Source organism: Roseomonas sp. E05, from assembly GCF_030063475.1.
Classification (GTDB): domain Bacteria; phylum Pseudomonadota; class Alphaproteobacteria; order Acetobacterales; family Acetobacteraceae; genus Pseudoroseomonas.
Genome location: NZ_JASIRT010000007.1, coordinates 1 through 219,815 on the forward strand (window position 1 = coordinate 1; position 219,815 = coordinate 219,815).

Consider the following 219,815-nt stretch of genomic DNA (forward strand, 5'->3'; position numbering starts at 1 on the left):
TGCGCACCCCGATGTCGGGGCCGCCGCCCTCGCCGAGCCTGCCCGCCGTTCGTCGTGCCATCCTCGACCGGCTGTTCGCGCATCTCGCCACGCCAGTACGATGTCCGCACTGCCGACGCCGGTTCCTGACACCTCCGCCTAAAGTGCCCAGGTAGTGCTAGAACGGAATGCCCGCAGCAGCGTTGCTCAACCGTGTGACCATCCCTCTGCAACGGAGCGCCGATGTCCCGCCGTCTTGAGCTCAGCATGCCAACGGAACTGCGTGGCCGGATCCTGGAAGGGCTTCACGGCCTGCCGGGGGTCGCGGGCATCGCCCTGCAGGCCGGCGCCTCGGTGGACCCGCCGGGCGACGTCATCTGCGTCGAGGCGACGAACGAGGCGAGCCTGAAGATCCTGAAGATGCTGGACGAAATGGAGGCCTTCACGCGCGGCTCCATCACCCTCAGCGAGCCGACGGCCATCATCGCGCCCCCGCACCTGGCGGAGCTCGACCGGCAGGGCAGCGAGGCCGCCTGGGAGGAGGTCGGGGAGCAGTTGCGGCGCGGCACCAACGTCAGCGGCAACTTCCTGCTGCTCATGGGACTGTCGGGTATGATCGCGGCCTTCGGCCTGACCTCGGACACGCTGCATGTCGTGGTCGGCGCCATGCTGATCGCACCGGGCTTCGAGCCGCTGCTGCGGATTCCCTTCGAGGCCATGGGCCGCCAGCGCATCCCCCGAGGCGGGCTGCTCTCCAGCCTCGCCGGCTATCTCGCACTGGTGGCCGGAGCTGCCGCCGCGCTGCCGGCCGCACTCCTGCTGACGGGCCGCGAGACGGCCGAGCTGCCGGCGCTGCAATGGGTCCAGTACTGGTCCAGCATCCAGGTGAGCGGCGTTGCCGTCTCGCTCCTTGCCGGCGCCGCGGGCGCCACGATCATCGCGGCACGGCTGACGGTATTCGCCACCGGCGTGATGACCGCGCTCGCCCTGGTTCCGAGCGCAGCTCTCGTCGGGATGGGGCTCGCCTCGGGCCACCTGGGACTCGCCTGGGCCGCCGCGCAGCGATGGGGCATCGAGGTGCTCTGCGTGCTGTTCGCCGGCGGCCTTGTCATCGCCCTCAAGCGCTTCATCTGGCACCGGCGCGGCGTGTTCGACTGACCCCTGCCCCCGGCCCGCCTCAGGGCGTGAGACGTGCGCGGCCCTCCCGCCCCAGCATCAGCCCGCCCGTCACCGGCCCGAACCCCATGGCCCGCCGGGCGAAGAAGCCTTTCAGCCCGGGCATCCGCTCCACGGCGGCGAGACCGAGGCGGCGCGCCATCCGCAGCGGTGGCAGGCTGTTGCCGAAGAGCCGCTCCAGCGCGTGGGTGGCGCCGAGCATGAGCAGCGCATCCGGCCGCCGCGCCGCCTGATAGCTGGCCAGCAGCCCTCCCCCGCCCGCATCCGCGCCGCGCTCATGGGCCGCGATCACCAGTTCCGCCAGCGTGGCGACGTCGCGGAAGCCGAGGTTCAGCCCCTGGCCGGCGATTGGATGGATGCCATGCGCCGCGTCGCCCACCAAGGCGAGGCGCGTGTCGGTGTAGCGCATCGCGTGCATGGCGGTGAGCGGGTAGGACCAGCGGCGGCCGATCGGCGTGACCTTGCCGAGATGGTCGCCCATGCGGCGCTGGATCTCGCGGCCGTAGTCCTCGTCCGGCAGCTTCAGCATGCGCTCGGCGATGGGCCGCTTCTCCGACCAGACGATGGCCGAGGCGTTCGGGTGCTCCGGCGTCGGCGCGAGGGGAAGCTGGGCGAAGGGGCCGTTGGGCAGGAACTGCTCCAGCGCCACCTGCTCGTGCGGCAGTTCATGCGCCACCGCGCCGACCAGCCCCATCTGGCGGTAGTCCAGGGTCGCCGCGCCGATGCCGGCCTGCTGGCGCAGCGGTGAGCGGCGCCCCTCGGCGCCGACCACCAGCCGCGCGGCGATCACCTCGCCGGTGGAGAGGCGGACCTCCACCCCTTCCGGCCGGCGCGTCACCTCGGCGCGGGCGGGCGCATGAACGGAAAGGTGCGCCAGCTCGCGCATCCGCGCGTTCAGCGCCATGCGGAGCGCGCGTGCCTCGACCATCCAGCCGAAGGGGCCCATGCCGGTCTCGGCGGCGTCGAAATGCAGCGCCAGCGGGCTGGCGCGCTCGCCGGGCAGGCCGTCGGCGCAGCGGATGCGGGTGATCGGCCCCGGCTCCCAGGGCAGATGCCCCCAGATGCCACCGGCCTCCAGCAGGTTTCGGCTGGTCAGCGCGATGGCATAGGCGCGGCCGTCGAACTCGGGCAGTTCCATGGGCGGCAGGGGCGCGGCATCCACCACCGCGGTCGGCACGCCGGACGCTGCGAGGGTGGCGGCGAGCGTGGCGCCGACCGGACCGGCGCCGATGATGCAGACAGCCACCTCGCGGCGGGAAGACAGGGGGGATGGGCTCATGGGGCCATTCTGCCCTGGCGGCCGCCGCGCCGAAAGGGCAGCCCCCGCCAGAGGCGCAGGCAATCGCCTATTTTTTGTGCATCCAGCAATCGCGGAAGCTTGCGTGGACCTCGTTACGGCTGAGAACACGGTTTGGCACGCCGCTCGCATCAGGCTTCCCGGCTACGCGGAAGAGAAGGGGGCGCAGCGCATGAAGCTCGTGATGGCAATCATCAAGCCTTTCAAGCTGGACGAGGTGCGCGAGGCGCTCACCCCGCTCGGCGTCCAGGGGCTCACCGTCACCGAGGTGAAGGGGTTCGGGCGGCAGAAGGGTCAGACGGAGATCTATCGCGGCGCGGAGTACCACGTCTCCTTTCTGCCGAAGCTGAAGATCGAGGTGGTGGTCCCGGACGACATGGTCGATGCGGTGGTCGAGGCCATCGCCAACACCGCCCGCACCGGAAAGATCGGCGACGGCAAGGTCTTCGTGCTCGACGTGGAGCGCGCACTGCGCATCCGCACCGGCGAGACCGACAGTTCGGCACTGTGATGCCGCGCACCGTTCATCAGAAGACAATGGAAACGAGGATGATGCGAGCGATCGCCCAAGGGATTGCCAATCGGGGGATCATGCCCTGGAGCCGCCGCGCGGCCGCACTGTTGCCGGCCCTGCTGTTCGCCGCGCCGGCGATGGCGCAGGAAGAGGCGACGGTGAGCGCCGGCGACACCGCCTGGATGCTGACCAGCACCGCACTGGTGCTGATGATGACGATTCCGGGCCTGGCGCTGTTCTACGCCGGCATGGTGCGCAAGAAGAACGTGCTCGCCACCATGATGCAGTCCTTCTTCCTGGCGGCGCTGGTCAGCGTGGTCTGGATGGTGGCGGGTTACAGCCTGGCCTTCGGTGAGGGCGGCGCCTATGTGGGCGACCTGTCGCGGATGTTCCTCGCCGGGCTCGGCAATGGCTGGGACGCGCCCTTCACCCTCGGCAGCGGCGACGGCGCGGTGGCCTTCACCATCCCCGAATCCGTCTTTGTCATGTTCCAGATGACCTTCGCCATCATCACCCCGGCGCTGGCCACGGGCGCGATGGCGGACCGCCTGAAGTTCTCCTCGCTCTGCGTCTTCACCGTGCTGTGGTCGCTGCTGATCTACAGCCCGATCTGCCATTGGGTCTGGCACCCGAACGGCTGGATCTTCGGCATGGGCGCGCTGGACTTCGCCGGCGGCACCGTGGTGCACATCAATGCCGGCGTGGCCGGCCTGGTGGGCGCGCTGGTGCTGGGCAAGCGCACCGGCCTCGGCCATGAGAACATGGCGCCATTCAACCTGGCGCTGGCGGTGATCGGCGCCGGGCTGCTCTGGGTGGGCTGGTTCGGCTTCAACGCGGGCTCCGCCGGCGCGGCGGGCGGCCGCGCGGGCATGGCCATGCTGGTGACGCAGCTCGCCGCCGGCGCCGCCACCCTCGCCTGGGCCGCCGCCGAATGGATGACCAAGGGCAAGCCCTCGGTCCTGGGCGCGATCTCCGGCGCGGTGGCCGGCCTCGTCGCCATCACGCCGGCGGCCGGCTTCGTGATGCCGGGCTCGGCGCTGGTCATCGGCATCGTGGCGGGCCTGGCCGGCTTCTGGGGCGCCACCGCGCTGAAGCACTGGTGCGGCTATGACGACAGCCTGGACGCCTTCGGCGTGCACGGCATCTGCGGCATCGTCGGCGCGCTGCTGACCGGCATCCTCGCCTATGGTCCGCTCTCCGCCACCCCGGCCTCGCCGGAGGGCATCGCCGGCTCCTTCGGGCAGTTCATGCTGCAGCTCTATGCGGTGCTGGCCACCTTCATCTTCACCGCCATCGGCACCTTCATCATCCTGAAGGTCATCGATGTGGTGATGGGCCTGCGCGTGAGCGAGGAGTCCGAGCGCGAAGGCCTCGACGTCTCGCTGCATGGCGAGCGGCTGGGCTGAAGCTTTCCCCGCCTGAACGGAAACCTGGGGCGCCGGAGTTCACTCCGGCGCCCTCTCTTCATGGCGGCGCCGCCTGCCGGCGCGCGCGGACAAAGTCCACGAAGGCGCGCAGGACCGCCGGCATGTGCCGCCGCGAGGCATAGTAGAGCTGCGGCCCCTCGAAGGGCGGCAGCCAGTCCTCCAGCAGCGGGACCAGGGTGCCGCGGGCGATGTCCTCCCGCACCCACTCCTCGAAGGTCAGCAGGAATCCGACTCCCTCCAGCGCGGCGCTGCGCTCCAGATGCGGGTCGGTGGTGGTGAAGGGCCCCTCCACCCGCAGCGTCACCGTCTCCGTTCCTCGCTCGAAGACCCAGGGCGGGGTGCTCCCGCTGGGGAAGCGGTGGCGGATGCAGGGCCGGTGCAGCAGGTCTCGCGGGGCGGCGGGGGCACCGAGGCGCGCGATCAGCGCCGGGGCGGCCACCAGGACGTAGCGCTGCGGCCCGCCGAGCGGCACGGCGATGGTGTCGCGCGCCAGGCTCTCGCCATAGCGGATGCCGGCATCGAAGCCCCCGTCGGCGATGTCCACGAAGCTGTCCTCCACCACCACCTCGAGGGTGATGCGCGGATGGGCAGCCAGGAAGGGCGGGATCAGCCCGGCGAGGACGAGCTGCGCGGCCGATTGCGGCGCGTTGATGCGCAGCGTGCCGCTCGGCGTGGCGCCCTGGCGTCCCGCCTCCTCCAGCGCGGCGCCGATCTCGCCCAGCGCCGGGCCGAGCCGGGCCAGCAGCGCCGCCCCGGCCTCGGTCGGGCTGACGCTGCGCGTCGTCCGGTGCAGCAGGCGCAGTCCCAGCCTATCCTCCAGCGCCCGCAGGCGTTCGCTGAGGCTGGAAGGCGAAATGCCAGCCTCTCGCGCCGCGCGGCGGAAGCTGCGGTGCCGCGCCACGGCGGCGAAAAGGTCGAGATCCGCCAGAGGAGGCCGCATTGTTCGCCATTCCGGATGGTCCATGCGGATCGTAACGGATTATCGGATACCCGCCCAGCCCCCATTCTCCGCCGCGCCACCGAGACGAGAGAGAGAGAGACCATGGAACGCCGCCAACTGGGCCGCACCGGCCCGCAGGTTTCCGCCCTTGGCCTGGGCTGCATGGGCATGTCGGATTTCTATGGCCCGGCCGACCGCGCCGAGAGCCTGGCCACCATCGCCGCCGCCGTGGAGCGGGGCATCACGCTCCTCGACACCGGGGACTTCTATGGCATGGGCCATAATGAGATGCTGATCGGCGAGGCGCTGCGGCAGCAGCGGCGCGAGGACCTGGTCATCAGCGTCAAGTTCGGCGCGCTGCGCGGGCCGGACAATATCTGGGCCGGCTATGACGCGCGTCCGGCCGCCGTGCGCAACTTCCTCGCCTATACGCTGAAGCGCCTGGGCACCGACTACATCGACATCTACCGCCCCGCCCGCCTCGACCCCGCCGTGCCGATCGAGGAGACCGTGGGCGCCATCGGTGAGTTGGTGAAGGCGGGCTATGTCCGCCATGTCGGCCTCTCGGAGGTGGGCGCGCAGACCATCCGCCGCGCCGCCGCCGCCCATCCGATCGCCGACCTGCAGATCGAGTACTCGCTGATTTCGCGCGGCATCGAGGCCGAGATCCTGCCGGCCTGCCGTGAGCTGGGCATCGGCGTCACCGCCTATGGGGTGCTCTCCCGCGGGCTGATCAGTGGCCACTGGTCCAGGGATCGCGGCGGCCGGGGCGATTTCCGCGACCACAGCCCACGCTTCCAGGGGGAGAACCTGGAGCACAACCTGGCGCTGGTCGAGGCACTGCGGGGCGTGGCCGCGGCGCGCGGCGCCAGCGTGGCGCAGGTGGCCATCGCCTGGGTCGCCGCGCGCGGGACGGACATTGTTCCGCTGGTCGGCGCGCGGCGGCGGGACCGGCTCACCGAGGCGCTGGGCGCGCTGGACGTGACGCTGAACGAGGCCGACCTCGCGGCCATCGAGCGGGCGGTGCCGCCGGGTGCCGCCGCGGGCGCGCGCTACCCGGAAGCGCAGCTCGTGCACATGGACAGCGAGCGTCCGGCCTCCTGAGCGGCGGAAGGCGGGGTCTGCAGGGCGGGCATCACCGGGCGAGTACCGGCGCCCACCTGCCCGCGGGCCGGCGGTTCAGCGCAGGCGCCGCAGATTGCCAGCCACGGTGCGGCTGACCGGACGCAGCGACTGCTCCGCCACGCCGAGCGCGGCACCGCTGAAGCCCATGCCGAAGCTGGCGGCGCGGTTCGCGGCACCCATCGCCCATTCCGTCTGCGCCATCATCCAGCCCATCGCCGTGCGGCTGGTTGCGGCGCGCAACATGGCGCGCTGGGCGGCCTCCACTTCGGCGAGGCCATAGTCCATCGCGCGCTGGGAGAGCTCCGCCGCGCCCTGCGCCACGGCCGCGCCGCAGGCGGAAAAGGCCAGCATCTTCTCGGGCACCATGCGCCCGACCTCCAGCGCGGTGGAAAGAGGGCCGCGCGTCCGGGCCTCCTCGGCGGAGAGCCTGACATCCACCACCTGCCGGGCGGAGGTCAGCAGGGTCACGACATTGCCCGCATGGCGCACGAAGCGCGGGCCTGTATCCGACGCACGGGTCATCCTGTGGACTCCGGAAGGGGACTTCCACGAGAACGCCGGTGCGGCGCGGCGGTTTTGCGGGAAAACGAGCCCTCAGGCCGGACCGCGCAACTGTGGGTTGTCAAAGACCGGCTGCCGATAGGCGGCCAGCGCCTCACCCAGGGCGGCCGCAAGGTCCTGCTTCTCCTCCTCGGAGAGGAAGCGGCCGATCTCCACCCGGCGGCCGCGCTGGACCAGCGCCAGCCCGGTGCGCTCCGACCACTCGATGCGCGCCCAGTAGGGATCGAGCGATGCCTCCTCGCGCCGGCCACGCCAGTCCGCGCGGCGGATGACAAGGCGCGCCGAGGTCAGCGACACCACCTCCCAGGCCCGGCCGGACCAGCGGTGATGCAGCCAGACCAGCAGCAGAACGAGGCCGGATTCCAGCCCCAGGAAAGGCAGCACGGGCCAGGCGCCCATCAGCACGAACAGCAGGCCGCCGCCGATGGCCCAGAGCGCGCAAAGCGCGCCCAGCACCAGGAAGGCGGTGGGCCGCAGGCTGCGGGGCGGCGTGCTGACCGCCTCGAACAGCACCGGATCGGCAGGGCGCGGTTCAGGGGTTGCTGACATTGCGGGAAGACATAGGCTGTTGGAGCCCACAGCACAGATGGGGCACCGCCATTATGTCGATTCGCCAGTCATGAAATCCCCTGCCCCGCCCCTTCCCGCCAGCGAGGCGGCGCCCGCCCCCCGTCCGCGCGCGTCCCGCAAGCCGCTGCACGGCACGGCCGAGGTGCCGCGCCGGGCGCGCAAGATGTCCGCGGCGCAGGCCGAGCGCTTCATCCGCGCCCTCGCCGCCGCCAACCCGAAGCCCGAGACCGAGCTGCACTACACCACCCCCTACACGCTGCTGGTGGCGGTGATGCTCTCGGCCCAGACCACCGACGTCTCGGTGAACAAGGCCACGGCCACGCTGTTCAAGGCGGCTGACACCCCTGCCGCCATGGTGGCGCTGGGCGAGGAGGGCGTGGCGGAGCATATCCGCCGCATCGGCCTGTGGAAGGCCAAGGCGCGCAACCTCATCACGCTCTCCCAGCAGTTGCTGGACCGGCATGGCGGCGAGGTGCCGGCCGACCGGGCGGCGCTGGAGGCGCTGGCCGGCGTCGGCCGCAAGACCGCCAATGTCGTGCTGAACGTCGCCTTCGGCGAGGAGGCGATGGCGGTGGACACGCACATCTTCCGCCTGGGCAACCGCACCGGCCTGGCGCCCGGCAAGACGCCGCGGGAGGTGGAGGAAGGCCTGATGAAGCGTGTGCCGGCCGACCTGCTGCGGGACGCGCACCATTGGCTGATCCTGCACGGGCGCTATATCTGCAAGGCGCGGCTGCCGGAATGCTGGCACTGCGTGGTGCGCGCGGAATGCAACTATGCCGACAAGGTGCTCTGGCCGCCGCCGCGCTGAGGCTTGCCCCTCTCCTTCACCCCTTCCACCGCCGCCTCCGGGGTGCCATCACATCTGCATCCCCCGCGCATCCGGCCATGGCTTCGCGCGGTTGCGGCACCGCACTCCTAACCTTTATGTGATGCGCATGAATCGGCTCCTCCCCATCGTGATGATGCTTGGCCTGCCCATCGGCATGATGAGCGCGGCCCCTGCCCTGGCGCAGCGCCCACAGGCGCTCGGCACTTTTCAGGACTGGACCGCCGCCACATATACGGAGGGCAGGAGCAAGATCTGCTACGCCTTCACGCGGGCCAGCAAGACAGAGGGCGCCGGCAACCGGCAGAACGTGATGCTCACCGTCACGCACCGGCCGCAGGGGCGTGATCAGGTGGCGCTGCGCTCCGGCTACACCTATGCCCCCAAGGCCGAGGTCACGGTGGCCGTCGGTGACACCGAACTCGACTTCTACACCGCGCAGGACAACGCCTTCGCGCGCAACGGCGGCAGGGCCGTGGCCGCTTTCAAGGCGGGCGCCAACGCCGTGGCCAAGGGCAGTGGCCCGCAGGGGCGCGGCACCGCCACCGATACCTTCTCCCTCTCCGGCTTCACCGCGGCCTACGAGGCCATCAGCAAGGAGTGCCCGGCCGGCCGCCGGTGATCCAGGAACCAGCATGACCCAGACCCCCGCCCCCGCTTCCCCGGCCGAGCTTTCCGAGGCCGAGCGCGCCCGCGTCCTGGCCAAGGCCGCGCTTTTCGCGCCGCCCGCCGCCACGCTGCCGGACGGCCGCCGCGACCTGGTCGGCCTCTCGCGCGAGGAGCTGGCGGCGGAGATGGTCGCCATCGGCGAGAAGCCCTTCCGCGCCAAGCAGCTCTGGCACTGGATCTACCACCAGGGCGTGACCGACTTCGCGAAGATGTCCACCATCGCCAAGCCGATGCAGGCCAGGCTGGCGGAGCGCTTCGTGGTCGGCCGCCCCGGCGTGGTGACGGAGCAGACCAGCACCGACGCCACGCGGAAGTTCCTCTTCGGCTTCCGCGACGGCCAGCAGGTCGAGACCGTCTATATCCCGGACGAGCAGGAGGACCGCGGCGCCGTCTGCATCTCCACCCAGGTCGGCTGCACCCTGTCGTGCAAGTTCTGCCACACCGGCACGCAGAAGCTGGTGCGCAACCTGGGCGCGGCCGAGATCGTCGGCCAGTTCATGGCGGCGCGGGACGCCTATGGCGAGTGGCCGAGCCCGACCGACGGCACGCCGCGGCTGCTCAGCACCATCGTCATCATGGGGATGGGCGAGCCGCTCTATAACTACGAGAACGTCGCCAAGGCGATGCGCATCATCATGGACAACGAGGGCATCGCGCTCTCGCGCCGGCGCATCACCCTCTCGACCTCGGGCGTGGTGCCGATGATGGACCGGTGCGGCGAGGAGCTGGGCGTCGGCCTCGCGGTCTCGCTGCATGCGGTGCGCAACGACATCCGCGACGAGATCGTGCCGCTGAACCGCAAATACCCGATCGAGGAGCTGATGGCGGCCTGCCGCCGCTATCCCGGCGCCTCCAATGCCCGGCGCATCACCTTCGAATACGTCATGCTGAAGGGCGTGAACGATTCCGAGGCCGATGCGCGCGAGCTGGTGCGGCTGCTGAAGGGCCTGCCGGCCAAGGTGAACCTGATCCCGTTCAACCCCTGGCCCGGCAGCCCCTACGAGACCTCTTCGAACAACGCCATCCACCGCTTCGCGAACATCGTGATGGAGGCTGGCTATGCCTCGCCCATCCGCAAGCCGCGCGGGCGGGACATCCTGGCCGCCTGCGGGCAGCTCAAGACGGAGAGCGAGCGCCGCCGCGCCGCGCGCCCCGGGGCCGCCCCTCCCGAGACCAACCGGGCCGACGCGGCGTGAGTGCGGAGGGGGCGGCACCCGCCGCCGCCACGCAGCCCTCACTCGCCGTCCTGCCGCTGCTCGCCGCCGCCGGCTTCGTCACCGGCTGCGGCATCCGCCTGCTTGACCCCCTCCTGCCGCTGATCGCCCACGACCTGGGCGTGACGGTGGCGGAGGTCGCCATATTGGTAACCAGCTTCGCCATCCCCTACGGCCTGTGCCAGGTGCTGCTCGGCCCGCTGGGCGACCGCTTCGGCAAGCTACGCGTGCTGGTGCTGGGCGTGCTGCTCTACGGGGTGGCCATGGGCGTCTGCGCCGTGGCGGGCTCGCTCGGGCAGCTCGTCGCTCTGCGCGCGGTCACCGGGGCGCTGGGCGGCGCCATCATTCCGCTCGCCATGGCCTGGATCGGCGACAACGTGCCCTATGAGGAGCGGCAGGCCACGATCAGCCGCTTCCTCACCGGCATCGTGCTGTCGCAGCTGCTCACCGGGCCGGTTTCCGGCAGCGTGGGGCAGGTGGTGGGCTGGCGCGGCGCCTTCCTGCTGGTCGGCGTGCTGGCGGCGCTGACCGGCGCCGGCATCATGCTGCGGCTCGGCGGCGGGTTGTGGCGGGGCGGGGTCGCGGGCCAGGGGCAGCTCGGCTTCGCCACCCACCGGATGCTGCTGCGGCGCCCGGCGGCGCGGCGACTGCTGGCTGTGGCCTTCCTGGATGGTGCGCTGCTGTTCGGCGGCGCCTTCCCCTTCATCGGCTCCTACCTCATCCAGGACTTCCATCTGGAGCCCTGGCAGGCCGGCCTGGTGGTGGCGGGCTTCGGCCTGGGCTCGCTCATCTATACCCGGCTGGCCTCGCGGCTGGTGCGCCGTCTCGGCGAGATCCGGCTGCTGATGCTGGGGGGCGGGCTGCTGGCTTTGGCGCTGCTGGCTCTTGCCCTGGCGCCGAACTGGGCGATGGTGGCGGTGCCGCAGGTGCTGCTCGGCCTGTTCTTCTTCATGTTCCACGGCGTCTTGCAGGCCCGCGCCACGGAAGTGCTGCCCGAGGCGCGCGCCACCGCGGTCTCCTCCTTCTCCATGGCCCTGTTCCTGGGCCAGGGTGTGGGCTCCATCGCCTTCGGCGCGCTGCTGGCGCATGGCGGGTATCAGCTGGCCTTCCTGGGCTCGGCTGCGGGCATCCTGCTGCTCAGCCTGTGGTGCTGGCGGGGGCTTTCGCCGGAGCGCGGCACGGCCTGAGAGAGCGGCAAGGCCGGGGGGAATTCTTTCCCCCGGTCTTTTTCCTCTCCCCCTTGGCCTCGGCGCCGGGCCGGGCCAAACCCGCAGCGGGACGGAAACGGACACGGACTCCATGAACACCCGCGAGGGATCGGCGGCCTTCGTGGCGCCGCTGGTGGTGCTGGCCCTCGGCCACATGCTCTCCAACATGCTGCGCACCCTGCCGGCGATCGCCGCCGACGTGCTGACGCGCGATCTCCACGTCTCGCCGGAGGGACTGGCCAGCCTCACCGGCGCCTATCACTTCGCCTTCGCCGCCGGGCAGATCCCGTTGGGAGTCGCGCTGGACCGCTTTGGCGTCCGGCCCGTCTCCCTGGTGCTGCTGGCAACGGTGGCGGTGGGCTCTGTGCTGGCGGCGCTGGTAGGCGGGCCGGCCGGTTTCCTGCTGGCCCAGGTGGTGCTCGGCCTCGGCTGCTGCGGCATGCTGCTCTGCCCCATGACGCTCGCCGCCAAGTTGCTGAGCCCCGCGCAGTTCGGCCTCTGGTCCGGGCTGATCCAGGCGCTTGGCAATGTCGGCATGCTGCTCTCCGCCAGCCCGCTGGCCTGGCTGGTGGAGCATCATGGCTGGCGGGCCGGCTTCTGGGTGGCGGCGGGCATGGCGGTGCTGGTGGCGCTGCTGGTCCGGCTGGCGGTGCCCGATCCGGTTCCCGCCGACGGGCCGCATCCCAGCCTGCTGACCGATGCCCGCGCGGTGCTCCGGCTCGGCACCAGCCCGGCGCTGCGGGGCATCATGCTGCTTTCCTTCACCTCCTTCGCCGTGATCATCGGCGTGCGCGGCCTCTGGGGCGGCCCCTGGCTGATGGAGGTGAAAGGGCTGGGCCGCATCGCGGCGGGCAATGTCCTGCTGGTGTTCACCCTCTCGCTGATCATCGGCCCGGCCCTGGCGGGCGTGCTGGACCGCCGCCTCGGCCACCGCCGCACCCTCCTCGCCGCAGGGCACGCGCTGGCCGGAATGCTGGTGCTGCTGGTGGCTGGCGGTGGGCCGGGTGGCTGGCTGTCGGACCTGGCGGGCCTGCCCATGCTGCCCGTGGCGGCGGACACGGCGCTGCTCTTCACCTTCGGCCTGGCCATCTCCATCCAGCCGCTGCTCTTCGCCCTGACCCGTGCGGCGGTGCCGCCGGATCGGGTGGGCAAGGCGCTCTCCGGCACCAACCTCGCCATGTTCCTCGGCGGCGCGGTGCTGCAGGCGGCCTCCGGCCCGGTCGGGGCGGCGGGCGGGCCCGGAGCGGCGATCGCCTTCCTGGGGGGCGTGGTGCTGATCGGCACCGCGCTGTTCTTGGCGACGACGCGGCGCGGTTGACACGGCGCCCCCGCCAGCGCTCAAGGGCGCGCAAACCACCGCCAGTTCGCCATGAAAGCCGGAACGCATGGGCTATTTCCCCACACGCTGGACCCTGAAGACCTCGGGCGAGGTCGCCCCCGATGAGCGGCTGCCCTGGCCACAGACCCTCATCATGGGCATCCAGCACGTCGTCGCCATGTTCGGCTCCACCGCGCTGGCGCCGATCCTGATGGGCTTCGACCCGAACACCGCGATCTTTTTCTCCGGCATCGGCACGCTGATCTTCTTCGCCCTCACGGGCGGGCGGCTGCCGAGCTATCTCGGCTCCAGCTTCGCCTTCATTGCCGTGGTGATCGGAGCCACCGCCTATGCCGGCGGGGGGCCGAACCCGAACATCCCGGTGGCGCTCGGCGGCATCATGGCGGCCGGGCTGGCCTACACGCTCATCGGGATCATCGTGCAGGTGGCCGGCACCGGCTGGGTGGAGCGACTGATGCCACCCGCCGTGACCGGGGCCATCGTCGCGGCCATCGGGCTCAATCTCGCTCCGGTCGCGGTGAAGGGCATTTCCGGCAGCGCCTTCGACACCGCCATCGGCCTGTTCACCGTCGCCGCGGTGGCGCTGATCTCGGTCTGGGGGCGCGGCATGGCGCGCCGCCTGCCGATCCTGCTCGGCGCGGTGAGCGGCTACTTCCTCTATTTCGTCTGCACCAACCTGCTCGGCCTCGGCGCGCCGATCGACTTCTCCGGCGTGGGTGCCGCCGCCTGGCTCGGCCTGCCGCACTTCGAGGCGCCGGTCTTCAGCGGGCCGGCCATGGTGCTGATCGCCCCTATCGCCATCATCCTGGTGGCGGAGAACCTCGGCCATGTGAAGGCGCTGAGCGCCATGACCGGCCGCGACTTCGACCCGCTGATCGGCCGCGCCTTCATCGCCGACGGCATCGCCACCATGGTCTCGGCGGGCGGCGGCGGCACCGGCGTCACCACCTATGCCGAGAACATGGGCGTGATGGCCGTCACCCGGATCTACTCCACGCTGGTGTTTGTCGCGGCGGCGCTGTTCGCCGTCCTGCTCGGCTTCTCGCCCAAGTTCGGCGCGCTGATCATGACCCTGCCGGGCGCGGTGATCGGCGGCGTCGCCATCGTGGTCTTCGGGCTGATCGCGGCGACGGGCGGGCGCATCTGGGTGCTGAACCGCACCGATTTCTCGCAGCCGCGCAACCTCGTGACGGCAGCGGTGGCGCTGATCGCGGGCGCGGGCGACCTGACGCTGAAGTTCGGCGGCTTCGCGCTGGGCGGCATTGGCACGGCCACCTTCGGCGCCATCATCGTCTATCACATGCTGCGCGGCCGCCCGGAGGCGCCGGAGGCGGTCACGCCGGCCGATGCGCCGGTCGATCCGCATCGCGGTTCCTGAGCGCGAGCGTCATGGGCATGTCACGCCGCTGCCATCGGGCCGTCACGGCCCGCGTGGCAACGGCGGCCCATGCAGCAAGACCCTGACACCGCCCGCAAGCAGCTCGGCGAGACGCCCTTCATCGACCCTACCGCCCGCGTGCGCGACTGCACCTTCGGCCGGTTCAACGAGGTCGGCGCCCGCACCCGCCTCGCCGAATGCAGCCTGGGCGACTACGCCTATGTCGTGAACGACAGCGACATCATCTACACGACGGTCGGCCCCTTCTGCTCGATCGCCGCGCAGGTGCGGATCAACCCGGGCAACCATCCGCTGGACCGCGTGGCGCTGAACCACTTCACCTACCGCGCCAGCGCCTATGGCCTGGGCGAGGACGAGGCCGGCTTCTTCGACTGGCGCCGCTCCAAGCCCGTGACGCTCGGCCCGGATGTCTGGGTCGGGCATGGCGCCATCATTCTCCCCGGCGTGACGATCGGCACCGGCGCGGCCATCGGCGCCGGCGCGGTGGTGACGAAGCACGTGCCGGACTTCGCCATCGTCGTCGGCAACCCGGCGCGGGTGCTGCGCTATCGCTTCCCGCCGGAGATCCAGGCCGCCCTGAAGCGCATCGCCTGGTGGGCCTGGCCCGACGCGAGGCTGCGCGAGGCGCTGCCGGAGATCCGCACTCTCTCCGCCGAGGAGTTCTGCCGCAGGCACGACCCGGTGTAGGATCGCGCCGAGTCACGCCTGAGGAAGGGGGAACGCGCCGATGATCCGCAGCATCCTGGTTGCGCTGGACGACACGCCGGGCGCCGCAGCGGCGCGCGACCTCGCTATCTCCCTGGCGCGCCGCGGCGGCGTGCACCTGACCGCCGCCGTGGTGCTGGATCTGCCCCACACGCGGGATGCGCAGGGGCCGGTGCCGATCGGCGGCGCCGCCTTCATGGAGCACCGCAACGAGGCGCTGGCCCGCCGTGCCGAGCAGGCGGCGCAGAAGGCCCTCGCCGAATTCTCCGCCGCCGCCGGCGACCTGCCCTTCGACACGCTGCGCCTGGAGGACGCGCCGGAGCCGGCCCTGCTGAAGGCCAGCGCCCGGCATGACCTGATCGTGATCGGCCGTGATTGCACGCTCGGCCAGGAAGCGGCCGAGGACGGTGTCGCCCCGGTGATCGATGCGTTGCTGCGCCACGGTGCCCGTCCGCTGCTGGTGGTGCCGCCGCGCCGGGAGATGACGGACTACGATCCCGCGGGCACGGTGCTGGTGGGCTACGACGCCTCGGTGCCGGCGATGCGGGCGCTGCAGCTCTACGCCCTGCTGAAGCCCGAGGGCGAGGCGCATGCCAAGGTCTTCTGCTGCGACGAGGATCGCGCGCGCGCGAAGCGCATCGCCGAGGAAGGCGCCGACTACCTGCGCCGGCACGGGGTGGAGGCCACTGCCGTCGGCGTGACCGGCGAGCACCCGGCGGACCTGCTGGTGGCGGAAGCCACCGACGGCCATCCCCGCCTGATGGTGATGGGCGCCTATGAGAACACCGGCCTGCGCGGTTTCTTCCTCGGCTCCTCCACCGGCCGGCTGCTGCGCCACATGCCCTGCCCCATTTTCGTGCATCGCTGAGAAGGCGGAAGGGCGGCCCTCCCCCTTCCCCTTGCCGCCGGCATGGCCAATGATGGCGGCCAGGAAACATCCGGGGAGCTAAGACCCATGGCGAAATTCGGCCTCAGCCAGCCGGTGCGGCGCATCGAGGACCCCCGCCTGCTGCAGGGGCGCGGGCGCTACACGGATGACATCTCGGTGCCCGGGCAGCTGCACGCCTATGTGCTGCGCAGTCCGCATGCCCATGCCCGCATCCTCTCGGTTGATACCTCGAGCGCGGCCTCCCTGCCCGGCGTCCATGCCGTGCTCACCGGCCAGGACTGGCTGGATGACGGGCTCGGGCAGATCCCCTGCGCCGTTCCGCTGAAGAACCGCGACGGCACGCCGCGCGCCGAGACGCCGCGCTACGGCCTGGCCGTCGGCACCGTGAAGCATGTGGGCGACCCGGTGGCCTTCATCGTCGCCGACACCTACCAGCAGGCGCGCGACGCCGCCGAGGCGGTGTTCGTGGACTACGAGATCCTGCCCGCCTGCACCGATCTCGCCCATGCCATGGACGCGGACCAGCCGCAGATCTGGGACGGCGCGCCGAAGAACGTCTGCTTCGACTGGGCGACCGGCGACAAGGCGCAGACCGACGCCCTCTTCGCCCAGGCGGCGCATGTCACGAAGCTGACGGTGGTGAACAACCGCATCGTCGTGAACAGCATGGAGACCCGCGCGGCGCTGGCCGAGTACGACCCCGCCAGCGAGCGCTTCACCCTGCATGCCGGCACGCAGGGCTCCTGGCTGGTGAAGGACCTGCTGGGCAAGGCCGTCTTCCACCTGCCGCCGGAGAAGTTCCGCGTCATCACCCCCGATGTCGGCGGCGGCTTCGGCATGAAGCTCTACATGTACGGCGAGTATGCGCTGTGCTGCTGGGCCGCGCGCAAGTTGCAGCGGCCGGTGAAGTGGGTTTCCGAGCGGATGGAGGCCTTCCAGTCCGACACCCAGGGCCGCGCCAACCTGACGGAAGGCGAGCTGGCGCTGGACAAGGACGGCCGGTTCCTGGCGCTGCGCACCCGCAACTTGGCCGACATGGGCGGCTATCTCTCCACCTTCGCGCCCTTCATCCCCTGCGGCGCGGGCACCAAGGTGCTGGCCAGCGTCTACGGCTTCCAGGCCATCTACGCCAATGTGCTGGGCATCCTGACCAACACCGTGCCGGTGGACGCCTATCGCGGCGCCGGGCGGCCGGAGAGCAACTACCTCGTCGAGCGCCTGATCGACGCGGCGGCGCGCGAGATCGGCGTGGACCGCATCGAGCTGCGCAAGCGCAACATGGTCCCCGCCTCGGCCATGCCGCACAAGACACCGGTCGGCCAGACCTACGACTCCGGCGAGTTCGCCACCGTGCTCGACGCGGCCCTGACGAAGTCCGACTGGTCCGGCTTCGAGGCACGGCGTGCGGAGGCCGAGAAGCGCGGCAAGCGGCGTGGCATCGGCATGGCCTATTACCTGGAGGCCACCGGCGGCGATGCCTCGGAGCGCGCCGCCATGCGCTTCGCCGAGGATGGCATGGTGGACGTGCTGGTCGGCACCCAGTCCACCGGCCAGGGCCACGAGACGGCCTATGCCATGATCACCGGACATGAGCTGGGCATCCCGATCGAGAAGATCCGCGTGCTGCAGGGTGATTCCGACGGCCTGCCGAGCGGCGGCGGCACCGGCGGCGCGCGCAGCCTCTATTCCGAGGGCGCGGCGCTGCTCGCCACCGCCACCAGCGTCATCGAGAAGGGCAAGCAGGCCGCCGGCGAGGTGCTGGAGGCCGCGCCGGCCGATATCGAGTTCGCCGGCGGCCGCTTCACCATCGCCGGCACCGACCGCGCCATCGGCATCCTCGAACTGGCCGCCGCCCAGCGCGAGCGTGCCGCCAGGGGCGAGACGGTGACGCTGCTCGACGCCGCCGAGATCGCCGCCATCCCGGCCCACACCTTCCCCAACGGCTGCCACATCGCCGAGGTGGAGGTGGACCCGGACACCGGCCATGTGGAAGTCGCCCGCTACATCGTGGTGGACGATGTCGGCCACGCGCTGAACCCGCTGATCGTGCGCGGGCAGGTGCATGGCGGCGTGGCCCAGGGCATCGGCCAGGCCGTGTTCGAGCGCACCGCCTACGACCCGCAGAGCGGCCAGCTCCTCTCCGCCAGCCTCAACGACTACGCCCTGCCCCGCGCCGGCGACCTGCCGGATATCGAGGTGGAGCTGATGGAAATCCCCTGCACCACCAACGCGCTCGGCGTTAAGGGCGCAGGCGAGGCCGGCGCCGTCGGCTCGCCGCCGGCGGTGATGAACGCGCTGATCGACGCGCTCAGCCCCGTCGGCGTCACGCAGCTCGACATGCCGGCCACGCCGGAAGTGGTGTGGAAGGCGGTCGCCATGGGGAAGGCGGCCTGAAGCAAGGCCAGGGAGGGCGCCGCCCTCCCTGGACCCACCCGCCGGGGTGACAGTGTCACCCCGGACCCCGCCATTCGTTACGCGGGCCGGCGGAAAGCCAGCCGCGTCCAGCTCACCTCGGCGCGGTTGAACAATCCGTCCTTCCGCTCCAGGTGCAGCACCGGCTCCAGGCTCTCGGCCTCGGCGGCGCGCGTCATCTCCTCCAGCGTCACCTCGAACATGCGCCGGCCGGGTGGCACCGGGCCATGCCGCAGCGAGAGGATCATCACCCCGCCCGGACACAGCAGCCGCGCGACCCGCGGCATCGCCCGCGCGCGCTCCGCCTCGTCGAGATGCATCCAGACGGCGGTGAGCATCACCACGTCATAGCGCCCCGCCCGGCCGGCGAGGGTGGCGAGGTCCGGCAGGCTGTCGTCCAGCCACTCGATGCCCGGTTCGGGATGCAGCGCCATGGCCCGCTCGCGGAGCTCGCGTGTCGGCTCCACGGCGGTGACCGCATAGCCCTTGGCCGCCAGCGCCGCCGCGTCCCGCCCGGTGCCGGCGCCGACATCCAGCACGCGCGCCGGCGGCGCCGGCAGCAGATGCATCACCTGCCGGTGAACGTCGTGGAAGGAAATGCCCTCGTACTGCTTCACCAGCGCGTCGGCATTCTCGCCATAGCCTGCCGTGCCGCTCACGCGCTGCATCGCCACATCCCTGTACGCTCCCCGTTCATGCGCGGCGCAGGCGTTCCAGCCGATGCGCCGCCTCCGCATTCGCCGCGCCCTCCGGCAGGCGGCCCTCGGCCAGCGCGGCAACCTGCCGCACCGTGTCCATCGCCTGGTGCTCCGTCGCCTCGCGTGTCAGGCCACCGACATGCGGCGTGGCGATCACGTCCGGACGGCGGGCGAGACGCGGCGGTGGCATCTGGTCGGGCGCCGAGCCGACATCCAGCGCGGCGCCCGCGAGATGGCCGGAATCGAGCGCCGCCTCCAGCGCAGCCTCGTCCACCAGCCCGCCGCGCGCGAGGTTCACGAAGAAGGCCCCCTTGCGCATCAGCCCGAAAGTGCGGGCGTTCATCATGCCCGCCGTCTCCGGCGAGGCGACGGCGAGGCAGACGACGAAGTCCGCCTCCGCCAGCACGCCCTCCAGCGGCATTCCGGTCACGCCCTCCCCGAAATCCGGCACATGCGGGTCATAGGCCAGCACGCGCATGCCGCAGGCCTGCCCGAGTTGCCCCAGCCGCTGCGCGATGCGGCCATAGCCGATCAGGCCCAGCGTGGCGCCCGAGAGTTGCCGGCCCTGGCGCGGCTGGGGCGCCTGCCCCGCCCGCCCGGCCACCACCGCGTCCGAGATGCCGCGGGCGAGGTCCAGCATCATGCCCAGGCCCAGCTCGGCCACCGCCTCGGTGAAGCCCGGCGTGGCATGCGTCACCAGCACGCCATGTTGCGAGGCGGCCGGCACGTCGATGGTGCTGATGTCCACCGCGCAGCGCAGGAAGGCGACGAGATCCGGCGCGGCGGCGAAGGTGGCGGCCTGGCCGGGCGTGGCGCGGTCGGCGACGATCGCCTGGCAGCCGGCCGCCGCCTCGGCCAGCGCCGCACCCTCCAGCACGCGGCCGGTGGTGTTGCGCGCCACCTCGGCGTGCTGGCGCAGCGCCGCCAGGGCGCGCTCGCCGTAGTAGCGCGGAAACGCCGCCTCGGTGTGGGTCAGGAACACTTTCATGGCGGCGTCTCCTCCGGGGTTCTTGTTCTGGTCAGCAGGGCCGGCCGGCCGGCCTCACGGGAAGCGCACGGCCGGGCGGTCGCAGAGGTCGAGGCCACGCCGCTCCTCGGTGGCGCGATCGGCGTAGAGCACCTTCAGGTCGTAGCGGCAGGTGCCGGGTGGCAATTCCAGGCGGAGGCTGCGGCCGGGCCGCAGAGGATGCACGTCGAGCTGGTCCACGCCCCAGTCCGGCGCCCCGGAGGGCGAGACATAGGCGGCGATGATCGGCCGGCGTCCGGTGTTGCGCAGTTCGAGTCGCGGCTGTGGGGGCGGCACGGGCGGGCCGAGCCGGAACATGCGCGCCGCGCAGGTGTCGGCGTTGCGCATGTCCTGCACCGTGCCGTCGCGGAACACGGCCCGAAGGTCGTATCGGCAGCCGTCGCGCGGGTCGAGCCGCACCAGGCGGCTTGAGCCCGAGGGCACGGGCTGGCTCCCCAGCCGGTCATAGCCCCAGTCCTGGCTGCCCACCGGACTGGCGAACAGCATTTCCAGCGTCTGCCCGGTGTTGTTCACCACCGTGTAGCTGGGGTCCGGCTGGGCCGGTGCGGCGGTGGAGAGGATCGGCAGGGCCAGTAGGGCCAGCACGGCGGCACGAGGCGACATGCGGCAAAGCTCCGTTGAAGAGGCCGCGGAACCGGAGGGCACCGCGGCCGGACACCCTTCAGCAATGGTCCTGTCCCCGCCCGGTTGCAACAGCCGGCCTGGCCGCCGGCATATCAGGCGGCCGTCCAGTCCTCGGACACCCTGCGGGCGGCGCCCTCGGCCTCCAGCTTCAGCAGATGCGCCAGCAGGCTGCGCCCCGCCGCCGGCAGCAGGCGCGGATCGATCGGGCTGTAGAGGCGCAGCACCAGGGCTTCCACGCTCGCCGGCCCGTGCTGCCGCAACGCCTCGCGCAGCGTCGTCTCGCGCGCCTCGCGATGCGCCAGCAGCGCGCGGGTGAAGGGCGCCGGATCGGGCAGCGGTGCGCCGTGGCCGGGCAGGAACAGCCGGTCCCCGCGCGCGGCCAGCCGGGCGAGGCCGGCCATATAGGCCGCCATGTCGCCGTCCGGCGGGCTGACCACGCTGGTGGACCAGCTCATCACATGGTCGCCCGAGAACAGCACGCCGCTGCCCTCCAGCGCGAAACAGAGATGGTTGGCGCAGTGGCCGGGCGTGTGCAGCGCAACCAGCCGCCAGCCCGCACCCTCCAGCGCCGCGCCATCGGCCAGGATGCGGTCGGGGATGAAGTCGTGGTCGCCGCCGCGCAGCTCCTCGCCGGGAGGTGTCTGGTGCGGGCCGAAGCCGTAGGTCGGCGCACCGCTCTGCGCCCGCAGGGCGGCGGCACCCGGCGAGTGGTCGCGATGGGTATGCGTGACCACGATCTGGCCGATCCGCTCGCCTGCCAGGGCAGCCAGGATGGCCTCGCGATGGGCGGCGTCCTCCGGGCCGGGGTCGAGAACCGCCACCTCCCCTTCGCCGACCAGGTAGGTGTTGGTGCCGAGGAAGGTGAAGGGGCCGGGATTGCCGCAGCGGATCCGGCGCAGCCGCGCGCCGCCTGGCCGGCCGAGTTCCTCGACGGTGCCGGTTGGCAGAGGGTCGTCCTTCAGGAAGGGAATGCTCATGCCGACCTCCGCCGCATCTCGCGGTGCAGGATGTAGAGCCCGGCGCCGACGATCAATGCCCCGCCGGCCAGCATCGTCACGCTCGGCACGGTGCCCCAGACCAGCCATCCCAGCAGGATCGCCCAGAGCAACGCGCTGTAGGAGTAGGGACCGAGCGCCGAGACCTGGGCGCTGGCATAGGCCTCGGTGGAGAGCACCTGGGCGAGGCCGCCCAGCAGTCCGAGGCCGATCAGCAGCGGCAGTTCCCCGGCGGTCGGCGTCACCCAGACGAAGGGCAGCGCCAGGAAGGTGATGCCGGTCATCAGCAGCGACTGCCACATGACGATGGTGCTGCTGGCCTCGGTGCCGGAGAGCTGCCGCACCAGCATGGTGGTCAGGCCGGAGAAGAAGCCGTTCGAGGCGGCGGCGATGAAGGCGGCCCAGCGCAGCCAGGAGGGCACGCCCGACTCGCCGGAGGCCCCGCCGAGGAAGGCGCCCTGGCCGAGCGCGATGACCAGGATGCCCAGGAAGCCGACGACCACCGCGCCCCAGCGATGCACCCCCGGCCGCTCGCCGAGGAAGGGGATGGAGAGGATGGTGACGAAGAGCGGCGTCGAATAGGTCAGCGCCGTCTGCTCGGCGAGCGGCAGGATGGTCAGCGCGAAGAAGGAGCAGGCCATCGAGGACAGGCCCGTGATGGCCCGCGTGAGATGGCCGCCGAAGCGGCGCGTGCGCAGCGTGACGTGCCGGCGCCAGGCGATCAGCGCCACCACCGGCAGGGCCAGCAGGTTGCGGAAGAACATGATCTCCGGGAAGGGAATGTGGTCGCCCAACCCTTTGATCAAGGCGTTCATCAGGGTGAACAGCGCGGTGGCGCCCAGCATCAGCAGGGCGCCGCGGCGGACGTCGTGGCGGAGAGGCATCAGCGCGGCCCGGCGCCTCCCGCCGCATCGGCAGCGGCACGGCGCGCCGTCCGGGCGCGCACCCGCTCGCGGTGCAGGTTGTAGAGTCCGGCAGCGATAACGATGGCCGCCCCGAGCAGCGTGCCGGATGCCGGGAACTCGCCCCAGATGGTCAGCCCCAGCAGCAGGCCCCAGACCAGGGTGGTATATTCGAAGGGCGCCAGCACCGAGACCGGCGCCAGCGCGAAGGCGCGGGCGAAGAGGAAATGCGCCAGCCCGTTGATGCAGCCCAGGAACACCAGCGCGGCCACCACCGGCGCGGCGGGCAGCAGGACCGGCGGCGGAAAGGCCGGCAGCAGCAGCAGGCCGACCGGCACATGCGCCAGCAGCAGCCAGAAGGCGATGGTGGCGGGGCTGTCGGTGCGGGCGAGCAGGCGGGTCCAGATGCGGGTCACCGCCATCAGGCCGACGGCGGCCAGCAGCATCGCCGCCGGCCAGCCCCAGAGCGCACCGCCCGGCCGCAGCATGATCAGCACGCCGCCGAAGCCGGCCGCCGTGCTGGTCCAGCGCCGCCAGCCCACCGTCTCGCCCAGCAGCGGAATGGCCAGCAGCGTCATCAGCAGTGGTCCGGCGGAAGCGACCGCATAGCTGTCCGCCAGCGGCATGCCGCCGGCCCAGGCGATGTAGTAGACGACGGTGACACCACAGTGCAGCAGCGAGCGGGCGCCGATCAGCCGGAGATTCACCGGCCGCAGCGAGGCGCCGCGTGCCAGCAGCGCGATGGCGAGCGCGCCGAAGACGCCGCGCCAGATCATCGCCGCCGCCGGCCCGACCTGCGGCAATGCCCATTTCACGGAGGCGTCGGCGCAGGCCACGACGGCATAGCCGAGGGCGATCAGCGCGATGCCGCGCACCGCGTCGTCGAGCGCTGGCAGCGTTCCGGGCAGCGCCACCGCGAGCGCCGGCGCGGCGGCCGGCGCGGCGGGTTGTCGGTCAGACAAGCTCGGCCTCGGCGGTCAGGCAGGTGGCGCCGCTGGGGTCGCGGGTCTCCAGCAGGATGCGGCCGTCCTCACGGCGCGCCATCAGAGTGAGCGGATTGCCGCCGATCGCCGGGCGCTGGCCACGGAAGCGGAAGCGCGCCAGCCGCGCGCCCTCGCCCGCCACGTCCAGCGCATGCTGCGCCAGCCAGGTGGCCTGCAGCGGGCCGTGCACCACCAGCCCCGGATAGCCCTCGACCTGGGTGACGTAGGGGTGGTCATAGTGGATACGGTGGCCGTTGCCGGTGAGCGCGGAGTAGCGGAACAGCAGTACGGAATCCGGCATCACCAGGGCGCGCTGCGCGTCGGGCCAGTCCGGCGCCGGCGGCGCGGCGCGCACCGCCGCGCCGCCGGCGCCGCGATAGACGATGTCGTGCTCCTCTTCCAGCACCGGGCCGCGCGGGCCTTCCAGCACATGCTTCACGGTGACGAAGACCAGCTCGCCGCTGCCGCCCGCCTTGCTCTCGATGCGCAGGATGGTGCTGGTGCGGCGCACGTGGTCATCGGTGCGGATGTCACCCTGGAAGCTGAGCCGGCCGCCCGCCCACATGCGGCGCTCCAGATGGTGCACCGGCGGCAGGAAGCCGCCGCGCCGGGGATGGCCGTCCGGCCCCAGCCCATCGGCCGGCTTCCAGTCCTGGAACAGCATCCAGTGCCAGAGCGGCGGCAGCGCGCCCTGCGGCACGGGACGGGAGAGCGTGGCGGCGAGCCCCTCCACCAGCCGGGCATCGACCCGGTCATCGCGTGTCTCGGTCCGGCCGAGATAGTCCTGGTAGGGCATCAATCTTCCTCCCGCCTGAAGAGCATATAGCCGTCAATCTCGCCTGCGGGGCGATAATGCCGCCACGCCTCGGCGAAAAGCGGGTTGCGGCTGAAATACGCGATCATGTCGAACTCCCCGTTGCAGGCGGGGATGCCGCTCCAGCGCGAGACCATCACCACCGCCGGGCGATCCCAGGCCAGATTCTCCGCCACCGTGCGGTAGACCAGGAACTCGGCCCGACCCATCGCCCAGGGCGCACGGTAGCGCGGCGCGCCGGGCTGGCAGTGCTGATAGGTGGCCTGCAGCAGCCAGGTGCTCATGAAGGGCAGCACCAGCCTCGCATCGGCATAATTCACCGCCGGGTAGACGTCAGGAATGTCCGGCGAGAGCACCAGCAGGCGTCTGCCCTGCGCCTCATGCTCCAGCCAGGCGGCGAGCCGGCCGCCGCGGCTTTCCCCGTAGCCGAACTCGATCCAGGGCGCCTGGCCGCCGCGCAGGGTGAAGAGGGCGAAGGCGAAGCTGGCACCGGCGGCCAGCAGCGGCGCGGCGCGGCGCGCGGAGGCGGCGGGCAGCACATGGTCCGCGCCGCGCGCCAGCAGCACGCCGCAGGCCAGCCCGCCCCAGGTCCAGACCGGAACGAGGTGGTAGCTCCAGCCCTTGTGCTGCACCAGCGCTGCCGCCAGCCCACCCAGCGCCGCCGCCGCCGCCAGCCGGGGCAGCCCGCCGAGGCGCGGCGCCAATGCGGTCAGCGCCGCCATCCCCAGCGCGAACAGGAGAGCGCTGCCGGTGGTCGCGGTCAGCAGCACCTTCCACCAGACGCCGCCACCCAGGCCGATGTACCAGTCCCAGACCAGCGGCAGGACGCGGCCGAAATAGCCGGGGAAGAAGAGTGGGATGGCGGCGACGTAGAGCGCCCAGATGGCGACCATCAGCCAGGGCACCGGATCGCGCAGGGCCGCCGCGCCACGCCTTGGCCAGCCGGCCAGCAGCACCACAGCCTCCACCAGCGCCGGAGTCGCGAGGAAATGCGGCTTCAGCGCGAAGCCGAGTGCCGCGAGAGCGGTGACCGGCAGCATAAGCCCCACCGGAGTGGGTACTCCCTCGCTGCGCCGCTCGGCCAGGAAGAGGTAGGGCAGCGCAGCGGCTGCCATGATCTGCTCGCGCTGGCCGAAATCATAGCCGGCAGCCAGCAGCAGCAGGGGCAGCAGGGCGAACAGCACGGCGCGCTCCACCGGCCCTTCCGGCCGGGCCGTCGCCCGCGGCCGGGCGCGCAGCATCGTGCAGAGCCCCCAGGCCAATGCGCAGAGAGCCAGCAGCAGGGCGTGCAGCGCCTGTGGCGGGGTGAGCGGCGTCCAGCGCGCCAGCCAGACCGCCGGCAGGTTCAGCAGGAAGATCAGCGGCGGGTTGACGTCGATAAGGTCGTCGTAGAGCCGTTCGGGGCCCAGCATGCGGGCGGCGAAGTCCAGCACGGCAGCGACATCGTGGTTCAGCGGCGGTGCCAGCACGACGGCCAGGAAGCCAAGGGCCGGCAGCAGCGCCAGCACCTTCGCCAGCGGGGCCCGCCGGGCCTCCGCCTGAGGGGCCTCCGCCTGAGCAAGTGGTGCCGGCAACGCCAGGGCGGGGTTCGGCAGGGCCTGCTCGCCCGCGGCGGTCTGCATCGGGTGCTTCATCAGAGGCCGGCTTGTCCTTCTCCCAACGGGTAGGCTTCTGCAATCCCATTGCGGCGAGGATCGGGCGCTGCCACAAGCTTCGCTGTGGATCCTTATGAATACGACCTGATGGATTCGGCCGAGGAGGCAATGTGGTGGTACCGCGCCCTCCGCAACCGAATCGAGGCGACGCTGCGCGCCCGGCCGATGCCTGCCGGGCCGTGGCTCGATGTCGGCTGCGGCACCGGCGGGCTGCTGCGCCACCTGGCGACGGCCTTCCCGGGCCAGGCGCTTCATGGCCTGGAATACAACCCGCGCGCGGCGCAGCGCGCCGCGGCCAAGTCCGGAGCCGCCGTCGCCGCGGGGGATGCCGCCGCCCTGCCCTTCCCCGACTCCTGCTTCGCGGCGGTCACCGCCCTCGACGTGCTTTGCCATGCCGCCGTGGACCAGCCCCGCGCGCTGGCCGAGATGCGGCGCGTGCTGCAGCCGGGCGGGCTGCTGGTGCTGAACCTGCCGGCCTTGCGCTGGCTGCACTCGGCGCATGACCGCCGCGTGCACAATGCCCGCCGCTATACCACGCGGGAGGCGCAGGAGATGCTGGCGCAGGCCGGCTTCACCCCTATCCAGGTGGGTTACTGGAACAGCTTGCTGTTGCCGCTCATGGTGGCACAGCGCAAACTGCTGGCGCGCGGCGAAGATGCCGCCAGCGATGTCGCCCCGTTTCCGCCCTGGCTCGATGCCCTGCTGTTCCGGGCCACCGAAGCCGAGGCTGCCTTGGCCCACCGGGGCATGGCCTTTCCGGCCGGCGGATCGGTGCTCGCCGTCGCTGCCCGAACCTGGCCGGAAGCCGCCTCCCCCGCCCCGCAGAGAGCTCCACGCATGACGTTCCTCTCTCCCACCGAACCCGCCCCCTCCGTCGGTCTTTCCATCGTGGTGCCGGTCTATCGCGGCGCCGACACGGTGGGTCATCTGGTCGAGGCGCTGTCCGCGCTGAAGCCGGCCGGCGGCATCGAGATCGTGCTCGTCAACGACGGCAGCCCCGACAACAGCGGCGATGTCTGCCGCGCGCTCGCCGCCAGCGCCACCGTGCCGCTCACCTATGTCGAGCACGCGCGCAACTTCGGCGAGCACAACGCCGTCATGACCGGGCTGCGGCATGTGCGCGGGCGCTACGTCATCACCATGGACGACGACCTGCAGAACCCGCCCGAGGAGGTGGTGCGGCTCTACGACCATGCCCGGCTCGGTGGCTGGGACGTGGTCTACACCCGCTACGCCGAGAAGAAGCATGCGGTCTGGCGCAATCTCGGCTCCCGCTTCGCCAACTGGGTGGCGGACCAGCTGATGGACAAGCCGAAGGGACTCTATCTCTGCTCCTTCCGCTGCATGTCGGCGCTCGTGGCGCAGGAGGTGGCGCGCTACTCCGGTCCCTATCCCTATGTGGACGGGCTGATCATGCAGGTGACGCAGCGCATCGACAGCATCGAGGTGAAGCATTTCGCGCGCGTGCAGGGCCGCTCCAACTACACGCTGCGCCGGCTGATCCGGCTGTGGCTGAACCTGGCGACCAATTTCTCGCTGCTGCCGCTGCGGATGGCGATGTTCGCCGGCGTCGGCATGGGCCTGCTCGGCATGGTCGGTGCGGTCTTCACCATCATCGAGGCACTGACGAAGGACACGCCCTCCGGCTGGGCCTCGATGATGACCGTGATGCTGCTGTTGGCCGGCGTGCAGTTCCTGATCCTGGGCGTGCTGGGCGAATATGTCGGCCGCGCCTTCCTCTCGGCCAATGGCAAGCCGCAGGGCGTGGTGCGCGAGGTGGTCGCCACCCGCGCGGCGCGAGGCGAGGCCATCATGCACGAGGCGCAGCCGCAGCAGGCGCCGGGCGCATGATCGCTTCGTGGCTGGTGCTCGCCGCCGCCATCTGCACTTCGCTCTGCGGGCAGGTCCTGCTGAAGGCCGGCACGCTCGGAAGCGGCGGCTTCCTGCACCAGCTCTTCCGCTGGCAGACCATCCTTGGCCTCGGCTTCTATGGCGGTGCGGCGATGCTCTACATCGTCGCGCTTCGCAAGCTGCCGATGAGCGTGGCGCTGCCCTGCACCGCGGCCTCCTATATCGTCGTCGCGCTGATCGGGCACTACGCCTTCGGCGAGGCGCTGGGCGCGCAGAAGCTGGCCGCCATCGGCCTGATCTCGGCGGGGGTGGTGCTGCTCGCCACGGCCTGAGGGGCCGCGGCACGCCTCTTGCGGGCCTTGCTCCGGGCGCCTAGGCAGCCGGCGCCGCAGGAGAGAATGATGTCAGCCCCCGACCGCGCCCAGCCTGCCCGCCTTGGCCTCGCCGGCCGCCTGTGGCAGGCTCCCACCCTGTTGCTCGCCGCGGCGGCGCTGTTCTGGGCCGGCAACTTCGTCGTGGGGCGGGCGGTGCACGGGGGAGCCTCGCCCTTCTTCCTGGCCTTCTGGCGCTGGCTCGGCGCCTTCCTGCTGGTGCTGCCCCTCGCCTGGCCGCATCTGCGGCGCGACTGGCCCGAATTGCGCCGGCACTCCTGGCGGATGCTACAACTCGCCTTCCTCGGCATCGCCAGCTTCAGCGTGCTGGTCTATGCCGGACTGCGCTCGACGGCGGCGATCAACGGCCTGCTGCTGCAGTCAGTGATTCCGCTGGCCATCCTCCTCGCTTCCTTCCTGCTGTTCGGCGAAAGGCCGCGCCGGTTGCAGATGCTGGGTGTGGCGCTCTCGGTGGGCGGCGTGCTGGCCATCGCCTCGCGCGGCTCCCTGGCGGACCTGCTGCGCCTCCGGCTGCACCCGGGCGATCTCTGGATCCTCGCCGCCGTGCTGGCCTATGCGATGTATTCGGCCTGCCTGCGGCTGCGCCCGCGCGTGCATCCGCTGAGTTTCCTGGCCAGCAGCGCGCTGCTCAGCGTGCTGCTGCTGCTGCCCGGCTATCTCTGGGAGGTGCGGGCCGCCACGGCGCCGCCCGTCAGCGGCGCCACTTTGCTGGCGATCGGCTACCTGGCGCTGTTCCCCTCGCTGCTCTCCTATCTCTGCTTCAACCGCGGCGTGGAACTGATCGGCGCCAACCGCGCCGGGCAGTTCATCCACCTGATGCCGCTGTTCGGCAGCATCCTGGCGGTGGTGTTCCTCGGAGAGAGCCTGCAGGGCTTCCACCTTGCCGGGCTGGCGCTGATCGGCGGCGGGATCGCGCTGGCGATGGCGGCGCGCTGAGGCGGCCCCGAAGCGGCTTCCTTCGGGGCCTGCCGGGTCTCAGGCCGCCAACAGTTCGTCGGCGGGGCCGAAGAACTCGTAATGGAGCCGTTCCGCTGGCACCCCAGCCTCCAGCAGGCCGCCCACGAAGGCGCGCAGGAAGGGGCGCGGACCGCACAGATAGTAGTCGGCCTCGCCGAGCGGGGTATTGGCGCACAACCAGTCCATCGTCATCCGCCCCTCCGCGTCATAGGCCGCGCCCTGCACATCCTGCGGCCGCGGGCACTCGTAGAAGGTGACCGCCCGGATGGCGCCGCCGGAAGCCTTGGCCAGGGCCTTCGCCCGTGCGCCGAGCGCGTGGGTCGCGCCGGACAGCGTGCCATGGACGAACTGCACGGGCCGCGCCGCGCCTTCCGCCGCAAGGGTCTCCAGCATGCTCATCAGCGGGGTCTGGCCGACGCCGCCGCTCAGCAGCACCAGCGGGCGCTCCGGGCGCTCCGGCAGGACGAACTCGCCGGCCGGCGCGGCCACCTTCAGCCGGGTGCCGGGCTGCACCGCATCGTGCAGCCAGTTGGAGGCGAGGCCCATCGGCTCGCGCTTCACGGTGATGCGGTACTGCGCGTCACCGGGCGCGGAGGAAATGCTGTAGTTGCGCTTCAGCGGCGCATGGCCGGGGATCTCCAGCCAGAAGGTCAGGTACTGGCCGGGACGGTGCCGCAGCACCGGGGCCCCATCGGCAGGCGCAAGGGTGAAGGAGGTGATGATCTCACTCTCGCGCACCTTCTCCTTCACCACGAAATCGCGCCAGCCGCTCCAGCCGCCGGGGGCATTGGCATGCTCGTCATAGATCTGCTTCTCGCGCCCGATCAGCAGGTCCGCGAGGAACCAGTAGGCCTCGCCCCAGGCCTCGAGGATTTCCGGCGTCGCGGCATCGCCCAGCACGTCCTTGATGGCGCCGAGCAGCGCCTCCGCGACATAGGGATAGTGCTCGGGCAGGATGTTCAGCCCGACATGCTTCTGCGCGATCCGCTCCACTGCGGTGGACAGCACGCCCAGATTGTCGATGTTCCGCGCATAGGCCAGCACCGCCGTCGCCAGTGCCTTGGGCTGCGAGCCGGTCTCGCCGTGGTGGGACTGGTTGAACAGGTCGCGGATTTCCGCGTTCTGGAACATCCGCTCATACATGCGGCGGGTGATCGCGAGGCCATGAGCCTCCAGCGCCGGCACCGTCGCCTTGACCAGAGAGACCGTTTTGTCGCTGAGCTGGCGAGGCATTATCCGCTCCATAAGATGTATTAACGATGCACCTTATGGCCTACTGGCCAAAAGGTGTAAAGGCGCTACATCTTCCCTATGCGCCTCACCCTCCACACCGACTACGCCCTGCGCAGCCTGATCTATCTTGGCCTGCGCCAGGGGCAGCGCGTCTCGATCCATGAGATCGCGGCGGCTCACCGCATCTCGGAGAACCACCTGGTGAAGGTGGTGCACAATCTCGGCCGCGGCGGCTTCGTGGAGACGACGCGGGGACGCGGAGGTGGCCTCCGGCTGGCGCGGCCGCCGGAGCAGATCCGCATCGGCGAGGTGGTGCGCTTCACCGAGGAAGACATGGCCCTGGTTGCCTGCTTCCAAACACCGGGCGCTCCTGGCGGTTGCGCCCTGGCCGATGCCTGCCGGCTGCAATCCCTGCTCGGGGAGGCGCTCAACGCCTTCCTGGCCGTGCTGGACGGCAAGACGCTGGCCGATCTGCTGGCACCGCCGAACTGGGCGGCGATGGCGGCGCGGCTTGGGCTGGCGGAGGATGCGCCGGCCGCCTGATGCGCCATGGCCGCGGGACCCTCGCGCACCGGCGCTGCGCGGCGCCCGCCCAGGCGCTCAGTTCTGATTGAGCAAGGACCGCGTCATTTGACACGATGCCGGTGGAAACCTCCCATGGCCGCCTTCTGAGCAAAGGGATGGCGATGGAACAGGAAGCGCGGAACCGATCTTTCCCGATCGCGGCTGGCATCTTCTTCGGGCTGGGCATCGGCGGCTTCTTCGACGGCATCGTGCTGCACCAGGTGCTGCAGTGGCACCACATGCTGAGCAGCCGCCATCCGGCCGACTCGGTCGAGGGGCTGGAATTCAACACGCTATGGGACGGCCTGTTCCACAGTGCCACCTACGTCTTCGTGCTCATTGGGCTGGTCCTGCTCTGGCGGGCTGCGCATCGCCGGCACCTCGCCTGGTCCAACAAGCTCCTGGCCGGCACGTTGCTGATCGGCTTCGGCCTCTTCAACTGCGTCGAGGGCCTCGTGGACCACCAGATCCTCGGCGTGCATCACGTCAACGAGCAGGCGCCGCGCGAGCAGTGGATCTATTGGGATCTCGGCTTTCTGGCCTGGGGCGCCGCCATGCTCGTCGGCGGCCTGCTGATCACACGGGCCGGGCGACGGGAGACGGCCGCGGCAGAAAGCCCCGCAGGGAAGGCGTGACGCCGTGCAGCGGGAAGGGCAGCACCCTTCCCGCCCTCCCCTGGCTCAATGCGCCGCGATGGCGGCCGACCAGGGCGTCATCACGTCGCTGATGCCCGCGAAGCCCTCCGCCTCCTTCCGGATCAGGTTCGGGCAGGCGAAGTTCACCGGCAGCACGGCATGCTCGACCACGCTCAGCCGGCCCTGCGCCTCCAGCGCCGCCAGCACGTCGGCGGGCAGGCGGCGGTCGGCGGTGGCGCCGTCCGGGCCGGAGACGTCGATGCGCGGATGGTGCGCCGCCGCCGCCGGGTCCATGCCGAAATCCAGGCTGAAGGCCAGCATCTGGTAGACCGAGGCCAGGATGCGGCGGCCGCCGGAGGCGCCCAGCGCCATCACCGGCCCCGTCCCGTCCGAGACGGTCACCGGGCACATGTTGCAGAGCGGCCGGGCACCGGGGCGGATGGCATTGGCCGAGCCGGGGGCAGGGTCGAACCACATCATGCCGTTGTTCATCAGCACGCCGGTGCCCGGCAGCACCACGCGGCTGCCCATGGAGGAGAGCAGCGTGGTGGTCATCGCCACCATGTTGCCGGCGGCATCCACCACCGTCAGGTGGGTGGTGCAGGTCTCGGAGGGCTCGGGCGGGGTGCTGGCGGCGCCGAGCCCCTCCAGGCGCTCCGCATAGGCGTTGCGCATGGTGCGGGCGAGCGCGCTGAACCAGGCGGCATCCGGCGCGGCCGGCGCGTCGAACTTCGCCATCTCCCCGACCACGCGCGCCAGGGTCGGCGCCGCGGTGAGGCCGCCGGCGCCCTGCAGGGTGAGGCCGCCCCGCCAGGGAATGGCCAGCGCCGGGCGGATGCGGGCCTGGCAGTCGCGCAGGTCCTGGGCAGAGAGCCGGCCGCCCATCGCCTTCACGTCGGCGGCGATGGAGGCGGCGATCTCGCCCTCGTAGAAGTCGCGCCAGCCGGCGTCGCGCAGCCGCTCCAGCGTCTCCGGCAGGCGCCCCTGGGTGAAGAAGCCGGGCGCGCCCTGATAAGGGGCGACCGGCGGCAGCCCCTCCGGCAAATAGATGCGCGCGCTCTCCGGGTAGAGCTTCAGCACCTTGGCGGAATTCGCCACCTTGAGCGTCGTGTACCAGTCCTGCGGCAGGCCCCGCCGCGCCAGGGCAATGGCCGGACCGAGCAGCTCGGCGAGAGGCAGGCCGCTGCCGAAGCGCTCGGCCAAGGTGGCATAGCCGGCCACCGAGGACGGAATCGCGAAGGAGAGCGGGCCGTGGATGTTGCGGTCGCCCTCCACCTCCGGCCAGGCGAAGAGATCCTGCTTCGTCTTCCCGGTCAGCGGGTAGTCCGCCGGGTTGCTGGCGGCGGGCGCGACAGGGCCGAAATCCACCAGCTCGGCACCCGGGCTCCCGGCCTTGTGCACCACCGCGAAGCCGATGCCGCCGAGGCCGGAGTTCCACGGCTCCATGCTGGCCAGGGCGAAGGCGGTGGCGACAGCGGCATCCGCCGCGTTGCCGCCCGCCTCCAGCACCGCCACGCCGGCCTCCGCCGCCGCCCGGCTCTGGCTGGCGACGATGCCGCGCGCGCCACGCGCGGTCGGCTTGGTCACCTGCCAGTGCTGGGTGGTGAAGGGCGGCGGGGCGTAGGAGACGGGCATGGCGGAGGCATCCTCGGCAAGGTGAGGAGGCGGAGGGTCCACCCATTGCACGCCCTCGGCAATCCCCTTCCCCCCTTTGCCCGGTGCGGGGATGCGGGTTAACTGCCGGCCAGGATTGGACGGAGAGGCAGGCCATGGCCAAGAACGCGCAGACCAGCAGGCTGGAGGTGGCGCCGGCGCTGCGGGCGTTCATCGAGTCCGAGGCGCTGCCCGGGACGGGCATCACGCCGGAAACCTTCTGGAACGCCTACCAGGCCATTCTGACCGAGCTGGGGCCTCGCAACGCCGAACTGCTCGCCGAGCGGGACACGCTGCAGGCCAAGCTCGACGACTGGCACCGCAAGCATCCGGCAAAGCCGGTGGACCGCGCCGCCTACCGCGCCTTCCTGGAGGAGATCGGCTATCTGCTGCCCGATCCCGGCGCCGTCAGTGTCACCACCACCAATGTGGACCCGGAGATCGCCAGCATCGCCGGCCCGCAGCTCGTGGTGCCCGTGAACAATGCCCGCTATGCGCTGAACGCCGGCAATGCCCGCTGGGGCAGCCTCTATGACGCGCTCTATGGCACCGACGCCATCCCCGAGGAGGGCAGCCTGGCGCGCGGCAAGGGAGGCTTCAACCGCGCCCGCGGCGAGAAGGTGATCGCCCGCGCCCGCGCCCTGCTCGACGAGGCGGCACCGCTGCTCGGCGGCGCCTGGGCGGATGTCGCCGGGCTCAGCATCGTCGCCGGCGTGCTGGTGGTGGCGCTGATGGAGGGCGGCGCGACGACGCTGAAGGACTCCGCGCAGTTCGCGGGCTATACCGGTACGCCGGAGGCACCCACCGCCATCCTGCTGCGCAACCACGGCCTGCACCTCGAGATCCGCCTCGACAAGGCGCACCCGATCGGCCGCGAGGACCCCGCCGGCATCGCCGACCTGGTCCTGGAATCCGCCGTCTCCACCATCATGGACTGCGAGGATTCCGTCGCCGCGGTGGATGCCGAGGACAAGGTGGCGGTCTATCGCGCCTGGCTCGGGCTGATGAAGGGCGATCTCGAAGCCAGCTTCGAGAAGGACGGCCGGACCCTCACCCGCCGCCTGAACCCGGACCGGACCTACACCACCCCCGAGGGCGGCACGCTCACCCTGCCCGGACGCAGCCTGATGCTGGTCCGCAATGTCGGTCACCACATGATGACCGACGCGGTGAAGCTGGGCGGCAAGGAAACGCCGGAGACCATCCTCGACGCGCTCACCACCGCCGCCATCGCGTTGCACGACATCAAGGGCCGGCGGATGAACAGCCGCGCCGGCAGCGTCTACATCGTGAAGCCGAAGATGCACGGGCCGAAGGAAGTGGCCTGGGCGGAGGAGCTGTTCAGCCGCATCGAGGATGCCTTCAGCCTGGAGCGGAACACGCTGAAGATGGGCATCATGGACGAGGAGCGGCGCACCACCGTCAACCTCCGCGCCTGCATCGCCGCCGCCAAGGGGCGCGTCGCCTTCATCAACACCGGCTTCCTCGACCGTACCGGCGACGAGATCCACACCGACATGGAAGCCGGCCCCGTCCTGCGCAAGAACGACATGAAGGGCGCCGCCTGGATCAAGGCCTACGAGGACTGGAACGTGGATACCGGCTTGGCCTGCGGGCTGCGCGGCAGGTCGCAGATCGGCAAGGGCATGTGGGCGGCGCCGGACCGGATGGCCGACATGCTCTCGCAGAAGATCGGCCATCCCAGGGCCGGCGCCAACACCGCCTGGGTGCCCTCCCCCACCGCCGCCACGCTGCACGCGCTGCACTACCACGCGGTGGACGTGGCCGCGCGGCAGGCGGAGATCGCCCAGGGCGGCCCGCGCGCCAGGCTCGATGACCTGCTGACCATTCCGCTGAGCGACAGCAACTGGTCGCCGGCCGACGTGCAGGCGGAGCTGGACAACAACTGCCAGGGCATCCTCGGCTATGTCGTGCGCTGGGTGGACCAGGGCGTCGGCTGCTCGAAGGTGCCGGACATCAACGATATCGGCCTGATGGAGGACCGCGCGACGCTGCGCATCTCCGCCCAGCACATCGCCAACTGGCTGCGCCACGGCGTGGTGAGCGAGGCGCAGGTGCGCGACACGCTGCGCCGCATGGCCGCCGTGGTGGACCAGCAGAACGCCGCCGACCCGGCCTATACGCCGATGGCGCCGGGCTTCGACGGGCCCGCCTTCCAGGCGGCCTCCGACCTCGTCTTCGAGGGCGCGAAGCAGCCCAACGGATATACCGAGTTCATCCTGCACAAGCGCCGGCGCGAGGCGAAGCAGGCCGCCTGAAAAAAGCCGGGGGAAGGAATTCCCCCAGCCCCCTCCCCGTTTCCGCGTTCCGGGGCGGTCATGCCCCCCCCCCTCTTGGGTCTTCTAGCGCGGCGGTGCGTCGCCCAGCCGCTTCTGCAGCAGCACCAGGTCGAGCCACTGGCCGAACTTGCAACCCACCTGCGGCATGAAGGCGACGCGCTGGAAGCCCAGCTTCTCATGCATGCGCAGCGAGGCCGCGTTGGAGGCATCCACCGAGGCCACCATGACATGCTTGCCGAGCGAGCGCGCCTCGTGCTCCAGGGCGGTGACCAGGGCGCCGCCGATGCCGCGGCCCCGGATATCCGCCCGGATATGCACGGAGTGCTCGACGGTGTGGCGGAAGCCAGGCCAGTTGCCCCGGAACTCGGCGAAGCTGGCAAAGCCGAGGACATCGCCCTCGTGCCGCCCCAGCGCCACCAGCACCGGGAAGCCCTGCGCCTGCCGCTGCCGCCACCACTGGGTGCGCTGCTCCAGCGTCTCGGTCTGCTCGGTGTAGACGGCGATGCTGGTGGCCACCACCTCGTTGAAGATGGTGCGGATTCCCGGCAGGTGCCCTTCCCCTGCCGGGCAGATCGTCACGGCGGGGCAGGAGGCCGGCAGAAGGTGCTGCTGCAGTCCGCCGGCCAGCATGTCAGGCGCTCCGGGCCGAGCGCAGTGGCGGCGCCTTCACTTCGGGCGGGATTGGGCAGGCATAGGGCTTTCCGCCGGTGCGACGCTGCAGCTCGGCCTTGGCGCGGGTCAGCAGCTCGGGGTCGCGCATGGCATCCAGCGCGGTGGCGGCCATCGCCTTGGCGGCATGCAACATGCCCTTGTGCGCCGCGGGGCTCTTGCCTTGCGCCACCATCTGCCAGGTGTGGAAAGGCGTGCCGATGGCGTAGTTGGCGCCCCAGCACTGCACCGTCGGCACGATGCGGGAGACGTCCCCCACATCGGTGGAACCGGCGTTGAAGCGGGAGGTGCCGTCGAAGGGCAGGATCTCCTCCGGCAGGGCCTGCGCGCCCGTTTCGGGCGGGGCGCCGAAGCTCTCCACGCCGCTCTCGATGTCCTCCGGCGTCAGGCTGGCGCGGATCGCCTCGGCGAAGGCGATGTCGGCCGCGTCGAAGCGCGGTGCACCGATGCGGCGGAGGTTCTCGTGCATCGTCATCTCCAGGGCGGTGTTCGGCACCACCTCGGAACAGGCCTTGTCGATGCTGACGGTGAGCTGCGTCTCGGTCATGTGCGCAGCGCCCTCGGCGCAGCGGCGGACGCGGGCGAAGAGCGACTCGGCCTGCGTGACCCTGGGCGCACGGATCAGGTAGAGCACCTCCGCCTGGGCCTGCACCACGTTGGGCGAGACGCCGCCGGCATCGGTGATGGCGTAGTGCACCCGCCAGTCCGAGGGGATGTGCTCGCGCAGGTAGTTGACCCCCATGTTCATGATCTCGACCGCGTCGAGCGCCGAGCGGCCGAGATGCGGGCTGCCGGCGGCATGGGCGGGGCGGCCCCTGAAGCGGAAATAGACCTGGAAATTGGCCAGCGTCAGGTTGGACATGACGCCGGCATAAGTGCCGGGATGCCAGCAGATGGCGGCGTCCAGGTCGTCGAAGACGCCCTCCCGCGCCATGAAGGTCTTGCCCGAGCCGCCTTCCTCACCAGGGCAGCCGTAGTAGCGGACGGTGCCGGAGCGGCCCTCGGCGGCCAGGCTGTCGCGCGCCGCGACGGCGGCCAGCATGGCGCCGGCGCCGAGCAGGTTGTGGCCGCAGCCATGCCCGTTGCCGCCCGGCTCCAGCGGTGCCGGCTCGGCCGAACCGGCCTGCTGCGAGAGGCCCGCCAGCGCGTCGAACTCGCCGAGGAAGCCGATCACCGGCCCACCCTCGCCCGCCTCGGCCATGAAGGCGGTGGGCAGGCCCGCGACGTTGCGGGTGATGCGGAAACCTTCCGCCTCCAGCGCCGCAATCTGCGCCTCGACCGAGCGATGCTCGGCGAAGCGCAACTCGGCAAAGCCCCAGATGGTGTCGGCCAGCGCGGTGTAGGTCGGGCCCTTCGCGTCGATCCGGTCGGAAAGGGCGTCGAGGTTCAGCGTGTCGTTGCGCATCGCGGCCTGTCGTGTTGCGGCCGGGCGAATCTACACGCCCGGCATTTTTGCGGAAGCTCAACCATACCGCGAGGAGCCGCGCGGCGGGACCGCCCTCTGCCGCCCGCGCGCAACTCTGCGGGCGCGTAATCTGTTCTGCAGCGTGGGTTTTGCGGCAGAGGGCGGAGGCGGCAGGGTGCTGGAGGACCCGACCATTCTCGGCCAGGCGCGCGATCTGTTGATCGCCTACGCGCTGGCCTTTCCGATCGGCTGGGACCGCGAGCGGAGCGACCGCAGCGCGGGCATCCGGACCTTCCCGCTTGTGGCGCTGGCCTCCTGCGGCTTCCTCCAGGCGGCCGAGCCGCTGGTGACGGGCGAGGCCGGCGCCACCGCGCGCATCATGGAAGGGCTGATCACCGGGATCGGCTTCATCGGCGGCGGCGCCATCATTCGCAGCGGCCAGCGGGTGCACGGCACGGCCACCGCCGCCGGGCTCTGGGTTACGGGCGCCATCGGGGTCGCCACGGCGCTGCAGTCCTATGCCGTGGCCGTCGTGCTCTCGCTCGCCACCATCTGCACCCTGCGCGGCTTGCGGACGCTCAAATATGATCGCGACGAGTCGAAGTGACCCCCCTTGGCGTCCGCACCTTCGCCCCACATAAGCCAGGAATGAAACGTTTTTGGGAACAGGCTGCCGCCGCGCCGGTGGAAGGCGGCTATACCATATTGCTGGATGGACGCCCGCTACGCCTGCCGGGCCGGAGCGGGCTGGTGCTTCCGCGGGCACCGCTGGCCGAGGCGGTCGCCCGGGAATGGCAGGAGGCCGGCGGCGAGAAGGGCGGCGAGATGCGGATGGAGGAGGTGCCGCTCACCCGCGTCGTGGCCACGGCGCTGGAGCGGATGGCGCCGGACCCCATGCCCAGCGTCGCCGCGCTCGCCAGGTATGGCGAGACCGACCTGCTCTGCTACCGCGCGCAGGAGCCACGCCTCGCCGCCCGGCAGGCGGAAGCCTGGCAGCCGCTGCTGGACTGGGCCGCGCTGCAGTTCGATGCTCCCCTGCGGGTAACCTCTGGCGTGATGCCGGTGGCCCAGAGCTTGGAGGCCTTGGCCGCGCTGCGCGCCGCCCTGGCGCTGCTGCCGGTGCTGGAACTGGCGGCCCTGGGCGTCGCCGTGCCCGCCCTGGGCAGCGCCGTGCTGGGCCTGGCCCTGGCGCGGGAGCGCGTGGATGCGGAGGAAGCCTGCCGCCTGGCCTTCCTGGACGAGGCATTTCAGCAGGAGTTGTGGGGCACGGACGAGGAAGCAGTGGCACGGCAACGGGCAGTCATGGAGGATGTGAAGCTCGCAGGGCGTCTCCTGGCGCTCGCCCGCGCCTGATGATGCGCCCGCAGGGAGAGTGAGCATGGACGCCAAGCGGGTCCGCATCCGCGGTCGGGTGCATGGTGTCGGATTCCGGGACTGGATGGTGCGGGAGGCCACTCGCCTCGGCGTGCAGGGCTGGGTCCGCAACCGGACCGATGGCAGCATCGAGGCCCTGGTGGCGGGAGATGCCGCCGCCGTGGGCGCGCTGCTGACCGCCTGCCGCGCCGGCCCTCTCCTCGCCCGCGTCGAATCCATCGACGAGGATTTTTCTGACCCTCCGGCCGAGCCCGGCTTCCGCCGCGTTCCGACCCTGTGAGCCGCATGCACGATATCGATACGCCCATCATCCTCTATTCCTTCGACCGGCCGCGCTACATGGAACGGGTCTGCGCTTCGCTCGCGGCCCAGAGGGGTGTGCGCTTCGATCCGCGACGGGTCTGGCTGCTGCAGGACGGCGCCGTCTCGGCGCGCACCGGGCGGCGCTACGGCGATGTCCGCGCGATCGCCGAAAGCGTCGCCGTGTTCCGCCAGCATTTCCCGCAGGGGCAGGTCCTGGAGAGCGGCGACAACCTCGGCGTCGCCCGCAACATCCTGCGCGGCGAGCGACTGGTCTTCGAGGAGCTGGGAGCGGAGCTCGGCTATTTCTTCGAGGACGACCTGGAACTCGGGCCCTGGTACCTGTTCGCCCTGGAGGAGCTCCGCGCACGCACCGCCCCCTTCGAGCGGGTCGCCTATTTCGCCGCCTATGGCGACCACCGGCGCGATTATCCCGGCCCGGAGGTGAAGTACATCCCGCTGGAGCACCATTGGGGCTTCGGGCTGCGCCGGCATGCCTGGCTGCGCATGATGGAGTGGCTGGCACCCTATTACGCGCTGCTCGGCGATCTGGACTACAACGACCGGCCGCACCGCCAGATCTTCGAGCTGTACCGGCCGCTCAGCATCGCCACCGAGGCCTCCTCGCAGGACGCCGCCAAGAGCATCGCCTGCCTGGAGCTGGGAATGACCCGGCTGATGACCACCGTCTCCTTCGGCCGCTACATCGGCGAACGCGGCAACTCCTTCTCCCCCCAGCATTTCCGCGACATGGGCTTCGACCGGATGCGGATCGCCCCCAGCGAGACCTACACCTTCATGCCCCTGACAGAGGCGAAGCTCGACGAGATCGACGGCTTTCACCGCCGGCATTACGAGCGGCTGCGGCGGGAGCGGTTCGAGGACATCCTGGCCGCGCACCCGCCGCGCGGCTGAGGGAGCCGGAGGGGCTCCCACAGCCCCTCCCGGACATACCCCCTGCCGGGGAAGCGGCGCGCGCCCCCTCTGCGGTGTTCAGCGCATCGGCGGGGCGTATTGCAGGCCGCCCTTGGTCCAGAGATTGTTGATGCCGCGCTGCACACCCATCGGCGTGATGTTGCGCTCCCAGATCTCGGCGAAGTTGCCGACCTGCTTGACGACCTCCACTGCCCAGTCCGGCTGCAGCCCGAGCATCTTGCCGAGGTCACCCGACTTGCCCATGAAGCGCTGCACGTCCGGGTTGTTGCTGTCGGTGAAGCTGTCGATGTTCTTGCTGGTGATGCCCAGTTCCTCGGCCGTCAGGGTGGCGAAGTGCGCCCAGCGGACGATGTCGAAGAACTTCCAGTCACCCTTGCGCACCACGGCGCCCAACGGCTCTTTCGAGATGATTTCCGGCAGCAGCAGGTACTGATCGGCGTTCGGTCCCTGGCTCATGCGGAAGGAGGCGAGCGAGGAGGCGTCCGTCGTGTAGGCGTCGCAACGGCCGGAGATGAAGGCCTTCTGCACCTCCTCCACCGTCTCGATGACCACCGGGGTGACCTGCATGCTCTGGGCGCGGAAGTAGTCCGCCATGTTCAGCTCGGTGGTGGTGCCGGGCTGCACGCAGATGCTGGCCCCGCCGAGCTGCTTGGCCGAGGTGACGCCGGCGCTCTTCTTCACCATGAAGCCCTGGCCGTCGTAGAAGTTGACGGAGGCGAACTCCAGGCCGAGCGCCGCCTCCCGGCCGAGCGTCCAGGTGGTGTTGCGCACCAGCATGTCCACCTCCCCCGACTGCAGGGCGGTGAAGCGGTTCTGGGCGGTGGTGTTGACGAACTGCACCTTCTTCGCATCGCCGAAGATGGCGGCGGCGACAGTGCGGCAGGTATCCGCGTCCAGGCCGCGCATCTCACCTTTGCTGTCCGGCAGGCTGAAGCCCGCGACCTGGCCGGCGACGCCACAGAGCAGCGTGCCGCGGGCGCGGATGCTGCCCAGGGTGTCGGAGGCGGGCTGGGCGGCGGCGGAGTTCGCGAGGCCCAGCATGGAGGCGAAAGCAAGGCCGGCAGCCCTACTCGCAATGGCAAGCACGGAACGGAACACGGTGCTCTCCTTGTCTTGTCGGACCGGCATGGCAGACCGGCGTGATACGCAGTCTTGAGGGAACAATCCGTGCATGCAAGAAGTTATAGATGAAAATATGAGCAAATAGCACATGATTTGCACTTCATTTGCACATAATGCAATGAATATGCCTAGAATTTTAGCTATGAAATGAAATTGCCCGACGCGCCACTACCGCCACTTTCCTTCCTTGCGCCTTCCACCCCTGGCGCCGCGCCTCCTCTCCCCTCATCCTTGGGCTTCACCGCCCCAACACGCTCTTCCCCCTGGATCAGTTCATGCCTGTCTGGCTACCCCTGCTGCTCGGCTTCCTGACAGCGATCGGGCCGCTCTCCACCGACATGTACCTGCCCGCCTTTCCAGCAATCGAAGCAGGCTTCGGCACTGCGCCGGGCTCGGCCGAGCTGACCCTCGCCACCTGGTTCCTGGGCCTGGCGGTGGGGCAGCTGGTGCAGGGCACGCTGGGGGACAGGCTGGGCCGGCGCCGCCCGCTGCTGGCGGGGCTTGCGGTCTACATGCTGGGCTCGGTGGGCTGCGCGCTGTCCACCAGCATCGAGATGCTGGCCTTCTTCCGCTGCGTTGCGGCCTTCGGCGGCTCGGCCAGCATGGTGCTGCCGCGCGCCGTGGTGCGCGACCTGGCCGACGGGCATGCCGCCGCCCGGCTGATGTCGAAGCTGATGCTGGTGATGGGCGTGGCGCCGATCCTGGCGCCGAGCCTGGGCGGGCTGATGCTCTCCTTCGGCGGCTGGCGGCCGATCTTCTGGTTCGGCGCCATCTACTCCATCTGCTCCTTCCTGCTGGTCTGGCGCCTGCTGCCGGAAACCCTGCCGACCGAGCGCAGGCTGCGCCTTGGTGCCGCCGCGCAGCTGCTGCGCTACCTGCAGATCCTGCGGGAGCGGAACTTCCTGGCGCATGTTGCAATGGGCTGCGCCGCCATGTTCCTGATGTTCACCTATGTCGGCGGCTCGGCAGCGGTCTTCGTCGGCATGTTCGGCATGGCACCAACGCATTTCGGCATCCTGTTCGGACTGAATGCCGCGGGCTTCATCCTCTTTTCGCAGTTCAATCCGCCGCTGCTGCTGCGCCTCGGGCCGCAGCGGCTGGTGCGTCTCGCCAGCGCCGTCATCCTGATCGCGACCCTGGTGCTCACCGCCATCGCCTTCAGCGAGCCGACGCACTGGCTGGCTGTCATCGCGCCCGTCTTCGTGGCGATGTCCTGCTGCGCCCTGGTGATGCCGAATGCGGCGGTGGGCGCGCTCAGCCGCCACGCCACCCAGGCCGGCTCGGCCTCGGCGCTGATGGGCACGCTGCAGTTCAGCGTCGCCGGAACCAGCGGCGTGCTGCTCAGCCATTTCGCGGATGGCACGGCGCGGCCCATGGCGGTCCTGATGCTGATCGGCGCCATCGGGGCGATCGTTGCCGAACGCCTGCGGCCGGAGAACTGAGGCATTGCTCAGGGCGGGGCCGCCGGCCTCGCCTCCTCCCCGGCCGCCACATAGCGCGCCAGGTCTCCAGCCAGATGGTCGAACACCGCGCGGATGCGGGCGACGCGCCGCGGGTCCTCGTGCATGACGATCCAGGTCTCGAAGCCGTGGATGAGGAATCCCGGCAATACGCGGACGAGGCCCGGCGCCCGCTGGCCAAGCGCGAGATGCACCGGGCCGATGCCCAGCCCCGCCCGCACCGCCGCGAACTGCGCCGGATGGCTGTCGGTGCGCAACGCGAAGGCTTGGTGGGAGAGCGCGGGGGCCAGTGCCGCAACCAGGCGCAGATCGGAGGGTGCGCGGTCGGGGCCGATCAGGGCGAAACCGGCGAGTTCCTCCCGCGTCCGGGGCAGGCCCCTCCGCGCGGCATAGTCGCGATGCGCGAAGAGGCCGATCCGCACCATCCCCAGGTGCTTCGCGACCAGCGCCGCCTGCGCCGGACTGCTGGACCGCGAGGCGGCGCTGCGCCCCTTCGAGCGCCTCCAGTTCGCCGGGCACTGGGACCCGGACGGGCGCGCGATGCTCGCCGCCATCGCCCGCGCGGCGGGGCGCCCGTGCCTGCCGGTGCTGCCCTTCCCATGGTGGCTCACCCGCCTGGCCGGGCCGTTCTCCGAAAGCCTGCGCGAGATGAAGGAGATCCGGCCCTTCTGGCACCACCCCGTCCGGCTGGACAATCGCCGGCTGGTCACCTTGCTGGGCGCCGAGCCGCACACGCCACTGGACACGGCCGTGGCGGCGGCGCTGGCGGGGCTCGGCTGCCTGGAAGCCCCCGCCTGAGACCAGGCGGAGGGCCGGATGTTCAGCGGCGCCGCCTCTTCCTCCCGGTGCAGCCATCGTCAGATCCGACGGCATGCCAGCATATCTTCTTCCGATGGATCGCGGCCTGCCCGGCGAAGTGTGCGGTCTCGTGACAGAGGCGGCCGCAGCCGTGGCCATGGCGCCCGCTGGGTGATCTGATCGCTGCTTCCCCTTCAGCGGACGTGGCCACAATGCCGGCAGCGCAGGTCAGAGGCCCGCGCGGAACGCTGCCTCTCAGCCGGAGAGCAGCCCACTATCACGCGCCACCCTTTCCCGAAGAGGTGCGCATCCGCACGCGTCCGGCCTAGCCCTGCGAAGCCTGGCGTCAGCGGAGGCCTCAAGCTGCCCCAGGATGACCATATGGACGAGAAGATCACGGCGGTCCTCGACGCCTACCACGCGATGATCCGCGAGGAGCGGAGCAAACCGAGGGAGATCGTGCCCGAGGGCGGGCAGGACCGCCGGCTGCGCGCCGTCGGGCCGGAGACGGGCCGCCTCCTCAACATCCTCGCCCGCAGCCTCAGGAGGCCGAACATCCTGGAGATCGGCACCTCCTACGGCTATTCCGGCATCTGGCTGGCGGAGGCCGCGCGGGCAACCGGCGGGCACCTGATCACGATGGAGCTGCACGACTACAAATCCGCCTTCGCGCGCGACATGGCGGTGAAGGCAGGCCTCGCCGAGCATGTCGATTTCAGGGTTGGCGACGCCGTGGCGATGATCAGCGCGCTGCCCTTCGGCGTGGACTTCGTTCTCGTGGACCTCTGGAAAGATCTCTACGTGCCCTGTCTGGAGGCCTTCTATCCCAAGCTCAATCCGGGTGCGATCATCGTGGCCGACAACATGCTGCGCGCCGGAAACGAGGACGTACGGCACTACGGCCGGGCTGTCCGCGCCAAGCCCGGAATCACCAGCGTGCTGCTGCCGGTGGGCGACGGCATCGAGATCAGCCGCTTCGAGCCAGGCTGAACCGCGGGACGCCGGTCCAACCGGGCGATCGCCTCAAGGGCGCGCCCGCTCGCGCGCCGGACGGCTCACCCCAAGGTCAGCGGGGATCAGAGTCTTGTTCGGCACCCCTTATTCCCACTCAATGGTGCCGGGCGGCTTCGAGGTGATGTCATAGGTCACCCGGTTGATGCCGCGCACCTCGTTGACGATGCGCCCCGCCACCCGGGTGAGAAACTCCATGGTGAAGGGGTAAACGTCGGCCGTCATGCCGTCGGTGGAGGTGACGGCGCGCAGGGCGCAGGCTTGGTCGTAGGTGCGGCCGTCGCCCATCACGCCCACGGTTCGCACCGGCAGCAGCACGGTGAAGGCCTGCCAGATGGCATCGTAGAGGCCAGCAGCGCGGATCTCCTCCAGGAAGATGCTGTCGGCCTTCTGCAGGATCTGCACCTTCTCCCGCGTCACCTCGCCGGGAATGCGGATGGCCAGGCCCGGTCCCGGGAAGGGATGCCGGCCGACGATCTCCTCGGGAATGCCCAGCTCACGGCCAAGGGCGCGAACCTCGTCCTTGAACAGGTCGCGCAGCGGCTCGACCAGCCGCATCCGCATCTCCTCCGGCAGGCCGCCGACATTGTGGTGCGACTTGATCGTGACACTGGGACCGCCCGTGGCCGAGACGCTCTCGATGACGTCCGGGTAGAGCGTGCCCTGGGCCAGGAAGTCGGCGCCGCCGATCTTCTCCTGCTCCTCCTCGAAGACCTCGATGAACAGGCGGCCGATGGTCTTGCGCTTCTTCTCCGGGTCCGTGACGCCCTCAAGCTGGCCGAGGAACAGGTCGGAGGCGTCGCGATGCACGAGCTTGATGTTGAAGCGGTCGCGGAAGGTCCGGATGACCTGCTCCGCCTCGCCCGCGCGCATCACGCCATGGTCCACGAAGATGCAGGTGAGCTGGTCGCCGATGGCCTCGTGGATCAGCACCGCCGCCACCGAGGAGTCGACGCCGCCGGAGAGGCCACAGACCACATGCCCGTCGCCGACCTGCGCGCGGATACGGGCGATGGCCTCGGCGCGGAAGGCGGCCATGGTCCAGTCGCCGCCGCAGCCGCAGACGCCATGGGTGAAGTTCTTCAGCAGCTGCGCGCCGTGCGGGGTGTGCACCACCTCCGGGTGGAACTGGATGCCGTAGAAATGCCGCTCGTCGTTCGCGATCATCGCGAGCGGGGAGCCCTCGCTGGTGGCGACGATGCGGAAGCCCTCGGGCAGCTCCGAGACGTAGTCGCCATGGCTCATCCAGACCTGTTCGCGCGCGCCGGGGGACCAGACGTCCCGCGTCAGGGCGCAGGCCTCCTGCACCTCGACATAGGCGCGGCCGTATTCCTGGTGGTCGCCGCGCGCCACCTTGCCGCCGAGCTGGGCGCACATCGTCTGCTGGCCGTAGCAGATGCCGAGCACGGGGATGTCCATCTCGAACACCACCTGCGGGGCGCGGGGGCTGCCCTCCTCCGTCACGCTGGCCGGCCCGCCCGAGAGGATGATGCCCTGGGGCGCGAAGGACTGGATCCGCGCGGCATCGGCCGTGAAGGGCCAGACTTCGCAGTAGACGCCGGATTCGCGCACGCGACGCGCGATCAGCTGCGTCACCTGGCTGCCGAAGTCGAGGATCAGGATGCGGTCGTGGGAGGAGAGGTCGGCCATGGGCCAGCTTGCACCACAACCGCGCCCGCAAGACAAGACTTTCGCGCCGCGCAACAGAGTTGCGGATGTCTGCCCCTTGATCCCGCCCGGCTGCTGCCGCCACCCTGCGCCGGTACAACCGGAAGGAAACCGTCGGCGATGACCTGGTCGATCGTGGCGCATGACCCAGTGAGCGGCGCCTTCGCCGTGGCGGTGACCACCTGCGCCTTCGCCGTCGGGGCCTCCTGCCCCTATGTGCGGGCGGGGGTGGGCGCCGTCTCCACCCAGTCCTTCACCAACCGCTATCTCGGTCCGGCCGTGCTGGACGGGCTGGCGCGTGGCCTCTCGCCCTCGGCGGCGATCCAGGGGGCGCTGGCCGGCGACGAGGGGCGCGACCTGCGGCAGATCCACGCCGTGGACCGCCACGGCAACAGCGCCGCCTGGACCGGCGAAAGCTGCGTCGAATGGGCCGGCAGCCAGTCCGGTCCTGGCTTCAGCGTGGCCGGCAACATGCTGTCGGGCGCGGCGGTGGTGGGCGAGACGGCGGCCACCTTCGCCTCCGCCGCCTCCATGCCGCTGCCGGAGCGCCTGATGCTGGCGCTGGATGCCGGCGAGGCGGCGGGTGGCGACCGCCGCGGCCGGCAGTCGGCGGCGATGAAGCTGATCACCACCGAGGACTTCCCCGACCTCGACCTTCGCGTGGACGACCACGCCGCGCCGCTGACGGAGTTGCGCCGGCTGCTCGGCATCTGGCGGCGGGAGCGCGCCCCCGGCCTGGCCTTCGCGCCACGGAAGGCGGATCCCGCCGGCCTGACCGACCGCGCGCTGATCGAGGCGGGCTGGCGGGCCCGTGGGCTGGACCTCCGGTTCCCCGACCGCAAGCGCAGGCCGGAGCAGGCAGGGAGCTGAGGCTGGCCTCAGCCGCCATGCGCCGCCCGGCTGTCAGCCGGTGCGGCGCCGCGCTCCGCCAGCCATAGTCCCGCAGCACGGGGCCGGCGCACAGCCGGGCCTGCGAAGAGCTCGGAGCGCCTGGCTGGCGCGATGAGCCGGCCGGCGCCAGGCGGCGATCGCCGCTTCATCGCGCCAGAGGGAGAGGGAGAGAGAGAGGGACAGCAGCTTGCCGGGCTCGCTCAGGCTGGCGAAGCGCTCGATGCCGGGAAAGCCACCGGTGCCCTCCAGCTCCTCCCGCAGGGCGGCGGTGCGGTCGGGAGTATCCTGTCGCCGCCCTTCAGCGGGCCAGAGTTCGGAAATGCCCGCCAGCACGGCCACGTTGCCCGGCCGGGAGCGGAGGAAAGCCGGCATGCGCCGGCATCACCACGGAATGGGCAGGAAAATCGATCGTGGGGGAGGCCCGCCTCCTGCGCGGGGCGGAAGCGTCATAACCGGCTTCGGCGGGGCCATGCTTCGGCCTGCGCCGAGGCATGGGGCGGGGAGCCCCACCCTGCCGCGCACTGGCCGGAGGCCAACCTCCGGCCCGGTCCGCTCACTTCGGCGCCAGCACCATGATCATCTGACGGTTCTCCAGGCGCGGCATCTGCTCGACCTTGGCCATTTCGCCAAGCTCGGTGCGAATGCGCTCCAGAACCTTCACGCCCAGATCCTGATGGGCCATCTCACGACCGCGGAAGCGCAGGGTGACCTTCACCTTGTCGCCTTCCTCGATGAAGGACTTGGCCGCGCGCATCTTCACGTCGTAGTCGTGGTCATCAATGTTCGGGCGAACCTTGATTTCCTTGATCTCGACGATCTTCTGCTTCTTGCGGGCCTCGTTGGCCTTCTTCTGCTGCTCGTACTTGTACTTGCCGTAGTCGGTGATCTTGCACACCGGCGGCACGGCGTTCGGGCTGATCTCCAGGAGATCCATGCCCAGGTCATAGGCACGCAGCAGCGCTTCGCGCGCGCTCATCACGCCGAGCATCTCGCCGTCCTGATCGATCAGGCGGACCTGCGGGACGCGGATATCCTCGTTGACCCGCGGTCCATCGCGGGCAGGCAGCTGGTTCGGGATAGGGCCTCGGGCCAGAGTCGGCTCCTGTTGCTGTGGGAACGAAACGGTTTGCGTCTATCTTATGGTACAGCGGTCAGGCCGCTGCAACCTCTGCGACCGGCTTCAGATCGGGAGGCGTGGCTTCCGCCGCAAGGGTGGCGACCGCCTCGGCCAGCGTCACCGCCACCTGCTCGCGCCCGGGCAGGCGGCGGAGCACCACCTTGCCCTCCTCCGCCTCGCGCCGGCCGATCACCGCCAGAACCGGCACGCGGGCCTCGATCTGGTCCACCACCTTGCGGTTGATCTTCTCGTTGCGCAGGTCCAGCTCCACCGAGAGACCGGCCTTCTGGAGGGCGGCGGCCACCTCGCGGGCGAAGGGCGCGGCCTCGTCCACGATGGTGGCCACGGCCACCTGCACCGGCGCCAGCCAGAGCGGGAAGCGCCCGGCATGCTCCTCAATGAGGATGCCGAGGAAGCGCTCGAAGCTGCCGAGGATGGCGCGGTGCAGCATGACCGGGCGGTGACGGGCGCCGTCCTCGCCGACATAGACCGCGTCCAGCCGCTCGGGCAGCACGAAGTCCACCTGCAGCGTGCCGCACTGCCAGTCGCGGCCGATGGCGTCGCGCAGCACGAACTCCAGCTTCGGGCCGTAGAAGGCGCCCTCGCCCGGGTTCAGCTCGTACTCGACACCGGCGATGCGGCAGGCTTCCTTCAGCGCACCCTCGGAGCGGTCCCAGGTGGCATCGTCGCCCGCCCGCTTCTCCGGCCGGTCGGAGAACTTCACGCGGAAGCTCTCGAAGCCGAAGTCGCGGTAGACGCGCGAGAGCAGCGCCACGAACTCGACCGTCTCGGCGGCGATCTGCTCCTCCGTGCAGAAGATGTGCGCGTCGTCCTGGGTGAAGGCGCGTACCCGCATGATGCCGTGCAGCGCGCCCGAGGGCTCGTAGCGGTGGCAGGAGCCGAACTCGGCCATGCGCATCGGCAGCTCGCGGTAAGAGCGCAGGCCGTGGTTGAAGATCTGCACGTGGCAGGGGCAGTTCATCGGCTTCAGCGCCAGCACGCGGTCCTTCTCCGACTCGTCATCGACGGTCGCGAGGAACATGTTCTCCCGGTACTTTTCCCAGTGGCCGGAGGCCTCCCAGAGGCGGCGGTCCACCAATTGCGGGGTCTTCACCTCCTGGTAGCCGGTCTCGTCCAGCCGCCGGCGCATGTAGTTCTGCACCGTGGTGTAGAGGCGCCAGCCCTTGGGGTGCCAGAAGATGCTGCCCGCCGCCTCCTCCTGGAGATGGAACAGGTCCATCTCCTTGCCGATGCGCCGGTGGTCGCGCTTCTCCGCCTCCTCAAGCTGGTGGAGATAGGCGTCCAACTCCTTCTGGTCGCGCCAGGCGGTCGCGTAGATGCGGGAGAGCATGGCGTTGCGATGGTCGCCGCGCCAATAGGCGCCGGCCACCTTCATCAGCTTGAAGGCGGTGCCGACATCGCCGGCCGAACGCATATGCGGCCCGCGGCAGAGGTCGAGCCAGGCGCCCTGGCGGTAGATCGAGATGACCTCGCTCTCCGGCAGGTCCCGGATCAGCTCCGCCTTGTAGCGCTCGCCCCGCTCCTCGAAGAAGCGGATCGCCTCCTCGCGCGGCCATTCCTCCCGCACGAAAGTCTCGTTGCGGGCGATGATCTCGCGCATCTTCGCCTCGATCGCCGGAAAGTCCTCCGGCTTGAAGGGCTCGTTGCGCGCGAAGTCGTAGTAGAAGCCGTTCTCGATGGCTGGGCCGATCGTCACCTGGGTGCCGGGGAACAGCTCCTGCACCGCCTCGGCGAGCACATGCGCCGCATCGTGCCGGATCAGCTCCAGGGCCTCGGGGTCCTTGCGGGTGACGAAGCGGACCTCGGCGTCATGGTCGATGCGGGCCGAGAGGTCGCGCAGCTTGCCGTCCACCTTCATGGCCAGCGCCGCCTTGGCCAGCCCGGGCCCGATGGCGGCGGCCACGGTGGTGCCCGTCACGGCTCCGTCGAAGGCGCGGACGGACTGGTCGGGCAACGTGATCGCAGGCATCAGTCGGGCTTTCCCAGGTTGCGAAAAGGGCACGGGAACTTGGGGGTCCCCTCGGGCCGCGTCAACGAGAAAAGGGTTGCCGAATCGCCAAGGGAGGGATGCGGCCGCGCCCCGGAGCGATCAGGGCGCAGCCGCCAGCCCTCTTTTGGGGCCTTCTCCGCCTCCCCGTGCGCTCCGCTGGCGTCCCGGAGCGCGCCGCCCGGCCCATGCCTGGGCCGGGAAGCCGGCTCAGCCGTGATGCGCCGGATCGATCTCGTCGAAGGTGCGCTTCACCAGGAACAGGGCGAAGAACACGCCGAAGAGGAAGAGCGAGAGGCAGAACAAGGTGAAGGGCCCCTCCACCGAGGTGCCGGCACCCAGCAGGCCGACCAGGGCGATCAGCCCGGAGAAGATCATGAAGAAGACGCGGTTGGGGCTCATCGGCGGCCTCGCTTGGGGTTGGTATCGTCGAACAGGATGCGGGCGGCGGCGCCGTCCAGGTCGTCGTACTGGCGGGCGCGCAGCGTCCAGAGAAACAGCAGGAGCGCCAGCAGCCCAAGGAAGAGCGCCATCGGCACCAGCAGCAGCAGCGCGTTCATGTCGGCACCTTTCCCGCCCGCAGGGCATTGAGGATGACGATGATGGAGGAGGAGGCCATCACCAGCGCCGCGATCAGCGGCGTGGCATAGCCCAGCACGGCGCAGGGCACGGCCACCATGTTGTAGATCAAGCTCAGGCCGATATTCTGCCGCGCCAGGCGCTGCGCCCGCCGCGCGACCCGCACGGCGAAGGGCAGCACAGCCAGCTCCTCGCCCCGCAGCACCAGGTCGGCGGCGGTCTGCGCGAGGTCGGTGGCGCCCTGCGGCGCGGCGGAGACATGGGCCATCGCCAGGGCGGCGGCGTCGTTGATGCCATCCCCCACCATCAGCGGTCGCCGGCCGGCGACGGCCAGCGCGGCGATCCGCTCGGCCTTGCCCTCCGGCGTGGCGCGAGCCTGCCAGGGACCGACGCCGGCAGCCTCGGCCACCGCTTCGACCGCGACGGGCCCGTCACCGGAGAGCAGTTCGGAATCGAGGCCCAGTTCCCGCAACGCCTGCACGGCCGGCGCCGCGTCCGCCCGCAGGCGGTCGGCGAAGCGGAAGGGCACGGCCGAGAGGCCGGGCCGGGCGAGCCAGAGCGTCAGCCCCTCGTCGCTGCCCGCCACTCCGGCAAAGGCTGCATTGCCCAGCCGCGTCTCGCCGCAGCGGAGCCCCTGCCCCGGCACCTCCGCCACGCCCGCGGGCGCCGGCGGCGCGGACGGGCAGGCCGCGACGAGGGCGCGGGCCAGCGGATGGCGGGAGGCACGGGCCAGCGAGGCGGCCTCGGCCAGGGCGGAGGCCGGGCGGCCCGGCTCCTCCAGCAGCACCGGGCGGCCTTCGGTGAGTGTGCCGGTCTTGTCGAAAACCACATGGCCGGCGCTGGCCAGCCGCTCCAGGGCGGTCGGCGAGGTGACCAGCACGCCGCGGCGGAACAGCGCGCCCACCGCCACCACCTGCACCGCCGGCACGGCGATGGCGAGGCCGCAGGGGCAGGTGATGATCAGCGCCGCGACGGCGGGCACCAGCGCCGCCTGCCAGGAGACGCCCATGCCGAGCCACCAGCCCAGGAAGGTGGCGAGCGCCACCGCATGGGCGGCCGGCACGTAGAAGCGCGCAGCCTTGTCCGCGATGGAGACGAAGCGGCCGCGCGCCTGCTCCGCCCGCTCCAGCAGCCGCGCCATGGCGGCGAGCGAGCCGTCGGCGGCGGCGGCGGAGACGCGCAGCGTGAACGGGTTGCCGAGATTGACCGTGCCCGCCGCCAGCGCCGCGCCGGCGGCGAAGCGGCGCGGCAGGCTCTCGCCGGTCGTGGCGGCGGTGTCGAGCAGCGCCTCCTCCGCTTCCAGCACGCCATCCAGCCGCAGCCGCTCGCCGGCGGCGACAAGGATGCGCTCGCCCGCGCGCACCGCCGCGACAGGCACATGCCCGGCGCGGCCGTCGGGCGCGAGGCGCTGCACCGTGCCCTCCTGCAGGGCCAGCAATTCGGCCACGGCCTGGCGGGCGCGGCGGCGCGCGGCGCGGTCCAGCACACGGCCGGCCAGCAGCAGCGCCAGCAGCGCGGTGGCACCGTCGAACCAGGTATAGGCGCCGTTGCGCAGCGTCTCGGAGAGCGACATGGCCGCCGTGGCCAGCACGCCGAGCGAGACGGCGAGATCCATGTTCGGCCGCCTCGCCCGCAGCGAGCGCCAGGCGGAGCGGTAGAAGGGCATCCCCGCCACCAGCACCACCGGCAGGCCGATCAGCGCCGCCAGCCAGTGCATCAGGGCGCGCGTCGCCTCGCCCATGTCCACGCCGGCCCAGACGGCGACCGAGACCAGCATGACGTTCATCATGCCGAAGGCGGCGATGCCGAGCGCACGCAGCAGCTCGCGGCCCTCGGCGTCCTCGGTGGCGCGCAGGCAGGCGGGGGACCAGGGAGCGGCGCGGAAGCCGAGCCGGGCGATCAGCGCCACGAAGTCGTTGGCGCGCGTGGCGGGACCGCGCCAGAGCAGCGTCAGCCGCCGCGCGGAGAGGCTGGCGCGCGCGCGCAGCATCTCCGGCTCATTGGCCAGCGCCTGCTCCACCAGCCAGACGCAGGCGCCGCAGGTCAGGCCTGCCACCATCAGTTCCAGACTGTGCTCGCCGTTCCTGCCGGGACGGGCCAGGGCGGCGAAATCGGTCTCCGGCGGCGCCTCGGCGGGACGCAACGTGCCGGCGGCGGTCTCCTGCCGGCGGTAGAAGGCGTCCAGGCCCAGCCCGGCCACCAGGGCATGCGCGCCCTCGCAGCCGGTGCAGCAGAAGCGCGTGGCCGCGCCGGCCGGCAGCGGCGCGCCGCAATGCGCGCAGGCCGCCACGGAAACCGGGGCTTCGCCGCCGGCGGCGCCCCCTTCCCTCCCGGACAGGATGCGGCCCAGCGCGGTCACGGGACGAAGACCCGCTCGCGGATGTCGAGATGGGTGCCGCCGGCGCCATGCACGCGGAGCTGCGCCTCCCACTGGCCGCGCTTCGGCAGCTCGGCGGCGGCGCGGAACTCGCCCGGCGCGACGGCGGCAAAGCCGAGCGCCACGCGCGTGCCCTCGACCGGCCGCACCAGCACGCCCGACAGCGTGCCCGCCACTGGCTGCCCGGCCTCGTCCCGCACCGAGACGACGAGCGTCTGCACATCCATCAGCACGCTGGCATGCCAGCCAAGGGCCTCCTGCCGCGCGGTCTCGGCGAGCACGTCGTTGTAGGCGAGCCCGCGATCATAGGCCTGGCCAACGGAGACGCCGGTGAAGGTGGACAGCGCCGCCCAGACCAGCACCGCGTTGACCGCCAGCACCAGCCCCATGCCACCGATGAAGGCCCAGGGAATCCAGCCGCTGCGGCGGGACTGTTCGGGCAGGGTCACGGACATCGCCATATTCCTCACTTGGGCGCCAGGAAGACGCTGCGCTCGGCCAGCACCGTGTTGCCCGCAGCGTCCAGCAGCCGGAAACGGACGGGCGTGCTCTCCGGCAGGCGTGCGCCGGCAGGCGCGGTGACCAGCGCCCGCCATTGCGTGATGCCATCCTGCCGCAGCGTCAGCAATGGCCGCGCTTCCGCATCCGCCGTGCTGTCCTGCACCAGGAGGCGGAAGCCCTCCGGCGCGTCCAGCACGAGGGCGAGGGCCGCGTCGGGCCGGGTGCGGTTCTCCAGCTTCAGCGTATAGGCATTGCGGATGCTGCCGTCCGACAGACGGACGAAAATCGGCGCGCGGTCGCGCAGCACGGCGAGGGTCGCGGTCGGGCGCAGCAGGAAGGCGCCGAGCATCACCGCCGCCACCGCGCCCAGCACGCCGGCATAGAGCCAGGTGCGCGGGCGCGAGAGGCGCACGGGCTGGCGCGCCTTCATGCCGCAGACCTGCCGCACCGGGCCGGGGGCGACCTGCGCCGTGGCGGCCTCGCTGGCGGCCAGGTTGGCCAGCGTCTCGAAGGCGATCAGGCCGGTCGGGCGGTTCAGCTTGCGCATCACGTCGTCGCAGGCGTCGATGCACAGGCCGCAGCCGATGCATTCGAGCTGCTGGCCGTCGCGGATGTCGATGCCGGTCGGGCAGACATGCACGCAGCCCCGGCAATCCACGCAGTCCCCAATCCCCTCGGCCTTGGCCTTGCCGCGCGGCTCGCCGCGCCAGCCACGATAGCTGACGACAAGCGAGTTCTCATCGAGCATCGCCGCCTGGAAGCGGGGCCAGGGGCACATGTAGGTGCAGACCTGCTCGCGCGCCCAGCCGGCCAGCGTGTAGGTGGTGGCGGTGAACAGGCCGAAGAAGACGTAGGTCTCTAGGCTGGCGCCGCCGGTCAGGATCGCTCGCGTCACGGTCGGCGCGTCCTGGAAGTACATGATCCAGGCGCCGCCGGTAGCCGCGGCGATGGCCAGCCAGGCGGCGTGCTTGGCCGCCTTGCGCAGCGCCTTGCCGCGCGTCATCGGCGCCGCGTCCAGCTTCATGCGGGCGTTGCGGTCGCCCTCGATGCGGCGCTCCACCCACATGAACAGGTCGGTCCAGACCGTCTGCGGGCAGGCGAAGCCGCACCAGACACGGCCGAACAGGCTGGTGACGGCGAAGAGGCCGATCGCCGCCATCACCAGCAGGCCGGTCAGGAAGTAGATCTCCTGCGGCCAGATCTCGATCCAGAGCAGGAAGATGCGCGCATTGGCGATGTCCACCAGGACGGCCTGGTCGGGCATTCCCGGGCCACGGTCCCACCGCAGCCAGGGAACGAGGTAATAAAGCGCCAGGCAGGTGGCCAGGATCGCCCATTTGGCGCGGCGCACCGGGCCATTTACCGCCTTCGGGTAGACCTTCTGGCGCGCGGCGTAGAGCGAGCCGTCTTCGCCGGAAGCAGGCGCCACGCCTTTGGGATCGATCCTGCTCATCGCGCCTTACTCCGGCTCGCCGCCGCCCAGCGAGTGGACGTAGACGGTGAGCATGTTGACCACCGCCGGGTCCAGCCGCGCACCCCAGGCCGGCATCACCCCGGCGCGGGCATAGGAGACGGACTGCACCACGGCGGCCTTGTCGCCGCCATAGAGCCAGACCTGATCGGCCAGGTTGGGCGCGCCCAGTTCGCGGTTGCCGCGGCCGCCATCACCGTGGCAGCTCGCGCAGTTCTCGGCGAAGACGGCGGCGCCACGCTGCGCCGCGGCGGCATCGGCCGCGCGGCCGGAGAGGGCCAGCACGTGCTCGGCCACGTCGTTCACCTGCGCCGGCTTCAGCAGCCCGTCGGCCAGGAAACGGGGCATCATGGTGGTGCGCGCCACCTCGTCCTCGGCGTTGCGGATGCCGTGCGCGATGGTCTGATGGATGTCGGCGAGCTTGCCGCCCCAGATCCAGTCGTCATCCGCCAGGCTGGGGAAGCCGCCCTGCGCGCCCTGCCCGCCCGCGCCATGGCAGGCGGCACAGTTGTTGGCGAAGGCCACGCGACCGCCGGCGAGGGCGAAGTTGCGCATCTCCGGGTCAGCCAGGATCTGCTCCGGCGTCGCCGCGCGGATGGCGGCCAGGCGCGGCTCCAGCTTCCTGGCGTGCTCGGCCATTTCCTGCTCGATGGCGCCGCGGGCGGTCCAGCCGGTGACGCCGGTGGCGCCCTGGATCGGCAGCGCCGGGTAGAGCACCACCCAGACGGCCGCGAAGGCGATGGTGGCGAAGAACACGTAGAGCCACCACTTCGGCAGCGGCGTGTTCAGCTCCTTGATGCCGTCCCACTCATGTCCGGTGGTCAGCGTCCCGCTGACGGCATCCTTCTCGATCTTGGTCGGCATCGTCAGATGCTCCGTTGCGGCTGCCGCGGGCGCGGCGCCTCGTCACGCAGGGGGATGTCGGCCAGCGCCTGGTAGGCGTGACGCTTGCCGGGGCGCAGCACCCAGAACAGGATGAAGCTGAACAGCACGAAGAACCACACGACCCAGGCGGTCTTCAGCAGCGGATAGAGGGCGATCAGGTCCATCTCTCTCTCCTCACTGCTGCCGCACGCTCTCGGGCGTGACGTCGCTGAACTTCACCAGCGTGCCGAGCATCTGCAGATAGGCGACCAGCGCATCCATCTCGGTGATGTCGCGGCCATTGCCGTCGAAGGCGGCCTGGCGCGCGCGGGCATAGCGGCCGCTGAAGCCCGTGGGGTCCTCGTCCGGCTTCGCCTGCGCCTCCAGGTCGGCCTTGGCGCTGGCGATCATCGCATCCGTATAGGGCACGCCGACGGCGCGCTGGCCGCGCAGGTGGTCCTGGATGTCGCCATAGTCCAGCGGACGGTCGAGGAAGGCATAAGGCGGCATGACACTTTCCGGCACCACGGCGCGCGGGCTCTTCAGATGCGCCACGTGCCAATCATCGGAGTAGCGGCCACCGACGCGCGCCAGGTCCGGCCCGGTGCGCTTGCTGCCCCACTGGAAGGGATGGTCGAACATGCTCTCCGCGGCGAGGCTGTAGTGGCCATAGCGCTCCGCCTCGTCGCGGAAGGGGCGGATCATCTGGCTGTGGCAGGTGTAGCAGCCCTCGCGCACGAAGATGTTGCGGCCCATCAGCTCCAGCGGCGTGTAGGGGCGGATGCCCTGCACGCGCTCGATGGTGGTCTCCACGGCGAAGAGCGGCACGATCTGCACCAGCCCGCCGATGGAGACGGTGATCAGCGTGAGCACGCCGAGCAGGATCAGGTTCTTTTCGATCAGCGCGTGGCTGAAGCGGCGGAACATCGGTCGTGCTCCTTCACTCGGCCGGCACGGTGGCGGCGGCGGGGAGCGGCTGCGTGAGCGGCGCCTCCTCCGTCCCGGCGGTCACCGTGCGCCAGAGGTTGTAGACCATCAGCAGAGCGCCGCTCAGGTAGAGCACGCCGCCGAGGGCGCGGATGACGTAGTAGGGGTGCATGGCGGCCACCGTCTCCACGAAGGAGTACTGCAGGAAGCCGAGCTCGTCGTAGGAGCGCCACATCAGGCCCTGCATGATGCCGGACACCCACATCGCGGTGATGTAGAGGACGATGCCCAGCGTCGCGACCCAGAAATGCCAGGCGGCGAGCTTCTTGGAGTAGAGCTCGGTCCTGCCCCAGAGCCGCGGCACCAGCCAGTACATCGCGCCGAAGGTGATGAAGCCGACCCAGCCCATGGCGCCGGAATGCACGTGGCCGATGGTCCAGTCGGTGTAGTGGGAGAGGCTGTTCACCGCCTTCACCGACATCACCGGGCCCTCGAAGGTGCTCATGCCGTAGAAGCCGACGGCGGTGACGGAGAAGCGCAGGCCGGGATCGGTGCGCAGCTTGTCCCAGGCGCCGGAGAGCGTCATCAGGCCGTTGATCATGCCGCCCCAGGAGGGCATCCACAGCATGACCGAGAACACCATGCCGAGCGTCTGCGCCCAGTCCGGCAGCGCGGTGTAGTGCAGGTGGTGCGGACCGGCCCAGATGTAGAGGAAGATCAGCGACCAGAAGTGGATGATGGAGAGGCGGTAGGAATAGACCGGCCGCTCCGCCTGCTTCGGAATGAAGTAGTACATCATGCCAAGGAAGCCGGCGGTCAGGAAGAAGCCTACGGCGTTGTGGCCGTACCACCACTGGATCATCGCGTCCTGCACGCCCGAGGCAAGGCCATAGGACTTGGCATGGCCAGGCAGCGGCAGGGCGACATTGTTGCCGATGTGCAGCATGGCGATGGTGATGATGAAGGCGAGGTAGAACCAGTTCGCCACATAGATATGCGGCTCCTCACGCCGCAGGATGGTGCCGCCGAAGGCCACGAGATAGGCGACCCAGACCACCGTCAGCCAGAGGTCCACGTACCACTCCGGCTCGGCGTATTCCTTGCCCTGCGTGACGCCGAGCACATAGCCCAGCGCCGCCATGACGATGAAGAAATTATAGCCGGCGAACAGGAACCAGCCCATCTCCTCGCCACCGAACAGCCGCGCCCGGCAGGTGCGCTGCACCACGTAAAGGCTGGTGCAGATCAGCGCATTGCCGCCGAAGGCGAAGATCACCGCGCTGGTGTGCACCGGCCGAAGCCGGCCGAAGGTGGTCCATTCGAGGTCGAGGTTCAGCAGCGGGAAGGCGAGCTGCGAGGCGATCAGCACGCCCATCAGGAAGCCCACCACACCCCAGAACAGGGTGGCGACCGCCATGGCGCGGATCGGGCCATCCACATACGAATCCTGCCGCCACGTGCCGATCTGTGCGGCGAGGCTGGCAGCGTGGCCTCCTTCGGGCATCGGGGATGTCTCCGGTCTGGTCAGGGGGGGAGCCGCCCCCCCGGCGGCCGCACGCGGTGGGGCCGACGCGCGGGATTCCGCGCAAGGAAGCGCAGCCGGGGCGGCGCTGTCCTTGACCCGCATCAAGTTTTCGGCGGAACGGTTGCATTACGTTACGGCGGTTCCAGGGAGGCCAATGCCATGCAAAGCCATGCCACGTCCGTCTTTCGCGCAGTCCCAGTGCCGCGCCAGGTGGCACATGACCGGCCCTGGGCCTGGCTCGCCGCCGGCTGGAACGACCTCTGGGCCTCGCCGGGGATCAGCCTGTCCTACGGCGCGGCGCTGACCCTGGCAGGCTGGATGGTGGCCCTGCTGGTGCAGCGGCTGCACACCCTCTGGTTGGTGCTGCCGCTCACCGCCGGCTTCTTCCTGGTAGCACCGCTGCTCGCCGCCGGGCTCTATGAGATCTCCCGCCGGCGGGAGGCGGAACTGGAGACCGGCTGGCGCGAGGCGATGGCGGGCTTCCGCCGGCATGGCGGACAGCTCGCCCTCATGGGCGTCGCGCTGCTGCTGCTGCACCTGTTCTGGGTACGGCTGGCGGGGCTGATCTTCGCCCTCTGCTTCGGCCCGGGCTTCGCGCCGCCACTCGAATCGCTGCCACTTGCCATGCTGCGGGCCGAGAAGCTGCTGCCCTTCCTGCTGGTCGGCACCGGCAGCGGCTTCCTGCTGGCCGCGCTGACCTTCGGCATCACGGCGCTGTCCATCCCGATGCTGGTGGAGCGCGACATCTCGGCCCCGGAGGCGATCATCGCCTCCTGGCAGGGAGTGATGCTGAACTGGCGGGCGATGGCGCTCTGGGCCGGGCTGATCGTGCTGTTCATCGGGCTGGCGCTGGTGCCGCTGTTCCTCGGCCTTGCCGTCGCCCTGCCGCTGATCGGGCATGCCACCTGGCACGCCTACCGGGACGTCTATCCACCGGGATAGGGCGCCCCTCCTTCCCGCGGTGGACGGGGGCGCCACGGCTGATAGAGTGGCCTTCCGGGGCAGCGAGCGGCCATGGCCGCCGCCCCTGCAGGCTCCACCTCGCGCTGGGACGCTTCCGCCATGCACGCTTCCGAGGACGGCCCGCACCCGCACGGCCATGACCATGGGCACGACCACGAGCACAGCGCGCTCTCCGGGAATGCGCTGCGCGTCCGTGCGCTGGAGTCGATCCTGGTCGAGAAGGGCTATGTCGCGCCGGACGCGCTCGACGCCATCATCGAGACCTACGAGACGCGCATCGGCCCACGCAACGGCGCGCGGGTGGTGGCCAGGGCCTGGGCCGATCCCGCCTTCCGCGAGTGGCTGCGGCGGGACGCCACGGCGGCCATCGCCTCGCTCGGCTATGGCGGGCGGCAGGGCGAGCACATGGTGGCGGTGGAGAACACGCCGGAGGAGCACAACCTCGTCGTCTGCACCCTCTGCTCCTGCTATCCCTGGCCGGTGCTCGGCCTGCCGCCGGCCTGGTACAAGAGCGCGGCCTACCGCTCCCGCGCGGTGATCGACCCGCGCGGCGTGCTGGCCGATTTCGGCGTGACCCTGCCCGAGGCGAGGCGCATCCGCGTCTGGGATTCCACGGCCGAGATCCGTTACCTCGTGCTGCCCATGCGCCCGGCCGGCACCGAGGGCTGGAGCGAGGAGGCCCTGGCGGAGTTGGTGACGCGCGACTCCATGATCGGCACCGGACTGGCGCGCGACCCTGCGGGGGCGCCGGCATGAACGGTGCGCAGGACCTTGGCGGCATGATGGGCTTCGGCCCGGTGGTGCCGGAGCCGGAGACGCTGCGCTTCCACGCGGACTGGGAGAAGCGGGCGCTCGCCGTTACCCTGGCGGCCGGGGCGATGGGCGTCTGGAACATCGACACCATGCGGCACACACGCGAGTCGCTGCCGCCCGCCGAATATCTCTCCGCCTCCTATTACGAGATCTGGGCCAAGGCGCTGGCCAACCAGCTCCTGGCGGACGGGCTGGTGAGCCGCGAGGAACTGCGCGAGGGCCACGCGCAGGAACCGCCCCGCCCGGTGCCGCGGGTGCTGCAGGCCGCCGATGTGGCGAAGACGCTGGCCGCCGGCACACAGTACGAGCGGGCCGCCGAGGCGCCCGCCGCCTTCGCCCGGGGTGCGACGGTGCGGACCAAGGTCTTTCATCCGACGCACCACACCCGCCTGCCCCGCTATGCCCGCGGCAAGCGGGGCGTGGTGGAGGCGGTGCGCGGCGTCTTTGTCTTTCCCGACACCAATGCGCATCGGCAGGGCGAGCATCCGCAATGGCTCTACACGGTGCGCTTCACCGGGCCGGAGCTGTGGGGCGAGGGTGCCGACCCCGGCCTGACCGTCTCGATCGACGCCTGGGAGAGCTATCTTGAAGCCGCTTGACGCGCTGGCGGCGGCGCTGGAGCCGGTCGCCCCCCTGCCCCGCAGCGAGGCCGAGCCGGCGTTCCGCGAGCCCTGGGAGGCTTCGGTCTTCGCCATGACGGTCGCGCTGCACCAGCGCGGCCTGTTCACCTGGAGCGAGTGGGCCGAGTGCCTGGGAGGCGCGATCCGCGCCGCACAGGCTGCGGGCGACCCGGACCTGGGCGACACCTACTACCAGCACTGGCTCGCGGCGCTGGAGACGATGGTGGCGCGGAAGGGCGTGACCGGCGCGGAGTTGCTGGCGCAGCGCAAGGCGGCCTGGGACCGTGCGGCGCATGCCACGCCGCATGGCCAGCCCATCCTGCTGGAGAACGACCCGCTCTTCGCCGGCGGCACCTGAACGCGAAGAAAGAAGATGGGGGCCCGGGGGAATTCCTTCCCCCGGCCTTTTCACCTTTCCCCTGCGCGCAGGATCTTCTGCATGAACAACAGGTCCAGCCAGCGGTCGAACTTGCGCCCGACCTGCCGCAGCACGCCCGCCTCGGTGAAGCCGGCCGCCTGGTGCAGCCGGACGGAGGCGGCGTTGCCTGCCTCGATGCCCGCCACCATGACGTGCAGCCCGGCGGCCTCGGCCCGCGCCACCAGGGCGGCCAGCAGGGCGCGGCCCAGCCCGCGCCCTTGCGCGGCGGGATCGACATAGACCGAATGCTCCACCGTCAGGGCGTAGCCGGCAAAGGGGCGGAAGTCGCCATAGGAGGCGAAGCCCCGCACCGCGCCGTCCGCCACCGCCACCAGCACCGGCAGCCCCCGCCCCTGCCGCTCCTGCATCCAGGCGCGGCGGGTCTCCAGCGTCATCTCCTGCGTGTGCCAGACCGCGGTGGTGTTGCGGATGGCCTCGTTGAAGATGGCCAGGATGGCCGGCAGGTCGGCCTCGGTGGCGTCGCGGATCTCGGGCATGGCATCGCTCCGTGCAAGCGGCGCGGTATATCCACCATGATGGACGTCTGTCCAACATCGCGTCGCGCCGGGTTGACCATGGACCGCCGCCGGCTCAGTTTGCCGGCCTTCTCCACCCCGAGGACCGCCCACCGTGCGACAGGATATCCTGGACGACATCAAGACCTTCGAGCCCGAACTCGTCGAGATCCGGCGGGACATCCACCGCCACCCCGAGACCCGCTTCGAGGAGGTCCGGACTGCCGCGCTGGTGGCTGGGAAGCTGCGCGCCTGGGGTCTGGAGGTGGAGACCGGCATCGGCAAGACCGGCGTCGTCGGCACGCTGAAGGGCAAGCGGCCGGGCCAGCGCGCCATCGGCCTGCGGGCCGACATGGATGCGCTGTTCATTCAGGAGCAGACCGGCCTGCCCTACGCCTCCGAGGTGCCGGGCAAGATGCATGCCTGCGGCCATGACGGCCACACCACGATGCTGCTTGGCGCCGCGAAGTACCTGGCGAAGAACCCGGATTTCGGCGGTACGGTGCACTTCATCTTCCAGCCCGCCGAGGAGGCCGGCACCGGCGCGGCGGCGATGATCACCGATGGCCTGTTCGACCGCTTCCCCGTGGACTCGGTCTACGGCATGCACAACACGCCGGGCCTGGCGGTGGGCGAGTTCGCCACCCGCCCCGGCCCGATCCTGGCCGGCGCCGACTTCTGGACCGTCACCTTCAACGGCAATGGCGGGCATGGCGGCGGCGCGCCGCACCTGGCCGCGGACCTGACGGTGGTGCTCGGCCACTTCCTGCTCGCCGTGCAGACCATCCTGCCGCGCAACCTGAGGCCCACCGAGAGCGCGGCGCTTTCCGTCGGCCATGTCGAGGGCGGCACCTTCGGCTCGCCCAACGTGATGCCGGCCAAGGTCGTGGTGCGTGGCACCGCCCGCTACTTCCGCCCGGAGGCGCAGGCGGTGATCAAGCGCCGCCTGCAGGAGCTGGCCGAGACCCTGGCCAGCGCGCATGGCGCCACCGCCGAGTTCGCCTATGACGCGCTCTGCCCGCCCACCGTCAACGCGCCCGAGAAGGTGCCGGTGGCGGTCGCCGCCGCCGGCGCGCTGGTCGGCGAGGCGAAGGTCGGCGAGTTCCCGATGAGCACGGGCGGCGAGGATTTCGCCTTCATGCTGCAGAAGAAGCCGGGCGTGTTCATGCGCATCGGCAACGGGGTGAACCCGGACGGCTCCTTCCACAACGTCCACACGCCCCTCTACGATTTCAACGACGAGGCCCTGGCCCTCGGCGCCGCCTACTGGGCGAGCCTGGTGCAGGAGGAGCTGGGCTGGTCCCAGGAGGAGCGCGCATGAAGCGCATGACCCGCATGAAGGCCATCCTGATGGGGGCCGCCCTGCTGGCCCTCGCCCCGGGTGCGCGCCCGGCCCTGGCGCAGGCGCTCTCCATGGGCGTCAGTGCGCCGCCGGCCAGCATCGACCCGCACTACTACACGCTGACGCCGAACATCATGCTCTCGGCGCACATGTTCGAGGCGCTGGTGGCCCGCGACGAGAACTCGCGCCTGCATCCCGGCCTCGCCGAATCCTGGAAGCGGCTGGACGACACCACCTGGGAGTTCAAGCTCCGCGACGGGGTCACCTTCCACAATGGCGAGAAGCTGACGGCCGAGGACGTCGCCTACACGCTGAAGCGCGTGCCGCAGGTGCAGAGCCCGAGTTCCTTCGCGGTCTATATCCGCGCGATCAGCGACGTCGAGGTGGTGGACCCCCTCACCGTGCGCCTGAAGACGGCGAACCCCTACCCGCTGCTGCCCAACGACCTCGCGCAGATCTTCATCCTGCCGCATTCGCTGGGCGAGAACCCCGCCTCGGCCGAGTTCAACAGCGGCAAGGCCACCATCGGCACCGGCCCGTACCGCTTCGTCTCCTACAACCCGAACGACCGGGTGGAGATGGCGCGCAACGACGCCTACTGGGGCGGCAAGCCGCAGTGGGAGAAGGTGGACTACCGCATCATCACCAATGCCCCCTCGCGCGTGGCCGCGCTGCTCTCGGGCGACGTGGCGATGATCGACAGCGTGCCGACCGCCGATCTCGCCAAGCTGCGGCGCGACGACAAGCTCAACATCGTCGAGGGCACCAGCCTGCGGCTGGTCTTCCTCGGCCTCGACGTGTTCCGCGAGGACGGCTCGCCCGATATCAGCGGCCCGAACGGCGAGAAGCTGGACAAGAACCCGCTGCAGGACCGCCGGGTGCGCGAGGCGCTCTCGGTCGCCATCAACCGCCCCGCCATCGTCAGCCGGGTGATGGAGGGTGCCGCCGTCGCCGCCGGGCAGTTCATGCCGCCGGGCGCCTATGGCTACGATCCCTCCATCCCGGTGCCGCCCTATGATCCGGCGCGGGCCAGGAAGCTGCTGGCCGAGGCAGGCTACCCGAACGGCTTCACCATCACCCTGCGCGGCCCGAACGACCGCTACGTGAACGACGAGCAGATCCAGCAGGTGGTGGCGCAGATGTGGTCGCGCATCGGCGTCAAGACGAGCGTGGACGCCCAGCCGCTGGCCACCGTCATCGGCCGGCTGAACCGCTTCGACGCCTCGGCCTACCTGCTCGGCTGGAGCAACAGCACCGGCGAGCCCTCCACCTCGCTGCGCGCCGTGCTGGGCTCGCGCGGCGCTCCGGGGCGTGGCCTTGCCAATTACGGCCGCTACTCGAACCCGAAGATGGACGAGATCACCACCCGCGGCCTCGCCACCTTCGACGACGAGGCGCGCGAGAAGCTGCTGCAGGAGGCGATGCGCGTCGCCATGGAGGACGTGGCGGTGATCCCGCTGCACACCCAGAAGAGCGTCTGGGGCCTGCGCCGCGGCCTGACCTACACGCCGCGCGTGGACGAGCAGACCACCGCCATGGGTGTGCATCCCGTCCAGTGAGCGAAGGCTGGGGGAATGAATTCCCCCAGACCCCCTGCTTTCTTCTTCCGGTTCCCGCGCTGGCGGAGAGCGCGCCGCCAAAACTGACAAAAAGAAGATGGGGGCCCGGGGGAATTCCTTCCCCCGGACTTCTTCAGGCCGCCGGCCCCTCGCCTGCGGCGGAAACCGCCCGCCGGGGCGCCTTGACAGGCGCTGCCAATCAGGCTGGGCTCCTCGTCCGGCCCGGGTCAGGGCCACCCGTCCGCGGAAAGGGCTGCGCCCATGACCCTTGGCCTCCCGCCAGATTCCTCGTGACGTCCCTTTTCGGTCTGCATGCGGGCACGGACCTGAGAAAAGGGCCCTCCCTGTGACCGAAGCGCCCCTCCCGCGCGCCGCGCGCCCCTTCCGCCTCGACCTCGATCAACAGCGCAAGCGCGCCAAGGACCTGGCCCGTGCCGCGCGGCGCGGCGACAGGGCCGCTCTCCGTCGCTTCCGCGCGCATCACCCCGATGCCGCCATGCTCGATGGGCCGCCTTTGCCGCCTTCCCTCGCCCGCCTCGCGGCCGCGCAACTGGTGGTCGCGCGCGAGCTTGGCCTACCTAGCTGGCCGCGCCTGGTGGCGCATTTCCGCGCCATGGCGGCGGCACGCCTCGCCCTTGGCGCCGGCGCGCCGCCCGATGCCGGAGAGGATACGCTGCACCTGCGGTGCGGCTCCGACATCGCGCCCATGCTGCGGCGCGCAGGCTTCGCCGGCGCCTTCCTGGAATATGCCGATCCACTCTGCCAGGGTCCCGTTCTCCCGCGTGAGGACTGGCTGCAGCACCGCGTCGCCTTCCTGATGGAGGCCTGCGGCGAGATCCTGGGCCTGGAACCGGCGGCGCTCGCGGCACGGCGCCTGTCGGAGGAGGCGGCGCTGGCCGCGGCCGCGCGCCGCCGCCGCGTGGTGCTCTGGTTCGAGCACGACAGCCATGATCAGCTCATCCTGGCGCGCTGCCTGGCGCAGTTCGCAGCCAATCCGCCGGCACGGCTGGAACTGGTGGTGCTGGATCGCTTTCCCGGCGCGGCACGTTTCATCGGTCTGGGACAGATGCCGCCCGAGGCGCTGCGCCTGCTCTGGCGCCAGCGTCGCCCGCTTGGCCCCGCCGCGCTGAAGCTGGGCGCGGCAGTCTGGGATGCACTGCGTGCCCCCGAGCCTGCGGGGCTGCTGAGGCTGGCGCGCAGCGGCGCGCCGGCGCTGCCGCATCTGGCGCCCGCCCTGCGCCGCCACTGCCAGGAACTTCCCGACAGCCGCACCGGCCTGGGGCTCACCGAGCGGCTGATCCTGGAGAGCCTCGCCGAGCGGAGCCGAAGCCTCGGCGCGGTGTTCCAGGATCTCACGCTGCGGCGCGAGCCGATGCCCTGGCTGGGCGACGTGCTGTTCCGCCACCTGCTGAACCGGCTGCGGCAGGGGCACCTGCCGCTGCTGCGGGGTTCCGGCGGGGCCGCTGCCTGGGCGCAGGAGGAACTGGAGCTGACGGAGGCGGGCCGTGCCGTCCTGGCCGGGGCGCTCGACTGGCTGGCGCTGCGCCCGCCCGCGCGCTGGCTGGGCGGCATCCGCCTCACCGCCGATGCACCTTGCTGGCGCTGGGATGCGGCCGCGGAGCAGGTGATGCTGCAGCCGCCGGCGCCCGAGCGGCGGGGCCTTGCCTAACCTCGGCCGGATACGGCAGGAACAGGTCATCCGGCAAAGGCGCGGGCATTCGCGATCCGCGCCGCCCGGAAGGAGACGATCCATGACCCTGCTGCATCGTCGTGCGCTGCTCGGCGCCGCTGCCCTTCTGCCTTTTGCCCCGGCGCTGCGCCCTGGCGCGGCCCTGGCCCAGTCCGGTGCCGCCGCGGACTGGCCCAGCCGCCCCGTGCGCTTCGTCGTGCCTTTCGCCCCCGCCGGCACCACCGACATCGCCGCCCGCATCCTGGCCACCCGGCTGCAGCAGCGCCTCGGCCAGCCTTTCCCCATCGAGAACCGCGGGGGCGCCGGCGGCAATATCGGCTCCGATGTCGTCGCGAAGGCCGACCCGGACGGCTACACCATCCTGATGCAGACGGTCTCCTCCGGTGCCATCAACTACGAGCTGTACGGCAAGGAGATACCCTACAAGCCGCAGGACCTCACCGCCGTCGGCCTGCTCATCAAGGTGCCGAACGTCATCTTCGTCACGCCCTCCCTGCCGGTGAAGACGCTGGCCGAGCTGGTGGCGCTGGCGAAGCAGAAGCCGGGCGAGCTGAACCACGGCTCCTCCGGCGCCGGCACCTCGCTGCACATGACCGGCGAGCTGCTGAAGCTGGAAGCCGGCATCCAGATGACGCACATCCCCTTCCGCGGCGCCGGCCCGATGCTGGCGGAGATCATGGCCGGCCGCGTCGAGGTGGGCGTGGACAACCTGCCCTCCGCCATCGGCCATATCCGCGACGGGCGGCTGCGCCCGCTGGCCGTCACCACCGCCACCCGCAGCCCCGCCTTGCCGGACGTGCCGACCACCGCCGAGGCCGGCTTCCCCGGCGTGGAGGCAACCGGCTGGTTCGGCGTGCAGGCCCCGGCCAAGACGCCGCGGCCGATCGTCGAGAAGCTGGGCGCCGAGATCGACGCCATCGTGAAGGAGCCGGACACCTGGGCGAAGCTCGCTGATCTCGGCGGCATGAAGCCCGGCCTGACGCCCGATGGCGGCACCAGCCCGGCGGCCTTCGAGGCCTTCGTCCAGTCCGAGGTGAAGAAGTGGGCGGAGGTGGTGCGCCGCTCCGGCGCCAAGGTGGACTGAGGTTCCCGCGCTGCCGCCCGGGCGGGGCGGCAGCGCCAGAGAACGGTCTCGATCCGGGCACCGCACCGGGTTGCACCACAGCACGGCAGCGTCTACGCACCTCTATAAGACACATCTTTAGAGGATTTGGTCTTGCTTCCTTCCCGCCGTCTCGTGCTGGCCGCCGGCGCTGGCCTGCTCGCCGCCCCGGCTCTGCTGCGGGCGCAGCCTGCCTTCCCCAACCGGCCCATCCGCTTCATCGTGCCCTTCCCCGGCGGCGGCGCCACCGACGTGACCGCCCGCGTCATCGCCGAGCAGCTCTCGCCGCTGCTGGGCCAGCCGGTGGTGGTGGACAACCGCCCCGGCGCCGGCGGCATCCTGGGCTGCGACGCCGCCGCGAAGTCCGATCCCGACGGCCACACGCTGCTGATGTGCACGATCGGCACAGCCAGCATCAACCAGTATCTCTACTCCAAGCTGCCCTACGACCCGGCGAAGGACCTCACCAACCTGGCGCTGGCCAACTCGCTGGCCAATGTCATCACCGTGCCGGCGGACAGCAAGGCGAAGACGCTGAAGGACCTGCTCGACATGGCGCGGGCCGAGCCGGGCATGCTGAACTACGGCACCCCCGGCAACGGCACCTCCGGCCATATGTGCGCCGAGTTGCTCAAGACCCGCGCCAAGGTCAACATCTCCCACGTGCCCTATCGCGGCAGCGCCACGGTGATCCCGGACCTGCTCGCCGGCCGGCTGGACCTGGCCGTGGACAACATCCCGCCCTACCTGCCGCACATCCAGGAAGGCCGCCTGCGGGCGCTGGCGGTGACCAGCAAGGAGCGCTGGTTCGCCCTGCCGGACGTGCCCAGCGTGGCCGAGAGCGGCATCGAGGGCTTCGAGGCCGAGGCCTGGTTCGGCGTGCAGGCGCCGGGCCGCACCCCGCGCCCGATCGTCGAACGGGTTTCGAACCACATCCTCGACATCCTCAAGAAGCCGGACGTCATTGCCCGGCTGCGCGAGGTCGGCAGCGAGCCGCGCCCGCTGGGCCCGGCCGAGTTCGACCGCTTCGTGCAGGTCGAGAACGGCAAGTGGCAGGAGGTCGTTCGCATCTCCGGCGCCAAGCTGGACTGACCGGGCCGGGAGGGGGAGCGATTCCCCCTCCATGCGCCGCGACGGAGAGCGCCCGGGCCGTCGGTCGCGCTCCATCCTGCGCTGGGATGCGCGCCGGTAAGCCTGCAAGGCCAAGCCGGAGGGAGAGCAGGACAGGACCGCAGCCGGCCGGCTGGCCGGCGAGCGCATTCCAGGACATTCAGTCCCCCCGCAGCCGGCGCGCCAGGGCCGGCGACAACCCCGTGCTCGCCCGCCCCTGCGCCGGAGCCAGGGTACCGGCCGCCGGCCGCGCCAGCCCCAGCCCGACCAGCGCCTCGGCCAGCTTCACCGCGCAGGCGATGCCGTCGAGCAGCGGCACCGGCGCCGCCAGCCGCGCCGCCATGCCGGCCAGGGCGGCACCGCCCAGGACCACCGCATCGGCGCCGCCCGCCACCAGCCGGCCGATGCTCTCCAGCACCAGCGCCTGGACGGCCTCCGGATCGCGCACCGCGTCCTGCGGCGTCGCCGCCACCCCCTCCAGCCCGGCCAGCCGCGCGGTCAGGCCGTGACGGCCGATCAGCTCGCGATAGGTTTCCACCCCGCCCAGCGTCACCAGGCCGAAGCGGGCACCGACCATGCAGGCGGTCAGGCAGGCGGCCTCGGTCATGCCGACCACCGGGCAGGGCATGAGCTGCCGCGCTGCTTCCAGGGCCGTGTCATGGCTGACCGCCAGCACCACCGCCTCCACCTGCCCGGCATGTTCGGCCAGCAGTTCCAGCAGCGCATGGCCGGCGATGGCGTTCTCCAGCCGCGTCGCGATCACCGCCGGGCCGAAGCGCGGCGTGGCGGGGATGATGGTGGTGCCGGGCGCGGCCGCGGCGCGGGCCGCCTCGGCGCAGAGTGCGGTGATCGCTTCCGTGGTGTTGGCATTCGCGACCAGGATATGCATGGCGCTCAGCGCTCCGCCGGGCGCAGGGCGGCGAAGGGTCCCTCCGAAAGGCGGGACGGCTCGGTCAGCAGCGCCAGCGTGGCGAGACCGCGGGCGCAGGAGGCCCAGACCAGGAAGGGGTTCACGCAGAGCAGGTCGCCGGGGTGCAGGACCATGCGCAGAGCGAGCCCGGGCGCGGCGGCCACCTCGTCGAGCGCCTCCAGCGCGGCCAGCGCGCCAGGATCGAGCGCGGTGCGGTCGCAGCGGGCGGCGAAGACGCCCTGCGTCACCGCGAAGACCGGCAGGGCCTCCCCCGCCCCGGTCGGCAGGGCGCGGTAAAGGACCTCCAGCGCCGCACGGTCGGACCGCAGGAGCTGATTGTGCAGGGCGGCGGCGGAATGCAGCATCAGCTCCCCCGCCTCGCGGCAGAGCAACAGCAGTGCATCGCAGGGCTCGGTATAGACCGGGCCCACCGAGGGCGGGGTGTGCACCGGGCGGCCGATGCGGCTGCCCAGCCGGCCCAGCACCGCCGCCGGCTCTTCCGGCAGCGGCAGGCCGCGCAGCAGGCAGAAGCCCGGGCCATGCGCCAGCCGCTCCGCCATCTGCCCCAGCAGCGGGTCGAGGCGCGGGAGCGGCAGGCCGGGGGCGGCCTCGATCTCGGCCCGGATCTCGCTGCCAAGCGGCAGCATCCAGTCGGCCGGCGAAAGGGCGGCGCCGCTCCAGAGATGCGGGCCGGTCTGCGGCGCGATGCGCCGCGGGGGGGTCGCTTCGGTCATCGGTCCAAAGGTCTAGCAGAGGTTGCGGGCTTGTCGTCATCCCGCTTGCGCGCGTGGCCCCTTGCCGATCCCGCGCCGTGGCAGCAGGCTAGCCGCAACATCATGCAGCGGGCCGGCGCGCCCGGCAGCCCAGGGGAGCGTCACCATGAAGAACGAGATCCTTCCACCGGATCAGCGCGAGGCGCAGCGCGCCCTGGATCTGCCCTTCGACGCCCGGGTGCTGCTGGAGGGGCTGCGCCCCTGGGTGGAGTGCGAGAGCCCCACCTTCGACGCCGCGGCGGTCAACCGCATGATGTCGCTGGCCAGCCGGGACCTAGCGCTGCTGGGTGCGCGGATCGAGCGCATTCCTGGCCGCATGGGCTTCGGCGACTGCGTGCGCGCCCGCTTCCCGCACCTGGACGGCGAGGCCGAGGGCGGCATCCTGGTCCTGGCGCATCTGGACACTGTGCATCCGGTGGGCACGCTCGGCGCCCTGCCCTTCCGGCCTGAGGGCGAGCGCTGCTTCGGCCCCGGCATCTGCGACATGAAGGGCGGCACCTACATCGCCATGCAGGCGATGGCGGCCATCATCCAGGCGGGCATCGCGCTGCGCCGCCCCGTCACCTTCCTGCTGACCAGCGACGAGGAGATGGGCAGCCCCTCGACGCGCGATCTGATCGAGGCCGAGGCCGGCCGGCACGAGATCGTGCTGGTGCCCGAGCCGGCCCGGCCGGACGGCGGCGTGGTGACCGGCCGCTACGCCATCGCGCGCTTCAAGCTGCGCACCACCGGCCGCCCCAGCCATGCCGGCGCCGCCCTCGCCGAGGGGCGCAGCGCCATTCGCGAGATGTGCCGGCAGGTGATGGCGATCGAAGCGATGACGACCGAATCCGCCACCTTTTCGGTGGGCGTCGTGCGGGGCGGGCAGTGGGTGAACTGCGTCGCCACCCATTGCGACGCCGAGGCGCTGACCATGGCCAAGCGGCAGGCCGACCTGGACCATGCGGTGGAGCGGATGCTTGCCCTCGCCGACGGCAATGGCGAGGTGGCGCTGGAAGTGACGCGCGGCGTCACCCGTCCGGTCTGGGAGCCGGATGCCAACACCATGGCGCTCTACCGGACGGCGCAGGGGCTGGCGGCAAAGCTCGGGCTGCCGCTCCCGCATGCCAGCGCGGGCGGCGGCTCGGACGGCAACTTCACCGGCGCGATGGGCATCCCCACGCTGGACGGGCTGGGCGTGCAGGGAGCGGGGATCCACACCCTGCAGGAGCATCTGCTGGTGTCGAGTCTGGTGCCGCGCGCGCGGCTCTTCGCCGGCCTGCTCGCCAGCGTCTGAGGCGAGGCGGCAGCGCTCCTGCCCGCCCCTCCGCGCAAAACAAAACTTTGGCGGCCCTGTTGCTTGTCCTGTCGGCAGAAAATGCACATACCAGCGCCAAATCCGGAGAATTTTGCAACCAGAAGACAAAAATTTCCCGATTTTTTCGCGCATCGCTTGTATATACGTGGCTGCTGGATGCCATTTGGCGTTACTGACCGCTCCACCACAATACACTGCGGAAATGCCTGGCAAGGACATGCCCCCTCCCCTGCCCGCCCCGGAACGAACCGAAGCCGCCACGCGGCAGTCCCGGAACGGCTCCGTCGCGCGCGCCTCAGGGCTGGCAACGGAGCCTGACCCCCTCGAAGCCGCACTGATCACCCACGAGCTGGGGCGCCGGACCGCCCGCGCGCCCGATCACCAGGCGGAGAACCGCGCACTCGGCATCCTGGCGCAGGAGATAGCCTCCAGCCCGGGAACCGTGCTCAGGACGCTCAGCGAGCTGGTCATGGAGCTGTGCGGGGCGGATTCGGCCGGGGTCAGTATCCTCAGCGCCGACGGCTCCGCCTTCGGATGGCCTGCCATGGCCGGGCCCTTCGCGCGCAATGCCGGCGGCTCCATGCCGCGTGAGGCAAGCCCCTGCGGCCTCGTCATCCGCCGTGAGGCCATCCTGCTGTTCGACCAGCCGCACCGCTGCTTCCCCGCGCTGGCGCGCTGCGAGCCGCCCATCTTCGAGAACCTGCTGGCTCCCTTCCCGGTGCAGGGTGTCCTGCGCGGCACGGTCTGGGCGATAGCGCATCGCCCGGAGCGGCACTTCGACGGCGAGGATGCGCGACTGCTCAGCGCGCTCTCCCGTTTCGCCGCCGCGGGTTACCAGATGGGCTGCGCCCTGCGGGAGGCGGAAGCCGCACGCACCGAGCTGGAGCGGCGGGTGGAGGAGGAGGTGCGGGCCAAATCCGCCCTGCGGACTGCGCACGACCACACCACGGAAGTCCTGGAGAGCCTGCCGGAGGCCTTCTACGCCGTGGACCGGGACTGGCGCTTCACCTACGTCAACCGTCAGGCCGAGGAACGCTGGGGCAAGCACCGTGGCGAGCTGCTCGGCCGGACGCTCTGGGAGGTCTTCCCGCAGATGATCGGCGGGCGCGCGGAGCCTAGCCTCCGCCGCGTGATGCACGAGCGCAGGCCGGCGCGCGTCGAGACGCTCTCCATCGCCTACAACCACTGGGCCGAGATGAGCATCCACCCGACGGCGGCGGGCGGTCTCTCCGTCTATCTGTGCAACATCGAGGAGCGGAAGCGGGCGGAGGAGCAGCAGGCGCTGATGGCGCGGGAGATGGATCACCGCGCCAAGAACACGCTCACCGTCGTGCAGGCGACGCTGCGCATGACGCGTGCCGACTCGGTGGAGAGCTACGTGGCTGCGGTGGAGGGCCGCGTGGCGGCGCTGGCGCGGGTGCAAAGCCTGCTGGCGGCGGAACGCTGGTCGGGCACCGATCTCCGCGCGCTGCTGCAGGCCGAGCTGGAGCCTTTCCTCCCCGGCGACGGGGCCCGTCCCCCCTGCGGCGAGCCCCGTGTGCGCCTGGATGGCCCTCCGGTGGCGCTGACGGCGCGCCTAGCGCAGCCGCTGAGCATGGCGGTGCACGAGCTGGCAACCAATGCGATGAAGCACGGCGCGCTTTGTGCCGTCACTGGGCGGGTCTGCGTCTCCTGGGGGCTGGAAGGCCCGGAGAACCGCACGCTGCGGCTGCGCTGGGAGGAGGCGGGCGGCCCTGCCCTGGCCGGGCCGCCGGGCCGGCGCGGCTTCGGCTCGCGCGTGCTCGAAACCACGATCCGCCGCCAGATCGGCGGCTCCGTCGCGCTCGCCTGGGAGGCTGGGGGCCTCGCCTGCGACTTCGCCCTGCCGCTGGATGGTCCTGCAGGCAGCGCGGCCTGACGGGCGCTGCGCGCCCTCGGGATTACTTCTTCTGAGCCGGCAACCACTGCGCCAGATCAGTCCGCTTTGCTTCCGGCTTCCTCTAACATCGCCGGCATGGATCTGGACGCGCTTCCCGAAATCGCGGGCCTTGCCCCGATGCCCGCCGCCTTGCATGGCGAGGTCGAGGCGCTGATCGCCGCGCTGCGTGACGAAGGCGCAGACATCGCCAAAGCCTGGAGCGGCTGCATCGAGCGGCCCGAGTTTCTCGCCAGCGCCATCAATCTGAGCCACTACCTGGCACTGCGGCACCGTGACCTGCGGCCGCTGCAGCGGCCGCTGATGGCGCTTGGCCTGTCCTCCCTCGGACGGCTGGAAAGCCGCGTGCTGCCGGCGCTGGAGGCGGTGCGCGCCACACTGGCGACCCTTGCCGGCCTGCCCGCCCCCGGCCGCCCGACCATGCAGGCCTTTTTCGCCGGCGAGCGGCGGCTGGCCCGGAACACCGCAGCGGTGCTGGGGCCGGCGACGCCGAACCGGCCCATCGGCTTGCTCGTCACCTGCCCCTCCGAGGCGGCGAACGACCCGGCCTTCATGCGCCGCCTCGCCGAATGCGGGGTGGAGGCGGTGCGCATCAACTGCGCGCATGACGACGCGACGGTCTGGGCCCGCATGATCGGGCATGCCCGCGCAGCCCAGGAGGCGACGGGCCGGCGCCTGCGCATCCTGATGGACCTGGCGGGCCCGAAGATCCGCACCGGCGCCGTGCAGCTTCCGGAGGGGCAGAAGCGGATCGGCATGGGCGCCTTGCTGGCCATCGTCCCGCCCGGCGGCCTCGGCCTTGCGGAACTGCCCGAGCCAGGCTTCGTGGCCGAATGCACGCTGACCGAGTTGTTCGGCATGGTCCAGGAAGGCCAGCGCCTGTTCGTGGATGACGGCAAGATTGGCGCGCGGATCGAGCGCGTCCTGCCCTGGGGGCTGCTGGCGCGGGTCACCGCCGTGCCGGAGGAAGGCGCGAAGCTGAAGCCCGAGCGGGGCCTCAATTTCCCCGATACCGACCTGCACTGCGCCGCGCTCACCGCGAAGGACCGCGCCGACCTCGACTTCGTCGCGCAGCATGCCGATGGCATCGGCTATTCCTTCGTGCAGTCGGCGGCGGATGTGGAGCTGCTGCAGGAGGAGCTGGCGGCGCGCCGGCCGCAGGACTGGCGCGCGCTGTCGCTGATCCTGAAGATCGAGACGGTGCGGGCGGTGCACGCCCTGCCTGGCATCGTCGTGCAGGCGGCCGGGCGCCAGCCCACCGCCATCATGATCGCGCGCGGCGACCTGGCGGTGGAGATCGGCTTCGCGCGGATGGCCGAGATGCAGGAGGAAATCCTGTGGATCGGCGAGGCCGCGCATGTGCCGGTGATCTGGGCCACCCAGGTGCTGGAGCACCTGATCCGCAAAGGCACCCCGCTGCGCGGCGAGATGACCGACGCCGCCATGGCCGCCCGCGCCGAATGCGTGATGCTGAACAAGGGCCCGCATCTGTTCGAGGCCATTGGCGAGCTGGACCGCCTGCTGCGGCGCATGGGCGAGCATCAGCGCAAGAAGACCCCACAACTCCGACGCCTGGCGAGCTGGTAGCGCAGGGGCCGGAACAGGAGGATGAGCATGAGCAACACCGACCTGACCCTGGCCCCACACCCGGATGCGTCCCCGCCCGCCCTCCCGGCCCCGATGCAGCCCGCCCTCAGCGGCCGGAGCGCCGCGGGGACGCTCGTGCATGCCCTGCTGGACCTCAACCGCCGCTCCTCGCGCCGCCTGACGCCGGGCCATGTCCATGAGGCCAATGTCTTCGGCATGTACCGCAAGATCGGGGGCCTGCTGCTCTCGCACCCCGACGTCACGCGCGTCATCGATTGCGGCGCCGGGAAGTCCTGGCAGTTCCCGAGCTACTACAAGCGCTGGTACGGCATCCACCTCATCGGGCTGGACATCGACCCCGAGGAGATGACGGAGAATCCCGACCTCGACGAGAAGATCACCTGTGACGTGACGGAAAGCATTCCCGTGCCGTCCGGCTCGGTGGATCTCGTCATGGTCTCCTCCGGCATCGAGCATTTCCGGGACAACGAGGCCTTCCTGCGCCACGCTTATGACACGCTGCGTCCCGGCGGCTTCCTGGTGGCGCAGTTCCCCGGCCGCTACGCGCCCTTCGCCATCGCCAATCGCCTGCTGCCCCGCAAGGCCGCCAAGTCCCTGATCGGCCTGGCGATGCGCGACGATGCCGATGTGCTCGGCTTCACCGCGCATTACGACCGGACGCACTATTCGGCCTATTCCGCCATGGCGAAGCGGACCGGCTTCGATGTCGTCTATCACGCGCCCGGCTACTACAGCAGCTCCTACGCGGATTTCTTCCTGCCGCTGTGGCTCTGCTCCTATGCCTATGACGTCCTGCGCTTCGGCCTCGGCATCCGCGATCTGGCCTCCTACAACCTCTTCGTGCTGCAGAAGCCCGGTGCGGCACCGGACCAGGAGCCGCTGCGGCTCTACGCCTGGTAGCGCGGCGGGCACCGGCGGCCTCAGGCCGCCAGGACTGTCGTCCGGTGGCGCGGCGCCTCAGGTCGCCGCGACGGCGTGCTGCTCCCGCAGCGCCAGGAAACGGAGCTGCGGCCACTCCTCCTCAGACCGGCGCCGCCCCCAGTCGGAGGTGAAGAAGGCCACCGGCTGGTTGTCGTGGTCCTCCGCCATCTGGCTCGGCGCCGTGCGCAGGAAGCGGTCCAGCGCCGCCCGGTCCTCGGCGGCGACCCAGCGCATGGTGGACCAGGAGGTCGGCTCGAAGCTGATCTGCACGCCGTATTCCGCCTGGATGCGGCTGCTCAGCACGTCGAGCTGGAGCTGGCCGACCACGCCCACCACGGGCTGCGAGCCGTCCAGGGGACGGAACACCTGCACCACGCCCTCATCGGCCAGCTGGTCCAGCGCCTTGCGCAGCTTTTTGGCCAGCATCGGATCGTCGAGCCGGATGCGGCGCAGGATCTCGGGCGCGAAGCTCGGCACGCCCTGGAAGTTCAGCTCCTCGCCATCGGTCAGCGTGTCGCCGATGCGCAGCACGCCGTGGTTGGCGATGCCCACCACGTCGCCCGGCCAGGCCTCCTCCGCCACCTGCCGCTCCTTGGCGAAAAAGAACAGCGGCGCATTGACCGGGATGCTCTTGCCCGTGCGCACCTGCTTCAGCCGGGCACCCTTGCGCAGCCGCCCGGAGCAGACACGCAGGAAGGCCACGCGGTCGCGGTGCTGCAGGTCGGTGTTGGCCTGGATCTTGAAGACGAAGCCGGTCAGCTTCTCCTCATCCGGCTCCACCAGGCGGGCATCCGCGCTGCGCGCCGAGGGCGGGGGCGCGAATCGCGCCAGCCCGTCCAGCAGGTGCTTCACACCGAAGCCGCGCAGCGCCGAGCCGAAATAGACCGGCGTCAGGTGGCCTTCGCGGAAAGAGGCGAGGTCGAAATCGGGATAGACCGAGGCCAGCTCGATCCCCTCCCGCAGCACGTCGCCCTGGCCGTGCGGCAGCAGCGTTCCGATCCGCCCGTCCTCCGGGCCGGAAAGCGCCACGTCCTGCTCGCCGCCCTCGCGCAACAGGCGAAGGGTGGTGTGCTCCCGGTCATAGACGCCGGCGAACTGCTGCCCGGAGCCGATCGGCCAGGTGGCCGGCGTCACGTCCAGCGCCAGGGTCTTCTCGATCTCGTCGAGCAGCTCCAGCGGCTCGCGCGCCTCGCGGTCCATCTTGTTGATGAAGGTGACGATGGGGATGTCCCGCAGGCGGCAGACCTCGAAGAGCTTGCGCGTCTGCGCCTCGATGCCCTTGGCGGCGTCGATCACCATGACGGCCGCGTCCACCGCCGAGAGGGTGCGGTAGGTGTCCTCCGAGAAGTCCTCGTGGCCCGGCGTATCCAGCAGGTTGAAGATCTGCCCGGCATACTCAAAGGTCATCACCGAGGTGGCGACGGAAATGCCGCGGTCCTGCTCGATCTTCATCCAGTCCGAGCGGGTGCGCCGCCGCTCGCCCTTGGCGCGCACCGCGCCGGCGATCTGGATGGCGCCGCCAAGCAGCAGCAGCTGCTCCGTCAGCGTCGTCTTGCCGGCGTCCGGGTGGGCGATGATGGCGAAGGTGCGCCGCCGGCCGGCCTCAGCGGCCGTCTGGCTGGCCGCGGTCTCCACAAGCTGCTCCGACATCATCACTCCAAACGCCATTTTTCTCGGGGGGTGGCGGGGATATAGCGCGCCGGCGCCGCAAAACCCACCCCGCGGCACATGCGGCCCCGGAAACCTCCCGCCCCTCTCAGCTGTTCTTGCGACGCTCGCGCCATCGCGCCGAGCCCCCCAAGAGATGCCCGCGCCCCCGGCCGGGCCCTCCAAGAAAGGTCGCCAGCCATGACCACACGTCGCATCGCCCCGACCCTCGCCGCCCTGGCCCTGCTCGCCGCCGCGCCCGCCTGGGCGCAGAGCGGGCAGCCCACCACCGGGGCGAACAGCACGCCGCCGAGCACCACCACGCCGATGACCGGCGGCACCTCCTCCAGCGGCAATTCCACCACCGGCGGCGCGGGCACCATGGGCCAGCCCGGCCGCATGGGCACCGGCGCGGGCAGCATCGACAGCACCAGCACCAGCACCTCCTCGAAGCCCTGGCGCGCCAGCAAGCTGATCGGCGCCGAGGTCTATGGCAACGACAACAAGAAGATCGGCGAGATCGACGACCTGCTGGTCGGCAACAGCGGCGGCATGCAGGCGGTGATCTCGGTCGGCGGCTTCCTCGGCATCGGCGACAAGCTGGTCTCGGTGCCCTACAGCGAGTTGCAGCATGGCGAGCACTGGATGCTGCCGGGCGCCGACCAGGACAGCCTGAAGAACCGGCCCGAGTTCAAGTACGCCGACAACAGCAACGGCTGAGACGGCACCAGACCCTGGCAGGGGCCCGCGGCACCGGCCGCGGGCTTCGCCGTTCCGACCCGGCCGCTCCGCGGCCATCGTTCGCAGAGAGGCCCCGCGCCATGACCCCGCGCCGCACACTTCCCTGCCTCGCCGCCCTGGCCCTGCTGGCCGGCCCCGCTCTGGCGCAGCAGCGCGACCGCCCGGAGGCCAGCGTGACGCCCGAGGCCCTGCGCCAGCCCGGCCCGCCCCTGCCGGCCGCCCCCACCGCCTCGGCCGACCGCCTGCGCTGGCGCGCCAGCAGCCTGGTGGGCGCCGATATCTACAGTTCGGAGAACAACAGCCTCGGCACGGTGAAGGACCTGCTCTTCACCCGCGAGGGCGGACTGACCGTCATCCTCGCGACCGGGGGCCTGCTCGGTTTCGGGGAGCGGCTGGTGGCCATCCCCTTCCAGGAATTGCAGCACAGCGAGCGCTGGGTGCTGCCCGGCAGCAATGCCGAGACGCTGAAGCAGCGCCCGGACTTCCACTTCGACCAGAGCCAGGGCTGAGGCCGCCGGCTCAGCGCCGCCCCTCGCCCGGCGGGGCGCCGAAGTCGAACTCCGCCTGGTGCTCGGCGAAGGGGTCGAGCGAGCGCCGCGCCTCCACCGCATCCAGCCCCAGCACCTGCATCTGTGCCTCGGTGATCGGCGTGAACTCCACATTCGCCTCGCGCAGCATCTCGATGGCGAGCAGCCCCACGCCATCCCAGTAGGAGGCGGTTCCCTCCCGCGGGGCGGCCGCCACCACCCGCCGCACGCCGGACTGGATCAGCAGCGTGGCGCAGACGTTGCAGACCGGCTTGCCGACCACATAGGCGTCGCAGCCCCGCGCGTCATGCCCGGCATGGAGCAGCGCGTTCTGCTCGGCGTGCAGGATCATCTGCAGCTTGCGCGCCTTGTTCTCCAGCCGCTCGGCGCTGTCCTCCACATTGGAGGGGAAGCCGTTGAAGCCGGTGGCGACGATGCGCGCCTGGCCCTGGTTCACCAGCACCGCGCCCACCTTGGCGCGCGGGTCCTTCGACCACTGGCCGATGTGGTGCGCCAGGCCGATATAGCGCGCATCCCACCGGGCCAGCTTCTCGGGGCGGCCTTCGAAGGTGTTGGGATTGGTCATGCTCGGGTCACCATGCGGCAGGGCCGGCCGGGCGCCCCGCCATGCGCGGCGGGCGCGCCCGGCGCCAGCGCCTTGATGCCACGGCCAGAGCCGCGCCGCACGCCCGGATGCGCCGCCACCCGCCTCGTCACCGCAACCGCGTGCGGCCTGTTGACCTCCGGCCACGCCGTATGCAGCAATCCAGCCGTGAGCCGCCGAGGACAGGCGGCCACATGGGATGCCTTCACACCTTCTTCTCTTTCCGGAGACGTCGTCTTGACGCGTACCGTCACCCAAGCCCCGCTGAGCCGCCGCTCCTGCCTGGCGCTGCCGTTCCTGGCCGCCATGCCGCTCACCCTGGCGGGCTCCCGCCAGGCCGCCGCCCAGACCGGCCAGACCCTGAACCTGGCCGTCGCCGCGCCGCCGACCTCGCTCGACCCGCACTACCACACGCTCTCCCCCAACAACATGGTGGCGGAGCACTTCTTCGATAAGCTGGTGGGACGCGACGCGAAGGCGCAGCTGATCCCCGGCCTGGCGGAATCCTGGAAGCTGCTCGACGACACCACCTGGGAGTTCAAGCTCCGCAAGGGCGTGAAGTTCAGCAACGGCGACGAGTTCACGGCCGAGGACGTGATCTTCACCCTGAAGCGGGTGCCGAACGTCCTCAACAGCCCGGGCTCCTTCGCCATCTACACCAAGGGGATCGAATCCTCCGAGGTGGTGGACCCCTACACGATCCGCTTCAAGACGCGCGGCGTCTATCCGCTGCTGCCGCAGGACCTGAGCCAGGTCTTCATCATCTCCCATTCCGTGGGCGACAACGTCTCCACCGGCGACTTCAACAACGGCAAGGCCGTCATCGGCACGGGCCCCTACCAGCTCGTCTCCTTCACGCCGGACGACCGCGTCATCATGAAGCGGAACGACCAGTACTGGGGCGAGAAGCCGGCCTGGGCGCAGGTGAACTACCGCTTCATCGCCAATGACGGCGTGCGGGTGGCCGCGCTGCTCTCGGGCGACGTGCAGATGATCGACGTCGTGCCGCCGAACGACATGCCGCGCCTGCGAACGACCCAGGGCATCGGCTTCTCCGAGATCCCGAGCCTGCGCTGCATCTATCTCAAGATCGACACCGCGCACGACGTCTCGCCCTACATCACCGATGCCAGCGGCAAGCTGCTGGACAAGAACCCGCTGCGCGACCTGCGGGTGCGCAAGGCGCTCTCCCATGCCATCAACCGCCAGGGCATCGTGGACCGGGTGATGCAGGGCGCGGCGCTGCCGGCAGGCCAGATGATGCCGCCCGGCGCCAACGGCTATGCCGAGGACATCAAGCCCCCGGCCTATGACCCTGACCTGGCCAAGAAGCTGCTGACCGAGGCGGGCTACCCGAACGGCTTCAACATCACGCTGATCGGGCCGAACAACCGCTACGTGAACGACGCGCAGATCATCCAGGCCATCGGCCAGATGTGGCAGCGCGTGGGCATCAAGACGACGGTGGACGCCATCCCCTTCGCCGTGCTGGCGCAGCGGCAGGCGAAGAACGACATGTCGGCCATGCTGATCGGCTGGGCGACGGCGGGCGAGCCCTCCACCGCCCTGCGCGGCAACCTGACGACGCGTATTCCCGAGAAGGGCTTCGGCACCGTCAACTTCAGCGGCTACTCCAACAAGGAAGTGGACGCGCTGGTGGAGAAGGGCCTCAGCACGCCGGACGACGAGAAGCGCGAGGACATCTTCAAGCAGGCCATGCGCGTGGGCATGGAGGACGTGGCGCTGGTGCCGCTGCACATGCAGAAGAACATCTGGGCGATGCGCGGCGGCCTGACCTATGTGGCGCGGGCGGATGAATACACCGTGGCGATGGGGGTCAGGCCGGGGCAGTAAGGCCCGACGAGGGGGGGAGAAAGGGGCCTGGGGGATACCTCAGGCCCTCGAACGCACCACTGCAAACACGTGACGCAATTATTCCATTTGAATGTGTTCCCTTCAGCAACAGAAGAAGCGCTTAGCGCTTTTTATTTTCTACTGCTGTCTGAAAATCCCATGGAACCGCCCCAGAAAGCTCCGTAGCCGCTCGCTTTCCGGGTTCTCGAACACCTCGGCCGGTGTCCCCTCCTGCGCCACCCGCCCCTGGTCCATGAAGACCACGTGGTGGGAAACCTCACGGACGAAGAGCATCTCGTGGCTCACCACCAGCATGGTCTGGCCGGAGGCCGCGAGGTCCTGCATCACCCCCAGCACCTCCGCCACCAGTTCCGGGTCCAGCGCCGAGGTCACCTCGTCGAACAGCAGCAGGCGCGGCTCCATCGCCACCGCGCGAGCCATCGCCACGCGCTGCTGCTGCCCGCCCGAGAGCTGGTAGGGGTAGTGCCCGCGCCGCTCGGCCAGCCCCACGCGCGCCAGCCAGCCGGAGGCGATCTCCCGCGCCTCCGCCTTGCTTTTGCCCAGCACCTTGGTCAGGCCGAGCATCACGTTCTCCTCCGCCGTCAGGTGCGGGAAGAGGTTGAACTGCTGGAACACCATGCCGATCCGCGCCCGCTGGGCGGAGACGCGCGCCTCCGAGAGGCGGCGGCGCCGGCCGCCCTCCATGCGGTAGCCGATCGGGTCGCCGTCGAGCAGGATCTCGCCGCCGTTGTGCTCCTCCAGCAGGTTCACGCAGCGCAGGAAAGTCGTCTTGCCGGAACCGGAGGCGCCGATCAGCGAGACCACTTGCCCCTGCCGCACCTCCAGGTCGATGCCCTTCAGCACCTCGGTGTTGCCGAAGCTCTTGCGGACGCCGCGCGCCTGCAGCAGCGGGGGTTTGCTCATGGGTGCGGCTCCGTTCAGTAGCGCAGGTAGGAGAAGCGGCGCTCCAGCAGCGCGCCGAGCTGGGCGATGACGAGGTTGATCGCCAGGTACATCACCGTCGCCAGCAGGTAGAAGTCGACGATCAGGTAGTTCCGCGCCACCACCTGCTGGGTGGAGAGCAGCAGCTCCACCACGCCGATGACGGAGAGCAGCGTCGTCCCCTTCACCACTTCCAGGCCGGTGTTGACCCAGGGCGGCAGCATGCGGCGGAAGGCCTGGGGGATGATGACGTAGCGCAGCCGCTGGCCGAAGCGCAGGCCGATGGCCTTGGCGGCCTCCATCTGCCCGGCGGGGACGGACTGCACGGCGCCGCGCAGGTTCTCCGCCACATGCGCCGTGGCGAAGGCCGAGAGCGCGATGACCCCGGCCCAGAAGGCCGGCACGTTGATGCCGAACAGCGCCAGCCCGTAATAGGTGAAGAGGATCAGCACCAGCACGGGGATGCCGCGCAGCATGTCCACGTAGAGGCGGACCAGCGCGCGCAGCCACCACCAGCCATAGGCCAGCGCCACGCCGAAGAGCGTGCCCAGGATCGTCGCGATGATGATGGTGAGCACCGAGCTGCCCATGGTCACGCCGAGGCCGCTCAGCAGCGAGAAGCGCGCCTGCCAAGCCTCGAAGAGGAAGGTGCCCGGCTGCATCGAGGTGTCGAACATGCCTCCCCTCCCCTCAGCGGATGCTGGCGTAGCGGCGCTCGATCAGGCGCAGCAGGGTGGCGATGATGTAGCAGGTGACGAGATACATCGCGCTCGCCGTCAGCCAGACCTCCATGACGCGGAAGGTGTTGGCGTTGATCTGCCGCGCGGTGAAGGTCAGCTCCGGGATGGCGATGGCCGCCGCGAGGGAGGTGTCCTTGAACAGCGAGATCAGGTTGTTGCTGACCGAGGGCAGCGTGATGCGGAACATCACGGGCAGCACGACATAGCGTTGCCGCTGCCAGGGCCTGAGGCCGATCGCCTTGGCCGCCTCGACATACTGCTTGGGAATGGAGGCCAGCCCGGCGCGGAACACCTCGCTCATATAGGCGCCGGCATAGAGCGAGAGCGTCAGGATGAAGCTCTCGGTCTTGTCCAGATAGGTGATGTCGAATTCCGGCAGGCCGAAATAGACGAAGAAGATCAGCAGCAGCAGCGGCGTGCAGCGGATGAACTCGACATAGGCGCGCACCGGCGCCGAGAGCCAGAGGCGCCCGGAGACGCGCGCATAGGCGGCCACCAACCCGATGACGCAGCCAATGACGAGCGACACCACTGCCAGCCCGAGGCCGAGCAGCAGGGCGTTGACGAGGTTGTCCGCATTGCGGCTGATCACGCCCCAGTCGAAATGATAGTCGATCATGGTTCTTCCGGCGCACCCACGAATGGCGGGGTCCGGGATGGCGCGGCCACCCCGGCGGGTGGGTTCCAGGGAGGGCGGCGCCCTCCCTGTCCCCGGCCGGTCAGCGGAACTCGGTGGGGAAGCCCACCTGCGGCATCGGCAGGTCGATGCCGAACCACTTCTTGTAGGAGGCGGCGAAATAGTCGAAGTCCACGCCCACCATCGCCTCCTTGTAGACGGTGTTGACCCAGTTCAGCCAGACCGGGTCACCCGGCTTCACCGCGGAGGCGTAGGAGTTGGGCATCCAGCCGTAGCCGGCATCGACGAAGCGGTTCGGCGCCTGCTGCATCAGCCAGCGCATCGCCGACTGGTCGGCCATGTAGGCGTCGATGCGGCGGGCATTCAGCGCCTGCAGGGTGGCGTCCGGGCTTTCGAAGGCGTCCACCTTGGCATCCGGCAGCGCCTTGTGCACCCACTCCTCCAGAAAGACGTTCTGCATGCCGCCGACGGTGACGTCCTTGCCGGCCTTCTTCAGCTCGTCGAAGTTCTTGTACTTGCCGCCGCGCGCCAGCACCATCAGCCCGACGCCCTCGCGGTAGTAGGGGATGGTGAATTCCACCTGCTGCGCGCGCCCGGGGGTGATCGTCATCCACTGCACGACGATGTCCACCTTGTCCGTGATCAGGGAGGGGATGCGCGCATCCGAGCCCTGCAGCACGAACTCGACCTTGTTCTCATCGTCGAACAGCGACTTGGCGAGCAGGCGCGCCAGGTCGATGTCCATGCCCTGCAGCTTGCCGTCGGCGCCCTCGAAGTGCCAGGGCGGGTTGGTGCTGCCGGTGCCGACGATCAGATGGCCGCGTTCCTTCACCACCTGCAGCTTGCTCTTGGTGGCGGCCTGGGCCTGCGCCGGGCGTGACCCCAGCAGGCCGGCCACGCCGCCCAGCGCCGCGCCGGCGGCGCCGATGCCGAACAGGCCACGCCGCTCCATGCTGGCGGTCTTGTCGTCCTTTGTATCCATCGTGAATCCCCTTCTGCCCCTCGGCATGCCTTGGTGGCATGTCCTTGGGTGAAGGGGAGCAAGAAATCGGCCGCTTGTCACGCCGCCGCGACGGTCGTGTTGGCCCTTCCGTCGATGATCTCCGCCAGCCGGCGCCCGGAACCCGCCGCCATGGTCCAGCCGGTGTGGCCGTGGCCGGTGTTGAGATAGAGGCCCGGGACGCGCGTCGCGCCGATGCGCGGGATGCCGTTCGGCACCATGGGCCGCAGCCCGGCCCAGCGCACCGCGCCCGGCGCCGAATCGGCGCCCTCGAACTGCGGGAAGAGCGAGGCGACATTGCGCATCAGCGCGCCGATCCGCAGCGGAGAGGGCGTCGTGTCGAAATCCGCCACCTCGGCCGAGCCGACGATGCGGTAGCGGTCGCCGAGCGGCGTCAGCGCGAATTTGCGGCCGTCGTCCAGGATCGCGTTGCGCGGCCCCTCCGGCCAGACGCTGCGCGGCGCCGTGACGGAGAGGCCCTTCACCGGATAGATCGGCACGGTGATGCCATGCTTGCGCAGCATCTGCGGCGAGTGGCTGCCCAGCGCCACCACCACGGCGTCCGCTTCGATCTCGCCGGCGCTGCTGTCCACCGCCGCCACGCGGCCGTTCTTCAGGACGATGTCGCGCACGGTGGTGTTGTAATGGAAGGTGGCGCCCTGGGCGGCACACCAGGCGGCGAGACCCTGGCTGAACTTGTTGCAGTCGCCCACCTCGTCCTGCGGGAAGAACAGGCCGCCGGCGACCTTCTCCTGCACCGGGCCGAGTGCCGGCTCACGCGCCACGCAGGCGGCGCGGTCCAGCCGCTCGGTGACGAGGCCGTAGGGCGCCAGCGCCTCATGCGCCTTCGTCGCCGCCTCCCATTCCGCGGTGGTGGCGAAGGTCTTGATCACGCAGTTCCGGGCGTCGTCGTAGCGGACCCCCGTCGCCTCGCGAATCTCGGCCATCGAGCGCGCCGAGAGCAGCGCCAGCTCCAGGTTGGCCAGCGCCCCGGCGTCGTGCACCGCAGCGCGCGAGGCGGCGAGGAAGCCCAAGCCCCAGCGCCACATGCGCGGGACGGCCGAAAGGCGCAGCAGCATCGGCGCGTCCTCCTGCCCCAGCCACTTCAGCACCTTCAGCGGCACGCCCGGCGCCGCCCAGGGCTGCACGGAGGAGACATGGATGATGGCGCCATTGCCCCAGCTGGTCTCCAGCCCGGCGCCCTCGCGCCGCTCCAGCACCGTGACCTGGTGCCCGGCCCGCTGCAGCCAATAGGCGCTGGCGACGCCGATCACGCCGGCCCCCAGAACGGTGATCCGCATCTCGCTTCAATCCCTCTCCCGCATGGCGCGCTCACAGAGCCGCGCCACCGCCGTGACATCCTCCGGCGCCGGCACCGGATAGGTGCGCGCCGGCATCTCCTGATAGGCCTTGGCATCCTTGAAGCCGTGCCCGGTGACCATGCAGACCACCCGTGCCCCCGGCTCGACGCGGCCTTCCGCCACCAGCTTGCGCAGCGCCGCGATCGGGCTGGCGCCGGTCGGCTCGGCATAGACGCCCTCGCCGCGCGCCAGCAGCCGCATGGCCTCGCGCAGCTCGTCATCGCTCACCGCGACCGCCAGCCCCTCCGTCTCGCGCACCAGCCGCAGCGTGTAGCTGCCGTCCCGCTCATAGCCGATCAGCGGGTCGCTGATGCCGGAGGCGATGGTCGTCGGCATGCCCCAGGCCGTGACCTTCGTCTCCCCGGCCTCAAAGGCGCGCACGATCGGCGCGCAGCCCTCCGCCTGAACCGCCACCGCCCTGGGCCGGGCGCCCGCCTCGGCGAAGCCCTGCACCACGCCCTTCACCAGCGGGCCGCTGCCGGTCGGCACCAGGACATGGGTGGGCGCCACGTCGCCAAGCTGCTGCATCAGCTCCAGTCCGACCAGCTTCAGCGCATCCACCGCATAGGGGTTGATGAAGGTGGTGGTCAGGTTGGCGAAGCCGTGCCGCTCCGCCAGGGCGGCGGCGAGATCGTAGGAGCGGCTGTAATGCCCCTCGACCAGCAGCAGGATGGCGCCATAGGCCGCGATCTGCGTCACCTTCCCCGCCGGCGTGTGGGCCGGCACCACGATGATCGCCCCCATCCCCGCCCGCGCCGCATAGGCCGCGACCGAGGCCCCCGCATTGCCGGAGGAGGCGCAGACCACCCCTTTCGCGCCCAGCTCGATGGCCTTGCTGATGGCGGCGCTGACCAGCCGGTCCTTGAAGGAGCCGGAGGGGTTGCGCGTCTCGTCCTTCAGCCAGATCTCGCCGGTGAAGCCGGGGATGGCCCGCTCGATGCGCGGCGCCCGCAGCAGCGGCGTGCCGCCCTCGCCGAGGGAGACAATGGCCGCCGGGTCGCTGACGCTCAGCCGGTCGGCATGGCGCCACATGCTGGTGGCCAGCCCCGGCCCGGCCGGCGGCGCGAGGCCGCCGCTGCCCACCACCTCCAGGATGCCCGCGCAGGCGGCGCAGGCATAGCGCAAGGTGGCAGGATGGGCCTTGCCGCACTCGACGCATTGCAGGTGCATGGGCCTGGTTCCCCCTCGCCGACTCTCCGGGCCCGGCGATCTTAGGCGCAAAGGGGAGGCTTGTTGACCCCGCCCCCTCGGGCCGCTCCGCTCCGGGCTTTGCATGAACGGGCCGGTCGGCATAACCTCGCGGGATGCAACAGGTTATCTTCCGGCCGGCGCGGCGCTCCGATCTCCCGGCCATCGTCGCCCTGCTGGCGGAAGATGCTCTAGGCAGCCAGCGGGAAGTCGTGAGCACACCGCCGGACCCGCGCTACCTGTCGGCGTTCGAGGCCATCGCCGCCGACCCGAACCAGATGCTGGCGGTCGCGGATGAGGGGGAGGAGGTGACAGGCACCCTGCAGATCTCCTTCCTCCCGGGGCTCGCCCGCAAGGGAGCTTGGCGCGGACAGATCGAAGCGGTCCGGGTTGCCGCATCGCGGCGCGGCAGCGGCCTCGGCCAGCGCATGCTCGCCTGGGCGGTCGCGGAATGCCGGGCGCGCGGCTGCGGCCTGGTCCAGCTCACCTCCGACAAGAGCCGCACCGACGCACATCGTTTCTATGAGAGGCTGGGTTTCCTCGCCAGCCACGAGGGCTACAAACTAGCCCTGCCGCCCGCCTGAACCTGCCATCCCGGGCGGAAGGCATGGCACAGGACCGGGCTGGAAGGAATGAACCGCATGATGGCACAACCGCCTGCCGCCGGTCCCGACCGGTGCTGATATCCCCGGAACGGACCCGTACCGCGAAGTTCGCACCCCAATGACACCAGGCACGCCACTTTCCGCGGCCAACACCTACGAACTGCTCGTCCAGGCGGTGGTGGACTACGCCATCTTCATGCTCGACCCGGAAGGGTATGTCATGAGCTGGAATCCGGGCGCCCGGCGGCTCAAGGGCTACACGACCGAGGAGATCATCGGCGCGCATTTCTCGCGCTTCTACACGGCGGAGGACAAGGCCGCCGGGCTTCCCCGGCGGGCGCTGGAAACCGCCGCACGGGAAGGCCGCTTCGCCGCCGAGGGCTGGCGCTGCCGCAAGGACGGGAGCCACTTCTGGGCGATGGTGGTCATCGACCCCATCCTGCAGGATGGCCGGCTGATCGGATTCGCCAAGATCACGCGTGACATGACCGCGCAGCACCAGGCGCAACTGGCGGCCCTGGAGAGCGAGCGGAGCTTCCGCCTGCTGGTGCAGGGCGTGACTGACTACGCCATCTACATGCTCAGCCCCGAGGGCTGCGTCACCAGCTGGAATGCCGGCGCCGAACGCATCAAGGGCTATTCCGCCGCCGAGATCATCGGCCGGCACTTCTCCCGTTTCTACATGCCAGAGGACGTCAGCGCCGGCATGCCCTGGCGGGCGCTCGACATCGCCCGGCGCGAGGGGCGCTACGAGGCCGAGGCCTGGCGGCGGCGAAAGGACGGCACCCGCTTCTGGGCCAGCGTGGTGATCGACGCCATCCGCGAGAACGGCAAGCTGATCGGCTTCGCCAAGATCACCCGCGACCTCACCGAGCGGCGCGAGACGCAGCTGCAACTGGAGCAGTCCCGCGAACAGCTCTTCCAGGCGCAGAAGATGGAATCGCTCGGCCAGCTCACCGGCGGGCTGGCGCATGACTTCAACAACCTGCTGACCGGCATCATGGGCAGCCTGGAACTGCTGCAGACGCAGGTGGCGCGCGGCCAGACCCAGAATCTCGAGCGCTTCATCTCCTCCGCGCAGGGCGCCGCCTCGCGCGCGGCGGCGCTCACGCACCGGCTGCTCGCCTTCGCGCGGCGGCAGACGCTCGACCCGAAGCCGATCGATCCGAACCGCCTGGTTGCCGGCATGGAAGACCTGGTGCGGCACACAGTCGGGCCGGCGATCGAGCTGCGCTTCGAGCTGGCGCCCGACCTCTGGCCGACGCGGTGCGACCCGAACCAGCTCGAGAACGCCCTCCTCAACCTCTGCATCAACGCCCGCGATGCCATGCCCGACGGCGGAAGGCTGACTCTCAGGACCGCCACCACCATCCTCGACGCGCAGCCTGCGCGGGAGTGCGACATGCAGCCCGGCGAGTATGTCGCGATCCGCGTCGCCGATACCGGCACCGGCATGAGTCCGGAGACCCTCCAGCGTGCCTTCGACCCGTTCTTCACCACCAAGCCGCTGGGGCAGGGCACAGGGCTCGGGCTTTCCATGATCTATGGATTCGCCCGGCAGTCGGGCGGCCAGGTGCGGATTGCCTCGGAGCGGGGCGTCGGCACGGAGGTCTGCATCTATCTGCCCCGGCATCGGGGACAGGTGGAGGAGGGAGAAACGGAGCCCCGCCGGCCCAAGGCGCCGTCCTGGACGGAGGGGGGCAAGCGGGTCCTGGTGGTGGACGACGAGCCAACCGTCCGTATGCTGGCCAGTGAGGTGCTGAAGGAGCTGGGCCATGCGGCCGTGGAGGCGACCAACGCGGCTTCCGGCCTGCAGATGCTGCAATCCGACCCTGGCATCGATCTGCTGGTCACCGATGTCGGCCTGCCCGGTGGCATGAACGGACGCCAGCTGGCCGATGCGGCCCGCCAGATCCACCCGGAGCTGCGCGTACTGTTCATCACCGGCTATGCGGAGAACGCAACGCTCAGCAAGGGCACCCTGGAACCCGGCATGCACGTCCTGGTCAAGCCCTTCACGATGGAGGCGCTGGCCGAGCGCATCGTGGACATCCTCTCGGAGCACTGACGGAGCGCGGCCGCGCATCCCTCAGCGGGCGGCGCTCCGGCCGTCGCGCTGCGCCCGGCCGGCCGCGGCGGCACGCCGGCCGCCGGCCGGCCGAACGCCATAGGGCGCCAGCCCCGCGGTGAGGCGGGCCAGAAAGTGCCTGGCCAGCAGCGCCAGTGGCCGCCCAGGCGGCGCCAGCACATGAATGTGGAAGACCGTCGTCGGCGTCAGGCGCAGCATCGCCGCCCGCCCGGCCTGCCCGGCGGCGGAGACCGGGTCGCTCACCGCGAAGCCGAGCCCCGCCGCGGCCATGGCGCAGGCGGCCTGGGCGTTCTGCGTCTCCGCCACCATCCGGCGCGTCACGCCATGGCGCTCGAACAGCTCGTCCACCAGGTGGCGCAGCCGGTACTGGCGGCCGAGCGAGATGCAGGGCTCGCCCTCCAGCTCGCGCGGCGTGGCCTCGCGCCGGCCGGCGAGGCGGTGGCCGGGCGGCAGCACCAGCACCGCCGGCATGCGGAAGGGTGCCGCCACCTCCAGCGGCGCCAGGCCGGGCAGCGGCAGCGTGAAGCCCAGCTCCACCTGGCCGCCCCGCACAAGTTCCACCACCTCATGCGAGCTGGCGACCGTCAGCGACAGGCGCGGCTGCCCATGGGCCGCGGCGAATTCCGCCAGCAGGCGCGGCAGCAGCTCCGTTCCGAGCAGCGGCAGGCTGGCGATGCGCAACTCGCCGACGCCGGTGCTGCGCATGTCATTCGCCACCTGATCCACCCGGCGTGCCGCGGCAAAGAGCCCCTCCACCTCGGTCGCGAAGCGCTGCGCCTCGGGTGTCGGGCGCAGACGGCGGCGGGTGCGGTCGAACAGCACGAGATCCGTCTCGTCCTCCAGAGCGCGCAGCAGCTTGGTGACGGCGGGCTGGGAGAGCGACAGCATTTCCGCCGCCGCGCCCACCGAGCCGGCGTGCAGGACGGCCAGGAAGGCCTCAAGCTGGCGGAGACGGGCAGGCGTCATGCGACGGAACTTCGCTACCAAAAGGAATGAAACCGGGAGAATTATGCATTTGCCCCACCGCGGCAACGGATGCCAGCCTGTGAGGGACCGGGCGGGACGGGAGCCTGAATGGCACGCCACACGGACGGCCGCGCCTTGCGCGGACGGCACAGATGCCACGCCCTTCCCGCCGGCACAGGGTGAGCAAGGATCTGGGATGATGAGAAAAGCGCTCCTGGCAGCGGCCTCGCTGCTTGGCCTGATGGCCGCTCCGCAACTGGCCGGCTCCGCGCTGGCGCAGCAGCGCCTGGTGGTCGCCGCCTATGGCGGCAGCTACGAGAAGGTGATGCGGGAGCAGGTGATCCCGCCCTTCGAGAAGGCCAACAACGTCCAGGTCGACTACCTGGCCGGCAACTCGACCGACAGCCTGGCGAAGCTGCAGGCGCAGAAGGGCAACCAGCAGATCGGCGTCGTCGTGCTCGATGACGGGCCGATGTACCAGGCGATCAGCCTGGGCTTCTGTCAGCAGGTGACGGACAAGGCGGCGCAGGACGCGCTCTACCCGATCGCCGTGCTCGGCGGCGGCAAGGCGCTGGGCACCGGCTTCGGCTATACCGGCCTCGCCTGGAACGAGAAGCTGTTCAAGGAGCGCAACCTGCCGGCGCCGACGAGCTGGAAGGACCTGGAGCGCGCCGACCTGGAGCAGCGCGTCTCGATTCCCGGCATCGACAACACCTATGGCGTGCACACGCTCGTCATGATGGCGCGCATCAATGGCGGCTCGGAGAAGGCCATCGACCCCGGCTTCCGTGCGATGCGGGAGAAGGTGAACCCGAACGTGCTCGCCTATGAGAGCAGCCCGGGCAAGATGAGCGAGATGTTCCAGTCCGGCGAGATCTGGATGGCCGTCTGGGGCTCCTCCCGCGCGCGCGCCATGCAACTCGCCGGCTTCCCGATGGGCTTCATCGCCCCCAAGGAAGGCGGCGTGGCGCTGATGACGGCGACCTGCGCCGTGGAGGGCAGCCCGAACCCCGAGCTGGCGCAGAAATTCGTCTCCCACCTCGTTTCGCCGGAGGTGGAGGCGATCTTCTCCAAGGAGTACGGTTCCGGCCCGACCAACCGCAACGCCAAGCTGCCGCCGGAGGTGGCCAGCCAGGTCATCTACGGCGAGGAGCAGGTGAAGAAGCTGGTCGCCATGGACTGGGAGACCATCAACGCCAACCGGATGGACTGGACGCGCCGCTGGCAGCGCGAGGTGGAACGCTGAGCGTGACGACCGCTTCCACCAGCGACTTCCTGGTGCTGGACGGGGTGGCCAAGAGCTACGGCCCCGTCCAGGCGGTGCATGACGTCTCGGTGCGGGTGGCCCAGGGCGAGTTCCTGGGCCTGCTCGGCCCCTCCGGCTGCGGCAAGACCACCACACTGCAGATGATCGCCGGCTTCGAGACGCCGACCGCCGGGCGCATCCTGCTGGAAGGGCGAGAGCTCGCCGGCATCCCGGCCAGCAGGCGCAATATCGGACTGGTCTTCCAGTCCTATGCGCTGTTCCCGCACATGACGGTGGCGGAGAACGTCGCCTTCGGGCTGGAGATGCGCCGCGTGCCGAAGCCCGAGCGGCGGGCGCGCGTCGCCCGCGCGCTGGACCTCGTGCACCTCACGCATCTCGCCGACCGCTTTCCCCGGCAGATGTCGGGTGGCCAGCAGCAGCGCGTGGCGCTGGCCCGCGCCCTGGTGATCGAGCCGCGCCTGCTGCTGCTCGACGAGCCGCTCTCCAACCTCGACGCCAAGCTGCGCGAGGAGATGCAGGTGGAGCTGCGCGAGGTGCAGCGGCGCGTCGGCGTCACCACCATCCTCGTCACGCATGACCAGCAGGAGGCCATGGCGCTCTGCGACCGCGTCGCCGTCATGCAGGGCGGGCGCATCGTGCAGATCGACGCGCCCTGGCGCGCCTATGACGCGCCGGCCGATCCCTTCGTGGCCGACTTCCTCGGCCGCTCGAACCGGCTCCTGGCACGGATCGACGGCACGACCGCCGAGATTGCCGGCCATCGCTTCCCCCTCCCCGAGCCGCTGGCCGCGCTGCGCGGCGAGGTGGCGCTGGCGATCCGCCCGGAGCGGCTGCGCATCCTCCCCGCCGGCCAGCCCGGCCTGCCCGGCACCGTGCATTCGCGCGTGTTTCTCGGCGGCTTCTGGCTGGTGCGGGTGGAGACCCCCTGCGGCGACATGCTGGTGACGGTGCAGAACACCGGCACGCCCCCCGCCGAGGAAGGTGCCGCCGTGGCGCTGGACTGGGACGCGCACAGCCTGCGGCGGCTGGAGGCGGCGGCATGAGCGCCTCCCGCTTCGCTCCCGCCGCGCTCGCGGCGCCGGCGGTGCTGGCGCTGGGCGTGGCGCTGCTGCTGCCGCTGGCCGGCATCGTGCTGCTCAGCTTCCAGGGCTTCGATTTCGAGAAGGGCATCATCCCGCGCTGGGATCTCGCCAACTACGCCTCCCTCGCCACCGACTCCCTGTTCCTGGAGGCGCTGGCGCGGACCTTCCGCATCGCGGTGGTCGTCACCGTCATCTGCCTTGCCATCGGCGTGCCGGAGGCCTGGATCATCCACCGCATGCCGCCGCGCTGGCGCGGGCTGATGCTGCTGGTGGTGGTCGGTCCGCTGCTGGTCTCGGTGGTGGTGCGCACCTTCGGCTGGATGGTGCTGCTCGGCGGCAACGGGCTGATCAACCAGGCGCTGCGGGCGCTCGACGTGCCCGGCGCGCCCTTCCGCATGATGTTCACCGAGTTCGCCATCATCCTCGGCCTGGTGCATGTCATGGTGCCGCTGGTGGTGCTGGCGGTCTGGGCCAGCCTGGGGCGGCTCGACCCCGCCCTCGCCCGTGCCGCCGAAAGCCTCGGCGCCGGGCGCCTCACCGCCTTCCGCCGGGTGGTGCTGCCCAACATCATGCCGGGCATCCTGGCCGGCGCGCTGATGGTCTTTTGCCTGTCCGCCTCCGCCTTCGCCACGCCGGCCATGCTCGGGGGGCGCCGCCTGAAGGTGGTCTCCAGCATGACCTATACGGAGTTCCTGAACACGCTGAACTGGCCGCTCGGCGCCGCCATCGCCGTGCTGCTGCTGCTCGCCATCCTCGCCGTGACGCTGCTCTGGACGCGCTTCGTCGAGCGCCGCGCGCTGCGCCGCCTGGGAGTGGGCTGATGCCGCGCAACGACCGCAACGGCGCGCTCGCCATCGGTTTCCACCTGCTCTTCATCGCCTTCATCCTGGCGCCGCTGGTGGTGGTGGTGCTCGTCTCCTTCACCGACAAGGGCTTCCTGGCGATGCCCTTCAGCGGCGCCTCGCTGCGCTGGTGGTGGGCGATCGGCGACAACCCGCGCTTCCTGGAGAGCTTCTGGTTCAGCCTGCAACTGGCCTTCGTCACCGCCACGCTGGCCGCGTTGGTGGCGGTGCCGGCGGCGCTGGCCATCGTGCGCTTCCGTTTCCCGGGGCGGGAGGCGCTGATGGCCCTGCTCGCCTCGCCGCTGATGATCCCGCATGTGGTGCTCGGCGTCGCCTTGCTGCGCTTCTTCGCCGGGCTCGGGCTGGTCGGCTCCTTCGTCGCGCTGGCGGCAGCGCATCTCGTCGTGGTGGTGCCCTACATGGCGCGGCTGGTGACGGCCTCGCTCGCCGGGCTCGACCCGCGCATCGAGCGCGCCGCGGAAAGCCTGGGCGCCGGCAGGTTCGCCGTGTTCCGCCGCATCACCCTGCCGCTGATCCTGCCCGGCGTCGCCGGGGGCTGGACGCTGGCCTTCATCACCAGCTTCGACGAGCTGACGGTGAGCCTCTTCCTTGCCTCGCCCAGCGCCACGCCGCTGCCGGTGCGGCTGTTCACCTATATCGACCAGATGACCGACCCGCTGGTCGCCTCCGTCTCCGCCGCGCTCATCGCGGTGACGGCGGTGGTGCTGGTGGTATTGGACCGCTTCTACCCCATCGACCGGTTGCTGACCGGGGAGCGCCGCGCATGACACGCCAGAGTTTCGACGCCATCGTCATAGGAGGAGGGCTGGTCGGCGCCGCCATCGCCTATGGCCTGCAGCGGCAGGGCCTCGCCACCCTGCTGCTGGACGAGGGCGACATCGCCTTCCGCGCCAGCCGCGGCAATTTCGGGCTGGTCTGGGTGCAGTCGAAGGGCCTCGGCGCGCCGCATTACCAGCGCTGGACGCGCGGCTCGGCGCAGGAATGGCCGAAGCTGGCCGCGGAGCTGAAGGAGCGCACGGGCATCGGCACCGGGCTGCAGCAGCCCGGCGGCGTGCATCTCTGCCTCTCCGAGGAGGAGTTCGAGAAGCGCACCGAGTACATGGCACGGCTGCAGCGCGAGGCCGGCAATTTCGGGCTGGAATATCGCATGATCCGCGGCGCCGAGGCGCGCGACATGCTGCCCGGCCTCGGCCCGCAGGTGGTGGGCCTGAGCTGGACGCCCTATGACGGCCACGCCAGCCCGCTCTACCTGCTGCGGGCGCTGCACAGCGGCTTCACCGAGGCCGGCGGCACCTACCAGCCCAATGCCCGCGTCGAGAACAGCAGCGCCGCGCCGAACGACTTCAGCGTGGAGGCCGCCGGGCAGCGCTTCCGCGCGCCGCGCGTGGTGCTGGCCGCCGGGCTGGGCAACGCCGATCTCGCCCCGCGCTTCGGGCTCGAAGCCCCGGTGCGGCCCGAGCGCGGGCAGATCCTGGTCACCGAACGCACCCGGACCGTGCTGCCCATGCCCACCACCACCATCCGGCAGACCGAGGAAGGCTCCCTGATGCTGGGCGACAGCAAGGAGGATGCCGGCTTCGACCTCGGCCAGTCGCCCGAGGTGATGCGCAAGATCGCCCGCCGGGCCGTGCTCTCCTTCCCCTGGATCGCCGAGCTCAACCTGGTTCGCGCCTGGTCGGCGCTGCGTGTCATGGCCCCCGATGGCCTGCCGATCTACGACCAGTCCGAGCGCTTCCCCGGCGCCTTCACCGCCAATTGCCACAGCGGCGTGACGCTGGCCGGCACCCATGCCAACCGCCTGGCGCCGATGATCGCCGCCGGCGCCCTGGAGCCCGAAATGGCCCCCTTCAGCGCGAGACGCTTCGATGTTCGTTCAGCGGCCTGACATCCGCCCTGCCACCGTGGAGGTGCTGGTGGACGGCGCCCCGGTCCTCGTCCCCGAGGGGGCTTCCGCCGCTGCCGCCGTGCTGCTGGCCGGCCTGTCCGCCATCCGCGAGACGCCCGTCACCGGCGCGCCGCGCCTGCCCTACTGCATGATGGGTGTCTGCTTCGACTGCCTCGCCGAGATCGACGGCGTGGCCAACCGGCAGTCCTGCATGGTGACGGTGCGGCCGGGCATGCGCATCCGCCCGCAGCACGGCGCGCGCGAGGCCTACCGCCCGGAGGACGCGGCATGAGCCTCGCCTACGACCTCGCCATCATCGGCGCCGGCCCGGCCGGGATGAGCGGCGCGCTGGAGGCGGCCGGACTCGGCCTTTCCGTCGCCGTCATCGACGAGCAGGCGGCGCCCGGCGGGCAGATCTTCCGCGCCGTGGAAGCCGCCGCCGCCGACCCGGCGCTGACCGGCGAATACGCGCGCGAGGGCGCCGCCCTGGCCCGTCGCTTCCGCGCCATGCCGAATATCGACTACCGGCCGGAGACCACGCTCTGGCACATCGACATCGAGAGCGGCCTGCTCTCGCTGCGCGGGGCGCGCGGCAGCGGGACGATCACGGCAGAGCGCGTGCTGCTGGCCACCGGTGCGCAGGAGCGCCCGGTGCCGATCCCCGGCTGGACGCTGCCCGGCGTGATGACGGCGGGCGCGGCGCAGATCCTGCTCAAGCAGGCGGGCGCCGTGCCGAAGGGCCGCACCGTGCTGGCCGGTCAGGGACCGCTGCTCTGGCTGCTGGCGGTGCAGCTCGCCCGCGCCGGCGCGGCCCCGGCCCTGCTGCTGGAGACCACGCCCGGTGGCGCGCTGCGCCAGGCGATAGGGGCGGGCGGGTTGTGGCGCGGCCGCGCGATGCTGGCCAAGGGTGCCACGCTGATGCTGGAGGCCCGCCGCGCCGGCATGAAGGTGGTGCGCGGCGTGCGCAGCCTGCGCGCCGAGGGCGAAGGCGCGGTGCGCCGGCTGGCCTGGGACGGCGGCAGCACGAGTTGCGACACGCTGCTGCTGCATGAGGGCGTCATTCCCTCGACCCACATCACCCGCGCGCTCGGGCTGGCGCATGACTGGGACGCCGCGCAACTCTGCTGGCGCCCTTCTCTGGATGAATGGGGTGCCAGCAGCCATCCGCGCATCGCCGTGGCGGGCGATGGGGGCGGCATCGGCGGCTGGCAGGCCGCGGTGGAGGGCGGCGCCCTCGCCGCGCTGGACGCTGCGCACCGCGCCGGCAAGCTTTCCGCCGCGGAGCGCGACCGCCGCGCCGCGCCGCATCGCCAGGCCCGCGACAACGCCCTGGCGCTGCGCCCCTTCCTCGACCGGCTCTATGCGCCGGCGCCCACGGTGCTCGCCCCGGCGGATGACGCCACCATCGTCTGCCGCTGCGAGGAGATCACCGCCGGGCAGGTGCGGCAGGCGGCGCGGCTCGGCGCCACCGGCCCGAACCAGGCCAAGGCCTATCTGCGCACCGGCATGGGGCCGTGCCAGGGCCGGATGTGCGGCACCACCGTCGCCGCGCTGATCGCGGAGACCCGCGGCATCAGCATGGAAGAGGCAGGCGCCCTGCGCCCGCGCGCGCCCTACAAGCCGATCACCGTCGGCGAGCTGGCGGACCTGCCGGCGGCAGAGGCGGTGTGAGGGGAAGGCCGGGGCGCCTGCCGGAAGGGCGCCCCGGCGGCGACACGTCAGCAGGCTTCGGAGGAGGCGACGGCCGTCCCGGAGCGTTCCAGGGCCAGGGAGGCGGCGAAAACCGCCGATCCGGCCAGGGTCAGCACCGCGCCGATCGCGCCGGTCGAGGTCCAGCCGAAGCCGGCGGCGATCACCATGCCGCCGAGCCAGGCGCCGAGCGCGTTGGCGATGTTGAAGGCCGAGTGGTTCAGCGAGGCGGCGAGCATCTGCGCATCCGGCGCGACGTCCAGCAGGCGCGTCTGCAGCGCGGGGCCGAGGCCCATGCTGGTGGCACCGATCAGGAAGATGTTGACCGTCGCCAGGGGCAGGCTGAAGGGCGTGAAGAGAAAGCAGAACTGCGCCACGATGCTCAGGGACAGCATCACGCCGATGGCGCGCATGACGCCGCGGTCCGAGAGCCAGCCGCCGGCCATGTTGCCGGCGATCATGCCGAGGCCGAAGACGGCGAGCAGCACGGGCACGGTTGCCCGGGCGATGCCGGTCACCTCCGTCAGCGTGGGCACGATGTAGCTGTAGATCGCGAACATGCCGCCGAAGCCGATGGCCGCCGTGCCGAGGGCGAGCAGCACCTGCGGGCGCAGCACGGCCTTCATCTCGCGCCGGACGCCGATATTCGGCCCTGCCCCGATGATGGGAAGGCAGAGGCGAATCAGCGCCGCGGTGGCCAGCGCCATCAGCGCGACGATGCCGAAGACGGCGCGCCAGCTCGCGAACTGGCCGATCCAGGTGGCGAGCGGCACCCCGATCAGGTTGGCGATGCTGAGGCCGAGGATGACCCGCGCCACGGCGCTGGCCCGCCGGTCCGGCGGCGCCAGGGAGGCGGCCACCATGGCGGCGGTGCCGAGATAGGCGCCATGCGGCAGGCCGGCGACCAGGCGGGCGGCGAAGGTGCCCAGGAAGTTGGGCGCCAGGGCGCTGGCCAGGTTGCCGAAGGCGATCAACAGGGCGAGGCCGACCAGCAGCAGCCGGCGCGGGCAGCGGGCGAAGGCCAGGGCCAGGAGCGGCGCCCCCAGGACCACGCCCAGGGCATAGGCGCTGATGGTAAGTCCGGCCTTCGGCACGCTCACGCCGGTGGCCGCGGCGATCTGCGGCAGCAGCCCCATGGCGGCGAACTCGCTGACGCCGAGGGAGAGCGCACCGAGGCACAGGGCCAGCTCGGCGAATCGGGAAGCGCGGGGTGTCGCCAAGGCCATCAGCGTCTCCATTCCGGGGGAATGGACGCCTCCTCACCTGGCGCGCCGGCACCAGCGTTCTTGTTGAACCCTTCTTAGCCGCTTCCCGGGCCGCCGCGAAGGTTTGCCAGCCAAACGGTTGATGTCCAGCGATGCGCTTTCCGGGGCGCTGCGCCAAACCGGCAGAAAAAAGATGGGGGTCCGGGGGAATTCCTTCCCCGGCCTTCTTACGCCGCTTCGAGCTTTTCCTGCAGTTCCAGCCACTCCTCTTCCAGGGCGGCAACCTGCTTGGCGATGGCACCCTGCCGCTGGGTGGCCCAGGCGATGTCCTCGGCCTTGAAGCGGGCATAGGTACCTGGATCGCCCAGCTTCCGCTCCAGCAGGGCGGCCTCCTTCTGCAGCTTCGCCATCTCGGCTTCCACCTTGCCCACCCGCTGGCGCAGCGGCGCCAGAGCCTGGCGGTTCTCGGCCCGCTCGCGGCGCTCGTCGCGGCGGGTGGCGGCGGGCTCGGCGGCCGGGCGGGCGGCGCGGGCGCGCTCGGCCAGCAGGGCGCGATAGTCGTCGAGGTCACCGTCGAAGCTGGTCACGCGACCGTCCGCCACCAGCCAGAGCCGGTCGGCGGCGAGGGTGACGAGGTGCGGGTCGTGGGTGATCAGCACCACGGCGCCGCCGAACTCGGCCAGCGCCTTCACCAGCGCCTCGCGCGCGTCGAGGTCGAGATGGTTGGTCGGCTCGTCCAGGATCAGCAGGTGCGGCGCCTCGCGGGTGCAGAGGGCAAGCAGCAGCCGCGCCTTCTCGCCGCCGGAAAGCGCGCCGATTCCGGTGGTGGCGCGTTCCTCGTCCAGGCCGAAGCGGGCGAGCTGGGCGCGGCACTGCGTCTCGGTGGCCTTGGCGCCGAGCGCCGCCTGCATATGGGTCAGCGGCGTGCCGGTGAGGTCCAGCTCCTCCGCCTGGTGCTGCGCGAAGTAGCCGACCTTCAGGCGGCGGTCGCGGTGCATCTCGCCGGCCATCGGCTCCAGCCGCCCGGCGAGCAGCTTCGCCAGCGTGGACTTGCCGTTGCCATTGGCGCCGAGCAGGGCGATGCGGTCCTCCTGGTCCAGCCGCAGGTCCAGCCCACGCAGGATGGGGCGCCCGTCATAGCCGACATCCACGCGCGAGAGGCCGACGATGGGGGGCGCCAGCTCGGAGGGCTCGGGGAAGGCGAAGCGGGTGGGCGTGTCCTCCACCACCGCCTCGATGGGCGGTAGCTTCTCCAGCGCCTTCAGGCGGGACTGCGCCTGGCGCGCCTTGGTGGCCTTGGCGCGAAAGCGGTCCACGAAAGACTGCATATGGGCGCGCTGGGCGGCGATCTTCTCGTTCTGCGCCACCTGCTGCGCCGCCCGCTCCGTGCGGATGCGGACGAAGTTGTCATAGCCGCCGGGATAGAGCGTGATCCGGCGCTTATCGAGATGCGCGATGGCATCCACGCAGCGCTCCAGCAGCCCGCGGTCATGGCTGACCACCAGGGCGGCGCCGGCGAAGCGCGCCAGCCAGCCTTCCAGCCAGAGGGTGGCTTCCAGGTCAAGATGGTTGGTCGGCTCGTCCAGCAGCAGGATATCGGGCTCCAGGAAGAGCGCCTGGGCCAGCGCCACGCGCATCCGCCAGCCGCCGGAGAACTCGCCCACCGCCCGCTCCTGGGCGGCGGCGTCGAAGCCCAGTCCGGCCAGCACGATGGCGGCGCGGGCCGGGGCGCTGTCGGCGCGGATGGCGATCAGCCGCTCGTGGATCTCGGCGAGCTGGGCGCCGTCGGCCTCCGTCTCCAGCCGGGCGAGCAGGCCGGCCCGCTCGGTATCGGCGGACAGCACGGTCTCCAGCAGGCTCTGGCTGCCGCCCGGCGCCTCCTGCGCCACATGCGCCATGCGGGCGCGCGCGGCGAGGCGGATCTCGCCGCCATCCGGCTGCAGTTGCCCGGTGATGGCGCGCAGCAGGGTGGACTTGCCGGCGCCGTTGCGCCCGACCAGCCCGATCTTGCGGCCAGGGTCCACCATCAGCTCGGCCCCTTCCAGCAGGGGGCGGCCGGCGATGCGGATGGTGAGGTCACGAATGGCGAGAACGGTCATGGCCCCCCGGATGTAGTGCAGATGCGCCCCTCGCGGAAAGCGCCACGTGCAGTGAAGCCCGCGGTGGCCACCCTGGTCCTGCCCCATTGGAGCGCCTAGGTTGGGGCAGCCGCAGGCCGCGGCCCCGCCGACCGAAAGCCCCGCCTCCTTGCCCTTTTGCTGCCGCGCATGAGCCTGACCGCCTCTGTCCCGCCCCTTTTCCCGGACGGACCGCGCCGGCCGCGCCGCTCCTGGCGCCGCCCGGCGGTGTGGATTTCGGCGGCCCTTCATGCGGCGCTGCTCATGGCGCTCGTGCTGTGGGGCCGGCCGCGCACGCTGCCCTCGCCCGGTTCGCAGGAGGCCGTCGAGGTGGTGTTCGAGAGCCAGGCGGCGCCGCAGGAGGCGCCGAGCGCGGCGGCCGATGCCCCCGCTCCGACCGAGCCACCGGACGAGCAGGCGCCCGCGGCCCCGCCCGCTCCGCCGCCGCCTCCTGCACCCGCTGAGCCTGCGCCCCCGCAGCCCGCCCCGCCACCGACCGAGGCGCCGCCGCAGCCGGCGCCCGCGCAGCCGGTTCAGCCGCCGGTTGAGACAGCGCCCCAGCCGGCGCCCGACGCCGAGTTGCCGCCGCCCGCACCCGTGCCGGAGCTGGACATTCGCCCCGATCTCGCCCCGGCGACGCCGCTGCGGCTCAACCCGCCACGCCCACCGCCAGCGCGGCAGGAACCGGCTCCGCCCCGCCCCGCCTCCCCTTTCGCAGGGACCATCGATCTCGGCCGCAGCATTCCCCTGACCATGGCGCCACAACCGGCTCCCCGGTCGCGCCCGGCGCCGGGCGGTCAGATGGACATGGCCATCGGGCCAGTGCCGGAGCGTTCGCTGATGCCGCGCCGGGACAGCCCGGCCATCGGCTCGCCGCTCTCCTATGTCTCCGGTGCCCGCCCCTCGATGGACTGGGGCAGCGCCTTCCAGCAATGGGTTCAGCGGCGGATGTTCTATCCGCGGGCGGCGGTGCAGGCCGGCGAGGACGGCGCGGTGGTGCTGCGGGTCACCGTGGAGAAGGACGGGCGCGTCTCCGCTGTGCGTGTCATCACCTCCTCCGGCTCGCGCTGGCTGGACTCGGCCAGCCTTTCGCTGTTCCGCGACCAGATCGGGCCGGCCTTCCCGCCGGAGATGCTGGGCGGGCAGGACAGCACGACCGTGACCTTCACCACCGACTACATCCTGCGGTGAGGTGCGCTGCCCGCCCGCCCGCCCCCTTCCCCTGACCGCGCCCTGGAGAATCCGGCATGACCGAACCGGCCGCCGCGCCGCTGGAGACCGCCAGCCCCCGGCCCAACCCGACCGATGTGGATTGGGCCTGGCAGCACCATCTCGGACGGCGCCCCAGCCCCGAGGAAGCGGCGGCGCTGGCAGCGGCGGGAGGCGACGCGGCGGCGCTGCACGAGGCCGCCTTCAGCCACCCCGAGGCGGTGGCCCGCGCCACGCTGCCGCACATGCAGCCGGCCTGGAAGTTTCATCTCTGGCGCCCCGGCGCGCCCCGGTTGCTGGTGCTGGGCAACTGCCAGGCGCCCAACCTCGCCCGTGCCGTCGCCTGGCTCAGCCAGCGCGAGATCTCCATCGCCGGGCTGGACATCACCGCCTTCCGCCGCAACCGCGAGGAGTTCCTGCGCGCCGCCGAAGGCGCCGACGTCATCCTCGCCCCCGCGACCAGCGCCGCCGAGTTCGCGGAGATCTCGGTGGAGGCGCTGCAGGCCGCCGGGCGGGCCGAGGTGGTGCCCTATGTCCCCGTGCATTTCGCCGGGCTGTTTCCGGACATCACCTATCTCGGTGCGCGCGGCCAGCGCGTGCTCTCGCCGATCGGCGACTACAATTCCCGCATCGTGGTCCGCAGTTTCCTGCGCGGGCTCGACCCCGCCGCCTGCCGCGCCGCCTTCAACGCCGGAACCTATGCCGAGCAGGGCCATTTCGCCGCCTTCGTCGCCGCCGAGCGGGAATGGGAGCGGCGCGAGAGCCGGCTCGGCCCCGAGGGCCTGAGCCTGCGCGCGTGGTTCTTCGCCGAGGTCCGGGAACGGCCGCTGCTCTACAGCACCAACCACCCGAACGAGATCTTCTTCGCCGAGTTCGCCCGCCGCTTCGGCCGGCGGATCGGTCTGCCCTGCGCGCCGCTGTCCAGCCATGCCTGCCCGAACACCCTCTCCTACGGCGCCACCTGGCCGATCCCGGCCGAACTCGCGGCGCATCATGGGCTGCGCTACAGCACCCCGCTGGTGTGGTCGAACAATGCCTATCTGCTCGGCGCCGAGGAGTTCGTCTGGCGCAGCTACCGGCTCTACGCCCGGCACGACCGCGGCCTGCTGGAAGAGGCGGCGAGCAACCGCGGCATCGCGTTCTGAGGCATGCTCCGCCCCCCCATGCCGGGGTGGCGGCGCATGCCGCGGAACAATGCGCGGATCAGGCCACCGCGTCGGGTGGCAGCACGGGCACCGGGGCCGGCGCCCGCCGCATTTTCCCGGCCAGGAAGAGTGCCCGCATGGCAGTCTTGCGCACCACCGCATAGGTGCCGGGCGCGCTGGCCGCGACCCGCCGCACCGCGCGGTTCCGCCACTCGTCCTGGTCGTGCAGGCGCGCCACCGCCATGCCGTTATGGGGCAGCAACTTCTGCGGCCGGATGCGGGTGTGGAACTGCAGCATCCCGTCCGTCTCCGGCAGGTAGTGCGCGGTGAGCGATGTGCGGGAGACGCCCCGCCGCTCGGCTCCCAGGCTTCCATGCACCGTCAGCGAGGACCAGAAGATGGCGTCCCCCTTGCGCAGGCAGGGCGCATGCCAGGGGAGGTCGTAGCGCTTGATCGCCTCGAGGACGGCGTGCTGGTAGCGGTGGTGCCCGGTGGCGAAATCCAGTTCCCCCGCATTGCGCAGCAGGGGCATCAGCTTGTGGCTGCGCGGGCAGACATAGAACCGCCCTGCCCCCGCATCGATGTCCTCCAGCGCGAACCATCCCGCGGTGCAGCGGCCGATCCCGGCGCCGCTGTCCTGATAGTAGCTGTCCTGATGCGCCCATGTCCCGGCCGGCGCCTCGAAGAACATGCTCTGGATGACCTTGGTGCGGGGCGTTCCCAACACGGCGGCGGTCAGCGCCGCCACGCCGGGATGGGTGAGGACGTCCAGCGTGGCGTTCTTGAAGCGGCCGAAGCGGCGGGATTCGAGATCCTGCACATTGAAGATCGGATTGACCAGAAAACCGTCCTTGTCGAAGCGGTTCCGTTCGTAGCGCATGTTTTTCTGACGGAGAATCGGCGTTTTGGACGGCAGGACCTCGGCCCGATAGCCGTTGCGGACCGCGTCGCAAAGCTCGGGAGAAAGCAGCCCGCGAATCACGACATAGCCTTCGCGTCTGTAGAACTGCACCGCCTCCTGGAGATCCTCCGGGCGGAAGCTGCTGGTATCGCTTTCAGCGCACTCTGGAACATCGATGAACGTTCCCAAAGGCGTAAGGGCTTTCATTGTTCGGTCCTTCGCTTCGCAAGCACATTCAGCGACGCTTCGGCGGCCCCCATGCGCGCGATGCAAGGCCGAGGACGCCTTCCCCGCAGCCCCTCCGCCCAAGCGTTGTCTTCACGTTTCTAGAATCGTTTTTATCGGAAATCGATTTCAATTTGAGAATTTCGCGATTGAATACAAAAAATTGTACTGCAATCCGCAGTTGAAGCTTATGGCGTGCCTTATCTTCGGTCCTCCAGTAATTCCCCTATTTGGTTCAGGATTCAGGTGCCGAAACGGCCCTGCCTGGATCTGCTTAGGCATTCGGCACCAGTTCAGGGGGCCACCAGCGGGAGAAAGGAGCAGGAAAGCCGCCGTTCGAAGGGGGTCCCAGGAGCGAACAGGCCGGACGACCCACCCGGCCATTGCCCGAGGAAGGGGCAGGCGGCAGCGCGGCTGCACCGCGCGAGGTACTCCTTCGCCAGGAGGAGGAAGGCAAGCGCCAGGAACCCGGCCGGCTTCCCATGGTTCGCTCCAAGGGGACCCTGGCCATCTCAGGCATGCCGCCGCCGGCTGAGACGGGGTTCACTCAGGCAGCCGACGCAAGAAACACGGGGGCAGAAGACATGAACAGGACCAGCTCTACCGGAGCGCTCCGCTGGGCCAGCGGCATCAATGTCGTGGCCGGTCTCTGGCTGATCGCCGCGCCGTTCCTGCTGGGCTATTCCGCCATTCCTGCGGCACTCTGGAACGACATCGTCTGCGGCGTGCTCATCGCGGCCCTTGCCGCCCTGCACCTGCGTTCCCCCACGAGAGGACAGGGGCTGAGCTGGACTGTCGCCGGCATCGGCGCCTGGCTCGTTCTTGCGCCCTTCATCCTGCCTTATGACACCCTGATGGAGCAGGTCGGCGCCGCTCCGAATGTCGCAGCGCCGGAGCCCATGGGGCCGGGCCAAGCGGATAATGCCGCTTTCTGGAACGACATCATCGTCGGCGTGGTCGCGATGCTGCTTGGCGCCTGGAGCGCGACGCAGGGCCGCACCACGCCCTCGACAGCGCTCTGAGGCACTGGCCCGTCCCTCGCGCGAGCGTCACGCGGGGCGCCCGGGCCTCCCGCAGGAGGCTGGGCACGGTGCCGCCTCCGGCCCGAGCGGGCCGGGGCCTTCGCGGCCCAGCCCCGGTGCCGGGCCGCCCCTGGCGGGCAGATCGCCCTCCGGATGCGGCAGGCCTTCAGGACTTGGCGACGGGCAGGCGCCATTCCTCGGCGGTTTCGCGCTCAAGATAGTCGGTCACGTAGAGGCGGTTGACGAGCATCAGCAGCACCGCCGCCATGGGCGTCGCCAGCATCATGCCCAGGAAGCCGTAGAGCAGCCCGAAACCGACGAGCGCGACGATGGTCGCCGCCTGCGGCAGATCCACGCTGCGCCGCTGGACGTAAGGCGTGACGAGGTAGCTTTCCACCGTCTGCACCGCAAGATAGACCCCGGCCACGGTCAGCAGGCCGGACAGGCCGTCCGACAGCCCCAGCAGCAGGCCGGGCACGGCCGACATCACCGGGCCGATGGTGGGAATGAAGGCCAGCAACCCGGCGATGACGCCGAGTACCGGGGCCAGCGGGATGCCGACGATCCAGAGGCCCAGCGCCGTCAACAGGCCCACCACCGTCATCGAGACGAGCTGCGCGCCGAGCCAGCCCCGCAGCGTATGCGCCGCCTCAAGGGCGATCTCATGCGCCTTCGGCCGCAGGGAGGGCGCCACCATCAGCTCGATGCCGCGCCGGTAGAGCGCGGGATCGACTGCGAAATAGACCCCCAGGAACACCACCAGCACGGCATTGCCAAGCGCCCCGAAGGTGCTGTTGATGGCGGAAAAGGCCGTCGAGGTACCGCTGCCGCTCGGCAGGGAGAGGTTCTGCGGCTGGAGGCGCTGAAGGATCTCCTGGCCCCAGGAGTAGCGCGAGAGGCGATCCGTCACACTGTTGAAAGCCTGGGGCACCTGCTGCCAGAGCTGGTTCAGCTGCTCGGCCAGGGGGCTCGCCGCCAGCAGGCCCAGCCCGGCGCCGGCCAGCAGCAGCAGCAGGGTGAACACCAGCACGCCCACGGCATGGGGCACCGGCACCACGCGCCGCAGCAGGCTGCTGCCGGAGTAGAGGAAGACGCCGATCAGCGCCGCCGCGAAGATCAGCAGCGGCACCTCCGGCAGTTGCCAGAACAGCAGCACCAGCAGCACCGCCAGGACCACCACCGAAACCGTTCTGCGCGACATCTGGCGCTCCCTTCCTCACCCCGCCAGGCTGGCGGGAGGTGGGCGGTTAAAGCCCGGGCCGAAGAGGGGTTGCGGGGTCGCGCCCCCTTGCGCTGCGGCGCATCCCCGCCTATCCGGCGCGCGTCTGCCCGCCATCGCGAAGGAAAGCTCCCATGGCCGTCGAGCGCACCCTGTCCATCCTGAAGCCGGATGCCACCCGCCGGAACCTGACCGGCAAGATCAACGCCAAGTTCGAGGAGGCGGGCCTGCGCATCGTCGCCCAGAAGCGCCTGCAGCTCTCCGAGGCGCAGGCCGGCGCCTTCTACGCCGTGCACAAGGAGCGCCCGTTCTACAAGGACCTGGTGAGCTTCATGACCTCCGGCCCGGTGGTCGCGCAGGTGCTGGAGGGCGAGAGCGCGGTGGCCCGCAACCGCGAGATCATGGGCGCCACCAATCCGGCCAATGCCGCCGAGGGCACCATCCGCAAGGAGTTCGCGGAGAGCATCGAGGCCAACAGCGTGCATGGTTCGGACAGCGCCGAGAACGCGGCCACCGAGATCGCCTTCTTCTTCTCCGGCATCGAGATCGTCGGCTGAGGATCGCGGAGGGGGCCAGGCGCCCCCTCCGGGACACGAAAGGCGGCCCCCCATCCCGGGGAGCCGCCTTTTTTCATGCGCGCGGCCGCGGGCGCGGCGGGAGGCCGCTCAGCCCCAGAAGAGATAGATCGCGAGCAGCAGCACGATGATGGCGCCGATGCCCCACTTGGCGGTCGCGGTAAACTGGTCCCACCCCCGCGTGCGCTCGGCCAGAATGTCCTCGGCCTTCACTTCCACAAAATCGATCTCATGCGTCGCCTCGGCCATCGGGGGTCCCCTGCTGCGGCATATCGTTCCGGGAAAAGGAATACGGAGGGGCCGATCCCGGGGCAAGAGGCTTGCGTGGCCCGCGGGGGCCTGCCGCACAATCCATCCTGCCCTTTTGCCGCTCCGGCCGCCGGCATGACGGGAACCCTGCCGCGCATCCCGCGTTGCACCGCCAGGCCACGCCACGCGACCGAGGGAACCCGCGCATGCCCCTGCTCCTGGAAGGCTCCTGCCACTGCGGCGCCGTCCGCTTCGCCGTGCAGAGTCACACCCCCTACCCCTACCAGCGCTGCTATTGCAGCATCTGCCGCAAGACGGCCGGTGGGGGCGGCTACGCGATCAACATCATGGGCGATGCCGCCACCCTGGAGGTGAAGGGAAAGACCGCCATCTACCATGCCCGCATCTGCGACGAGGGCGGCCACTGCGAGACCAGCAGCGGCGAGCGGCATTTCTGCCCGAAATGCGCCAGCGCGCTCTGGATGTATGACGCGCAGTGGCCGGACCTGGTGCATCCCTTCGCCTCGGCGATCGACACGGCGCTGCCGAAGCCGCCCAGCTCGGTCCATCTGATGCTGGGCTCCAAGGCCCCCTGGGTGGAGCCGCAGCTCGGGCCGGAGGATGCCTGCTTCGACGAGTATCCCGAGGAATCAATCGAGCACTGGCACCGGAGCCGCGGCCTCTGGGTGGAATAAGGCTGCGTTCTCCGGAACCCGCGGCCTTCCGGACCCTTCCACCTGCCTAGACGGATCGCGGGGTCCGGGAAGGCCGTTGCCTCCCCGGCGGAGGGTCTGGGAGGCAGCGCCTCCCAGGGCACCACGGCATGACGAGCGAGCGGCGGCCGCTTGCAGCCCCCTTCAGTCTCCAGCGGTGCGCACCGGCGCTGGCCTCGCCTGGCCTTCCGCCTCGGCGACGCGCCGGACGGTGGCCACGAAGCTGTCGGGGTTGAGCGAGATCGAATCGATTCCCTGCTCCACCAGGAAGGCGGCGAAGTCCGGGTGGTTGCTGGGCGCCTCGCCGCAGATGCCGACGGTTGCGCCGCAGGCATGGGCGCGGGCGATGACGTCGGCGATCATGCGCTTCACCGCTTCGTCCCGTTCGTCGAACAGGCCGCGCAGTTCCGCCGAGTCGCGGTCCACGCCCAGGATGAGCTGGGTCAGGTCGTTCGAGCCGATCGAGAAGCCGTCGAAGCGCTCGGCGAACTGCTCGGCCAGGATGACGTTCGAGGGGATCTCGCACATGACATAGACGCGCAGCCCTTCCTGCCCGCGCACCAGCCCGTGGCGCGCCATTTCGGCCAGCACGCGATCGGCCTCGGCGGGGGTGCGGCAGAAGGGCACCATCACCACGACGTTGGAGAGGCCGATCTCCTCCCGCACCCGCCGCAGCGCGCGGCATTCGAGCGCGAAGCCCTCGCGGTAGCGCTCGCTGTAGTAGCGGGAGGCGCCGCGCAGGCCGAGCATCGGGTTCTCCTCCACCGGCTCGAAGGCGGCGCCGCCGAGCAGGTGGGCGTATTCGTTGCTCTTGAAGTCGCTGAGCCGGACGATGACGGGGTGCGGGTGGAAGGGCGCGGCCAGCTTGGCGATGCCGCGCGCCAGGCGCTCCACGAAGAACTCCGCCTTGTCCGGGTAGCCCTGCGTCATCGCCTCGATCTGCCGCCGCGCCTCGGCGTCCTGCAGGCGGTCGAAATGCACCAGCGCCATCGGATGGATGCGGATGTGCGAATTGACGATGAACTCCATCCGCGCCAGCCCCACCCCCGCCGCCGGCAGGCGCCACCAGCGCAGCGCGGCGGCGGGGTTGGCCAGGTTCAGCATCATGGCGGTGCGGGTGCGCGGCAGGTCCTTCAGGTCGAGATCCGCCACGGCGAAGTCCAGCCGGCCGTCATAGACATGGCCCTGGTCGCCCTCGGCGCAGGAGAGCGTGACCGCCTGCCCGTCCCGCAGCAGCGCGGTGGCGCGCTGGGTGCCGACCACCGCTGGCACGCCCAGCTCGCGGCTGACGATGGCGGCATGGCTGGTCGGGCCGCCATGATCCGTGACGATGCCGGCGGCGCGCTTCATGATCGGCACCCAGTCCGGGTCGGTCGCCTCGGTGACGAGAATGGCGCCGTCGCGGAAGCGCCCGATCTCGGCGGCGCTGCGGATGACGCAGGCCTCACCGGCGGCGATGGCGTCGCCGACCGCGGCGCCGGTCAGCAGCGGCCGTGCCTTGCGGTCCTTCAGCGCGTAGGTGCGCAGGCTGGCCGCCTGGGCACGGCCCGCCTGCACCGTCTCCGGCCGCGCCTGGACGATGTGCAGCGCGCCGGTCTCGCCGTCCTTGGCCCATTCCATGTCCATCGGGCGGCCGTAATGGCGCTCGATCGTCACCGCCCAGCGGGCCAGCTGCAGGATCTCGGCGTCGTTCAGCACCAGCGCCTCGCGCTCGCGCCGGGTGGTCTCGGCCAGCACCGTGCGGGCGCTGCCGCCGGTGGCATAGACCAGCTTCTGCGCCTTGCCGCCGCAGCTCTTCTCCAGGATCGGGGCGAAGCGGGGCTCGTCCAGCAGCGGCTTGAAGACGAGGTACTTGTCCGGATCCACCGTGCCCTGCACCACCGTCTCGCCCAGGCCCCAGGCGGCGCTGATGACCACGGTGCCGGGGAAGCCGGTCTCGGTGTCCAGCGAGAACATCACGCCGGAGCCGGCGAGGTCGGAGCGCACCATGGCCTGCACGCCGATGGAGAGCGCCACCTGCATGTGGTCGAAGCCCTGTGCCTGGCGGTAGCTGATCGCCCGGTCGGTGAAGAGGGAGGCGTAGCAGCGGCGGCAGGCGTCCAGCAGCTCGGCCTCGCCACGCACGTTGAGGAAGGTCTCCTGCTGGCCGGCGAAGCTGGCGTTCGGCAGGTCCTCCGCGGTGGCACTGCTGCGAACGGCGACCGCAGGGGCCTCGGCACCGCCGCGGCGGCGGGCCAGCTCGCGATAGGCCGCGCGGATCTCCGCCGCGACACCTTCCGGGAAACTGCCACCAAGAAACAGGCGGCGGATCGCCTCGCCCGTCTCCTGCAGCGTCGCGCGGCCGGCCTCCAGCGCGGCGAGGCGCGCCCGCATGGGGGCCTCAAGCTGGTTCGCCGCGATGTATTCGCGATAGGCGGCGGCCGTGGTGGCGAAGCCATCCGGCACGCTGACGCCCTCGCCCGCCAGGCTGCGCGCCATTTCACCGAGAGAGGCGTTCTTGCCGCCGACCTGCGGGACGTCGCCGATGCCGAGCGTCTCGAACCAAGCGATGCAGGGCTGTGCCATCGGCCTTCTCCTTTTCCTGGCGCGGAGGGCGCCCCGGTCCGCATCCGGCGGGGCGATGCACCTCTGGCCCTATCACGGGCCGGCGGCAGCCCTCCCTGCGCCAGATCAGGCCGGGGCGAGCCGCGAGGCCGAGCGGCCCGTGCCCTGCCGCGGCGGGCGATCCGGCTTCGCCACCGGAGGGGAGGCGGAGCATTGGGACGGGAGGAAGGCGGACGGCGCCGGCATGACTTCCGCCACCGGCCGGACCGGCAGCGGGATGATCCGGAAGCCTCCGCACGGGCGGCGCACGAGGATGCGGACGCGATGGCCCAGCAGCCGGACACGCCCGGCCTCATAGGCGGCCATGCCGAGGGCCGCGCGGCGCGACGGGAAGTTCCCGCAACACTGCCCCTGCCACCACAACCGCCAGCGGCCGCCCTGGCCGGTGATCACATATTCGAGGTCAGCGACACATCCCATGGGCTTCCTCCCTCCGCACCTCGCGGGAGGCACGGTCGTGGCGCTCCTCGCCCGGTGTCGCACGGGGTCCAAGCCGCAGAACAAGCCCCTCCCGCAACTCATGCTGGAGCTGTGCGGCCGTGCCCCTCGTCACCGGGAGCGAATGGCAGGGAGGGGCGCTCCGGACGTGCAGCATCGCGCGTTCTTTCCCGCGTTCGTTCATGGCGGCGGCAAGAGAGCACGACTGCAAAGGCGAAGAGATGATCTGCATCAGGGGCGGCCGCTCCCTGCCTTCACCTCTCCGGGAACGTCACACCGGCGGGGGCGAATCCCGCCCTGGCGGTTCCTGGCCCGCTCCCCGGACCAGATTGCCCAGGCCGCGCAGCAGTTCCAGCGGGATCGGGAAGACCACCGTCGAGTTCCGCTCGCCCGCGATACCCTGCAGCGTCGAGAGATAGCGCAGCTGCATCGCCTCCGGCACGGCGGAGAGGGTGCGCGCCGCCTGCACCAGCTTCTCCGCCGCCTGCAACTCGCCTTCGGCGTCGATGATGCGACCGCGCCGGTTGCGCTCGGCCTCGGCCTGCCGGGCGATGGCGCGCACCATGCTCTCGTCGATGTCCACATGCTTGATCTCGACATTCCCGACCTTGATGCCCCAGGCGTCGGTCTGGGTGTCGAGGATCTCCTGGATGTCGCGGTTCAGCTTGTCGCGCTCGGCCAGCATCTCGTCGAGGTCGTGCTTGCCGAGCACGGAGCGCAGGGTGGTCTGCGCGAGCTGGCTGGTCGCCCCCATGTAGTCGTCCACCTCGATGATGGAGCGATCGGCGTCCACCACGCGGAAATAGACCACCGCATTGACCTTCACCGAGACGTTGTCGCGCGAGATCACGTCCTGGCTGGGCACGTCCATCACCACCGTGCGCAGGTCCACCCGCTGCATCTGCTGCACCAGCGGGATCAGCAGGATCAGCCCTGGGCCGCGCACGCCGGAGAAGCGGCCGAGGGTGAAGACCACGCCGCGCTCGTACTCCCGCAGCACGCGGATACCGGCCCAGAGCAGGGCCAGGACGAGGAGGAACAGCACGAGATAAGGCACGAAATTCGCGACGTCGCCGATCATGGAGCCTTCCCTTCCTGTCCGGCGGCGTCGGGCGCCACCGTGAGCCGCAGGCCATGGCGGGCCAGCACCCGCACCGCCTGGCCCGGCGCCAGCGCCACCGGCGCCGTCGCCGACCAGCGCTCGCCATGCACCAGCACGGCGCCACCCCGGCCGGACCATTCCAGCACGCGGCCGGGCGCGCCGACCATCCCCTGCCCGCCCGTCATCACCGCTAGCCGGCGCGAGCGCCACACCGACCACATCGTCGCGCCCAGCAGCAGCGCAAGCAGCACGGTGGAGGAAACCACCAGCAGCGGAGAGAGCGCGAAGCCGGGCGCGCCGAAGTCGAAGGCGATGACGGCGCCGAGCACCAGCGCCGCAAGCCCGCCGAAGCCGAGCAGCCCGAAGGCGGGAATGAAGGCCTCGGCCACCAGCATCGCCGCGCCCAGCGCCATCAGCGCCAGCCCGGTGAGGTCCACCGGCAGCAGGTTCAGGGCGAAGAGGCCGAGCAGCAGCGCGATCCCCCCCACCACCCCGCCGAGGCCGAAGCCGGGCGCGGCGAATTCCAGGATCAGTCCGCCGAGGCCGAGCATCAGCAGGAGATAGGCGATGTTGGGATCGGAGATCGCCGTCAGCAGCCGGTCACGCCAGCCAGGGTCGAAGCGCTGCACCGCAAGGCCCGCCGTTTGCAGCACGCGCGGCCCCGCGGGCATCCGCACGCTGCGCCCGTCCATGGCCGCGAGCAGCGCCGGCAGATCGGCGGCGACGAGGTCGATGACGCCGAGCCGCAACGCCTCCGCGGCCGGCAGGCTGGCCGCCTCGCGCACCGCCTTCTCCAGCCAGTCCGGGTTGCGGCCATGGTACTCGGCGAGGCCGCGGGCATAGGCGGCGGCATCGTTGATGCGCTTGGCCCGCAGCGGGTCGTCTTCCTCCTCCCTGCCGCCGCCGAGCAGCACCGGGGTGGCCGCGCCCGTGGCGGTGCCCGGCGCCATGGCCGCGACCTGGGCCGCCGAGAGGATGAGGACGCCGGCGCTGGCCGCCCGCGCACCGCTCGGCGCCACCCAGACGGCGACCGGCACCGGCGAGGCGAGCATGGCCTGCACGATCCGGCGGGTGGCCGCGTCCAGCCCGCCGGGCGTGTCGAGCCGCAGCACGGCCAGCGCATTCCCCTGCTCTGCCGCCTGCGCCAGCCCCGCCTCGATATAGCCGGCGATGCCGGGGCCGATGCCGCCCTCCGCCGTCAGCAGCAGCGCCGTGCCCGCCGGCTGCGCGGCGGCCAGCGGTGCGGCAGGCAGGGGCGCGGCGGTCAGGCCCAGCACCAGCAGCAGCGCCGCGAGGAAGGCCCGGCCGCGCATGATCAGGCCAGCTTCTCGGTCGAGACCTCGTGCACCGCACGCCCCGTCGCCTCGAAGGCGGTGATGTTGGCCAGCGTGGTCTCGGCGATGGCCGTCAGCGCCTCGGTGGTGAAGAAGGCCTGGTGGGCGGTGACGAGCACGTTGGGAAAGGTGAGCAGGCGGGCGAAGACGTCGTCCTGGATCACCTTGCCGGAGAGGTCCTGGAAGAACAGATCCCCCTCCTCCTCATACACGTCGAGGCCGAGATGGCCGATGAGGCCGAGCTTGAGCCCGGCGATCACCGCGCGCGTGTCCACGATGGCGCCGCGGCTGGTGTTGATCAGCATGGCGCCGCGCCGCATCCGCCGCACCGCATCGGCGTCGATCAGGTGGTGCGTCTCCGGCGTCAGCGGGCAGTGCAGCGTGACGATGTCGGAACCGGCCAGCAACTCGGGGATGGTGACGTAGGCGACGCCCATCGCTTCGACCGCGGGATCGGGAAAGGGGTCGTGGGCGATCACGCGGCAGCCGAAGCCCCGCATGATGCGCGCCACCGCCACGCCGATGCGCCCGGTGCCCACGACGCCGACGGTGCGCCCCTTCAGCCCGAAGCCGAGCAGCCCGTCGAGCGCGAAATTGCCCTCGCGCACACGGTTGTAGGCGCGGTGGATGTTGCGGTTGAGCGCGAGGATCATCGCCACCGTGTGCTCGGCCACCGCCTCGGGTGAATAGGCCGGCACGCGCGCCACCGTCACCCCCAGGCGCCGGGCCGCCGCGAGGTCCACGTTGTTGAAGCCCGCCGAGCGTAGCGCCAGCAGCCGAACGCCCATCCGCGCGAAGGTTTCCAGCGCCGCGGCATCCGCCCGGTCGTTGACGAAGGCGCAGACGGCACCGGCATCGCGCGCCAGCACCGCCGTGTCGGGCGAGAGCCGGGCCTCCAGATAGGTCAGGCGGTGCCGCCCGCCGGCGGCGGCATTCGCCGCGTCGAGGAAATGGCGGTCATAGGGCTTGGTGCTGAAGACAGCGACGTCCATGCGGGTCTCTCCCTCGGCCCGGGTGGCGTTTCACATCCGGCGCGCGGCCAGCCGCCGCCGGATGTGCTTCTCGGCCTCCAGCAGCACCAGCAGCACGATGCCGCTCCCCAGGATGGGCAGGCCGTCCGCCACCGGATCGAGCGGCCGGGTGGCGAACAGCGCCTGCAGCACGGGCAGGTAGGTGAAGGCGAGCTGCAGCACGACAATGATACCCACACCGAGCAGCACCGCCGGGGTGCCGAGCATTCCTCGCCAGGTGAGCGAGGTGGTGGACTGGTAGCGTACGCTGAACAGGTAGGCGATCTCCAGCACCACGAGCGTGTTGACCACCGCCGTGCGCGCCGCCTCCAGCGGCAGGCCGCGCGCCTGCGTCCAGGCGAAGATGCCGAAGGCAGCCAGGGTGAACAGCACCGAGACCAACACCGTGCGCCAGACCAGGAAGCCGGTGAGCAGCGGCTCACGCGGGTCGCGCGGCGGGCGGCGCATGACATTCGGCTCGGCGGCCTCGAAGGCCAGGGTGAGGCCGAGGGTGGTGGCGGTCACCATGTTGATCCAGAGGATCTGCAGCGGCGTCAGCGGCAATGTCACGCCAAGCAGCAGGGCGGCGATGATCGTCACCGCCTCCCCGCCATTGGTCGGCAGGGTCCAGGCGATCACCTTGCGAAGATTGTCATAGACGGTGCGGCCCTCGCGCACCGCCGCGGCGATGGTGGCGAAGTTGTCGTCGGCCAGCACCATCTCGGCCGCCTCCTTCGCCGCCTCGGTGCCCTTGCGGCCCATGGCCACGCCCACCTCGGCGCGCTTCAGGGCGGGCGCGTCGTTGACGCCGTCGCCGGTCATGGCGACGACCTCGCCCTCAGCCTGCAAGGCCTCGACAAGGCGTAGCTTGTGCTCGGGGCTGGTGCGGGCGAAGACGCTGGTCTCACGCGCCCGCGCCCGCAGGCCTGCATCGTCCAGCGCCTCCAGCTCCTGCCCGGTGACGGCAACGCCGGCGCCCTGCAGCCCGACCTGGCGGGCGATGGCGGCGGCGGTGGCGGCGTGGTCGCCGGTGATCATCTTCACGCGGATGCCCGCCGCCTGGCACTCGGCCACGGCGGCGACCGCCTCCTCGCGCGGCGGGTCGATCAGGCCGAGCAGGCCGAGCAGCACCAGCCCCTCCCCCTTGAGGCCGCCGGAGCCGAGCGTGCCGGTTCCGGGCGGCATCGGGCAGGTGGCGAGGGCGAGCAGGCGCTGGCCTTGCGCCGCCAGCCTTTCCATATGGGCCTGCCAGGCGACGCGGTTGATCGGCACGTCGCTTGCCGGCCCGGCGCCGTGGCGCTCGCGCTCGCACAGGGCGAGCAGCCGCTCGGGCGCCCCCTTCACCACCAGGAAGGCGCCGCCCTGCGCGCCGTCCTGGTGCAGCGTGGCCATGTAGCGGTGGCGGGCGTCGAAGGGGATCTCGTCGAGGCGCGGGAACGCCCGGCGCGACGCCTCGGGGTCGGTGCCGGCGCGCGCGGCGAAGGCGACGAGCGCCCCCTCCATCGGGTCGCCATCCACCACCCAACCGGCCTCGGGGGCCTCGCGCAGCGCGGCGTCATTGCAGAGCGCGGCGGCGCGGGCGAGGTCGGCGAGCAGCGCGCGGGCCTGTGGCGAGGCTTCCCGCCCCGCGGCGGCGGTCACCGTGCCCTGCGGCGCATAGCCGGCGCCGGCCGCCTCAAAGGTCCCGGCGGCGGTGACCACGCTGGCCACCGCCATCTCGTTGCGGGTCAGCGTGCCCGTCTTGTCGGAGCAGATGACGGAAACCGAGCCGAGCGTCTCCACCGCCGGCAGGCGCCGGATGATGGCGTTGCGCGCCGCCATGCGCCGGACGCCGATCGCCAGGGTGATGGTCAGCACCGCCGGCAGCCCCTCGGGAACGGCGGCGACGGCGATGCCGACCACGGTCATGAAGGCTTCGTCCGCCGTGTAGCCGCGCGCCAGCCAAGCGAAGGCGAAGACCGCCGCCGAGAGGCCGAGGATGACCACCGTCAGCCGCTGCGCGAAGCGGTCGATCTGCTGCAGCAGCGGGGTCGCCAGGGTCTCCACCGCGCCCAGCAGGGCGCTGATGCGGCCCAGCTCGGTCGCGGCGCCGGTGGCGACGACCACGCCTGTCGCCTGGCCGGTGGCGACCAGCGTGCCGGAGAAGGCCATCCCGGCGCGGTCGCCGAGCGGGGCATCGGCCGCCACGGGGGCGTCGGACTTCTCCACGGGCACGGACTCGCCGGTCAGCGCCGCCTCCTCCACCCGCAGGCCGCGTGCGCGGATCAGCCGCAGGTCGGCCGGCACCTTGTCGCCGGGCTCCAGCAGCACGAGGTCGCCCGGCACCAGCTCGGCGGCGTCCACCGTGCGCCGGCGGCCGTCGCGTAGGACCGAGGCGTGGGGGGTGAGCATGCCGCGGATGGCGGCCAGCGCCTCGGCCGCCCGCCCCTCCTGCACGAAGCCGATGACGGCATTGATCAGCACGACCCCCAGGATGACCGCCGCATCCAGCCAGTGGCCGAGCGCCGCCGTGATCGCCGCCGAGCCGAGCAGGACATAGATCAGCAGGTTGGCGAACTGCGCCAGGAAGCGGCGCAGAGCACTCGGCGGCCGGGCCTCGGGCAGGCGGTTCGGCCCGTGCGCGGCGAGGCGGCGCGCGGCCTCCCCGGCCTCCAGGCCGGCAGGCACGGACTCCAGCCGGCGCAGCGCCTCCTCGGCCGGGATGGCGTGCCAGGATGCCTCGGGCGCTGGCGCCTCAGATGCGGCCTGTCGAACGGTGTTGCCGTGCATCATTCCTCCCTCTTCCTCCGATATGGCGCCGGGACCGCCTGGCTTGCACCCCGTCAGCCGACGCGGGCGAGCGAGCGGCGCAGCCGGAACAGGGCCACGCCCAGGAAAAGCCCTCCCAGCAGCAGCAACGCCAGCAGCTGCGGTGCCACGATCCGCAACCCGGCGCCACGGTAGAGCACCGCCTGGGCGAAGCCGACGAACTGCACCGCCGGCGACACCTGCAAGGCCTGTTGCAGCCAGGGCGGCATGCTCTCCAGCGGTGTCATGCTGCCGGAGAGCAGCATCAGCAGGATCAGCAGCGGCAGGGCCAGCAGGCCGAACTGCCCGGTGGAGGCGGTGGTGGTGGCGAGCAGGATGCCGAGCGCGGCGATGGAGACCTGGAACAGCAGCGTGCCCAGCACGAAGAGCGGCAGCGAGCCGGCCAGCGGCACGCCGAGCAACCCCTGCACCACAAGGAGCAGCGACAGCAGCGCGGCGCCGACGATGACCAGCGCATTGGCCGCCACCTTGGCGAGCAGGATTTCCAGCGGCGTCACCGGCATGGCCAGCAGGTGCTCCAGCGTGCCATGCTCGCGCTCGCGCAGCAGGGCGGCGCCGGGCAGGATGATGGAGAGGATCATGATGCTGTTCACCACCTGCATGACGGCGGCGAACCACTCGGGCGTGCTGTTCGGGTTGAACCGGGTGCGCGTCACCAGGTCCACCGGCAGCGCCGCGCCGCCGATGCGCGCCTCCACTTCCTGCTGCACGATCTGCTGGATGTAGGCGCTGCCATTGCCGGCCATGGACATGGCGGTGGCGTCGATGTCGAGCGCCAGCTCGGTGGGGCGGCGCGCCAGCAGGTCGGCCTCGAAGCGCGGCGGCACCTGCAGGACGAAAACGAAGCGGCCGCTGTCCAGCGCCGGCGCCACCGCGCCGGCCTCGATCGCGACCGGCGGGCGGAACTGCGGCGGCAGCAGCGCCGCGCGCAGGGCGCGGGACAGCTCGGAATGGTCCTCGTCCACCACGGCGATGGCGGCGTTGCGCACCTCCATCTTCACGCCGGTGCTGACGGAATAAACGGCCAGGGTGAAGGTGTAGAGCAGCAGCAGCACCATCACCGGATCGGCGCGCAGCACGCGCAGCTCCTTCAATCCGAGCGCGAGGATGTTGCCGAGGCTGGGCATTTCACGCCTCCTGCTTCGGCATCGCCAGGGCCGCGCCGCCGACGAAAAGGATGGCGAAGCCGGCCAGCATCAGGTGGTTCGGCCAGAGCTCGGCGAAGCCCAGGGCCTTGCTCATGGTGCCGATCGAGATCTTCTGGAACCAGCTCGCCGGGAAGGCGAGGCCGAAGGCGCGGGCGGCGCCGGCGATGGCCGAGGTCGGCACCAGCAGGCCGGAGAAGTTCACGCCGGGCACCACGGAGAGGATGGCGGCGGCGAAGATCGCCGCCACCTGGCTGCGGACGAAGGCCGAGATCAGCAGGCCAAAGCCGGTCGAGGCCAGCACGTAGAGCACTCCGCCCACCGCCAGCGCCAGGCCGGAGCCGCGCACCGGCACGTCGAAGACCAGCCGTGCCGCCAGCAGCAGCAGCACGAAGCTGGCCAGCGCCACCGCAGCATAGGGAATCTGCTTGCCGACCAGGAATTCCAGCGGCGTGACGGGCGTGGCGCGGAAATTGGCGATGGCGCCGCTCTCCTTCTCCCGCACCACGCCGACCGCCGCGACCATGGCGGGGATCAGCATCAGCATCAGCATGATGATGCCGGGCACGATCGCCACCGCGCTGCGGAAGGCCTGGTTGTAGCGGAAGCGCGGCTCGATGCTGAGCAGCGTCTCGCTGCGCGGCAGCGGCGAATGCGCCTGCCGGTCGCGCAGCCAGGTCTGCGCCAGGCCGGTGACATAGGCGCGCGCCGTCTCGGCGCGGAAGGGCATGGCGCCGTCCAGCGTCACCGCCACCTCGGGCCGGGTGCCGCGGCGCAGGTCGGCGCCGAAGCCGGGCGGGATTTCCACCGCCAGCGCGATGCGCCCCGCGCGCAGCTGTGCCTCCGCCTCGGCAAGGTCGCGCAACGGCGGGCGCTCGCTGAAGTAGCGGGAGCCGGCGAAGCTCTCCAGCAGGCTCCGGCTCTCCGGCGTCTGGTCCTGGTCGAGCACCGCATAGGGCAGGTTCTCGACGTCGAAGGAAATGCCGAAGCCGAAGGCCAGCATCAGCAGCAGCGGCCCGAGCAGGGCGAAGGCGATGCGGATGCGGTCGCGCAGCAGCTCCAGCGTCTCGCGCCAGGCGCAGGCCAGCAGGCGGCGCGGGTCGAAGCCGGGCCGCGCGGGCGCGGGCGGGCGCAGGGCCGGCGGCGGCGCCTCGGCCTCCCCCAGGGCGGGGCCGGCAGCGGCCTCCAGATGGGCGATGAAGGCTTCTTCCAGCGTCGCGGCGCCGCGCTCGGCCGTGATCGCCTGCGGCGTGCCGACCGCCAGCACGCGCCCGGCATGCATCAGCGAGATGCGGTCGCAGCGCTCGGCCTCGTTCATGAAGTGGGTGGAGATGAAGATGGTCACCCCTTCCTGCCGGGAGAGCCGCAGCAGGTGGTTCCAGAAGCGGTCGCGCGCCACCGGATCCACGCCGGAGGTCGGCTCGTCCAGGATCAGCAGGGATGGCCCGTGCACCAGCGCGGCGGCGAGCTGCAGCCGCTGGCGGACGCCGAGCGGCAGGGCTTCCGGTGCGCTGTCCGCCACGCCCTCCAGCTCGAAATCACCCAGCAGTTCGGCGATGCGCGCGGCGGCCTGCCGGGGCGGCAGGTGGAAGAGGCGCGCATGCAGTTCCAGGTTCTGCCGCACCGTCAGCTCGCCATAGAGCGAGAAGGCCTGCGACATGTAGCCCACCTGCTGCCGCGCATCGCCGCCGCCGCCGGGCCGCTGGCCCAGCACGCGGGCCTCCCCGGCATCGGCCGGCAGCAGGCCGGTGAGCATCTTCATCGTGGTGGTCTTGCCGCAGCCATTGGAGCCGAGAAAGCCGAAGATCTCGCCACGCGGGATCAACAGGTCCACACCGTCCACCGCGGTGAAGTCGCCGAAGCGCTTGGTCAGGCCATGCGCCTCGATGGCGGGGGCTTCACCGGGCGGACGTGGCGCGGGCGGTGGCGCCTGTACCGGCGCATGGCCGTCGCGTCGCGCCGGCGGCAGCAGCGCCACGAAGGCGGCTTCCAGCGTGGCGCAGCCGGTGCGCTGCTTCAGCGCCTCCGGGCTGCCCTCGGCGATGACGCGGCCGGCATCCAGCGCGGCGAGCCAGTCGAAGCGCTCGGCCTCCTCCATGTAGGCCGTCGCCACCAGCACGCTCATGCCGGGGCGGCGGGCGCGCAGGCGGCCGATCAACGCCCAGAACTGGCGGCGGGAAAGCGGGTCCACGCCGGTGGTCGGCTCATCGAGGATCAGCAGCTCCGGCTCGCGCACCAGGGCGCAGCAGAGCGAGAGCTTCTGTTTCATGCCGCCGGAGAGCTTGCCGGCCGGACGGTCGGCGAAGGGGGCGAGACCGGTGGCCCGCATCAGCTCGGCGCCGCGTGCGCTCCGCTCTGCCGCGCCCTGGCCGAACAGGCGGCTGAAATAGGCGATGTTCTCGGCCACCGAGAGGGTCGGGTAGAGGTTCCGCCCCAGGCCCTGCGGCATATAGGCAATGCGCTGCCGGCAGCGTTCCAGCGCCGCGGCATCGCGGAGATCCTCGCCGAGGGCGGAGAGCCCCCCCTGTTGCGGGCGCCGCACCCCGGCCAGCAGCGCCAGCAGGGTGGACTTGCCGACGCCGTCCGGCCCGACCAGCCCCGCCATGACGCCGGCGGGGATCTGCAGGCTCACCGCGTCCAGCGCCACCACCCGGCCATAGCGCTGCGTCACCCTGTCCAGCGTGGCGGCGTGCGGCGGCACGCTCACGGCAGCTTCACCTGCAGATCCTCAGGCCAGGGCTGGCTGGGGTCGATGCGCAGATAGGCGACGCCGCGCACGCCCCCCTTCACCCGGTCGGCATAGGTCTGCAGGAGCTCGGGCGGCAGGCGCAGCTTGACGCGGAACATCAGGTTCTCGCGCTCCTGCGCCGTCTCCACCTGGCGCGGCGTGAACTGCGCCTCGGGCGCGATGAAACTGACGGTGGCGGGCACGACGTATTGCGGCACCGGGTCGAGCACCAGCCGCGCCTCCGCCCCATAGGCCAGGCGGCCGACCTGGCTGGCGGGCAGGAAGACGATCATCGAGACGTCGGTCGGGTCGATCAGCGTGGCGACGCGGCCGCCCGCGGCCACCACCTCGCCGGTGCGCAGCAGGCGGTAGAGCACGCGGCCGGCGCGCGGCGCGGTCAGCACCGTGTCGTCGAGCTGGGTGCGCACCTCCGCGACGTTGGCCTCCGTCGCCTCCAGCGTCGCCTGGGCGCGGCGCTGCCCGGCCTCGGCGGTGGCCAGCGTCGCCTCCGCCACCTCCAGCGAGGAGCGGCGCTGGTCGAGCTGCTCGGTGGGAGCATAGCCGCGCCGGTGCAGCGCCTCGGTGCGCGCCAGCTCGCTCTGCGCCAGGTTGCGGGCGCTGCGGGCGCGCAGCAGCTCGGCATCGGCGGCGGCGCGGGCCTGCTCGGCCTCCCGTACCTGCGCCTCGGCGGCGCGCAGCTGCGCCCGCAGCGTCGCCGCGTCGAGCCGTGCCACCACCGCACCGGCGGGGACCATCTGGCCCTCCTCCACCAGCACCTCGGTGACGCGCCCGGCCAGTTTGCTGGCGATGTCGATCTGCTCGGCCTCGATGCGGCCATTCACCCGCGCAATGCCGGGCGGCAGGGCCGGATCGGCACCATAGTGGCGCCAGGCGAGGTAGCCGCCACCCGCGAGCACCGCCACAAGGACCCCCCAGAGCCAGATCCGCCTCGGCGCCGCCATGCCCATCCTCTTCGTCCTGCGGTAGCGGGGGAATCATGCCGGACACCGCTGCGTGAGGAAATCTTCTATGCGGCGCCTGCGAAAAAGAACCTGACACAGATCAGTGCCGCCGGCCCTTCCCGCCCGCATGGTCCGCCCGCGGCGTCGGCCGGCCTCCCCCCAGTTCCGACCGGATGCCGGGCCAAGCCGGCCCGCATGCCGCCATGCAGCGCGAGGAAATAACCATGAACCGTATGCCACGCACGCCGCACGAGGCGCCTCCCCCCACGCCGATGGAAATGCTGGGACCGTGGTGGCGCTTCAGCGCGGAAAGCCTGAAGGACGGAGGCGATGGGCCGATGCGCCCGCTCTGGCAGGCCGGCCTCTCCGCCCAGCGGATCTACAGCGAGACCCTGACCCAGGAGATCCGCCTGCTGATGGAGACCCAGGCACGCCTTGGCCAATGCCTGCAGGATCTGGCCGCCAGCCGGCGCCCGCAGGACTGGATGACGGCGCAGGCCGCCCTCATGGCAACCGCCTTCGAGGCGACCTCCAGCCAGGCCAGGATGCTGCAGCGGATGGCGGACGACATGCGCAGCTGCTGCCAGCAGGTCACCTCGGCCACCGCCGACGCCGCCGCGACGGCCGAGGCCAAGCCGGTGCCCACGACCCTTGAGGCGAAGCAGGCCTGATGTCGGCCACGCGCGCTGCCCGGGTGGCGGACCCCGCCGCGATCCCGCCATCCGTCCGCAAGCAAGGGGCGGAAAACCCGTTCAGCGCGCTGCTGCAGGTGGGCAATCTGGCCGCCGCCGCCAGCATCGCGCGGGCGACGGGAGGCATTTCCCCCGCCTCCTTGCTCCTCGCCTTCACCGACTGGGCGCTGAACCGCGCCGCCGCGCCCGGCAAACAGGCGGAACTGGCGCTGACCGCCGCCGGCTCCGTCGGCCGCCTGATGGCGCAGGCGGCCCGCTGCACGGCCAACCCGCAGGCGCCACCCTGCATCCTGCCGCAGCCAGGGGATGCCCGCTTCCGCGGCGAAGCCTGGCGCCAGCAGCCCTTCCGCCTCGGCGCCGAGGCCTTCCTGTTGCTGGAGGAATGGTGGCGCGGCGCCACGCAGGGCGTGCCGGGCGTCTCGCCGCACCACCAGGAGGTGGTCGCCTTCACGGTGCGGCAGATGCTCGACGTGTTCTCGCCCGCCAACCTGCCCTGGAGCAATCCCGAGGTGATCGACCGCACGCGGGAGACGGGCGGGCTGAACCTGCTGACCGGCGGCGCCAACCTGCTGGAGGACCTCAGCCGCCGCCTGACCCGGCAGCCGCCCGCCGGCGCCGAGGCCTTCCGCCCGGGCCACGAGGTGGCCATCACGCCGGGCGAGGTCGTCTACCGCAACCATCTCGTCGAGCTGATCCAGTACGCCCCAGCGACACCGCGCGTCCATGCCGAGCCGGTTCTGATCGTGCCCGCCTGGATCATGAAATACTATATCCTCGATCTTTCGCCGGGCAACTCGCTGATCCGCCACCTCGTCAGCCACGGGCACACCGTGTTCTGCCTCTCCTGGCGCAACCCGACGGCCGAGGACCGCGACATCGGCTTCGAGGATTATCGCCGGCTCGGCGTCATGGCGGCGCTTGAAGCCATCGGCGCCATCCTGCCGCAGCGCAAAGTGCATGCGGTGGGCTACTGCCTGGGTGGCACGCTGCTCTCCGTCGCCGCCGCCGCCATGGCCCGCGCCGGCGACGACCGCCTCGCCTCGATGACGCTGCTCGCCGCGCAGACCGACTTCACCGAGCCCGGCGAACTGCAGCTCTTCATCGACGACAGCGAGGTGGCGCTGCTGGAGGCGATGATGTGGGAGCGCGGCTACCTCGCCGCCGGCCAGATGGCGGGCGCCTTCCAGCTGCTGCGCTCGAACGACCTGATCTGGTCTCGCATGGTGCGCGAGTACCTGATGGGCGAGCGCGCGCCGATGTCCGACCTGATGGCCTGGAACGCCGACGCCACCCGCATGCCCTACCGCATGCATTCCGAATACCTGCGGCACCTGTTCCTGGAGAACAGCCTCGCCTCGGGGCGCCACATGGTGGATGGGCGGCCGGTGGCGATCCAGGACATCCGCGTACCGATCTTCGCCGTCGGCACCGAGTGGGACCACGTCGCGCCCTGGCGCTCGGTGTTCAAGATCCATGCGCTGAGCGACACCGACGTGACCTTCGTGCTGACCAATGGCGGGCACAACGCGGGCATCGTCAGCGAGCCCGGCCATCCGCACCGGCACTACCGCATCGCCCACAAGCGCCACGACGGCCCCTGCATCAGCCCTGAGGAATGGCTGGAGGCGCATGCGCCGAAGGAGGGCTCCTGGTGGCCGGCCTGGCAGCACTGGCTGGCGCGCCGCTCCGCGCCGGAGCAGGTGGCGGCACCGCCGGCCATGGGCGCGGAAAGCTATCCGCCGCTCGCGCCGGCGCCCGGAACCTACGTGCATCAGCGTTGACGGAACCCCCACCATGATGGATGCCATGGCGCAGCCCGTGCTGCGCAACCGGACCTTCGACGCCCTGCAGCTGGGCGAGCGCGCCTCCCTGGTGCGGGTCATCGGGCAGGACGATATCGCTCTCTTCGCCGCCGTCTCGGGCGACGTGAACCCGGCCCATCTCGACGCCGCCTTTGCCGCCACCGACATGTTCGGTCATGTGGTGGCGCATGGCATGTGGACGGGTGCGCTGGTCTCCGCCGTGCTCGGCACGCAGCTTCCCGGCCCCGGCACCATCTATCTCGGGCAGGAGATGCGCTTCCTGCGCCCCGTCACGCCGGGCGACACCATCACCGCAACGGTGCAGGTGCGCGAGAAGCGGCCGGAGAAGCGCATCGTGCTGCTCGACACCACCTGCACCAACCAGAAGGGCGAGCAGGTGCTGAGCGGCACGGCGACGGTGATCGCCCCCGCCGCCGAGATCGTCTGGCCGCGCACGCCGCTGCCCGAGGTGGTGCTGCAGCGGCACGACCGCTACGAGGAGGTGCTGCGCGCCGCCCTCGCCTGCCCGCCGCTGCGGATCGCGGTGGCGCATCCCTGCTCGCCAGCGGCGATCCTCGCGGCGCTGGAGGCGCGCGAGGCCGGCCTGGCCGAACCGGTGCTGGTCGGGCCCATTGCCAAGATCCGCGCCGCCGCCGAGGCCGCAAAGGCCGATCTCAATGGCGTCACGATCGAGGATGTGCCGCACAGCCATGCCGCCGCCGCCCGTGCGGTGGCGCTGGCCGCCGAACGCAAGGTCGGCGCGCTGATGAAGGGCAGCCTGCACACGGACGAACTGCTGCAGGCCGTGCTGGCGCCGGAAGCCGGGCTGCGGACGGAGCGGCGGATCAGCCACGTCTATGTCATGGACATTCCGGCCTATCCCAGGCCGCTGGTGGTGACGGACGCCGCCATCAACATCGCCCCCACCCTCGAACAGAAACGCGACATCTGCCAGAACGCGGTGGACCTGCTGCACCTGCTGGGCGTCGAGCAGCCGAAGGTGGCCGTGCTGGCGGCTGTCGAGACGGTGAACCCGAAGATGCAGGCCACGCTCGACGCCGCCGCGCTGACGGTGATGGCGCGGCGCGGCCAGATCCGCGGCGCGCTGGTGGACGGGCCGCTGGCTTTCGACAACGCCATCAGCCTGGATGCCGCGCGGATCAAGGAGATCACCTCCCCGGTGGCCGGCCAGGCCGACGTGCTGCTGGTGCCGGACCTGGAGGCCGGCAACATGCTGGCCAAGCAGCTTCTCTACTTCGCCGGCGCCATCGCCGCCGGGCTGGTGCTGGGCGCGCGGGTGCCGATCATGCTGACCAGCCGCTCCGACTCCCTGCGGGTCCGCCTGGCCTCCATGGCGCTGGCGCGGCTGGCGGCCGCCCGGCGCGAGGGTGCGGAGGCCGCGTCATGAACCCGCCCCTGCTGCTGACCTTCAACGCCGGCTCCGCCACCGTGAAGATCGGCCTCTTCGCCTGGGATGTGCACGGCGCGCGGCGCATCGGCAAGGCGGTGATCGATCTGGGCCTGCACCCGCCGCGCCTCACCCTGGACGGTGTCGAGCATGCCGAGATCCGCCTCCATGCAGCCTACAGCGAGGATCTGCACGAAATCCTCGATGAGGCGATGCGGCATGTGAGCGCGCATTTGCCGCTTGGCGGGCCGGCCGCCGCCGGTCACCGCGTCGTGCATGGCGGCGACCGCTTCGCCGGTCCGGTGCGGCTGGACGATGCGGCCCTCACCGCCATCGAGGCGCTGACGCCGCTCGCGCCGCTGCACCAGCCGCGTTGCATCCGGCTGATGCGCGCCATCCGCCGCCTGCACCCTGCGCTGCCGCAGACCGCTTCCTTCGACACCGCCTTCCACCGCACGCAGAGCGACCTGGTGCGCCGCTTCGCCCTGCCGCGCGCGCTGGAGGCCGAGGGCATCCGGCGCTACGGCTTCCACGGCCTCTCCTACCGCTTCGTGGCCCGTGAGCTCAGGCGCCGGGCACCGGACATCGCGGAGGGGCGCGTCATCGTCGCGCATCTCGGCAGCGGCGCCAGCCTTTGCGCGCTTCAGGGCGGGGCGAGCCGGGACACCAGCATGGGCTTCTCCACGCTGGACGGTATTCCGATGAGCACGCGCTGTGGTGCGCTCGACCCCGGGGTGCTGCTGCACCTGCTGACGCAGCGCGGCCTCTCGCCCCAGGCGGTGGAGCACATGCTCTATCACGAATCAGGCCTGCTCGGCCTCTCCGGCATCAGCGGCGACAGCCGCGACCTGTTGGCCAGCCCAGCCCCCGAGGCGCGCGCTGCGCTGGAGCTGTTCTGCTTCCGCATCGCGCGGGAAGTGGCGGCGCTGGCGAACACCATTGGCGGCCTGGAGGCGCTGGTCTTCACCGCCGGCATCGGCGAGCACCAGCCGGCGATCCGTGCCGGCGTCTGCGCGCATCTCGGCTGGCTCGGCCTGCGGCTGGACGCGGCGGCGAATGCCGCGGGGCGGCTGCGCCTTGAGGCTTCGGACAGCGACGTGGCCGTGCTGACGCTGGCGACCGACGAGGAGCAGATCATCGCCGACGAGGCGGTGGAAATGCTGGCACGGGAAGGTGCGCAGCCGGTGTCGCGCTGAAAAAAGAAAGGCGGGGGAAGGAATTCCCCCGAACCCCCATCTTCTTTTTACCAGTTTTGGGCTGCGCTTTCCGTTGGGGCGGAACTCATTCCCCCGGCCTTGCTAGAGGGAGTGCTTCGCATAGGTTGCGCTACCGTCCGTGAAGCGCGACAGGCGGAATGGCGACAGGTCGAGCATCGGCCGCCCCTGCATGACCCAGGCAGCCATCTGTCGTCCCACCGAGGGGCCGAGGGCGAAGCCGTGCCCGGAGAAGCCGGCGGCGATGTAGAGATCACGCTCCGGCCAGGGCCGGTCCATGATCGGGATGACATCCGGCGTCAGGTCGATGCGGCCGGCCCAGGCCGTATCCAGCGGCAATTCGCCGAGATGCGGAAAGAGCGCGCGGAAGGCGCGCAGGTTGTGCGTGACCTTGCGACGGTTGGGCGGCGGCTCCGGCGCGGCGCCGCTGCCGGTGGCGCGCAACTGCGCCGTGAATTCCCGCCCCAGGCTGAGCCGCAGCAGGCGCCAGTTGCGCCGGTAGGCCGGCAGGAAATGCCTGACATGGCGGAAGGAGTTCGGCGTGATGTCGTAGTCGCCGCCGACACCGCGATAGCCGTTGCCGATGACGAAGCTGCCGTCCGGCCGGGGACGGTAGGCCACCTTCGGCCCCCACATCGCCAGCCGCGTGAAAGGCGCCGCCGCCACGGTGCGGGCCACGGTGGAACGCACCACCTGCACCGGCATGGCCAGCCCCAGCCGCCGCCCGAGCGCGGCGGCGCCAACGCCATTGGCCAGCAGCACCACGCCGGCGCGATGCAGCCCGTCGGCGGTCACCACGCCCTCCACCGCGCCGCCCCGCAGGCTCACCTCCAGCACCGGCCGGCGCGTGTGGAAGCGCACGCCCGCCTCCCGCGCAGCCCTGGCGATGGTGGCGGTGGCCAGCGCAGGCTCCGCATAGCCGTCACCGTCGGTCAGCAGGGCGCCGCGCCAGGGGCCGGCGAGTTGCGGCAGCTTCTCGCGCAGCGCGGCCGCCGAGAGGATGCGGGTGCGCAGGCCGAAGCCGCTGGCGTCATGGTGCGCGGCGACGATCCGCGCCTCGTCGTCGGGCGTCTCGGCGGGGGTGAGGATGCCGCCCGTCTCGAAGCCGGTGGCGGCGGCGCCATATTGCGCCGTCAGTTCCTGCCACAGGGTGTTGGCTTCGGCCGCCAGCGGCAGCTCGGCGGGATGCCGGCCCTGCTGGCGCACGAAGCCCCAGGCGCGGGAGGACTGCTCACGGCCCGGCTCGTCGCGCTCGAACAACGCGACGCGCAGGCCCTGGCGCGCCAGTTCCAGTGCGGTGGAACACCCGACGATGCCACCGCCGACAATGGCGATGTCAGCGGCATCCGGCGCCGCGAGGCTGGGCGAGGTCATGCGGGGCGGGTTCCTTGCAGAAGGCTCAGGCAGGTGGCCGCAGCGCGATGACGCTGCGGATGTGGTAGCGCATCTCGGCGGCGGCGATGGTGGCGTCGCGCCGTTCCATGGCGTTGGCGATGCGCCCGTGCTCGGCGATGACGCGGCCGGTCCAGTGCGGGCGGCGCTGCTCCATGCCGCGCACCAGGCAGGCCTTGTCGCGCAGGGTCTCGAGCTGGCGCAGCAGGGCCGTATTGCCCGCCGCCTCGCCGATGCGCAGATGGAACTCGCCGTCCAGGCTGTTGAAGGCGTCGAAATCCTCGCACCGCAGGGCCTCCTCCTGCGCGGCGATCAGCGCCTTCAGCGCATCCGTGCAGCCCGGCTCGCGCGCCACCGCCAGTTCCACGGCCATGCATTCCAGCGCCTCGCGCAGCTCGCACAGCTCGCGCACCTCGGTCTCGGTCAGGCGGATGACGCGGTAGAAGCGGCCGAAGCGCTCGACCAGCCCGTCCCGCAGCAGGCGCTGCAGGGCCTCCCGCACCGGCGTGCGGCTGACGCCGAAGCGCTGACCGAGCGCCACCTCCTGCAGCTGCGTCCCCGGCGACAGGCGCAGCGAGGTGATCTCGGCCTTCATGCGGGCGTAGAGGTCCGGGCTCCGCGATGGCGGCGCGTCGGGGCGGGAGGAAGCGTCGTCAGCCATGGCCCGGGCGCCGTTCGGTATGCTGAAATGTCAGGCAGCGGGGCATCAAAGGGGAGGCATCTCCGATTTCCAGGGCGATTTTGCTGGAATTTCGACGCTTGCGCCAGATCGCCGCCTTGGATGTATACTGAAATCCGAAACACGAACAATCTGGCGGGGGCTTCACATGATCGGGTCATCGCGTGGCGCTGGGCTGTCCCGGCGCGGCATCCTGGCGGCCGGTGCGGGCTTCGGAACGGCCGCACTCGGCTGGCCGCGCGGCGCGGCGCTGGCCGCCCCCGCCACCCTGCGTGCCGCCATCACCGGCTACAACGTCGTCAACACGCTCGACCCGGCCAAGGCGGCGCTGATCCCCGAGTTCTACGTGATCTGGGGTCTCTACAACGGCCTGCTGAAGCTGGACGCGCAGATGCGCCCGGTGCCGGATCTCGCCGAAAGCTTCAAGGCCGGGGAGGACGGCGCACTGGAGTTCCGCCTGCGCCAGGGCGTCAAGTTCCACGACGGCAGCACGCTGACCGCGGACGACGTGAAGTTCACCCTCGAGCGGCTGATGGACGAGAAGACGCAGTCGCCCAACCGCAGCAAGGTCTCCGCCATCGACACCATCGATGTGCCGGACCCGCTGACCGTGCGGCTGCGCACCAAGGCACCCTTCGCGCCGCTGCTGACCTTCCTGAGCAATGCCCGCACCGGCACGCAGATCCTGCCGCGGGGCGCCGTCACCGCCGATCCGGAGGGCTTCGGCCGCAAGCCGGTGGGCACCGGCGCCTATAGGCTGCGGGAGTGGCAGCCGAACCAGGCACTGAAGCTCGCCGCCTTCGCCGGCTCCTTCGATGGCCGCGCGGACCGCATCCCCGAGGTGGAGATCCCGCTGATCGCCGAGGAGACCAGCGGCGTGACCGCCCTGCTCGGCAGGCAGGTGGACCTGACCAGCACCGCACCCTTCGCCGACATCCCGAACCTGGAGAAGCGGTCTGAGGTCAAGGTCCTGAAGCAGCCGGGACTGAACACCCGCTTCCTCTCGCTGAACAACCGCAAGCCGCCTTTCGACGACGTGCATTTCCGCCGCTCCGTCTCGCTCGCCATCAACCGCGACGTGCTGGTGCGCATCGTGCTGTTCGGCGAGGGCGTGGCGACGCCGGGGCTGATCCCGCCCTCGCTCACCGCCTCCTACGACCCGGCGCCGAAGCCGCTCTCCAGCTTCAACGCCCAGCGCGCGAAGGAGGAGCTGGCGAAGTCCAAGTACGGGCCGGGCACCAAGGGTACCATCCTGACCTGGGGCTCCGGCTGGTGGAAGCGAATCGGCGAGGTGGTGGCCGCGCAGGTGAACCAGGTGCTCGGCACCCAGCTCAGCGTCGAGGTGACGGAGGCGAACACCGTCTTCGCCCGCATCCGCAGCGGCGACTATCAGGCGGGCACCTGGGGCTGGCTCGGCATGATCGACCCGGACGAGTACTCCTACGACCTGCTGCACAGCGAAGGCTGGCGCAACTTCGCCGGCTACAGCAACCCGAAGCTGGATGAGTTGCTGGTGAAGGCCCGGCGCGAGCTGGACCCGGCCAAGCGCGGCGCGATGTATCGCGAGAGCGAGCATCTCTGGATCGAGGACATGCCGGTGATCCCGCTGTTCTGCTCCAACATCCACAACCTGCTGGCGGCCAACGTCAAAGGCTTCACCCAGCTCCCCTATTCCAACTTCGGCGACCAGTTCGGGTCGATCACGATCGGATAAGCCGCCTTGTCGTCACCGGCCCTGCGCAGGGCGCTCCGCCGCACCGGCATCCTGCTGCTGACCGTCCTGGCGGGCGCGCTGGCGGTGTTCTTCGCCATGAAGGCGACGCCTGGCGACCCGGCGCTCGCCGCCCTTGGCGAGAACGCCCGGCCCGAGCTGGTGGAAGCCTTCCGCCGCACCCATGGCCTGGACCGTCCGCTGCCGGTGCAGTTCCTGGCCTGGATCGGCGGTGCGGTGCAGGGCGATTTCGGCCGCTCGCTGACCCTGGCGGGCGGGGTGCCGGTGGGCGAGCTGATCGCCAGCCGGCTACCGGTGACGGCCTTCATCGGCCTCTATGCACTGGTGCTGGCAGCAACGATCTCGCTGGTGGTCGGCACGGTCGCGGCCTTGCAGCGCGGCAAGGCGCTGGACACGGTGATGACCTCCTTCGCCGTGCTCGGCGTCTCCATGCCGGATTTCTGGCTGGGCTATGTGCTGGTCTTCTTCCTGGCGCTGAATTTCCCGATCTTTCCCTCCTATGGCTTCACCGCGCCGGCAGATTCTCTCACGGGCGCGCTGCTCTCCGGCTTCCTGCCGGCGCTGGCCATCGCGGCGCCGATGGCGGCTGTCTTCTCGCGGGTGCTGCGCGCCGCGCTGCTGGAGGTGATGCACCGGCCCTATGTGCAGGTGGCGCGCTCGCTCGGCCATTCCGGCCCCTTCGTCTTCCTGCACACCATCCTGCGCAACGCGCTGATCCCCTATGTCACCATCATTGGCCTGCAGGTGCGCTACCTGCTCGGCGGCGTGGTGGTGATCGAGCGCGTCTTCGGCATTCCGGGCCTCGGCTCGCTGATGGTGGATGCCGCCTTCGGGCGCGACTACCCGGTGATCCAGGCCTGCGCGCTCACCTTTCTCGTCGTCGTGCTGCTGACCAACCTGCTGGTGGATTTCCTCTGCATGCGCCTCGATCCCAAGGCGCGCGCCTGATGGGCGGCCTGCTCCGCGCCGCGCTGCGCAGCCGTACCCTGCTGACCGGGCTTCTCATCACCCTGCTGGTGCTGTTCGGCATCCTCGCCGGCCCCTGGCTGACGCCCTTTGCGCCGGAGGAGATGGACTTCATCAACGTGCTGACCCCGCCCGACGCCGCCCACTGGCTGGGCACGGACTCCTATGGACGGGATGTGCTCTCCCGGGTGCTCAGCGGCGGGCGGATTTCCTTCCTCATCAGCGTCTGCGGCGTTCTGGCCGGCGCTGCGCTCGGCACTGCCATCGGCATGAGCGCGGCCTGGCGCGGCGGCACCTACGAAGCCACGCTGATGGCGGGCTGCGACCTGCTCTTCGCCTTCCCGAGCTTCGTGCTGGCGCTGTTCATGATGGTGGTGCTGGGCTTCGGCGTGCAGAACGTCATCATCGCCATCGCGCTGACCTACCTGCCGATCTTCGCGCGGCTGGCGCGCAACCTGACGCGGACCCTGCTGCCGGAGCCCTTCGTGCAGGCGGCGCGGCTGATGGGCCAGCGCCCGGCGCGCATCCTGCTGCGCGAGATCCTGCCCAACATCCTCTCCACCCTGCTGGTGCAGGCCAGCATCGGCATCGCCTTCGGCATCGTCATGGAGGCAGGGCTCTCCTTCCTCGGCCTCGGCGTGCAGCCGCCGACACCCTCGCTCGGTACCATCCTCGCGGACGGGCGCGAGTACTTCCAGCGCGCCCCCTGGGTGCTGACGCTGACCGGGCTTGTCGTCTCGGTGGCGCTGCTCGGCCTCAACCTGCTGGGCGACGGGCTGCGCGACCTGACCGACCCCCGCCTGCGCAAGGCGGCCGGCCCATGAGCGCGCCCCTGCTGGAGGTGCGCAACCTCCGCGTCCAGGCCGGGCCGCTGGAGGTGGTGCGGAGCGTGGACCTGACGCTGCAGCCCGGCGAGACGCTCGGCATCATCGGCGAATCCGGCTCGGGCAAGACGGTCACCTGCCTGGCCCTGCTGCGCCTGCTGCCCGAGGGGCTGAAGGCCGAGGCCGACGTGCTGATCTGGCGCGACCGCGACCTCACCAACCTGCCCGACCGCGAGTTCCGCCCCTATCGCGGGCGCGAGATGGCAATGGTGTTCCAGGACCCGGTGGGTTCCTTCAACCCGGCCAAGACGATCGGCTGGCACCTGCGCACCGCGCTCGACCGGCGCGGCTTCGAAGGCCCCTGGCGCCCGCGCGCCGCGGCGCTGCTGGCGGATGTCGGCATCCCACGCCCCGAGGCGGTGCTGGAGCGCTATCCGCACCAGCTTTCCGGCGGCATGTTGCAGCGGGCGCTGATCGCCATGGTGGTGGCGCTGGAGCCGGGGCTGATCGTCGCTGACGAACCCACCACCAACCTCGACAACATCGTCGAGCAGCAGATCCTGGCCCTCTTCGCCGATCTGCGGAAGCGGCTCTCGGCCGCCTTCATCTTCATCACCCACGACATTGGCATCGCCGCGCAGATCAGTGACCGCCTGGCGGTGATGTATGCGGGGGACATCGTGGAGACCGGCCCGGCGGCGGAGGTGCTGGCCGCACCACGCCACCCCTACACGCGCGGACTGATCGCCACGGCCAACGCGCTCGCCGCGCGGGCGGAGCAGCTGGCGGAAATTCCCGGCCAGCTCCCGGCACCCGGCGCCCGCCCTTCCGGCTGCGTGTTCCGGCCGCGCTGCGCCTGGGCGCAGGAGGGTTGCGAGGCGCCGCAAACGTTGCGCGAGGTCGCCCCTGGCCGCCAGATCCGGTGCCTGCTCGATGCCTGAGCCCCTGCTGCAGGTCGAGAACCTGCTCGTCCGCTTCGCCGATCCGCACCGCCCGGGCGGCGAGCTGCGCGCGGTGGATGGCGTCAGCCTCACCGTTCAGCCCGGCGAGATCCTCGGGCTGGTCGGCGAATCCGGCAGCGGCAAGACGACGCTGGGCAAGACGGTGCTGCGGCTCCACGAGCCCGCCGGCGGCCGCATCCTGCTGCGCGGGCTGGACCTGGCGCATCTTTCCGAAGCGGCGCTGCGGCCGCACCGGCGCGCCATGCAGATGGTCTTCCAGGACCCCCTCTCCTCCTTCAACCCGCGCCAGACCATCGGCACCGCCATCGCCACGCCGATGAAGCTGCACCGGCTCTACAGCCGGGCGGAGCTGCCGGGGTGCATCGCGCAGATCCTGGATGAGGTTGGCCTGCCCGCGAGCCTCGCCGACCGCCACCCGCACCAGATGTCCGGCGGGCAGTTGCAGCGCGCCGCGATCGGGCGTGCGCTGGCGCTGAAGCCCGACCTGATCGTGGCGGACGAAGCGGTCTCGAAGCTCGACGTCTCCGTGCGCGCGCAGATCCTGAACCTGCTGCGCGCCGTGCAGGCGCGCAGCAACCTCGCGATGATCTTCATCACCCACGACCTGCATGTGGCACGCTTCCTCTGCCACCGCATCGGCGTGATGCATTTCGGCAAGCTGCTGGAGATCGGCCCGACCGAGCAGGTCTTCGAGACCCCGCAGCATGACTATACCCGCGCGCTGCTCGGCACCCTGCATGGCAGCGCGGCCCGCGATGTGAGGATACCCGCATGAGCACCCGCAAGCCCATCAGCCTCGGGCTGTCGATGCGCTATCTCGGCTACCATGCCGCGGCCTGGCGCCATCCGGCGGCCGATCCCGGCGCCGCCTCCGACTTCAACCACTTCCTGCATGTCGCGCGCACCGCCGAGGCGGCGAAGTTCGACATGGTTTTCCTGGCCGACGGCATCGGCATCCGCGCCAAGGACGATCCGCCGGGCTCGCTCTGCCGCTCCGCGCAGACCGCCGAGCTGGAGCCGCTGACGCTGCTCTCGGCGCTGGCTGCGACGACGACGCATATCGGCCTGGTGGCCACCGCCTCCACCACCTACAACGAGCCCTTCCACATCGCACGCAAATACGCCTCGCTGGACCGGATCAGCGGCGGGCGTGCAGGCTGGAACATCGTCACCTCCTGGTCGGACGCCGAGGCGCAGAACTTCAACCGCGACCAGCACCTGGACTACGGCACGCGCTACGAACGCGCCGCCGAGTTCGTCGAGGTGGTCAAGGGCCTCTGGGATTCCTGGGACGCCGACGCCTTTCGGCACGACAAGGCCAGCGGCATCTTCTTCGATCCGGCCAAGCTGCATGTGCTGAGCCACCAGGGCAAGCATTTCAAGGTGAAGGGGCCGCTGAGCGTCGCGCGCAGTCCGCAGGGGCGCCCGGTTCTGGTGCAGGCCGGCGCCTCCGAGGCCGGCATGGAGATCGCCGCGGAAAGCGCCGACGTTGTCTATGCCGTGCCGCATGATCTGGAGACCGGCCGGGCCTACTATGCCGATCTCAAGGCGCGCGTCGTCCGTCACGGCCGCGCGCCGGAGGGGCTGAAGATCCTGCCGGGCATCACGCCCTTCATCGGCCGCACCGAAGCCGAGGCGCGCGAGAAGTACGACCTGCTGAACGAGCTCGTGGCGCCGGAGCTGGGTCTCTCCTATCTCTACGGCCAGATGGGCGACCTCTCCGCCTATCCGCTCGACGGCCCGGTGCCTGAGCCGAACGACCCGAAGGTGCGCAGCATCGCCAAGAACCTGCTGGCCCTGGCGCGGCGCGACAATCTCACCATCCGGCAGCTCTACACCACCATCGCCGCCGGCTTCGGCTCGCGCATCGTGATCGGCACGCCGAAGCAGATCGTGGACGAGATGGAGGCCTGGATCGAGGCGGAGGCGGCGGACGGCTTCAACATCTGCCCGGCGGTGCTGCCGCTCGGCTTGGAAGAGTTCGCCGAGATGGTGACGCCGGAACTGCAGCGGCGCGGCCTGTTCCGCACCGAGTACAGCGGGCGCACGCTGCGCGAGCATCTGGGGGTGTCGGTGCCGGCAAGCCGGTACGGCGGGCCTGTCGTTCCGCCGCGATAAGAAAAGCCTGGGGGAAGGAATTCCCCCAGGCCCCCATCTTTTTTCTTCAAGTTTCCTACACTGGCGGAAAGCGCGAGCCTGAACTGACAAAAAGAAGATGGGGGTCCGGGGGAATTCCTTCCCCCGGCCTTGTTCTTCAGTTCGCGTCCTGCAGCGGCTTGGCCGGACCGCTCTCGTGCAGTTCGAACCAGAGCGCATTGAGCACGGCGAAGGCGGCGGCCAGCGGAAGGCCGAGGAGCCAGGCGAAGTACCACATCGGAATCGGTTCCCTGTTTGCGTTCAGTAGGAGTGGCCGGCCTCGTCCTGCACCATCGCCTCGCCCACCTTGCCCCAGAGGACACGGTAGACCCAGGCGGTGTAGGCCAGGATGATCGGCAGGAAGATCACCGTCGAGACCAGCATGATGAACAGCGTCTGGTGCGAGGAGGAGCTGTCCCACACCGTCACGCTGGAGCGCGGATCGAGCGAGGAAGGCAGGATGAAGGGGAACATCGAGACGCCGACCGTTGCGATCACCCCGAAGACCGAGAGGCCGGAGGCGAGCAGCGTCAGCCCTTCCCGCCCCGCGCGCAGGCCGAGGAAGGCCAGCAGCGCACCGAGGAAGCCGAGCGCCGGCGCGACGAGCAGCCAGGGCCGCGCGGCATAGTTGGCGAACCAGGCCATGCCGTCGCGCGCCACCGCCTTCATCAGCGGGTTAGAGGGGCCGTCCGTCACCACCGCGCTGGCAATGCGGTAGCCGTCCACGAAGAGCCACAGGGCCAGCCCGCCCAGGGCAAAGAGCACGATGGTTGCCAGCGCGGCCAGCGAGCCGTAGCTGCGCGCCCGCCGCGCCACCATGCCTTCCGCCTTGAAGGAGAGCCAGGCGCTGCCGTGCATCACCAGCATCGCAACCGAGAGCAGGCCGCAGAGCAGCGCGAAGGGGTTCAGCAACCCGAAGAACGAGCCCTCGTAGAAGACGCGCAGGTCGTCATCCAGCCGGAAGGGCACGCCCTGCAGCACGTTGCCCACCGCCACGCCGAAGATCAGCGCGGGGACGAAGCCACCGGTGAACAGCGCCCAGTCCCAGCCCTGCCGCCAGCGGGCGCCGGGCCGCTTGCTGCGGTACTTGAAGCCCACGGGTCGCAGAATCAGCGCCGCTAGCACCACGAACATGGCGAGATAGAAGCCGGAGAAGGAGATCGCATAAAGCGGCGGCCAGGCGGCGAAGATGGCGCCGCCGCCCAGGATGAACCACACCTGGTTGCCTTCCCAGACCGGGCCGATGGTGTTGATGGCGATGCGCCGCTCGACATCGGTACGGCCGACGAAAGGCAGCAGTGCGCCGACGCCCATGTCGAAGCCGTCTGTCACGGCAAAGCCGATCAGCAGCACGCCGAGCACCACCCACCAGATGAGCCGCAGCGTCGTATAGTCCAGAAGTTCGTGCAGGATCATCGAAGTCACTCCGCGGGAACGGCGCCGGGCAGCGGCGCGGCGGGGGCAGCAGGCCGGGGCGGCAGGGTTGTGTGACCGAACTGCGGCCCCTTGCGGATCGCCTGCAGCATCAGGCCCATCTCGATGATGAAGAGGACACTGTAGAAGAGGACGAAGCCCGCCAGCGTGATCAGCAGGTCCGAGATGCCGAGGCTCGAGGCAGCGATGGCGGTCGGCAGCACGCCCTCGATGATCCAGGGCTGGCGGCCGAACTCGGCCACCACCCAGCCCAGCTCCGCGGCGATCCAGGGCGTCGGGATGGCGAAGACCGCCACCCAGAGCAGCCAGCGGCGCCGCTCGAGCTGATGCCGCGAGGCCAGGTAGAAGAAGGTGCCGAGCAGCAGGATGAAGAAGATGCCGAGTCCCACCATCAGGCGGAAGGACCAGAACAGCGGCGCCACCTGTGGCACGGTGTCCCAGGCCGCCTGCGCGATCTGCTCCGGCGTCGCCTGGCGCGGGTCATCCACGTAGCGCTTCAGAAGGTAGGCATAGCCGAGGTTGCGGCCATTCGCCTCGAAGGCCTCGCGCACCGCCGGACCGGCGGCCTCCACGCCGCGCGCGGCGCGGATCGCCTGGAGCGCGTCATAGGCCTGGATGCCGCTGCGGATCCGCCCCTCGGCGCTTTTCACCAGGTCGCGGATGCCCGGCACCTCGGTGTTCAGTGAGCGCGTGGCGATCAGGCCGAGCGCCGCGGGGATCTGCAGCACATGCTGGGTCTCGCGCGTCTCCTGGTTGGGAAAGCCGATGGCGGTGAAGCTGGCCGGGGCAGGCTCTGTCTCCCACATGCCCTCGATGGCCGCGAGCTTCATCTTCTGGTGCTCGGTGGCGAGATAGCCGCTCTCGTCTCCCAGCACGACCACGGAGAGCGAGGAGAGCAGGCCGAAGGAGGCCGCCACCGCCATGGAGCGCCGCGCCAGCGGGATGTGCCGGCCCTTCAGCATGTACCAGGCGGAGACACCCAGCACGAAGATCGCGGCGGTCACATAGCCGGCCGAGACGGTGTGGACGAACTTCGCCTGCGCCACCGGATTGACGATGACCTCGAAGAAGTCGTCGATCTCCATGCGCATGGTGGCGGGGTTGAAGCTGGCGCCCACCGGGTTCTGCATCCAGCCATTGGCGATCAGGATCCAGAGCGCGGAGAAGTTCGATCCCGCCGCCACCGCCCAGGCAGTGGCCAGGTGGCCGAGCTTCGACATGCGGTCCCAGCCGAAGAAGAAAAGCCCGACAAAGGTGGCCTCCAGAAAGAAGGCCATCAGTCCTTCGATCGCCAGCGGGGCGCCGAAGATGTCGCCGACATAGTGGCTGTAGTAGCTCCAGTTCATGCCGAACTGGAACTCCATGGTGATGCCGGTGGCCACGCCGAGCACGAAGTTGATGCCGAACAGCGTGCCCCAGAACTTGGTCATGTCCCGCCAGATCGCGCGGCCCGTCATCACGTACACCGTCTCCATGATGGCGACGATGACGGAGAGGCCGAGCGTCAGGGGAACGAAGAGGAAGTGGTACAGCGCCGTCATGGCGAATTGCAGCCGTGACAGCGAGACGACGTCGAATTCCATGCCGATTCTCGCCGGCCTGAAGCCGGCTCCCCAGCCGATGCCCGGACCGCGCAGGATGGCGGCGGCCCGTCGCAGCCAGCGCTGAGGTCAGTCCGGGCGGAGGGCGGCGAGCGCCGCCTCGAAGCCGGCCTCGCCGCGCCGCCACTCGGCCACCAGCCGCCCCTCCTTCAAACGAAGCAGGCGGTCGGCGATCTCGGCCTCACGCCGCAGATGCGTGACTGCGAATATAGCGGTCTCGCGAGGCTGCTCCTTGATCCAGGTCAAGATCGCGCTCGCATTGGCGGCGTCGAGCCCTTCGGTGGGTTCGTCGAGCAGCCAGAGCGGCGCGTCGCGCAGCAGCATGCGGGCCAGGGCGAGGCGCCGGCGCTGCCCGCCGGAGAGGCCGGCGCCACCCTCGCCCAGCGGCGTATCGAGCCCTTGCGGGAGGGCACGAACCACCTCCGCGAGTTGCGCGCCGTCCAGCGCCTGCCAGAGCCGCGCGTCGTCGGCCTGGGGGTTGGCCAGCAGCAGATTGCCCCGCAGGCTGTCCTGGAACAGCTCCGTCCGCTGGCCGAGCACCGCGCGGCGCAGCGCCGCCACCTCCCCGGTTTCGGGCGCCGCCTCACCCTGCAGCAGCGCCAGCAGCGTGGACTTGCCGGCGCCGCTCGGGCCGATCAGCGCCACGCGCTCCCCCCGCGCGACGTCCAGGGAGAGCCCCGCGAAGAGGAGACGCTCGGTGCCGGAATGGCGGAAGCGGACCTCCCGCAGCGAAAGCGCCATGCCTTCAGGCGGCACAGCGATGGCGGGCGGCGCCGCCTCGGCCCGTAGCGCCGGCGCCAGCCGCCGCGCCGCGAGCGCCGTGCGACCCAGTTCCAGCGCGCCGCGGCGCAGGGCGGCGAAGGGTTCCAGCGCCGCCAGCGCCACCAGCAGCACCAGGGCCGCCTGGGGAACGGAAATCGTCCCGGCCTCGGCCAGCGCGGCAGCCGCTAGCAGCGCGGCCGTCAGGATCAGCGTCCCGGCCAGGGAGAAGGCGAAGCCGGTGGTGCTTTCCATCCGGTTCAGCGCGTCCTCCGCCCTGGCGAGGCGCTGCTCGGCGGCCATGGCGGCCTCCAGCTGCGCGCCGAGGCGCCCGGCCATCAGAAGGTCGGTCTGGCCGGCGACGAGGTCAATGGCGCGCGCCCGGAGCGCCTCCAGCGCGGCCGCCCGCCGGCGCGCCACCCGCTCGGCCAGCCGCGCCAGTGCGAACGGCAGGCCCAGGCCCAACATGACCAGAGCCAGCGCGAGCCCAAGGCCGAGCCGGCCATCCAGCAGGCCAAGGCCATAGCCGGCGGCGAGCGCCGTCACCAGCGCCGCGGCGCCCGGCACCAGGACGCGCAGGTAAAGGTTGTCCAGCGCGTCCACCTCGGCCGTGAGGCGGAACAACAGCCGTGCCGGACGCGCCAGCAGGCTGCGCGCCGCGCCCGGGGCGGCATAGCCGCGGAACAGTCGCTCGCGCAGCGCGGCGAGCAGGGCCAGGGTGGCGTCATGTGTCGCCAGCCGTTCGCCATAGCGCGCAGCAGTGCGGACCAGCGCCAGGAAGCGGATGCCGGCAGAGGGACGGAAGACGTCGAAGGAAAGCGCCGTGGTTGCGCTGGCGCCGGCCAGCGCCGTCCCGGTGATGAACCAGCCGGAGAGGCCGAGCAGCGACACGCCGGCCAGCACTGTCAGGGTGGCGAGCAGCGCGCCGAGGAACAGCCGCCCCCGCCGCCCGGCCAGGAAGAGGCGCACCACGCCCAGGAGCGGCCGCCACCGCCTCATGCCGGCAGCCTGACGATGCGGTTCATCCGGGCGGCGAGCACAGGGTCATGCGTCGCCACCACCAGAGTGCGCCCCTCGGCGGCGGCCAGCAGGGCATTGGTGGCCTCGGCGGCGGTGGCGCGGTCCAGATGTGCGGTCGGCTCGTCGGCGAGGATGACGCCCACCGCCGGGTCGGCGATGGCGCGTGCGAGCGCCAGGCGCAGGGTCTCGCCGCCGGAGAGGCCCAGGCCGCCCTCCCCCACCCGGCGCGCCGGGTCATGCCCGGGCAGCAGGCGCGCGAGCGGCACCGCCGCATCCAGCCCGGCACGGCCGAGGCGCACATTGTCGCGCAGCGTGGCGGCGAAGACATGCGGCTGCTGGCCGATCCAGGCGATCCGCCGGCGCAGCGTGGCGGCGCTCCCGGCGGTCAGCGCCGCGCCGCCGAGGGTGACCGTGCCGCTCTCCGGCAGCGCCAGCCCGGCGAGCAGCGCCAGCAGGGTGGACTTGCCGCAGCCACTGGGCCCGAACAGCGCCACCCGCTCGCCCCCGGCGATCTGCAGGGAGAAGCCGTCGAAGACCGGCCGAGCCGCCGGGTCATGGCGGAAGACCAGGGCGGCGACGCCGAGCGCCGGCGGCCGGCCGGCGGGCGTGGCGGCGGCCGACGCGCTCGCGCCCGGCAGAGCGAGGGCGGGCGGTGCGGCGAGCCGGGCCAGAGCCGCCAATGCGGCCTCACCCGCCGCGCGGTCGTGCCAGGCGGCGGCGAGGTCGCGCAGCGGGTCGAAGAAGGCGGGGGCGAGCAGCAGCACGAACAATGCCGGCCCGAGGCCGAGCCAGCCGCTCCAGGTGCCGAAGGGCAGCATGCCCAGCAGGTGGAAGCCGATATAGACGGCCACCATCGCCACACCGAGCGCCGAGAACAGTTCCAGCACGGCGGAGGAGAGGAAGGCGATGCGCAGCACCGCCATGGTGCGGGCGCGCAGCGTCTCGGCCGCTGCGCGCAGACGGCGCGCGGTGATGTCCACCGCCTCGAAGGCGCGGATGGTGGGCAGGCCACGAAGGCGGTCGAGCAGCAGCGCGTTCATGCCGCCGACCTCCAGCATCTGCGCCTCGCTCGCCTCCTTCGCCCGCAGCCCGACCAGCGCCATGAAGAGCGGGATCAACGGGGCGCAGAACAGCAGGATCACGGCCGCCATCCAGGACTGCGTGGCCACCGCCAGCAGCAACACCAGCGGCACCAGCACGGCGCGCAGCCGGGCGGGGCGGTAGCGCAGCAGATAGGGCAGCACCGCCTCCGCCTGCTCCGCGACCGCCGCCGCCGCGAGGCCGGAGGCCGGGCGGGCGGCGTCCAGCGGCGAGCGGGCCGCCAGGGCGGCCAGAGCATCCTGCCGCAGCCCGGCCAGGGCCGCGCGGGCGGCACGGAAGGCCATCCTGCCGCCGAGAGCGTCCAGTGCGGCGCGCGCCAGCCCGGCCAGCGCGAGCAACGCGGCCAGGGGCAGCACGGCGGCCAGCCCCCCTCCCGCGGCCAGCCGCGCCACGGCCAGCGCCAGCAGCGCCGCCTGCGGCACCCAAAGCAGCGCCGCGGCGGACTGCAGCAGGCCGGCCTGGCGCAGCGCGGACCCGGCCGCCGCGAGGGCGGGATGGTCCGGCGGGCGGGGCGAGCGGCTCAAGGCGCCGGCAGGCAGAAGACGTCGTGCAGGGTCGCGATGATCCTGGCCACGCGGGGGTCGGCGATGCGGTAGTGGATCGTCGTGCCGGTGCGCCGCGTGGCGACCAGCCCATCCTCCCGCAGCTTCGCCAGGTGCTGCGACAGAGCCGGCTGGGACAGGCCGACGCGCTCGACGAGACAGCCGACCGACGCCTCGCCCTCCATGATCAGGAGGCAGAGGACCAGCAGGCGGCGCTCATTGGCCAGCAGGCGCAGCATGGCGGCGGCTTCGCTGGCCCGCACCTCCATCGTGGCGAGAGGCGAGGCCGCCACAGGCGGGATTTCTTCGCTGATCGGCTCCATCGCTCTACTTCCGGTGCTGCCTGCCGGGATTCCATGGGACGGCCGGCACCACCATGCGCCGGCTGCCACGCTTATATAATGGGAGCCTGAAGTACCGAAGTACAGGCAGGGCGGACACTACTCGCCGGGCTGCGGCCGCTCCGACCGGAAGGCGTGACGCCGCCACTGGCCAAACGACCGGGTGAACAGCGTGCCCGTGACCCCATGGGCGAGGATGGAGGCGCCCACAGCCAGGCTGATCACCGGCCAGACCGTCTCCAGCCCGGTCCGGTCCTGGATCTCCATCGCGTAGAACAGGGCGGCTGCGCCGATCGGGCCGAACCACCCGCCGAACAGCGCCTCGGGGCGGGCGCGCGTCCAGGGCATGAAGCGCTGGAGCAGCAGCCAGACCGGCAGCCGCCGCAGCAGGAGAATGCCGGCGGCGAAGGCGAGGCCGCGCCAGCCCAGACCGGCCCAGCCCTGCCATGGAATCACGGCGCCGAACAGGATCATCACCGGCAGGTCGAAGAACCGCCCGAAGGCCTCGTTGAAGCGTTCCTGACGTTCCGCCACCTCCTCCGAGGGGATGCCGTTGTTCAGCACCGCGCCGGCGGCGAAGGCTGCCAGGATGCCATCCCCGCCCAGCAGGCGCACGCCGCCCAGCGTCGCCAGCGAAAGCGCCAGCGCAACCGTCACCAGCGAGGCGCGGTCCGCATCGGGCCGCGCCTCGGCCCAGCGCAGGCCCTTGCGCACCAGCCAGCCCAGGGCAACACCGACGGTCGCCGCACAGCCGATCTCCCAGAGCAGGACATGGACGACCCATTCCAGCCCGGCATCGGCCGGCCCATGCCCGAGCAGCAGGATGGGGAGCATCACCAGCGGCAAGGCGAGCCCGTCATTCATCCCGCTCTCGGCGTTCAGCGCCGCGGTCAGCTGTTCCGGTACGGCCCAGCGCGCCAGCCGCCCCGTCAGGATCGGCGCCGAGAGCACGGGGTCGGTCGGGGCGGTGGCGGCACCGATCATGAAGCAGGTGCCCACCGGCAGGCCCAGCGTCAGCGCGGTGATGGCGCTGCCGGCGAGCCACATGCCGAGCATGCCCGGCCCCAGGATGACGAGCAGCCCGCGCCAATGCGCCCCGAGCCAGCCTTGCGGCAGGCGGATCGCGGCGGCGGTGACAGCGATGGCGAGAGCGATGCGAGCGGCCTCGCGCAGGATCGCGGCGGATTGTGGATCGGTGCCGGGGTCGAGGTGGACCAGGCCGAAGCCGACCGGCCCCACCACCACGCCGACCAGCGCGCAAGCAAGCGGCTCCGAGACGCTCAGCCGGGTGTTGAGCAGCCCGGAGGCGGTGCCGAGCGCGGCCAGCAGACCGAAGGCGCAGAAGACCAGCAGCCAGGGTTCCACGATCATCATGCTGCTCCTGTCGGGTGAGCGGCGCGCCGCTCCTGCGCCTGGACGGCAGAGGTCCCCGCCGGTGCGTGGGCGCAATCCCGGCCGCCGGATGGGCACTCCCCTGTGGGCAAGACTGACCGTGGCCCCGGCGCGCCGCCGGCATGCACCTTGGGAAGGGTCGGGGAAATAGACGCCGCACGGCAGCATGGGTTTCCACCACAAGGCAGGCGCAGGACCCTCGCCGTGTCACCGCTTCACGGACAGCTACGCCACCTGCGGCTTTCCTGGCTTCGTCCGCTCCCCGCCATCCGCCCATGGATCAGCTTTGCCCGGGCCGTGAGCCCAGCCGTATGGGCGGCAGCGGCGATCGGAGCGGAACCGCCCAACATGCCCTGCCATGCCGCCCGGGCGGAACGACCGGGCCACGCCTCAGCCATTTTGGCAGAAACCTGTCATCTCCAGCGGAACCGATGCGCTTGCCCGGTGTTCTCGAAGCATCCAGAGCGGCAGGCCATGGCCAAGCCATGCGCCGGACCGACAGGGTGAGGTGCGCAAGGTCGTGCCTGCTCAGCAAGGACAAGACAGGAGGCGAGCGATGAGCGATCAGCCTACTCTGCCCGGAGAGCGCCGCGAGCCGCCGCGCGATACGAAGGCGGATCTCAAGGGAGCGGCATCGGAGGCGCAGGCGCGGACGGGCGAAACGGCCCGCAACCTTCGCAACGAGGCAGGCGAGACCCTGCAGGCGGTGCGCGCCGAAGGCGAGGACCTGGCGACCGTCGCCCGCGACAAGGTCGAACAGGTCGCGGAGGAGCAGAAGGAGGCCGGCGCGGAACAGGGCCATCATCTGGCCGAGGCCGTCCGCCGCGTGGCCGACGACCTGGAGGATGCTTCGCCCGAGATTGCGCGCCATGTCCGCAGCGCGGCGGAATCGGTGGACAGCCTGGCAACCGCGCTGCGCGAGCGCAGCGTCGGCGACCTGGTGGGCCAGGTGAACACCTTCGCACACCGTCAGCCGGTGGCCTTCTTCGGCGCGGCGATGGTGGCGGGCTTCGCCCTCACCCGCTTCGCCCGCAGCTCGGCGCGGGATGGCGGCACGGTGCACCACAGCGGGCGGCCCGCGAGCCTCGCCAGCCGGTCCGACAGCACGCCGCACGTGGCCGAGGAGACGCACCGGAATCCGACGATGGCGCCAGGCTGGGTGCCGGAGGGCACCGGCCGGAGCGGCGCGCCGGAGAGCGGCGAGTTGCGCCCGGCCACCATGCCCGCGGCAACGCTTGGCGGCGCCGCGGCGCACAAGCCCGGTGACGCCCGGCCCGGCAGCATGCCCGGGCCAGCAGGAGGGACGCTCTGATGACGCCCGAAGCCAATCGTTCGGTCCCCGACCTGCTCGGTGACCTGGTCAACCAGACCTCGAGCCTTATGCGCAAGGAGGTGCAGCTCGCGCGCGCGGAAGTGGGCGAGAAGGTCAGCCAGGTCGGCGCTTCGGCCGGCAGTATCGCCGTCGGTGGCGCGCTGCTGCTGGGCGCGCTGATCGTGCTGCTGGAGGCTGTGGTCGCCTTCCTCGTCTATCTCGGCCTCTCGGTATGGGTTTCCGGGCTGATCGTCGGCGTGGTCGTCGCGATCATCGGCTACCTCATGCTGCGTGCCGGGCTGAACCGCCTGAAGGCCGCGAACCTCACCCCGCAACGGACCGTGACGCAGCTCTCCCGCGACGCGACGGCAGCCAAGGAACAGGTGCGATGAGCGAGACCACGAACCCGAATGGCCAGTCCCCCGCCGAGATCGAGGAGGATGTCGAGCGCACCCGGGCCCGTGTCACCGACACCATCGAGGCGCTGCGGGAGCGCATGTCGCCCGGCCAGGTGATGGACCAGCTGATGGACTATGCGCGGGAGTCCGGAGGGCCGGAGCTCATGCGCAATCTCGGCGCCTCGGTGCGCGACAACCCGCTGCCGCTGTTGCTCGTCGGCGCCGGGCTGGGCTGGATGATGCTCTCCAGCGGCCGGCGGCCGGTGACCTATCCGGCCACTCGCGCGCCCGACCCGCACCAGGCGCTGCTGCCGCCGCCGCCGTCCGGCAGCAGTGCTCCCGGCCTCGGCACCCGCGCGGGCGAGGCCGCCCGCCACGCGGGTGAGCGCACACAGGGCATGATGGGCGGGATGCGTGACCACGCCAGCTCCGGTGCGGGCTCGGTGCGCGACACTGCCTCCAGCACCTATGCCGCGGGGGCCGGGATGGCCAGCCGGACCGCCGGTGCCGTGAGCGATGCGGCCTCCCGGACCGGCGCCACGGCTTCGGACCTCGCCAACCAGGCGTCCGAGGGGCTGAGCAGCGCCCGCCGCGCCGCCACCGCCAGCTATCACGACGCCTCGGACAGCATGGCGCGCGGCTATGGCGCGGCCTCCGCGCGGGCGGGCATGCTGGCGGACCGCACGCGGGGCAGCATGACCCACATCACGCAGGAGCAGCCGCTGCTCTTCGGTGCGCTCGGCCTCGCGCTGGGCGCGGCGCTCGGCGCCCTGCTGCCGCGCACGGAAACCGAGGACCGGCTGATGGGCGAGGCGAGCGATGCCGCCGCCGATCGCGCCACTGCGGCCGTCCAGCAGGGCTACACGCAGGCGAAGGAGACTGCAACGGAACACCTGGAGCGCGGCAAGGAGAAGCTCGAGGAGACCTACGCCCATTCGCAGGACGAGCTGCGCAAGGGCGATCTCTCCGCCCAGAAGGTGGCGGATGTGGTCAGCGGCGCCGCGGCGGAGGTGAAGAAGACCGCCACCGACACGGCGCACGGGATGAAGGAAGAAGCGAAGAACGGGGTCGGCACGAGCGGCTCCAAGGCGGGTGCGGAGAGCTCCGGCGGCGACAAGGCCGAGACGAAGCCCGCCGCGACCTCACCGCAGGCCGGTGCGGCGACGACGCCATCTTCCGGTTCGGTGTCGCCACGCCCGACCGCACCGCCGTTCTGAGCGCCCGGCCGCCGCGCTGCGGCGATCCTGGCCGATACACTGCTCCGGGAGGGGGGCTGGGGATTTCCCCGGCCCCCCTTTTCCTGCGCACCGGAACCGCAGCTCGCGGCACGAGTTGGTGGGGATGCAAGGAGAAGCCTCGATGACCCAGCAAATCCCCGTCGCCGACGCGGCCGCCACCGGAACGGATCAGGAGGACGGCACCCGCGCGGTGGCCGCCGACCTCGCCTACAAGCGGCTCGCCATCGTGAACATCGCCTTCTGGGGGCGGCCGGGGGAGCCGGGATGGGTGCTGGTGGATGCCGGCCTGCCCGGCAGCACCGGCATCATCCGTCGGGCGGCGGCGGAGCGTTTCGGCACCCATCCGCCCGCGGCCATCCTGCTGACCCATGGTCATTTCGACCACACCGGCGCCCTGGTGACGCTGGCGCAGGAGTGGCAGGCGCCGGTCTATGCGCATCCGCTGGAGCACCCCTACCTGGACGGACGCTCCTCCTATCCGCCACCTGACCCCTGGGTCGGCGGGGGAGTGATGGCGCTGATCTCACCGACCTTTCCGCGCGGCCCCGTGGATGTCGGCAGCGCCCTGCGTGCCCTGCCGGAGGATGGCAGTCTGCCCTTCATGCCGGGCTGGCGCTGGCTGCACACGCCCGGCCATGCGCCCGGCCATGTCTCATTGTGGCGCGAGGCCGACCGCCTGCTGATGGCCGGCGACGCGGTGATTACCACGGCGCAGGAAGCCGCCTACGGCGCGATCACGCAGGAGACCGAGCTGCACGGCCCCCCGAGGTACTACACGCCGGACTGGGAGGCCGCCCGGGACTCCGCCCGGCGGCTCGCCGCGCTGGAGCCGGAGATCCTGGTGACCGGGCACGGCCAGGCGCTGCAGGGCGCCGGGATGCGCGCGGCCCTGCACCGCTTGGCACGCGACTTCGACACGGTCGCGGTACCGAAGAAGGGCCGCTATGTCGGCCACGCCGCCCGTGCGGAGGATGGCTCGGCCTATCGCTGAGCCGGCCCTGAAACGCGTTGCGCCGCACGGCGGGACTGTGCGGCGCAGGATGGCGCGGAAGGGGCCGGGCCTCAGGCGGCTTTCGCGGCCGCCGGGTTGATCTGCTTGTTCGCCATGTCGTTCAGCAGCGTGTCGGTCTGCTTCTCCTCGTTCAGCGTCTCCTCGAGGAGTTGCACGACCTCCTTATGGCCGGAGGCCTTGGCCCAGGCGACCAGTGCGCCGTAGCGCGCCATCTCATAGTGCTCGATGGCCTGCGCGCCGGCGATCAGCCCCGCGTCACGCACCGGCGAGGGCTCCTTCGCCTCGTCGAGCAGTTCCTCACATTCCTCCACGAGGCCATTGAGCGCCTCGCAGGTGATGCCCTGCGCCCGCTTGCCGAGCGCCTCGAACACCTGCTGCAGGCGCTCGATCTGCGTCTGCGTCTGCTCGCGGTGATGCATGAAGGCGTCGCGCAGCTGCTCGTTCTGCGCGGCCTTGGCCATCTTCGGGAGTGCCTTCAGGATTTGCCGCTCGGCGTAGTACACGTCCTTCAGCGTGTGCAGGAACAGATCGTCGATGGACTTGATGCCGGCCATGAAAGAAATCCCCGTGCTGGTTTTGGGCTGCGCCAGAATGCGCCTGCCTGGATAACCGCCGGCCCGGGCGAGGGTTCCGCCCGCCTTCACTCTCCCTGAGCTCTCACTCTCCCTTGAAGGATGGCGCCCGCTTGCCGAAGAAGGCCGCCTTCCCTTCCACATGGTCCTGCGTCAGGAACAGCAGCGACTGGTAGTGGCGCTCCTGGTTCAATGCCGCGTCCAGTCCCTCGGCGAGCATCTGCTTGGTGAGCGCCACCGCGGTCGGCGCCTGTGCGGCGAGGATGCGCGCGCGCGCCATCGCCGCGTCCAGCACCGCTCCACGGGGCACGAGCTGATCCACGAGGCCGATGCGGAGCGCCTCCTCGGCGGCGATGGGCTCGCCATAGAGCAGGATCTCGCGCGCCCGCGCATGGCCCACCCGCAACGGCAGGGTATAGGCCAGCCCGAGATCGGCCATCAGCCCGACCTTGCCGAAGGCGGCGATGAAGTTGGCGTCCTCCGCCGCGACGACGGTGTCGCAGGCGCAGGCGAGCGACATGCCGGCGCCCGCGCACCAGCCCTCCACCGCCGCGATGACAGGCGTGGAGCCGGCCACCATCAGCCGGATCATCTCATGCGCGGCGCGCAACCGCTCACGGCCCTGCAGCGGGCTGCGCACGTCCATGCCCGACAGGTCGCCGCCCGAGCAGAACGTGCCGCCCGCGCCGGTGACGACAACGGCGCGGATCTCGGGGTCGCCCTCCACGCGGTCGAGGATGCGGAGCATCTCCTGCCGCAGTGCCGGCGCCAGCGCGTTGCGCCGGGCGGGATAGTCGATCGTGAGCAGCAGGACCGCGCCGTCGCGCTCCTCGATGACGCGCATCGGCGCGCCGCCAGCCGTCTCGGCCATCTCTTCTCCCCTCGCCCGCGGGCATCCCGCTTTCCGCCCGCCCCTGGGCAGGCTACATTCCGTATTCAGGAAAGCAATCGGAATGTCGAATGGATACGCAGCCATCCGCAGGGGAGCGCGAGCCGGCGAGCCAGCGTGATGTGGGCGCGGTCATCCACGCCATCCGCATCCTGCAGCACCTGGCCGGGGCAACGAGGCCACTCGGCGTGGCGGCCGTCGCGCGCGGCACCGGCATCAGTCCCAGCACCTGCTTCAACATCCTGCGCACCCTGACGCGGGCCCGCTTCGTCGCCTTCCGGGAGCAGGACAAGACCTATGCCCTTGGCCTCGCCGTGGCCGAGCTCGCGGCCGGCTTTCTCGGCGTCAGCCATGCCGAGCTGATCCGGCCCGAGCTGGAGCGGCTGGCGCTGAACTACGACATGCTGATCGTGCTCTGGCGCGTGACGGAGGACGGGCACATCGTGCTGGTGGACCGCGTCCACAGCCACACCGCCGTGCGGGTGGAGATGCGCGTCGGGCTTCGCCTGCCCATGCTGGTGGGCGCCGTGGGCCGCTGCGTCGCCGCCGCGCTGAACCTGCCGCAGGCCGAACTCCGCCGCCGCTTCGCCGCCCTGCGCTGGCAGTCGCCGCCCAGCTTCGAGGCCTATCTGGCCGATGTGGAGCGCGCGCGGGAAGCCGGGTGGAGCCTCGATCAGAACCAGCTCTATCGCGGCCTGCTGACCGTCGCCGCGCTGGTCACCGATCAGAACGGGCAGCCACGCTTCGGCCTGAGCGGCATCACCATTTCCGGCCAGCACACGGCGGAAGCCTGCATCCGGCTCGGCGAGGAGTTGCGGGAAGTGGCGGAGTTCACCGGGAAGGCCCTGTTTCCGAGGCCATCCGGGATTTCCGGTACAGAATAGCGTTCCATATAACGAACGGTGGCGACAGAAAGTTCGGGGGAAGGAATTCCCCCGAGCCCCCATCTTCTTCTTGTCAGCTGAGGCAGGCTGCCGGCTCAGTCCGGCGCAAACTCGGCGCGGACCGTCTCGGTGTGCTGGCCGAGGGCCGGCACCGCGCCATACTGCCGCGGCGTTCCATCCATGAACCGCGCGGCCGGAGCCGCGACGGCCACCTCGCCATTCGGCGTCGCCACCTCCAGGCGCCGCAGCGCGGGATGCACGGCCAGCGCCGCCATGTCGTTGACGAAGCCATAGGCGGTGTTGCAGGCGCGCAGCCTGGCCGCGCATTCCTGCCGCGTCATCCGCGCGAAGACGGCCGCCACATGCGCATCCACCATCGCGCGATGCGCCACCCGCTCGACATTGCTGCGGAAGCCCTCGCGCTGCGGCAGGTCGGGCTCCTCCAGGAAGCCGGCGCAGAACTGCGCCCATTCGCGCTCGTTCTGGATGGAAATCAGCACCAGTCCCCCATCCGAGGTGGCGAAGGCGCCATAGGGACAGATCGAGGGATGCGCGAGCCCGACACGCTCCGGTGCCTTGCCCGTGCCTTCGAAATAGAGCAGCGGCACGTTCATCCAATCCGCCATGGCGTCGAAGAGGGAGACGGAGATGGCCTTCCCCTCCCCGGTGATGCCACGCTCGATCAGCGCCTCCAGCACGGCGGCATGCGCCATGGTGCCGCAGGCGATGTCACAGACCGAGACGCCGACCCGCCCCGGCCCCGCCGGATGGCCGGTGATCGAGGCGAGGCCGCTCTCCGCCTGCACCAGCAGGTCATAAGCCTTCATGGTGGCGTAGTCACCGCTCTCGCCATAGCCGGAAATATCCACGGTGATCAGCCGTGGGTGCCGCTTGCGGAGTTCAGCGCTGCCGAAGCCCGCGCGGGCCATGGCGCCAGGGGCGAGGTTCTGGATGAAGACATCCGCCTTCCCGACGAGACGCTGCAGCAGCGCCTTGTCCTCCGGCTGCTTGATGTCGAGGCAGACGCTCTCCTTGCCACGGTTCAGCCAGACGAAATAGGTGGACTGGCCTGCCGCCGCCTTGTCGTAGCCGCGCGCGAAATCGCCCTCGGCGCGCTCGATCTTGATGACCCGGGCGCCGGCATCGGCCAGCTTCACCGAGCAGGTCGGCGCCGCTACCGCCTGCTCCATCGAGACGACGAGCAGCCCATCCAGCGGCTTGCCTGGCTTGCCCATGCTCAGTAGCTCCGCGGCATGCCGAGCACATGCTGGCCGAGATAGGACAGGATCAGGTTGGTGCTGATCGGCGCCACCTGATAAAGCCGCGTCTCGCGGTACTTCCGCTCGATGTCATATTCCTCGGCGAAGCCGAAGCCGCCATGGGTCTGCAGACAGGCCTCGGCCGCGGCCCAGCTTGCCTCGGCGGCCAGCATCTTGCCCATATTGGCCTCCTCGCCGCAGTTCTCGCCGCGCTCGAACTTGGCCAGCCCCTTCTGCACGATCGCCTCGGCCGCGCGCATCTGCGCATAGGCCTTGGCGATGGGGAATTGCACACCCTGGTTCGCCCCGATGGGCCGGCCGAACAGCACGCGCTCCTTGGTGTAGTTCACAGCCTTCTCGATGAACCACTTGGCATCGCCGGTGCATTCCGCGGAGATCAGCAGCCGCTCGGCGTTCATCCCGTCCAGGATGTAGCGGAAGCCCTTGCCCTCGACGCCCACAAGGTTCTCGGCCGGAACCTCCATGTTGTCGAAGAAGACCTCGCAGGAATTGTGGTTCATCATCGTGCGGATCGGGCGGGTGGTCAGCCCCTTCCCCAGCACGGAGCGCATGTCCACGATGAAGGTGGAAAGCCCATCGGTCTTCTTTTCCACCTGGTCGCGCGGCGTGGTGCGCGCCAGCAGCAGCATCAGGTCCGAGTGCTCGGCGCGGCTGGTCCAGATCTTCTGGCCGTTGACGATGTACTTGTCGCCTTCCTTCCGTGCGAAGGTCCGCAGGGCCGTGGTGTCGGTGCCGCTGGTCGGCTCGGTGACGCCGAAGGCCTGCAGGCGCAACTCGCCACTGGCGATCTTCGGCAGATACTCGGCCTTCTGCCGCTCGTTCCCGTGCTTGAGGATGGTGCCCATGATGTACATCTGGGCGTGGCAGGCGGCGCCATTGCAGCCCTGCCGGTGGATTTCCTCCAGGATGGCGGCGGCGGCGGAAAGCGGCAGACCGGAGCCGCCATATTCCTCCGGGATCAGCGCCGCCAGCCAGCCCGCCTCGGTCAGCGCCTGGACGAACTCGGTCGGGTAGCCGCGCACCTCGTCCAGCTTGCGCCAGTACTCGCCGGGGAAGCGGGCGCAGAGCTTGCCGACTTCCTCGCGGATCTCGGCGTGATTGTCGATGACCTGGTCCATCGTGAGTCCTTCAGGCGGCTTCCTGTGGGTGGCGCAGCAGAGGCGAAACGTCGTTCAGGCGGTCAAGGCTGCCGATGGCCTCGGCGAGTTGCCCCGCAGCATCAGCGCCCAGCACCGCATCCGCAAGCCCGCTGAACTTGCTGCGCAGCTCGCTCTCGGTCAGGAAGTTCTCCGGCTCGCCCTTGGGCACGATGACCTTGCGGACGAAGGTCTCGCCCCGTGCCCGCACCGTCAGCTTGCCCGACATGTTGGCGGGGAACTCGGCCTCGATCTCCGGATCGTTCTCGCAGCGCACGCGCCGCATCAGCCCCTTGATGCCGGTATCCTGCAACAGGGCATAGCTGTCCCAGCCCATCTGGCCGGTACTGAGCGCCGTGGCGATGACGAACGGCCCGCTGAACTGGCCGTCCACGATGTTCTGCGGGTCGGCCTTGCGGTCGGCCGGCTCGCCCACCAGCAGCATGCCGGCGCGCGAGAGGCCGAGCGTGACGTCCTCGATCTCCTCCGCCTTCAGCGCATGCTCGGCGCGCAGCGCCAGGGCGGCATCGATCCCGGCATGGCCCCAGCGACAGGAGGGATAGGGCTTCACGCCGGTGTTCATCAGCTCCCAGATCGTGCCGATGTCCTGCAGCACCCGCTCGGGCTGCGGCTCGGGCGCATAGGCGCGCAGGAAGCCGTGCTTGCCCTCGATGGCGTCGGCGGCGCCCTTGAAGCCCTCGCGCGCCAGCGTCGCGGCGGTGAGGCCCGCCATGCCCGCCCAGCCGACCTGGAAGCGCTTGGTCCAGGCCCCGTTGGCGAGGAACTGGAGGCTGCCGGCACATTGGCTGAGCGCGATGCCGAGCGCGGAGGCCATGCCCGCCGTGTCCAGCCCGAAGACCCGCCCTGCCGCCGCCGCCGCGCCGAAGGCGCCGCAGGTGGCCGAAGGGTGGAAGCCGCGGTCGTAATGCGCGCCCGCCGGCAGGGCCAGCGCCAGGCGCAGCGCCACCTCGTAGCCGGCGACGATGGCGGTCAGCACCTCGCCCCCCGAGGCGCCGACCATCTCGCCCGCCGCCAGCGCGGCGGGAATGACGGGCGCGCCCGGATGCACCACCGCGACAGCATGGGTATCGTCGAAGTCGAGCGAGTGGCCGAGGGTCGCGTTGATCAGCGCGGCCCCGGCCGGGCTGTAGGTTGCGCTGTCGGCGAAGACGCGGCTGCTGCCATGATCCAGGCCGAGCGCCTTGACCGCCGCCAGCAGCGCCGGAGTGCTCTCCGCATCCCGCCGCGCCCGGACGATGTTGCCGACCAGGTCGAGCACCAGCGCCCGCGTGCGCGCCACCACCTCGGGCGGCAGCGCCTCAAGGCGCAGGCCGGCGGCGAAGGCGGACAGTTCCTGCGTGATCGTCATGCTGCTTCCTCCGCCGGCCCGCCGGCTTCAGACCGGATCCCAGGAAAACACGTCGCCGCTCCGGTCCAGCGGCTGGAACTGGGCGCGGAAGGCCGGCAAGGCATGTTCCGCGATCAGTTCCGGCGTCCAGCCCTCGCTGCGATGCGCGCTGCGCACCGGACGCGGCTGGCTGAACAGGAACAGCTCGTTGTTGCGCGCCGCGAAGATCTGGCCATTGACCTCCTTCGCCGCGTCGCTGGCCAGGAAGACGGCCAGCGGCGCGTTCTTCTCCGGCGTCATGCGCTTCAGCTTCTCGACGCGCGCCTTCTGCTCCGGCGTCTCCGCCGGGATGGAGCTGGTCATCCGGCTCCAGGCGAAGGGCGCGATGCAGTTGGAGCGCACGCCGAAGCGCTGCATGTCGAGCGCGATGGATTTGGACAGCGCCGCGATGCCCAGCTTGGCGGCCGAGTAGTTCGCCTGGCCGAAATTGCCGATCAGGCCGGAGGTGGAGGTCATGTGCACGAAGGCGCCGGAATTCTGCGCCCGGAAATGCTCCGCCGCCGCGCGGGAGACGAAGAAGCTGCCGTTCAGATGCACGTTGATGACCGCCAGCCACTCCTCCGGCGTCATCTTGTGGAAGATCTGGTCGCGCAGGATGCCCGCGTTGTTGACCACGATGTCGATGCGGCCGAAGGCGTCCAGCGCGCTCTGCACGATGCGCTTGGCGCTCTCCCACTCGGACACGCTGTCGGTGTTGGTGACCGCCTGGCCGCCGCGCTGCTCGATGATGGCCTTGGTCTGCTCGCCCGGCGTGGCCGAGGTCTCGCCGATCCCGGTCAGCGAGGCGCCGATGTCGTTGACCACCACCTTGGCCCCGGCGAGGGCCATGGCGAGCGCGATCTCCCGCCCGATGCCACCGCCCGCGCCGGTGACGATGGCGACCTTTCCGTCCAGCATTCCCATGGAACTCGCTCCTCTCAGGCGGGGGTGAACATGGGCACGGGCTGGCCGTCACCCTCGCTGGGCACGAAGGTCAGCTTCACCTTCTGGCCGATACGAAGCGCGTCGAAGTCGCCGTTGACGATGTTGGTCATCACGCGCGGGCCCTCCGCCAGCTCCACATAGGCGATGGCATAGGGGACCTTTGCCCGCATGACGCTGAAGCTGTAGATGGTGCCCTCGCCGCTCGCGGGGACGTACTCCACCTCGCCCTCGTCATCGAAGGGGCAGATCGGGCGCGGCGGATAGTGCACCTTGCCCGTCCTGGTGTTGCGGCCGATCAGCAGCTTGCCCTGCTTCGCCGCCTCCCAGAAGCCGCGGGTGGAGGGGTCGGGCGTCGGGCTCGGGGGCACGCGCTGCGGGGTCTGCTCGCTCATCGCCGTCACTCCCTCTCCAGGACCAGGGTCGCGCTGCCGTGGCGGGTGCCGAGCGAGCCGCCCGTGCCATGCGCCAGCGCCAGGTCGCAGTTCTTCACCTGCACCGCCGGGTGGGCCTCGCCGCGCAGCTGCCGCACCGCCTCGATCACCTTGGTGATGCCGCCGCGGTTGGCGGGATGGTTGTTGCAGAGCCCGCCGCCATCCGTGTTGAAGGGCAGCTTGCCGACGCCGGAGATCAGGTTGCCGTCGGCGACGAACTTGCCGCCCTCGCCCTTCTCGCAGAAGCCGAGATCCTCAAGCTGCATCAGCACCGTGATGGTGAAGCTGTCGTAGATGCTGGCATACTTGATGTCGGACGGCTTCACCCCCGCCTCCTCGAAGGCGCGGGCGCCGGCGAAGCGCGCGCCGGTATAGGTCAGGTCGATGGTGCCGCCCATGGTGTGCTTCACCGCCTCGCCGGCGCCACGCACCGAGACGATCGGGCGCTTCAGCGTGCGGGCGATCTCGGGCTTGGTCACCACCAGCGCGCCGCCGCCATCGCTGATCACGCAGCAGTCCAGCCGGTGCAGCGGGTCGGCGACGAGCGGCGAGTTCAGCACGTCCTCCACCGTCACCACCTTGCGCAGCATGGCGTGCTCGTTGTGCTGCGCGTGGTGGCTGGCGGCCACCTTGATCCAGGCGAGCTGCTCGCTGGTGGTGCCGTATTCGTGCATGTGGCGCATGGCGCACATCGCGTACATGTTCGCGATGGCGGCGCCGTAGGGATACTCGAACTGCACGTCGGGTTGCGCCGGGTTGCCGGCGCGTGGTGCGGTGCCGGTCGCCACGCCTTCGGAGCGCGGGCGGCCGGCCAGGGTGATCAGCGCGACGTTGCACTTCCCGAGCGCGATGGCCTCGGCCGCATGCGCCACATGCAGCAGGTAGGAGCAGCCGCCCACATCGGTGGAATCCACATGCCGCAGCCGGTCCAGGCCGAGATAGTCAGCCATGCTGAGCGGCCCCATGCCCGGCGCGTCACCGGCGCAGAAATAGCCGTCCACATCCTTGCGGGTCAGCCCGGCATCGCGCAGCGCGCCCAGGGCCACCTCGGCATGCAGTTGCGCGGTGCTCTTGTCCTCGGCCTTGCGTGTCGGATGCTCATAGGCCCCGACAATGCAGGCCTTGCCTCGAATGCTCACGGGCAGCGTCCTCTCCTGTCTCGTTCTCTCACGTCAGTCATGTCAGCCCGGCAGCTCCAGCACGTTCTTCGCCAGGATGCCGCGCTGGATTTCGGAACTGCCGCCATAGATCGTGGTCGGCCGCGCCTCGATGAACTGCCCGGCGGGGTGCAGGTCGCGGTTCCCTTCCATCGGCTCCAGCAGTCCGGCATTCTCGCCGGCGATCTCCAGCATCAGCTCGGTGATGCGCTGGAACAGCTCGGACTGATGCAGCTTCAGCATGGAGACGTCCGGCCCCAGCGTCTCGCCCCGGCGCAGCACGGCCACGAAGGTTTCGTAGAGCGCCTTGTGGTCGGCGAGGTCAAGCCGCAGGCGGGTGTAGCGGTCCTGGAAGTCCGGATCGTCGAAGACGCCCATCCGCTCCGCCAGCAGCTTCAGCCGCCCGAGCGCATAGCCGGACTGCCGCGGCGAGCCGAGGAAGATGCGCTCGAAGCCGAGCAGCGCCTTGGCCATGCTCCAGCCCTTGTTGGGCTCGCCGACCAGGTTCTCGCGCGGCACGCGGACGTTGTCGAAGAACACCTCGCAGAACTCGTCATGCAGGCCGAGATTGATGATCGGCCGCACCGTCACGCCGGGCGAGGTCATGTCGATCAGCAGGAAGCTGATGCCCTCCTGCTTCTTGCCGCTCTTGTCCGTGCGGACGAGGCAGAAGATCCAGTTGGCGTCGGTCGCCAGCGTGGTCCAGATCTTCTGGCCGTTGACGACGTAGTGGTCGCCCTCCAGCACCGCCTCGGTGCGCAGCGAAGCGAGGTCCGAACCGGCGCCCGGCTCGGAATAGCCCTGGCACCAGACATGCTCGCCCGAGAGGATCTTCGGCAGGAAGCGCTGGCGCTGCTCCTCGGTGCCGAAGCGGATCAGCAGCGGGCCGAGCATGATTACGCCATGGTCCGGCAGCCGCGCCACGCCGTGCCGCTCGTATTCCTCGATCAGCGCGATCTGCTTGGCGGCGTCGAGGCCGAGGCCGCCATGCTCGCGCGGCCAGCCCGGCGCCACCCAGCCCCTGGCTTTCAACTTCTCGAACCAGGGGCGCCCCTCGTCCATGTGCAGCCGGTGCGGCGGGTTGCGCAGCCCGGGCGGATACTCCGCTTCCAGGAAGCGGCGCACCTCGGCGCGGAAGTCCGCGTCGCTCAAGGCGTTCAGATCGGTCATGCCTCCTCCTCCCGGGCCTCGTCGGCAAAGCGGCGGCGGTGCAGCGCGGCCGGGCCGAACTGGTTCGCCATCACCATGGCCTTGCGCAGATAGAGCCCGATATCCGCCTCGTCGGTGTAGCCGATACCGCCATGCAACTGGATCGCCTGCCGCGTGATCAGCATGGCGGCCTCGCTGGCCCGCGCCTTGGCGCGCGAGACGGCGGCGCGGCGCATGGCCTGCGGCGCGCCGGGCGTGTCGAGCAGCGCGGCGGCGGATTCCACGCTGGCCCGGCTCAGCGCGAGCTGGATCTTCAGGTCGGCCGCGCGGTGCTGCAGGGCCTGGAAGCTGCCGATCGGCCGGTTGAACTGCTGCCGCGTGCGCAGGTAGTCCAGCGTCAGCGCGAAGGCCTGGTCCATGACGCCGAGCAGATAAGCCGCGGTGCCGAGTGCCGCCTCGTCCAGCGCGACCTCCAGCACGGCGGCGGCATCCTCCAGCACGCGCTCGCCGCCCTGCGGCCGCAGCGTGCCGAAGAAGCCGCCATCCTGCGTCTTCTCCAGCGTCAGGTCGGCGCCTTCGGCGGGTTGCAGATAGAGCGCCAGCTTGCCGCCCTCCCGCACCGGCACCAGGAAGGCGTCCGCGCCCCCGGCCAGCGGCAGGAAGCGGCGCGGCGCGCCCTCGTTGCCCGGTGCCTCCAGCACGCCGGGCGCCTCCTGCCAGGCGGTCACGACGTAGCTCTCGCCCGCAAGTAGCTTCGCCAGTGGCGCCTCGGCCCCGGCGGCGGCCAGCAGCGCGGCGGAGAGCGCGCCCGGCACCAGCGGCTCCGACGCCAGCGCCGCACCCATCTCCTCGGCGATGGCGCAGAACTCGGACAGGCCGAGCCCGGCGCCACCCTGCTCCTCCGGCACATGCAGGCCGATCCAGCCCTGCTCGCCGATCTGCTGCCACACCCCGCGGTCGAAGCCCGGCGGCTGGAACCGCAGCGCGCGGACGCGTTTGCGGTCGCCGCCGCGCGGCGCGATGCCGGCGGCGCTGTCGCGGATCATGCGGATGGATTCGGCGCGCTCCGCCACCATCGCGTCGAGAGCCTCGCTCATGCGAACACCGCGGCGCCGTTGTTGACCACCACCACGTCCCGCTCCACCACGCGCGCCCGGAAGGCGCCGTTCTTCCAGATCTCCGTGCGGACCGTCTCGCCGGGATAAACGGGCGAGGAGAAGCGCAGTGCCAGGCTCTTCATCGCCGCCGGATCATAGCCGCCGAGTTCCCGCAGCAGCGCATGCGCCACCACGCCGAGCGTGCAGAGCCCGTGCAGGATCGGGCGCGGGAAACCAGCACGCTCGGCCACGTCAGGATCGGCGTGCAGCGGATTGTCATCGCCGTTCAGCCGGTAGTAGAGCGCCTGCTCCGGCCGCGTCGGCAGGTCCACCACGATATCGGGCGCGCTCTCCGGGATCGGGTTCACCGGCTTCACGGGTCCGCTCGGCCCGCCGAAGCCGCCATCGGCGCGCAGGAAGGTGGTGCTGCCGGTCACCGCCAGGACCTTCCCCGTGGCGGCCTCGATCACCTCCTTCTCGGAATAGAGCAGCGCGCCCTTCCCTTCCCCCTTGTCCACCAGCCCGGTGACGCGGGTGCGGCCGATGATCTCGCCCTCCGCCGGCAGCGGTTGGTGCAGGGTGATGGACTGCTCGCCATGCACCAGGCGCACCGCGTCCACGCCCGTCGCGGGATTGCCCAGCCAGAAGCCGGGATGGCCGAGCACCACGGCCATCGAGGGCAGCACGCGCAGCCTGCGGTGCGCATCCACGTAGTCGAGCTGCCGCTTGTCCAGCGGGTCCTGCCCCAGGCCGACGGAGAGCGCGTAGAACACCGCGTCGCGCGGCGTCACGCGCTGCCGCACCTCCGGAATGGGGAAGTTGAGCAGCTTCTCGTAGTCGATCATGCGTCGTCCTCCGCGATATCGATCACCGCGTCGGCGGCGAAGGCGCCCTGCCCCTCCGGCATGGCGAAGACGGGGTTGAGGTCGATGCCGGCGAGGCGCGGCCCGGCCTGGTGCGCGAAGACCGAAAGCCGCGAAAGCATCCGCGCCAGCGCCTTGATGTCGGCCGGCGGGCGCCCGCGCGCGCCGAGGAGCAGCGGCGCACCGCGGATCGATCGGATCATCGTCTCCGCTACGTCCTCGCCGAAGGGACAGCGGCGGAAGGCGACGTCCTTCAGCACCTCGACGAAGATGCCGCCCAGGCCGAACATGGCCACCGGCCCGAAGACCGGATCGCGGTGCACGCCAAGGATGCATTCGACGCCGCCGGAAAGCTGCTTTGCCACCAGCACGCCCTCGATGCGCGCCTGCGGCGCGGCCTTGGCGGCGCGCTCCTTCAGCAGCGCGAAGCCCTCGCGCACGCCCTGCGCGTCGGCGACGTTCAGCAGCACGCCGCCGATCTCCGACTTGTGCAGAATGTCGGGGGAGAGGATCTTCATCACCACCGGAAAGCCGAAACCCTCGGCCGCCGCCACCGCCTCCTCGGCCGTGGCGCAGGCGCGCTCCGGCGCCGCCTCGATCCCGGCCTGGGCCAGCAGGCGCTTGGCCTCCGCCTCGCTCGGCGTGCGCTCCGGCAGCGGAACCAGCGGAACCTCCGGCGGCGCAGTGAGCGCGGGCGCGGCGAAGGCCTCGCCGAAGCGGCCCATCGCGTGCAGCGCGGCGACGCCGCGGGAGGGGTCCTCGAAGACGGCGAAGCCTTCCTCCTCGAAGGTCCGGATCTGGTCCGGATTGGCGAGGATGGAGAGGACGAAGAGCCGGTCGGGATGCGCCGCGCGCACCGCGCCCAGTTCCTGCCGCAGGCGGGGCGCCACGGAGGCGGCGCCGCCGGTATGGGTGAAGAAGCACAGGATGGACGAGTAGCCGCCCTGCTCCACCAGCGCGGTCGCGAAGCGCCCGACCAGCGAAAGATCGTTCAGCGCCTGGGCCGTACAGTCCACCGGGTTCTGCGGCGCGCAATAGGGCAGCACGGCGCGCAGCTCCGCCTGCGCCGCTTCCGGCATGGGCGGCATCGGCAGGCCGGCGGCCTCGGCGGCGTCCGAGGTCAGCACGCCGGCGCCGCCGCTGATGGTCAGCACGCCCAGCGTGTTGCCGACCGGATAGATCCGCTTGGTGGCGAGGCGGGCAATATCCAGCAATTCCTCGGTGGTCCGGGCGCGCACCACGCCGAACTCGGACAGCACCGCATCGGTCACCGCGTCGTCACCGGCGATGGAGGCGGTGTGCGAGCGGGCGGCGGCGCTGCCCACCGCGCTGCGCCCCACCTTCATCATCACGACGGGCTTGCGGTTGCGCCGCGCCAGGTCCAGCGCCGCGAGAAAGCTGCGGGCGTCGCGGATGCCCTCGGAATAGGCGGCGATCACCTCGGTGCCGGGGTCCTGCGCCATCCAGCCGATCATGTCGCCGACATTGAGATCCGCCTCATTGCCGGTCGTGACGCAGCAGGAGATGCCGATGCCGTGCTCGCGCGCCATGCCGAAGAGATGCATGCCATAGGCGCCGGACTGGCTGGCGATGCCGATCGGCCCCGGCTCGGGATAGCCCCGCTCCAGGCTGCTGGTGAAGGTGCCGTAGAAGTTGGTGCGGGCGTTGAACAGGCCGAGGCAGTTGGGGCCGAGCAGGCGCATGCCGTGCCGGCGCGCCGTCTCCAGCATGCGGGCCTCGGCCGCCGCCCCTTCCTCGCCCATTTCGGCGAAGCCGGCGCTGAACATGATGGCCGCCTTGACCCCGCGCTCCGCCAAGTCGGTCACGGTCGCCTCCGCCACCGCGGCGGGCACCGCGATGATGGCGACGTCCGGCACCTGGGGCAGGTCGGCAATCGAGGCAAAGGCCGGCAGCCCCTGCACCGTCGGGCGGTTGGGGTTCACCGGCAGGATGCTGCCCTGGAAGCCGCGCGCCAGCATCGCGGCGATCGGCCGGCCGCCGATCCGGGTCGGATCGCCGGAGGCGCCGATCACGGCGACCGATCCCGGCGCGAGCAGTGCCGAAAGCGCCTCCATCGGCAGCGCAGCCTCAGCGGAGCGGGCGAGCATGTCTGGCAATGGTTCCATCCCTGGTCCGGGGCAGGACGGCAGGTGCCGCACCCTTCCGGCGCGGTCGCCACCGTTCAGCCCGCTTCTTCCCCTCTGTGCAGCCTTTCCGGCCTTCACGGGCAGGCTAGACGGACTGAGAAGGCTATTCAATATGGAGAACAGCATTCCACGAGCGGAAAGCCTGCATGGCCCATTCCGTGCCTGCCGGCCTGGCGGGCCTCCTGCCCTCCGCTTTTGGCCCGCTCCCCTACTCACCGCCCCTCCGGTCTGCCATCCTGCCTGCTCGGGCACGCATGTCGATCGAAACTGATGCGGAGGACTGAGCCGTGTTGATGCAAGGTCGCTTTCAGGATCGCACCGCGATCGTAACCGGCGGCGCATCCGGCATTGGCCTGGATGTCGCCACCCGGCTGGCCGCAGAAGGGGCGCAGGTCAGCCTGTGGGACCTGAATGAGGCGGCCCTGGCGAAAGCAAAGGCGGAAAGTGCTGCCGTCGACACCCAGGTGCTGGACATCGCCGATGCGGCGCAGGTGGCACGCGCCATGGAAGCGAGCCTGACTGCGTTCGGCGGCAGGCTCGACGTGCTGGTGGCGGGCGCCGGCATCACCGGCCCCAACAGCATGCTCCGAGATTACCCCGTGAACGCATGGCAGCGGGTGATCGACGTCAACCTGAACGGTCTGTTCTACTGCAACCAAGCTGCCGTGGCGCCAATGGAGCGCAACGGCTATGGACGCATCGTGAATGTCGCATCGGTCGCCGGAAAGGAGGGGAACCCCAACGCCTCCGCCTACAGTGCCTCCAAGGCTGGCGTGATCGGCCTGACGAAAGCGCTCGGCAAGGAGCTGGCGACAACGGGAATCTGCGTGAACTGCGTGACTCCCGCCGCGGTGCGAACGCCGATTTTCGATCAGATGACCCAGCAGCACATCGACTTCATGCTGTCGAAGATTCCGATGGGCCGCTTTGGCGCCCTGGAGGAAGTGAGCTCGCTGATCTGCTGGCTCGCCAGCGCGGAATGCTCCTTCAGCACCGGCGCGGTCTTCGACGTTTCCGGTGGCAGGGCGACCTACTGACGAGGACCTTGCGCTGCGCCCGGCGGGCCAAGGCAAAGGTGAGCGACAGGGAGGCGTGCGCTTACTCGGTGCGCCTCCCCGTCATGGCCTGGCGGAAAGGGGCTGCAAGAAAGCCGTTCTGCTCAGCACCGCCCAGAGCGGCCGGAGACCAGAGGAAGACTGGTTGGGGCGCCAGGATTCGAACCTGGGAATGGCGGTACCAAAAACCGCTGCCTTACCGCTTGGCTACGCCCCAGCAAGGTCTCTAGGGCGCTGAATAAGGCTTCGGCGCCCCTTCCGTAAAGCCCCCTCCCCACCGCCACCAGGAGGCTGGCAGGTTTGCCGCCGCCGCTGCCGCCGCATCGGGGCTGGCGAACAGCGCGAAGCAGGTGGCGCCGGAGCCGCTCATCCGCGCCAGCAGACAGCCTGGCAAGGCGCGCAAGGCCGCCAGCACCTCGGCCACTGCCGGGCAAAGGCGGATCGCCGCGGCCTCCAGGTCGTTGCCGCAGCGCGCCAGGTCCTGCGCCATGGCCGCCGCGTCCGGCCAGCCGGCCGGCAGCGCCGCCTCGGGCGAGAAGCCGCCCTGGCGGGCCCGGAACACGGCGGGCGTGGCCAGCGGGATGCGGGGATTGGCCAGCACCAGCCCGGCCACCGGCATGGCCGGCGCGGAGCGCAGCAGCTCGCCCACTCCCCCCATCCGCGCCGCCTGACTGTCGAGGCAGACCGGCACGTCGGCCCCGAGCCGGGCGGCGAGCGGGGCAAGGCGGCGCGTGCCCCGGCCCAGCCCCCAGGCGCGGTCCAGCAGGCGCAGCGCCGCGGCGGCATCGGCAGAGCCGCCGCCGATGCCGGAGGCGACCGGGAGCGCCTTGGTCAGCCACAGCGTGCCATGGGGAGCGAAGCCGGCCTCCTCCGCCAGCAGGCGTGCGGCGCGCAACACGAGGTTGTCCGGCTCGGCAACCAGGGCACCGGCCTCCGGCCCGTCCAGATGCAGCGCCAGGGGGCCGCCGGGCGCATAGCGCAGCAGGTCGGCGGCGCCGGCGAAGGCCGCCAGGCTGTCGAGCAGATGGTAGCCGTCGGCACGGCGGCCGACGACATGCAGATACAGGTTGATCTTGGCGGGCGCCGCTTCGGCCAGGCCCGGCGCGGAGAGCGTCACTGCGGCAGGGCGGCGCGCGTGGCTCCCGGCAGGCCGTCACGCAGCTTGGCGGAGATGCGCGGCGCCTCGTCCGGCTCGGGCTCCAGCGACAGGGCCCGCCGCCACTGGAAGCGCGCTTCGCGCTCGCGGCCGCTGGCCCAGTAGGCGTCGCCCAGATGGTCGTTGATGACGCTGTTGCGCGGCTCCAGCTCCGCCGCCTTCTCCAGCCAGCGGAGGGCGCCGGGCAGGTCCTGCAGCTTAAGCAGCGCCCAACCCAGGCTGTCGGCGATGTTGCCGTCCTGCGGGCGCAGCTCGGCGGCACGCTCCAGCATCCGCCGCGCCTCGGCAAGGTTCGTGCCCTGCTCCACCCAGGTGTAGCCAAGGTAGTTCAGCACATAGGGCTGCTCCGGGGAGAGCTGCAGGGCGTGCCGGAAATCGGTCTCGGCGGCCGGCCAGTCGCCGCTGCGCTCCAGCGCGATGCCGCGGGCGTAGAACAGCGGCCAATGGCTGGCCTGCGGCGCGCCGACGCGCCCGAGGGCGGCGGTATAGGCCTCCGCCGCCTCGGCGAAGCGCCCGCGCCGGCGCAGCAGGTCGCCGAGCCGGGCCTGCGGCTGGGCCGCATCGGGCTGCGACTGCGCCAGCGCGCGCAGCGTGGCGATGGCCTCGTCGGGGCGGTCCATCCGGTCGAGCAACGAGGCCCTGCGCAACATGACCACCGGCGCCAGCGGATCATCTTCCGGCACCTTGCGCAGCATGCCGAGGGCAGCCGCGGGGTGCTCCTCCTCGGCGAGGGAATCGGCCGCGATCAGCAGCGCGGGCGTGAAATCGGGCCGCAGGCGCAGCGCGAGGCGGGAGAGCAGCAGCGTCAGCTCCGGCGCGCCCTGGCCGCGCAGGGCACCGGCCAGCGCCAGCTCCGCCTCGGCCATGCCTTCCACCGCCGAGGCCACGGCGCGGCCGCGCAGCAGGCGCCGCCGCGTCTCCGGGCTGCCGAGCAGCGCGAAGTCGTCGCCCCCCAGGGCCACGGCGTCGAGCAGCCGCGCCGCCGCGGCCGGCTTGCCGGCGCGCTCAAAGATGCCAGCGATGATCTGCAGCATCCGCAGATTGGCCTCAGGGCTCTCGGAGAGCGCAACGCGGGCCAGCCGCTCCGCCTCGGCCGGGCGGTTGCCGATGTCGGCGATCATGGCGGCGTGCAGCGCCGCCAGGCCACGCAGGCGGTTGCCCTCGATCTGCGCGCGCAGCGTCGCCAGGGCGGTATCGGTGGCGCCGCGCCCGGCCTGCGCCCAGGCCAGCAGCAGCGGCTGCAGCACTTGCGCGGCGCCATTGCGCGGCAGGTTGCGCAGCCGGGTCTCGGCGCGCTCCCAGCGTCCGGCCATGCCGTCGGCCCCCGCCAGCAGCATGGCGGCCAACTCGCTCTGTGGCAGGCGGTGGGCCACCCGCACCGCCTCGGGCCGCCCGTCCATCACAGCGGCGAGGAAGGCACGGGTCAGCACTTCCGGCTCGTTGGGCGCGAGGCGAAGCGCCTCCAGAAGCTCGTCCGCGGCGGTGCGGGTATCCATCTCCGCCGCGGCGAAGCGGCCGGCGAGATAGGCGCCGAAGGCGGTGGGGCGGGAAGCGGAGAGACCGCCGGGGCCGGCATCCGCCGCCCCGCCCGCCGCACAGCCGGCGAGCAGGGCCGCGGCCAGCAGGGCAAGACGGCGCGGGGAGACAAGCAGCATGACCATGCCGCCAAGCCTAAAGCGTTTCCCGCGCTGCGGGAAACGCTTCTGTGCGGTGCGGCAGTGCCGTTACGTTACGTTTCGCCGCCCGCGCCGCGCGTCACATGCCACCGATGTAGTTCGGCCCGCCGCCGCCCTCCGGCGTGCACCAGTCGATGTTCTGCGTCGGGTCCTTGATGTCGCAGGTCTTGCAGTGGACGCAGTTCTGCGCGTTGATCACCAGGCGCGGCTCGCCCTCGTCGGCCCCCACCGCCTCATAGACCGCGGCCGGGCAGTAGCGTGCCTCGGGGGCGCGGTAGGTCTCCCAGTTCACCGGACGCCACCTCGACGGATCCTTGAGCTTCAGATGCGCCGGCTGGTCCTCCTCGTGGTTGGTGTTGGAGAGGAACACCGAGGAGAGCCGGTCGAAGGTCAGCTTCCCGTCGGGCTTGGGATACTCGATCCTCGGGCTCTGGTCCGCCGGCCTGGTGGCCGTGTGGTCGGCATGGTTGGGCAGCGTCCAGGGCGCCTTGCCGCGGAAGACATAGGTGTCGAGCGCCGCGTTCAGCATGCCGCCCCAGAAGCCCCACTTCGCGAAGCCCGGGCGGATGTTGCGCACGCCGGAGAGTTCCTCCCAGACCCAGCTGCCGCGCAGCCGCTCGGGATAGCTCTCCAGCACCGGCCCGGCGGCCTCGTCGGCCAGCGCGGCGGCGGCGGCCTCGGCGGCCAGCATGCCGCTCTTCATCGCGGTATGGGTGCCCTTGATCTTCGGCACGTTCAGGAAGCCGGCGCTGTCGCCCATCAGCACGCCGCCGGGGAAGACCAGCTTCGGGACGGACTGCAAGCCGCCCTCGCTCAACGCCCGCGCGCCATAGGCGATGCGCTTGCCGCCCTCCAGGATCCTGCGCACCTCCGGATGGGTCTTGAAGCGCTGCATCTCGTCGAAGGGCGAAAGCCAGGTATTCGGGTAGTCGAGGCCGACCACAAAGCCCACCGAGACCAGGTTCTCGCCCAGCATGTAGAGCCAGGAGCCGCCATAGGTGTCGGTGGAAAGCGGCCAGCCGACGCTGTGCCACACCTTGCCGGGCGTGTGGCGCTCCTTGGGGATCTCCCACAGCTCCTTGACGCCGAGCGCATAGGTCTGCGGCTGCACGCCCTCGCGCAGGTTGAACTGCTCCTGCAGCGTCTTGGCCAGCGAGCCGCGGCATCCCTCGCCGAACAGCGTGTAGCGGGCGCGCAGTTCCATGCCGGGCTGATAGTTCGGCCCTTCCTCGCCCTCACGGGTGATGCCCATGACGCCGGCAACGACGCCCTTCACCACCCCGTCCTCGATGATCGCCTCGGAGGCCGCGAAGCCGGGATAGATCTCGACGCCCAGCGCCTCCGCCTTGGCCGCCAGCCAGCGGCAGACATTGCCGAGCGAGACCACGTAGTTGCCGTGGTTGTTCATCTGCGGCGGGGTCGGCAGCTTGTAGGCCTTGGTGGCGGTCAGGAACATGAAGCTGTCCTCGCCGGCCGGGGTGGCCAGCGCCGGCGGGTCGTCCCGCCAGTCGGGCAGCAATTCGTCCAGCGCGCGCGGCTCCAGCACCGCGCCGGAGAGGATGTGCGCGCCGACCTCAGAGCCCTTCTCGACGATGCACACCGCCGCCTCCGGCGAGAGCTGTTTCAGCCGGATGGCCGCCGCCAGTCCTGCGGGGCCCGCCCCCACGACCAGGACGTCAAACTCCATGCTCTCGCGTTCGGTCACACCTTTCTCCCTTGGTCCCGTGGCCCTGCCTTAGACCGATCACGGGTTGCGCGGAACCCCGCCGGCGGCCGATATGCCATGCTGAGATGAACGCCGCCGCGCCCGAACCGGACGATCCCGCCGCCCTGCTGGCCGCCCTGCGGCTGCAGCTGGACTGGGGCGCCGACGAGGCGCTGGCCGAAGCGCCGCTGGACCGCCTCGCCGCCCCGCCTCCGCTGGCACCGTCTGCGGCGCTCCCGGCGGCACCCTCTGCGGCCGGAGAACCATCCCGCCGCGCCGCACCGGGCCGCCGCGGGGCCGCCCTGCCGCTGGCCGCCCCGCTTGCGCCCGCCGCGCGCAACGCCGCCGCCCTGGCCGCCGGCGCGCAGGACCTGGCCGCGCTGCGCGAGGCGATCCGCGAGGTGGACACCCCGCTGCGCGACACGGCCACCAACCTGGTCTTCGCCGACGGCAACCCGGATTCGGGACTGATGCTGATCGGCGAAGCGCCGGGGGCGGACGAGGATAGGCTGGGCCGCCCCTTCGTCGGCCAGTCCGGCCAGCTTCTCGACCGGATGCTGGCCAGCATCGGCCTGGACCGCGCCGCCGAGGACCCCTCCCGCGCCTTCTACATCACCAACATCCTGCCCTGGCGGCCGCCCGGCAACCGCACGCCCACCGATGCCGAGATCGCCCTCTTCCTCCCGCTGGTGCTGCGCCACATCGCCCTGGCGCGGCCGCGCCACGTGCTGCTGCTGGGTGGCGTCTCGGCCAAGGCGCTGCTGAACACGCGGGAGGGCATCACCCGGCTGCGCGGCCGCTGGCACAGCCTGCCCCTGGAGGCCGGAGGCCTGCCGGTGCTGCCCACCTGGCACCCGGCCTACCTTCTGCGCAACCCGGCGGCCAAGCGCGACTCCTGGGCCGACCTGCTGCTGCTGCGCCGCACCCTCTCCGGCGACATTTCTGCCGCTCCCGGCGGACTCACGTAGAGTTAATCGTGTTTTTCAACTCACGATCACGGGAGATCGGGAGTTCCTCCCTTGAAACGCGATTTATCCCGCTTTCACAGTTGCCCCCCGCTGACGAGACCGTTAACGGCAAGCGGGCCATGCGAGCGATCTGCACCATGGCCCTTCGTTCACCCGCCCTGGCCTTCGGCCTGGGATGGGCGGCGTCGCTGTGTGTCGGGGCTCAGGTTCCGGCCATGGCGCAACGGGCCGGAGAGACCGCCCCCCTTGAGCGGGCAATGAACGTGCCCCGCCCCACCCTCCCTGGAGGCGTGGCGGGGCTTCCGCAACCTCTGGCCCCGTCCGATGCGGCGCGGCTGGTCCGCGTCTTCGCGCTGCAGAAGCGCGGGGACTTCACCGCCGCGGCGCAGGAGGCCGAGCGCCTGGAGGATCGGCGGCTGATGGGCCATGTCCTGGCCGACCGCTGGCTGCGCCCCGGCGCCGCCGAGCCCTCGGTCGAGGAGCTTTACGGCTGGCTCGCCGAGTATCCGGACCACCCGGAGGCGCGCGCCATCCACGCCATGCTGCGCGGCCGCCTGCCGCGCAACGCGCCCTACCCGCCCGCCCCGCCGGATGAGTCCCTCTCGGCCGAGGCCGACGTGGTGCCGGAGGAGCGCGAGCCGCCGGCGCGCGGCGTCAGCCGCGATGCGCGGCTGGACCGTCTGGTGCATGGCCGCGCCGCAGAGGGCGATCTGAACGGCGCCCTCGCCGCCATCGCGCAGGAGGCCAGCGGCAGCTATGCGGCGTTGCTGCGCGGCGAGGTGGCTCTGGCGGCCTTCCAGCGCGGCCGCGACGAGGAGGCCTGGCGCCTTGCCTCGGAGGTGGCGAAGCAGCACCCGCAGCTCGCGCACCCCGCCTTCGTCGCCGGCCTCGCCGCCTGGGGCAGCGGCCGGCCCGACCGCGCGCTGACCGCCTTCGAGAGTGCCGCCCGCGCCGAGGTCGCCGCCCCCGCCCTGCGCGCCGCCGCCGCCTTCTGGACGGCGCGCGCCGCCATCCGCACCCGGCGGCCGCAGCTCTACGTGCCCTGGATGCTGCAGGCGGCGCAGGAGCCGCGCACCTTCTACGGGCTGGTCGCGCGCCGCGTGCTCGGCCTCGCCCCCGGCTTCGCCTGGGAGCGCGACCTCGCCGGCACGGCCGAGGGCGCGGCCCTGGCGGAGACCGCCGCCGGCTGGCGCGCCCTGGCGCTGCTGCAGGTCGGCCAGCGCGAGCTGGCGGAGCAGGAGCTGCGCGCATTGTGGCCGATCGCGCAGGGCAATCCGGGCGTGCTGCGCGGCATGCTCGCCGTGGCCCGCGAGGCGGGCATGACCGACCTCGCCTCGCAGGTCGCCGCCCTGGTGCAGACCGCCGATGGCCGCCCGCGCGACTACGACCGCTTCCCGTTGCCAAGGCTGGAGCCGCTCTCCGGCTTCCGCGCCAATCCGGCGCTGCTCTACGCGCTGGCGCTGCAGGAATCGCGCTTCGACCCGAAGGCGGTCTCGCCTGCCGGGGCGCGCGGGCTGATGCAGATCATGCCCGCCACCGCCGCCTACATCGTCGGCGACCCCAGCCTGCGCGGCTCGGCCGGGCTGAAGCGCCTGCACGACCCCGCCTTCTCGCTGGAGCTGGCGCAACGCTACCTGCACCACCTGACGGCGCGCGAGGTGGTGGATGGCGACCTGATCCGGCTGCTGGCCGCCTACAACAACGGTCCCGGCAACGTGGCGCGCTGGGCGCCGAACCTGCGCCATCAGGGCGATCCGTTCCTGTTCCTCGAGTCCATCCCGGTGGACGAGACGCGGGCCTTCGTGCAGCGTGTGCTCGCCTACAGCTGGATCTATGCCAGCCGCCTGGGGCTGCCCGCGCCCAGCCTCGACGCGTTGGCGAGCGGCGAGTTCCCCCGCTTCGGCAGCCCGCCGCTGGAACTGGCGGAGCAGCCGCCGCTGCCCCGCGCCGCCACCCGCACGGCCTCGCGCTGACGCGCCGCCCGACCGGCGCTCCCGAGCCGGCCGGGCGGGGAATTCCGCAAGCGAGACGGGGACAAAAAACCGTGGTTGCATGCGCTCTACCTGCGCGGCAATTTGACGGTATCGTCATCGCCGCGCCGGGTCCGCCGACGCCCCTTCCCGGCCTCGCAAGGATCGCCGCCGCATGGTCAGCCTCTTCGGCCGGACCGGCCTCGTCACGCTCGCCGCCACGGCCACCGTCCTCCTGCTGTTCCTGGCCGGCGGCACCTTCGCCCTGCGCATTCTCGAGGATGCACGCGAGCAGCGCACGGCGGTGAACACGAGCTACGCCATCATGGAGGATCTGCTGGAGTTGCGCAGCGACATCCATGAGATGATGGCGGCGCGCGACCAGGTGCTGCTCGGCACGCCGGAGCCCTATCGCCGCACCATGGCCGCGGCGCGTGCGCGCGTCATGGGCGAGATGGCGGCCCTGGAGGCGGCGGCGCAGGGCGATGCGTGGCAGCAATCCCTTCTGCCGCAGTTGCGGCATGGCGTCATGGCCATGCTCACCCGGCTGGAGCAGACCTTGCGCTTCGCCGGCCGCGGGGACGCGGTGGATCTGCTGCTGCTGCTGCGCGAGGCCAGTGCGGAGCGCATGCGCCTGCTGCGGCTGGCCGACCAGATGATCGCCCGGGAGCGCAGCAATCTCGAGGCTTCCAACCGCGCCTACACGGCACGGGTGCGGCAGGCCCGCAGCATCATACCGGTGACCTTCGGCGCCGCCGTGCTGTTCGCGCTGGCCGCCCTCTGGGGCATGCACCGCTACCGGCACAGCAATGCGGAACGCTACGCCGCGCTCGAGGAGTCGAAGCGCGCGACCGAGGCGGCGAATGCCGCGCTGGCGGAGAATCGCAGCCGGCTGCAGTCCATCCTCGACCACGCGCGGGATCCCATCCTGCTGCTGAACGAAAGGGACCAGGTCCAGCTTGCCAATGCCGCCGCGGCCGAGCAGTTCCGCATGCCGCTCACCGACGTCATCGGCCAGTCTGTGCGTGCCTTCATCCCCGATTTCGGCCAGCCGCAGCGCGAGGTCGAGGCGCACCGCGCGGATGGCGCCATCTTCCCGGCGGAGCTCTCCATCGGCCGCTACGAGCAGGACGGCGAGCGTGGCTGCGTCTGCGTGCTGCGTGACGTGACCGAGCGGCACCGCCTGGATGCGATGAAGAACGAGTTCGTCTCCACCGTCAGCCACGAGCTGCGCACGCCGCTGACCTCGATCCGCGCCGCCCTCGGCCTTGTCACCGGCGGCGCGGCCGGCGCGCTGCCGCAGCCCGCAGGCGAGCTGCTCGGCATCGCGCACAAGAATGCCGAGCGCCTGGTGCTGCTGGTCAACGACATCCTCGACATCGAGAAGATGGAGGCGGGGCGGCTGGAGTTCCGGCGCGAGCGGATCTCCGCCCGGCAGCTGCTGGAGCAGGCGGTGGAGGCCAACCGCGCCTATGCCGGACAGTTCGGCCTGCGCCTGGAAATCGAGGGCGACCCGGCCGCCGATGCCGAGGTCTATGCCGATGCGCCGCGCATCCAGCAGGTGCTGGCCAACCTGCTCTCCAACGCCGCCAAGTTCTCGCCGCCCGGCGGCGTGGTGGAGGTCGGCCTGACCGTGGACGCGGGCAGCGCCATCTTCCGCGTGCGCGACCATGGCCCGGGGATCCCGGAGGCTTTCCGGAGCCAGATCTTCCAACGCTTCGCGCAGGCGGATTCCAGCGACGTCCGGCAGAAGGGCGGCACGGGCCTCGGCCTCGCCATCAGCCGCGCCATCGTCGAGCACCATGCCGGCCAGATCGGCTTCGAGGATGCCGCTGGCGGCGGCACCTGCTTCTTCTTCTCGCTGCCCCGGCTGGTCGAGCGCCCACCCACCCAGCCGGTGGCATCCAGCCAGGCGCGCCGGGTGCTCATCGTCGAGGATGACGCCGATGTGGCGCGCCTGCTGCAGATGATGCTCTCGCAGCACGGCTGGGAGGGACAGGTCGCGCACGATGCGGCGGCGGCCTTCGCCGAGCTCGGCCGGCAGCATTTCGACGCACTGACGCTGGACCTGATGTTGCCGGACGAGGACGGGCTGTCGCTGCTGCGCCGGCTGCGGCAGCGGCCCGATGGCCGCGGCCTGCCTGTCGTGGTGGTTTCCGCCATCGCCGACCAGCGGCGCCGCGCGCTGAACGGCGATGCGATGGGCGTGGTGGACTGGCTGGACAAGCCGATCGACCAGGGGCGCCTGCGGGAAGCGCTGCACCACGCCCTGCGCGCCAGCGCCGAGGACGGCCCCGCCACCATCCTGCATGTGGAGGACGACGACGATATCTGCCATGTCGTCTCCGCCGTGATGGGCGACGAGGCGCGGATGCAGCCGGCGCGCAGCCTCGCCGAGGCGCGGGCGGCGCTCGCGGGCGGGACGCGCTTCGCCCTGGTGATCGTCGATCTCGGCCTCCCGGACGGCAGCGGCTTCGACCTGCTGCCCGACATCCAGGCCCTGCGGCCCTCCCCGCCGGTGCTGATCTTCTCCGCCAGCGATGCCGATGCCCGGATGACCCGCCATGCCGCCGCCACCCTGGTGAAGAGCCGCACCGAGAACCGCCTGCTGCACGACACCATCCGCCACCTCATCGAGGCGGCACCGCCTGCCAGCCAGCCCAAGGAGGCCGTCCTGTGAGCGAAAGCGCGCTGACCCGCATCCTCTATGTCGAGGACGACAGCGACATCCGCACCGTCGCCAGCTTCGCGTTGAAGGCGGTCGGCGGTTTCACGGTGGAGGCCTGCGCCTCGGGCCAGGAGGCGCTGGCGCGGGCGGAGGGCTTCGCGCCGCAGCTGATCCTGCTCGACGTGATGATGCCGGGAATGGACGGGCCCACCACCCTGGAGCGGCTGCGCGCCCTGCCCAGCCTTGCGGCGGTGCCCGCGGTGTTCATGACCGCCAAGGTGCAGCCGCAGGAGATCACGCGCTACCGCGGGCTCGGCAGCCTCGACGTCATCTCCAAGCCCTTCGACCCGATGACCCTCTCCACCAGCGTCCGGCAGATCTGGGCGAACCACCATGGCTGAGATGCTGGCGCCCGAGGCCGAACTGCACGAGGCGATGCGCCGCCTGCGGGCTGACGGCGTCCGGCGTCTCGGCGAGCGTGTGCAGGATCTCGCCACGCTCTGGGAGGCGCTCTCCCACCGCCCCTGGGACGCGGCGGTGCGCGCCGGCGTCGCCGATCTGGCCAATGCCGCGCACCAGCTGGCGGGCGCCGGGGGCACCTTCGGCCTGCCGGCCCTCTCGGCCGCCGCGGCACCGCTGGAGCTGATCCTGCGCGGGCTGAGCGAGAGCCTCGCGCCGGACAGCGAGCGGCTGCCCCAGGCGGAACAGCTCGTCGCCGCCCTGGGCGCCGCCTGGGAGGCGGGCAGCACCCTGCCGGTCGCGGCCGAGCCCGCCATCGCCATGCCCCAGGCCGAGACCGGCGAGCCGGTCCTGCTCTGCACGCCCGCCGCCGGGCAGGCGGAACTGCACGCGCTGCTGACCAGCCTCGGCTACACCGTGCGGGGTATCGGCCACGAGGCCCCGCCGGACGGGCCGCTGATCGCCGCCGTGATCGACGACGCGCTGCCCGACTTCCTGGCCGTCTGCCGCGGCCTGGCCGGGCGCTGCCCGCTGATCCTGCTGGCGGAGGATACCAGCTTCCCGGCCCGCCTGGCGGCCGCCCGCGCCGGGGTGGAGGCACTGGTGCCGAAGCCGCTGGAGAGCAACGAGCTGGCCGACTGGCTGGACCAGTTCGCCGGCGTGCGGGCGGAAAGCCATACCTCGATCCTGATCGTCGATGACGATCCGCTGCTCGCCGAGACCTATGCCATGGCGCTGCGACAGGCGGGCATGCAGGCGACCGCGCTTTCGGAGCCCGGACGCACCCTTGAGGCGATCACCGCCACCGCCCCGGACCTGATCGTGATGGACCTGCAGATGCCCGGCATCGACGGCATCGAGCTGGCGCGCGTCATCCGCCAGACGCGGCGGCACCTGTCGCTGCCGGTGCTGTTCCTCTCCGCCGAGCGGGACGCGACGCGGCAGCTCCTGGCCCGGAGACTGGGGGGCGACGACTTCATCCCGAAACCGGTCGACCTCAGCCGGCTGGTGACGCTGGTGCGGCTGCGCGCCGAGCGCGCCCGGGCGCTGCGCGCGGTGATGGAGACCGACAGCCTCACCGGCCTGCTCAACCATGCCCGCTTCAAGGAGCGCCTGGGGCTGGAGATCGAGCGCAGCCGGCGCGACGGCTCGGCGCTGAGCCTGGTGCTGCTCGACCTCGACCACTTCAAGCAGATCAACGACCGGCACGGCCACCTGATGGGCGACCGGGTGATCCGCAGCCTGGCCCGCAGCCTGCAGAAGCGGCTGCGGCGGACCGACGTGATCGGCCGCTATGGCGGCGAGGAATTCGCCATCCTGCTGCTCGGCACCGGGCCGGAGGCCGCGCAGAAGGTGATCGACCAGATCCGCACGCGCTTCTCCGCCCTGGCCTTCGACACGGAGCAGAGCCGCTTCTCCGTCACTTTCAGCGCCGGCATCGCCGGCCGCGAGGAGGGCGCCAAGGCCGAGGCGATGATTTCCGCCGCCGATGCCGCGCTCTATGCCGCCAAGCGCGCGGGCCGGAACTGCACCCGGCTGGCCTGAGGCGGGTGGAGCAGGCGGGGGAAGGAATTTCCTCCGAACCCTTCCCTTCCTGTCATCCGTTCCGGCGCCCTGGGCCGCGGCGCGCCCGAAGCCGCCGAAGGGGGGGCTCCGCATCCGGCGGGAATTCAATTTCCCGGCCGGTGCCGCTACATCATTCCGCGCCTGCGGAAAGGACCTGCCATGCCGATCGACGAATCCCTGCGCTTCGTGCCGGTTTCCATCGCCGTCCTGACGGTGTCCGACACGCGCGACCTCGCCAGCGACCGCTCCGGCCAGACACTGGCCGAACGGGTCGAGGCCACCGGCCACCGTCTGCATTCGCGGCAGATCGTGCGGGACGAGCCGGACGCCATCGAGGCCGTGCTGCGGGCCTGGGTGGCCGATCCGGCGGTGGATGTCGGCATCACCACCGGCGGCACCGGCATCACCGGCCGCGACGTGACGCCGGAAGCCTTCGCCCGCGTGCTGGAGAAGCAGATCGAAGGCTTCGGCGAGCTGTTCCGCATGCTGAGCTACCAGAAGATCGGCACCTCCACGATGCAGTCCCGCGCCCTGGGCGGGGTGGCCGGCGGCACCTATCTCTTCGCCCTGCCCGGCTCCACCGGGGCGGTGAAGGACGGCTGGGACGACATCCTGCGCTTCCAGCTGGACGCCCGGCACAAGCCCTGCAACCTGGTCGAGCTGATGCCGCGCCTGCAGGAGCACCTGCGCGCCGGGTAAGGCGTCAGCGCCCGCGGCGGGCCAGCCCCTCGCAGCGGTTGTCCTCGCCGATGCCGAACTGGATGGTGGGCAGGATGGCCAGCGGCAGGGCGATCGCGCCGAGGCCGATCGCCGCGCCGGCGCGCGCGCCCAGCTCCACCATCTCCGGCCGCACCGCCGGGTTGGCGAAGGTGCCGCGCAGCAGGATGTCGGTCGGCAGCGAGCCGACCGTGAAGTGCTTGGCCTCGGTGCGCAGCGTGTAGTCGAGCCGCTCCTCGCCGAGATCGATGTCGCCCATGCCGCTGATCAGCGAATCCTCGGTGTCCAGCAGCACGGTCTTGGTCGAGAGCACCCCCTTGCGCAGGCCCATATCGGCCACGAAGCACTGCACCCGCGTGCGCGCCGGCAGGCCGAGCGCGGAGAGGATGGCGTTGCCGATCTGCACGCCGGAGATGTCCACCAGCAGGGCCGAGAGGTTGCCGCCAGCCATGGCGAGCGTCACTCCGCCATCGCCGCGCCCGAGCATCTCGGCCAGGGTGCGGCCCTGCGTCTCGATGCGCGCGGCACCGCCGATCCCCCCCTGCCCCTCGCCCAGCGGCGTGGCGCCCATCAGGCGGGAGAGGTCCACCTGCCGGAACTTCACCTCCCCTTTCGCCTTCATCCCGCCGCCCTCGACCGGGGCGAAGTCGAAGTCGCCATCGATGTTGCCCTTGCCCACGCCGAAGCGCAGCGGGTGCAGGGCGATGGCACCATCCACGATGTCCAGCTTCACATGCATGTCGTCGAGCGGCATGGAGCGGCCGCGGATCTGCCCGGCGTCATAGGTCAGGTGCACGTCGGCGGCGCGCAGGCGGGGCAGGTTCACCGGCGTGTCGGGCAGCACACGGTTGCTGGCGCGGCGTGGCTTCGGCTTGTCCTCCGGCGTGCCGCCGATGAAGCCTGCCAGATCGCCGAGGTCCACCCGGCGGGAGCGCAGCGTGGCCCTGACCACCGGGCGGGGCTCGCGCGGCTCCACCGCCACATCCCCGGCGAGGTCGCTATGGCCGAGCGCCCCTTCCATGCCGGTGAAGCGGATCTGCCGCTCGGCATAGTCCAGCTTGCCGGAGAGGCGGTAGGGCGGCGTGGTCGGCACCACCACGCCGGTCAGGGGCGAGAGCAGCGCCAGATCCGGTCCGCGCAGGTCGAGCCGCAGGTTGGCGCCGGCGAAGTGCAGCGGGTCCTGCACCGTGCCCTCCAGCTTCACCTGCGTCGGCCCGTTGGCGAGATCCAGCCGCACCGGCCAGGGATTGTCGGCATCCCGCAGGGAGAGCACGGCGCCGCCGAGCAGCTCGGCGGTGATGGGCTGCTTCGCATAGGTGCCGCTGGCCTTGGCATGCAGCCGGGAGGGCGCGTCGGGCGGGTCCTGTGTCTCGACATCCACGCGCATCTCGGCCCCGAGCTGGGCGAGGCTGGCATGGACCTGGCCTTCCCGGACACGCAGCGCACCGATCCGCGGCTCCGGCCCTGGCTCCGCCGGCGCATCGCCCTCCGGTTGACCGAAGGGGAAAGTGTAGTTGTTGTCGCCTTCGGCCCGCGCGACCAGCCGTATGGCGGGGCGCTCCAGCGCGATCTCGGGGATGATGATCTGGCGGTGGCGCAGGAAGGCCCAGGCATCCACCCGCAGGCTCAGCCGCGGCACCGCGGCAAAGGGTGGCTCGGCCGGATAGCCCTCGGGGTTATCGATGCGGAGATCGGTCAGCACTATCTCGGGCACGCGGCCCAGATTCACATCCAGCCCCCCGACATGGACGGGGCGGCCGAGCGCGGCGCTCGCCTGCCGCTCCACCAGGGGGATGAACCAGGCCCAGGACCAGAACAGCACCAGCAGCAGCACGGCCAGCAGGGGCAGGCCGGTCCAGAGCATCAGTCGGCGCGCGCGTGGCGAGGGCATCCCCGCGTTCCTCCTCCCAGCCCCGGGCGGTCTGGCGGGGCCTGCCGAAGCAAGGCCTGGCGGGAAGAAAAGTTGCCTGTCGCCCTGCCTCAGCCGGCGGATCCGGCGCCGGTCAGTAGCCGCCGCCGGGCCGGCTGGCGTCGAAGCCGAGAAAGCCCTTGTCGGGACGCGGCGTGCCGCCGTCGGCGCTCTGGGCGTTGGCATAGGCGGTCATCGGCGCCGGGCGGGGCGCGGCCTCGCGGCGCCGTGGGCTCCACGCTGGTGACGACGGTCGGGCGGCTGGAGAGCAGGAAGAAGGTGATCTCGCGCCGGCCCTGGTCGATGGCGGATTCGAGCGGCGTCAGCCCCAGCACGTTGTGCGCCTGCAGGTCGGCGCCGCGCGCCATGGCGTCGCGCGCCGCGGCCATGTCGCCGCGGTTGATGGCGTCGAACAGCGCCTCGTTGGGACCGAGATTCTTCCCCGGCTCGGCCGGGATCGGCGCGGTGCGGGCGCGCCCGGCCAGCCCGGGCAGGGCGGGCGGCTCCTTGGCGGCCGGCGCGGCCGGCGTGTCCGGCATCATCGGCCCGTTCAGCATCTGCGCCGCCGCCGGCAGAGCCGGCAGGGCCACGGCCAGCAGGCCGGCGAGCAGGGCGGGAAGCGGGGCGGAAGGGAGATGGCGCATGGCGACCTCTCTAGAGCATTTCCAGGCCGGGGCGAAGCGGTGAACGAAGGGCCTCACCCGCAACCATCGCCACGCGCGGTGAAGCTTTCCACCCGCCCCTCGCGCAGGACGAAGGTGATGTCGCAGCGCACCGGCGCATAGGTCGAGGGCACCGCCCAGGGATGCCGCATGCCGTACCAGCCATAACCCCAGGGATCCCCCGGGACCACCACCGTGCGCTGCTGCTCGAACTGGAGGAAGCGCCGGCCATCCACCTCATAGGTGCGGACCGGCACGCCGAGGCTGGCCACCAGATCACCTTCCCGCTGGCCGATGAAGGTGGAGAGACGCTGCTCCAGCGTCGGCCCCTGCGCACAGGCGGCCAGCACCACGGGCAGGGCGAGAATCAGGCGGCGCATCCGGCATTCCTCCTCGTGACTCCAGATAGGAAGCCAGGAACGTGGCGGCAAAGGGGCGCGGCTCAACGCCCCTCCCGCCGCCAGGCCACCAGCGCCAGGCCGAGCACCAGCGGCAGCGCCAGCCAGGGCGGCAGCAGCGGCAGCGCGGCAATGCCGGTCACCAGATGGTCCTGGTTGCGCCGCAGGCCAATCCAGCGGCTGCCGGCGGCGTCGCGGTCCGGCGCGACCCGGCGCAGGTCGGGCAGCTCAGGCTGCGCTCCGGTGCCCAGCCAATGCGCGCTGCCGCCGGCGGCACGCACCACCCCCTCCGTCGGCGCGGTATCTGCCCGCAGGTCCGCCACTTCCAGCGGGTTGGCGGCCGCGGCAGCGGCGAAGGCAGTGCGCCGGCCATCGCTCACCTGCCAGACGCCGGGCTGCGTCGCCGGCATTTCCAGCGCCGAACGGCCACCTCCTGCCGGCTCCGCCGGCGCGCGGGTCACGCTGCCATCCGGCGCGGTGACGGTGATCTGCGGCGGCGGCCCGGCCTCGACGCTGCGGCGCACCACCTTCAGCGTGCCGCCCTCGATGCCGGCGACAAGGTCCTCCTCCTCCAGTTCCGGCTCCTTCATCAGCCAGTGGGCGGCGCGCCGCAGCAGCTCGGCCTGCGGGCCGCCGCCGTCATGCCCGCGCGACCACAGCCAGATCTGGTCGGAGAGCAGCAGCGCCACGCGCCCCTCGCCCACCCGGTCGAGTTGCAGCAGCGGCGAGCCGTCCTCGCTGTTCATCACCGTCAGCCCGCTCTGCGGCGTGGCGCGGAGATGGCGGTACCAGCGGCCCCAGCGCGGCTCGGCACTGCCGGAGTTGGCGCCCTCCAGCCCCTCGGTGACGGGATGCCGCGCGCCGACATCGGTGACGCGCGGGCGGAAGGGTCCCTCCGCCACCGCCGAGGGGCCGGAGAGCGGCCGGGCCGGCAGGATGCCGGCCAGCGGCGTCGCCGCCAGGCTGGCGGGGCCGATGAACTCCGGTCCGACCGAGAGCAGCAGCGCGCCGCCGCCCTGCACGTATTCGGCGATGTTGCGCAGGTAGAGGGCGGGCAGGATGCCGCGGTTGGTGAAGCGGTCGAAGACGATCAGGTCGAACTCGCGCAGCTTCACCTGGAACAGCTCGCGCACGGGAAAGGCGATCAGCGCCAGCTCGTTCAGCGGCGTCAGGTCGTCCTTCTCGGGCGGGCGCAGGATGGTGAAGTGGACGAGATCGACGTTCGGGTCCGCCTTCAGCAGCCGCCGCCAGGTGCGCTCGCCCGAATGCGGCTCGCCGGAGACCAGCAGCACGCGCAGCCGGTCCCGCACGCCGTTCACCGTCACCACGGCGCGGTTGTTGAGGGTGGAGACCTCGCCCGGCCGCGCTTCGGCGGTCAGCTCCACGACGCTCGGCCCGCCGCGCTCGATGGGAAGCGTGATGCGGTGCTCCCGCCCGATCGGCACGCTCTCCACGCGCGGCGGCGCGCCGTCCCGCCGCAGGGTCAGGCGCACCGCGCCGCCGGTCTCCCTGGCGCCGAGGTCCTCCACCGCCACCCGCAGCTCCACGCTGCGGCCGACGATGCCATAGCCTGGCGCCTCGATGACACGGATGCGCCGGTCCACCTCGCCGGGCTGGCCGGGCAGCAGGAGGTGCAGCGGCGCCTCGAAGGAGGGCTGCGCCGGCACGTCATGCGCCTGCCCGTCGGTCAGGGCGATGACGCCGGCCAGCCGCGAACGGGGAATGTCGGCCAGCGCACGGTCGATGGCGGTGAAGAGGCGGGTGCCCTGGCGGCCGCTCTCCGGCATGTCGATGCTGCGCAGCTCCAGGTCGGGGAAGCGGGCGGCCTGCTGCTCGATGGCGGCGCGGGCGGCGTCGAGCTGCGCGGCGCGCGGGCCGATGCGGGCGGAGTCGCTGCGGTCCTGCACCAGCAGGGCAATGTCCGGCCGGGTCTCGCGGGTCTCCTCGACGAGGCGGGGGTTGGAGAGCGCCAGCAGCAGCACCGCGAAGGAGAGCGCCCGCCAGCCGACGCCACGCGCCCGGCGCCAGACCGCCGGCACCAGGGCGAGCACGGCCAGCGCCGCCAGCGCGACCAGCAGCCAGAGCGGCAGGATCGGGGCGAAGTCGAGGCCGGAAATGACCTGTCGCATCGGTCAGTTCTCCACGGCAGGCCGAGGCCAGGGGGCGCCGCCCCCTGGACCCCCGCCGGGGTGGCAGTGCCACCCCGGACCCCGCCAACAGATGGGAAGTCCAGAAACCTCAGATTTCTGGCGGGGAGAGTTTGAGAGGGGCGGCGCCCTTCTCAATTCCCCAGCCTTTCAAGGATGGCCGGCACATGGACCTGATCGCCCTTGTAGTTGCCGGTCAGCGCGTACATCACGAGGTTCACGCCGAAGCGGTAGGCGAGCGTGCGCTGCCGCGCCCCGCCGGGAATGACGGCATAGGGGTTGCTCCCCCGCCTATCCACCGCCCAGGCGCCCGCCCAGTCATGCCCGCCGATAATCACCGGGCTGACACTGTCATTCGCCCGGTCCTCCTCGCGCGAGACCCAGACCTGCCCACCGGCGAAGCGGCCGGGCAGTTCGGGCGGCAACAGGTAGAAGGCGCGGGTCAGCACATGCTCGGGCGAGACCGGCGCCAGCGGCGGGATGGCGAGGCCGCGCGTCAGCCGCTGCAGCGCCTCCGGCGCGCCGGGCGCGAAGCCCTCGCCCGAGCCCTCGTCGCGCGTGTCGAACAGGATGATGCCGCCGTGGCGCATGTAGTCGTTGAGGGCGGTGCGGGCATCGGGGTCGAGGTCCGGGCTCGACGCGGTGACGGCCCAGTAGAGCAACGGCAGCAGGGAAAGGTCGTCCTGTCCCGGCCGCACCAGCACCGGCTCGCCCAGGGCGGCGGCGGTGCGGCGATTGACGTAGTCCGAGAGGCCGGCCAGCCCCTGCCGCACCGCCTCGTCCACCACCGGATCGCCGCTCGGCACGTAGCCGATGCGGGTGATCAGGGCCATCGCCTCCGGTGAGGACGCATCGGCTGGCTGGGCCCGCGCCGCCGGAGCAGTGAGCAGCAGCAGCGGCAGCAGCACCGCGGCCAGCCGCGCCGGCCGCCCCACCAGGCCGCGCTGCACCAGGGAGAGCAACAGATCCGTCGCGAGCAGCAGCAGGGCCGCGCCGAGCAGCCAAGGGCCGAGGTCGCGCTCGCCGGGCACGCCGCCGATCGCCTGGAGGGCGGTGCCGGCAGGCGGCGCGGCGATCGGGCGGGGCGCCGGCAGGCTGGCCGAGAGGTTCAGCGCACGCCGCTCGCCGCCCTCCCCAGGCACGCCGTACCAGCCCGGCGGATGGCGGGGGCCGGGGCGGGTCTCGGCGATGCGGTTGGCCGGAATGGCCCCGACGCCGCCCGGCGCCGGGCCGAGCCGGCCGAAGCCATCCATGGTCTCCAGCGGCGCCAGCGGCGCCTCGCCCTCCGCCCCGGCGACGCCGGAGGACAGCGCCACCACACGGCGCAGCATGTCGATGAACAGGCCGGAAAGCGGCAGGTTGGACCACTCCGTGTTGGCGGTGACATGGAACAGCACGATCCGCCCGGCGCCGCGCGGCTCGGCGGTCACCAGCGGCGTGCCGTCGGCCAGCCGCGCCCAGCTGCGCTCGGAAAGCTGTGGCCCAGGCTCGGCCAGGACCTGGGTGGAAACCGCAACCTCCTCCGACGGAGCCAGGCCGGCGAAGGGCGAGCCGTCGGCAAAGGGGGCGAGGTGCTGCGGCTGCTCCCAGGAGAGCGCGCCGCCCAGCCGCCGCTCGCCGCCACGCAGCCGCACCGGCAGCAGCGGGTCCGGGTTCTCCGCCAGGCGGGGGCCGGCGAAGCGGATCAGGGTGCCGCCCGCCTCCACCCAGCGGGTCAGCGCCTCACGCTCCCGCCCCTCGGCCACCGGGCGGTCGGCCAGGATCAGCACGGCGAGCTGCCGCCCCAGAAGCTGCTCGACATTGCCACGGCGCAGCTCGGCATAGGGCGCAAGGGCGCGATCGAGATAGTAGAGCGGGCCGAGCAGCGGGGTGTCCGCCCCCTGCTCGGCGGGGCCGATCAGCCCGACCGGGCGGCGGCGGAAGCGCTCGTCCAGCAGCACGGCGGCGCCGGCGGTTTCCGCGTCCTCGATCTCCAGGCGGATGATCTGGTTGCGGATCTCCAGCGGCAGGTCGAGCGAGGCCTCGCCGGATGTGGCGCCGGCCGGCAGCGGGATGGTGGCCCGGGCCAGGGCGCGGCCGTCGCCGGTGCGGGCCAGCACGGCGGCCTCGCCATCGGCGGCAGCGGGGGTCTGGCGCAGCGCCACCTGCAGCCGGTCCGCCTCCGCCTTGGGCGGCAGCAGCAGGCGGGCGGACCGTCCCTCCGCGCGGGCGAGGGTGAGCGGCCCGGCGGCGGCCAGCGCCTGCGCCAGCGGCGAGAAACCATCGCCCTCCGCCTGATGCTCGACACCGTCAGTCAGGTAGAGGCTGCTGAAGCCGTCGGAATGCGCCTGCTCCCAGGCGGTGAGCGCGGCGAGCGCGGCGGCGCGGTCGGGCGCCCAGGGCTTGGGGCGCAGCGCGGCAAGGCGGGCACGCAGTTCCTCGGCCGGCATCAGCGCCGTGGCGCGCGGCGGCTCGCCATTCTCGGGCGGCGCGGTGGTCAGCAGGGCGGCGCTGCGGCCCTCGCGCGCGGCGGCCTCCAGCGCGGCCTGGGCGGCGGCGGCGCGCGCCGGCCAGTCGGCGGCGCTCGGCCAGCCATCGTCCACGACCAGCAGCAGCGGCCCGTCGCCGCCCGCCGAGGCGCCGGGCGCCCAGACCGGCCGCGCCAGCCCGAGGATGATCAAGGCGGCCGCAGCGAGGCGCAGCAGCAGCAGCCACCAGGGCGTGCGGGCGGGAGTCTCCTCGGGGGCCGGCAGGTCGCGCAGCAGGCGCAGCGCCGGGAAGGCCTGCCGCCGCGGCGCCGGCGGGGTGACGCGCAGCAGCCACCAGATCAGGGGCAATGCCGGCAAGGCCAGCAGCAGCCAGGGGGCGACGAAGCCGATCGGGCCCAGGCTCATCATGGTGCCATGGCGTCCTTCTGCTCAGCCAGGGGCCAGCGCCTGCCAGAGCGCCAGCAGCGCCGCTTCCGGCGGCGCGTCGGTCCGATGGGTGGCGAAGGACCAGCCGACGGCGCCGGCAATGGCGGAAAGCCCCGCCCGATGCGCCGCCAGCCGCTCCGCGTACAAGGCCCTTACCCCTTCAACGCGAGGCAGCAGGAGCGGTTGTTCCGCCTGCAGCAGGCCCTCGAAGCGCACCCGTCCGTTATAGGGCAGGGTTTCCTCCGCCGGGTCCAGCACCTGCAGGAGGTGACCGCGCACGCCCTGCGCGGCCAGCGCCGCAACCCTTGCCTGGATTTCCGGGAGCGGCGCCAGGAAGTCGCTGAACAGCACGGCGCGGGCGTGGCGCGGCAGGCTTTCATCGGCGGGGGGCGCATCGTGCCGGGCCAGCGCCTCCGCCGTGGCGGCCAGCGCCCCGCGCCCGGCGAAGGCGCGGCGCGCGCCGCCCAGCAGCCGCACCCGCTCGCCGCCGCGCAGCAGCAGCGAGGCCAGCCCCAGCAGCAGCAGCTCCACCCGCTCGCGCTTCTCCGGCCGGTCCGGGCCGCCGCGCCAGCGCATGGTCGGTCCGGCCTCGCGCCACAGCGCCACCGTCTGCGCCGCCTCCCACTCCGTCTCGCGCACGAAGAGGCGGTCGGACTTGGCGCTCTGCCGCCAGTCGATGCGGCCGACCGCGTCTCCCGCGAGATAGGGGCGGAACTGCCAGAAGGCGTCGCCCTGGCCGGCGCGGCGGCGGCCGTGCACGCCCTGCATCACCGTGGCGGCGACGCGCTCGGCGGCGACCACCAGCGGCGGCAGCCGTCCGCCCAGCGCCTCGGCGCGCAGGGCAGCGGCGGCGGGCGGCGGCGCGGCGGCCTCAGCCAAGGCTGGCCTTCAGCGCACCGATCACTTCCGCGAGCTTCACCCCATCGGCGCGGGCGGCGAAGTTCAGCGCCATGCGATGGCGCAGCACCGGCTCGGCCAGGGCGATCACATCCTCGACACTGGGCGCCAGCCGCCCGTCCAGCACGGCGCGGGCGCGGGCGGAGAGCATCAGCGCCTGCGCCGCGCGCGGCCCCGGCCCCCAGGCCAGATGCTGCCGCACGGCGGGCAGCGTGCCCGTTTCCGGCCGGGCGCCGCGCACCAGGGCCAGGATCGCGTCCAGCACGCCGGACGAGACGGGAATGCGGCGGATCAGCGCCTGCGCCGCGATCAGCTCCTGCCCCGTCATCGCCGGCACGGGACGCGCCTCGGCGGCGCCGGTGGTGGCCAGCAGCATGGCGCGCTCGGCCGCCTCGTCGGGATAGGTGACCTCGACCTCCAGCAGGAAACGGTCGAGCTGGGCCTCGGGCAGCGGGTAGGTGCCCTCCTGCTCGATCGGGTTCTGCGTCGCGAGCACGTGAAAGGGGCCGGGCAGCGGGTGTACCGCGCCGGCGATGGCCACCTTGCGCTCCTGCATGGCCTGCAGCAGCGCCGACTGCGTGCGCGGAGAGGCGCGGTTGATCTCGTCCGCCATCAGAAGCTGGCAGAAGACAGGGCCTTTGATGAAGCGGAAGGCGCGGCGGCCATCCTCCCCCTCCTCCAGCACCTCGCTGCCCAGGATGTCGGCCGGCATCAGGTCGGGGGTGAACTGCACGCGGCTCTCGGCCAGGCCGAGCACGGTGCCAAGGGTCTCCACCAGCTTGGTCTTGCCCAGGCCCGGTACGCCCACCAGCAGCACATGGCCGCCGGAGAGGATGGTGATCAGCACCTGCTCCACCACTTCGGCCTGGCCGAAGATGACGCGCCCGACCGCCTCGCGAACACGGGCCAGCCGGCCCCCCAGGGCCTCGACTTCCGCGAGCAGGATGTTCGGATCGGTGGGGTCCGCCACTTCAACCATACCAGTGCGCCTCCTTATATACGTCCCGGATATTGGAAGCCGGCCCATCCTGGCCAGCCTGCCGGTTTCGTGATGTGCCAGCTTCTGGCCCACATGGAACGCGATGCAGCCGAAGGGGGAAGCCTAATGCCCGTCGGGCGCATGGACGAAGCATTGAAACAATCCGGCACAGCGTGCGGACGGACCGCCACGCAACCGCCCCTCCGAAAGGCCAGCGGCCCGGGCGGACGACCTAAGCATGATTGCGGTGCGCTGGACATGCGCATCGCCAAGGACGGCACCTGGCATTACCGGGGCAGTCCGATCGGGCGGAAGGAGATGGTCTGCCTCTTCGCCTCCGTGCTGCGGCGCGAGCCGGACGGCAGCTACTGGCTGGAGACCCCCGTCGAGCGCGGCCGCATCACCGTCGAGGATGCGCCCTTCGTTGCCGTGGAAGTGTTCTGGCGCCGCTGCGACGGCCGCCAGTGCCTGACCTTCCGCACCAATCTGGACGAGATGGTCACCGCCGACGCCGATCACCCGATTCGCATCACCATCGACCCCCGTTCACGCGAGCCACGCCCCTATCTGATGGTGCGCCCTGGCCTGGAGGCTCGCATCAACCGCGCCGTGTTCTACGAGCTGGTGGCCTTGGCCGAGCCGGAGACGGTGCAGGGCCGCGAGGTGCTCGGCGTCTGGAGCGAGGGCGTGTTCTTCCCGATCGACGAGATGCCGGTCGAGACACACACCACCGACGCCGCCGCCGAGTGATCTCCCTTCCCGCTCCGCTCGCTCCGGCGCTGGATGCCTCCGCGGTCCGGCAACGCCTGACGGAGCCCGGCCGTCTCTGGCCGGAGGTGCCGCAATCCGGCGCCTCCGAGGGCATCGCCTCGGCGGTGCTGGTGCCGGTGGTGCTGCATCCCTCTCCCACCCTGCTGCTGACGCTGCGCGCCTCGGGGCTGTCCAGCCATGCCGGGCAGGTCGCCTTTCCCGGCGGCCGCATCGAACCAGGCGAGAGCGCGGAACAGGCGGCACTGCGCGAGGCGGCGGAGGAAATTGGCCTGGACCCCCGCATGCCGGAGGTCCTGGGCCGCCTGCCCGGCCATGTTACCGGCACGGGCTTCCACATCACGCCGATCCTGGCCCTGGTGGAGCCGCCGCTGAACCTGGTGCCGGCGCCGGACGAGGTGGAACTGGCCTTCGAGTACGAGCTGGCGCCGCTGCTCGATCCCGCCCTGCCGGAAACCCGCACCGCGATCTGGCGCGGCGAGCGGCGCAGCTTCTACGTCTGGCCGCATGCCCGGCACTATGTCTGGGGCGCCACCGCCGCCATCATGCACGGGCTGGCGGCCCTGCTGCGGGACGGAACAAGATCGGGGGAATGAATTCCCCCGAACCCTCTTCTTCTTTCTTCGAGTTTCCTGCGCGAGCGGCCCGCGCCACGCCAAACTGACAAAAAGAAGATGGGGGTCCGGGGGAATTCCTTCCCCCGGACTTTCTTTATGCCTCCTCCGCCAGCGCCCCCTGCATCCACGCCAGGAAGGCCGCCGCCGCCACGGAGCCGGCGCGCCCGCTGAGCGGAATGGCGGCAAGCCCCTCCTCGAAGGCAGCGAAACCGCAGGGCGCGACCAGCCGGCCCTGCAGAAGTTCCTCCCGCGCCATCCGCCGCTCCACCAGCGCCACGCCCAGGCCACTGCGCGCCGCCTCCAGGCAAAGATGGGTGTGCGGGAAGCGCAGCTCCGTCTGCCAGGCGAGGGCAAGGCCCGTCCGCGCCTGCCAGAGATCCCAGGCCCGGCCGGTGTGCTCGTGCGCGATCCGCACGGGGGTGCACAGCGCCTCCGCTTCCGCGCTGGCCGGATAGCCGGGCGCGCAGACCGGCCCGAAAGCCACCTCCCCCAGACGGATGGCACGCGCCCGGTCGGCCGGCGGATAGGAGGCGCGGTCCCAGGCGATCACCAGGTCGGCGCCCTCGTGACGCAGCTCGCGCGCGGAGGTCATGGAGAGCCGCACGCGGATGGCGGGATGCGCGCGGTAGAAGCCCGCCAGCCGCGGCACCAGCCAGCGCATGGCGAAGGTGGCGCTGCAGGCGACATGCACCGCCGGGCCGCGCGCCTCGTCGCGCAGGTTGTCCCAGCCCTGCTCCAGCGCGTCCAGCGCGCCGGCGACGACGCGCCGCAGCGCCTCGCCCTGGGCGTTGAGGCGGATGCCGGTGCCGGCCTTGTCGAACAGCGGAAGGCCCGCCTCCTCCTGCAGGCTGCGGATCTGCCGGCTGACCGCGCCATGCGTGCGGCCCAGCTCCTCGGCGGCGCGGGTGACGGAGTTCAGCCGGGCGGCGGCCTCGAAGGCGCGCAGGGCGGAGAGCGGCGGAAGGCGGCGTCGCATGCCCGGCCTTTCGTGAGCCTTCTGCACGAATGCGATGGAACAACTGCATAGCCGCAGCCCGCCATGCCGTCTACACCGATGGGCAGCGAAGCGGAAAACTCACGCAGGCGTCGCCCAGGAAGGAAAGCCCCGGCATGGCCGTCATCAGCACGATCGAGGAACTGGAAGCCATCTACGGCGCCCTGGGGGCGGTGGGCGAGGCCTCCACCGCCAAGGTCGCCGGCCACGTCACCCCGGAATACCGGCGCATCATCGAGGCCGGGCCCTTCGTGGCGCTCGCCACCGTGGGGCCGGAAGGGCTGGACTGCTCGCCGCGCGGCGACCGCGGCCAAGTGGTGCGGGTGCGGGACGCGCGCACCCTGCTGCTGCCCGACCGGCGCGGCAACAACCGCATCGACAGCCTGCGCAACGTGGTGCGCGACCCGCGCGTGGCGCTGATGTTCCTGATCCCCGGCAGCGGCAACGCGTTGCGGGTGAATGGCCGCGCCCATCTGGAGGCCGACCCGGAACTGCTCGCCTCCCTCGCGGTGGAGGGCAAGCCGCCCCGCACGGTGATGGTGATCGAGGTGGGGGAGATCTATTTCCAGTGCGCGCGGGCGATCATCCGCGCCGGGCTGTGGAAGCCGGAAAGCCAGGTGGACCCGGCCAGCCTGCCGACGCCGGGGCAGATCCTGGCCGGCATGAGCGAAGGGCGCGTCGGCGGCGAGGCCTATGACCGGGAATGGCCGGAGCGGGCGCGCAACAGCATGTGGTGAGGGGCGGAGCCAGGCCCCGCCCCTGCTTTTTCACCAGCGGTAGCTCAGGCTGCCCAGCACGTTCAGCCGGTTGCCGTAGAAGCAGCTCGCCTCGGTGGAGCAGCGGCTGACATAGCGCGTGTCGAACAGGTTGCTGGCGTTCACCGCCACTTCCAGCCCCTGCATGGACGTGCTCAGCTTCGACAGGTCGTAGCGGATGCCGGCATCGAACAGCGTCACCGAGGGAACCACCGCGCCACCGGTATTGGTGGCGGCGGTGTTGCCGACGAAGCGCACACCCGCGCCGATGCCAAGCCCGGAGAGCGGGCCGGAGAAGCGGGTGAAGCGGTAGTCGGCCCAGAGCCCGGCCGCCGTCTTCGGCACGCCGCTCGGGCGGTTGCCCTGCTCGCCCGCCGTGTTGCTCTCGGTGATCTCGGGGTCGAGGAAAGTGGCGGAGCCGATCAGGCTGAGCCCGTTGGCGAGGTCTGCCAGCCCTTCCAGCTCGACGCCGCGCACGCGGATCTCGCCCAGCGCGACCTGGTCGAAGGCGCCGCCATTCGGATCGGCGGTCAGCGTGTTCTTCTGCGTCAGGTGGAAGGCGGCGAGCTGGATGAAGCTGTTGATGCCGGGCGGCTGGTACTTCAGCCCGACCTCGTACTGCTCGCCCTCCAGCGGGTCATAGCCGTTGCCGCGCAGGTCCACGCCGATCTGCGGCTGGAAGGAGCGGGCATAGGACACATAGGGCGCGAGGCCGCTGTCCGCGACATAGACCAGCCCGGCGCGCCAGGTGAAGGCGCTGTCGTTCTGCTCGCGGGTGGTGCCGCCGACGCGGTTCTCCACGTCGGCCAGCGCCCAGTCCTGCCGGATGCCGGCGGTCAGCACGAAGCGGCCGAAATGGATCTGGTCCTGCGCATAGAGGCCGTACTGCGTCGTCACCTGCCGGTCGTTCAGGCTCGGCGTGCTGAGGTTCGGCACCGCGCTGCCATAGACCGGCTGGAACAGGTCGAGCGAGCTGGTCGCGGCAAAGGCCTGGGCGTTGCGGTAGAAGATCTGCGAGTAGTCGAAGCCGCCGAGCACGGTGTGCCGCAGCGGACCGGTGGTGAACTCGGCCTTCACCTGGTTGTCCACCTGGAAGGTGTTGACGTCGAGCCCGACGCGGTAGCCATAGCGGTTCAGCGAGCGCCCGTCCGCGGCCAGGCCGATGCCATAGACCTGGTCCCAGTCGATCTCGGTGTGGCTGTAGCGCAGGTTCTGCTGCACCGACCACACCTCGTTGAAGCGGTGCGCCAGCTCGTAGCCGACGCCGTACTGCGTGCGGTTGAAGCGGTCGAAGTCCGGCTCGCCGGTGAAGCGGTTGCGGCTGATATAGCCATAGGGCGTCGGCACCACCGTGCCCTCATAGGGGAGGAACTGGTTCCCCGAGGTGCGGTCGCGCTGATAGTAGGTGAGCAGCGTCAGGCTGGTGTTGTCATCCGGCCGAAAGGTCAGCGTCGGCGCGATGAAGATGCGGTCGTCCTCGACATTGTCCACATTGGTGTCGCTGTCGCGCAGCAGGCCGGTGATGCCGTAGAGCCACTTGCCGTCGGCGGTCAGCGGACCGCTGCTGTGGCCCTGGGCCTGGAGCCGCCCGTAGCTGCCGGCGGTCAGCCGCACCTCGCCGGTGGCGAAGTCGGTCGGCCGGCGCTGCGCCATGTTGACGAGGCCGCCCGGCGCGATCTGCCCGTAGAGCACCGAGGTCGGCCCGCGCAGCACCTCGTAGCGCTCCAGCCCGTAGGTCTCGAAGACGCTGCCGGCATAGCCGGTGTTGAAGCGCAGCCCGTTGAGGAAGATGCCGTTGTCCTGCGCGTTGAAACCGCGCAGCTGGAACCAGTCGGTGCGGGAATCCGTGCCGTAGTTCTCGGTGCGGGCGCCGGCCGTGTAACGCAGCGCCTCGCCCAGCGTCTGCGCCTGGCGCGCGTCGATCAGGTCGCGCGGTACCACGGAGATGGACTGCGCGTTCTCGATCAGCGGCGTGTCGGTCTTGCTGCCGGTGATCTCCTGGTTGGCGACGTAGCCGCGCACCGGGTCGAGCGCGCTCTCGCCGCGCCCGGTGACGCTGACTTCCGGCAGCACCATGGCACCCCCTGGTGCGGTGGTGTCCTGGGCGAGGGCCGGAAGCGCCGGCACCAGCGCGGTGGCGCCCAGCAGCCAGGCGGCAAGCCGCAGGGAATGGCGGCGCGGGGAAGGGTCAGGCATCGGATGGTCCTGGATTGGGCCGGCCGCTGAGGCCGTGCCAGGTCGCGCAGATCAGAATGCTTCGCATTATCAAGAATGCGGCGCGCCTTCCATCCCCTTCCGGGCTGGCCGACCGACCTCGCCGGCAAAAACATGCAGCAACCGCACTCTGCCTGGCTGGTTGGCCCTCCATGTCCTGGTTTGAATTCGGTAACAACCCGCTCTGGCTGAACATCACCCTGTTCCTGGCCGCCGCCGCGTTCGTCTGGATGGCAGGCGCCCGCCTTGCCCGCTATGCCGACGACATCTCGGACATGACCGGGCTCGGCACCGCCCTGGTTGGCATGCTGCTGCTCGGCGGCGTCACATCCCTCCCCGAGATCGCCGTCTCGGCAACCGCCGGCCTTTCCGGCGACGCGGCGCTCGCGGTGAACAACCTGCTTGGCGGCGTGGCGCTGCAGGTGGTGATCATCGCCATCGGCGACGCGGCGCTGCGGCGCGGCGCCATCTCGGCCGCCATTGCCAAGCCGACGGTGCTGCTACAGGGCACCTTCTGCTGCCTCTTGCTCTGCGGCGTGGCCGCGGCCGTGACGGTGGGCGACGTCGCCCTGGTCGGCAATCTGGGCGCCTGGAGCACCGGCATCCTGCTGACGGCGGTGCTGATGCTGGCCATGGTCTCGCGCTACAAGGGCCAGGGCGCCTGGCGCCCCTATCCCGAGCCGGAGGCGAAGGAGCAGCGGGACGCGCGCGGCGAGACGCGCAGCCTCCCTGCCACCATCGGCCTGACCACCCTTGTTGCCGCCGTCATCGTGGTGGCCGGTTTCCTCCTGGCGCGCACAGGGGAGGCGCTGGCCGCGCAGACCGGCCTCGGGTCGAGCCTGATGGGCGCGGTCCTTGTGGGGCTCGCCACCTCCCTGCCGGAGATCAGCACCGTCCTCGCCGCCGTCCGGCTGCGTCGCTACGTCATGGCCTATGCCGACATCTTCGGCACCAACATCATCGACATCGCGCTGATCTTCCTGATCGACGCGGCCTATGGAAGCGGCCTCGTGCTCAACGAGGTCGGCTCCTTCTCCGTCTTCGCCGCCCTGCTGGGCACCGCCGTCACGCTGATCTACCTTGCCGGACTGATCGAGCGGAAGGACATGACCCTTGGCCGGCTCGGGCTCGACAGCTGGGTGGTGGTGGCCGTCTATCTCGGCGGGGTGGCGGTGCTCTACACACTGCGGCCGGAGGGCGGCTGAGGCCGGGAAGCCGCGCCGCCGGGTTTGGCTTCCCCCGCCCGGCGCCCTATCCTGGGAGCCTCTCAAGGAGGGGGCGCCAGCATGCGGCTTTACGAGATCCCGGCGCATCTGCCGTTCCTGCCGACCCTCGCTGAGGGCGTGCTGCAATGGGTCGGGCTGGACGATCCGCTGGCCCTTTCCCGCGCCACCATCCTGCTGCCGACGCGTCGCTCGGCGCTGGCCCTGCGCGAGGCCTTCCTGCGCACCGCCGGCCACCAGACCCTGCTGCTGCCGCGCATGCGCGCGCTGACCGGCCTCTCCACGGAGGAGGCGGACGAGCTGGCGCTGCCCACCCTGCTCGACCTGCCCCCGGCGGTGGACGCCTCCCGCCGTCAGGCGGTGCTGACCGAGATGGTCATGCGCCTGCCCTCCCGCTACGGCGGCCCGAACTCGCCCGAGCAGGCCTGGGGCCTCGCCACCGCGCTGGCCGAGCTGATGGACGAGGTGGCGCTGGAAGGTGTGGATGACGGCAGGCTCTCCGAGCTGGTGCCGGAGGAGTTCGCCACCCACTGGCAGGTGACGCTGACCTTCCTGCGCGGCGTGCTGGACGCCTGGGAGGCCTGGCTGAGGGAAGAGGAGCTGATGGATATCGGCCCGCGCCGCGTCGCCGCGCTGCGCGCCCAGGCTGAGCTCTGGAAGAAGCACCCGCCCGAGCATCCCGTCATCGCCGCCGGCATCGGCGCCGGCGGCACCATCCCGGCCGCCGCCGCCCTGCTGCGGGTGGTGGCGCGCATGAAGAACGGCGCCGTGGTGCTGCACGGGCCGGGCGAGGTGAAGTCGGCCGAGCTTTGGGAGGCCATCGGGCGCAGCCCGACGCATCCGCTCTCCGGCCAGGTGCGGCTGCTCTCGGCGATGGACGCCACCCCGGCCGACCTGCGCCCCTGGCCCGGCAATGGCGCCGGCCAGCCGGCGCTGGAGCGGCGCGCCGAGCTGATCTCCTGCTCGCTGCGCCCGGCCGACGGCATCGAGGCCTGGCTGAACCGCCGGCCTGACCACTGGCAGCCGGCGCTGAAGGGCCTCTCCTACCTCGAGGCGCCGGACGTGCAGGCCGAGGCGGTGGCCATCGCCCTGCTGCTGCGCGAGGCGCTGGAGCATCCCGGCGCCCGCGCCGCGCTGATCACGCCGGACCGCGACCTCGGCCGCCGCGTCGCCGCCGAGCTGATGCGCCACGGCGTGCTGGCCGATGATTCCGCCGGCCAGCCGCTCGGCGAGACGCCCACCGGCGCCTTCCTGCGGCTGATCGCCCAGGCGGTGGCGGAGGGCTTCGCGCCGGTGCCGCTGCTGGCCTTGCTGAAGCACCCGCTCGCCGCCGGCGGCATGGTGCGCTCGGACTGGATGGAGGCGGTGCGCCTGCTGGAGCGCCGCGCCCTGCGCGGCCCCCGCCCCGCCCCCGGCCTGCCGGGGCTGCGCGCCCGCGTCGCGGAAGCCTTCCGCCGCGAGAAGGACGCCGCCCTGCTCAGCCAGGTGATGCGGCTGATCGAGGCGCTGGAGACGGCGCTGGACGGCTTCGCCGAGCTGCCGCCCAGCCCCGCCTTGCCGCCCGCCGACCTGCTGGAGGCGCATCTCGACGCCGCCGAGCGCCTCGCCACCACCCGCGAGCGGCCCGGGGGGCTGCGCCTCTATGCCGGCGAGGAGGGCGAGCCGCTGGCCGTCCATCTCGCCAACCTGCCGCCCGCGCTGCGCGCCCTGCCGCCGATGAGCGCCGCCGCCTGGCCAGCCCTGTTCGACTCCCTGCTGGCCGGGCCGGTGGCGCCGAGCGTGCGCATGGGCCGCGGGCGGGAGGGGCAGCAGCATCCGCGCATCGCCATCCTCGGCCTGCTGGAGGCGCGGCTGCAGGATTTCGACCTCGCCGTGCTCGGCAGCCTGGAGGAAGGCGTCTGGCCGCACGCCACCGATCCCGGCCCCTGGATGAGCCGCCCGATGCGCGCCGATTTCGGCCTGCCGGAGCCGGAGGCGCGGATCGGCCGCGTCGCCGCCGATTTTCTTCTCCTGGCCGCCTCGGCGCCGCGCGTGGTGCTCTCCCGCGCCCGCAAGCGCGCCGGCGCGCCCACCGTGCCCTCGCGTTGGCTGACGCGCCTGGAAACCTTCCTCGCCGGCCAGCGCGGGCCGGATGGCAAGGGGCTTGCCCTGCCGCGCAGCCCCGCCGCCGGCTGGGCGGCGCGGCTCGACATGCCCGCGGTGGTGCGCCCCTGCCCCCGCCCCGCGCCCTCGCCGCCGGTGGAGAACCGCCCGCGCGAGATCAGCGTCACCGAGGTGGCCGACCTGATGGCCGACCCCTACGGCTTCTATGCCCGCCACGTGCTGCGGCTGATCCCCTTCGAGCCGCTGGACGCCGAGGTGGGCGCCTCGGACTACGGCCAGGTGGTGCACCAGGCGCTGGCCGGCTGGACCCGCCGCCTCGCCGCCGCGCCGGGCGGCTGGCCGGGGCTCGCCACCGCCCGCGAATGGTTCGGGGACGCCGCCGCCCATGCGCTGGAGGATGCCGCCGCGCGCCCCGGCCTGCTCGCCTTCTGGCGCCCGCGCCTGCGGCGCATCGGCGACTTCGTGGTGGCGCTGGAGGAGGCGGCGCAGGCCGGCCACCGCATCCGCCGCCGCCATGCCGAGGTGCCCGGCCAGCTCGACATCGCCGAGGGCCAGGTGCGGCTGAAGGTGCGCGCCGACCGCATCGACGAGCTGGCCGACGGCAGCCTCGCTTTGATCGACTACAAGACCGGCACGCCGCCCACCACCAAGGAAATCATGGACGGCCGCGCGCCGCAGATGGCGCTGGAGGCGGCGATCGCCGAGGCCGGCGGCTTCAGGGATCTCGATCCGCACGCCGTCTCGGCCCTGGCGCACTGGCGGCTGACCGGCGGCAGCACGCCGGGCGAGGTGCAGCCGGTGAAGGCCGATCCCGCCGCGCTGGCCGCCGACGCGCTGGACAACACGGTGGAGCTGGTGCGCGGCTTCCTGCTCGGCCGCCGCCGCTTCATCTCCCGGCCGCATCCGCGCCGGCGCCCGCAGCGCACCGACCACGACCATCTGGCGCGCCTCGCCGAATGGGGCGCCGCGGAGGAGAGCTGAAGCGCCGCCGCCGGGCCCGCGCACGCCGAGGCGGCGCGGGCGAGGCTAGAGCATTTTCCGTTCGCTCTGGCTCACGGAAAATGCTCCAGCCGTTTGTTTTGACGAGCATCTTCACACGTTCCGATGATGCCATCGGAACGGGATCTGCTCTAGCCGCGATAGGCCGCCCTGCCGCGGACCGGGTGTCTGAACAGGCGGTCAAAGGCGCGGCACGCGATGCCATAGCATTCGCAGGAGGCCGCTTCGAGGCCGGACCGGTCGGTGACCTCGATCCGGCCCCGCTCGTAGCGGATGAGATGCGCCCGCTGCAGCGCGCCGGCCGCCACCGTGATCCCCGCGCGGCGCAGGCCGAGCATCATCGCGAGGAACTCGTGCGTCATGGGGAAGTCGTGTCCCCTTCCGCGCGGTCATGCGCCATCAGCAGCCAGCGCGCGAGGCGCTGTTCGGTCTGGTGGCGCCCGTTGCAGGCGGCGGTCCGCGCCACCTGGCCATGATGGGCCAGGACATAGCGCAGCAGCATTTGCCGCAGCGCGGGATCGGCCTCCATCGCCTCCCGCAGCGCCTCCACGCTCAGGCTGTAGGCGGCACCGGGGTTCTGCACCATGGCCTCGAGGTCGTCGCATGGCTCGCCAAGGAGGGCTGGCAGGCCGATGACCCCCTCGAAACCGATGAGACCCACTTCGGCACCGTCCCCGTCCTCCAGCGTGGCCAGCATGGAGGCCCACTCCTGCTCAGGAAAGTAGACCGCAGTGATCGGGACTTCCGGCTCGTGCAGGATTTCGCGGATGGAGAGATCAACCTGCGTCAGGAAAGGACGCAGCCGGTCCAGGCTCTCCGGCGGCAGGGCGGCGAGCAGGCGGTTGCGCGGCGTGGATGTGAGGAGGGGTGGAGGGTGCCAGGAGGAACTCCTGCCATGAAGTGATCGGCGGGAGCGCACGTATCTCTCTGCCACCCGCGCCGGGAACTTCAGCGGACGATGAGTTCCACTTAAAGATCCTCCGGCGTCGCTGTTAGTGCGGAAGCGCACATATCCGCAAGAAAGCGCCCCCGGGTCGTGGAAAATCCGCCCCGCCGGCCACCGCTGCTATGCGCGGGCGGAGAGGACGGTTTCGAGCGCCTGCAGCACGTCGTCCGGAAAGTAGGGCTTGGCGAGGACGGGCACCGCCCTGTGCCTCTCGGTTTCCCGGCAGGCGCCATAGGCCGTCGCGAAAATGAAAGGCACGCCCCGCTCGGCCAGCGCATCGGCGAGGCAGCCGGCGCCGCCCCTCCCCAGCTTGAGATCGAGCAAGGCAGCACTGACCCCACCATCACCCATCGCGGCATCCAGCAGCCGAAGGGCGTCCGGCACCGAAATCGCGGGCCCGAGCACCAGCGCCCCCGCTTCGATGAGGGCATCTTCGAGCATTATCGAGATGAGCACCTCATCCTCGGCCACGAGGATGCGCTTGCCCTGGAGCACGGTGCCGCAGCCGGCAGGAGAGATCTTGTTCATGGCCGCAATCTAGGCGGCGCACCGGGCGCCGGCTGTTCGGTTGCGTACGAAATGCCGTCCCGTGGCCGTGGAGCCGGGCTTCGCGCCCGGCCCGGGGCGGCAGCGGCACTCCCGCACGCGGCTCCGGCCTAGCCCGCTGCGTCCAGCGGAAAGCTGGTATCCAGCGCCTGCATGACCTCCAGGCGCTCGCGGAGCAGGCCGAATTCCAGCGAGCGGTCCGCCGCCTCCTGCAACTCGGCCACCGCGGCGGCGTCCAGCGGAATGGCCCGGGTGCGCTGCACCGCGAAGGCGCGGCGCACCGCCGCCTCCGGCAGGCGGGTCAGCCGGGCGTTGGTGGCGGCGTATTCGGGAATGTGCTGCGCCGCCCAGGCCCAGCCCGCCCGCTGCCGCCGCATCAGGTCGGCCAGCGCCTCGCGGCGGTCGCGCAGCGCATTCTGGTGTGCGGCCAGGAAGCTGATGGTGGGGGTGAGGCCGGTGCCGTCCTGCACCACGCGGGCGCCGAAATGCTGCACCTCGATCGAGACATAGGGCTCCCAGATCGCCCAGGCGTCCACCGCGCCGGAGCGGAAGGCGAGCGCGGCGTCGGCGGGGCCGAGATAGGCAAGATCGATATCGGAAGGCGCCATTCCCGCCTGTTTCAATGCCGCGCGGATGAGGAAATGCCCCCAGCCGCCCCGATTGCCGGCGATGCGCTTGCCGCGCAGGTCGGCGAGGCTGCGGAAGGGGGAATCCCCGCGCACCAGGATGGCCTGGGAGCGCGGATCGGCGCGCGTCGCGGCATAGGCGCGCAGCGGCGCGCCCGCCTGGAAGACGGTGAGGAAGGCGAGGTCGCCCATGGTGCCGACATCGAGCGCATCGGCGCTCAGCGCCTCCAGCAGCGGCGCGGCGGCGGGGAACTCGCTCCATTCGATCGGATAGGGCAGGCCCTCCGCGACGCCGGAGGCTTCCAGCAGCGAGCGCAGCCCGCCCTTCTGGTTGCCGACGCGCAACGCCGGGGCGGCGGCCCAGGCATTGGCGGGGGCGATGGCGGGAGCGGCGAGCAGCCCGGCAGAGGCGATCAGCAGGCCGCGGCGGGTGGGGCGTGGCGAGGCGCGATGCGTGTTCATGCGCCCGATCCTGACCGGCCCCGGACGGCGCGCGAAAGAGGCATGTTTGGCAAAGTTTCGCGTCCGTTCAGCAGGTTATGCTCCGCCAGCGCGCTGTGGGAGACAATCCTTCCCCCGGCTTGCGCCGCCCGGCGCGATCAGGGGAGAAAGTCGAATCGCCGCGGGGTTCGCGGCGTCCCTGGGGCGGGATGCGGCAGGAGGGCATCATGGCGGAGTGGCGGCTGCACTGGCTGGAAGCGGAAGGCGACCTGGCCCCCCTGGCGGTCGCGCCCCGGCCGGAGGGCGAGGCCTGGGCCAGCGTCCCGGCCGGGATCGTGCTGGCGGCGGCGCGCGGCCGCAGCCTGGGCGCGGACTGAGCTTCCCCCTGCCTGGGGGTCCTGCGGGGCGGGGCGCCTCCCGCGGATGTGCCCGTCGCGCCGGACGGCCCGCTGGGTTAGAATGCGCGGGATGAGCAGCACCGCCCTTTCGCCCCGCGCCGCCGCCCAGGCCGCGCAGCGCCGCGCCTCGGACCCGCTGGCCTCGGCCTGGGTGGGCGCCTCGGCCGGCTCCGGCAAGACCAAGGTGCTGACCGACCGCGTGCTGCGCCTGCTGCTTCGCCCCGGGGCGAAGCCCGGCCGCATCCTCTGCCTCACCTTCACCAAGGCCGCCGCCGCCGAGATGGCGACGCGCCTGGCCCGCCGCCTCGGCGAATGGGCGGTGGCCGAGAATGCCGCGCTGGACGCCTCGCTGGAGGCGCTGACCGGCCAGCGCCCGGACAACGAGACGCGCCGCCGCGCCCGCGCCCTCTTCGCCGAGGTGCTGGAGCTGCCCGGCGGGATGCGGATCGCGACCATCCATGCCTTCTGCCAGTCGCTGCTGCGCGGCTTCCCGCTGGAGGCCGGGCTGCCGCCGCAGTTCACGTTGATCGAGGAGACCGAGGCCGCCGCCATGCTGGCCGATGCGCGCGAGGCGGCGCTGGCCTCCGGCCAGCTCCCGGCCGAGGCGATCGAGGCCATGGCCGGGCTTGGCTCGGCGGAGGACTTCGCCGACACGCTGCGCGCCCTGGTGAAGGAGCGCGACCGGCTGGGCACCGCCATTGCCCAGGCCGGCGGCCTGCGCGGCTGCGACGCCGTGCTGCGCCGCCGCCTCGGCCTGCCGCCGCAGGGCAGCGAGTCGGAGGCGGTGGCCGAGGCCGCCGCCGCGGTCGGCACCGAGATGGTGCGTGCCGCCGCGCTGCTCGCCGGCAGCGGCAATGCCAATGACCGCGCGCGCGGCGCCGCCATGAAGGCCTGGATCGCCCTGCCCACCGAGGCGCGCGCCGCCCGCTGGGAGGACTGGACCGAGATCTTCCTCACCGCCACCGAGGGCACACCGCGCAAGTCGCTGGCCACCAAGGGCGGCCTGCGCGACCGGCACCAGGAGACGCAGGACCTGATGGCGGCCGAGGCGGAGCGCGTCCATGCCGTCGAGGAAAGCCGCAAGGCCTGGCGCCTGCACGCCGCCAGCCTGGCCTTGCTCGCCCTCGCCCAGCCCGTGCTGGACGGCTACACGGCACGCAAGGCGCGCATCGGCGCGGTGGATTTCGACGACCTGATCCAGGCGGCGCGCGGCCTGCTCTACGACCCCGGCAGCGCCTGGGTGCTCTACAAGCTCGATGGCGGACTGGACCACCTGCTGCTCGACGAGGCGCAGGACAGCAACCCCTACCAGTGGGAGATCGCCGCGCGCCTCGCCGGCGAGTTCTTCGCCGGCACCGGCACGCGGGACGAGAACAGCATCCGCAGCGTCTTCGCGGTGGGCGACGAGAAGCAGTCGATCTACGGCTTCCAGGGCGCGGATGCCGCCGGCTTCGGGCGGTGGGAGGAGCATTTCTCCTCCGCCGTGCGCGCCGCCGGTGCCGACTTCGCCGCCGTGCCGCTGAACGTCTCCTTCCGCTCCACCATGCCGGTGCTGGCGCTGGTGGACGCCGTCTTCGCCGAAGGCCCGGCGCGGCATGGCGTGGTGCCCGAGGGTCATGTGCTGCAGCACCGCGCCGACCGCGAGGGCGAGGCCGGGCTGGTGGAGATATGGCCGCCGCTGGCCAAGCCCGCCCCCGCCGTGCTGGAGCCCTGGCAGGTGCCGGACGAGCCGGTGGCGGAGAACGACGCCGAGGCGCTGATGGCCGAGGCGCTGGCCGCCCGCATCGCCCAGATGGTGGCGCATGAGACGCTGCCCTCGCGCGGCGGCCGCAAGATCCGCCCCGGCGACATCCTGGTGCTGCTGCGCCGGCGCACCGGCTTCTCGGGGCTCCTGGTGCGGGCGCTGAAGGCGCGCGGCGTCTCGGTCGGCGGGCTCGACCGGCTGCGGCTGATCGAGCAGATCGCGGTGCAGGACCTGCTGGCCCTCTGCGACGTGCTGCTGCTGCCGGAGGACGACCTGCAGCTGGCGGCGGTGCTGAAGAGCCCGCTCTGCAGCGTCTCCGAGACCGAGCTCTGCGACCTGGCGCGCGGCCGCACCCAGCCGCTCTGGTGGCGCCTGCTGGAGCATCGCGGCCGCGCCACCGCCCTCGGCCACGCCGCCGACTGGCTGGCCGACCTCGCCGACCGCGCCGACCTCGTCACCCCGCACACGCTGCTGGCCGAGGTGCTGGGCGAGTATGGCGGGCGGGCGCGCATCATGGAGCGGCTCGGCCCCGACGTGGCCGACCCGCTGGACGAGATGCTGAACGCGGCGCTGACCTACGAGGGCCGCCACCCGCCCAGCCTGCAGGGCTTCGTGCAATGGCTGCGGCGCGGCGGCGCCGAGGTGAGGCGCGAGGCGGAATCCGGCGTCGATGCGGTGCGGCTGATGACGGCGCATGGCGCCAAGGGGCTGCAGGCGCCGGTGGTCATCATCCCCGATGTCGGCAGCGGGCGCGGCGAGAAGGCGGTGCGCTGGGACGAGTCCGACCCGCCTTTGCCCTTCTGGGCGCCGCGCAGCCGCAAGGACTTCTTCGCCCCCGCCTGGAACGCGCTGCTGGAGGCCGATACCGCCGCGCGCGAGGCGGAGGAGAACCGGCTGCTCTACGTCGCCCTCACCCGCGCCGAGGACCGGCTGCTGGTCTGCGCCTGGGGCGACCCCAGGCCGGGGAGCTGGTACGACCTCGTCGCCCAGGGCTTCTCCCGGCTGGCCGGCGCGGAGGAGGCGCCCTTCGAGGTCTCCGCCTTCAACGGCCCGGCGGCCGCGAGTTTCACCGGCCCACTGCGCCGCTTCGCCTGCCCGCAGACCGCCACGCCGCGCCCCGATGCGCCGCACGACGCCCTCGCCGAGGCGGCGCCGCTGCCGGCCTGGGTCGGTCGCCCGGCCGCGCCGGAGAGCGAGGCGCTGACCCTCTCGCCCTCCGCCCTGCCCGGCGAGGAGGAGACGCCCACCGCCGCCCCGCATGGCCGCGCCGACCCGACCGGCGAGCGCTTCCGCCGCGGCCGGCTGATCCACGCATTGCTGCAGCACCTGCCGGAATTCCCGCCGGAGGAGCGGCCCGAGGTCGCTGCCCGCTTTCTCGACCGGCCCGGGCACGGGCTCTCCGCCAGCGACCGCGCCGCGACGCTGGCCGAGGTGATGCGCCTGATGCAGCATCCCGAGTTGCGGGAGGTCTTCGGCCCGGAGGCCCTGGCCGAGGCGCCGATCGCCGGGCGGGTCAACGGCCAGCCGCTCGCCGGCCAGGTGGACCGCATGCTGATCCGCCCCGACCGGATCGTGGTGCTGGACTACAAGACCAACCGCCCGCCGCCCGAGGAGGTGGCGCAGGTGCCGGCGCTCTACCTCAGGCAGATGGCGGCCTATCGCGCCCTGCTGCGGCAGGTCTTCCCGGGGCGGCAGGTGGAATGCTGGCTGCTCTGGACCTGGTCCACCCGGGTGATGGCCCTGCCGGACGCGGTGCTGGACCGGCACGCGCCGTGACACCCCTGGGGGAGGCGCCGCCTCCCCCAGCCCCCCTCCGCCGGGGTGACAGTGTCACCCCGGACCCCGCCATCAGGGCTGCGTCGCGAGCAGGCTGGGGCGCGGCGCCATGCGGGCCCACCAGGCGCAGAGGCGCCGGCGCTCGGACATCAGGGCAACCGCCTCGGGCGCGAGAAGGAAATAGGCGAAGACCGGCGCCGCATGCAGGTCGGCCAGGCTGAGGCAATCACCGGCAAGATAGGGTCCCTCGCCCATGATCCGCTCCAGTTCCGCAAGGCAGAGGGCGGCGCGGGGCAGTGCCGCAGCGATGCGCGCCTCGTCGCTGGCGCGCCCGCGCCGTGGCGCCGAGACCCGCTCGACATAGATGTCCCAGACCAGCGGCCGGTAGGCATAGGCGTCGAGCAGGCCGATGACCTGGTTCATCCGTGCGCGCGGCCGCGGCCGATCGGGCTGCAGGGCCGGGCCGGGAAAGGCCTCATCGACGTAGCGGGTGATGGCGCCCGTCTCGTAGAGCCGGAAGCCGTCATGCTCGAAGGCTGGAATGCGTCCGAAGGGATGGCGTTCGAGATGTGCCGGCGGGGGACCGCCCGGCGCGAAGACATCCACCGGCACCAGCCGGTAAGCGATCCCTTTCTCGGCCAGCGCCAGCCGCGCCGCGCGCACATAGACGCTGTAGCTGGCGCCGTAGAGCAACACTCCTGCCATGGCCCCCCTCCGATGCTCGGCGGGCGAGGCTAACATGGAGGGGAGGTGCAGGAACCTCAGGTTCCTGCCGGGGAGCCCGAGGGGCAGCGCCCCGCGGCCTTTGCTGTCAGGGGGCGTGCCCCTGCTTCGCCGCCTGCCCGGCGAAGGCCAGTTCCTGCACGAACCGCGCGTATTCGGCCTCCTTCAGCTCCGGGTTCGGCAGGCGGAGCAGGAAGCTCGGATGCACGGTGATCAGCACCGGCCGGTCCCCTGGCCCTTCGAAGACCTGCCCGCGCAGCTTCAGCAGCGGCAGCTTCTTGCCCATCAGCGCATGGGTGGCGGTGGCACCGAGCGCCACCATCAGATGCGGCGCGACGCTCTCGACCTCCTGCAGCAGGAAGGGCCGGTAGAGCTTGATGTCGCCGGCATCGGGCGACTGGTGCAGGCGCCGCTTGCCGCGCATGACGTATTTGAAGTGCTTCACCGCGTTGGTGACGTAGCAGGCCTTGCGGTCCACCCCGGCCTCTTCCAGGGCGCGGTCGAGCAGCCGACCGGCGGGCCCGACGAAGGGGCGGCCCTTGCGGTCCTCCTCGTCGCCCGGCTGCTCGCCGACGAACATCAGCAGGGCTCCGCGTGGTCCTTCCCCCAGGATGGCGGGCCGGTCGGTCGCCCAGGGGGCGACGGGCGGTGTCAGGTTCTCGCGCATGGTGGGGTTTCAACCCATGGCCGTGCAGAGAGTTCCGCCCTCTGCCTTTCCCGGGCAGTTTCAGGCTGGTAGAGAGGGCAACTTGCTTTCAATCTTCGAATTCGGGCGCGCAGCCGGCGCGCCCCTTCCGCGCGGGGGGTTGCTCAAGCCATGAAGTTCACGGTGGACCGGGCGGTGCTGCTCAAGGCGCTCGCGCATGTGCAGAGCGTGGTGGAGCGGCGGAACACCATCCCCATCCTGGCCAATGTCATGATGGCGGCGCAGGACGGCGGCCTGACCCTGACCGCGACCGACATGGAGATCGCGATCGTCGAGGCGGTGCCGGACGTCACCGTCGCGCGCGCCGGGCGCACCACGGCCCCGGCCGCGACGCTCTACGAGATCGTCCGCAAGCTGCCGGACGGCGCCAAGGTCGAGCTGGACCATCCGGGCGGCGACGCGCCGCTGGCGCTGCGCGCCGGCCGCTTCGCGACCAGCCTGATGGTGCTGCCGGTGGAGGACTTCCCCTCGATGACCGAGGGCAAGCTGCCGCACAGCTTCGTCATCACGCCCGCCATGCTGCGCGAGCTGGTGGACCGCACCAAGTTCGCCATCTCCACCGAGGAGACGCGCTACTACCTCAACGGCATCTACGTCCATGCCACCGAGGTGGAGGGCCAGAAGGTGCTGCGCGCCGTCGCCACCGATGGCCACCGCCTCGCCCGCGTCGAGGAGCCGCTGCCGGAGGGCGCGGAGGGGATGCCGGGCGTCATCGTGCCGCGCAAGACGGTGAACGAGATCCGCAAGCTGGCGGACGAGACCAGCGAACCGGTCGAGGTGAAGCTCTCCGATACCAAGATCCGCTTCGCCTTCGGCGGCGTGCACCTGACCAGCAAGCTGATCGACGGCACCTTCCCGGAATACGAGCGCGTCATCCCGCGCGGCAACGACAAGATCATGACGGTGGACAAGCGCGCCTTCGCCGAGGCGGTGGCGCGCGTGGCCGCCATCTCCTCCGAGCGCTCCCGCCCGGTGAAGCTCTCGCTGAAGCCGGACAGCCTGACGCTGACCGCCAGCAGCCCCGACCAGGGCCAGGCGGAGGAGGAGCTGGACAACGGCGCCGTCTCCTACGGCTCCACCCCGCTGGAGATCGGCTTCCAGGCGCGTTACCTGGCCGACATCACCGATCAGATCAGCGACAAGGTGGAGTTCCGCTTCGCCGACGGCGCCGCGCCCACCGTGGTGGTGGATGCGTCGAAGCCGGAAGCGCTCTACGTGCTGATGCCGATGCGCGTCTGAACCACAGCCGGCGGGGCCGCGCGCTCCGCCGGCCCTTCCGGCCCTCCTCAGCCGGTCTTCTGGGTGGATTCGATCTCGTCCAGCACGGCCTCGGGCGCCACGTCGCGCTTGATCTCCTCCAGGTCGAAATCCTTCCCGACCTCGATATGCATGTGTTCGGCAATGGCCGCGACGATGCGGGTCAGCTTGGTCAACTCATGCTCGGAGAGCAGACCGATCTGCAGATCCAGCTCGGCGCGCTTGTCGGCCGCCGCAGCCATGCGGTTCTGGCTGATCAGCACGAAGGTGGAGAGGAAGATCGCCTCCACCGAGGCCGCCATGGCCAGCGTGACGAAGGAGGGGTCGAAGCGCGGCACGCCGGGGACAAGGCCGAGATTGACCAGGATCCAGCCGCCATAAAGCGCCAGGTGCAGATAGACGAAGACCATGCTGCCGGTGAAGTTGGTGATCGCCTGCGCGACCCGCTCCTCCAGGCTGGCCTTGCTCGCCTCGCGCTGCCGGCGCTGCTCGAGTGCACGGATGTTGCGCCGCAGGGAGGTGCTGAGTTGGTCCGGCCGTTCCGGAGGGGTCGTGGGGGTTGCGCGTGCCATGCTCTCGTCCGGTTCCTCGGCCCCGCCGCGCCATTGGCGGCGCGCCGGGTTCGTACCAGGAGATGACGCGCGCCCGGCCTGCCGCCAAGGCGTGGAACGCTGCCATGCGAGGAAAGCGGAACGGCTCCTGCTCTCCAGGGCTGGCGGCTGCCTGGCCGCTGCGGCCGGCTACAGGAGTTCCAGCGCCGCGCCACCGGTGCTCACCAGCCAGGTCTGCAGCGCCGCCTGGTCATCCGGCTCCAGATGGGCGAGGCCGTAGTGGATGTCGTGCAGGGCGGTGCTGGTGGCGACGAAGACCTCCAGCGGATTCAACAGTTCCGGATGGTCGTTGACCTCCGTGATCAGCCCGAGGCCGAACAGGATCGCGGCGCCGGCATAGAGGCTTTCCTCGCCGGAAAGAGCCGTGCGGGAAAGGCCCTCGATGCCGTGGATGAGGGCTAGGTCGGCCTCCGCCCGCACCTCGGTGCTTGGGGAGTCGTAGGCCATGTCGTGGAAGCGGAACAAGGCGTCCAGGGCATCCACCGGCGGCGCCGAGTAATCGACCGGCTGGTCGGGCGTGGCGAGCACCTCGCCATTGGAATATCCTGGGCCGCCGTAGTTGCCGTAGGTCGGGATGGTGGTGTCGTCGGATACGGGTACAAGAATCGACCAGTTGATGGCCATCGCTCCCTCCTGGCTGCGCGGGGCCTTCCCCATGGCATGGAGCAAGGCGATCACGGCGTAGCAGGCAGGATCAACACTGTCCCTCACACAAGTCCGGCATCGCCGCCCGGAGACCGGGGTCGCCATGCCAGCATGAAAACTCCATCCGGAAGCGTGGGGAGCGGACAGAGCCGTGCAGCTGAGCTACGGTGGCATGTGCGAAGTCGGGCGGTGCCGGGTGGAAGCGGTTCTGGCGGAATGGGGCATGGCTGGCATCGAGGCCCTGCGGGAGCAGGTGTCCGTGCTGGTCATTGTGGACGTGCTCTCCTTCTCGACGGCTGTGGACGTGGCGGTTTCCAGGGGCGCGGCCGTCTTCCCCTTCCCCACCGGCGAGCGGAACGCTGCACAAGCCGCGGCAGACCGTGCGGGCGCGGTGCTGGCGCAGCCGCGCCGGGCTGCTGGCGGGCAATTCAGCCTCTCACCGATCAGCCTGCGGTCCATTCCGGCCGGAACGAAGCTCATGCTGCCCTCGCCCAATGGCGCGCGGCTGTCCTTGGCCTGCGGCGGCACGCCGGTCATAGCCGGCTGCCTCCGCAACGCCGCCGCCGTGGCACAGGCAGCCCACAAGATGGCAGGCAGCGGCACGATAGGCGTGATCCCGGCAGGAGAGCTCTGGCCGGACGGCAGCTTGCGCCCAGCCATTGAGGACCTGCTGGGTGCCGGTGCCATCATCCACCACCTGGCGCTGCCCTGCTCACCCGAAGCGCAGGTCGCATGCCGAGCTTTCCGTTCAGCCGTGGATGACTTGTCAGGGTTGATCCGCACCTCAGCGTCGGGGCGCGAACTCATGGACAGAGGCTTCTCCGGCGACGTGGACATCGCTGTGGAGGCGGAGTCCAGCACATGCGCCCCTCTCCTGAGCGGAGGAGCCTATCGCGCCGCCTGAAGGTCAGCCCGGGTGATGCCCAGCAGCCTTCCTGATCGGGTTGCCGCGCTAAGGCGCGTTAGACAACCTATGGCGGCCTTGCGGGTTGTGATGGCCTGCGGGTGCTGAGCGAGGTTGAATGGGCGCGGCTGAAAGCGGCGCTGGATGCGGTGCGGTCTGGAACGGGGCGCCCCTTTCCGGACGAGCGCCGCACGGTGGAGGCGGTGGTCTGGCGCCAGCGCAACGGCGCCAAGTGGCGCGCGGTACCGGCCGAACTTGGATCCTGGTGGAAGGCGGCGCGGTTGCACATACGCTGGTCGCGCCAGGGCGTCTGGGAGCGGGCCTTCGCCTGGCTGCGCGAGCGCGGCAGGCCTGAGTTGGGCGAAGTGTTCCTCGACGGCACCAGCGTGCGGGCGCACCAGAAGGCGGCCGGCGCCAAAGGGGGGCTGCCGCGCAGGCGCTCGGCCGCTCCCGCGGCGGCTACGGCACCAAGGCCTGCACCATCTGTGACGGCGCGGGGCGGGCGCTCGGCTTCGCGCTGATCCCGGGTCAGGCCTCGGAACTGCGGGTTGCCCCCGCCTGGCTGCTGATCGCCGCGCATCTCGGCCCCCTCGGACGCGTGGTCTGCGACGGCGCCTATGCCTCGGCGCCCTGGCTTCACCTTGTCGAGGAGGCCGGCGCCCAACCCGTCATGCGCGCCAACCCGACCCACCGCAACGCCCGGCCCTACGACCGCGCCGTCTACCGCAGACGGCATCGCGTCGAGAACCTCTGGGCACGGCTGAAGGAATGGCGCGCCGTCGCCACCCGCTACGATAAGACCGCAACCCGCTTCAGCGGCGGCCTCTATCTCGCCGCCGCCCTCGACCGGTGGTCTAACACGCCTTAGGCCCGCCCCAGCTTCGGCAGGGCGATGCGGCAGCGCAGCCCGCCCGGCGCGAAGCGCAGCGTCACCTCGCCACCGACCTGCCGCGCCAGGCCGCTCTGCAGCAGCCGGGTGCCGAAGCCCTGATGGGCCGGCGGCTCGCGCAGCGGCATCCCGCCACGCTCCTCCCAGCACAGGCACAGCCGTCCGCTCGCCTGGCTCTCGCGGCGCCACTGGACCCGCACCTCTCCCCGCGGCCCGGAGAGCGCACCGTGCCGCGCGGCATTGGTCGCCAGTTCGTGCAGCGCCATGCCCATCACCACGCCGATCTCTGGCGGAAGCTGCAGGTCCTCGCCCTCGATCCATGTGCGGCCGCCCTCCGGGCCACCATGCGGCGCCAGCTCGGCCTCGACCAGGCTGCGCAACGGAACCCCGGTCCAGTTCTCGCGCATCAGCAGCGCGTGCGTCCTGACGAGGGCGAGCAGCCGCCGCTGGAAGGCGGCGACCCGCTGCTCGGCCGGGCCCTCGGCGCGCAGGCTCTGCACCGCCAGGGACTGCACGATGGCCAGGGTGTTGTTGACGCGGTGGTTCAGCTCGCGCAGCAACAGCTCCTGCCGCGCCGCCGCCTGCTTCCGCTCGGCGATGTCGGCCTGAACGGCGGTGTAGAGCCGGGCATTGTCGATCGCCACCGCCGCCTGCCCGGCGATGCCGGTGACGATCCGCTCCGCCCGCTCGGTGAAGACGCCGGGCTCGGGATGGCCGAAGAACAGCGTGCCCAGCACGGTGCCGGAGCGCGAGACGACCGGCGCGGCGAGATAGCTGCGCACCGGCATGTGCCCCGGCGGCATGCCATGATGGGGCGCGTGCCGCCCGTAGCGCGGGTCGCGCGTGATATCGTCCGAGCGGATGATCGCCTCGCCGCGCAGCGTGGGCGCGAAGACGGCGGTGGAATGTGGAATCGGCAACGCCGTGAAGACCTCACGCGCGGCGCCAGAAAGGACATAGGGGTTCAGCTGGCCCCGCTCGCCCTCCTCGTCGGCATAGAAGAAGGCGCCGAACCGGGCACCCGAGAGGGTGGTGGCGGCGTCGGTGACGGCCTGGACCAGCTTCTGGAGGTCCAGCTCGGCGGCAAGCTGCGCCCCGGTGCGGTTCAGAAGCTCCAGCGTGCGCGTCTCCTCGCGCATCGCCTCCTCGGCCCGGCGCTGCTCGGTCACATCGCGTGCCAGCACCAGCCAGCGGCGCAAGGTCCCAGCCTCGTCGCGCACGGGGGAGACCGCCAGCTCGGCGACATAGGCCTCGCCCCCCGCGCGGCGGCCCGGGGCGTCGCCCCGGAAGGTCTCGCCGGCCGCCAGGGTGGCGTGCAGGGCCAGGCGCAGGCCGGCCTCCGCCTGGCGCAGCAGCATGTCGAGCGGGCAGCCGACCAGCTCCGCTGTCGGCAGCCCCACCAGCCGACAGAAGGCAGGATTGACGTACTCGATGCGCGGCCCGGCCGGCCCGGCGGCGGCATCGGCAAGCAGGATGGCCTCGCCCGCCGCCTCCACCACGGCCTGGAACAGCCCGGTCTCGTGCTCCAAGGACAAAGCTTCCGTCTCTCCCGCGGCAAGTGCGCGCAAACACAGGGAATGGGGTGCAGCACCCCATTCGGGCTCGGGAGGGATTTGCCCTTTTGCGCTCCACCGGGCAAGCTTTCATCCGCTGGTTGAGCAGATCCGGGCCGGCGGTGCGCGGAAGCCGATGCCGGGGACGGTCTCCCCGGCGAGGCGTGGCCTGGCGGCTAGCGGGCGTAGTCCGGCTCTTCCCGGTCCAGCACCCGCCGCCAGGCATCGAGATGGAGGCGGGCGTCCATCTTGTCGCCCCAGGGGCCATGGTGGTTCCGCCGCAGCCGCTCGGGCAGGCGGTGCAGCGGCTGGCCGGTCTGCAAGGCAGTCATCTGGTACATGGCGGTGCGCTCGGCCATGTAGCACTCGTCGAAGGCGTCGTGCACCGTGGGGCCGACCACCGTCACGCCGTGGCCACGCATCACCATGATGCTCTTGTCGCCCATCAGCCGGGCGATACGATCACCCTCCTCGTTCTGGTGCACGGGCTCGTCGCCCTCGTGGTCGTAGACCATGCGGTCGTTCAGCAGCAGGTTGTTGTGGTGCGAGAGCGCGAACTCCGTGTCGCGCAGCAGCGACAGCGCGGTGAGCCAGCGCGGATGCACGTGGATGACGCAGGTCGCGGCGGGATTCTGCAGGTGGATGCGGGCATGGATGTGGAAGGCCACCTTGCGCAGCTCACCGCTGCCCTGCAGCACGCGCCCCTCCAGGTCGCAGATGATGAGGTCGCTGGCGCGCAGCTCCTGGAACAGGTAGCCGCGCGGATTGATCAGGAAGCGCGGCGCCTCGCCCGGCAGCATCAGGCTGTTGTGGTTGCCGATCTGCTCGTTCCAGCCGAGCCGGGCGGCGACGCGGAAGACCGCCGCCATGTCGCAGCGCATCGCCCATTCCGCCTCCTCCTCCGGGCTGCGGGTCAGCTGCCGGATCGTCGTCGCCATGCCGGTCTCCTGTCTCTGCCGGGCGCCGAGGCTGCGCCTGATGATGGCGGAATGCCAAGCGGAATCAGGCGGGCATCACGGCGGCGCGGAAGTTTCCCGAGCTGCTGAGCAAAGTTTGCAAGGCCTTGCCGCCATACCGCACATCGTTACGCTGCTGCCCGGCATGTGGGCAGGAAAGGTCTTCCGATGCAGGAACTCCCGGTCACCGGCTATCTCGACCGCTTCTCCCGCCGGCCGGGCGAAAGCCTGGCGGCGCAGGTCAGTGTCCCCTCGGGGCAGCCCTGCCGGGCGCGGCTGGTGCGGGTGATCAGCGGCGACCCCAATCCCGCCGGGCCGGGCCTGCGCTTCGAGGATCTCTCGGCGCGCTTCGACATCAGCTTTCCCGGCCGCCCGCAGCCGATCCAGGCCGGCTCCTGCGCCGTGGTGCCGACGGGGCCGCGCCGCCCCGCCGGCGCCACCACCTGGACCGTGCTGGTCTGGGCCGCGGCGCTGCCGGCCGGAACCGCGGCGCTGCTCAGCGAGGAGACCGATGGCACCCGCGTCACGCTCGGCCTCGGCCCGCAAGGCGCGGTGGCGCGGCTGACGCACGGCGGCACGGTGCGCGAGGTCCCGGCCGGCACGCCGCTGAAGGCGCGCGGCTGGTATCGCCTCTGGCTCAGCCTGGCGCCGGAGCAGGATGCGCTCTGGCTGGGCCAGCAGCCGCTGCTCCCCGCCGATGGCGCCGCCACGGTGGCGCGGGCGGCGCTGGAAGGCTTCACCCCGCCCGCCGGCGGCGGGGCGGTGGTGATCGGCGCCGAGGATGCGCGGCAACCCGCGCGCCACGTCACGGCGAAGCTGGAGGAGCCGGCCATCCTGCCCGGCGCCTTCGCCTCCTGGCCGGTGCCGCTCGGCCTGCCGGCGCCGCCGCTGGCCCGCTGGGATTTCAGCCGCGGCATCCCGACGCAGCGCATCGAGGATACCGGGCCGCAGGCCTGCCACGGCGAACTCCGCAACCTGCCCACGCGCGCCGTGGTCGGCGCCCGCTGGTCGGGGCGCGAGATGTGCTGGCGGCACGCGCCGGAGGACTATGCCGCCATCCACTTCCACGCCGACGATCTCGGCGACTGCGGCTGGCAGACCGACTTCCGCTTCGACATCCCGCAGGACCTGCGCAGCGGTGCCTATGCGCTGCACCTGACCTGCGAGGCCGGCGAGGACTGGCTGCCCTTCTACGTTCTGCCGCCGCGCGGGACGGCCACGGCGCCGATCGCCTTCCTCGCCTCCACCTTCACCTATCAGGCCTATGCCAACCATGCGCGCGGCAATGCCGACGAAGCCTACATGCAGCGCGTGCGCGAGTGGGGCGCCTATCCACACAACCCCGACCACCACCCGCTCTACGGCCGCAGCACCTACAACCGCCACCCGGACGACAGCGGCATCGCCTTCTCCTCGCGCCTGCGGCCGATCCTGACCATGCGGCCGGGATTCCTGACCTTCAATGACGCACGCGGCTCCGGCCTGCGGCACTACCCGGCGGACACCCACATCCTGGCCTGGCTGGAGGCGCGTGGCTTCGCCTTCGACGTGATCACCGACGAGGATCTGCACGAGGAGGGCGCGGCGCTGCTCGCGCCTTACGCGCTGGTGATGACCGGCTCCCATCCGGAATATCACACGGCAGCGACACTGGACGCGCTGCGCGACTACACCGCAACCGGCGGGCGCCTCACCTATCTCGGCGGCAACGGCTTCTACTGGCGCATCGCCTGCGTGCCCGAGCTGCCGGGCATGATCGAGCTGCGCCGCGCCGAGGGCGGCATCCGCGCCTGGGCCGCCGAGCCGGGCGAGTACTACCACGCGCTGGATGGGCAGTATGGCGGGTTGTGGCGGCGCAACCGGCGGCCGCCGCAGGCGCTGGTGGGCGTCGGCTTTTCCGGCCAGGGGCTGTTCGAGGGCACGCATTACCGGCGCCTCCCCGCCAGCCACGCGCCTGAATTCGCCTGGATGTTCGAGGGCATCGCGGAGGAGGTGCTGGGCGATTACGGCCTCTCCGGCGGCGGCGCGGCGGGCTTCGAGCTGGACCGTGCCGACACCACGCTGGGCACGCCGCCCGAGGCGGTGGTGCTGGCACGCTCGGAGGAGCCGCCTGCCTCCTTCGTCACCGTGCCGGAGGAGCTGCTCTCGCATGTCAACACCGTCTCCGGAGAGACGCCGGAGGCGCTGAAGCGCGGCGAGATCGTTTATTTCGACACGCCAGGCGGCGGCGCGGTTTTTTCTGTCGGTTCCATAACCTTCTGTGGCAGCCTTTGGCGCAACGGCTTCGAAGGGCCGGTCAGCCGCCTGCTGGAAAACGTGGTGCGCCGCTTCAGCCGCATCACGCGCTGATATTTTGTGCAACGCGGACAAAGAGCAGGCGCATTCGCCGAATTTTTGGTCTTTTTGCCTGAAGGCTGTGCGAATCTGGGTTGACGCTCTGTGACGGTGCCGGAAAGCTTCCCCCAGCGAGGCTTTCCGACTGATCCCACCACGCAAGCAGCGGAGACTGAGGATGAAGCGAGCCTTCCTGCGGACCTGCGCCGCGCCGGCGCTGATGGCCGTCTCCCTGGCGGCCGCGCCCTGGCCCCCCGCCCTGGCCGCCCCCTTCACCTGCCCCGTGCGCGGTGGCGACCTGGTCTTCGGCCAGGAGGCGAACGTCAACAGCCTGGACCAGATGACGTCCAGCACGATCTCCACCCGCAACATCGCGATGAACATCTATGAGTCGCTGGTCACGCGGGACGAGAACAACAACGTCATCCCTGAGCTGGCCGAGAGCGTTGAGGAATCGCCCGACCACCTCACCTACACCTTCAAGCTGCGGCAAGGCATCAGCTTCCACAACGGCAAGCCGATGACATCCGCCGATGTCGCCGCCTCCTTCGACCGCTACAAGAAGATCGGCCTGCAGCGCAGCACGCTGGACAACGTGAAGGGTTGGGAAGCGCCGGATGCCGGCACTTTCGTCATCCACATGGAGCGCGTGCAGCCGACCTTCCTGGAGGCGCTCTCCTCCTTCAGCGTGCCGATCGTCATCATCCCCGCCGAGAACAAGGACGATCCGCCGCAGCAGCTGAAGCCCGTCGGCACCGGGCCGTTCAAGCTGGCCGAGTTCGTGCCCGGCAGCCACGCCAGGCTGGTGCGCTATGACGGCTACAAGCCGAACACCGCCCATGAGCAGATGACCGGCTTCGGCGGCTACAAGGTCGCCTGCCTGGACAGCGTCACCTTCCGCATCGTCACCGAGGCTTCGGCGCGCGTCGCCGGGCTGGAGACGGGCGAGTTGCAGGGCGTCGAGGACATCCCGACCAAGTCGGTCGCGGCGATGCGCAAGAACCCGGACGTCACGGTGCTGCCGCTGAAGAACTGGTGGATCCAGATCGCGCTGCCCAACACCGCGCACCCGCCCACCGACAACCTCATGTTCCGCAAGGCCGTGCAGGCCGCGCTGGGCATGGAGGACATCATGGATGCGGCAACCGACAACAACTACAGCCTGAATGTCGGCTTCCAGTACCCGAACCAGCCCACCTACACGGACGCGGGGAAGGAGACCTACAACATCAACGACCCCGACCTGGCGCAGAAATACCTGAAGGAGTCCGGCTACAAGGGCGAGCCGATCTACATCCTCACCAACCGCGACTACGCGCCAATGTACAACGCGGCGCTCGTCATGCAGCAGCAGATGCAGGCGGTCGGCATCAAGGCCGAGCTGAAGGTGACGGACTGGCCGACCTCGGTGCAGATGTCGCAGAAGGTCAACAGCGACCAGTGGCATTTCTTCCACTCCGGATGGGGCACGCAGCCGGCGCTCGGCGCGCTGGCCACCATGCAGTTCCTCGCCTCGCCCGGTGCCAACTATCGCCCGCGCGACGACAAGGGCGACCCGGAGGTGGAGGCCGCCTGGAGCGACATGAACACCAAGCCGACGCAGAAGGAGCGCAACGAGGCCTTCGCGCGGATGCAGAAGCTGGTGCTGGAAAAGGCGCTGGCCTATCCCTTCGGCTCGCTGACCAAGGTGCAGGCGGTGCGGGCCAGCGTGCAGAACTTCCATCCCTTCCGCATTCCGCGCTTCAGCAACGTCTGGATCAAGAAGTGAGCCGGCGGGCGGCGCGACCCGACTTGCAGAAAGGAAGGGGGGTCTGGGGGGAACCCGTTTCCCCCCGGCCTTTCACACCATGCTGAGCGTTGCGCTCCGCCGCATCGCCAGCGCGATTCCGGTGCTGCTGCTGGTCAGCCTGATCACCTTCGGCATGATGCGGCTGATCCCCGGCGACCCCGCCGCCGCCATTGCGGGCCTTTCGGCGACACCGCAGCAGGTGGCGCAGATCCGCGCCGATCTCGGGCTCGATGAACCCTTCCTGATGCAGCTTGGGCGCTGGTATGGCGGCATGCTGCAGGGCGATCTCGGCCGTTCGATCCTGATGGGCAAGGGCGTGGTGGCGGTGACGATGGAGCGCCTGCCGGTGACGCTGGCGCTCTCGGCCTATGCGCTGGTGCTGACGCTGGTGATCGGGCTGCTGGCCGGCATCATTGCGGCATTGCGGCAGAACACGGTGATCGACCAGGCCGCGATGATGTTCGCGATGATCGGCATCTCGATCCCGAGCTTCTTCCTCGGCCTGCTGATGATCATCGTCTTCGCCGTGCGGCTGGGCTGGCTGCCGACCGGCGGCTACATCCCGCTCACCGAGGACCCCTGGGGCTGGTTCGTCACCTCAACCATGCCGGCCATCTCCCTGGCGCTGCTGCAGGCCGGGCTGCTGGCGCGCATCACGCGCTCCACGATGCTGGAGGTGCTGCGGCAGGACTATATCCGCACCGCGCGCGCCAAGGGCCTGCCGGCGCGCCAGGTGGTGTTCAAGCACGCGCTCGCGAATGCGCTGATCCCGATCACCACGGTGGTCGGCATCATCATCAGCCTGCTGCTCTCGGGCGCGGTGGTGACGGAGGCGCTGTTCTCCATCCCCGGCATCGGCGGATTGCTGACCCAGGCGGTGCTGAACCGCGATTATCCCATGGTGCAGGGCGGGCTGCTGCTGGTCACCGCCTTCCTCGTCCTCGTCAATATCGGGATCGACATGCTCTACGCCTTTCTCGACCCGCGGGTGCGCTATGAGTGAAACCGGCGCGCTGCCGCTGGAGGCCATCAGGTCCGAGGCGGAGCCCGAGCCGAAGCGCGTGCATCCGGCCTGGATGACGCTGCGCCGGTTGTTCCGGCACCGCCTCTTCGTCACCGGGCTGATCCTGTTCGGCATCATCGCCTTCATGGCCGCGGCCGCGCCCTGGATCACCGACATCAACCCGAACCGCCTCTCCATGCGCAACAAGTTCATGCCGCCAGGCGGCGACTTCATTCTCGGCACCGACAATTTCGGCCGCAGCCTGTGGTCGCGGGTGGTCTGGGGCGCGCGGCTCTCGGTGATCATCGGCGTTTCGGTCGTGGCACTGAACGCCGTCTTCGGCACGCTGATCGGCGCCGCCGCCGGCTATTTCCGGCGCCTCGACAACCTGCTGATGCGCATCAACGACGCGCTGATGGCCTTCCCCGCCATCCTGCTGGCGATCGGCGTCACCGCCATGCTCGGCCCCTCCACCGCCAACGTCATCATCGCGCTCGGCATCGTCTATGTGCCGCGCACGGCGCGCATCGTCCGCTCCTCGGTGATCGTGCTGCGGGAGATGGAATACGTTCAGGCCGCCATCGCCGCCGGCGCGGGGCACTGGCGCATCCTGCGCCACCACATCCTGCCCAACGCCATGGCGCCGATGATCGTGCAGCTCTCCTTCCTCTTCGCCTATGCCGTGCTCTCGGAGGCGACGCTCTCCTTCCTCGGCCTTGGCGCCGTGCCGCCGACGCCGACCTGGGGCAACATCATGGCCGAGGGGCGCGACTTCATGCGCGATGCGCCCTGGATCATCGCCATCCCCGGCGTCACGCTGATGATCACCGTGCTCGGCCTCAACATGCTGGGCGACGGGCTGCGCGACGTGCTCGACCCCCGGCTCAGGATCCAGCAATGAGCCTGCTTGAAATCCAGGGCCTCACCACCGCCTTCCGCACCGAGCGCGGCGAGATCAACGCCGTCGAGGACATCTCCTTCAGCCTCGACGAGGGAGAGATCCTCGGCATCGTGGGTGAATCCGGCAGCGGCAAGAGCGTGACGGCGCTCACCGTCATGGGCCTGCTGCCGCAGCCGCCGGCGCGCATCCGGGCGGGCTCGATCCGCTTCGCCGGGCAGGAGCTGACCACGCTCTCGGACCGGCAGATGCAGAAGATCCGCGGCCCTGGCATCGCCATGATCTTCCAGGAGCCGATGACCTCGCTGAACCCGGTCTTCCCGATCGGCGAGCAGATCATGGAGACGATCCGCGCGCATGAGCGGCTTTCCACGCGCGCGCTGCGCGACCGCGCCGTGCAGATGCTGGAGAAGGTCGGCATCCCCTCCCCCGCGCGGCGGCTGGACGACTATCCGCACCAGCTCTCCGGCGGTCAGCGGCAGCGTGTGATGATCGCCATCGCGCTGGCCTGCAACCCGCGCCTGCTGATCGCCGATGAGCCGACCACCGCGCTCGACGTGACGATCCAGGCGCAGATCCTCGACCTGTTGCTGGACCTGCGCGACGAGTTCGGCATGGCCATCATGATCATCACCCACAACATGGGCGTGGTGGCCGAGACGGCGGACCGCGTGATGGTCATGTATGCCGGCCGCGTCGTCGAGCAGGCGCCGGTGGAGACGGTCTTCGACCAGCCGCTGCATCCCTACACGCGCGGGTTGCTGGACTGCGTTCCGACACTCTCGGCCGAGAGGCCGCGCCTCGTCGCCATTCCCGGCAACCTGCCGGAGCCGGCGCGGCGCCCCTCCGGCTGCCGCTTCCGGCCGCGCTGCAACCTGGCCATCCCGGCCTGCGCCGAGGTCGTCCCGCCACTCGAGAGCCACGCGCCGGCGCACAGCGCCGCCTGCATCCGCGTGCCGGAACTGATGGCCCGATGATGCGGCCCCTGATCGAGGCGGCGGCGCTCTCCAAGCATTTCTCGCTCGGCGGCGGCGGGCTGTTCCGCCGCCATGCCGGCACGCTGCGCGCGGTGGACAATGTGGATCTGCGCATCATGCCCGGCGAGACGCTGGGGCTGGTCGGCGAATCCGGCTGCGGCAAGTCCACGCTCGGGCGGCTGCTGATCCGGCTGATGGAGGCGACCGACGGCCAGGTGCTGTTCGACGGCGCCGACATCACCGGCCTGCCGCAGGCCCGCATGCGCGAGATGCGCAAGTCCATGCAGATCGTCTTCCAGGACCCCTATGGCGCGCTGAACCCGCGCATGACGGTGGAGGACATCGTCATGGAGCCGCTGGTGATCCACGGCGCGAAGGCGGATGCGGCGGCGCGCAAGCGCGTGGCGCAGATGCTGGAACTGGTCGGTCTGCCTCCGCGCGCCGCCACGCGCTTTCCGCACGAGTTCTCCGGCGGCCAGCGGCAGCGTGTCGGCATCGCCCGTGCGCTGGTGCTGAACCCGCGCTTCATCGTCTGCGACGAGGCGGTCTCGGCGCTCGACGTCTCGGTGCAGGCGCAGATCATCAACCTGCTGCAGGATCTGCAGCGGGAGATGGGGCTGACCTACCTGTTCATTGCGCACGACCTCGCAGTGGTGCGCCACATCTCCGACCGAGTGGCCGTGATGTATCTCGGCCGGGTGGTGGAGGTGGCGGAGAAGGCCGCCATCTATGACCGACCGCTGCACCCCTATACCCAGGCGCTGATCGCCGCCGTGCCGGAGCCACACCCGGCCGGCCGGGCAGCCCGCCGCGCGGGGCGGATACGGGTGGAGGGCGACATCCCAAGCGCCCTCAATCCGCCTTCCGGCTGCCGCTTCCACACGCGCTGTCCCTTCGCCATGGCGGTCTGCCGCGAGGTCTCGCCGCCGCTGCGCGAATACGCGCCCGGCCATGCCGCGGCCTGCCATCTCCACGATCCGCAATACCGCCAGGAGCCGCGCGCATGAACGAGACCCGCAGGACCCGCATCCTCTGCGACGTGGACTTCGACAAGGATGGCCTCCAGCAGGGTTATCTGCGGCTGTTCCATTCCTCGCACATCTCGGCCTATGGCTTCCTGCCGATGCCGATCGTCGTCATCCGCAACGGCGCCGGGCCGACGGCGCTCTTCGTCTCCGGCAATCACGGCGACGAGTACGAAGGCCAGGTGGCGCTGAGCAACCTCGTGCAGTCGCTCAAGCCAGAGCAGGTCCGCGGCCGCGTCATCATCCTGCCGACAGCCAACTATCCGGCAGCACTGGCAGGCAACCGCGTCTCGCCCATCGACAACCTCAACCTCAACCGCATCTTTCCCGGCGACCCGGATGGTAGCGTGACGGAGCAGATCGCCTGGTTCATCAGCGAGCAGCTGGTGCCGCGCGCCGATCTCGTCTGCGACCTGCATTCCGGCGGCTCCTCCTTGCTCTATACGCCCTGCTCCCTGACCGGGCGCGTGGAGGACGAGGCGCTCTATGCGCGCCAGCTTGCCGCATTGCGTGCCTTCGGAGCGCCGGTTGCCTATGTGCAGGGACGCGCGCAGGGCCAGGGAGGCAACCAGACGCTAGGCGGCGTGGCCGAAAAGCTCGGCATTCCGAGTTTGGGAACGGAGCTTGGCGGCGCCGGCGCGGTCTCGCCCGAGGGCTTGCGTATCGCCGAGCGCGGCGTGCGCAATTTGCTCGTCCATCTCGGCATCCTGCCAGAGGAGGCGCGCATCCCCGCACCGGAGACGCGGATCTTCGGGCTCAAGGGCCAGGAGCAATTCGTCTATGCCGAGGAGGCGGGGCTCTTCGAGCCCGTTGTGGATCTTGGCGAGGTGGTGCAGGCAGGTCAACTCGCCGCACGGCTGCACACGCCGGAGACGCCGTGGCGCGCACCGGTGGAACACTGCTTCACGCGGGATGGGTTCGTGCTGTGCAAGCGGCAGCCGGGACGGACGCAGCGTGGGGACTGTCTGTTCGTGCTGGGGGGCACGGAACTACCCTGATTCAGGAAAGGCAGGAACGCGAAAAAGGCCGCCCCAAAGGGACGGCCTTTCTGCAGATCTGTCTCGTCCACAATTCCGGCTGGGTGGCCCGGCGGCGACCTACTCTTCCGCGCCTTGAGGCGCAGTACCATGGGCGCTGGGGAGTTTCACGGCCGAGTTCGGGATGGGATCGGGTGTATCAGCC

General features: G+C 71.2%; 195 protein-coding genes, 1 tRNA gene, 1 rRNA gene and 1 pseudogene. 96 read left to right on the forward strand and 102 right to left on the reverse strand.

What is annotated here, in order from left to right; translation table 11 throughout:
• Positions 1-222: 222 nt before the first annotated feature.
• Positions 223-1,137, forward strand: a complete 915-nt coding sequence (locus tag QMO56_RS09385) for a DUF389 domain-containing protein (protein WP_283525180.1) — start codon at positions 223-225, stop codon at positions 1,135-1,137.
• A gap of 19 nt (positions 1,138-1,156) precedes the next feature.
• On the opposite strand, the gene QMO56_RS09390 is transcribed toward QMO56_RS09385, so the two are convergent.
• Entirely contained in the window at positions 1,157-2,434 is a 1,278-nt protein-coding gene (locus QMO56_RS09390) for a UbiH/UbiF/VisC/COQ6 family ubiquinone biosynthesis hydroxylase (protein WP_283525182.1), read from the reverse strand.
• 190 nt (positions 2,435-2,624) lie between these two features.
• On the opposite strand from QMO56_RS09390, the gene QMO56_RS09395 reads away from it, so the two are divergent.
• Together QMO56_RS09395 and QMO56_RS09400 are read left to right on the forward strand one after the other, a co-directional pair.
• The gene (locus QMO56_RS09395; RefSeq protein WP_283525184.1) at positions 2,625-2,963 is read left to right on the forward strand and encodes a P-II family nitrogen regulator; all 339 of its coding nucleotides are present in this window, start codon (positions 2,625-2,627) and stop codon (positions 2,961-2,963) included.
• 41 nt (positions 2,964-3,004) lie between these two features.
• Complete coding sequence (locus QMO56_RS09400) at positions 3,005-4,372, forward strand: ammonium transporter (RefSeq protein ID WP_408906518.1); 1,368 nt, start codon at positions 3,005-3,007, stop codon at positions 4,370-4,372.
• A gap of 58 nt (positions 4,373-4,430) precedes the next feature.
• Here the strand turns inward: QMO56_RS09400 and QMO56_RS09405 are convergent, their stop codons facing one another.
• A complete protein-coding gene (locus tag QMO56_RS09405) occupies positions 4,431-5,333 on the reverse strand; it encodes a LysR family transcriptional regulator (protein ID WP_283525186.1) in 903 nt (300 codons plus the stop codon).
• 102 nt (positions 5,334-5,435) lie between these two features.
• Here QMO56_RS09405 and QMO56_RS09410 point away from each other — a divergent pair, with 102 nt between their 5' ends.
• Positions 5,436-6,437, forward strand: coding sequence for an aldo/keto reductase (locus QMO56_RS09410; protein WP_283525188.1), 1,002 nt, complete (start codon positions 5,436-5,438; stop codon positions 6,435-6,437).
• Between the two features lie 75 nt (positions 6,438-6,512).
• Here the strand turns inward: QMO56_RS09410 and QMO56_RS09415 are convergent, their stop codons facing one another.
• A complete protein-coding gene (locus QMO56_RS09415) occupies positions 6,513-6,980 on the reverse strand; it encodes a hypothetical protein (RefSeq protein ID WP_283525189.1) in 468 nt (155 codons plus the stop codon).
• Between the two features lie 72 nt (positions 6,981-7,052).
• Positions 7,053-7,568, reverse strand: a complete 516-nt coding sequence (locus tag QMO56_RS09420; protein WP_283525190.1) for a DUF2244 domain-containing protein — start codon at positions 7,566-7,568, stop codon at positions 7,053-7,055.
• Positions 7,569-7,752: 184 nt separating this feature from the next.
• Here QMO56_RS09420 and nth point away from each other — a divergent pair, with 184 nt between their 5' ends.
• The 9 genes from nth to QMO56_RS09465 all read left to right on the forward strand — a co-directional run bounded on the left by nth (position 7,753) and on the right by QMO56_RS09465 (position 18,235).
• Entirely contained in the window at positions 7,753-8,400 is a 648-nt protein-coding gene (nth, locus tag QMO56_RS09425; protein ID WP_283525477.1) for an endonuclease III, read from the forward strand.
• A gap of 127 nt (positions 8,401-8,527) precedes the next feature.
• A complete protein-coding gene (locus QMO56_RS09430) occupies positions 8,528-9,040 on the forward strand; it encodes an invasion associated locus B family protein (RefSeq protein WP_283525191.1) in 513 nt (170 codons plus the stop codon).
• Between the two features lie 13 nt (positions 9,041-9,053).
• Positions 9,054-10,283 (forward strand): 23S rRNA (adenine(2503)-C(2))-methyltransferase RlmN, encoded by a 1,230-nt coding sequence (gene rlmN, locus QMO56_RS09435; RefSeq protein WP_283525193.1) that lies wholly within the window; start codon positions 9,054-9,056, stop codon positions 10,281-10,283.
• Entirely contained in the window at positions 10,280-11,488 is a 1,209-nt protein-coding gene (locus QMO56_RS09440; RefSeq protein ID WP_283525195.1) for an MFS transporter, read from the forward strand. Before rlmN ends, QMO56_RS09440 begins: the two co-directional genes overlap by 4 nt.
• Positions 11,489-11,600: 112 nt before the next feature.
• Positions 11,601-12,827: an MFS transporter gene (locus tag QMO56_RS09445; RefSeq protein ID WP_283525196.1), complete on the forward strand. Its 1,227-nt coding sequence runs from the start codon at positions 11,601-11,603 to the stop codon at positions 12,825-12,827.
• Between the two features lie 67 nt (positions 12,828-12,894).
• Entirely contained in the window at positions 12,895-14,226 is a 1,332-nt protein-coding gene (locus QMO56_RS09450) for a solute carrier family 23 protein (RefSeq protein ID WP_283525198.1), read from the forward strand.
• A gap of 69 nt (positions 14,227-14,295) precedes the next feature.
• A complete protein-coding gene (locus QMO56_RS09455; protein ID WP_283525200.1) occupies positions 14,296-14,934 on the forward strand; it encodes a chloramphenicol acetyltransferase in 639 nt (212 codons plus the stop codon).
• A 40-nt stretch (positions 14,935-14,974) separates the two neighbouring features.
• Positions 14,975-15,820, forward strand: coding sequence for a universal stress protein (locus QMO56_RS09460; protein ID WP_283525201.1), 846 nt, complete (start codon positions 14,975-14,977; stop codon positions 15,818-15,820).
• Positions 15,821-15,907: 87 nt separating this feature from the next.
• Complete coding sequence (locus QMO56_RS09465; RefSeq protein ID WP_283525203.1) at positions 15,908-18,235, forward strand: xanthine dehydrogenase family protein molybdopterin-binding subunit; 2,328 nt, start codon at positions 15,908-15,910, stop codon at positions 18,233-18,235.
• 77 nt (positions 18,236-18,312) lie between these two features.
• On the opposite strand, the gene QMO56_RS09470 is transcribed toward QMO56_RS09465, so the two are convergent.
• The 8 genes from QMO56_RS09470 to QMO56_RS09505 all read right to left on the reverse strand — a co-directional run bounded on the left by QMO56_RS09470 (position 18,313) and on the right by QMO56_RS09505 (position 25,918).
• Entirely contained in the window at positions 18,313-18,921 is a 609-nt protein-coding gene (locus QMO56_RS09470; RefSeq protein WP_283525204.1) for a bifunctional 2-polyprenyl-6-hydroxyphenol methylase/3-demethylubiquinol 3-O-methyltransferase UbiG, read from the reverse strand.
• 25 nt (positions 18,922-18,946) lie between these two features.
• Positions 18,947-19,939 carry an NAD(P)-dependent oxidoreductase gene (locus QMO56_RS09475; RefSeq protein WP_283525205.1) on the reverse strand — a complete coding sequence of 331 codons (993 nt, stop codon included), beginning with the start codon at positions 19,937-19,939 and terminating at the stop codon, positions 18,947-18,949.
• A 54-nt stretch (positions 19,940-19,993) separates the two neighbouring features.
• Entirely contained in the window at positions 19,994-20,581 is a 588-nt protein-coding gene (locus tag QMO56_RS09480) for a hypothetical protein (RefSeq protein WP_283525207.1), read from the reverse strand.
• 113 nt (positions 20,582-20,694) lie between these two features.
• On the reverse strand, positions 20,695-21,579 hold the full coding sequence (locus QMO56_RS09485) for an MBL fold metallo-hydrolase (RefSeq protein ID WP_283525208.1): 885 nt from the start codon (positions 21,577-21,579) through the stop codon (positions 20,695-20,697).
• Positions 21,576-22,481, reverse strand: coding sequence for a DMT family transporter (locus QMO56_RS09490; protein WP_283525210.1), 906 nt, complete (start codon positions 22,479-22,481; stop codon positions 21,576-21,578). Before QMO56_RS09490 ends, QMO56_RS09485 begins: the two co-directional genes overlap by 4 nt.
• On the reverse strand, positions 22,481-23,461 hold the full coding sequence (locus tag QMO56_RS09495; protein WP_283525212.1) for a DMT family transporter: 981 nt from the start codon (positions 23,459-23,461) through the stop codon (positions 22,481-22,483). Before QMO56_RS09495 ends, QMO56_RS09490 begins: the two co-directional genes overlap by 1 nt.
• Positions 23,454-24,278: a MaoC family dehydratase N-terminal domain-containing protein gene (locus tag QMO56_RS09500; RefSeq protein ID WP_283525214.1), complete on the reverse strand. Its 825-nt coding sequence runs from the start codon at positions 24,276-24,278 to the stop codon at positions 23,454-23,456. Before QMO56_RS09500 ends, QMO56_RS09495 begins: the two co-directional genes overlap by 8 nt.
• A complete protein-coding gene (locus QMO56_RS09505; protein ID WP_283525215.1) occupies positions 24,278-25,918 on the reverse strand; it encodes a hypothetical protein in 1,641 nt (546 codons plus the stop codon). Before QMO56_RS09505 ends, QMO56_RS09500 begins: the two co-directional genes overlap by 1 nt.
• A 120-nt stretch (positions 25,919-26,038) precedes the next feature.
• Here QMO56_RS09505 and QMO56_RS09510 point away from each other — a divergent pair, with 120 nt between their 5' ends.
• The 3 genes from QMO56_RS09510 (at position 26,039) to QMO56_RS09520 (ending at position 29,130) form a co-directional block, all read left to right on the forward strand.
• Positions 26,039-27,802 carry a glycosyltransferase gene (locus tag QMO56_RS09510; RefSeq protein WP_283525217.1) on the forward strand — a complete coding sequence of 588 codons (1,764 nt, stop codon included), beginning with the start codon at positions 26,039-26,041 and terminating at the stop codon, positions 27,800-27,802.
• Entirely contained in the window at positions 27,799-28,134 is a 336-nt protein-coding gene (locus QMO56_RS09515) for a multidrug efflux SMR transporter (protein WP_283525218.1), read from the forward strand. The genes QMO56_RS09510 and QMO56_RS09515 overlap by 4 nt, the downstream gene beginning before the upstream one ends.
• A gap of 69 nt (positions 28,135-28,203) precedes the next feature.
• On the forward strand, positions 28,204-29,130 hold the full coding sequence (locus QMO56_RS09520) for a DMT family transporter (RefSeq protein ID WP_283525220.1): 927 nt from the start codon (positions 28,204-28,206) through the stop codon (positions 29,128-29,130).
• Between the two features lie 39 nt (positions 29,131-29,169).
• On the opposite strand, the gene hmpA is transcribed toward QMO56_RS09520, so the two are convergent.
• The gene (hmpA, locus tag QMO56_RS09525) at positions 29,170-30,384 is read right to left on the reverse strand and encodes an NO-inducible flavohemoprotein (RefSeq protein WP_283525222.1); all 1,215 of its coding nucleotides are present in this window, start codon (positions 30,382-30,384) and stop codon (positions 29,170-29,172) included.
• Positions 30,385-30,462: 78 nt separating this feature from the next.
• Here hmpA and QMO56_RS09530 point away from each other — a divergent pair, with 78 nt between their 5' ends.
• Together QMO56_RS09530 and QMO56_RS09535 are read left to right on the forward strand one after the other, a co-directional pair.
• Entirely contained in the window at positions 30,463-30,927 is a 465-nt protein-coding gene (locus QMO56_RS09530) for an Rrf2 family transcriptional regulator (RefSeq protein WP_283525224.1), read from the forward strand.
• Positions 30,928-31,070: 143 nt separating this feature from the next.
• Positions 31,071-31,583, forward strand: coding sequence for a DUF2243 domain-containing protein (locus QMO56_RS09535; RefSeq protein ID WP_283525226.1), 513 nt, complete (start codon positions 31,071-31,073; stop codon positions 31,581-31,583).
• A gap of 45 nt (positions 31,584-31,628) precedes the next feature.
• Here the strand turns inward: QMO56_RS09535 and QMO56_RS09540 are convergent, their stop codons facing one another.
• A complete protein-coding gene (locus QMO56_RS09540; protein WP_283525227.1) occupies positions 31,629-33,218 on the reverse strand; it encodes a gamma-glutamyltransferase in 1,590 nt (529 codons plus the stop codon).
• Between the two features lie 134 nt (positions 33,219-33,352).
• Here QMO56_RS09540 and QMO56_RS09545 point away from each other — a divergent pair, with 134 nt between their 5' ends.
• Positions 33,353-35,515 (forward strand): malate synthase G, encoded by a 2,163-nt coding sequence (locus tag QMO56_RS09545; RefSeq protein ID WP_283525229.1) that lies wholly within the window; start codon positions 33,353-33,355, stop codon positions 35,513-35,515.
• An 84-nt stretch (positions 35,516-35,599) separates the two neighbouring features.
• On the opposite strand, the gene QMO56_RS09550 is transcribed toward QMO56_RS09545, so the two are convergent.
• Both QMO56_RS09550 and QMO56_RS09555 read right to left on the reverse strand, forming a co-directional pair.
• Complete coding sequence (locus QMO56_RS09550) at positions 35,600-36,166, reverse strand: GNAT family N-acetyltransferase (RefSeq protein WP_283525231.1); 567 nt, start codon at positions 36,164-36,166, stop codon at positions 35,600-35,602.
• A gap of 1 nt (position 36,167) precedes the next feature.
• Positions 36,168-37,610, reverse strand: coding sequence for an amidohydrolase (locus QMO56_RS09555; RefSeq protein WP_283525233.1), 1,443 nt, complete (start codon positions 37,608-37,610; stop codon positions 36,168-36,170).
• Positions 37,611-37,785: 175 nt separating this feature from the next.
• Between QMO56_RS09555 and QMO56_RS09560 the strand changes: the two genes are divergently transcribed.
• From QMO56_RS09560 to QMO56_RS09575, 4 genes are read left to right on the forward strand one after another with little or no spacing between them, the layout of a single operon-like run.
• On the forward strand, positions 37,786-38,217 hold the full coding sequence (locus QMO56_RS09560) for an MgtC/SapB family protein (RefSeq protein WP_283525234.1): 432 nt from the start codon (positions 37,786-37,788) through the stop codon (positions 38,215-38,217).
• 41 nt (positions 38,218-38,258) lie between these two features.
• A complete protein-coding gene (locus tag QMO56_RS09565) occupies positions 38,259-38,963 on the forward strand; it encodes an ATP12 family chaperone protein (RefSeq protein WP_283525236.1) in 705 nt (234 codons plus the stop codon).
• 25 nt (positions 38,964-38,988) lie between these two features.
• Positions 38,989-39,264 (forward strand): acylphosphatase, encoded by a 276-nt coding sequence (locus QMO56_RS09570; protein ID WP_283525238.1) that lies wholly within the window; start codon positions 38,989-38,991, stop codon positions 39,262-39,264.
• A gap of 5 nt (positions 39,265-39,269) precedes the next feature.
• On the forward strand, positions 39,270-40,199 hold the full coding sequence (locus QMO56_RS09575; protein ID WP_283525240.1) for a hypothetical protein: 930 nt from the start codon (positions 39,270-39,272) through the stop codon (positions 40,197-40,199).
• 78 nt (positions 40,200-40,277) lie between these two features.
• Here QMO56_RS09575 and QMO56_RS09580 read toward each other — a convergent pair whose 3' ends face one another.
• Positions 40,278-41,318: an amino acid ABC transporter substrate-binding protein gene (locus QMO56_RS09580; protein WP_283525242.1), complete on the reverse strand. Its 1,041-nt coding sequence runs from the start codon at positions 41,316-41,318 to the stop codon at positions 40,278-40,280.
• A 299-nt stretch (positions 41,319-41,617) separates the two neighbouring features.
• On the opposite strand from QMO56_RS09580, the gene QMO56_RS09585 reads away from it, so the two are divergent.
• Positions 41,618-42,784 carry a multidrug effflux MFS transporter gene (locus tag QMO56_RS09585; protein ID WP_283525243.1) on the forward strand — a complete coding sequence of 389 codons (1,167 nt, stop codon included), beginning with the start codon at positions 41,618-41,620 and terminating at the stop codon, positions 42,782-42,784.
• Positions 42,785-42,792: 8 nt separating this feature from the next.
• Here the strand turns inward: QMO56_RS09585 and QMO56_RS09590 are convergent, their stop codons facing one another.
• Entirely contained in the window at positions 42,793-43,356 is a 564-nt protein-coding gene (locus tag QMO56_RS09590; protein WP_283525245.1) for a LysR substrate-binding domain-containing protein, read from the reverse strand.
• Here QMO56_RS09590 and QMO56_RS09595 point away from each other — a divergent pair.
• A complete protein-coding gene (locus QMO56_RS09595; protein ID WP_283525246.1) occupies positions 43,343-43,600 on the forward strand; it encodes a hypothetical protein in 258 nt (85 codons plus the stop codon). The genes QMO56_RS09590 and QMO56_RS09595 overlap by 14 nt on opposite strands.
• A 381-nt stretch (positions 43,601-43,981) precedes the next feature.
• Positions 43,982-44,590 (forward strand): O-methyltransferase, encoded by a 609-nt coding sequence (locus QMO56_RS09600; protein ID WP_283525247.1) that lies wholly within the window; start codon positions 43,982-43,984, stop codon positions 44,588-44,590.
• Between the two features lie 108 nt (positions 44,591-44,698).
• On the opposite strand, the gene guaA is transcribed toward QMO56_RS09600, so the two are convergent.
• Positions 44,699-46,261: a glutamine-hydrolyzing GMP synthase gene (gene guaA, locus QMO56_RS09605; RefSeq protein ID WP_283525249.1), complete on the reverse strand. Its 1,563-nt coding sequence runs from the start codon at positions 46,259-46,261 to the stop codon at positions 44,699-44,701.
• 138 nt (positions 46,262-46,399) lie between these two features.
• Here guaA and QMO56_RS09610 point away from each other — a divergent pair, with 138 nt between their 5' ends.
• Positions 46,400-47,149: a DUF1028 domain-containing protein gene (locus QMO56_RS09610; RefSeq protein ID WP_283525251.1), complete on the forward strand. Its 750-nt coding sequence runs from the start codon at positions 46,400-46,402 to the stop codon at positions 47,147-47,149.
• A gap of 33 nt (positions 47,150-47,182) precedes the next feature.
• Here the strand turns inward: QMO56_RS09610 and QMO56_RS09615 are convergent, their stop codons facing one another.
• The 12 genes from QMO56_RS09615 to ccoN all read right to left on the reverse strand — a co-directional run bounded on the left by QMO56_RS09615 (position 47,183) and on the right by ccoN (position 58,431).
• On the reverse strand, positions 47,183-47,542 hold the full coding sequence (locus tag QMO56_RS09615) for an antibiotic biosynthesis monooxygenase (protein ID WP_283525252.1): 360 nt from the start codon (positions 47,540-47,542) through the stop codon (positions 47,183-47,185).
• 181 nt (positions 47,543-47,723) lie between these two features.
• A complete protein-coding gene (gene infC, locus QMO56_RS09620) occupies positions 47,724-48,236 on the reverse strand; it encodes a translation initiation factor IF-3 (RefSeq protein WP_283525479.1) in 513 nt (170 codons plus the stop codon).
• An 85-nt stretch (positions 48,237-48,321) separates the two neighbouring features.
• Positions 48,322-50,277 carry a threonine--tRNA ligase gene (gene thrS / locus QMO56_RS09625; RefSeq protein WP_283525254.1) on the reverse strand — a complete coding sequence of 652 codons (1,956 nt, stop codon included), beginning with the start codon at positions 50,275-50,277 and terminating at the stop codon, positions 48,322-48,324.
• Between the two features lie 228 nt (positions 50,278-50,505).
• Complete coding sequence (locus QMO56_RS09630) at positions 50,506-50,697, reverse strand: hypothetical protein (RefSeq protein ID WP_283525256.1); 192 nt, start codon at positions 50,695-50,697, stop codon at positions 50,506-50,508.
• Positions 50,694-50,855: a cbb3-type cytochrome oxidase assembly protein CcoS gene (ccoS, locus tag QMO56_RS09635; RefSeq protein WP_283525257.1), complete on the reverse strand. Its 162-nt coding sequence runs from the start codon at positions 50,853-50,855 to the stop codon at positions 50,694-50,696. Before ccoS ends, QMO56_RS09630 begins: the two co-directional genes overlap by 4 nt.
• A complete protein-coding gene (locus QMO56_RS09640) occupies positions 50,852-53,233 on the reverse strand; it encodes a heavy metal translocating P-type ATPase metal-binding domain-containing protein (protein ID WP_283525258.1) in 2,382 nt (793 codons plus the stop codon). The genes ccoS and QMO56_RS09640 overlap by 4 nt, the downstream gene beginning before the upstream one ends.
• On the reverse strand, positions 53,230-53,706 hold the full coding sequence (locus QMO56_RS09645) for a FixH family protein (RefSeq protein ID WP_283525260.1): 477 nt from the start codon (positions 53,704-53,706) through the stop codon (positions 53,230-53,232). The genes QMO56_RS09640 and QMO56_RS09645 overlap by 4 nt, the downstream gene beginning before the upstream one ends.
• 11 nt (positions 53,707-53,717) lie before the next feature.
• The gene (gene ccoG, locus QMO56_RS09650; RefSeq protein WP_283525261.1) at positions 53,718-55,205 is read right to left on the reverse strand and encodes a cytochrome c oxidase accessory protein CcoG; all 1,488 of its coding nucleotides are present in this window, start codon (positions 55,203-55,205) and stop codon (positions 53,718-53,720) included.
• A 6-nt stretch (positions 55,206-55,211) separates the two neighbouring features.
• Positions 55,212-56,087 carry a cytochrome-c oxidase, cbb3-type subunit III gene (gene ccoP, locus QMO56_RS09655; RefSeq protein WP_283525262.1) on the reverse strand — a complete coding sequence of 292 codons (876 nt, stop codon included), beginning with the start codon at positions 56,085-56,087 and terminating at the stop codon, positions 55,212-55,214.
• A gap of 2 nt (positions 56,088-56,089) precedes the next feature.
• Positions 56,090-56,272 (reverse strand): cbb3-type cytochrome c oxidase subunit 3, encoded by a 183-nt coding sequence (locus QMO56_RS09660; protein ID WP_283525263.1) that lies wholly within the window; start codon positions 56,270-56,272, stop codon positions 56,090-56,092.
• Between the two features lie 10 nt (positions 56,273-56,282).
• Complete coding sequence (gene ccoO / locus QMO56_RS09665) at positions 56,283-57,014, reverse strand: cytochrome-c oxidase, cbb3-type subunit II (RefSeq protein ID WP_283525265.1); 732 nt, start codon at positions 57,012-57,014, stop codon at positions 56,283-56,285.
• Between the two features lie 13 nt (positions 57,015-57,027).
• Positions 57,028-58,431: a cytochrome-c oxidase, cbb3-type subunit I gene (gene ccoN / locus QMO56_RS09670; protein WP_408906519.1), complete on the reverse strand. Its 1,404-nt coding sequence runs from the start codon at positions 58,429-58,431 to the stop codon at positions 57,028-57,030.
• A gap of 267 nt (positions 58,432-58,698) precedes the next feature.
• Here ccoN and QMO56_RS09675 point away from each other — a divergent pair, with 267 nt between their 5' ends.
• The 4 genes from QMO56_RS09675 to QMO56_RS09690 all read left to right on the forward strand — a co-directional run bounded on the left by QMO56_RS09675 (position 58,699) and on the right by QMO56_RS09690 (position 61,293).
• Positions 58,699-59,481, forward strand: coding sequence for a DUF2189 domain-containing protein (locus QMO56_RS09675; protein WP_283525268.1), 783 nt, complete (start codon positions 58,699-58,701; stop codon positions 59,479-59,481).
• Between the two features lie 120 nt (positions 59,482-59,601).
• Positions 59,602-60,258 carry a nitrile hydratase subunit alpha gene (gene nthA, locus QMO56_RS09680; RefSeq protein ID WP_283525269.1) on the forward strand — a complete coding sequence of 219 codons (657 nt, stop codon included), beginning with the start codon at positions 59,602-59,604 and terminating at the stop codon, positions 60,256-60,258.
• A complete protein-coding gene (gene nthB / locus QMO56_RS09685; protein WP_283525270.1) occupies positions 60,255-60,914 on the forward strand; it encodes a nitrile hydratase subunit beta in 660 nt (219 codons plus the stop codon). The genes nthA and nthB overlap by 4 nt, the downstream gene beginning before the upstream one ends.
• Positions 60,901-61,293, forward strand: coding sequence for a nitrile hydratase accessory protein (locus QMO56_RS09690; RefSeq protein ID WP_283525272.1), 393 nt, complete (start codon positions 60,901-60,903; stop codon positions 61,291-61,293). Before nthB ends, QMO56_RS09690 begins: the two co-directional genes overlap by 14 nt.
• A 50-nt stretch (positions 61,294-61,343) precedes the next feature.
• Here QMO56_RS09690 and QMO56_RS09695 read toward each other — a convergent pair whose 3' ends face one another.
• A complete protein-coding gene (locus QMO56_RS09695; protein ID WP_283525274.1) occupies positions 61,344-61,850 on the reverse strand; it encodes a GNAT family N-acetyltransferase in 507 nt (168 codons plus the stop codon).
• 133 nt (positions 61,851-61,983) lie between these two features.
• Between QMO56_RS09695 and QMO56_RS09700 the strand changes: the two genes are divergently transcribed.
• The 5 genes from QMO56_RS09700 (at position 61,984) to QMO56_RS09720 (ending at position 68,653) form a co-directional block, all read left to right on the forward strand.
• Positions 61,984-63,189 (forward strand): amidohydrolase, encoded by a 1,206-nt coding sequence (locus tag QMO56_RS09700; protein ID WP_283525276.1) that lies wholly within the window; start codon positions 61,984-61,986, stop codon positions 63,187-63,189.
• Positions 63,190-63,194: 5 nt separating this feature from the next.
• Complete coding sequence (locus tag QMO56_RS09705; protein ID WP_408906520.1) at positions 63,195-64,769, forward strand: ABC transporter substrate-binding protein; 1,575 nt, start codon at positions 63,195-63,197, stop codon at positions 64,767-64,769.
• A 346-nt stretch (positions 64,770-65,115) separates the two neighbouring features.
• On the forward strand, positions 65,116-66,438 hold the full coding sequence (locus QMO56_RS09710) for a DUF1835 domain-containing protein (RefSeq protein WP_283525279.1): 1,323 nt from the start codon (positions 65,116-65,118) through the stop codon (positions 66,436-66,438).
• Between the two features lie 82 nt (positions 66,439-66,520).
• Positions 66,521-67,543 carry a tripartite tricarboxylate transporter substrate binding protein gene (locus QMO56_RS09715; RefSeq protein WP_283525281.1) on the forward strand — a complete coding sequence of 341 codons (1,023 nt, stop codon included), beginning with the start codon at positions 66,521-66,523 and terminating at the stop codon, positions 67,541-67,543.
• Positions 67,544-67,675: 132 nt separating this feature from the next.
• Positions 67,676-68,653 (forward strand): tripartite tricarboxylate transporter substrate binding protein, encoded by a 978-nt coding sequence (locus tag QMO56_RS09720; protein ID WP_283525282.1) that lies wholly within the window; start codon positions 67,676-67,678, stop codon positions 68,651-68,653.
• 178 nt (positions 68,654-68,831) lie between these two features.
• Here the strand turns inward: QMO56_RS09720 and QMO56_RS09725 are convergent, their stop codons facing one another.
• Positions 68,832-69,560 carry an aspartate/glutamate racemase family protein gene (locus QMO56_RS09725; protein ID WP_283525283.1) on the reverse strand — a complete coding sequence of 243 codons (729 nt, stop codon included), beginning with the start codon at positions 69,558-69,560 and terminating at the stop codon, positions 68,832-68,834.
• 5 nt (positions 69,561-69,565) lie between these two features.
• Positions 69,566-70,315 (reverse strand): hypothetical protein, encoded by a 750-nt coding sequence (locus tag QMO56_RS09730; protein ID WP_283525284.1) that lies wholly within the window; start codon positions 70,313-70,315, stop codon positions 69,566-69,568.
• Positions 70,316-70,460: 145 nt separating this feature from the next.
• Between QMO56_RS09730 and QMO56_RS09735 the strand changes: the two genes are divergently transcribed.
• The 4 genes from QMO56_RS09735 to QMO56_RS09750 all read left to right on the forward strand — a co-directional run bounded on the left by QMO56_RS09735 (position 70,461) and on the right by QMO56_RS09750 (position 76,074).
• Positions 70,461-71,630, forward strand: coding sequence for a M20/M25/M40 family metallo-hydrolase (locus tag QMO56_RS09735; protein WP_283525285.1), 1,170 nt, complete (start codon positions 70,461-70,463; stop codon positions 71,628-71,630).
• 238 nt (positions 71,631-71,868) lie between these two features.
• Positions 71,869-73,548 (forward strand): HWE histidine kinase domain-containing protein, encoded by a 1,680-nt coding sequence (locus QMO56_RS09740; RefSeq protein WP_283525287.1) that lies wholly within the window; start codon positions 71,869-71,871, stop codon positions 73,546-73,548.
• Positions 73,549-73,644: 96 nt separating this feature from the next.
• Complete coding sequence (locus QMO56_RS09745) at positions 73,645-75,153, forward strand: pyruvate kinase (RefSeq protein ID WP_283525289.1); 1,509 nt, start codon at positions 73,645-73,647, stop codon at positions 75,151-75,153.
• A gap of 27 nt (positions 75,154-75,180) precedes the next feature.
• Positions 75,181-76,074, forward strand: a complete 894-nt coding sequence (locus QMO56_RS09750; protein WP_283525291.1) for a class I SAM-dependent methyltransferase — start codon at positions 75,181-75,183, stop codon at positions 76,072-76,074.
• 57 nt (positions 76,075-76,131) lie between these two features.
• Here QMO56_RS09750 and QMO56_RS09755 read toward each other — a convergent pair whose 3' ends face one another.
• On the reverse strand, positions 76,132-77,745 hold the full coding sequence (locus QMO56_RS09755; RefSeq protein WP_283525293.1) for a peptide chain release factor 3: 1,614 nt from the start codon (positions 77,743-77,745) through the stop codon (positions 76,132-76,134).
• A gap of 198 nt (positions 77,746-77,943) precedes the next feature.
• Between QMO56_RS09755 and QMO56_RS09760 the strand changes: the two genes are divergently transcribed.
• A complete protein-coding gene (locus tag QMO56_RS09760; protein ID WP_283525294.1) occupies positions 77,944-78,462 on the forward strand; it encodes a PRC-barrel domain-containing protein in 519 nt (172 codons plus the stop codon).
• Between the two features lie 101 nt (positions 78,463-78,563).
• Positions 78,564-78,992, forward strand: a complete 429-nt coding sequence (locus QMO56_RS09765; protein ID WP_283525296.1) for a PRC-barrel domain-containing protein — start codon at positions 78,564-78,566, stop codon at positions 78,990-78,992.
• 10 nt (positions 78,993-79,002) lie between these two features.
• Here QMO56_RS09765 and QMO56_RS09770 read toward each other — a convergent pair whose 3' ends face one another.
• Positions 79,003-79,596, reverse strand: a complete 594-nt coding sequence (locus QMO56_RS09770; protein ID WP_283525298.1) for a deaminase — start codon at positions 79,594-79,596, stop codon at positions 79,003-79,005.
• 255 nt (positions 79,597-79,851) lie between these two features.
• Here QMO56_RS09770 and QMO56_RS09775 point away from each other — a divergent pair, with 255 nt between their 5' ends.
• On the forward strand, positions 79,852-81,468 hold the full coding sequence (locus tag QMO56_RS09775; protein WP_283525299.1) for an ABC transporter substrate-binding protein: 1,617 nt from the start codon (positions 79,852-79,854) through the stop codon (positions 81,466-81,468).
• Between the two features lie 138 nt (positions 81,469-81,606).
• Here the strand turns inward: QMO56_RS09775 and QMO56_RS09780 are convergent, their stop codons facing one another.
• The 6 genes from QMO56_RS09780 to thrC all read right to left on the reverse strand — a co-directional run bounded on the left by QMO56_RS09780 (position 81,607) and on the right by thrC (position 87,318).
• Positions 81,607-82,392 (reverse strand): amino acid ABC transporter ATP-binding protein, encoded by a 786-nt coding sequence (locus QMO56_RS09780; RefSeq protein ID WP_283525300.1) that lies wholly within the window; start codon positions 82,390-82,392, stop codon positions 81,607-81,609.
• Positions 82,393-82,406: 14 nt separating this feature from the next.
• Positions 82,407-83,087: an amino acid ABC transporter permease gene (locus QMO56_RS09785; RefSeq protein ID WP_283525302.1), complete on the reverse strand. Its 681-nt coding sequence runs from the start codon at positions 83,085-83,087 to the stop codon at positions 82,407-82,409.
• A gap of 13 nt (positions 83,088-83,100) precedes the next feature.
• On the reverse strand, positions 83,101-83,766 hold the full coding sequence (locus QMO56_RS09790; RefSeq protein ID WP_349362350.1) for an amino acid ABC transporter permease: 666 nt from the start codon (positions 83,764-83,766) through the stop codon (positions 83,101-83,103).
• Positions 83,767-83,869: 103 nt separating this feature from the next.
• Positions 83,870-84,769 carry a transporter substrate-binding domain-containing protein gene (locus tag QMO56_RS09795; protein WP_283525304.1) on the reverse strand — a complete coding sequence of 300 codons (900 nt, stop codon included), beginning with the start codon at positions 84,767-84,769 and terminating at the stop codon, positions 83,870-83,872.
• Between the two features lie 77 nt (positions 84,770-84,846).
• Positions 84,847-86,088 carry a D-amino acid dehydrogenase gene (locus QMO56_RS09800; protein WP_283525305.1) on the reverse strand — a complete coding sequence of 414 codons (1,242 nt, stop codon included), beginning with the start codon at positions 86,086-86,088 and terminating at the stop codon, positions 84,847-84,849.
• 6 nt (positions 86,089-86,094) lie between these two features.
• Entirely contained in the window at positions 86,095-87,318 is a 1,224-nt protein-coding gene (thrC, locus tag QMO56_RS09805; protein WP_283525306.1) for a threonine synthase, read from the reverse strand.
• 134 nt (positions 87,319-87,452) lie between these two features.
• Between thrC and QMO56_RS09810 the strand changes: the two genes are divergently transcribed.
• Both QMO56_RS09810 and QMO56_RS09815 read left to right on the forward strand, forming a co-directional pair.
• Positions 87,453-87,920 (forward strand): GNAT family N-acetyltransferase, encoded by a 468-nt coding sequence (locus tag QMO56_RS09810; RefSeq protein ID WP_283525308.1) that lies wholly within the window; start codon positions 87,453-87,455, stop codon positions 87,918-87,920.
• A 139-nt stretch (positions 87,921-88,059) separates the two neighbouring features.
• Positions 88,060-90,009 carry a PAS domain-containing sensor histidine kinase gene (locus QMO56_RS09815; protein WP_283525310.1) on the forward strand — a complete coding sequence of 650 codons (1,950 nt, stop codon included), beginning with the start codon at positions 88,060-88,062 and terminating at the stop codon, positions 90,007-90,009.
• A 21-nt stretch (positions 90,010-90,030) separates the two neighbouring features.
• Here QMO56_RS09815 and QMO56_RS09820 read toward each other — a convergent pair whose 3' ends face one another.
• Positions 90,031-90,996 carry a LysR family transcriptional regulator gene (locus QMO56_RS09820; RefSeq protein ID WP_283525311.1) on the reverse strand — a complete coding sequence of 322 codons (966 nt, stop codon included), beginning with the start codon at positions 90,994-90,996 and terminating at the stop codon, positions 90,031-90,033.
• A gap of 199 nt (positions 90,997-91,195) precedes the next feature.
• On the opposite strand from QMO56_RS09820, the gene QMO56_RS09825 reads away from it, so the two are divergent.
• From QMO56_RS09825 to QMO56_RS09855, 7 genes are read left to right on the forward strand one after another with little or no spacing between them, the layout of a single operon-like run.
• Positions 91,196-92,242, forward strand: a complete 1,047-nt coding sequence (locus QMO56_RS09825) for an ABC transporter substrate-binding protein (RefSeq protein ID WP_283525312.1) — start codon at positions 91,196-91,198, stop codon at positions 92,240-92,242.
• A 2-nt stretch (positions 92,243-92,244) separates the two neighbouring features.
• Positions 92,245-93,306, forward strand: a complete 1,062-nt coding sequence (locus tag QMO56_RS09830) for an ABC transporter ATP-binding protein (RefSeq protein WP_283525313.1) — start codon at positions 92,245-92,247, stop codon at positions 93,304-93,306.
• Positions 93,303-94,166, forward strand: a complete 864-nt coding sequence (locus QMO56_RS09835; RefSeq protein ID WP_283525315.1) for an ABC transporter permease — start codon at positions 93,303-93,305, stop codon at positions 94,164-94,166. Before QMO56_RS09830 ends, QMO56_RS09835 begins: the two co-directional genes overlap by 4 nt.
• Positions 94,166-94,975, forward strand: coding sequence for an ABC transporter permease (locus tag QMO56_RS09840; protein WP_283525316.1), 810 nt, complete (start codon positions 94,166-94,168; stop codon positions 94,973-94,975). The genes QMO56_RS09835 and QMO56_RS09840 overlap by 1 nt, the downstream gene beginning before the upstream one ends.
• Positions 94,972-96,093 (forward strand): FAD-binding oxidoreductase, encoded by a 1,122-nt coding sequence (locus QMO56_RS09845; protein WP_283525318.1) that lies wholly within the window; start codon positions 94,972-94,974, stop codon positions 96,091-96,093. The genes QMO56_RS09840 and QMO56_RS09845 overlap by 4 nt, the downstream gene beginning before the upstream one ends.
• Positions 96,074-96,385, forward strand: coding sequence for a (2Fe-2S)-binding protein (locus tag QMO56_RS09850; RefSeq protein ID WP_283525319.1), 312 nt, complete (start codon positions 96,074-96,076; stop codon positions 96,383-96,385). Before QMO56_RS09845 ends, QMO56_RS09850 begins: the two co-directional genes overlap by 20 nt.
• On the forward strand, positions 96,382-97,764 hold the full coding sequence (locus tag QMO56_RS09855; protein ID WP_283525321.1) for an NAD(P)/FAD-dependent oxidoreductase: 1,383 nt from the start codon (positions 96,382-96,384) through the stop codon (positions 97,762-97,764). Before QMO56_RS09850 ends, QMO56_RS09855 begins: the two co-directional genes overlap by 4 nt.
• Before the next feature lie 47 nt (positions 97,765-97,811).
• Here QMO56_RS09855 and QMO56_RS09860 read toward each other — a convergent pair whose 3' ends face one another.
• The gene (locus QMO56_RS09860) at positions 97,812-99,008 is read right to left on the reverse strand and encodes an MFS transporter (RefSeq protein WP_408906515.1); all 1,197 of its coding nucleotides are present in this window, start codon (positions 99,006-99,008) and stop codon (positions 97,812-97,814) included.
• Positions 99,009-99,214: 206 nt separating this feature from the next.
• Positions 99,215-101,086, reverse strand: a complete 1,872-nt coding sequence (locus QMO56_RS09865) for an ABC-F family ATP-binding cassette domain-containing protein (protein WP_283525325.1) — start codon at positions 101,084-101,086, stop codon at positions 99,215-99,217.
• Between the two features lie 282 nt (positions 101,087-101,368).
• Between QMO56_RS09865 and QMO56_RS09870 the strand changes: the two genes are divergently transcribed.
• Positions 101,369-102,295 carry an energy transducer TonB gene (locus QMO56_RS09870; protein WP_283525327.1) on the forward strand — a complete coding sequence of 309 codons (927 nt, stop codon included), beginning with the start codon at positions 101,369-101,371 and terminating at the stop codon, positions 102,293-102,295.
• Between the two features lie 56 nt (positions 102,296-102,351).
• Positions 102,352-103,458 carry a WcbI family polysaccharide biosynthesis putative acetyltransferase gene (locus QMO56_RS09875; protein WP_283525328.1) on the forward strand — a complete coding sequence of 369 codons (1,107 nt, stop codon included), beginning with the start codon at positions 102,352-102,354 and terminating at the stop codon, positions 103,456-103,458.
• Positions 103,459-103,516: 58 nt separating this feature from the next.
• Here the strand turns inward: QMO56_RS09875 and QMO56_RS09880 are convergent, their stop codons facing one another.
• Positions 103,517-104,632, reverse strand: coding sequence for a phytanoyl-CoA dioxygenase family protein (locus QMO56_RS09880; protein WP_283525330.1), 1,116 nt, complete (start codon positions 104,630-104,632; stop codon positions 103,517-103,519).
• Positions 104,633-105,168: 536 nt separating this feature from the next.
• Here QMO56_RS09880 and QMO56_RS09885 point away from each other — a divergent pair.
• Positions 105,169-105,606: an SPW repeat protein gene (locus QMO56_RS09885; RefSeq protein ID WP_283525331.1), complete on the forward strand. Its 438-nt coding sequence runs from the start codon at positions 105,169-105,171 to the stop codon at positions 105,604-105,606.
• Between the two features lie 166 nt (positions 105,607-105,772).
• Here the strand turns inward: QMO56_RS09885 and QMO56_RS09890 are convergent, their stop codons facing one another.
• Positions 105,773-106,807 carry an AI-2E family transporter gene (locus QMO56_RS09890; RefSeq protein WP_283525333.1) on the reverse strand — a complete coding sequence of 345 codons (1,035 nt, stop codon included), beginning with the start codon at positions 106,805-106,807 and terminating at the stop codon, positions 105,773-105,775.
• Between the two features lie 152 nt (positions 106,808-106,959).
• Between QMO56_RS09890 and ndk the strand changes: the two genes are divergently transcribed.
• Positions 106,960-107,382, forward strand: coding sequence for a nucleoside-diphosphate kinase (ndk, locus tag QMO56_RS09895; RefSeq protein ID WP_283525335.1), 423 nt, complete (start codon positions 106,960-106,962; stop codon positions 107,380-107,382).
• A gap of 108 nt (positions 107,383-107,490) precedes the next feature.
• On the opposite strand, the gene QMO56_RS09900 is transcribed toward ndk, so the two are convergent.
• Complete coding sequence (locus QMO56_RS09900) at positions 107,491-107,649, reverse strand: preprotein translocase subunit SecE (protein WP_283525336.1); 159 nt, start codon at positions 107,647-107,649, stop codon at positions 107,491-107,493.
• A 206-nt stretch (positions 107,650-107,855) separates the two neighbouring features.
• Here QMO56_RS09900 and QMO56_RS09905 point away from each other — a divergent pair, with 206 nt between their 5' ends.
• Complete coding sequence (locus QMO56_RS09905; RefSeq protein WP_283525338.1) at positions 107,856-108,344, forward strand: GFA family protein; 489 nt, start codon at positions 107,856-107,858, stop codon at positions 108,342-108,344.
• Positions 108,345-108,506: 162 nt separating this feature from the next.
• On the opposite strand, the gene ppsA is transcribed toward QMO56_RS09905, so the two are convergent.
• From ppsA to QMO56_RS09950, 9 genes are all read right to left on the reverse strand, one after another.
• Positions 108,507-110,927 (reverse strand): phosphoenolpyruvate synthase, encoded by a 2,421-nt coding sequence (gene ppsA, locus QMO56_RS09910; RefSeq protein ID WP_283525340.1) that lies wholly within the window; start codon positions 110,925-110,927, stop codon positions 108,507-108,509.
• Positions 110,928-111,032: 105 nt separating this feature from the next.
• Positions 111,033-111,386 carry a hypothetical protein gene (locus tag QMO56_RS09915; RefSeq protein ID WP_283525341.1) on the reverse strand — a complete coding sequence of 118 codons (354 nt, stop codon included), beginning with the start codon at positions 111,384-111,386 and terminating at the stop codon, positions 111,033-111,035.
• A gap of 289 nt (positions 111,387-111,675) precedes the next feature.
• Complete coding sequence (locus QMO56_RS09920; RefSeq protein WP_283525342.1) at positions 111,676-112,485, reverse strand: slipin family protein; 810 nt, start codon at positions 112,483-112,485, stop codon at positions 111,676-111,678.
• A complete protein-coding gene (locus QMO56_RS09925; protein ID WP_283525343.1) occupies positions 112,482-113,819 on the reverse strand; it encodes a nodulation protein NfeD in 1,338 nt (445 codons plus the stop codon). Before QMO56_RS09925 ends, QMO56_RS09920 begins: the two co-directional genes overlap by 4 nt.
• Positions 113,820-113,821: 2 nt before the next feature.
• On the reverse strand, positions 113,822-114,832 hold the full coding sequence (locus QMO56_RS09930; RefSeq protein ID WP_283525344.1) for a 2-hydroxyacid dehydrogenase: 1,011 nt from the start codon (positions 114,830-114,832) through the stop codon (positions 113,822-113,824).
• A gap of 30 nt (positions 114,833-114,862) precedes the next feature.
• On the reverse strand, positions 114,863-117,622 hold the full coding sequence (locus QMO56_RS09935; RefSeq protein WP_283525346.1) for an HAD-IC family P-type ATPase: 2,760 nt from the start codon (positions 117,620-117,622) through the stop codon (positions 114,863-114,865).
• Positions 117,623-117,672: 50 nt separating this feature from the next.
• Positions 117,673-118,785: an ABC transporter permease gene (locus QMO56_RS09940; protein WP_283525347.1), complete on the reverse strand. Its 1,113-nt coding sequence runs from the start codon at positions 118,783-118,785 to the stop codon at positions 117,673-117,675.
• Between the two features lies 1 nt (position 118,786).
• The gene (rbbA, locus tag QMO56_RS09945; RefSeq protein ID WP_408906521.1) at positions 118,787-121,504 is read right to left on the reverse strand and encodes a ribosome-associated ATPase/putative transporter RbbA; all 2,718 of its coding nucleotides are present in this window, start codon (positions 121,502-121,504) and stop codon (positions 118,787-118,789) included.
• 2 nt (positions 121,505-121,506) lie between these two features.
• Positions 121,507-122,493: an HlyD family secretion protein gene (locus QMO56_RS09950; protein WP_283525351.1), complete on the reverse strand. Its 987-nt coding sequence runs from the start codon at positions 122,491-122,493 to the stop codon at positions 121,507-121,509.
• Between the two features lie 224 nt (positions 122,494-122,717).
• On the opposite strand from QMO56_RS09950, the gene QMO56_RS09955 reads away from it, so the two are divergent.
• The 4 genes from QMO56_RS09955 to QMO56_RS09970 are packed head-to-tail and all read left to right on the forward strand — an operon-like array spanning position 122,718 to position 127,591.
• A complete protein-coding gene (locus tag QMO56_RS09955) occupies positions 122,718-123,164 on the forward strand; it encodes a hypothetical protein (protein ID WP_283525352.1) in 447 nt (148 codons plus the stop codon).
• Positions 123,164-124,966 carry an alpha/beta hydrolase gene (locus QMO56_RS09960; RefSeq protein WP_283525354.1) on the forward strand — a complete coding sequence of 601 codons (1,803 nt, stop codon included), beginning with the start codon at positions 123,164-123,166 and terminating at the stop codon, positions 124,964-124,966. The genes QMO56_RS09955 and QMO56_RS09960 overlap by 1 nt, the downstream gene beginning before the upstream one ends.
• A 13-nt stretch (positions 124,967-124,979) precedes the next feature.
• Positions 124,980-126,395, forward strand: coding sequence for a bifunctional enoyl-CoA hydratase/phosphate acetyltransferase (locus QMO56_RS09965; RefSeq protein WP_408906516.1), 1,416 nt, complete (start codon positions 124,980-124,982; stop codon positions 126,393-126,395).
• Entirely contained in the window at positions 126,392-127,591 is a 1,200-nt protein-coding gene (locus QMO56_RS09970; protein WP_283525356.1) for an acetate/propionate family kinase, read from the forward strand. The genes QMO56_RS09965 and QMO56_RS09970 overlap by 4 nt, the downstream gene beginning before the upstream one ends.
• A gap of 102 nt (positions 127,592-127,693) precedes the next feature.
• On the opposite strand, the gene QMO56_RS09975 is transcribed toward QMO56_RS09970, so the two are convergent.
• Complete coding sequence (locus tag QMO56_RS09975) at positions 127,694-128,983, reverse strand: FAD-binding oxidoreductase (RefSeq protein WP_283525358.1); 1,290 nt, start codon at positions 128,981-128,983, stop codon at positions 127,694-127,696.
• Between the two features lie 25 nt (positions 128,984-129,008).
• Complete coding sequence (locus QMO56_RS09980) at positions 129,009-129,662, reverse strand: GntR family transcriptional regulator (protein ID WP_283525359.1); 654 nt, start codon at positions 129,660-129,662, stop codon at positions 129,009-129,011.
• A gap of 166 nt (positions 129,663-129,828) precedes the next feature.
• Between QMO56_RS09980 and QMO56_RS09985 the strand changes: the two genes are divergently transcribed.
• From QMO56_RS09985 to QMO56_RS10010, 6 genes are read left to right on the forward strand one after another with little or no spacing between them, the layout of a single operon-like run.
• On the forward strand, positions 129,829-131,394 hold the full coding sequence (locus QMO56_RS09985; protein WP_283525361.1) for an ABC transporter substrate-binding protein: 1,566 nt from the start codon (positions 129,829-129,831) through the stop codon (positions 131,392-131,394).
• 6 nt (positions 131,395-131,400) lie between these two features.
• Positions 131,401-132,360 carry an ABC transporter permease gene (locus tag QMO56_RS09990; RefSeq protein WP_283525363.1) on the forward strand — a complete coding sequence of 320 codons (960 nt, stop codon included), beginning with the start codon at positions 131,401-131,403 and terminating at the stop codon, positions 132,358-132,360.
• The gene (locus tag QMO56_RS09995) at positions 132,360-133,202 is read left to right on the forward strand and encodes an ABC transporter permease (RefSeq protein WP_283525364.1); all 843 of its coding nucleotides are present in this window, start codon (positions 132,360-132,362) and stop codon (positions 133,200-133,202) included. Before QMO56_RS09990 ends, QMO56_RS09995 begins: the two co-directional genes overlap by 1 nt.
• Positions 133,199-134,143, forward strand: a complete 945-nt coding sequence (locus QMO56_RS10000; RefSeq protein ID WP_283525365.1) for an ABC transporter ATP-binding protein — start codon at positions 133,199-133,201, stop codon at positions 134,141-134,143. Before QMO56_RS09995 ends, QMO56_RS10000 begins: the two co-directional genes overlap by 4 nt.
• Positions 134,136-134,939, forward strand: coding sequence for an ATP-binding cassette domain-containing protein (locus QMO56_RS10005; RefSeq protein ID WP_283525367.1), 804 nt, complete (start codon positions 134,136-134,138; stop codon positions 134,937-134,939). Before QMO56_RS10000 ends, QMO56_RS10005 begins: the two co-directional genes overlap by 8 nt.
• On the forward strand, positions 134,936-136,282 hold the full coding sequence (locus QMO56_RS10010; protein WP_283525369.1) for an LLM class flavin-dependent oxidoreductase: 1,347 nt from the start codon (positions 134,936-134,938) through the stop codon (positions 136,280-136,282). The genes QMO56_RS10005 and QMO56_RS10010 overlap by 4 nt, the downstream gene beginning before the upstream one ends.
• Before the next feature lie 136 nt (positions 136,283-136,418).
• Here QMO56_RS10010 and cydX read toward each other — a convergent pair whose 3' ends face one another.
• From cydX to QMO56_RS10045, 7 genes are all read right to left on the reverse strand, one after another.
• On the reverse strand, positions 136,419-136,538 hold the full coding sequence (cydX, locus tag QMO56_RS10015) for a cytochrome bd-I oxidase subunit CydX (RefSeq protein WP_283525370.1): 120 nt from the start codon (positions 136,536-136,538) through the stop codon (positions 136,419-136,421).
• A gap of 23 nt (positions 136,539-136,561) precedes the next feature.
• On the reverse strand, positions 136,562-137,716 hold the full coding sequence (gene cydB / locus QMO56_RS10020) for a cytochrome d ubiquinol oxidase subunit II (RefSeq protein WP_283525372.1): 1,155 nt from the start codon (positions 137,714-137,716) through the stop codon (positions 136,562-136,564).
• A 5-nt stretch (positions 137,717-137,721) separates the two neighbouring features.
• Entirely contained in the window at positions 137,722-139,317 is a 1,596-nt protein-coding gene (locus tag QMO56_RS10025; RefSeq protein WP_283525374.1) for a cytochrome ubiquinol oxidase subunit I, read from the reverse strand.
• 87 nt (positions 139,318-139,404) lie between these two features.
• The gene (cydC, locus tag QMO56_RS10030) at positions 139,405-141,093 is read right to left on the reverse strand and encodes a thiol reductant ABC exporter subunit CydC (RefSeq protein WP_283525375.1); all 1,689 of its coding nucleotides are present in this window, start codon (positions 141,091-141,093) and stop codon (positions 139,405-139,407) included.
• A complete protein-coding gene (cydD, locus tag QMO56_RS10035) occupies positions 141,090-142,739 on the reverse strand; it encodes a thiol reductant ABC exporter subunit CydD (protein ID WP_283525377.1) in 1,650 nt (549 codons plus the stop codon). Before cydD ends, cydC begins: the two co-directional genes overlap by 4 nt.
• Entirely contained in the window at positions 142,736-143,080 is a 345-nt protein-coding gene (locus QMO56_RS10040) for a helix-turn-helix transcriptional regulator (RefSeq protein WP_283525379.1), read from the reverse strand. Before QMO56_RS10040 ends, cydD begins: the two co-directional genes overlap by 4 nt.
• A 117-nt stretch (positions 143,081-143,197) precedes the next feature.
• Positions 143,198-144,472 (reverse strand): cation:proton antiporter, encoded by a 1,275-nt coding sequence (locus QMO56_RS10045; protein WP_283525380.1) that lies wholly within the window; start codon positions 144,470-144,472, stop codon positions 143,198-143,200.
• A 574-nt stretch (positions 144,473-145,046) separates the two neighbouring features.
• On the opposite strand from QMO56_RS10045, the gene QMO56_RS10050 reads away from it, so the two are divergent.
• The 4 genes from QMO56_RS10050 (at position 145,047) to QMO56_RS10065 (ending at position 148,429) form a co-directional block, all read left to right on the forward strand.
• Positions 145,047-145,802, forward strand: coding sequence for a hypothetical protein (locus QMO56_RS10050; protein ID WP_283525382.1), 756 nt, complete (start codon positions 145,047-145,049; stop codon positions 145,800-145,802).
• The gene (locus QMO56_RS10055) at positions 145,802-146,194 is read left to right on the forward strand and encodes a phage holin family protein (RefSeq protein WP_283525383.1); all 393 of its coding nucleotides are present in this window, start codon (positions 145,802-145,804) and stop codon (positions 146,192-146,194) included. The genes QMO56_RS10050 and QMO56_RS10055 overlap by 1 nt, the downstream gene beginning before the upstream one ends.
• Positions 146,191-147,417, forward strand: coding sequence for a DUF3618 domain-containing protein (locus QMO56_RS10060; protein WP_283525385.1), 1,227 nt, complete (start codon positions 146,191-146,193; stop codon positions 147,415-147,417). The genes QMO56_RS10055 and QMO56_RS10060 overlap by 4 nt, the downstream gene beginning before the upstream one ends.
• Before the next feature lie 142 nt (positions 147,418-147,559).
• Complete coding sequence (locus QMO56_RS10065) at positions 147,560-148,429, forward strand: MBL fold metallo-hydrolase (RefSeq protein ID WP_283525387.1); 870 nt, start codon at positions 147,560-147,562, stop codon at positions 148,427-148,429.
• A 71-nt stretch (positions 148,430-148,500) separates the two neighbouring features.
• On the opposite strand, the gene QMO56_RS10070 is transcribed toward QMO56_RS10065, so the two are convergent.
• Positions 148,501-149,004 carry a ferritin-like domain-containing protein gene (locus QMO56_RS10070; RefSeq protein WP_283525389.1) on the reverse strand — a complete coding sequence of 168 codons (504 nt, stop codon included), beginning with the start codon at positions 149,002-149,004 and terminating at the stop codon, positions 148,501-148,503.
• A 103-nt stretch (positions 149,005-149,107) separates the two neighbouring features.
• Entirely contained in the window at positions 149,108-149,893 is a 786-nt protein-coding gene (locus QMO56_RS10075; protein ID WP_283525391.1) for an enoyl-CoA hydratase/isomerase family protein, read from the reverse strand.
• Positions 149,894-149,982: 89 nt separating this feature from the next.
• On the opposite strand from QMO56_RS10075, the gene QMO56_RS10080 reads away from it, so the two are divergent.
• Positions 149,983-150,795 (forward strand): IclR family transcriptional regulator, encoded by an 813-nt coding sequence (locus QMO56_RS10080; protein ID WP_283525393.1) that lies wholly within the window; start codon positions 149,983-149,985, stop codon positions 150,793-150,795.
• 95 nt (positions 150,796-150,890) lie between these two features.
• Here QMO56_RS10080 and QMO56_RS10085 read toward each other — a convergent pair whose 3' ends face one another.
• The 10 genes from QMO56_RS10085 to QMO56_RS10130 are packed head-to-tail and all read right to left on the reverse strand — an operon-like array spanning position 150,891 to position 162,348.
• Positions 150,891-152,030 (reverse strand): CaiB/BaiF CoA-transferase family protein, encoded by a 1,140-nt coding sequence (locus tag QMO56_RS10085; protein WP_283525395.1) that lies wholly within the window; start codon positions 152,028-152,030, stop codon positions 150,891-150,893.
• Between the two features lie 2 nt (positions 152,031-152,032).
• Entirely contained in the window at positions 152,033-153,193 is a 1,161-nt protein-coding gene (locus QMO56_RS10090) for an acyl-CoA dehydrogenase family protein (protein ID WP_283525397.1), read from the reverse strand.
• 10 nt (positions 153,194-153,203) lie between these two features.
• Positions 153,204-154,580, reverse strand: coding sequence for an MmgE/PrpD family protein (locus tag QMO56_RS10095; protein ID WP_283525398.1), 1,377 nt, complete (start codon positions 154,578-154,580; stop codon positions 153,204-153,206).
• Between the two features lie 27 nt (positions 154,581-154,607).
• Positions 154,608-155,522: an SDR family NAD(P)-dependent oxidoreductase gene (locus tag QMO56_RS10100; RefSeq protein WP_349362349.1), complete on the reverse strand. Its 915-nt coding sequence runs from the start codon at positions 155,520-155,522 to the stop codon at positions 154,608-154,610.
• 14 nt (positions 155,523-155,536) lie between these two features.
• Positions 155,537-155,935, reverse strand: a complete 399-nt coding sequence (locus tag QMO56_RS10105) for a Zn-ribbon domain-containing OB-fold protein (protein WP_283525399.1) — start codon at positions 155,933-155,935, stop codon at positions 155,537-155,539.
• A gap of 5 nt (positions 155,936-155,940) precedes the next feature.
• Positions 155,941-157,113 carry a thiolase domain-containing protein gene (locus QMO56_RS10110; RefSeq protein WP_283525401.1) on the reverse strand — a complete coding sequence of 391 codons (1,173 nt, stop codon included), beginning with the start codon at positions 157,111-157,113 and terminating at the stop codon, positions 155,941-155,943.
• Positions 157,114-157,155: 42 nt separating this feature from the next.
• Positions 157,156-158,301 carry an acyl-CoA dehydrogenase family protein gene (locus QMO56_RS10115; RefSeq protein ID WP_283525402.1) on the reverse strand — a complete coding sequence of 382 codons (1,146 nt, stop codon included), beginning with the start codon at positions 158,299-158,301 and terminating at the stop codon, positions 157,156-157,158.
• Positions 158,298-159,377, reverse strand: coding sequence for an acyl-CoA dehydrogenase family protein (locus QMO56_RS10120; RefSeq protein ID WP_283525403.1), 1,080 nt, complete (start codon positions 159,375-159,377; stop codon positions 158,298-158,300). The genes QMO56_RS10115 and QMO56_RS10120 overlap by 4 nt, the downstream gene beginning before the upstream one ends.
• Positions 159,374-160,222, reverse strand: a complete 849-nt coding sequence (locus QMO56_RS10125) for a MaoC/PaaZ C-terminal domain-containing protein (RefSeq protein ID WP_283525405.1) — start codon at positions 160,220-160,222, stop codon at positions 159,374-159,376. The genes QMO56_RS10120 and QMO56_RS10125 overlap by 4 nt, the downstream gene beginning before the upstream one ends.
• The gene (locus QMO56_RS10130) at positions 160,219-162,348 is read right to left on the reverse strand and encodes an acetate--CoA ligase family protein (protein ID WP_283525406.1); all 2,130 of its coding nucleotides are present in this window, start codon (positions 162,346-162,348) and stop codon (positions 160,219-160,221) included. Before QMO56_RS10130 ends, QMO56_RS10125 begins: the two co-directional genes overlap by 4 nt.
• A 332-nt stretch (positions 162,349-162,680) precedes the next feature.
• Here QMO56_RS10130 and QMO56_RS10135 point away from each other — a divergent pair, with 332 nt between their 5' ends.
• Positions 162,681-163,424 (forward strand): SDR family NAD(P)-dependent oxidoreductase, encoded by a 744-nt coding sequence (locus QMO56_RS10135; protein ID WP_283525484.1) that lies wholly within the window; start codon positions 162,681-162,683, stop codon positions 163,422-163,424.
• A gap of 160 nt (positions 163,425-163,584) precedes the next feature.
• On the opposite strand, the gene QMO56_RS10140 is transcribed toward QMO56_RS10135, so the two are convergent.
• From QMO56_RS10140 to QMO56_RS10155, 4 genes are all read right to left on the reverse strand, one after another.
• Positions 163,585-163,659 (reverse strand) — tRNA-Gln (locus tag QMO56_RS10140).
• 9 nt (positions 163,660-163,668) lie between these two features.
• A complete protein-coding gene (locus tag QMO56_RS10145) occupies positions 163,669-164,559 on the reverse strand; it encodes a 4-(cytidine 5'-diphospho)-2-C-methyl-D-erythritol kinase (RefSeq protein WP_283525407.1) in 891 nt (296 codons plus the stop codon).
• Positions 164,556-166,259 (reverse strand): tetratricopeptide repeat protein, encoded by a 1,704-nt coding sequence (locus QMO56_RS10150; protein ID WP_283525409.1) that lies wholly within the window; start codon positions 166,257-166,259, stop codon positions 164,556-164,558. The genes QMO56_RS10145 and QMO56_RS10150 overlap by 4 nt, the downstream gene beginning before the upstream one ends.
• 94 nt (positions 166,260-166,353) lie before the next feature.
• Entirely contained in the window at positions 166,354-167,961 is a 1,608-nt protein-coding gene (locus tag QMO56_RS10155) for an electron transfer flavoprotein-ubiquinone oxidoreductase (RefSeq protein ID WP_283525486.1), read from the reverse strand.
• Between the two features lie 104 nt (positions 167,962-168,065).
• On the opposite strand from QMO56_RS10155, the gene QMO56_RS10160 reads away from it, so the two are divergent.
• The 6 genes from QMO56_RS10160 (at position 168,066) to moaB (ending at position 176,309) form a co-directional block, all read left to right on the forward strand.
• Complete coding sequence (locus QMO56_RS10160; RefSeq protein ID WP_283525411.1) at positions 168,066-168,947, forward strand: uracil-DNA glycosylase; 882 nt, start codon at positions 168,066-168,068, stop codon at positions 168,945-168,947.
• Positions 168,948-169,204: 257 nt separating this feature from the next.
• Positions 169,205-170,920 (forward strand): lytic transglycosylase domain-containing protein, encoded by a 1,716-nt coding sequence (locus QMO56_RS10165; RefSeq protein ID WP_283525413.1) that lies wholly within the window; start codon positions 169,205-169,207, stop codon positions 170,918-170,920.
• Between the two features lie 172 nt (positions 170,921-171,092).
• Complete coding sequence (locus QMO56_RS10170) at positions 171,093-173,597, forward strand: response regulator (RefSeq protein WP_283525414.1); 2,505 nt, start codon at positions 171,093-171,095, stop codon at positions 173,595-173,597.
• The gene (locus QMO56_RS10175) at positions 173,594-173,986 is read left to right on the forward strand and encodes a response regulator (RefSeq protein WP_283525415.1); all 393 of its coding nucleotides are present in this window, start codon (positions 173,594-173,596) and stop codon (positions 173,984-173,986) included. The genes QMO56_RS10170 and QMO56_RS10175 overlap by 4 nt, the downstream gene beginning before the upstream one ends.
• On the forward strand, positions 173,979-175,589 hold the full coding sequence (locus tag QMO56_RS10180) for a diguanylate cyclase (protein ID WP_283525417.1): 1,611 nt from the start codon (positions 173,979-173,981) through the stop codon (positions 175,587-175,589). The genes QMO56_RS10175 and QMO56_RS10180 overlap by 8 nt, the downstream gene beginning before the upstream one ends.
• 180 nt (positions 175,590-175,769) lie before the next feature.
• Complete coding sequence (gene moaB / locus QMO56_RS10185; protein ID WP_283525419.1) at positions 175,770-176,309, forward strand: molybdenum cofactor biosynthesis protein B; 540 nt, start codon at positions 175,770-175,772, stop codon at positions 176,307-176,309.
• A gap of 4 nt (positions 176,310-176,313) precedes the next feature.
• Here the strand turns inward: moaB and QMO56_RS10190 are convergent, their stop codons facing one another.
• The 7 genes from QMO56_RS10190 to QMO56_RS10220 form a co-directional block, all read right to left on the reverse strand.
• On the reverse strand, positions 176,314-178,218 hold the full coding sequence (locus tag QMO56_RS10190; RefSeq protein WP_283525421.1) for an AsmA family protein: 1,905 nt from the start codon (positions 178,216-178,218) through the stop codon (positions 176,314-176,316).
• Positions 178,219-178,307: 89 nt separating this feature from the next.
• Complete coding sequence (locus QMO56_RS10195; RefSeq protein ID WP_283525423.1) at positions 178,308-178,880, reverse strand: hypothetical protein; 573 nt, start codon at positions 178,878-178,880, stop codon at positions 178,308-178,310.
• A gap of 53 nt (positions 178,881-178,933) precedes the next feature.
• Positions 178,934-179,278, reverse strand: coding sequence for a hypothetical protein (locus tag QMO56_RS10200; protein WP_283525425.1), 345 nt, complete (start codon positions 179,276-179,278; stop codon positions 178,934-178,936).
• A gap of 62 nt (positions 179,279-179,340) precedes the next feature.
• Positions 179,341-181,425, reverse strand: coding sequence for a hypothetical protein (locus QMO56_RS10205; protein WP_283525426.1), 2,085 nt, complete (start codon positions 181,423-181,425; stop codon positions 179,341-179,343).
• 152 nt (positions 181,426-181,577) lie between these two features.
• Positions 181,578-184,319, reverse strand: a complete 2,742-nt coding sequence (locus QMO56_RS10210; protein ID WP_283525428.1) for a DUF4159 domain-containing protein — start codon at positions 184,317-184,319, stop codon at positions 181,578-181,580.
• A gap of 21 nt (positions 184,320-184,340) precedes the next feature.
• Positions 184,341-185,216, reverse strand: coding sequence for a DUF58 domain-containing protein (locus tag QMO56_RS10215; protein WP_283525430.1), 876 nt, complete (start codon positions 185,214-185,216; stop codon positions 184,341-184,343).
• On the reverse strand, positions 185,209-186,213 hold the full coding sequence (locus QMO56_RS10220) for a MoxR family ATPase (protein WP_283525431.1): 1,005 nt from the start codon (positions 186,211-186,213) through the stop codon (positions 185,209-185,211). Before QMO56_RS10220 ends, QMO56_RS10215 begins: the two co-directional genes overlap by 8 nt.
• A 258-nt stretch (positions 186,214-186,471) precedes the next feature.
• Between QMO56_RS10220 and QMO56_RS10225 the strand changes: the two genes are divergently transcribed.
• Both QMO56_RS10225 and QMO56_RS10230 read left to right on the forward strand, forming a co-directional pair.
• Complete coding sequence (locus QMO56_RS10225; RefSeq protein WP_408906517.1) at positions 186,472-186,963, forward strand: DUF1285 domain-containing protein; 492 nt, start codon at positions 186,472-186,474, stop codon at positions 186,961-186,963.
• A complete protein-coding gene (locus QMO56_RS10230; protein ID WP_283525433.1) occupies positions 186,960-187,577 on the forward strand; it encodes a CoA pyrophosphatase in 618 nt (205 codons plus the stop codon). The genes QMO56_RS10225 and QMO56_RS10230 overlap by 4 nt, the downstream gene beginning before the upstream one ends.
• 115 nt (positions 187,578-187,692) lie before the next feature.
• Here the strand turns inward: QMO56_RS10230 and QMO56_RS10235 are convergent, their stop codons facing one another.
• A complete protein-coding gene (locus QMO56_RS10235) occupies positions 187,693-188,574 on the reverse strand; it encodes a LysR substrate-binding domain-containing protein (protein WP_283525435.1) in 882 nt (293 codons plus the stop codon).
• A 134-nt stretch (positions 188,575-188,708) separates the two neighbouring features.
• Between QMO56_RS10235 and QMO56_RS10240 the strand changes: the two genes are divergently transcribed.
• Complete coding sequence (locus QMO56_RS10240; RefSeq protein WP_283525436.1) at positions 188,709-189,329, forward strand: pyridoxamine 5'-phosphate oxidase family protein; 621 nt, start codon at positions 188,709-188,711, stop codon at positions 189,327-189,329.
• Positions 189,330-189,359: 30 nt separating this feature from the next.
• Here the strand turns inward: QMO56_RS10240 and QMO56_RS10245 are convergent, their stop codons facing one another.
• Entirely contained in the window at positions 189,360-191,543 is a 2,184-nt protein-coding gene (locus QMO56_RS10245) for a TonB-dependent siderophore receptor (RefSeq protein ID WP_283525438.1), read from the reverse strand.
• A gap of 170 nt (positions 191,544-191,713) precedes the next feature.
• On the opposite strand from QMO56_RS10245, the gene QMO56_RS10250 reads away from it, so the two are divergent.
• The gene (locus tag QMO56_RS10250; RefSeq protein WP_283525440.1) at positions 191,714-192,766 is read left to right on the forward strand and encodes a sodium:calcium antiporter; all 1,053 of its coding nucleotides are present in this window, start codon (positions 191,714-191,716) and stop codon (positions 192,764-192,766) included.
• Positions 192,767-192,847: 81 nt separating this feature from the next.
• Positions 192,848-195,868 (forward strand): double-strand break repair protein AddB, encoded by a 3,021-nt coding sequence (gene addB, locus QMO56_RS10255; RefSeq protein WP_283525441.1) that lies wholly within the window; start codon positions 192,848-192,850, stop codon positions 195,866-195,868.
• A 149-nt stretch (positions 195,869-196,017) separates the two neighbouring features.
• Here the strand turns inward: addB and QMO56_RS10260 are convergent, their stop codons facing one another.
• The 4 genes from QMO56_RS10260 to QMO56_RS10275 form a co-directional block, all read right to left on the reverse strand.
• Positions 196,018-196,248, reverse strand: coding sequence for a helix-turn-helix domain-containing protein (locus QMO56_RS10260; RefSeq protein ID WP_283525443.1), 231 nt, complete (start codon positions 196,246-196,248; stop codon positions 196,018-196,020).
• A complete protein-coding gene (locus QMO56_RS10265; protein ID WP_283525445.1) occupies positions 196,245-196,805 on the reverse strand; it encodes a Crp/Fnr family transcriptional regulator in 561 nt (186 codons plus the stop codon). The genes QMO56_RS10260 and QMO56_RS10265 overlap by 4 nt, the downstream gene beginning before the upstream one ends.
• A 147-nt stretch (positions 196,806-196,952) precedes the next feature.
• Positions 196,953-197,360: a response regulator gene (locus QMO56_RS10270; protein WP_283525447.1), complete on the reverse strand. Its 408-nt coding sequence runs from the start codon at positions 197,358-197,360 to the stop codon at positions 196,953-196,955.
• A 128-nt stretch (positions 197,361-197,488) separates the two neighbouring features.
• Positions 197,489-198,466, reverse strand: coding sequence for an ABC transporter substrate-binding protein (locus QMO56_RS10275; RefSeq protein WP_283525449.1), 978 nt, complete (start codon positions 198,464-198,466; stop codon positions 197,489-197,491).
• Positions 198,467-198,672: 206 nt separating this feature from the next.
• On the opposite strand from QMO56_RS10275, the gene QMO56_RS10280 reads away from it, so the two are divergent.
• Both QMO56_RS10280 and addA read left to right on the forward strand, forming a co-directional pair.
• On the forward strand, positions 198,673-198,822 hold the full coding sequence (locus QMO56_RS10280; protein WP_283525451.1) for a hypothetical protein: 150 nt from the start codon (positions 198,673-198,675) through the stop codon (positions 198,820-198,822).
• Between the two features lie 91 nt (positions 198,823-198,913).
• Complete coding sequence (gene addA, locus QMO56_RS10285) at positions 198,914-202,363, forward strand: double-strand break repair helicase AddA (protein WP_283525452.1); 3,450 nt, start codon at positions 198,914-198,916, stop codon at positions 202,361-202,363.
• A gap of 72 nt (positions 202,364-202,435) precedes the next feature.
• On the opposite strand, the gene QMO56_RS10290 is transcribed toward addA, so the two are convergent.
• Positions 202,436-203,068 carry a glutathione S-transferase family protein gene (locus tag QMO56_RS10290; protein ID WP_283525453.1) on the reverse strand — a complete coding sequence of 211 codons (633 nt, stop codon included), beginning with the start codon at positions 203,066-203,068 and terminating at the stop codon, positions 202,436-202,438.
• A gap of 106 nt (positions 203,069-203,174) precedes the next feature.
• Positions 203,175-203,753 (reverse strand): UdgX family uracil-DNA binding protein, encoded by a 579-nt coding sequence (locus tag QMO56_RS10295; RefSeq protein WP_283525454.1) that lies wholly within the window; start codon positions 203,751-203,753, stop codon positions 203,175-203,177.
• Between the two features lie 150 nt (positions 203,754-203,903).
• Here QMO56_RS10295 and dnaN point away from each other — a divergent pair, with 150 nt between their 5' ends.
• Positions 203,904-205,031: a DNA polymerase III subunit beta gene (gene dnaN / locus QMO56_RS10300; protein WP_283525456.1), complete on the forward strand. Its 1,128-nt coding sequence runs from the start codon at positions 203,904-203,906 to the stop codon at positions 205,029-205,031.
• Between the two features lie 47 nt (positions 205,032-205,078).
• On the opposite strand, the gene QMO56_RS10305 is transcribed toward dnaN, so the two are convergent.
• Complete coding sequence (locus QMO56_RS10305) at positions 205,079-205,621, reverse strand: DUF1003 domain-containing protein (protein ID WP_283525458.1); 543 nt, start codon at positions 205,619-205,621, stop codon at positions 205,079-205,081.
• Between the two features lie 168 nt (positions 205,622-205,789).
• Entirely contained in the window at positions 205,790-206,284 is a 495-nt protein-coding gene (locus QMO56_RS10310; RefSeq protein WP_283525459.1) for a hypothetical protein, read from the reverse strand.
• Positions 206,285-206,456: 172 nt separating this feature from the next.
• On the opposite strand from QMO56_RS10310, the gene QMO56_RS10315 reads away from it, so the two are divergent.
• Both QMO56_RS10315 and QMO56_RS10320 read left to right on the forward strand, forming a co-directional pair.
• Positions 206,457-207,209, forward strand: coding sequence for a 2-phosphosulfolactate phosphatase (locus QMO56_RS10315; protein WP_283525460.1), 753 nt, complete (start codon positions 206,457-206,459; stop codon positions 207,207-207,209).
• A 101-nt stretch (positions 207,210-207,310) separates the two neighbouring features.
• Positions 207,311-208,077 (forward strand): annotated as a pseudogene (locus QMO56_RS10320) (IS5 family transposase).
• Here QMO56_RS10320 and QMO56_RS10325 read toward each other — a convergent pair.
• Together QMO56_RS10325 and QMO56_RS10330 are read right to left on the reverse strand one after the other, a co-directional pair.
• Positions 208,074-209,627: a sensor histidine kinase gene (locus tag QMO56_RS10325; protein ID WP_283525462.1), complete on the reverse strand. Its 1,554-nt coding sequence runs from the start codon at positions 209,625-209,627 to the stop codon at positions 208,074-208,076. The pseudogene QMO56_RS10320 and the gene QMO56_RS10325 overlap by 4 nt on opposite strands.
• 200 nt (positions 209,628-209,827) lie before the next feature.
• Positions 209,828-210,589 (reverse strand): class II aldolase/adducin family protein, encoded by a 762-nt coding sequence (locus QMO56_RS10330; protein ID WP_283525463.1) that lies wholly within the window; start codon positions 210,587-210,589, stop codon positions 209,828-209,830.
• Between the two features lie 186 nt (positions 210,590-210,775).
• On the opposite strand from QMO56_RS10330, the gene QMO56_RS10335 reads away from it, so the two are divergent.
• The 7 genes from QMO56_RS10335 (at position 210,776) to QMO56_RS10365 (ending at position 219,631) form a co-directional block, all read left to right on the forward strand.
• Positions 210,776-212,956: a N,N-dimethylformamidase beta subunit family domain-containing protein gene (locus QMO56_RS10335; protein ID WP_283525465.1), complete on the forward strand. Its 2,181-nt coding sequence runs from the start codon at positions 210,776-210,778 to the stop codon at positions 212,954-212,956.
• Between the two features lie 163 nt (positions 212,957-213,119).
• Positions 213,120-214,709, forward strand: coding sequence for an ABC transporter substrate-binding protein (locus QMO56_RS10340; RefSeq protein WP_283525467.1), 1,590 nt, complete (start codon positions 213,120-213,122; stop codon positions 214,707-214,709).
• Between the two features lie 79 nt (positions 214,710-214,788).
• Positions 214,789-215,733, forward strand: a complete 945-nt coding sequence (locus QMO56_RS10345) for an ABC transporter permease (protein ID WP_283525468.1) — start codon at positions 214,789-214,791, stop codon at positions 215,731-215,733.
• The gene (locus QMO56_RS10350; protein WP_283525470.1) at positions 215,726-216,634 is read left to right on the forward strand and encodes an ABC transporter permease; all 909 of its coding nucleotides are present in this window, start codon (positions 215,726-215,728) and stop codon (positions 216,632-216,634) included. The genes QMO56_RS10345 and QMO56_RS10350 overlap by 8 nt, the downstream gene beginning before the upstream one ends.
• Complete coding sequence (locus tag QMO56_RS10355; protein WP_283525471.1) at positions 216,631-217,608, forward strand: ABC transporter ATP-binding protein; 978 nt, start codon at positions 216,631-216,633, stop codon at positions 217,606-217,608. Before QMO56_RS10350 ends, QMO56_RS10355 begins: the two co-directional genes overlap by 4 nt.
• Complete coding sequence (locus QMO56_RS10360; RefSeq protein WP_283525472.1) at positions 217,605-218,615, forward strand: ABC transporter ATP-binding protein; 1,011 nt, start codon at positions 217,605-217,607, stop codon at positions 218,613-218,615. Before QMO56_RS10355 ends, QMO56_RS10360 begins: the two co-directional genes overlap by 4 nt.
• Positions 218,612-219,631 (forward strand): succinylglutamate desuccinylase/aspartoacylase family protein, encoded by a 1,020-nt coding sequence (locus QMO56_RS10365; protein WP_283525474.1) that lies wholly within the window; start codon positions 218,612-218,614, stop codon positions 219,629-219,631. The genes QMO56_RS10360 and QMO56_RS10365 overlap by 4 nt, the downstream gene beginning before the upstream one ends.
• 86 nt (positions 219,632-219,717) lie before the next feature.
• Here the strand turns inward: QMO56_RS10365 and rrf are convergent.
• Positions 219,718-219,815: ribosomal RNA gene (rrf, locus tag QMO56_RS10370) — 5S ribosomal RNA — on the reverse strand; the annotation flags it as partial.

What these genes read in the sequence shown, in the direction of transcription:
- QMO56_RS09385 (WP_283525180.1), top strand. Translation starts at nt 223, where the DNA reads ATGTCCCGCCGTCTTGAGCTCAGCATGCCAACGGAACTGCGTGGCCGG.
- QMO56_RS09390 (WP_283525182.1), bottom strand. Translation starts at nt 2,434, where the DNA reads ATGAGCCCATCCCCCCTGTCTTCCCGCCGCGAGGTGGCTGTCTGCATC.
- QMO56_RS09395 (WP_283525184.1), top strand. Translation starts at nt 2,625, where the DNA reads ATGAAGCTCGTGATGGCAATCATCAAGCCTTTCAAGCTGGACGAGGTG.
- QMO56_RS09400 (WP_408906518.1), top strand. Translation starts at nt 3,005, where the DNA reads ATGCGAGCGATCGCCCAAGGGATTGCCAATCGGGGGATCATGCCCTGG.
- QMO56_RS09405 (WP_283525186.1), bottom strand. Translation starts at nt 5,333, where the DNA reads ATGCGGCCTCCTCTGGCGGATCTCGACCTTTTCGCCGCCGTGGCGCGG.
- QMO56_RS09410 (WP_283525188.1), top strand. Translation starts at nt 5,436, where the DNA reads ATGGAACGCCGCCAACTGGGCCGCACCGGCCCGCAGGTTTCCGCCCTT.
- QMO56_RS09415 (WP_283525189.1), bottom strand. Translation starts at nt 6,980, where the DNA reads ATGACCCGTGCGTCGGATACAGGCCCGCGCTTCGTGCGCCATGCGGGC.
- QMO56_RS09420 (WP_283525190.1), bottom strand. Translation starts at nt 7,568, where the DNA reads ATGTCAGCAACCCCTGAACCGCGCCCTGCCGATCCGGTGCTGTTCGAG.
- nth (WP_283525477.1), top strand. Translation starts at nt 7,753, where the DNA reads ATGTCCGCGGCGCAGGCCGAGCGCTTCATCCGCGCCCTCGCCGCCGCC.
- QMO56_RS09430 (WP_283525191.1), top strand. Translation starts at nt 8,528, where the DNA reads ATGAATCGGCTCCTCCCCATCGTGATGATGCTTGGCCTGCCCATCGGC.
- rlmN (WP_283525193.1), top strand. Translation starts at nt 9,054, where the DNA reads ATGACCCAGACCCCCGCCCCCGCTTCCCCGGCCGAGCTTTCCGAGGCC.
- QMO56_RS09445 (WP_283525196.1), top strand. Translation starts at nt 11,601, where the DNA reads ATGAACACCCGCGAGGGATCGGCGGCCTTCGTGGCGCCGCTGGTGGTG.
- QMO56_RS09450 (WP_283525198.1), top strand. Translation starts at nt 12,895, where the DNA reads ATGGGCTATTTCCCCACACGCTGGACCCTGAAGACCTCGGGCGAGGTC.
- QMO56_RS09455 (WP_283525200.1), top strand. Translation starts at nt 14,296, where the DNA reads ATGCAGCAAGACCCTGACACCGCCCGCAAGCAGCTCGGCGAGACGCCC.
- QMO56_RS09460 (WP_283525201.1), top strand. Translation starts at nt 14,975, where the DNA reads ATGATCCGCAGCATCCTGGTTGCGCTGGACGACACGCCGGGCGCCGCA.
- QMO56_RS09465 (WP_283525203.1), top strand. Translation starts at nt 15,908, where the DNA reads ATGGCGAAATTCGGCCTCAGCCAGCCGGTGCGGCGCATCGAGGACCCC.
- QMO56_RS09470 (WP_283525204.1), bottom strand. Translation starts at nt 18,921, where the DNA reads ATGCAGCGCGTGAGCGGCACGGCAGGCTATGGCGAGAATGCCGACGCG.
- QMO56_RS09475 (WP_283525205.1), bottom strand. Translation starts at nt 19,939, where the DNA reads ATGAAAGTGTTCCTGACCCACACCGAGGCGGCGTTTCCGCGCTACTAC.
- QMO56_RS09480 (WP_283525207.1), bottom strand. Translation starts at nt 20,581, where the DNA reads ATGTCGCCTCGTGCCGCCGTGCTGGCCCTACTGGCCCTGCCGATCCTC.
- QMO56_RS09485 (WP_283525208.1), bottom strand. Translation starts at nt 21,579, where the DNA reads ATGAGCATTCCCTTCCTGAAGGACGACCCTCTGCCAACCGGCACCGTC.
- QMO56_RS09490 (WP_283525210.1), bottom strand. Translation starts at nt 22,481, where the DNA reads ATGCCTCTCCGCCACGACGTCCGCCGCGGCGCCCTGCTGATGCTGGGC.
- QMO56_RS09500 (WP_283525214.1), bottom strand. Translation starts at nt 24,278, where the DNA reads ATGCCCTACCAGGACTATCTCGGCCGGACCGAGACACGCGATGACCGG.
- QMO56_RS09505 (WP_283525215.1), bottom strand. Translation starts at nt 25,918, where the DNA reads ATGCAGACCGCCGCGGGCGAGCAGGCCCTGCCGAACCCCGCCCTGGCG.
- QMO56_RS09510 (WP_283525217.1), top strand. Translation starts at nt 26,039, where the DNA reads ATGGATTCGGCCGAGGAGGCAATGTGGTGGTACCGCGCCCTCCGCAAC.
- QMO56_RS09515 (WP_283525218.1), top strand. Translation starts at nt 27,799, where the DNA reads ATGATCGCTTCGTGGCTGGTGCTCGCCGCCGCCATCTGCACTTCGCTC.
- QMO56_RS09520 (WP_283525220.1), top strand. Translation starts at nt 28,204, where the DNA reads ATGTCAGCCCCCGACCGCGCCCAGCCTGCCCGCCTTGGCCTCGCCGGC.
- hmpA (WP_283525222.1), bottom strand. Translation starts at nt 30,384, where the DNA reads ATGCCTCGCCAGCTCAGCGACAAAACGGTCTCTCTGGTCAAGGCGACG.
- QMO56_RS09530 (WP_283525224.1), top strand. Translation starts at nt 30,463, where the DNA reads ATGCGCCTCACCCTCCACACCGACTACGCCCTGCGCAGCCTGATCTAT.
- QMO56_RS09535 (WP_283525226.1), top strand. Translation starts at nt 31,071, where the DNA reads ATGGAACAGGAAGCGCGGAACCGATCTTTCCCGATCGCGGCTGGCATC.
- QMO56_RS09540 (WP_283525227.1), bottom strand. Translation starts at nt 33,218, where the DNA reads ATGCCCGTCTCCTACGCCCCGCCGCCCTTCACCACCCAGCACTGGCAG.
- QMO56_RS09545 (WP_283525229.1), top strand. Translation starts at nt 33,353, where the DNA reads ATGGCCAAGAACGCGCAGACCAGCAGGCTGGAGGTGGCGCCGGCGCTG.
- QMO56_RS09550 (WP_283525231.1), bottom strand. Translation starts at nt 36,166, where the DNA reads ATGCTGGCCGGCGGACTGCAGCAGCACCTTCTGCCGGCCTCCTGCCCC.
- QMO56_RS09555 (WP_283525233.1), bottom strand. Translation starts at nt 37,610, where the DNA reads ATGCGCAACGACACGCTGAACCTCGACGCCCTTTCCGACCGGATCGAC.
- QMO56_RS09565 (WP_283525236.1), top strand. Translation starts at nt 38,259, where the DNA reads ATGAAACGTTTTTGGGAACAGGCTGCCGCCGCGCCGGTGGAAGGCGGC.
- QMO56_RS09570 (WP_283525238.1), top strand. Translation starts at nt 38,989, where the DNA reads ATGGACGCCAAGCGGGTCCGCATCCGCGGTCGGGTGCATGGTGTCGGA.
- QMO56_RS09575 (WP_283525240.1), top strand. Translation starts at nt 39,270, where the DNA reads ATGCACGATATCGATACGCCCATCATCCTCTATTCCTTCGACCGGCCG.
- QMO56_RS09585 (WP_283525243.1), top strand. Translation starts at nt 41,618, where the DNA reads ATGCCTGTCTGGCTACCCCTGCTGCTCGGCTTCCTGACAGCGATCGGG.
- QMO56_RS09595 (WP_283525246.1), top strand. Translation starts at nt 43,343, where the DNA reads ATGCTCGCCGCCATCGCCCGCGCGGCGGGGCGCCCGTGCCTGCCGGTG.
- QMO56_RS09590 (WP_283525245.1), bottom strand. Translation starts at nt 43,356, where the DNA reads ATGGCGGCGAGCATCGCGCGCCCGTCCGGGTCCCAGTGCCCGGCGAAC.
- QMO56_RS09600 (WP_283525247.1), top strand. Translation starts at nt 43,982, where the DNA reads ATGGACGAGAAGATCACGGCGGTCCTCGACGCCTACCACGCGATGATC.
- guaA (WP_283525249.1), bottom strand. Translation starts at nt 46,261, where the DNA reads ATGGCCGACCTCTCCTCCCACGACCGCATCCTGATCCTCGACTTCGGC.
- QMO56_RS09610 (WP_283525251.1), top strand. Translation starts at nt 46,400, where the DNA reads ATGACCTGGTCGATCGTGGCGCATGACCCAGTGAGCGGCGCCTTCGCC.
- QMO56_RS09615 (WP_283525252.1), bottom strand. Translation starts at nt 47,542, where the DNA reads ATGCCGGCTTTCCTCCGCTCCCGGCCGGGCAACGTGGCCGTGCTGGCG.
- thrS (WP_283525254.1), bottom strand. Translation starts at nt 50,277, where the DNA reads ATGCCTGCGATCACGTTGCCCGACCAGTCCGTCCGCGCCTTCGACGGA.
- QMO56_RS09630 (WP_283525256.1), bottom strand. Translation starts at nt 50,697, where the DNA reads ATGAGCCCCAACCGCGTCTTCTTCATGATCTTCTCCGGGCTGATCGCC.
- ccoS (WP_283525257.1), bottom strand. Translation starts at nt 50,855, where the DNA reads ATGAACGCGCTGCTGCTGCTGGTGCCGATGGCGCTCTTCCTTGGGCTG.
- QMO56_RS09645 (WP_283525260.1), bottom strand. Translation starts at nt 53,706, where the DNA reads ATGTCCGTGACCCTGCCCGAACAGTCCCGCCGCAGCGGCTGGATTCCC.
- ccoG (WP_283525261.1), bottom strand. Translation starts at nt 55,205, where the DNA reads ATGAGCAGGATCGATCCCAAAGGCGTGGCGCCTGCTTCCGGCGAAGAC.
- ccoP (WP_283525262.1), bottom strand. Translation starts at nt 56,087, where the DNA reads ATGCCGACCAAGATCGAGAAGGATGCCGTCAGCGGGACGCTGACCACC.
- QMO56_RS09660 (WP_283525263.1), bottom strand. Translation starts at nt 56,272, where the DNA reads ATGGACCTGATCGCCCTCTATCCGCTGCTGAAGACCGCCTGGGTCGTG.
- ccoO (WP_283525265.1), bottom strand. Translation starts at nt 57,014, where the DNA reads ATGTTCCGCCGCTTCAGCCACGCGCTGATCGAAAAGAACCTGATCCTG.
- ccoN (WP_408906519.1), bottom strand. Translation starts at nt 58,431, where the DNA reads ATGGCGGTCGCCACCCTGTTCTGGGGTGTGGTGGGCTTCCTGATGGGC.
- QMO56_RS09675 (WP_283525268.1), top strand. Translation starts at nt 58,699, where the DNA reads ATGCAAAGCCATGCCACGTCCGTCTTTCGCGCAGTCCCAGTGCCGCGC.
- nthA (WP_283525269.1), top strand. Translation starts at nt 59,602, where the DNA reads ATGCACGCTTCCGAGGACGGCCCGCACCCGCACGGCCATGACCATGGG.
- nthB (WP_283525270.1), top strand. Translation starts at nt 60,255, where the DNA reads ATGAACGGTGCGCAGGACCTTGGCGGCATGATGGGCTTCGGCCCGGTG.
- QMO56_RS09695 (WP_283525274.1), bottom strand. Translation starts at nt 61,850, where the DNA reads ATGCCCGAGATCCGCGACGCCACCGAGGCCGACCTGCCGGCCATCCTG.
- QMO56_RS09705 (WP_408906520.1), top strand. Translation starts at nt 63,195, where the DNA reads ATGACCCGCATGAAGGCCATCCTGATGGGGGCCGCCCTGCTGGCCCTC.
- QMO56_RS09715 (WP_283525281.1), top strand. Translation starts at nt 66,521, where the DNA reads ATGACCCTGCTGCATCGTCGTGCGCTGCTCGGCGCCGCTGCCCTTCTG.
- QMO56_RS09725 (WP_283525283.1), bottom strand. Translation starts at nt 69,560, where the DNA reads ATGCATATCCTGGTCGCGAATGCCAACACCACGGAAGCGATCACCGCA.
- QMO56_RS09730 (WP_283525284.1), bottom strand. Translation starts at nt 70,315, where the DNA reads ATGACCGAAGCGACCCCCCCGCGGCGCATCGCGCCGCAGACCGGCCCG.
- QMO56_RS09735 (WP_283525285.1), top strand. Translation starts at nt 70,461, where the DNA reads ATGAAGAACGAGATCCTTCCACCGGATCAGCGCGAGGCGCAGCGCGCC.
- QMO56_RS09740 (WP_283525287.1), top strand. Translation starts at nt 71,869, where the DNA reads ATGCCCCCTCCCCTGCCCGCCCCGGAACGAACCGAAGCCGCCACGCGG.
- QMO56_RS09745 (WP_283525289.1), top strand. Translation starts at nt 73,645, where the DNA reads ATGGATCTGGACGCGCTTCCCGAAATCGCGGGCCTTGCCCCGATGCCC.
- QMO56_RS09750 (WP_283525291.1), top strand. Translation starts at nt 75,181, where the DNA reads ATGAGCAACACCGACCTGACCCTGGCCCCACACCCGGATGCGTCCCCG.
- QMO56_RS09755 (WP_283525293.1), bottom strand. Translation starts at nt 77,745, where the DNA reads ATGTCGGAGCAGCTTGTGGAGACCGCGGCCAGCCAGACGGCCGCTGAG.
- QMO56_RS09760 (WP_283525294.1), top strand. Translation starts at nt 77,944, where the DNA reads ATGACCACACGTCGCATCGCCCCGACCCTCGCCGCCCTGGCCCTGCTC.
- QMO56_RS09765 (WP_283525296.1), top strand. Translation starts at nt 78,564, where the DNA reads ATGACCCCGCGCCGCACACTTCCCTGCCTCGCCGCCCTGGCCCTGCTG.
- QMO56_RS09770 (WP_283525298.1), bottom strand. Translation starts at nt 79,596, where the DNA reads ATGACCAATCCCAACACCTTCGAAGGCCGCCCCGAGAAGCTGGCCCGG.
- QMO56_RS09780 (WP_283525300.1), bottom strand. Translation starts at nt 82,392, where the DNA reads ATGAGCAAACCCCCGCTGCTGCAGGCGCGCGGCGTCCGCAAGAGCTTC.
- QMO56_RS09785 (WP_283525302.1), bottom strand. Translation starts at nt 83,087, where the DNA reads ATGTTCGACACCTCGATGCAGCCGGGCACCTTCCTCTTCGAGGCTTGG.
- QMO56_RS09795 (WP_283525304.1), bottom strand. Translation starts at nt 84,769, where the DNA reads ATGGATACAAAGGACGACAAGACCGCCAGCATGGAGCGGCGTGGCCTG.
- QMO56_RS09800 (WP_283525305.1), bottom strand. Translation starts at nt 86,088, where the DNA reads ATGCGGATCACCGTTCTGGGGGCCGGCGTGATCGGCGTCGCCAGCGCC.
- thrC (WP_283525306.1), bottom strand. Translation starts at nt 87,318, where the DNA reads ATGCACCTGCAATGCGTCGAGTGCGGCAAGGCCCATCCTGCCACCTTG.
- QMO56_RS09810 (WP_283525308.1), top strand. Translation starts at nt 87,453, where the DNA reads ATGCAACAGGTTATCTTCCGGCCGGCGCGGCGCTCCGATCTCCCGGCC.
- QMO56_RS09815 (WP_283525310.1), top strand. Translation starts at nt 88,060, where the DNA reads ATGACACCAGGCACGCCACTTTCCGCGGCCAACACCTACGAACTGCTC.
- QMO56_RS09820 (WP_283525311.1), bottom strand. Translation starts at nt 90,996, where the DNA reads ATGACGCCTGCCCGTCTCCGCCAGCTTGAGGCCTTCCTGGCCGTCCTG.
- QMO56_RS09825 (WP_283525312.1), top strand. Translation starts at nt 91,196, where the DNA reads ATGAGAAAAGCGCTCCTGGCAGCGGCCTCGCTGCTTGGCCTGATGGCC.
- QMO56_RS09835 (WP_283525315.1), top strand. Translation starts at nt 93,303, where the DNA reads ATGAGCGCCTCCCGCTTCGCTCCCGCCGCGCTCGCGGCGCCGGCGGTG.
- QMO56_RS09840 (WP_283525316.1), top strand. Translation starts at nt 94,166, where the DNA reads ATGCCGCGCAACGACCGCAACGGCGCGCTCGCCATCGGTTTCCACCTG.
- QMO56_RS09845 (WP_283525318.1), top strand. Translation starts at nt 94,972, where the DNA reads ATGACACGCCAGAGTTTCGACGCCATCGTCATAGGAGGAGGGCTGGTC.
- QMO56_RS09850 (WP_283525319.1), top strand. Translation starts at nt 96,074, where the DNA reads ATGTTCGTTCAGCGGCCTGACATCCGCCCTGCCACCGTGGAGGTGCTG.
- QMO56_RS09855 (WP_283525321.1), top strand. Translation starts at nt 96,382, where the DNA reads ATGAGCCTCGCCTACGACCTCGCCATCATCGGCGCCGGCCCGGCCGGG.
- QMO56_RS09860 (WP_408906515.1), bottom strand. Translation starts at nt 99,008, where the DNA reads ATGGCCTTGGCGACACCCCGCGCTTCCCGATTCGCCGAGCTGGCCCTG.
- QMO56_RS09865 (WP_283525325.1), bottom strand. Translation starts at nt 101,086, where the DNA reads ATGACCGTTCTCGCCATTCGTGACCTCACCATCCGCATCGCCGGCCGC.
- QMO56_RS09870 (WP_283525327.1), top strand. Translation starts at nt 101,369, where the DNA reads ATGGCGCTCGTGCTGTGGGGCCGGCCGCGCACGCTGCCCTCGCCCGGT.
- QMO56_RS09875 (WP_283525328.1), top strand. Translation starts at nt 102,352, where the DNA reads ATGACCGAACCGGCCGCCGCGCCGCTGGAGACCGCCAGCCCCCGGCCC.
- QMO56_RS09885 (WP_283525331.1), top strand. Translation starts at nt 105,169, where the DNA reads ATGAACAGGACCAGCTCTACCGGAGCGCTCCGCTGGGCCAGCGGCATC.
- QMO56_RS09890 (WP_283525333.1), bottom strand. Translation starts at nt 106,807, where the DNA reads ATGTCGCGCAGAACGGTTTCGGTGGTGGTCCTGGCGGTGCTGCTGGTG.
- ndk (WP_283525335.1), top strand. Translation starts at nt 106,960, where the DNA reads ATGGCCGTCGAGCGCACCCTGTCCATCCTGAAGCCGGATGCCACCCGC.
- QMO56_RS09900 (WP_283525336.1), bottom strand. Translation starts at nt 107,649, where the DNA reads ATGGCCGAGGCGACGCATGAGATCGATTTTGTGGAAGTGAAGGCCGAG.
- QMO56_RS09905 (WP_283525338.1), top strand. Translation starts at nt 107,856, where the DNA reads ATGCCCCTGCTCCTGGAAGGCTCCTGCCACTGCGGCGCCGTCCGCTTC.
- ppsA (WP_283525340.1), bottom strand. Translation starts at nt 110,927, where the DNA reads ATGGCACAGCCCTGCATCGCTTGGTTCGAGACGCTCGGCATCGGCGAC.
- QMO56_RS09915 (WP_283525341.1), bottom strand. Translation starts at nt 111,386, where the DNA reads ATGGGATGTGTCGCTGACCTCGAATATGTGATCACCGGCCAGGGCGGC.
- QMO56_RS09920 (WP_283525342.1), bottom strand. Translation starts at nt 112,485, where the DNA reads ATGATCGGCGACGTCGCGAATTTCGTGCCTTATCTCGTGCTGTTCCTC.
- QMO56_RS09925 (WP_283525343.1), bottom strand. Translation starts at nt 113,819, where the DNA reads ATGCGCGGCCGGGCCTTCCTCGCGGCGCTGCTGCTGGTGCTGGGCCTG.
- QMO56_RS09930 (WP_283525344.1), bottom strand. Translation starts at nt 114,832, where the DNA reads ATGGACGTCGCTGTCTTCAGCACCAAGCCCTATGACCGCCATTTCCTC.
- QMO56_RS09935 (WP_283525346.1), bottom strand. Translation starts at nt 117,622, where the DNA reads ATGATGCACGGCAACACCGTTCGACAGGCCGCATCTGAGGCGCCAGCG.
- QMO56_RS09940 (WP_283525347.1), bottom strand. Translation starts at nt 118,785, where the DNA reads ATGCCCAGCCTCGGCAACATCCTCGCGCTCGGATTGAAGGAGCTGCGC.
- QMO56_RS09950 (WP_283525351.1), bottom strand. Translation starts at nt 122,493, where the DNA reads ATGGCGGCGCCGAGGCGGATCTGGCTCTGGGGGGTCCTTGTGGCGGTG.
- QMO56_RS09955 (WP_283525352.1), top strand. Translation starts at nt 122,718, where the DNA reads ATGAACCGTATGCCACGCACGCCGCACGAGGCGCCTCCCCCCACGCCG.
- QMO56_RS09960 (WP_283525354.1), top strand. Translation starts at nt 123,164, where the DNA reads ATGTCGGCCACGCGCGCTGCCCGGGTGGCGGACCCCGCCGCGATCCCG.
- QMO56_RS09965 (WP_408906516.1), top strand. Translation starts at nt 124,980, where the DNA reads ATGATGGATGCCATGGCGCAGCCCGTGCTGCGCAACCGGACCTTCGAC.
- QMO56_RS09970 (WP_283525356.1), top strand. Translation starts at nt 126,392, where the DNA reads ATGAACCCGCCCCTGCTGCTGACCTTCAACGCCGGCTCCGCCACCGTG.
- QMO56_RS09975 (WP_283525358.1), bottom strand. Translation starts at nt 128,983, where the DNA reads ATGACCTCGCCCAGCCTCGCGGCGCCGGATGCCGCTGACATCGCCATT.
- QMO56_RS09980 (WP_283525359.1), bottom strand. Translation starts at nt 129,662, where the DNA reads ATGGCTGACGACGCTTCCTCCCGCCCCGACGCGCCGCCATCGCGGAGC.
- QMO56_RS09985 (WP_283525361.1), top strand. Translation starts at nt 129,829, where the DNA reads ATGATCGGGTCATCGCGTGGCGCTGGGCTGTCCCGGCGCGGCATCCTG.
- QMO56_RS09995 (WP_283525364.1), top strand. Translation starts at nt 132,360, where the DNA reads ATGGGCGGCCTGCTCCGCGCCGCGCTGCGCAGCCGTACCCTGCTGACC.
- QMO56_RS10000 (WP_283525365.1), top strand. Translation starts at nt 133,199, where the DNA reads ATGAGCGCGCCCCTGCTGGAGGTGCGCAACCTCCGCGTCCAGGCCGGG.
- QMO56_RS10005 (WP_283525367.1), top strand. Translation starts at nt 134,136, where the DNA reads ATGCCTGAGCCCCTGCTGCAGGTCGAGAACCTGCTCGTCCGCTTCGCC.
- QMO56_RS10010 (WP_283525369.1), top strand. Translation starts at nt 134,936, where the DNA reads ATGAGCACCCGCAAGCCCATCAGCCTCGGGCTGTCGATGCGCTATCTC.
- cydX (WP_283525370.1), bottom strand. Translation starts at nt 136,538, where the DNA reads ATGTGGTACTTCGCCTGGCTCCTCGGCCTTCCGCTGGCCGCCGCCTTC.
- cydB (WP_283525372.1), bottom strand. Translation starts at nt 137,716, where the DNA reads ATGATCCTGCACGAACTTCTGGACTATACGACGCTGCGGCTCATCTGG.
- QMO56_RS10025 (WP_283525374.1), bottom strand. Translation starts at nt 139,317, where the DNA reads ATGGAATTCGACGTCGTCTCGCTGTCACGGCTGCAATTCGCCATGACG.
- cydC (WP_283525375.1), bottom strand. Translation starts at nt 141,093, where the DNA reads ATGAGGCGGTGGCGGCCGCTCCTGGGCGTGGTGCGCCTCTTCCTGGCC.
- QMO56_RS10040 (WP_283525379.1), bottom strand. Translation starts at nt 143,080, where the DNA reads ATGGAGCCGATCAGCGAAGAAATCCCGCCTGTGGCGGCCTCGCCTCTC.
- QMO56_RS10045 (WP_283525380.1), bottom strand. Translation starts at nt 144,472, where the DNA reads ATGATGATCGTGGAACCCTGGCTGCTGGTCTTCTGCGCCTTCGGTCTG.
- QMO56_RS10050 (WP_283525382.1), top strand. Translation starts at nt 145,047, where the DNA reads ATGAGCGATCAGCCTACTCTGCCCGGAGAGCGCCGCGAGCCGCCGCGC.
- QMO56_RS10055 (WP_283525383.1), top strand. Translation starts at nt 145,802, where the DNA reads ATGACGCCCGAAGCCAATCGTTCGGTCCCCGACCTGCTCGGTGACCTG.
- QMO56_RS10060 (WP_283525385.1), top strand. Translation starts at nt 146,191, where the DNA reads ATGAGCGAGACCACGAACCCGAATGGCCAGTCCCCCGCCGAGATCGAG.
- QMO56_RS10065 (WP_283525387.1), top strand. Translation starts at nt 147,560, where the DNA reads ATGACCCAGCAAATCCCCGTCGCCGACGCGGCCGCCACCGGAACGGAT.
- QMO56_RS10070 (WP_283525389.1), bottom strand. Translation starts at nt 149,004, where the DNA reads ATGGCCGGCATCAAGTCCATCGACGATCTGTTCCTGCACACGCTGAAG.
- QMO56_RS10075 (WP_283525391.1), bottom strand. Translation starts at nt 149,893, where the DNA reads ATGGCCGAGACGGCTGGCGGCGCGCCGATGCGCGTCATCGAGGAGCGC.
- QMO56_RS10080 (WP_283525393.1), top strand. Translation starts at nt 149,983, where the DNA reads ATGGATACGCAGCCATCCGCAGGGGAGCGCGAGCCGGCGAGCCAGCGT.
- QMO56_RS10085 (WP_283525395.1), bottom strand. Translation starts at nt 152,030, where the DNA reads ATGGGCAAGCCAGGCAAGCCGCTGGATGGGCTGCTCGTCGTCTCGATG.
- QMO56_RS10090 (WP_283525397.1), bottom strand. Translation starts at nt 153,193, where the DNA reads ATGGACCAGGTCATCGACAATCACGCCGAGATCCGCGAGGAAGTCGGC.
- QMO56_RS10095 (WP_283525398.1), bottom strand. Translation starts at nt 154,580, where the DNA reads ATGACGATCACGCAGGAACTGTCCGCCTTCGCCGCCGGCCTGCGCCTT.
- QMO56_RS10100 (WP_349362349.1), bottom strand. Translation starts at nt 155,522, where the DNA reads ATGGGAATGCTGGACGGAAAGGTCGCCATCGTCACCGGCGCGGGCGGT.
- QMO56_RS10105 (WP_283525399.1), bottom strand. Translation starts at nt 155,935, where the DNA reads ATGAGCGAGCAGACCCCGCAGCGCGTGCCCCCGAGCCCGACGCCCGAC.
- QMO56_RS10115 (WP_283525402.1), bottom strand. Translation starts at nt 158,301, where the DNA reads ATGACCGATCTGAACGCCTTGAGCGACGCGGACTTCCGCGCCGAGGTG.
- QMO56_RS10120 (WP_283525403.1), bottom strand. Translation starts at nt 159,377, where the DNA reads ATGAGCGAGGCTCTCGACGCGATGGTGGCGGAGCGCGCCGAATCCATC.
- QMO56_RS10125 (WP_283525405.1), bottom strand. Translation starts at nt 160,222, where the DNA reads ATGATCGACTACGAGAAGCTGCTCAACTTCCCCATTCCGGAGGTGCGG.
- QMO56_RS10130 (WP_283525406.1), bottom strand. Translation starts at nt 162,348, where the DNA reads ATGCTCGCCCGCTCCGCTGAGGCTGCGCTGCCGATGGAGGCGCTTTCG.
- QMO56_RS10135 (WP_283525484.1), top strand. Translation starts at nt 162,681, where the DNA reads ATGCAAGGTCGCTTTCAGGATCGCACCGCGATCGTAACCGGCGGCGCA.
- QMO56_RS10150 (WP_283525409.1), bottom strand. Translation starts at nt 166,259, where the DNA reads ATGGTCATGCTGCTTGTCTCCCCGCGCCGTCTTGCCCTGCTGGCCGCG.
- QMO56_RS10155 (WP_283525486.1), bottom strand. Translation starts at nt 167,961, where the DNA reads ATGGAGTTTGACGTCCTGGTCGTGGGGGCGGGCCCCGCAGGACTGGCG.
- QMO56_RS10160 (WP_283525411.1), top strand. Translation starts at nt 168,066, where the DNA reads ATGAACGCCGCCGCGCCCGAACCGGACGATCCCGCCGCCCTGCTGGCC.
- QMO56_RS10165 (WP_283525413.1), top strand. Translation starts at nt 169,205, where the DNA reads ATGAACGTGCCCCGCCCCACCCTCCCTGGAGGCGTGGCGGGGCTTCCG.
- QMO56_RS10170 (WP_283525414.1), top strand. Translation starts at nt 171,093, where the DNA reads ATGGTCAGCCTCTTCGGCCGGACCGGCCTCGTCACGCTCGCCGCCACG.
- QMO56_RS10180 (WP_283525417.1), top strand. Translation starts at nt 173,979, where the DNA reads ATGGCTGAGATGCTGGCGCCCGAGGCCGAACTGCACGAGGCGATGCGC.
- moaB (WP_283525419.1), top strand. Translation starts at nt 175,770, where the DNA reads ATGCCGATCGACGAATCCCTGCGCTTCGTGCCGGTTTCCATCGCCGTC.
- QMO56_RS10190 (WP_283525421.1), bottom strand. Translation starts at nt 178,218, where the DNA reads ATGCCCTCGCCACGCGCGCGCCGACTGATGCTCTGGACCGGCCTGCCC.
- QMO56_RS10195 (WP_283525423.1), bottom strand. Translation starts at nt 178,880, where the DNA reads ATGCGCCATCTCCCTTCCGCCCCGCTTCCCGCCCTGCTCGCCGGCCTG.
- QMO56_RS10200 (WP_283525425.1), bottom strand. Translation starts at nt 179,278, where the DNA reads ATGCGCCGCCTGATTCTCGCCCTGCCCGTGGTGCTGGCCGCCTGTGCG.
- QMO56_RS10205 (WP_283525426.1), bottom strand. Translation starts at nt 181,425, where the DNA reads ATGCGACAGGTCATTTCCGGCCTCGACTTCGCCCCGATCCTGCCGCTC.
- QMO56_RS10210 (WP_283525428.1), bottom strand. Translation starts at nt 184,319, where the DNA reads ATGATGAGCCTGGGCCCGATCGGCTTCGTCGCCCCCTGGCTGCTGCTG.
- QMO56_RS10220 (WP_283525431.1), bottom strand. Translation starts at nt 186,213, where the DNA reads ATGGTTGAAGTGGCGGACCCCACCGATCCGAACATCCTGCTCGCGGAA.
- QMO56_RS10225 (WP_408906517.1), top strand. Translation starts at nt 186,472, where the DNA reads ATGCGCATCGCCAAGGACGGCACCTGGCATTACCGGGGCAGTCCGATC.
- QMO56_RS10235 (WP_283525435.1), bottom strand. Translation starts at nt 188,574, where the DNA reads ATGCGACGCCGCCTTCCGCCGCTCTCCGCCCTGCGCGCCTTCGAGGCC.
- QMO56_RS10240 (WP_283525436.1), top strand. Translation starts at nt 188,709, where the DNA reads ATGGCCGTCATCAGCACGATCGAGGAACTGGAAGCCATCTACGGCGCC.
- QMO56_RS10245 (WP_283525438.1), bottom strand. Translation starts at nt 191,543, where the DNA reads ATGCCTGACCCTTCCCCGCGCCGCCATTCCCTGCGGCTTGCCGCCTGG.
- QMO56_RS10250 (WP_283525440.1), top strand. Translation starts at nt 191,714, where the DNA reads ATGTCCTGGTTTGAATTCGGTAACAACCCGCTCTGGCTGAACATCACC.
- addB (WP_283525441.1), top strand. Translation starts at nt 192,848, where the DNA reads ATGCGGCTTTACGAGATCCCGGCGCATCTGCCGTTCCTGCCGACCCTC.
- QMO56_RS10260 (WP_283525443.1), bottom strand. Translation starts at nt 196,248, where the DNA reads ATGACGCACGAGTTCCTCGCGATGATGCTCGGCCTGCGCCGCGCGGGG.
- QMO56_RS10270 (WP_283525447.1), bottom strand. Translation starts at nt 197,360, where the DNA reads ATGAACAAGATCTCTCCTGCCGGCTGCGGCACCGTGCTCCAGGGCAAG.
- QMO56_RS10275 (WP_283525449.1), bottom strand. Translation starts at nt 198,466, where the DNA reads ATGAACACGCATCGCGCCTCGCCACGCCCCACCCGCCGCGGCCTGCTG.
- QMO56_RS10280 (WP_283525451.1), top strand. Translation starts at nt 198,673, where the DNA reads ATGGCGGAGTGGCGGCTGCACTGGCTGGAAGCGGAAGGCGACCTGGCC.
- addA (WP_283525452.1), top strand. Translation starts at nt 198,914, where the DNA reads ATGAGCAGCACCGCCCTTTCGCCCCGCGCCGCCGCCCAGGCCGCGCAG.
- QMO56_RS10290 (WP_283525453.1), bottom strand. Translation starts at nt 203,068, where the DNA reads ATGGCAGGAGTGTTGCTCTACGGCGCCAGCTACAGCGTCTATGTGCGC.
- QMO56_RS10295 (WP_283525454.1), bottom strand. Translation starts at nt 203,753, where the DNA reads ATGCGCGAGAACCTGACACCGCCCGTCGCCCCCTGGGCGACCGACCGG.
- dnaN (WP_283525456.1), top strand. Translation starts at nt 203,904, where the DNA reads ATGAAGTTCACGGTGGACCGGGCGGTGCTGCTCAAGGCGCTCGCGCAT.
- QMO56_RS10305 (WP_283525458.1), bottom strand. Translation starts at nt 205,621, where the DNA reads ATGGCACGCGCAACCCCCACGACCCCTCCGGAACGGCCGGACCAACTC.
- QMO56_RS10310 (WP_283525459.1), bottom strand. Translation starts at nt 206,284, where the DNA reads ATGGCCATCAACTGGTCGATTCTTGTACCCGTATCCGACGACACCACC.
- QMO56_RS10330 (WP_283525463.1), bottom strand. Translation starts at nt 210,589, where the DNA reads ATGGCGACGACGATCCGGCAGCTGACCCGCAGCCCGGAGGAGGAGGCG.
- QMO56_RS10335 (WP_283525465.1), top strand. Translation starts at nt 210,776, where the DNA reads ATGCAGGAACTCCCGGTCACCGGCTATCTCGACCGCTTCTCCCGCCGG.
- QMO56_RS10340 (WP_283525467.1), top strand. Translation starts at nt 213,120, where the DNA reads ATGAAGCGAGCCTTCCTGCGGACCTGCGCCGCGCCGGCGCTGATGGCC.
- QMO56_RS10345 (WP_283525468.1), top strand. Translation starts at nt 214,789, where the DNA reads ATGCTGAGCGTTGCGCTCCGCCGCATCGCCAGCGCGATTCCGGTGCTG.
- QMO56_RS10350 (WP_283525470.1), top strand. Translation starts at nt 215,726, where the DNA reads ATGAGTGAAACCGGCGCGCTGCCGCTGGAGGCCATCAGGTCCGAGGCG.
- QMO56_RS10355 (WP_283525471.1), top strand. Translation starts at nt 216,631, where the DNA reads ATGAGCCTGCTTGAAATCCAGGGCCTCACCACCGCCTTCCGCACCGAG.
- QMO56_RS10360 (WP_283525472.1), top strand. Translation starts at nt 217,605, where the DNA reads ATGATGCGGCCCCTGATCGAGGCGGCGGCGCTCTCCAAGCATTTCTCG.
- QMO56_RS10365 (WP_283525474.1), top strand. Translation starts at nt 218,612, where the DNA reads ATGAACGAGACCCGCAGGACCCGCATCCTCTGCGACGTGGACTTCGAC.